This window comes from Mycobacterium bulgaricum (genome assembly GCF_041287165.2).
Classification (GTDB): domain Bacteria; phylum Actinomycetota; class Actinomycetes; order Mycobacteriales; family Mycobacteriaceae; genus Mycobacterium; species Mycobacterium bulgaricum.
This window is the reverse complement of the sequence record NZ_JBGGKV020000011.1, coordinates 1-196,259: the sequence shown is the minus strand read 5'-3', so window position 1 is coordinate 196,259 and position 196,259 is coordinate 1. Positions and strand designations below refer to the sequence as shown.

163 protein-coding genes and 10 pseudogenes are annotated in these 196,259 nt (G+C 64.1%); 62 read left to right on the top strand and 111 right to left on the bottom strand.

The features are described from left to right. The first annotated feature begins 236 nt into the window (after positions 1 to 236). Together ACAG24_RS24325 and ACAG24_RS24320 are read left to right on the top strand one after the other, a co-directional pair. Positions 237 to 527 (top strand): hypothetical protein, encoded by a 291-nt coding sequence (locus ACAG24_RS24325; RefSeq protein ID WP_370475991.1) that lies wholly within the window; start codon positions 237 to 239, stop codon positions 525 to 527. A gap of 128 nt (positions 528 to 655) precedes the next feature. Beyond that, on the top strand, positions 656 to 1,042 hold the full coding sequence (locus ACAG24_RS24320; protein ID WP_370475992.1) for a hypothetical protein: 387 nt from the start codon (positions 656 to 658) through the stop codon (positions 1,040 to 1,042). Between the two features lie 81 nt (positions 1,043 to 1,123). Here the strand turns inward: ACAG24_RS24320 and ACAG24_RS24315 are convergent, their stop codons facing one another. Continuing rightward, positions 1,124 to 1,246: a hypothetical protein gene (locus ACAG24_RS24315; protein WP_370475993.1), complete on the bottom strand. Its 123-nt coding sequence runs from the start codon at positions 1,244 to 1,246 to the stop codon at positions 1,124 to 1,126. A 437-nt stretch (positions 1,247 to 1,683) separates the two neighbouring features. Here ACAG24_RS24315 and mobF point away from each other — a divergent pair, with 437 nt between their 5' ends. Then, positions 1,684 to 4,512: a MobF family relaxase gene (gene mobF / locus ACAG24_RS24310; protein WP_370476033.1), complete on the top strand. Its 2,829-nt coding sequence runs from the start codon at positions 1,684 to 1,686 to the stop codon at positions 4,510 to 4,512. A gap of 968 nt (positions 4,513 to 5,480) precedes the next feature. On the opposite strand, the gene ACAG24_RS24305 is transcribed toward mobF, so the two are convergent. Further along, entirely contained in the window at positions 5,481 to 5,891 is a 411-nt protein-coding gene (locus ACAG24_RS24305; protein ID WP_370475994.1) for a hypothetical protein, read from the bottom strand. 40 nt (positions 5,892 to 5,931) lie between these two features. After that, positions 5,932 to 7,434, bottom strand: coding sequence for a protein kinase domain-containing protein (locus ACAG24_RS24300; RefSeq protein WP_370475995.1), 1,503 nt, complete (start codon positions 7,432 to 7,434; stop codon positions 5,932 to 5,934). A gap of 96 nt (positions 7,435 to 7,530) precedes the next feature. Here ACAG24_RS24300 and ACAG24_RS24295 point away from each other — a divergent pair, with 96 nt between their 5' ends. From ACAG24_RS24295 to ACAG24_RS24285, 3 genes are all read left to right on the top strand, one after another. Further along, on the top strand, positions 7,531 to 7,674 hold the full coding sequence (locus tag ACAG24_RS24295; RefSeq protein WP_370475996.1) for a hypothetical protein: 144 nt from the start codon (positions 7,531 to 7,533) through the stop codon (positions 7,672 to 7,674). A 169-nt stretch (positions 7,675 to 7,843) separates the two neighbouring features. Then, the gene (locus ACAG24_RS24290) at positions 7,844 to 8,290 is read left to right on the top strand and encodes a hypothetical protein (RefSeq protein ID WP_370475997.1); all 447 of its coding nucleotides are present in this window, start codon (positions 7,844 to 7,846) and stop codon (positions 8,288 to 8,290) included. Positions 8,291 to 8,354: 64 nt separating this feature from the next. Next, a complete protein-coding gene (locus ACAG24_RS24285; RefSeq protein ID WP_370475998.1) occupies positions 8,355 to 9,878 on the top strand; it encodes a hypothetical protein in 1,524 nt (507 codons plus the stop codon). Between the two features lie 123 nt (positions 9,879 to 10,001). Here ACAG24_RS24285 and ACAG24_RS24280 read toward each other — a convergent pair whose 3' ends face one another. From ACAG24_RS24280 to ACAG24_RS24240, 9 genes are all read right to left on the bottom strand, one after another. Then, a complete protein-coding gene (locus ACAG24_RS24280) occupies positions 10,002 to 10,928 on the bottom strand; it encodes a DUF2971 domain-containing protein (protein WP_370475999.1) in 927 nt (308 codons plus the stop codon). Between the two features lie 358 nt (positions 10,929 to 11,286). Further along, complete coding sequence (locus tag ACAG24_RS24275) at positions 11,287 to 13,068, bottom strand: AAA family ATPase (RefSeq protein WP_370476000.1); 1,782 nt, start codon at positions 13,066 to 13,068, stop codon at positions 11,287 to 11,289. Between the two features lie 24 nt (positions 13,069 to 13,092). After that, positions 13,093 to 15,120: an ICP22 family protein gene (locus tag ACAG24_RS24270; RefSeq protein WP_370476001.1), complete on the bottom strand. Its 2,028-nt coding sequence runs from the start codon at positions 15,118 to 15,120 to the stop codon at positions 13,093 to 13,095. Continuing rightward, a complete protein-coding gene (locus ACAG24_RS24265; protein ID WP_370476002.1) occupies positions 15,117 to 17,702 on the bottom strand; it encodes an ATP-binding protein in 2,586 nt (861 codons plus the stop codon). Before ACAG24_RS24265 ends, ACAG24_RS24270 begins: the two co-directional genes overlap by 4 nt. A 12-nt stretch (positions 17,703 to 17,714) precedes the next feature. Beyond that, on the bottom strand, positions 17,715 to 18,062 hold the full coding sequence (locus ACAG24_RS24260) for a hypothetical protein (protein WP_370476003.1): 348 nt from the start codon (positions 18,060 to 18,062) through the stop codon (positions 17,715 to 17,717). Between the two features lie 5 nt (positions 18,063 to 18,067). Then, positions 18,068 to 18,358 (bottom strand): hypothetical protein, encoded by a 291-nt coding sequence (locus tag ACAG24_RS24255; RefSeq protein ID WP_370476004.1) that lies wholly within the window; start codon positions 18,356 to 18,358, stop codon positions 18,068 to 18,070. A gap of 26 nt (positions 18,359 to 18,384) precedes the next feature. Next, a complete protein-coding gene (locus ACAG24_RS24250; protein WP_370476005.1) occupies positions 18,385 to 19,233 on the bottom strand; it encodes a conjugal transfer protein in 849 nt (282 codons plus the stop codon). 81 nt (positions 19,234 to 19,314) lie between these two features. Continuing rightward, a complete protein-coding gene (locus tag ACAG24_RS24245) occupies positions 19,315 to 20,457 on the bottom strand; it encodes a hypothetical protein (protein WP_370476006.1) in 1,143 nt (380 codons plus the stop codon). Beyond that, positions 20,450 to 20,809 carry a hypothetical protein gene (locus ACAG24_RS24240; RefSeq protein ID WP_370476007.1) on the bottom strand — a complete coding sequence of 120 codons (360 nt, stop codon included), beginning with the start codon at positions 20,807 to 20,809 and terminating at the stop codon, positions 20,450 to 20,452. The genes ACAG24_RS24245 and ACAG24_RS24240 overlap by 8 nt, the downstream gene beginning before the upstream one ends. 89 nt (positions 20,810 to 20,898) lie before the next feature. On the opposite strand from ACAG24_RS24240, the gene ACAG24_RS24235 reads away from it, so the two are divergent. After that, positions 20,899 to 21,405 (top strand): hypothetical protein, encoded by a 507-nt coding sequence (locus ACAG24_RS24235; RefSeq protein ID WP_370476008.1) that lies wholly within the window; start codon positions 20,899 to 20,901, stop codon positions 21,403 to 21,405. A 14-nt stretch (positions 21,406 to 21,419) separates the two neighbouring features. Here ACAG24_RS24235 and ACAG24_RS24230 read toward each other — a convergent pair whose 3' ends face one another. The 6 genes from ACAG24_RS24230 to ACAG24_RS24205 form a co-directional block, all read right to left on the bottom strand. Then, positions 21,420 to 22,076 carry a hypothetical protein gene (locus ACAG24_RS24230; protein ID WP_374150797.1) on the bottom strand — a complete coding sequence of 219 codons (657 nt, stop codon included), beginning with the start codon at positions 22,074 to 22,076 and terminating at the stop codon, positions 21,420 to 21,422. 165 nt (positions 22,077 to 22,241) lie between these two features. After that, the gene (locus ACAG24_RS24225) at positions 22,242 to 22,478 is read right to left on the bottom strand and encodes a hypothetical protein (protein WP_370476010.1); all 237 of its coding nucleotides are present in this window, start codon (positions 22,476 to 22,478) and stop codon (positions 22,242 to 22,244) included. A gap of 80 nt (positions 22,479 to 22,558) precedes the next feature. Then, positions 22,559 to 23,971 (bottom strand): type IV secretory system conjugative DNA transfer family protein, encoded by a 1,413-nt coding sequence (locus tag ACAG24_RS24220; protein WP_370476011.1) that lies wholly within the window; start codon positions 23,969 to 23,971, stop codon positions 22,559 to 22,561. Between the two features lie 56 nt (positions 23,972 to 24,027). Beyond that, the gene (locus ACAG24_RS24215) at positions 24,028 to 24,291 is read right to left on the bottom strand and encodes a hypothetical protein (RefSeq protein WP_370476012.1); all 264 of its coding nucleotides are present in this window, start codon (positions 24,289 to 24,291) and stop codon (positions 24,028 to 24,030) included. Positions 24,292 to 24,435: 144 nt separating this feature from the next. Next, positions 24,436 to 24,702, bottom strand: a complete 267-nt coding sequence (locus ACAG24_RS24210) for an integrase core domain-containing protein (protein ID WP_370476034.1) — start codon at positions 24,700 to 24,702, stop codon at positions 24,436 to 24,438. Positions 24,703 to 24,706: 4 nt separating this feature from the next. Beyond that, a complete protein-coding gene (locus ACAG24_RS24205; RefSeq protein WP_370476013.1) occupies positions 24,707 to 24,925 on the bottom strand; it encodes a hypothetical protein in 219 nt (72 codons plus the stop codon). 147 nt (positions 24,926 to 25,072) lie between these two features. On the opposite strand from ACAG24_RS24205, the gene ACAG24_RS24200 reads away from it, so the two are divergent. The 3 genes from ACAG24_RS24200 (at position 25,073) to ACAG24_RS24190 (ending at position 29,910) form a co-directional block, all read left to right on the top strand. After that, positions 25,073 to 25,471, top strand: coding sequence for a hypothetical protein (locus ACAG24_RS24200; RefSeq protein WP_370476014.1), 399 nt, complete (start codon positions 25,073 to 25,075; stop codon positions 25,469 to 25,471). 615 nt (positions 25,472 to 26,086) lie between these two features. After that, positions 26,087 to 26,884 carry a hypothetical protein gene (locus tag ACAG24_RS24195; protein WP_370476015.1) on the top strand — a complete coding sequence of 266 codons (798 nt, stop codon included), beginning with the start codon at positions 26,087 to 26,089 and terminating at the stop codon, positions 26,882 to 26,884. 2 nt (positions 26,885 to 26,886) lie between these two features. After that, on the top strand, positions 26,887 to 29,910 hold the full coding sequence (locus ACAG24_RS24190) for a DEAD/DEAH box helicase (protein WP_370476016.1): 3,024 nt from the start codon (positions 26,887 to 26,889) through the stop codon (positions 29,908 to 29,910). Between the two features lie 56 nt (positions 29,911 to 29,966). On the opposite strand, the gene ACAG24_RS24185 is transcribed toward ACAG24_RS24190, so the two are convergent. Beyond that, positions 29,967 to 30,314: a histone-like nucleoid-structuring protein Lsr2 gene (locus ACAG24_RS24185; RefSeq protein WP_370476017.1), complete on the bottom strand. Its 348-nt coding sequence runs from the start codon at positions 30,312 to 30,314 to the stop codon at positions 29,967 to 29,969. Between the two features lie 564 nt (positions 30,315 to 30,878). Here ACAG24_RS24185 and ACAG24_RS24180 point away from each other — a divergent pair. Together ACAG24_RS24180 and ACAG24_RS24175 are read left to right on the top strand one after the other, a co-directional pair. After that, positions 30,879 to 32,318: an AAA family ATPase gene (locus ACAG24_RS24180; RefSeq protein WP_370476018.1), complete on the top strand. Its 1,440-nt coding sequence runs from the start codon at positions 30,879 to 30,881 to the stop codon at positions 32,316 to 32,318. A 25-nt stretch (positions 32,319 to 32,343) separates the two neighbouring features. Beyond that, positions 32,344 to 33,171, top strand: coding sequence for a hypothetical protein (locus tag ACAG24_RS24175; RefSeq protein ID WP_370476019.1), 828 nt, complete (start codon positions 32,344 to 32,346; stop codon positions 33,169 to 33,171). Between the two features lie 110 nt (positions 33,172 to 33,281). On the opposite strand, the gene ACAG24_RS24170 is transcribed toward ACAG24_RS24175, so the two are convergent. The 3 genes and pseudogenes from ACAG24_RS24170 to ACAG24_RS24160 all read right to left on the bottom strand — a co-directional run bounded on the left by ACAG24_RS24170 (position 33,282) and on the right by ACAG24_RS24160 (position 37,408). After that, positions 33,282 to 34,409 carry a DHH family phosphoesterase gene (locus ACAG24_RS24170; protein ID WP_370476020.1) on the bottom strand — a complete coding sequence of 376 codons (1,128 nt, stop codon included), beginning with the start codon at positions 34,407 to 34,409 and terminating at the stop codon, positions 33,282 to 33,284. 12 nt (positions 34,410 to 34,421) lie between these two features. Next, complete coding sequence (locus tag ACAG24_RS24165) at positions 34,422 to 35,828, bottom strand: hypothetical protein (protein ID WP_370476021.1); 1,407 nt, start codon at positions 35,826 to 35,828, stop codon at positions 34,422 to 34,424. 102 nt (positions 35,829 to 35,930) lie between these two features. Next, positions 35,931 to 37,408: pseudogene (locus tag ACAG24_RS24160) on the bottom strand (DUF6119 family protein). 633 nt (positions 37,409 to 38,041) lie between these two features. Here ACAG24_RS24160 and ACAG24_RS24155 point away from each other — a divergent pair. The 4 genes from ACAG24_RS24155 to ACAG24_RS24140 all read left to right on the top strand — a co-directional run bounded on the left by ACAG24_RS24155 (position 38,042) and on the right by ACAG24_RS24140 (position 41,578). Continuing rightward, positions 38,042 to 39,823: a GMC oxidoreductase gene (locus ACAG24_RS24155; RefSeq protein ID WP_370476022.1), complete on the top strand. Its 1,782-nt coding sequence runs from the start codon at positions 38,042 to 38,044 to the stop codon at positions 39,821 to 39,823. Between the two features lie 24 nt (positions 39,824 to 39,847). Then, positions 39,848 to 40,306 (top strand): hypothetical protein, encoded by a 459-nt coding sequence (locus tag ACAG24_RS24150; RefSeq protein WP_370476023.1) that lies wholly within the window; start codon positions 39,848 to 39,850, stop codon positions 40,304 to 40,306. A 274-nt stretch (positions 40,307 to 40,580) separates the two neighbouring features. Then, entirely contained in the window at positions 40,581 to 41,123 is a 543-nt protein-coding gene (locus ACAG24_RS24145; RefSeq protein WP_370476024.1) for a hypothetical protein, read from the top strand. A 260-nt stretch (positions 41,124 to 41,383) separates the two neighbouring features. After that, positions 41,384 to 41,578, top strand: a complete 195-nt coding sequence (locus tag ACAG24_RS24140) for a hypothetical protein (RefSeq protein WP_370476025.1) — start codon at positions 41,384 to 41,386, stop codon at positions 41,576 to 41,578. Between the two features lie 35 nt (positions 41,579 to 41,613). Here the strand turns inward: ACAG24_RS24140 and ACAG24_RS24135 are convergent, their stop codons facing one another. From ACAG24_RS24135 to ACAG24_RS24115, 5 genes are read right to left on the bottom strand one after another with little or no spacing between them, the layout of a single operon-like run. Beyond that, positions 41,614 to 43,347 (bottom strand): phospholipase D-like domain-containing protein, encoded by a 1,734-nt coding sequence (locus ACAG24_RS24135; protein ID WP_370476026.1) that lies wholly within the window; start codon positions 43,345 to 43,347, stop codon positions 41,614 to 41,616. A 35-nt stretch (positions 43,348 to 43,382) separates the two neighbouring features. Continuing rightward, positions 43,383 to 44,180: a hypothetical protein gene (locus ACAG24_RS24130; protein WP_370476027.1), complete on the bottom strand. Its 798-nt coding sequence runs from the start codon at positions 44,178 to 44,180 to the stop codon at positions 43,383 to 43,385. A 25-nt stretch (positions 44,181 to 44,205) separates the two neighbouring features. After that, a complete protein-coding gene (locus ACAG24_RS24125) occupies positions 44,206 to 45,699 on the bottom strand; it encodes a GMC oxidoreductase (protein WP_370476028.1) in 1,494 nt (497 codons plus the stop codon). Further along, the gene (locus ACAG24_RS24120; protein WP_370476029.1) at positions 45,689 to 47,329 is read right to left on the bottom strand and encodes a hypothetical protein; all 1,641 of its coding nucleotides are present in this window, start codon (positions 47,327 to 47,329) and stop codon (positions 45,689 to 45,691) included. The genes ACAG24_RS24125 and ACAG24_RS24120 overlap by 11 nt, the downstream gene beginning before the upstream one ends. Then, positions 47,326 to 48,156, bottom strand: a complete 831-nt coding sequence (locus tag ACAG24_RS24115) for a hypothetical protein (RefSeq protein ID WP_370476030.1) — start codon at positions 48,154 to 48,156, stop codon at positions 47,326 to 47,328. The genes ACAG24_RS24120 and ACAG24_RS24115 overlap by 4 nt, the downstream gene beginning before the upstream one ends. Positions 48,157 to 48,442: 286 nt before the next feature. Here ACAG24_RS24115 and ACAG24_RS24110 point away from each other — a divergent pair. Then, a pseudogene (locus tag ACAG24_RS24110) lies at positions 48,443 to 48,802 on the top strand (replication-relaxation family protein); the annotation flags it as partial. A 105-nt stretch (positions 48,803 to 48,907) separates the two neighbouring features. Then, a pseudogene (locus tag ACAG24_RS24105) lies at positions 48,908 to 49,269 on the top strand (integrase core domain-containing protein); the annotation flags it as partial. Between the two features lie 296 nt (positions 49,270 to 49,565). Here the strand turns inward: ACAG24_RS24105 and eccE are convergent. The 28 genes from eccE to ACAG24_RS23965 all read right to left on the bottom strand — a co-directional run bounded on the left by eccE (position 49,566) and on the right by ACAG24_RS23965 (position 86,935). Continuing rightward, positions 49,566 to 51,269 carry a type VII secretion protein EccE gene (eccE, locus tag ACAG24_RS24100; protein ID WP_370476031.1) on the bottom strand — a complete coding sequence of 568 codons (1,704 nt, stop codon included), beginning with the start codon at positions 51,267 to 51,269 and terminating at the stop codon, positions 49,566 to 49,568. After that, positions 51,266 to 52,957, bottom strand: coding sequence for a S8 family serine peptidase (locus ACAG24_RS24095; RefSeq protein ID WP_374150796.1), 1,692 nt, complete (start codon positions 52,955 to 52,957; stop codon positions 51,266 to 51,268). Before ACAG24_RS24095 ends, eccE begins: the two co-directional genes overlap by 4 nt. Beyond that, entirely contained in the window at positions 52,957 to 54,414 is a 1,458-nt protein-coding gene (gene eccD / locus ACAG24_RS24090; protein WP_370475112.1) for a type VII secretion integral membrane protein EccD, read from the bottom strand. The genes ACAG24_RS24095 and eccD overlap by 1 nt, the downstream gene beginning before the upstream one ends. A gap of 56 nt (positions 54,415 to 54,470) precedes the next feature. Beyond that, a complete protein-coding gene (locus ACAG24_RS24085; protein ID WP_370475111.1) occupies positions 54,471 to 56,075 on the bottom strand; it encodes a nucleotide-binding protein in 1,605 nt (534 codons plus the stop codon). 66 nt (positions 56,076 to 56,141) lie between these two features. Further along, positions 56,142 to 57,659: a type VII secretion protein EccB gene (gene eccB / locus ACAG24_RS24080; protein WP_370475110.1), complete on the bottom strand. Its 1,518-nt coding sequence runs from the start codon at positions 57,657 to 57,659 to the stop codon at positions 56,142 to 56,144. Between the two features lie 78 nt (positions 57,660 to 57,737). Next, the gene (locus ACAG24_RS24075) at positions 57,738 to 58,604 is read right to left on the bottom strand and encodes an ESX secretion-associated protein EspG (RefSeq protein ID WP_370475109.1); all 867 of its coding nucleotides are present in this window, start codon (positions 58,602 to 58,604) and stop codon (positions 57,738 to 57,740) included. 102 nt (positions 58,605 to 58,706) lie between these two features. Further along, positions 58,707 to 58,994: a hypothetical protein gene (locus ACAG24_RS24070; protein WP_370475108.1), complete on the bottom strand. Its 288-nt coding sequence runs from the start codon at positions 58,992 to 58,994 to the stop codon at positions 58,707 to 58,709. A 49-nt stretch (positions 58,995 to 59,043) separates the two neighbouring features. Then, on the bottom strand, positions 59,044 to 59,364 hold the full coding sequence (locus tag ACAG24_RS24065) for a hypothetical protein (protein WP_011767965.1): 321 nt from the start codon (positions 59,362 to 59,364) through the stop codon (positions 59,044 to 59,046). An 81-nt stretch (positions 59,365 to 59,445) separates the two neighbouring features. Continuing rightward, positions 59,446 to 60,684, bottom strand: a complete 1,239-nt coding sequence (locus ACAG24_RS24060; RefSeq protein ID WP_370475106.1) for a PPE domain-containing protein — start codon at positions 60,682 to 60,684, stop codon at positions 59,446 to 59,448. A 15-nt stretch (positions 60,685 to 60,699) separates the two neighbouring features. Next, entirely contained in the window at positions 60,700 to 61,005 is a 306-nt protein-coding gene (locus ACAG24_RS24055; protein WP_370475105.1) for a PE domain-containing protein, read from the bottom strand. A 203-nt stretch (positions 61,006 to 61,208) separates the two neighbouring features. Continuing rightward, positions 61,209 to 65,363 (bottom strand): type VII secretion protein EccCa, encoded by a 4,155-nt coding sequence (gene eccCa / locus ACAG24_RS24050; protein WP_370475104.1) that lies wholly within the window; start codon positions 65,361 to 65,363, stop codon positions 61,209 to 61,211. A 121-nt stretch (positions 65,364 to 65,484) separates the two neighbouring features. After that, on the bottom strand, positions 65,485 to 65,997 hold the full coding sequence (locus ACAG24_RS24045; protein WP_370475103.1) for a hypothetical protein: 513 nt from the start codon (positions 65,995 to 65,997) through the stop codon (positions 65,485 to 65,487). A gap of 14 nt (positions 65,998 to 66,011) precedes the next feature. After that, the gene (locus ACAG24_RS24040) at positions 66,012 to 68,552 is read right to left on the bottom strand and encodes an EspK C-terminal domain-containing protein (RefSeq protein WP_370475102.1); all 2,541 of its coding nucleotides are present in this window, start codon (positions 68,550 to 68,552) and stop codon (positions 66,012 to 66,014) included. A 33-nt stretch (positions 68,553 to 68,585) separates the two neighbouring features. Continuing rightward, positions 68,586 to 68,906: a hypothetical protein gene (locus ACAG24_RS24035; protein WP_370475101.1), complete on the bottom strand. Its 321-nt coding sequence runs from the start codon at positions 68,904 to 68,906 to the stop codon at positions 68,586 to 68,588. 821 nt (positions 68,907 to 69,727) lie between these two features. Beyond that, positions 69,728 to 70,060, bottom strand: coding sequence for a hypothetical protein (locus ACAG24_RS24030; protein ID WP_370475100.1), 333 nt, complete (start codon positions 70,058 to 70,060; stop codon positions 69,728 to 69,730). Continuing rightward, positions 70,060 to 71,730 (bottom strand): PPE domain-containing protein, encoded by a 1,671-nt coding sequence (locus ACAG24_RS24025; RefSeq protein WP_370475099.1) that lies wholly within the window; start codon positions 71,728 to 71,730, stop codon positions 70,060 to 70,062. Before ACAG24_RS24025 ends, ACAG24_RS24030 begins: the two co-directional genes overlap by 1 nt. Before the next feature lie 4 nt (positions 71,731 to 71,734). Next, positions 71,735 to 72,043 carry a DUF2694 family protein gene (locus ACAG24_RS24020; RefSeq protein WP_370475098.1) on the bottom strand — a complete coding sequence of 103 codons (309 nt, stop codon included), beginning with the start codon at positions 72,041 to 72,043 and terminating at the stop codon, positions 71,735 to 71,737. Further along, positions 72,030 to 72,338 (bottom strand): type VII secretion target, encoded by a 309-nt coding sequence (locus ACAG24_RS24015; protein ID WP_370475097.1) that lies wholly within the window; start codon positions 72,336 to 72,338, stop codon positions 72,030 to 72,032. Before ACAG24_RS24015 ends, ACAG24_RS24020 begins: the two co-directional genes overlap by 14 nt. A gap of 62 nt (positions 72,339 to 72,400) precedes the next feature. Beyond that, on the bottom strand, positions 72,401 to 74,323 hold the full coding sequence (locus ACAG24_RS24010; RefSeq protein WP_370475096.1) for a DUF4226 domain-containing protein: 1,923 nt from the start codon (positions 74,321 to 74,323) through the stop codon (positions 72,401 to 72,403). Between the two features lie 284 nt (positions 74,324 to 74,607). Then, positions 74,608 to 75,657 (bottom strand): C40 family peptidase, encoded by a 1,050-nt coding sequence (locus ACAG24_RS24005; protein WP_370475095.1) that lies wholly within the window; start codon positions 75,655 to 75,657, stop codon positions 74,608 to 74,610. A 65-nt stretch (positions 75,658 to 75,722) separates the two neighbouring features. Beyond that, positions 75,723 to 75,845, bottom strand: coding sequence for a hypothetical protein (locus ACAG24_RS24000; protein ID WP_370475094.1), 123 nt, complete (start codon positions 75,843 to 75,845; stop codon positions 75,723 to 75,725). A 1,432-nt stretch (positions 75,846 to 77,277) separates the two neighbouring features. After that, positions 77,278 to 79,059 carry a CocE/NonD family hydrolase gene (locus tag ACAG24_RS23995; protein ID WP_370475093.1) on the bottom strand — a complete coding sequence of 594 codons (1,782 nt, stop codon included), beginning with the start codon at positions 79,057 to 79,059 and terminating at the stop codon, positions 77,278 to 77,280. 43 nt (positions 79,060 to 79,102) lie between these two features. Then, a complete protein-coding gene (locus ACAG24_RS23990; protein ID WP_370475092.1) occupies positions 79,103 to 80,263 on the bottom strand; it encodes an acyl-CoA dehydrogenase in 1,161 nt (386 codons plus the stop codon). A gap of 64 nt (positions 80,264 to 80,327) precedes the next feature. Then, positions 80,328 to 81,929 (bottom strand): long-chain-fatty-acid--CoA ligase, encoded by a 1,602-nt coding sequence (locus tag ACAG24_RS23985; RefSeq protein ID WP_370475091.1) that lies wholly within the window; start codon positions 81,927 to 81,929, stop codon positions 80,328 to 80,330. 206 nt (positions 81,930 to 82,135) lie between these two features. Then, on the bottom strand, positions 82,136 to 83,449 hold the full coding sequence (locus ACAG24_RS23980) for an FAD-binding oxidoreductase (RefSeq protein ID WP_370475090.1): 1,314 nt from the start codon (positions 83,447 to 83,449) through the stop codon (positions 82,136 to 82,138). 54 nt (positions 83,450 to 83,503) lie between these two features. Continuing rightward, positions 83,504 to 84,937 carry an amidohydrolase family protein gene (locus tag ACAG24_RS23975; RefSeq protein ID WP_370475089.1) on the bottom strand — a complete coding sequence of 478 codons (1,434 nt, stop codon included), beginning with the start codon at positions 84,935 to 84,937 and terminating at the stop codon, positions 83,504 to 83,506. Positions 84,938 to 85,102: 165 nt separating this feature from the next. Next, complete coding sequence (locus ACAG24_RS23970) at positions 85,103 to 86,284, bottom strand: acyl-CoA dehydrogenase family protein (RefSeq protein WP_370475088.1); 1,182 nt, start codon at positions 86,282 to 86,284, stop codon at positions 85,103 to 85,105. Between the two features lie 99 nt (positions 86,285 to 86,383). Continuing rightward, positions 86,384 to 86,935 carry a flavin reductase family protein gene (locus tag ACAG24_RS23965; protein WP_370475087.1) on the bottom strand — a complete coding sequence of 184 codons (552 nt, stop codon included), beginning with the start codon at positions 86,933 to 86,935 and terminating at the stop codon, positions 86,384 to 86,386. Between the two features lie 488 nt (positions 86,936 to 87,423). On the opposite strand from ACAG24_RS23965, the gene ACAG24_RS23960 reads away from it, so the two are divergent. Then, complete coding sequence (locus tag ACAG24_RS23960; RefSeq protein ID WP_370475086.1) at positions 87,424 to 90,288, top strand: AfsR/SARP family transcriptional regulator; 2,865 nt, start codon at positions 87,424 to 87,426, stop codon at positions 90,286 to 90,288. Positions 90,289 to 90,309: 21 nt separating this feature from the next. On the opposite strand, the gene ACAG24_RS23955 is transcribed toward ACAG24_RS23960, so the two are convergent. From ACAG24_RS23955 to ACAG24_RS23935, 5 genes and pseudogenes are all read right to left on the bottom strand, one after another. After that, on the bottom strand, positions 90,310 to 90,717 hold the full coding sequence (locus ACAG24_RS23955) for an amidohydrolase family protein (protein WP_370475085.1): 408 nt from the start codon (positions 90,715 to 90,717) through the stop codon (positions 90,310 to 90,312). Positions 90,718 to 90,925: 208 nt separating this feature from the next. Beyond that, a pseudogene (locus ACAG24_RS23950) lies at positions 90,926 to 92,206 on the bottom strand (AMP-binding protein); the annotation flags it as partial. A gap of 22 nt (positions 92,207 to 92,228) precedes the next feature. Further along, a complete protein-coding gene (locus tag ACAG24_RS23945) occupies positions 92,229 to 92,981 on the bottom strand; it encodes a lysophospholipid acyltransferase family protein (RefSeq protein ID WP_370475118.1) in 753 nt (250 codons plus the stop codon). Between the two features lie 87 nt (positions 92,982 to 93,068). Next, complete coding sequence (locus ACAG24_RS23940; RefSeq protein WP_370475084.1) at positions 93,069 to 93,845, bottom strand: SDR family oxidoreductase; 777 nt, start codon at positions 93,843 to 93,845, stop codon at positions 93,069 to 93,071. 97 nt (positions 93,846 to 93,942) lie between these two features. Further along, positions 93,943 to 95,373, bottom strand: coding sequence for a wax ester/triacylglycerol synthase family O-acyltransferase (locus ACAG24_RS23935; RefSeq protein WP_370475083.1), 1,431 nt, complete (start codon positions 95,371 to 95,373; stop codon positions 93,943 to 93,945). Between the two features lie 134 nt (positions 95,374 to 95,507). Between ACAG24_RS23935 and ACAG24_RS23930 the strand changes: the two genes are divergently transcribed. Both ACAG24_RS23930 and ACAG24_RS23925 read left to right on the top strand, forming a co-directional pair. Beyond that, a complete protein-coding gene (locus ACAG24_RS23930) occupies positions 95,508 to 96,248 on the top strand; it encodes an SDR family oxidoreductase (RefSeq protein ID WP_370475117.1) in 741 nt (246 codons plus the stop codon). 30 nt (positions 96,249 to 96,278) lie between these two features. Further along, positions 96,279 to 96,737 carry a MaoC family dehydratase gene (locus ACAG24_RS23925; protein ID WP_370475082.1) on the top strand — a complete coding sequence of 153 codons (459 nt, stop codon included), beginning with the start codon at positions 96,279 to 96,281 and terminating at the stop codon, positions 96,735 to 96,737. 10 nt (positions 96,738 to 96,747) lie between these two features. Here the strand turns inward: ACAG24_RS23925 and ACAG24_RS23920 are convergent, their stop codons facing one another. After that, the gene (locus ACAG24_RS23920; RefSeq protein ID WP_370475081.1) at positions 96,748 to 97,518 is read right to left on the bottom strand and encodes an SDR family NAD(P)-dependent oxidoreductase; all 771 of its coding nucleotides are present in this window, start codon (positions 97,516 to 97,518) and stop codon (positions 96,748 to 96,750) included. 174 nt (positions 97,519 to 97,692) lie between these two features. Between ACAG24_RS23920 and ACAG24_RS23915 the strand changes: the two genes are divergently transcribed. Both ACAG24_RS23915 and ACAG24_RS23910 read left to right on the top strand, forming a co-directional pair. After that, on the top strand, positions 97,693 to 98,262 hold the full coding sequence (locus tag ACAG24_RS23915) for a TetR family transcriptional regulator (RefSeq protein ID WP_370475080.1): 570 nt from the start codon (positions 97,693 to 97,695) through the stop codon (positions 98,260 to 98,262). Positions 98,263 to 98,341: 79 nt separating this feature from the next. After that, positions 98,342 to 99,550, top strand: coding sequence for an amidohydrolase family protein (locus tag ACAG24_RS23910; protein WP_370475079.1), 1,209 nt, complete (start codon positions 98,342 to 98,344; stop codon positions 99,548 to 99,550). Positions 99,551 to 99,610: 60 nt separating this feature from the next. On the opposite strand, the gene ACAG24_RS23905 is transcribed toward ACAG24_RS23910, so the two are convergent. The 5 genes from ACAG24_RS23905 to ACAG24_RS23885 all read right to left on the bottom strand — a co-directional run bounded on the left by ACAG24_RS23905 (position 99,611) and on the right by ACAG24_RS23885 (position 105,092). Further along, complete coding sequence (locus ACAG24_RS23905; RefSeq protein WP_370475078.1) at positions 99,611 to 100,363, bottom strand: FadR/GntR family transcriptional regulator; 753 nt, start codon at positions 100,361 to 100,363, stop codon at positions 99,611 to 99,613. A gap of 114 nt (positions 100,364 to 100,477) precedes the next feature. Next, positions 100,478 to 101,260: an enoyl-CoA hydratase/isomerase family protein gene (locus tag ACAG24_RS23900; protein WP_370475077.1), complete on the bottom strand. Its 783-nt coding sequence runs from the start codon at positions 101,258 to 101,260 to the stop codon at positions 100,478 to 100,480. Next, positions 101,257 to 102,543, bottom strand: coding sequence for a cytochrome P450 (locus ACAG24_RS23895; protein WP_370475076.1), 1,287 nt, complete (start codon positions 102,541 to 102,543; stop codon positions 101,257 to 101,259). The genes ACAG24_RS23900 and ACAG24_RS23895 overlap by 4 nt, the downstream gene beginning before the upstream one ends. Positions 102,544 to 102,648: 105 nt before the next feature. After that, entirely contained in the window at positions 102,649 to 103,836 is a 1,188-nt protein-coding gene (locus tag ACAG24_RS23890) for a CaiB/BaiF CoA transferase family protein (RefSeq protein WP_370475075.1), read from the bottom strand. Then, the gene (locus ACAG24_RS23885) at positions 103,833 to 105,092 is read right to left on the bottom strand and encodes a CaiB/BaiF CoA transferase family protein (protein ID WP_370475074.1); all 1,260 of its coding nucleotides are present in this window, start codon (positions 105,090 to 105,092) and stop codon (positions 103,833 to 103,835) included. Before ACAG24_RS23885 ends, ACAG24_RS23890 begins: the two co-directional genes overlap by 4 nt. Positions 105,093 to 105,160: 68 nt before the next feature. On the opposite strand from ACAG24_RS23885, the gene ACAG24_RS23880 reads away from it, so the two are divergent. Then, positions 105,161 to 106,048 (top strand): alpha/beta hydrolase, encoded by an 888-nt coding sequence (locus ACAG24_RS23880; protein WP_370475073.1) that lies wholly within the window; start codon positions 105,161 to 105,163, stop codon positions 106,046 to 106,048. A gap of 18 nt (positions 106,049 to 106,066) precedes the next feature. On the opposite strand, the gene ACAG24_RS23875 is transcribed toward ACAG24_RS23880, so the two are convergent. The 7 genes from ACAG24_RS23875 to ACAG24_RS23845 form a co-directional block, all read right to left on the bottom strand. After that, a complete protein-coding gene (locus tag ACAG24_RS23875) occupies positions 106,067 to 107,185 on the bottom strand; it encodes an acyl-CoA dehydrogenase family protein (RefSeq protein WP_370475072.1) in 1,119 nt (372 codons plus the stop codon). Between the two features lie 103 nt (positions 107,186 to 107,288). Next, a complete protein-coding gene (locus tag ACAG24_RS23870) occupies positions 107,289 to 108,476 on the bottom strand; it encodes an acyl-CoA dehydrogenase family protein (protein ID WP_370475071.1) in 1,188 nt (395 codons plus the stop codon). Between the two features lie 8 nt (positions 108,477 to 108,484). Next, the gene (locus ACAG24_RS23865; protein ID WP_370475070.1) at positions 108,485 to 109,273 is read right to left on the bottom strand and encodes an enoyl-CoA hydratase-related protein; all 789 of its coding nucleotides are present in this window, start codon (positions 109,271 to 109,273) and stop codon (positions 108,485 to 108,487) included. Continuing rightward, positions 109,266 to 110,129, bottom strand: coding sequence for an enoyl-CoA hydratase-related protein (locus ACAG24_RS23860; protein ID WP_370475069.1), 864 nt, complete (start codon positions 110,127 to 110,129; stop codon positions 109,266 to 109,268). Before ACAG24_RS23860 ends, ACAG24_RS23865 begins: the two co-directional genes overlap by 8 nt. Next, complete coding sequence (locus ACAG24_RS23855) at positions 110,122 to 111,015, bottom strand: SDR family oxidoreductase (RefSeq protein WP_370475068.1); 894 nt, start codon at positions 111,013 to 111,015, stop codon at positions 110,122 to 110,124. Before ACAG24_RS23855 ends, ACAG24_RS23860 begins: the two co-directional genes overlap by 8 nt. Positions 111,016 to 111,028: 13 nt before the next feature. Then, a complete protein-coding gene (locus ACAG24_RS23850; RefSeq protein ID WP_370475067.1) occupies positions 111,029 to 111,880 on the bottom strand; it encodes an amidohydrolase family protein in 852 nt (283 codons plus the stop codon). Positions 111,881 to 111,927: 47 nt separating this feature from the next. Further along, complete coding sequence (locus ACAG24_RS23845) at positions 111,928 to 112,719, bottom strand: enoyl-CoA hydratase/isomerase family protein (RefSeq protein ID WP_370475066.1); 792 nt, start codon at positions 112,717 to 112,719, stop codon at positions 111,928 to 111,930. A 71-nt stretch (positions 112,720 to 112,790) separates the two neighbouring features. On the opposite strand from ACAG24_RS23845, the gene ACAG24_RS23840 reads away from it, so the two are divergent. Genes ACAG24_RS23840 through ACAG24_RS23825 form a run of 4 tightly spaced genes read left to right on the top strand, consistent with a single transcriptional unit; the run spans position 112,791 to position 117,754 of the window. Further along, positions 112,791 to 114,014 (top strand): acyl-CoA dehydrogenase family protein, encoded by a 1,224-nt coding sequence (locus ACAG24_RS23840; RefSeq protein WP_370475065.1) that lies wholly within the window; start codon positions 112,791 to 112,793, stop codon positions 114,012 to 114,014. Next, positions 114,011 to 115,228, top strand: a complete 1,218-nt coding sequence (locus ACAG24_RS23835; protein WP_370475064.1) for a CaiB/BaiF CoA transferase family protein — start codon at positions 114,011 to 114,013, stop codon at positions 115,226 to 115,228. The genes ACAG24_RS23840 and ACAG24_RS23835 overlap by 4 nt, the downstream gene beginning before the upstream one ends. Before the next feature lie 48 nt (positions 115,229 to 115,276). Beyond that, positions 115,277 to 116,308 carry a hypothetical protein gene (locus ACAG24_RS23830; protein WP_370475063.1) on the top strand — a complete coding sequence of 344 codons (1,032 nt, stop codon included), beginning with the start codon at positions 115,277 to 115,279 and terminating at the stop codon, positions 116,306 to 116,308. Between the two features lie 9 nt (positions 116,309 to 116,317). Beyond that, positions 116,318 to 117,754, top strand: coding sequence for a class I adenylate-forming enzyme family protein (locus ACAG24_RS23825; RefSeq protein ID WP_370475062.1), 1,437 nt, complete (start codon positions 116,318 to 116,320; stop codon positions 117,752 to 117,754). Here the strand turns inward: ACAG24_RS23825 and ACAG24_RS23820 are convergent. Further along, positions 117,747 to 118,919 (bottom strand): thiolase family protein, encoded by a 1,173-nt coding sequence (locus tag ACAG24_RS23820; RefSeq protein WP_370475061.1) that lies wholly within the window; start codon positions 118,917 to 118,919, stop codon positions 117,747 to 117,749. The two genes, ACAG24_RS23825 and ACAG24_RS23820, sit on opposite strands and share 8 nt — an antisense overlap. Positions 118,920 to 119,041: 122 nt before the next feature. Between ACAG24_RS23820 and ACAG24_RS23815 the strand changes: the two genes are divergently transcribed. From ACAG24_RS23815 to ACAG24_RS23800, 4 genes are read left to right on the top strand one after another with little or no spacing between them, the layout of a single operon-like run. After that, complete coding sequence (locus ACAG24_RS23815; RefSeq protein ID WP_370475060.1) at positions 119,042 to 120,208, top strand: acyl-CoA dehydrogenase family protein; 1,167 nt, start codon at positions 119,042 to 119,044, stop codon at positions 120,206 to 120,208. Beyond that, on the top strand, positions 120,205 to 121,290 hold the full coding sequence (locus ACAG24_RS23810; RefSeq protein ID WP_370475059.1) for an acyl-CoA dehydrogenase family protein: 1,086 nt from the start codon (positions 120,205 to 120,207) through the stop codon (positions 121,288 to 121,290). The genes ACAG24_RS23815 and ACAG24_RS23810 overlap by 4 nt, the downstream gene beginning before the upstream one ends. Before the next feature lie 30 nt (positions 121,291 to 121,320). Then, entirely contained in the window at positions 121,321 to 122,469 is a 1,149-nt protein-coding gene (locus ACAG24_RS23805; RefSeq protein ID WP_370475058.1) for an acyl-CoA dehydrogenase family protein, read from the top strand. A gap of 4 nt (positions 122,470 to 122,473) precedes the next feature. Next, complete coding sequence (locus ACAG24_RS23800; RefSeq protein ID WP_370475057.1) at positions 122,474 to 123,727, top strand: acetyl-CoA C-acetyltransferase; 1,254 nt, start codon at positions 122,474 to 122,476, stop codon at positions 123,725 to 123,727. 15 nt (positions 123,728 to 123,742) lie between these two features. On the opposite strand, the gene ACAG24_RS23795 is transcribed toward ACAG24_RS23800, so the two are convergent. Genes ACAG24_RS23795 through ACAG24_RS23775 form a run of 5 tightly spaced genes read right to left on the bottom strand, consistent with a single transcriptional unit; the run spans position 123,743 to position 127,952 of the window. After that, entirely contained in the window at positions 123,743 to 124,510 is a 768-nt protein-coding gene (locus ACAG24_RS23795) for a FadR/GntR family transcriptional regulator (RefSeq protein ID WP_370475056.1), read from the bottom strand. 52 nt (positions 124,511 to 124,562) lie between these two features. After that, on the bottom strand, positions 124,563 to 125,708 hold the full coding sequence (locus ACAG24_RS23790; RefSeq protein ID WP_370475055.1) for a thiolase family protein: 1,146 nt from the start codon (positions 125,706 to 125,708) through the stop codon (positions 124,563 to 124,565). Further along, positions 125,705 to 126,118: a Zn-ribbon domain-containing OB-fold protein gene (locus ACAG24_RS23785; protein WP_370475054.1), complete on the bottom strand. Its 414-nt coding sequence runs from the start codon at positions 126,116 to 126,118 to the stop codon at positions 125,705 to 125,707. The genes ACAG24_RS23790 and ACAG24_RS23785 overlap by 4 nt, the downstream gene beginning before the upstream one ends. Before the next feature lie 2 nt (positions 126,119 to 126,120). Then, complete coding sequence (locus ACAG24_RS23780) at positions 126,121 to 127,221, bottom strand: Rieske 2Fe-2S domain-containing protein (protein WP_370475053.1); 1,101 nt, start codon at positions 127,219 to 127,221, stop codon at positions 126,121 to 126,123. 2 nt (positions 127,222 to 127,223) lie between these two features. After that, positions 127,224 to 127,952, bottom strand: coding sequence for a FadR/GntR family transcriptional regulator (locus ACAG24_RS23775; RefSeq protein ID WP_370475052.1), 729 nt, complete (start codon positions 127,950 to 127,952; stop codon positions 127,224 to 127,226). 125 nt (positions 127,953 to 128,077) lie between these two features. On the opposite strand from ACAG24_RS23775, the gene ACAG24_RS23770 reads away from it, so the two are divergent. Then, positions 128,078 to 129,139, top strand: a complete 1,062-nt coding sequence (locus tag ACAG24_RS23770; protein ID WP_370475116.1) for a 2Fe-2S iron-sulfur cluster-binding protein — start codon at positions 128,078 to 128,080, stop codon at positions 129,137 to 129,139. 13 nt (positions 129,140 to 129,152) lie between these two features. On the opposite strand, the gene ACAG24_RS23765 is transcribed toward ACAG24_RS23770, so the two are convergent. From ACAG24_RS23765 to ACAG24_RS23740, 6 genes are read right to left on the bottom strand one after another with little or no spacing between them, the layout of a single operon-like run. Then, positions 129,153 to 129,350 (bottom strand): ferredoxin, encoded by a 198-nt coding sequence (locus tag ACAG24_RS23765; protein ID WP_370475051.1) that lies wholly within the window; start codon positions 129,348 to 129,350, stop codon positions 129,153 to 129,155. Between the two features lie 27 nt (positions 129,351 to 129,377). Next, a complete protein-coding gene (locus ACAG24_RS23760; RefSeq protein ID WP_370475050.1) occupies positions 129,378 to 130,217 on the bottom strand; it encodes a mycofactocin-coupled SDR family oxidoreductase in 840 nt (279 codons plus the stop codon). A 58-nt stretch (positions 130,218 to 130,275) separates the two neighbouring features. Then, positions 130,276 to 131,745, bottom strand: coding sequence for an aldehyde dehydrogenase family protein (locus ACAG24_RS23755; RefSeq protein ID WP_370475049.1), 1,470 nt, complete (start codon positions 131,743 to 131,745; stop codon positions 130,276 to 130,278). Continuing rightward, positions 131,742 to 132,971, bottom strand: a complete 1,230-nt coding sequence (locus tag ACAG24_RS23750; RefSeq protein ID WP_370475048.1) for a cytochrome P450 — start codon at positions 132,969 to 132,971, stop codon at positions 131,742 to 131,744. The genes ACAG24_RS23755 and ACAG24_RS23750 overlap by 4 nt, the downstream gene beginning before the upstream one ends. Next, positions 132,971 to 134,641, bottom strand: coding sequence for an AMP-binding protein (locus tag ACAG24_RS23745; protein ID WP_370475047.1), 1,671 nt, complete (start codon positions 134,639 to 134,641; stop codon positions 132,971 to 132,973). Before ACAG24_RS23745 ends, ACAG24_RS23750 begins: the two co-directional genes overlap by 1 nt. Before the next feature lie 14 nt (positions 134,642 to 134,655). Continuing rightward, on the bottom strand, positions 134,656 to 135,501 hold the full coding sequence (locus tag ACAG24_RS23740; protein WP_370475046.1) for an SDR family NAD(P)-dependent oxidoreductase: 846 nt from the start codon (positions 135,499 to 135,501) through the stop codon (positions 134,656 to 134,658). A gap of 48 nt (positions 135,502 to 135,549) precedes the next feature. Between ACAG24_RS23740 and ACAG24_RS29560 the strand changes: the two are divergent. Next, positions 135,550 to 135,774, top strand: a pseudogene (locus ACAG24_RS29560) (TetR/AcrR family transcriptional regulator); the annotation flags it as partial. Positions 135,775 to 136,096: 322 nt separating this feature from the next. On the opposite strand, the gene ACAG24_RS23730 reads toward ACAG24_RS29560, so the two are convergent. The 3 genes from ACAG24_RS23730 to ACAG24_RS23720 form a co-directional block, all read right to left on the bottom strand. Next, on the bottom strand, positions 136,097 to 137,248 hold the full coding sequence (locus tag ACAG24_RS23730; RefSeq protein ID WP_445206225.1) for a CoA transferase: 1,152 nt from the start codon (positions 137,246 to 137,248) through the stop codon (positions 136,097 to 136,099). A 109-nt stretch (positions 137,249 to 137,357) separates the two neighbouring features. After that, the gene (locus ACAG24_RS23725; RefSeq protein ID WP_445206224.1) at positions 137,358 to 138,596 is read right to left on the bottom strand and encodes an acyl-CoA dehydrogenase family protein; all 1,239 of its coding nucleotides are present in this window, start codon (positions 138,594 to 138,596) and stop codon (positions 137,358 to 137,360) included. A gap of 2 nt (positions 138,597 to 138,598) precedes the next feature. Next, positions 138,599 to 139,444 carry a PaaI family thioesterase gene (locus ACAG24_RS23720; protein ID WP_370475044.1) on the bottom strand — a complete coding sequence of 282 codons (846 nt, stop codon included), beginning with the start codon at positions 139,442 to 139,444 and terminating at the stop codon, positions 138,599 to 138,601. A 1,084-nt stretch (positions 139,445 to 140,528) separates the two neighbouring features. On the opposite strand from ACAG24_RS23720, the gene ACAG24_RS23715 reads away from it, so the two are divergent. Together ACAG24_RS23715 and ACAG24_RS23710 are read left to right on the top strand one after the other, a co-directional pair. After that, positions 140,529 to 140,777 carry a DUF2188 domain-containing protein gene (locus ACAG24_RS23715; RefSeq protein ID WP_370475043.1) on the top strand — a complete coding sequence of 83 codons (249 nt, stop codon included), beginning with the start codon at positions 140,529 to 140,531 and terminating at the stop codon, positions 140,775 to 140,777. A 3-nt stretch (positions 140,778 to 140,780) separates the two neighbouring features. Continuing rightward, on the top strand, positions 140,781 to 141,398 hold the full coding sequence (locus ACAG24_RS23710) for a hypothetical protein (RefSeq protein WP_370475042.1): 618 nt from the start codon (positions 140,781 to 140,783) through the stop codon (positions 141,396 to 141,398). Between the two features lie 1,113 nt (positions 141,399 to 142,511). On the opposite strand, the gene ACAG24_RS23705 is transcribed toward ACAG24_RS23710, so the two are convergent. Both ACAG24_RS23705 and ACAG24_RS23700 read right to left on the bottom strand, forming a co-directional pair. Continuing rightward, on the bottom strand, positions 142,512 to 143,378 hold the full coding sequence (locus ACAG24_RS23705; protein ID WP_370475041.1) for an aminoglycoside 6-adenylyltransferase: 867 nt from the start codon (positions 143,376 to 143,378) through the stop codon (positions 142,512 to 142,514). 118 nt (positions 143,379 to 143,496) lie between these two features. Beyond that, complete coding sequence (locus tag ACAG24_RS23700) at positions 143,497 to 144,729, bottom strand: IS110 family RNA-guided transposase (RefSeq protein WP_370475040.1); 1,233 nt, start codon at positions 144,727 to 144,729, stop codon at positions 143,497 to 143,499. A gap of 746 nt (positions 144,730 to 145,475) precedes the next feature. On the opposite strand from ACAG24_RS23700, the gene ACAG24_RS23695 reads away from it, so the two are divergent. Then, a complete protein-coding gene (locus ACAG24_RS23695; protein ID WP_370475039.1) occupies positions 145,476 to 146,234 on the top strand; it encodes a YoaK family protein in 759 nt (252 codons plus the stop codon). Between the two features lie 721 nt (positions 146,235 to 146,955). Here the strand turns inward: ACAG24_RS23695 and ACAG24_RS23690 are convergent. Then, positions 146,956 to 149,142, bottom strand: coding sequence for an Ig-like domain-containing protein (locus ACAG24_RS23690; RefSeq protein ID WP_370475038.1), 2,187 nt, complete (start codon positions 149,140 to 149,142; stop codon positions 146,956 to 146,958). Positions 149,143 to 150,309: 1,167 nt separating this feature from the next. On the opposite strand from ACAG24_RS23690, the gene ACAG24_RS23685 reads away from it, so the two are divergent. Together ACAG24_RS23685 and ACAG24_RS23680 are read left to right on the top strand one after the other, a co-directional pair. Further along, positions 150,310 to 150,993: a class I SAM-dependent methyltransferase gene (locus tag ACAG24_RS23685; protein ID WP_370475037.1), complete on the top strand. Its 684-nt coding sequence runs from the start codon at positions 150,310 to 150,312 to the stop codon at positions 150,991 to 150,993. 104 nt (positions 150,994 to 151,097) lie between these two features. Then, positions 151,098 to 151,760 carry a histidine phosphatase family protein gene (locus tag ACAG24_RS23680; protein ID WP_370475036.1) on the top strand — a complete coding sequence of 221 codons (663 nt, stop codon included), beginning with the start codon at positions 151,098 to 151,100 and terminating at the stop codon, positions 151,758 to 151,760. 2 nt (positions 151,761 to 151,762) lie between these two features. Here the strand turns inward: ACAG24_RS23680 and ACAG24_RS23675 are convergent, their stop codons facing one another. Then, entirely contained in the window at positions 151,763 to 152,227 is a 465-nt protein-coding gene (locus ACAG24_RS23675) for a P-loop NTPase family protein (RefSeq protein WP_370475035.1), read from the bottom strand. A 797-nt stretch (positions 152,228 to 153,024) separates the two neighbouring features. On the opposite strand from ACAG24_RS23675, the gene ACAG24_RS23670 reads away from it, so the two are divergent. Both ACAG24_RS23670 and ACAG24_RS23665 read left to right on the top strand, forming a co-directional pair. Continuing rightward, on the top strand, positions 153,025 to 153,510 hold the full coding sequence (locus tag ACAG24_RS23670; protein ID WP_370475034.1) for a Het-E N-terminal domain-containing protein: 486 nt from the start codon (positions 153,025 to 153,027) through the stop codon (positions 153,508 to 153,510). Positions 153,511 to 153,563: 53 nt separating this feature from the next. Next, positions 153,564 to 154,184, top strand: coding sequence for a hypothetical protein (locus ACAG24_RS23665; protein ID WP_370475033.1), 621 nt, complete (start codon positions 153,564 to 153,566; stop codon positions 154,182 to 154,184). A 451-nt stretch (positions 154,185 to 154,635) separates the two neighbouring features. Here the strand turns inward: ACAG24_RS23665 and ACAG24_RS23660 are convergent, their stop codons facing one another. The 3 genes and pseudogenes from ACAG24_RS23660 to ACAG24_RS23650 all read right to left on the bottom strand — a co-directional run bounded on the left by ACAG24_RS23660 (position 154,636) and on the right by ACAG24_RS23650 (position 157,115). Continuing rightward, positions 154,636 to 155,757, bottom strand: coding sequence for a lytic transglycosylase (locus ACAG24_RS23660; RefSeq protein WP_370475032.1), 1,122 nt, complete (start codon positions 155,755 to 155,757; stop codon positions 154,636 to 154,638). A gap of 32 nt (positions 155,758 to 155,789) precedes the next feature. Then, positions 155,790 to 156,056, bottom strand: a pseudogene (locus ACAG24_RS23655) (thermonuclease family protein); the annotation flags it as partial. A gap of 306 nt (positions 156,057 to 156,362) precedes the next feature. Beyond that, entirely contained in the window at positions 156,363 to 157,115 is a 753-nt protein-coding gene (locus ACAG24_RS23650) for a transcriptional regulator (protein ID WP_370475031.1), read from the bottom strand. Between the two features lie 198 nt (positions 157,116 to 157,313). Here ACAG24_RS23650 and ACAG24_RS23645 point away from each other — a divergent pair, with 198 nt between their 5' ends. From ACAG24_RS23645 to ACAG24_RS23630, 4 genes are all read left to right on the top strand, one after another. Further along, a complete protein-coding gene (locus ACAG24_RS23645; RefSeq protein ID WP_370475030.1) occupies positions 157,314 to 157,610 on the top strand; it encodes a WhiB family transcriptional regulator in 297 nt (98 codons plus the stop codon). A 180-nt stretch (positions 157,611 to 157,790) separates the two neighbouring features. Next, complete coding sequence (locus tag ACAG24_RS23640; RefSeq protein ID WP_370475029.1) at positions 157,791 to 160,085, top strand: TPR repeat domain-containing protein; 2,295 nt, start codon at positions 157,791 to 157,793, stop codon at positions 160,083 to 160,085. A 646-nt stretch (positions 160,086 to 160,731) separates the two neighbouring features. Continuing rightward, positions 160,732 to 161,994, top strand: coding sequence for a helix-turn-helix domain-containing protein (locus tag ACAG24_RS23635; RefSeq protein ID WP_370475028.1), 1,263 nt, complete (start codon positions 160,732 to 160,734; stop codon positions 161,992 to 161,994). After that, positions 161,991 to 162,686, top strand: a complete 696-nt coding sequence (locus ACAG24_RS23630; RefSeq protein ID WP_370475027.1) for a WhiB family transcriptional regulator — start codon at positions 161,991 to 161,993, stop codon at positions 162,684 to 162,686. Before ACAG24_RS23635 ends, ACAG24_RS23630 begins: the two co-directional genes overlap by 4 nt. A 296-nt stretch (positions 162,687 to 162,982) precedes the next feature. On the opposite strand, the gene ACAG24_RS23625 is transcribed toward ACAG24_RS23630, so the two are convergent. From ACAG24_RS23625 to ACAG24_RS23615, 3 genes are all read right to left on the bottom strand, one after another. After that, positions 162,983 to 163,678 (bottom strand): hypothetical protein, encoded by a 696-nt coding sequence (locus tag ACAG24_RS23625; RefSeq protein WP_370475026.1) that lies wholly within the window; start codon positions 163,676 to 163,678, stop codon positions 162,983 to 162,985. Continuing rightward, positions 163,675 to 164,607, bottom strand: coding sequence for a ParA family protein (locus ACAG24_RS23620; RefSeq protein ID WP_370475025.1), 933 nt, complete (start codon positions 164,605 to 164,607; stop codon positions 163,675 to 163,677). Before ACAG24_RS23620 ends, ACAG24_RS23625 begins: the two co-directional genes overlap by 4 nt. A 733-nt stretch (positions 164,608 to 165,340) precedes the next feature. Then, on the bottom strand, positions 165,341 to 166,114 hold the full coding sequence (locus ACAG24_RS23615; RefSeq protein ID WP_370475024.1) for a hypothetical protein: 774 nt from the start codon (positions 166,112 to 166,114) through the stop codon (positions 165,341 to 165,343). Positions 166,115 to 166,603: 489 nt separating this feature from the next. Here ACAG24_RS23615 and ACAG24_RS23610 point away from each other — a divergent pair, with 489 nt between their 5' ends. Both ACAG24_RS23610 and ACAG24_RS23605 read left to right on the top strand, forming a co-directional pair. Beyond that, positions 166,604 to 167,317 (top strand): nucleotide-binding protein, encoded by a 714-nt coding sequence (locus ACAG24_RS23610; RefSeq protein ID WP_370475023.1) that lies wholly within the window; start codon positions 166,604 to 166,606, stop codon positions 167,315 to 167,317. Beyond that, positions 167,317 to 168,162 (top strand): ParB/RepB/Spo0J family partition protein, encoded by an 846-nt coding sequence (locus ACAG24_RS23605; protein ID WP_370475022.1) that lies wholly within the window; start codon positions 167,317 to 167,319, stop codon positions 168,160 to 168,162. Before ACAG24_RS23610 ends, ACAG24_RS23605 begins: the two co-directional genes overlap by 1 nt. Before the next feature lie 2 nt (positions 168,163 to 168,164). Here ACAG24_RS23605 and ACAG24_RS23600 read toward each other — a convergent pair whose 3' ends face one another. The 6 genes and pseudogenes from ACAG24_RS23600 to ACAG24_RS23575 form a co-directional block, all read right to left on the bottom strand. Next, positions 168,165 to 168,605 (bottom strand): hypothetical protein, encoded by a 441-nt coding sequence (locus ACAG24_RS23600; RefSeq protein ID WP_370475021.1) that lies wholly within the window; start codon positions 168,603 to 168,605, stop codon positions 168,165 to 168,167. 1,175 nt (positions 168,606 to 169,780) lie between these two features. Beyond that, a pseudogene (locus ACAG24_RS23595) lies at positions 169,781 to 170,050 on the bottom strand (DUF2637 domain-containing protein); the annotation flags it as partial. Between the two features lie 345 nt (positions 170,051 to 170,395). Continuing rightward, positions 170,396 to 170,704, bottom strand: a complete 309-nt coding sequence (locus ACAG24_RS23590; RefSeq protein WP_370475020.1) for a hypothetical protein — start codon at positions 170,702 to 170,704, stop codon at positions 170,396 to 170,398. Between the two features lie 1,253 nt (positions 170,705 to 171,957). Continuing rightward, entirely contained in the window at positions 171,958 to 172,347 is a 390-nt protein-coding gene (locus tag ACAG24_RS23585) for a type II toxin-antitoxin system VapC family toxin (RefSeq protein ID WP_370475114.1), read from the bottom strand. Continuing rightward, positions 172,344 to 172,589 carry a type II toxin-antitoxin system Phd/YefM family antitoxin gene (locus ACAG24_RS23580; protein WP_370475019.1) on the bottom strand — a complete coding sequence of 82 codons (246 nt, stop codon included), beginning with the start codon at positions 172,587 to 172,589 and terminating at the stop codon, positions 172,344 to 172,346. Before ACAG24_RS23580 ends, ACAG24_RS23585 begins: the two co-directional genes overlap by 4 nt. Positions 172,590 to 173,307: 718 nt before the next feature. Beyond that, positions 173,308 to 173,478, bottom strand: a pseudogene (locus ACAG24_RS23575) (aldehyde dehydrogenase family protein); the annotation flags it as partial. Between the two features lie 1,255 nt (positions 173,479 to 174,733). Between ACAG24_RS23575 and ACAG24_RS23570 the strand changes: the two are divergent. After that, entirely contained in the window at positions 174,734 to 176,305 is a 1,572-nt protein-coding gene (locus ACAG24_RS23570; protein WP_374150798.1) for a class I adenylate-forming enzyme family protein, read from the top strand. Between the two features lie 121 nt (positions 176,306 to 176,426). After that, positions 176,427 to 177,174, top strand: a pseudogene (locus tag ACAG24_RS23565) (tyrosine-protein phosphatase); the annotation flags it as partial. Positions 177,175 to 177,298: 124 nt separating this feature from the next. Here ACAG24_RS23565 and ACAG24_RS23560 read toward each other — a convergent pair. From ACAG24_RS23560 to ACAG24_RS23545, 4 genes are read right to left on the bottom strand one after another with little or no spacing between them, the layout of a single operon-like run. Beyond that, a complete protein-coding gene (locus tag ACAG24_RS23560; protein WP_370475017.1) occupies positions 177,299 to 177,934 on the bottom strand; it encodes a PaaI family thioesterase in 636 nt (211 codons plus the stop codon). Beyond that, on the bottom strand, positions 177,931 to 179,103 hold the full coding sequence (locus ACAG24_RS23555) for an Rv3169 family protein (protein ID WP_370475016.1): 1,173 nt from the start codon (positions 179,101 to 179,103) through the stop codon (positions 177,931 to 177,933). Before ACAG24_RS23555 ends, ACAG24_RS23560 begins: the two co-directional genes overlap by 4 nt. Positions 179,104 to 179,117: 14 nt before the next feature. Then, a complete protein-coding gene (locus ACAG24_RS23550; protein ID WP_370475015.1) occupies positions 179,118 to 180,164 on the bottom strand; it encodes a phosphotransferase family protein in 1,047 nt (348 codons plus the stop codon). A gap of 1 nt (position 180,165) precedes the next feature. After that, positions 180,166 to 181,179 carry a hypothetical protein gene (locus ACAG24_RS23545; protein ID WP_370475014.1) on the bottom strand — a complete coding sequence of 338 codons (1,014 nt, stop codon included), beginning with the start codon at positions 181,177 to 181,179 and terminating at the stop codon, positions 180,166 to 180,168. Between the two features lie 79 nt (positions 181,180 to 181,258). Here ACAG24_RS23545 and ACAG24_RS23540 point away from each other — a divergent pair, with 79 nt between their 5' ends. Further along, entirely contained in the window at positions 181,259 to 182,131 is an 873-nt protein-coding gene (locus ACAG24_RS23540; protein WP_370475013.1) for a helix-turn-helix transcriptional regulator, read from the top strand. Between the two features lie 154 nt (positions 182,132 to 182,285). After that, positions 182,286 to 183,386, top strand: a complete 1,101-nt coding sequence (locus ACAG24_RS23535) for a CaiB/BaiF CoA transferase family protein (RefSeq protein ID WP_370475012.1) — start codon at positions 182,286 to 182,288, stop codon at positions 183,384 to 183,386. A gap of 18 nt (positions 183,387 to 183,404) precedes the next feature. Here the strand turns inward: ACAG24_RS23535 and ACAG24_RS23530 are convergent, their stop codons facing one another. Next, complete coding sequence (locus ACAG24_RS23530; RefSeq protein ID WP_370475113.1) at positions 183,405 to 183,992, bottom strand: TetR/AcrR family transcriptional regulator; 588 nt, start codon at positions 183,990 to 183,992, stop codon at positions 183,405 to 183,407. Positions 183,993 to 184,624: 632 nt separating this feature from the next. On the opposite strand from ACAG24_RS23530, the gene ACAG24_RS23525 reads away from it, so the two are divergent. The 10 genes from ACAG24_RS23525 (at position 184,625) to ACAG24_RS23475 (ending at position 193,343) form a co-directional block, all read left to right on the top strand. Further along, positions 184,625 to 184,852: a hypothetical protein gene (locus tag ACAG24_RS23525; protein ID WP_370475011.1), complete on the top strand. Its 228-nt coding sequence runs from the start codon at positions 184,625 to 184,627 to the stop codon at positions 184,850 to 184,852. Between the two features lie 599 nt (positions 184,853 to 185,451). Next, entirely contained in the window at positions 185,452 to 186,261 is an 810-nt protein-coding gene (locus tag ACAG24_RS23515) for a carbohydrate ABC transporter permease (protein WP_370475010.1), read from the top strand. Next, positions 186,258 to 187,079 carry a carbohydrate ABC transporter permease gene (locus ACAG24_RS23510; protein WP_370475009.1) on the top strand — a complete coding sequence of 274 codons (822 nt, stop codon included), beginning with the start codon at positions 186,258 to 186,260 and terminating at the stop codon, positions 187,077 to 187,079. The genes ACAG24_RS23515 and ACAG24_RS23510 overlap by 4 nt, the downstream gene beginning before the upstream one ends. An 18-nt stretch (positions 187,080 to 187,097) precedes the next feature. Next, the gene (locus tag ACAG24_RS23505) at positions 187,098 to 188,405 is read left to right on the top strand and encodes an ABC transporter substrate-binding protein (protein ID WP_370475008.1); all 1,308 of its coding nucleotides are present in this window, start codon (positions 187,098 to 187,100) and stop codon (positions 188,403 to 188,405) included. Between the two features lie 2 nt (positions 188,406 to 188,407). Next, complete coding sequence (locus ACAG24_RS23500; protein ID WP_370475007.1) at positions 188,408 to 189,508, top strand: ABC transporter ATP-binding protein; 1,101 nt, start codon at positions 188,408 to 188,410, stop codon at positions 189,506 to 189,508. After that, entirely contained in the window at positions 189,505 to 190,284 is a 780-nt protein-coding gene (locus ACAG24_RS23495; RefSeq protein ID WP_370475006.1) for a GntR family transcriptional regulator, read from the top strand. Before ACAG24_RS23500 ends, ACAG24_RS23495 begins: the two co-directional genes overlap by 4 nt. Beyond that, positions 190,281 to 191,165, top strand: a complete 885-nt coding sequence (locus ACAG24_RS23490) for a TauD/TfdA family dioxygenase (protein ID WP_370475005.1) — start codon at positions 190,281 to 190,283, stop codon at positions 191,163 to 191,165. Before ACAG24_RS23495 ends, ACAG24_RS23490 begins: the two co-directional genes overlap by 4 nt. Beyond that, positions 191,162 to 191,974: a 2-phosphosulfolactate phosphatase gene (locus ACAG24_RS23485; protein ID WP_370475004.1), complete on the top strand. Its 813-nt coding sequence runs from the start codon at positions 191,162 to 191,164 to the stop codon at positions 191,972 to 191,974. Before ACAG24_RS23490 ends, ACAG24_RS23485 begins: the two co-directional genes overlap by 4 nt. Beyond that, positions 191,962 to 193,011 carry an alpha/beta hydrolase gene (locus ACAG24_RS23480; RefSeq protein WP_370475003.1) on the top strand — a complete coding sequence of 350 codons (1,050 nt, stop codon included), beginning with the start codon at positions 191,962 to 191,964 and terminating at the stop codon, positions 193,009 to 193,011. The genes ACAG24_RS23485 and ACAG24_RS23480 overlap by 13 nt, the downstream gene beginning before the upstream one ends. Next, on the top strand, positions 193,011 to 193,343 hold the full coding sequence (locus tag ACAG24_RS23475; RefSeq protein WP_370475001.1) for a hypothetical protein: 333 nt from the start codon (positions 193,011 to 193,013) through the stop codon (positions 193,341 to 193,343). Before ACAG24_RS23480 ends, ACAG24_RS23475 begins: the two co-directional genes overlap by 1 nt. Before the next feature lie 95 nt (positions 193,344 to 193,438). On the opposite strand, the gene ACAG24_RS23470 is transcribed toward ACAG24_RS23475, so the two are convergent. After that, entirely contained in the window at positions 193,439 to 193,615 is a 177-nt protein-coding gene (locus ACAG24_RS23470) for a hypothetical protein (protein WP_370475000.1), read from the bottom strand. A 750-nt stretch (positions 193,616 to 194,365) separates the two neighbouring features. On the opposite strand from ACAG24_RS23470, the gene ACAG24_RS23465 reads away from it, so the two are divergent. After that, positions 194,366 to 195,400, top strand: coding sequence for a hypothetical protein (locus tag ACAG24_RS23465; protein ID WP_370474999.1), 1,035 nt, complete (start codon positions 194,366 to 194,368; stop codon positions 195,398 to 195,400). 27 nt (positions 195,401 to 195,427) lie between these two features. Here ACAG24_RS23465 and ACAG24_RS23460 read toward each other — a convergent pair. Beyond that, a pseudogene (locus ACAG24_RS23460) lies at positions 195,428 to 196,150 on the bottom strand (arabinosyltransferase C-terminal domain-containing protein); the annotation flags it as partial. Positions 196,151 to 196,259 lie beyond the last annotated feature (109 nt).

Genomic DNA, 196,259 nt, shown 5'->3' with positions numbered 1-196,259 from the left:
AGTGTGACCGACGAGGCCCCGTCACGCGCAACCCACACCCGCGCCGAACTGCGCAGGCCGAGTGACCTTTTCGGCCCAACGCCAGCTCGCCAAGGCGCTGCGCGCCTGCTCGCGCGGGCCGAAAACCCTGCTCCGTTCGGCGCGGCCTCTTCGGGGTGGCGCGCGCCACCCCGCCGGTCCCCGCAACCCCAGCGCTAACCGGCGCAGCAAACACCGTAGACGAACGGAGAACAACCATGACCCTCGCCGCCAACCCCTGGGCTGTCACCGACCACGACCCCACCAGCAACCTCAACACAGCCGGTCCCAGCACCGCAGCGGTGCTGGCCCACGCCCGCACCGACATCCACACCGCTGTGGCCGCCGCCGACGACCCCCACCGCCGACGCCAGTACGCACTGTCCGCCCGCGACAACGCCGTCACCGTCCTGCTCGCCGGCGACGCCACCCCCGACGACCTCCGCCACGCCGAGTACTACCTAGCCGACGCCGAAGCCTTCATCGCCGCCACCGACCCGACCCGCTAGCGCCACCGCGCACCCCGGCACCCCGCACCCCGCGGGGCCCGGGGTGCGCCGCGCACGCAGCACCGCACACCACGGCACGACCGCACATCACCCCCGAGCGCACACCGCGCACCGCGAAAGGACACCCCATGCCGCACACCGACACCCTCAACACCCTGAGCGCACTGCGCGCCGCGCTCATCGCGCGCACCGAGCCCACCGCCGACCTCGCCGAGCGCACCGCCGCCGTGCTCACCGGCGCGCACGCGCGCCACCTCGCCGGCGTCGCCGACCGCCACGAGGCCCACGCCGCGGAGCTCTACGAGCGCATCGCCGCCCACCTGGGCCCGCGGCCGATCGCCGCAGCGGCCTATGTCCTGGCCGCCCAATGCGCCTTCCTTGCCGCCGACTACCGCCGTGCCGCGGCTCTGCTCGCCGCCGCTGAAGCACATGCCGCCCGCCACGGCGGCGACGTGCCACCACTGGCCCGACTGCTCAAACTCGACCACCGCGTCAGCGTCCACACCGAGCCCTGACCCACACACCAAAGAGCCGGCACGCCCTGTCCTGAGACAGACAGCGTGCCGGCTCTCTTTTTCCTCCGGTCCCCTCCGACGTCAATAGCTGATGCCGGCGCTGAGCCCCGCGCTCATCCACTCCCACAGCTGGCCGCCCACCAGCCACGCCAACACCGCGCCTTCTGCAGCCACCGCCACCAGCGCCGCCCAAATCTTGCCCATCCTCACCCCCTTTGCTCCGTCGCTGCAGCCCGCTCACACAGCTGCCCCAGCCACGCCCTGCGGTCCGCCTCAACCCGACGCCACGCCCGCACCAAACGCCAGGCCCGCGCGACCGGCGTCCACGCCACTCGCGCCGCGCCGCCGATCCGCCCCTCACCTCTCACAAGCCCACTCACCTCCCCTTCGTCCCCCACACCCCAACTCTTTCCATCCCCCTCACCCTAAGCCCGCCCCTCACCTCACACTGGCACCAATTCCTCACCACCGACCCCCTTGCCGCACACCCACTCCGCCTCCGCTCCGCTCCCACCCAACAGACTTCCGGCACATTGGCACACGTTGTGCGATACTCGGGTTCGGGCGCTGGCGCGCCCGAACCCCGGCCGCCCGGCGGCGGCCTGTCCGGCTTGGTGAGGTGGTCTGGTGGCGACGCGACCGTGCTGACGATCTCGCGGCTGAGTCGCTGGAGCATCGGCTACTACAACGACACCGCCAATCAGGCCCGGCAAGCCTCGATGGACCGCCAGGCCGCCGGCGGCGGCCTGGGCGAGTACTACTCCGAAGGTGACACTCGCGTCCCGACCTGGGTCGTGGTCGGCGACAAAGCCACCGTCGGTGAGACCACCGGACTCGACGGCGCCGCGCTCGACGGCGGGTTTGCTGACACCGAGACCGCGGCGCGCTGGCTCGACGATGGAGTGACCCCCAGCGGGGAGGCCGGCCGGGCCTTCGGAACCAACGGGGTGCACGGGTTTGACCTGATGTTCGCCGCGCCCAAGAGCGTGTCGCTGCTGCGGTCGCTGACCGATGACGTGGCCGAGAAGGTCATGCAGAACGCTCACGTCAAAGCGGTCGAAGCCGCGATGACCTACCTGCACGAACATGCCGGGTACACGCGGGTGCATAACCCGCTGACCAGCAACAAAGATCTGCAACGGCTGCCCGGGCTGGTGGCGATCGCCTATCAGCACGAGACGAGCCGGTGTGGGGACCCGCACCTGCACACCCATGTCATCGTGCCCAATCGGCAGGTCAGAGCCGATGGTCGGTTGGTGTCGATCGACTCCAAGTCGCTGTATCACGAAGCCAAAGCTGCCGGGGTCATCTACCAGGCCACGCTGCGCCACGAGCTGCACGCCGAGCGCGGCTACGAATGGCAGCACGTCGACGAGCATTCCGGCATGGCCGAGATCGCCGGTGTCACCGCGGCGAGCATCAAGGCGTGGTCGCAACGGTCGACCCGGCTGCGGGAATGGGCCAAAGACAACCTCGTCGTCGTCGACGGTGAGCCGACCGCCGCGCAGCTGGCGACCGCGCAGAAAGCCACCCGGCCCACCAAACCCGAGCAGCTCGCCTGGGAAGAACTCAAAGCGATATGGCGCGCCGACGCGCGCGGTCTCGACTTGGACCGCGACGCGCACTTCGCCGCGCGCGACGCGCGGCGCACACACGCGCGCACCCCCCTGGACCGGGCGCGCATCGCGCACATGGCTGCGCACATCGACAAGGCCGCGTTCACGCGCGCCGACATGGTCGAGATCGTCGGCGCGCAGCTGCCCGTCGACGCGGTCGGGGAACCGCGCGCGCTCATCGAAGCGTTCGTCGACGACGTCGGTGTGCGCATCAGCGCCCCCCGCGAGGCGCACCACCGCGAGGGGCACGAGAGGTACACCGTCGACGCCATCATGCTCGAGGAATCCCGCATCCTGGGCATGGTTGACACCTCCGACAACCGCAGTCGTCTTGACGTGCGCGCCGCCGATCTCGGTGACCTCTCCGCCGACCAAGAACGCGCCATCCGCAATATCGCCGTCTCCCCATTCCTGGTGCAGCCCCTCCAGGCCCCGGCCGGCGCTGGCAAAACTCACTCCCTCAAAGCGTTGCGTGCAGCTGCGCACCGGGCGAACAAAGAAGTGCTCGTGCTCGCCCCCACCGGCAAAGCCGTCGACGAAGCGATGCAGGAAGAAGCCGGCGACCGCGGCCTGACCGTGGCCAAGGCACTCAAGCTAATCGAGGACAACACTTTGGCCATCGACCGGCAGACCGTGGTCGTCGTCGACGAAGCCTCCATGGTCGGCACCCCGGAGCTGAAGAAGCTGCTCTCAGCCGCGGTCGCCGGACGCGCGAAGATGGTGCTCGTCGGGGACCCCTACCAACTGGCGCCGGTGAAAGCCCGCGGCGGCATGTTCGAGCATCTGTGCGGGGACCTGCCCTGGTCGCAGCGCCTCGGCGAAGTGTGGCGGATGCGCAGCGCCGAGGAACGCGACGCCTCGCTGGCGCTGCGGTCCGGACACGGCAACCGCCTCCGCAAGGCCGTCGGCTGGTATCGCAAGCACGGCCGCCTGCACACCGGCGACCCGATCGCGATGGCCAAAGACGCCGGCGATGCCTACCTGGCCGACCGGGCGGCCGGGAAAGACTCACTGATGGTCTGCGACTCCTGGGAGATGGCCGACGCGCTCAACCAGCGCGTCCACAACGCCCTGGTCGGCGACGGGCCGTCCGCGCGGGCCGCCCGCGACCAGCGCATCGCTGTCGGCGACATCATCGTCAGCCGCGAAAACGACATCAGCATCCCCGTTCACCCCGGCGCTGAGCACCCCGCCGGCCAGGCCGTCGACCAGGTCCGCAACGGCAACCGGTGGCGCGTGGCCGGTATCGACGAAAAGACCAATCGCGTGGCCGCCGAACGGCTCACCGACAAAGCACGTGTCGTCTTCGACGGCGACTACCTGCGCCAGAACGTCACCCTCGGCTACGCGGTGACCGTGCACTCCGCCCAAGGAGTCACCGTGGGCACCAAGACCACTCCTGGGGTGTGCCATTCCATCCTGGCCGACACCTCCAGCCGCGCCATGGCCTACGTCGGCATGACCCGCGCCAAAGACGAAAACCACGCCTACGTCTATCAACGGATCAGCGGCGAAGCCGACCACGAACACTCACGACTGGTTTCCGGGGCTGACATCCACGTTCTGCGGCGCGGCAACAAATGGGCGGCCGCCCACCACTTCCGCACCATCCTGGCCAACGACGACCGGCCCCGCACCATGCACGCCGAAGCTGAACGCACCGAGCGCGACCTACTCCCCCAACCCGTCAGCGACCTGCTGATCGCCCAGGAGCACCGCCGACGCGCCCGCAGCGCGGTGTGGCGCGAACACAGCGCTGCCGGTCGCGCCGCGGCCGCGGCCTATCAGCGGATGGCCACCGTCGCCGAACGCGACCGCGACCGCGGGCGCGACATCGACGGCCTCGAACTCTAATGCGAATCTCTTCGGCGGCGGCGGACCCCACAAGCACAGATTCAGTACCGGTATTTCAATCCCAGTACCGCGCGCCACGGTCTACTGCGCACGAACCGAGTTCACCAGCAGTTCATGCTATGTGGTCTGACGCTATATGTGTCACTGTCGCTGGAAGAGTTCGCGGAACCGGACTGTCCGCAGCGGGTTGGGGTGTTGGCGCGGCGGAGACCACGGCAGGAGGGCCACGTGCTCATCCCTTCGGACGGTATGCCTCTCAGCGGGCCGACGCCTTTTCCGTACGGCGTCTTGGACCACGAGGTGTCGTCAACGCCAGACGAAGCCGAACGGCTGGGGCAGCGGCTCATCGCATCCGCCCGAAACGGCACGGGGGGCCGTGGTGTGCATTTGAAGGAGCGCAGCGTCAGTAATGAATCGGAGGAGGGTCGCTTTTGAAATGCGACCCTTTCTCTTGTTTGCTCGGAGCGGCTTTGAAGGTCCGCCAGGACCTATATGTAATGAATCTCAGGACCACTCCCGTGGTCTGCCGCGACTAGTGGCACGGCGTTCTTTGGCCGGTAGCCTTCCATGCTTATGGCGCGCGCGATAGCTTCACCCAGCCCTGAAGACACCAGCGGGTAGCGGGTAGCCATCGCTACAACTTCGTCGACGTCGCCGCTGGCGATATTCACCGGGTAAAGTATCGGATTCCCATCGTGCAACCCAACGCGAAGTGCGAATCGCGCCCGCAGTTTCAATCGTCGCGGCGAACTCGTTGTCATCGCCGTCGGACCAAGCAGCGAGCGAAACGAAGACGCTGAGGTCCGCGGGAGCTTCTACGCCCCCCTGCGCGGCGAGGTCCACTTTGGCCATCCACTCAACTACTCCCCCGCGGTCCGATGGGCCGTAGACGGGTATGAGGCGAAGTCCCTCAATTTGGCTGTTAAAGGCATCACCGATTACTGCAATCGCCTTGTCCGACAACTGTTTCATCGAATCTCAACCACCCAATGCGGGCCGTAGATAGCCTCGTCGCGGTAGCCATTCGGAAGGACGTACTCGATACCTTGGCCCATGCAGCACCATCTGGGCCCTTGTATCGCATCTATCTTCGCTGGGTCGAGGAGCAGCACCCACGGTCGCTGAAGCGCGCGGTTCGGCAAATTCAACCAATGCGGCACCTCCTCCTGCGAGTACGGAGTTGGTGTGACGAAGGTTTCCTTGTCCCGACCAGCCTCTTTTATGTCCCAGGTGTATCTAAGAAGCATACGCCCTCCGAGTTCATCAGCAACTTCGCCGCCGGAGCGGATGGGCATTGCAGAAACGACCGTGTCGGGGTGGACGAGCCGTCCGTCGAGCATCAATTCGTCGAGTTTTGTGGCTAGCCAACTGGATGGCACGAATCCCCTTTCAGGCAGCGGTTACGGCAGGACGTTGGACTCACTTTCGCCACGAGCCCTTTACAGGCTTTTCCGGCATGGTCAGCGGGATTGATAGCCTCCCTTGCGCGGCGTCACCTAGCCAGCCAAGCCACCGGTCAACAAAGTCGTCTAGGTCCGCACGGTCAAGTTCTTCGAATGGCCACGCGACCTGCTCGGTTCCCATCACCCCCATGAGAGCCACCTCGGCTGCCCCGGCAGATAAATGGAACGGTTCGACAGGTGGCCGCCCTCCTTGGCTGAGTGGAGACGACATAAAAGCCGTCTCGTACCAGGCAAATCTTCCCTCGTCGACTGCATCGCAAAACCACAAGGAATGACTTCGTCCTGCCCATCCGGCCCTACTACGCTTAGGCAGGTACAGCAGAATTGTCGCCTCTGAGATGACTTCGAACGGTTGCGTTCGCTGCGAATCGCTCGGATATGGATGTGTCACACCGAAGGCAATCCCGTTGATGCTCACCGAGAGCAGTTCGGGCCGAGGCGAGATTCCCATCCGAAGTCGGGGGTCATTGAGGTAAGCGGCCGGCGCGCTGTCGCGGACTTCTTCTGTCAGCGCATCTCCGATGTGGGCGAATGTGGCAACGGCGGCCTTGTGAAGCTCTGCGCGGCGCAGCTGTGCTTCTTGTTCCGCGGACTGCTGCGCGTGCTCAGCGGTCCTCTTCTCCACCAGTTGCCTGTTGGCTTCAGCGAGCGCTAATCGGCCGCGACTAATCGGCTCCCCAGCTATCCGCTCAAGCTTCTTGACAATCACCGCTGGCGACGGCCTCGCTCCGGGCGGCTTATGGAGACACTCCTCGATTAACACGCGGAGTCTGGTTGTGCCAACTTGCAGTGTTGGCGCAGGGTCGTTCAAATGCTGCTCTCGAAACTCGGGCCCTTTGAAGGGGGGTTCTCCTGCTAGCAGTTCGTATGCGACACAGCCGAGGGCGTACACGTCGGTCGCCGAAGTCGCACGTTCGGAGCGCCATTGCTCCGGTGCTGCGTATCGCGCGGAGCGGAAATGCTTGCGTGTGTCTTGTGATGTGGCAGCGTCGGCATACCGTGAAATCCCGAAGTCTGTAAGACACCAGGAGCCCTCGTGGAAAAGGATATTTGCGGGTTTTACGTCGCGGTGCACCACGGTGCCGTCGATAGCGGCGAGCGCTGAAGCGATGTCGCGAAGGATGTCGACGACATCATCCATGTCGAGGGCGCCCTCGTTGTCTAGGTAGCTCCGGAGCGACTTCTCGGCTCTCGGCATTACCAGCACCCAACTCGTTTGGTGCTCGCCGTCGTCTATTACCGGTATCACGTTCGGATACTTGGCGGCGGCTACCGAGGTACCGATGAAGAGTTCACGGTCAGCCCCCGGGTCCTTGTCGACAAGTTTGGCTACGGCTTCCTCGCCGGCCAAGTCTCGGATGACGTACAGGTCACCGAAGCCGCCCCCATCCGCATTAAGCGGTTCGACGACTGTCCATGTTCTAACCTTGAGTTCTAGCTGAGTCCCCGCATCCAGCACGCCTGCGATTTCACCATGGGGAACCCGGATGCTTCGGCCAAACCCTGAGAATTGGGCCCGGAGGGCCTGTCGGTGCCCGGCGCTACCGTCCCGGCCATGAGCGATGCAGCAGCGTGGGCAGTCACCGCCGCCAACAGATTCCGCGAAGTTGAGCGGATGACAGAGAACCCGACGACGAAGCTCCTAGCTAAAGGTTTGACCGCTCTCGCCGAATCCGTGACATTGTTAGCTCCCGAATAGGACGTCTATGGCTAGAAACCACCTCCGATACGCCTTCGCGATAACCGAAGGCACAAACAAGGGCCTTGGCTGCGGTGGGTGGCGGATCTGGACCCACCGCGAGGACACTTACATCGCCGGGAAGGGACATCCCTGGAAGGTTTCCCTCCACGCCGACGACTCTTGGCGAGTGGCGGTCACCCGTGAGCACGTCGACTCCGGCAACCCACCGGTCGTGCCGGGCGGACGGAATACGTCTTGGGAATTCGAGCCAACCGCGTTCAGCCACGGCGGCAGGATGGCCTTCGCCATCGCGGTAACGCGGAATAGTGCGATCCCGCGGCTACTCGACCCCTCGGAAACGGTGATCAAAATCGCCGACAGGTGGGATCGGCTGACGCTGTTGTATGTGTGGATGACCGAGGCTGGCGTCACTTTGGATGCATCCGGGCGGCTGCTCGACGGCCCGTTACCCCTCGCAAGCGGCCGACAGGTGTGGGTGACTTGCGGAGAAGAGCCTGTCGACCCATCCCCTCCAGAGCCTCCGCCAGCAGGCCAGATTGTTGAGCCGCGGTTTCCGGGCGAGCATGACGTCAGGGCGCCGGGATTTATTGTGCGCGGGCTGAACATCGGCTAGAAGCATCTACTGCGTAACGTGGCTTGCATGATCGATCGTTCCCGACAGAGCAATTGATCCGCCGATGTCGCGGGACGAAGTCGAACTCAGCCTGCCGGGTGCACTATTCGGAGGAGATCCGCGTGGTTTCATCGAATACCTCGGATTGCACGGACGGCCACTAGGCAACAACCGATGGGCCGTCTGGCCCAACAACGACAACGTTTTTATCGCTCACCACGGTCTGGCCGACGACACCGAATTCGCCAACAGGTTGGACCATTTGAGGAATCTGCCGATGCCCGGCGGGCACCTTGACCCGGAGGCCATCGCCGGGTTCGCCGAGTTGGACAAGATGCTCGAAGATCGCATGGCGGGAGGGTCAGATATCGCCGCGCTTTTTCATGGCGTCCAGGCGAACATTCTGAAATGCACAACGCACGAGGAGCTGATCGCAGCAGTCGAGCAGTCTTGCGCGACACTGAGTACAGTCCCCTTCGAGTGGACTAGCGAGCTGTTGTTCTCCGGTCTTTCCGCCCACTTGGTCATTGCGAGCGACCTGCTCATTCATCGGGTTCGGTTGCCGGCCATCATGTTCAGATTCGACCAGGATCCTGATGCGATGGTTACTATCGCAAACCTGGGCGACGAGGGTGGATACTTCGCGTCGTCAGCGGGCTGGTTCCGTGGGGCCATTAGCGCATCGCACTACTTCGGCCCATTGCTTGGTTGCCTGGCTCCGGGATTCTGGTGTGTTCCGACTGGTCGTCCACCCGCTGCAATTCTCTTTAACTTGGGAATGGGGATCGCAGGATATAGGCGTGCACCGATGGAGCCGATGCAGTTACTCCCCGCCGAAGGCCGGGACGAGCCGGTCGCGCCGCCCGAAAATTTAACTGCCGTTGCAGGGCGGGTCGCCATTACGTGGTGGACAAATCGGCTCAATGGACTGTTTGGATATCTATGTGACCCAACGGTATTCAGCAACAAGCATGGAGTCTACGACCCGTACGAGCACCAACACTGGCTGCTGACATTTGGGCAAGTGTTCGAACTAACGACTGCACTACAGACATCTAGTCGCAACCACGCCATCCAGAGAGCGTTGATGAACACGCTATTGGACAGCTACGCAGATAGAATCATCGACTGCGATTTCGACAAGCTCTGCAGGTACGACCACGCAAAAGAGACCGCAGAGCGATTACGCACAAAGATGCCGGATGATGTTGCGGCACTTCTGATGCCGCTTGCCGACAGGGCAGTTGAGAGTCTCCTTCGAGTGCAGGACGGATTCTTCTTCCGCGAACAGCGCGGCGACCAAAATGTGGTCGTCAGAATCCCCGGCAGCGTGCAAGGGCATCACAGGGAGCCCCCTCGGGCGGCCGCGATGCTACTGAAGCTGTTCCGCAACGCCACTCACGGCTTCGGGGGCATACGGCGGCCGCAGAGCGAGAAAGATTTGGTCGCCGAGCGACTGCTGGCACATCACACCGGCGAGGTACCAGACGACCTGGTATTTCTGCCTTACCTATATCTCCTCGACGTTTTGTGCGAGCCCGATAGAGTCCGCGAAACGATCGTGAAGCGAGCGCGTCTGCGGGATTAGGCCCGCGTCCGCGTTATCGACCGAAGTACCGTTCAGTGTTGCCGCCTTAGCACCCTGCGTAACTCTAAGTGACACAGTTGGACTGCAGCGCAGAGGTAGGTGCGTTAGTGACCCACTCACAGTTCACCAGTCGCGGTACGGCACTGCTGATTCATACAGATCAATTTCAGCGGGGCCGAACAACGGGTCTTTATTGAATGGCTGGTGGAGGAAGTATGCGTCCAAGGATTGGCATCTCAGTTCGCTATGAGCGCCTGGACCGACGATGACTGACTGGATCGCGTGGGCAGTGATCGGGATTTTGATTCGGGGGACAAGACCGTATCGGTTGGGTGTGAAGTGGTTCGGCACGCCGAGTGCTGCGATACGCACCTCTCCTTCTTCGATGAAGTTGATGTCCTTAAGGAAAGCGATTTTCAAGAGCATTTCCTGCCCCAGCAGTGAGTTTCGCACTGAAAGCGCGTCACATCCGTCGCGGATCAATTCGTCGCGCCGCTGTAGCGTGCGGTCGATGATGGGATCAAGAAACTCGACAACCCTTTTCCGCCCGTCAAAATACTGAACATGCCGCATGTCGACGCTTTGGACGGGTGCCTGCCGAATGCTTTCAAGCAACTCCGTCGTCGAGAAACCAATGCACACACCATCTTTCGCGTACGCGCGCCATTGACTCAGTTGGTCTGCTTCTTGCGAGAGGCTGAAGATGAAACAGCTTGTGTCTCGCAGCGCCTGCCCACAGACATCGCGGAGCTCGGTCCAGAGGTTCCTCCGCTCAGAAATGCTCCTGAGGTGGTCCTTGTCTTCCTGGTTCAGGGGAGCTTCGGGGATTGAATCGAGGTATTTGGTGATCTCATCGTTTGCTGATTGCTCGCGTTCTCGAAGCGTTTCGATGATGGCCTTCGGCCCCAGCTCCGTCTCAGTAATGTCATTCAGGTAGCGAGAGTTTGTCGTCCAGAATTCGCCGTTCTCGTAGATGCTCTGCAGAACGTTGAAGGTTGTGTAGTGATACAGAGTGCTTGGCAGGGTGTCATCATGCTCTACATCGACCACTCAGCAAGCGTAACAACGTCATCGCTCAAACTCGGTGACTTCACCTGCTTAGTGCGGCGATCTGCCTTTGCCTTTTAAGTTCTTCGGGCGTGTGCTCAACCATCCAATCCGGCGCCTGCGGCCTATACACACCTGCTCACGTTCCTCGCTGCTCCGCGGTGGTCCGTACCGACAACATCGCGGCCCCGCTGAAGATCCTCGGCGATCAGCTCCTCCCTCACGATGCGGAAACACTTCGGCCCATCCCGGTCGAACCGAGATCGCAAACCCGCCTCCGGAAGCAGCTCGTCAGCGAGGTCAGTGGCCCGCAGGTGCACGTCGGGCTCGGATGCCTGCGACGTCGTGGTCTTGCAGGCGGTCATGGCTTTGCCGTGGCGTTGATTTCGCCGCTCTGGGAGGAGGTGAGGGCGCGGGCCATGTCATCGGTGTTGACGACCAGCAGCGACGGATCGGCGGCGGCCAGGGCGGCAAGCTCTTCAGGAGTGTTGCTGCTGAGTCGCCGGGCGCGTTCGCGTTTGCAGGCGATGACGACCTTGCGGGCGTAGCGGCCGTTTCCGGCGATGTCGAGGGCGGTGCCGGCGTCGGTGGGTGTGCCGCGCAGGCGGGTGGCCTCGGCGTGCAGCATGGGCCACGCGTCCTCGGCGATCGCGATCTTCTCCTTGCCCGCGATGTGGCGCCCGATGGCCACGATTTCGTCGGGGGTGTAGCTGGTGAAGGTCAGGGTGAAGTTGAACCGCGACGCCAGGCCCGGATTGGCGGCCAGGAAGCGGCGCATCTCCTTGGGGTAGCCGGCGACGATGACGACCAGCCGGTCGCGGAAGTCCTCCATGTACTTGAGCAGCGTGTTGATGGCGTCCTTGCCGAAGCTGTGGCCCTCGGTCTCGGGGACCAACCGGTAGGCCTCGTCGATGAACAGCACCCCACCCAACGCCTCCTCGCAGACCTCTTTCATCCGTTGCGCGGTCTGAGACACGTAGCCGACGACAAGATCCTCTTCGGTGACTTCCATGACCTCGGGGCGCTGAATCTTGCCCAACCCGAACAGGATCTCGGCGACAATGCGCGCGAACGTCGTTTTCGCAGTCCCGGGCGGGCCTTCCAAGACCATATGGTTATCGCCGGTCGACGACGCCTCATCGCCTTTGGCTGCCATCAGTTGATCGATCTGAATTTCGGTGCGCCACACCGCGATCTGCTCTTTGGGTCCTTCCAGCCCGATCAGTTCGTCGAGGCGGCGCTTGGCGTGGGCCAGCACTTCTTTCTGCTCTTCGGCCAATGCGACGGCGTCGCGCTGGGCGCGGCTGGTTTCGGTGGCCGGGTCCCACTTGTCGGTGCGGGTGGCGATGGTTTCGGGGTCGGTGACCACCAGGCGGTAGCTGGGGTCGTCGATGGCTTGCTGGGCGGCGGGCAGCAGCTGTCCGTCGACTGCGGCGGCGCGGAACGCTGCCAGCGCGGCGTCGGGGTCGCCGAGCTCACGCAGGCACCAGCCGCGTGTGAGCGCCACATCGGCGTTGACGTAGGGGTTGTCGGTGTGGATCTTGTCGGCGGTGTCGAGCGCGGTTTGGAACTGTCCCAGGCTGGCAGAAGCCGCCGCAGTCAGCGCCGCGACCGCGGCGCTGACAGGTTCAAGGACATAGGTTGCCTCCGCTGGCGGGGACACCGCCGTGGCGGCGAGCAGATCCGGCCAGCGCCGTGTGCGGTAATGCAGTGTGGCGGTGATGAATTGACGCCATTGCGCGGCCTGGCTGTCCTCGGTGATGGCTGGGTCGTCGAGCAGGTCGGCGGCCTGGGCGTACTGGTCGGCGCGGATGAGTGCTGAGGCGTGGGCCAGGGCCAGCGTGGCGCGCGACCACACCGGCAGCGTCAGGTACAGCGGTGCCACGATTACGGCGTGCAGTTCGCCGGCCTTGAGGCCGATGCGGCGGGTCTCGCGGTAGAGCGCCCGGGAGTTCTCATGCGCGCCGGCCAGGGTGTCGAGTTCCTGGTCTCCGCACGCCAGTCGACCTAGCCAGGCGTCCGACATGGCGGGGTTGTCGACGGTGATGCGGGCGAAGATGCTCAGTGCGGTGGCCCGGTCCCCGGAGCGGTAGCTGTCCATCGCGGCGTCGAACGCGCGGCGCTGTTCGGTCGGCGAGGTCATGGCTGGCGCGGCTCCCCTGCTTGGCTACTTGTCGGTGATGGGATTGACGGTAGTCGGTGCACCGCCGACGGGTCCTGGGTCGTTGTCCGGCGGCGGCGGAAACTGCTCGTCGGGCGGCTCCGGTGGTGGGGGCACCTCCTCGTGATACCGGGCATCGGGCAGATCAGCCATCGGCGGCAGCGACGTCGCCGGTCCGTCGAACGCGCCGAAGCTGTCCCCGGGGACCTCGAAACCTGGTGGTTGAGCACTGCTGGCCGTGGGTGCGGAGCCCCGGGAGGCGGGCGCGGCCGCGCGAGCGCTGTCGACGCCGGTGAGCATGCCCTGAATACCCCCGCCGGCTGGCTGCGACGCGGACAGCGCCGGCTCGCCACCACCGCTGGGGCTGGAGGGCGCTGCGCCGCTGCCGGGGTCGATGCCTCCGGCGGAGGCGTGCTGCGCGCCGGACCCACCCTCGCCCGGGGCCGATGCACCCGCCCCGGGGCGGTTGGAGGGAACCGGCTCAAATCCTGGCTGCGGCCTGCCGTGAACTTGGCGGGCATCGGCGGACTGTGCGTCGAGTTGCTCCCACGGCGTGGTGCCCCCGCCGCGCCCCAAGCGTGACCCCAGCCCCTTCGCCCCGGCGACGGCGGCGCCGCCGGCCCCGCCGATCGCGGCGTGCATGCCCATACCGACGGCCACACTGCTGGCCTGGCGGAACAGGCCGGGTCCGGGCCGTTCGGCTGACAGGTCGGCGCGGATGTAGCGCAGCAGCATCATCGCCGCCACCGACACCGCACCCATCATAAGCACGTGCGCGAACGGGTTCGTGCCGCCCAGCTGCGCAGGTAGTCGGCCCGACACGATGGACTCCACGGCCAGACCCATGACGCTGACGAACACGATGTAGACCAGGACCTCGATGGCGTGGCGGAAAAACTGCCACACCACGGCGGTGGCGCGGCGCTGCGGAGCACCGGGGATCGCTCCCAGCCACAGCGTCGGCAGCAGAATCACCGTCGTGTAGATCGCCTTCACCGACACCTTGAGCACCGCCCAGCCTGACAGCACCATGAACGCACCCAACAGCAGCGCGACGACGACGAACACCAGCCCGACCCAGATGTTGGTGCCGTCGAGGTGCTGGGCGTAGGACACCGCGGCGGTGTTACCGCAGGACTGCATCGCGCGGATCGGGCCATCAGGGGCGCCGCGGTTGACCGCCGCCGACCAGGCCGCACCACAGCCGCCGACGCGATCGACGACCTGCCCGAAGTTCCACAGCTGCAACGGCTCTCGTACGGTATGAGTGATCAGGCTGGCGGTCAGGGCGTCGACTTGCCCGCCGGAGCCGACACCGTCGAAGGCGCCGTTGTGGCCCGGGGTGGCGGCTTGGGCGACGCTGAACCCGACCCGGCGGGCGAACTCGAGGAGCCCGCCTTCGCCGTACATCAAACCGGCGGGATTGGCGAAGATCGCGATCGACAGCGCCGGCATGGTCAACGCAATCAGGATCATCGTCGCACCGCGCCCGGCTTCGCCGCGGTGAATGGTCACCACCCCGGCGAACACCCCAATCGGGATCGCGATCGCCAGCAGGCCCAGCTGCGTGGTCACGGTGATGACCGCGTTCGTGACCGCGCGGGCGATCTCCCCGATGACGGTCAGCCAGTAGGTGCTCACCGTCATCTTCATCAGCCACAGCGCCAACGCGATGATGCCGATGAACAACCCGGCCTCAGCGGTGAGGATGCTGGCCGAGGTGACGTTGAACGCCATGGTCTCCATGGCGTGCAGCGTCCAGGCCATCCAACTGTCGGGTGTCCAGCCGATGTCGGGGCCGGCCTGGGTGATCTGTTCGCGGATGGTGGGCAGGCTCAGGTAGTAGTTGCCCAGCGGGACCCCGTAGGTGTCTTTGAGGCCGGTCCAGTTGAGCACCATCGCGTTGGTCGAGGCGCTGGCTGTCGGGGCGGCCACGGTCGCGGTGACCGCCAGGACGTGCAGGACCGCCAGCACCAGCAGGGGACGGCCCCACCGCCGATGGGTGAGGTACCAGTAATGCAGACGGGCGGTCATGATCGCTGCGCCGCTTGGCTGCGCTGCTTGGCGCGGTGGGGGTTGGTGTCAAAGCGCGCGGCCAGAGCGTCGGTCGGAGCGGCGAACAGCGCCACCTTGCCGAACCCTCCGAACTCGTCGAGGAACCACGCCTCGCCTTCACGGCCGGGAATCACTTTTCCGTAGCGGTCGTCGATCGCGTCATCACCGTGGTCGACCAGTTGCACGGGGCTGGTGTTGTTGACGTAGTTGGCCAGCAGTTCGGGGTGGCGATCCAGGTCGCGGTCACACCACTGCAGCGTCGTCTTGGCGATGTCGGATCGCTTGAAGCCCAGGCACAGTCGTTGATCAATGAACTCGTCTTCCAGCACGGCGAAGTCCTTGATCGGCTGCTGGCTGATCCCGCAGAACCCCGTCCAGGCTTTGCGGCCCTGGCGGATGATCGTGTTCGCGCACTTCTGCCCGCCCGGGGAGTTGGTCCAGGCCGCGCACTCCTCGACGACCAGCATGTCGGGCTGATTGGGGCGGCCGAAAAAGATCGACTGGGCCACTTCGGCGCCCAGCCCGTAGAGCGCTTGGGCGGCGCGCTGGCCCGGGGTGGTCTGCTGATGCAGGTGGGCCTGGTATTCCTCGGTGACGGTGGGCAGCTTGAGTCCGGCGAAGTTCCACATCACACATTGGGTGGTGGCGATATCGGGCACCGGCAGCGACTCGTCGAACAGCGGCCGCAGCAGGCGTTGAGCGGCCAGCCCTTCCAAACCGATCAGCAGGTCCTCGTCGGCGTCTGTGCGCGCCGCGGTGGGCATCTCGCGCAGGTAGCGGATGAGCTGGGCAGTGCTGCCGATGCCGTGCGCCTCGCGCGACTCGGGCGCAAGCAGACCCCACAGCCGCTGCGCGCCGCGACTCAGGGGCGACAACCCCAATTGCGGTAGCAAATGGTCGATTGTGCGTTCTGCGGCTTCTTTATAGGGAAATACCCGCAACCCATCCAAACTGAAATTCATGCGGCTGACATCAATAACGACTTTATCGTCAAAATCAGCCAACGCCGTTTCATGTTCCCGGGCGTCAGTGGGATCAAATAAATGCAGACCGGCACCTAGTTTGAGCCACGAGCGGCACAAATTTTTCGTCACATGCGATTTCCCGCGGCCCGGTGAGCCGCAGATCACCAGATTCGCCGGATTCTCGCGGGCCGGCGCATTCAGGACATCGAGCAGCACCACATCGCGCAGTCCCGGGCTGGTCAAGTTCATGCCCAGCGGGACGCCGGTGTTGTTGCCCAGCTTGCTTGCCAGCAGCGGAACGAACGGCGCGAACCGCCTGGTGGTGGTGGGGTTGCGGAACTCGTCGAGGGCGGCGCGGCGCTCCCCACCTGGAGTGAACGCCCGCCACAGCGTGGGTTGGCTGCCGCGCCACCGCTTAGATCCGATGTTCTGGCCGCGGTAGGTGCGGCCCACGTCGGCGACGGCCCGGTTCACCGTATCCGGGTCGCCGGCGGCCGCCGCGATGACGATGGCGGCGTTGACACCGCGCTCGGCGCTACCGCGCTTGAGCTCTGAGGCGAGCTCGCGCCCGGAGGCCAGCTTGCGCAGCAGCTCATCGGAACTCGATGCGTGGCGGCCGCGCTGACGGTACTGGTCGCGAATGTTGACGATGACGTTCTCCGCGGTCGACACGGCCACATCAGCGGAGGTGAAGGTGATGTTGATCGTCCAGTCCAAGACCGTGGCTGGGGTCGTGAGGTCATCGAGGACCTTGAACAGGGTCGAGCGCGGCCAGGCAATCCCGGTGTCGGGGAAGCTATCTAGCGGTAGCAGTGCCTGATACGAGTCAGGAACCCCGTCGGTGCGCTCACGGAAGGTGCGCACGAAGACATCAGCGTCGGTGCGGGCCGCCCGCCAGCGCCGCTCGCGCAGCTGGGCCGCCCCTGGGTCCAGATAGACCGGGGTGAACGCCGATCCCGGCAGGGTGGCATCGGCGTTGAACGGTTGCATCGGCAGCGGAGCATCCCACACGCCGCGGCTGGCAATGTAGTTCCAGTGCCACCAAATCTGTTCCACCGTAGCCGGTTTGGGAAAGAAGACCGATGGCAGGGCGGCGACCATCTGGGCGGCCAGATCCCGGTAGTCAGCGATCGAGGAATCGGTGTCCTTATCGCGGCCGACAGCGGCGTCGACCATGCGCCGCCACATGCCGCTGGGGGTACGACCGGCCAGGCCGTAATCCAGCGGCAGGCTCAGCCAGTAGATGCGCCGGCGGGCGCGGTGATCGGCGATGGTGGGCTCCCAGCTGCGGCAGTGCTGTACCCAGGGCCGCGCCGACCCGGACACACTGTCGAGGGTGGTCCCCGGGCGCAGGTCGGGATGGCTGTACAGCATTTTGCGGACGGTGGCCCGCGGCGCCACCGGCACCGTCAGGCCACTGATCGAGGACCCCGAAGGCAGCGCACGCCACAGCTCGGCGTGCTCGGCGGCCACCCGGTCCTGCCACTCCTCGGACAAGAAAATGAACGGCTGCCCCGACAGGAGGTAGTCGGCGTAGACCCCCTGCGGGGTCAGCCGCAGGTTGCCGATCGCGCGCAGCGGGGCGGGCACAGACATGAGGGAACCTTCTTAGCGGGGAGGTCGATGTGACGAGATGACCTGCGGGCGCAGGTTTTCCCACCACCAGCGGGTGCGGGTGCGCAGCGACGGACGGGTGGCGGGCAGCTTCGAGAGCAGCAGCACCGCGACTACCGTGATCACCACGCCGGCGACCAGGATGCGCACCGCGCTGCCCCCGTTGCTGATGTTGGCCGTGACCAACGAGCCGGTCACCACGAAGCCCAACACGGCGGCGATCGCATCGGGAGCGCGCCATTTCTCCTTGAACGGCAAGGTGAACCCGTCCCCGGAATCGCCGAGGTGAATGGGCAGTGAGCGCTGATCGGAGTAGATCTTGGCGGAGACGTCCTGGCCCACGGGTGTCAGCGATCCCAGACGCTGTCGACGCGGACCGGGTTGCGGATGCCGGAGTCCTCGGCTTCCTGGGTCAGCGCGGAGGCGATGCCGACCGAGAGCCCGATGAGGACCGCGAAGACGATGGCACCGATTTCGGCGGTGATGGCTGACCCCGAGCCTTCCTTGAGCTTCTTGATGGCCGAGCCCGCGCCAACGACCAGGGCCACCAGCGCCAAGAAGCCCAGCACCGTCAGACCCAGTTTGTTACCGGCCTCAAAAAGGCCTGACGCTGCCAGCAATTCGGTATTTCCTGTCATGGTGGTCAGCCTTTCTTTTAGTGCGCTTAGTTATGCGGTTTGGCGACAGGATCAGCTTCGGAGTTTCCGCCGACCTGTGGAACTAAGTCTATGGTCGACACCATCCAGGTCCCGCCGCTATTTTCCAGCGTCAGCGGGTACACCAGATTAACTGTGGCAAATTGCGATGTCTGGGCTATGACCGTGGCGCGCACGTGCAACTGCTCCCCCGGCGCCGGGGCCTCGGGCACGCTGCGATTGGTGGCGGCCGCGGAGACAACGGCACTTTGGTAGCCTCCGATCGGGCGCAGCGGAGCGCCGGCCACCACGTATCGATCCAGCCCGTTGGTCGCTGTCAGATAGGTGCGGATGAAGCCGGCCACCACGGCGAACACCGGGCTCTCCGGCCCCAGGGCGTTGCGGTAGTCGAGGGTGAAGTCTGCGCCCGGGCCGGGATCGTTGATCTGGGCCGGGAAGTCCAGGGCTCGGGGCTGACGATTCCACAGCGACACCGGCACCTGGTAGAAGGTGCGGGTGGGTTGGGCCGAGGCATAGGGGCGTTCGTTGACCGAGATCACGGCGGTGTAGAGCTCGGTGTCATCGAGGGTCCCCATCCGCAGCACTGGACCCACCTGCGGTGCGGTGATCACCGCCGCCGGTGTCGAGGGCAGCGCCAAGCCCTGCTCGGGCAAGGTGATGAAGCGCGCCAAGCTGTCTCGTTGATTCACCGTCGCGGTGCGCCACGCCACCACGAAGTCCGACGCGAACGCCCCCACGACGCTTTGTTGATTGCGTTCGCGTTGAGCAATCCCGATGAAGTCGGGGCGGTCGGGGACGAAGAACACTTTGCAGCCCGCGGCGGCGCCGAAAATCGCGGCGGCGGTCACGGCGATCACGCCAGCCCGATGCGCGCCACCACGCCACCGGTGCAGACGACCTTGCCAGGTTTTTGACACTGCCACAGGGGATCTCATTTCTTAGGGCTGGTAGCCGAGGAACTTCAGTGCGCTCATCGCGAACGTGTTGTCGACGGGGTCGCTGCCGTTGTCGGGCACGGTCAGGTCCGGGTACGGCTCGGGGCTCTGCGGGGATTCCGACAGCGGCCCGCCGCCCTCGCCGAGCAGCGATTCCACCAAGCCCCGCTGAGCCTCCGGCAGGGCGGCGGGATCGGTGGCCGGCACCGGCGAGACCGGCGGGCGCGAGGTCTGCAGAACCATCACGTTGACCCGAGAGGCCAGCACCCGTCGCGGCAGGGCCGCGGTCACCGGCCCATGAGCGTTGCCGGTGTCCTGGGTGAAGATGTCGGAGACGACGTTGCCGTTGAGGAAGATGTACTGCAGGCGGGTCACCACCCGATGCTGGAGCCAGCGGTCCTGTCCGCCAGGTGTTTTCGCGACCCATCCCGGCGTGACCTCCACACCGGAAACCATGTAGCTCTTCCCGAAATCGACAGTGAGGATCTTGCCTTCGAGGGCCTCATCGCGGGAGCCCCGCGCGCACACCCACGCCGAATCGGTAGCCGTGTCAGTCAGCGACTGCGCCGACGTCGACCCGGCTGCGCACGGGGCGCTGGCGGTATACGGGATGGACTGGTCCTGGGGGACTGTCGGTGCAGCGGAGGTGGGAACCGGCTGAGGCTGAGCCACCGGCGCGGCCACAGCCGGACTGTCCGGACGAGGCGCTGCCGGGGTGTCGGTGTCGCTGAAGGTCACCAGCGCCGCCACGATGGCCGTCACTGCAACGACTACTCCGGCTCCCAGCACCACGGCGGTGCGTTTGGCGCCGGCATCAGCGCGGGCGACCCCGGATTCGTCGCGATCGGCGGCCAGCGCCGTCGCGGCGTCGAGCTGCACGGGCGGCACATCGGGTGCGATCGCGGCGGCCGCCGGTAGATGCGGGTCGGTGAGCGCTTCGTTCTCGGCCTCGGCCCCGGCGTCGAGGTCGGCGGCGGCGGGGGCGGGGGCTTCATAGTCGGGGGTGGCGGAGGCGTCGACGTCGACGAAGTCGCGGCCGGCGGCGTCGGAGTGCACCGTCCCAACGGGCGGCGCGGCCGACGAGTCAGGGCCACCCAGCAGGTCATCGACCCAGCACTCATCGGTGATCGGCGAGGTGTCAGCCACGGCGGTCGTCCTCAATCACCTCGGCGTCGACCACCGTCGGCGTCGGCTGCCATGCCACCGGCGGGGGTCCCATCCACACCGGCAACAGCACCCAGCCACCCGGGGCCTGCGGTGCCCAGCCCACCGGCCGCGGCGGTGCCGTGGCGGCAGCAGTCACCCTGCGGGCCGGCGGCAACGCCGACATCAGCGGCGGCGGCGGGCGCCGCCGGGCTTGCACAGCCTTGGCCACAACCCCTGCCACGGCCAGCAGCGCCAGAAGCGGAGCTAGCTTGATGACCATCTGCACCACGGCCAGGGCGAGAACCGCCGTGAGCGCGGCCATCACGGCAAACAGCGCCAGAACAATCTTCATGCGGGCAACCTAACGTCGGTGTATGACATATATCGGCGGTCACGATTTGCTGGCCGACTTTGTGAATCTGGTGCGGTAGGTTGAGAAATATGACGGTTCCAGCCGACGGCGTTCCCCGCCTCATGCACTTCGTCGACGCCCGGCTGGCCCAGCTGCGAATGAGCAAGGAGGAGGCCAACCGGCGCGGCTTCCCCCACCCCAGCACGTTGGCTGCGGTGCGCGACCGCGACTCGCAGCGCACGCCTACCGTGCGTACGCTGCTGCGCATCGACCGCACCCTGGGCTGGCAACCCGGATCGGCGGCCGTGGTCCTGCTGGGTGGCGCGCCGCTGAGCGTGACGGCCCGCACGACCCGCAATGTGCGCGTCCACGACCAGGCCGCCACCCCGATGACTGCTGATGACGTCGCTGATCGGCTGCTCAGCCAACTGCACGACGAGATCGAGCGGGCCCACGCCGACGTCCGCGCGTTCGATGAACGACTCAAGCGGCTCTACACCGTCCACGAACGGCTGGCCCAGGAGTTGCGCGTCGATGCCACCCTGGTCGACGAGTACGACGACCGCGATGCCGCCGCCGAATCTATGCAGCACTGAGGTACCGGTAGCGCTCACCATCGCGGCATCCGCTCTCCGCGATCGGGTAGAGGGCGGGGCTCCACCACCGGCGGGCCGGTGATCTCGTAGGGCCCCAGAATCTCGGCGGCATCCTCGGGACTGAGCGCGGGCTCTGCTGGAGTCAGTGGCCACCACTGATCTGAGCCGGGGATCGCCAGCCAGCCCTCGGCGATGCCATACACCCCCGCGACCACCGGGGCCGCCGCCAGTTGAACGCACAGCCACGGCACAACCACCATCTGACCGAACGTTGGTGCAGGGTCATACAGAGCCACAATCGGCGCCCCCAGTGCAACCCCCGACCACAGCAGAGCCGCGATCGGACACGACCGCAACGTCCCCGGAATCAGATTGACCAGAACGGATTTGATCGTCACGCCGGCCAGCCAGCCCAGCGGAACACACACCGCCAGGATCGCCACCACCACCAGCTCCACCTGAGAGGTCGGCGACTTGGCAGCGCGCAGAATCAGCGGTGGTAGCGACGTATCGTCATGCGGATCGGGCAGCGCAGCCACCGTGCTGCGCTGACGGGCGCGGACACGGCGGCCGAGCTGCTCGGCGCGGCGGCGCTGAATCAGCGACCACCCCTGGTGCCCGGCAACCCACGCCCGCCGCACCTCATCGAACTTGTCGCCGGGATCAGCCATACTCCGACCCTAAAACGCCCCAAAGGGTCGCTCGTGCACTATTTTTCCGGCCTCGACACGGCCCTCAGGCGGCAGCGCAGCGATTGCGGGCAGCAGTCACAGTCAGGCAATCCGGCACCCTGACAAGGGGCCGTCTCCCGGCGCACTGGGCTACCCGTGCGTGCCCTAGCTGGCCGCCTCGTAGCGCTGCGTGCGGTCGTCCGGCGCTGCTGCCTCGGTGTCTGAAAGGCGTTGTGCGGCGCTCAGGTAGAGCCGGGCATAGCGCAGCTGCTCGGGGCTGGCATCAGCGGCCAGTAACACCGTGGCGGCCTCGTCGCGGGCCGACAGTGCGTACTGGCGTCGGCGATGCGCGTCGACGCCCATCAGGATTGCGTGCTGAAGATCTCTGCGTGCTCGCGCCAAAGCCGTTACCGTGCAGGCGGGCATATTCGGCGACACCCGCGAAGGCGGCGCAGCGTAAATCGTCTGTTCACCAGCGGTTATCATGCTGTAGCTGCCGCGTCGAGGCCGCGTCGTCGCGGGCGGCGACCGCTGTTGTGGAGTCGCGCTGCCCGCAGTTCGTCGAGGTACTTCACGAAGTCGGTCCAGTCGATGAGGGTGACCATGCGCCCGGGAGTGCCGCGGATCAGCAGCCGCGCGAACGAGTCATTGGGTGGCAAAAGCTCCTCAGGCTCAAGAGCATTGCCGAAGGTGCGGCTCGTCGACGTCGAATCCAGACTGTGGTCATAGGACAGTTGGCTGCGGGTGGTCTTGCCGCTCCAGAATGACGCCGACTCCATCAGATCCTTCTCGTGAGAGCCGTACATCAGCAGCGACGCCGGAACGACCGCGCGAATCGCCGCCCCCTGCAGCGGGCCGTAGATCGCGTCGAGCTGCTCGCCGGCCTGGGCGGCGAAACACAGCGACACCCCCAGGCCGCGGGACTCCGCGATGTATTGCGGCAGCTTCGGCAGCGGAGTGTTGGTGATCTCGTCGAGGAACATGCCCAGCCGGGAAAACTCGTCCCACTGAGCGACTTTCACGCGCTGGCGGTTGATCAGCTGGTCCATCAGCGTGATCGCCTGGGCGGCCACCGTGCCATCGAAGGGCGTCAGCAGATAGATGGTGGCGTTGGGGTCCTCCAAGAACTGCTCATCAAGGACCGGTAAGCCTCTGTCACGTTCCATTGTCTGCAGCCAGGCTGTCAGGACCTTGGTCACGGTGATTTTGACCGAGTCGCGCTGCTTGGCCTCCATGCTCAAGACGCTGCGCACCCGGGCCTCGAAATACCGGTTCGCTGACCAAACGGCCGCGGTCACCCAGGAGGCATCGGTGCTCATCTGCGGTGAGGTGGGCCAGGGATTGGGCAAGGTCACGTCCTCGGCCGCCTCGATCACCCAGTCGATGCCCAGTCCCAGCCCTTGGGGACTGGCGGCCAACAGCAGGCAGGTCAGCGGGGCGAACGCCAGGTCATCCCAGGGGCCGGGGTCGCTGCCGCGAAAAGAGCTGCCCGACAGGGCCACCGCCGAGGTGCTCAGCAGCGTGCGAGCGACGGCCTTGGCATCCTCGAGTCCAGTGATCCATGCTGTGGGATCGAAGCGGTACGGACGCAGGTCGGCCGGATAGTACGGCGCAGCAATGGGCCGCAGATCCAGCAGCGCGGCAGGCCCGTAGCGACGCGAGGCCACCATCTGCATGAGGTCATCCTTGGAAGACGACACCACCGCTGGGCCCGGCCACAGCACTGCCGACTGCGCCAGCCACTTGCGGGTCTTGCCGGTGCCTGGCGGGGCGAATGCGCCGATATGCGGCGCAGTCTCCAGCGGCACGAGTCGTCCGCGGTCGTCGTGAACCCAGCCGGCGAACGGGGTCACCGGGGGCCGATAGCCGCCGGAGGCCGCTGGTGTCGCGCTCATAGTTGAAACAGTAGGGCTGCCGCAGGGGCGCCCCGTGCACTATTTCTCGGCGTTGATCAGTCCTCGCGCGGAACGACGTACTCCCCGGCGCGCACATCGGGCCCGATCTGGACTGCGTATTGCAGTTGGTCGGCGGTGTACATCCAGCCCGCATCGGTCCAAGTGCGCGGAACCAGCTGCGCCACAACAGGTTGCGGCAAACCACACGCGTCGGCCACATCAGCAATCGTGAACCGAGGGTGCTCACCACACATCGGCGCCGCGTTGCGACCGCGAAACGACTCTAAGGACAGCGGCGCGGCAAGCTGCTCATCGGGCATACATACAAGATTAAGGCCAGCCCAGGCGCCCGACAGGCGATTTTCACCTTCGCGCGGCGGGTCAGGATGAACTGAGCCCGGCGAAACTGAGGTGAGCCCTCTGTAGTGGCCCAGTTGATCTATCCCCGCCGTTTCGAGCCATGGTCATGCGAGTTGAGGGATCGAATTGACGGATGTCCAGAGCGTCTCGAACTCTGTAGGACTGATGTTACCGAGGTAGCTGTGGCGACGCTCGACGTTGTAGAAGTTGCCGATGTAATCGGCCATCGCGGCGGCCAATTCGATGGTCGTCGCCCACTTGCGGGTGTTGAGGAGCTCGACCTGCATCCGTGCCCAGCATGACTCCACGGCGGCGTTGTCGAAACATTGACCGGCTAATCCGGTCTCATGGACTCGCGGTGTCGGGCGGATTGGTTCATCGTCGGGGTGGTTTGGTGAGCTTGCGGATTTGTTCTTCGTGGCGTTCGACTCCTGCGGCGAGTGCTTCGACGGCGGTGCGCAGGTGTGCCACTTCGGTGGCCAGGCCGGTGAGGGTGCGGGCGTCGGTTTGTCGGGTGCGGTGTTCGTTGACGGTGGCGCGGAGCTGGTGGTCGCGGTAGAGCTTCGCGCGGCTGATCTGGGCGTGTTCGGCCACGGTGCTGAAGGTGATGGGTCGGCCTGCGGTGGCGGGTTCGCCTACGACGTTTGGGAGCAATACTGGCGGCCGGCTCAGTGGCAGAACAGCCGAGAAGTTGTCGGAGGTGTGTGCCATCGTGGGATCGACAGTCGCCAGGAGGACGCCGTGGAGTTCGAATCCAGAGAAGATGCCGAAGAGTACGAATGGGAAGGTCGCCGGCACGCGCTGGCAAAACTCTTGCAGTCGCGGGGCGCGCCAGAAGCTGCCGCAATCGTGGCTGTGGCGCACTACCGAGTCGACTATGCAGGCGATGATGCGTATCTGGTAACGCTATCTATTCCCGCTGAGTTCTATGACCCGGCACGCAGTGAATTTTGTGAAGTCATAGCGGCCGCGTGCTCCGATATTGTGGGCCCAGCGCAGTTCGGCGGCGTTTCATTTCGAGTGCGCACGCCCGACTACCGGCACGACGCTGAGTGGATTGACATCATCGTTCGAGCACTAGACCGCTCGTGGGTGGCTTCCGAGCGTGTCAGCGTCCCCGCTCTCGACAAAGGGTTCTAGACGCCGTCGACACAGCGATGTGTTCGGGATTACTGGGACGGCCTAATCGGCCATCGAGAGCTTGGCTTCAGCGGACCCTCGGGCTGCGAACTAACAGTGGCGAGGTAGCTGATGCGCGCTGCCGTCAGATGCATGCAGCGACACACAAGCTGCTGAACTCAGCCCGGCACTGCCGTTGCGGCAACGTTCGTGAGAAACGCAGAACCGACAAGTGCAGATCCGGTCAAGACCGTCGTTACCACGGGACAATCAACCATGCGCCTCACCTCCTTTCGCGAGACGTCTCGCAAGCGAGACAACAAGCTAGGAAATACGCTAAGCAACACAGCCACCACAACGATTACGCAGGCCGGACCCGGGTTTACCGAGCTCAGTTCAGCAGCTCAGTCTCACTATAGCAAACCGCCTCGGCGCACCTCCCGCAGAGGACCCAATCTGAGACTCATCAGCATCGACGCACTGGGGTGCGTGGCATGCCGGGCTTCTTGGCACCCAAGACCGTACACAGTGGCCACCCCGGCCCCGCTTCTGCGGAACCAACTCCCCGCCACGGTCAGACGCGGTACGTGCTGCGTCCACGCCGGGCCGGCAGCCGTTCCAGAGCATAATGGCGAAATGCTGGTCCATGCCCGAGCAGAGATCCTGGCGCTCGCCCAAAAGTGCACGCTAACCGACCTTGGGTCTTATGACGGCTGGGAGGCGACGTTGTGGCGTCTCGACGATGATGACGTCGCGTTAGCTATCGAAGCGTACCGCGCCCTACTGAACGCCGGTATGGATGACATGACTGCACTTCTCTTGGAAGACGGCATCGACCTCGATGAGCTTTTGACGGGTGGGACCGCGAGAGACGAAATCACGCGATCCGACGTCACCGAACTCATCGCTGCAGCATCGATGATTACGGGTGACGGGTGTCATGTCGACCGAATGCATATGCCAAACGTGCCGAAGATGGCCAGAGGGAAAAGTGACAGTGGAATTGATGTTTTAGACATTCGTCTTGACCCGGAAGGTAGCTTCGACCAGCTCGGAGACGACGAGCGTTTAGTCATCGGCAGTGTCAAACACACTGTCGGTGATTCCACCTCGCAGATGCGGTATGCGTTGGCGAAAACGCTTGGAAGTAAGGAGCTTTCGACTGGGTATCTAGCACGCCAACTTCGCACGGTTCACCATCGGCTAGTAGAGCAGGGCCTCGATCGCGTACGAGCCAACCGGCTGATGTTGTTTGTGCGGGACTTCTATAAGAATTCCGCGGTTCGGCTCGTCGCCGTAGGGTGTGCAGATCCCTCAATGGAGGACGATCTCCGAGGCCAACTCAACAATCTTCCGTCTGTACCGAACAGACCAAATGGTTTCCGTATCGTGACGGTCCCCGATATTAGCTCAGTTCACGAAGATTGCCCCTGAGCATGGCCATTCAGGATGATTACGCATTTTCACGCCGGCAGTTGCGGCGCGCACGCATACAAGATGTATTGACCATGGGCAGAGAGGGCGTCGTCGTTGGATTACATCGCGACCGACTACTGGAACCGCTTACCGTCGAGTCAGTAGCGCCATCAGCGGGGTTCAACGTGCTGGACGAGAACTCAGTAGACATGGTGGTGTCGGTCGCTATTGCCGAAGTAGATGAATCCGCTATTGATGCGCTCAACGTCTTGTTGCTTTGCATTAATGCCCTTGCGAAAGATGGGCAATTTGCGAGGGTGACCCTACTCGCAGATCGCCTGTACAATTCTGTTCGTGCGATCGAAACGGAGCGCCCATTTCTGACGGCTGCGGTTCAAGCTTTCTCTCGCGTCATAAATAACCAGAAACGTAATGCGCTACTTACTCTCAACGAGATCCTTGGATTATCGGACGCGGGAGTAACACGGCGCGTTCAGAAAGACACAAGACAAATCGGGGACATACTGGCGGCAAATGTCCTGCGCCGATTGATCGAAGGATCTGGAGACGAGTATGTCACGCGCGCCCGCGCCGCGGCGGCATCGGCAATGGACGGCACGTGCCTCAATTTTATCGATGCGGCTCTTGCATGGAACTCAGCGACAGCAGCGGCAAGGCCCATCGATGTTCTGACAAGTGCGGACAGCACGTTTCGCGCGCCAGAACTGCGTGACTACGTCCGTAGGCGCCAGATTCCTGCGCTCTACCCGGCACAGATCACGGCCATCGCACAAGGTGCCACACTCGACGACAACTGCGTTGTGTCGCTACCTACGTCGAGCGGTAAGACACTCATTGGAGAATTTAGAGTGGCAGCCGCACTCCACCGGCATCCTGGCGGCACCGCTATATACGTCGCGCCATACCGTCTGCTTGCCCGCCAGGTCGAACGCGAGTTTAGAAAGGGGCTATGGCGGCGACTCGGCCATTCAGTTCGAGACCTGGGTTCTGGGTACGAGATCGATCAAAGTGAAACCGAATTTCCCAGTGTTGTAATTGCTACGCCTGAGCGGCTGGATGCGCTTCTTCGCCTCGCGACATCGGGACGAGAAGGCAGTGCGAGCGCAAACAATCTTTTCTCCGAATGCCGCGTCCTCATCTTCGACGAATTACAACTGGTCGGCCGCCCCGGAAGGGGACACCGGTTCGAATTGGTGCTGACGCGATTACGAAGCATGTTCCCTGAGCTTCCGATCCTCGGGCTATCTGCCGCCTCTCTCGGCACCGACGAACTCGCCGACTGGTTCGGCGCCGGCGCACCGATCTCAGGGGCAACGCGTCCAACCGGCACCCTCGAGATCCTTTGGGAGAACGACGGGAAGTTACTTCAGCGAGTCAGCCGTCGTCCGCCCACCACTGTCGCTTCGCTCCCGCGCAAGTCCTCCGCGATGGACGACGCTGTAAAACTCATACTCCAACTCGACGACGCTCTACGGCCCGTACTTGCTGTGTGTGTGTCGAGGCAGAACGCCGAGAGTCTCGCGCGAAAGCTGCTCGCCGCCAATCCCCACGTAGGAACTCAATGGCGAGATTCGCTCGATGAAGCCAAGATGTCCGTAGTCGCAAGTGCGATTGAGGAGACGCGCCTCCTGCTTGGTGCGCAGCATCCCCTAGCGACTTGTATGGAGCGCGGCATCGCCTTCCACCATGCAGGGGTCCCGACACCGATTCTGCAGCAGATCGAACACCTAGCTGCAAAGCGCCTGCTTCGTATCGTCTGTGCCACAACAACAGTAGCGGAAGGAGCTGACCTCCCGTTTCGCGTCGTCGTCATCCCCCACCTCAATTTTCCGGGCCACACCAGAAAATTAGAGCGAGACCTTTACCTGAACATAATCGGGCGAGCGGGACGCGCCAACGTCAGCGTGGAGGGCATCGTTTTTATTCTCAACTCCAAGGCAGATACGTTGCGCGACTTGGTCCGCACCTCGCTATGGAGCACTTCGGCGCAGGATCGAGTTCGAGGGCAGTTGCCGGCGATCTCCGCGCAACCGCGAGACCTCGACAGCTGGCGAGAGTTTCAGGAGCTACAGAGCCAATTGATGGGATGGCTTGGCGACGGCAGCAGCTACATCGACGACCAGGCGGACACCTTCAGCCAAATGACATTCTCTTATCACTCCGGCAGCCGATTGGACCGGAGCCTCGTAAAGTCGGCCGTCAGTGACGCACTCGCAGCACTAGAAACGGATGGGTACGCTTTAGCAGCGAGCCCCTTCCAGTTGACCGAACGCGGACACGCTGCGCGCCTTGCGGGACTTAGCCCAGCGAGCGTTTCTCGTCTTGAACAGTCCATCGCACGCGGACGTGACGGCTGGATGAAGGACCTCGTAGCTGTGTCCGAATTGAGCATTGATGCATGCCGTCAGATTGCCAGCATCCTATTCGATACGCTTGAAGTTTTCGAGCACTCCCTTTGGGCTCGCCGCTTGGCTGGGACAACAGATGGCGCCAAGCTCCAATCGATACTGCGATTCACAAACCAATCGCTGACGTACCAAGACACCGCTGAATTCGGTTATGACATTGATCTTTTCTCGATGTGGATGCGCGGTGAGTCTTATTTGGAGCTGAGCCGCCACGCGCCCATGTATAAACACAGCGCCTCACTGTTCGGAGGCGACTCGGAACCCAAGCGCACGTCAGACGCGACAGAGTACATCGGCAAGCTCAGCTATCCGGCGCGGTGGGCATGGTCAGCGATCCAAGTGCTGGCAGGGGATCTCGGGCGAGAAATCCCGAGTTTCATTGGAAACGCGATCGAATACGGTCTTCCCTCAGAAGCCTCTACCCAGCTGACTAGGCTCGGTTTCCTAACAAGGCCGGGTTCGCTTGTAGTCGCCCAACACTTCGGACACGCGTGGGTCGACACAAGAGAACGCATATCAAATGATGACGTTACGGAAATTCTGTCTGGGCAATTAACCAGCCTCGACTTCGATCGCCTAATCGAGTTGCGTGAACGTCTGCTAATCGAAGACTAGCTGCGGGCCAAAAGGAGTGCAGCGGATTGCCACAACGGCGAATGTGTTTTTGGGCCTTAATGTGCGGCTTCGAACGCGTCGACTACTTCGGCACGAATCCGGCCGCGGTCAGCTACGTCGTATCCGTTGGTACGTGCCCAATCACGGATAGCAGCAAGTTTTTCTGGGGAAGACTTGCCCCTGCCATTTACTTTTGTCCGTCGACCCTTACCTCCGACACCGACCTTCGCCGCTGCCGCGATGTATGGCTTGAACGCCTTATCTAGTTTCGTCACGTTGGCGGTGGAAAGGTCGATCTGGTATGACACGCCCCGCAAAGCGAACTCGATTCGCTCTCCACCGCCGTCTGGAATCTCCGAACCGTCAATATCGTCGATTAGATGGCGAACCACTACTTCAGCCATTGCCGCTCCTCATCCCGCTCTGTCAAGACAAACTTAGCAGAGCACCCATCCGCGCCACACCGACCAGTCGTGGGCGTTAGACGCGTGCATTGTCGCTAGGACGCAGACTGAATCGTGGGCGAAGTCAAGCTGGCTCCTGCCCTGGACTCGAACGACTGACCGATTAAAACGCCTCCTACACATACATCTTTACTCGGCCTGAATCCGTTGCAGGCCGGAGCCTCCCGACAAACTGACCGGGTTCGCATGCTCACTCATTTGGGTCTCGTGATCTCTGGAAGATCCCATCTGGCCACCAGCCCTTACCAATGGGCGCGCAAGGGTAGCGCCGGATAAGCCGGTTACCTTCGACGCGCAGGGCTTGAACTATCAGACATTTGGTGAAAGGAAAGGGTTCTACACTCGCGCTGATCGCGGGCAGACGTAAGACGCTACGGGTTTAGTTCTCCTCGGACCTGGCCACCGGCCCTAGACTCGAACAATGATGACTTTCGCGCAGGAAGCGCCAAGTCGGTCCCGAAGCGCCGCTCGCACCCGCGCTGCTGGTCCGCACGGTGAACCCCTGTGAACTGGGCTGAGATCGCGGTCTCGTCTGTTGCTGCGCTCTTCGCCGCCTTCTTGGGCGCCGTTCTCACTCTCGCTTCGCAGCAACTGATCACGGCGAGGGATCGGCGACGAGTACGTAAGGCAGAGCAAGAGCGCTTCGCAGATATGACAATCGCGGATGGCTCATCTGCAACAAGTCTGAAGAAACTTAGATTACCCGAGTTCGAATCGCGCTTACCAAGTGCAGAGTTAAATGGGCCCTACTTTTACCTGACTGAAATATCGCTGCAAAACTTCCGCTGCTTTACCGATACAACGATCGCGCTGCGCTATCCATACGAAGCTGGAACAGGGAGGCACAAGAACGTCAACCTCCTGCTCGGCAACAATGGGTCGGGAAAGTCCAGCGTCCTGCGCGCGGTAGCGATGACTGCTCTTGGACCGATTCTAGAAGGGTCCGCCACCGGGTTTCGGCCTTACCGTCTGGTCCGCGAGGGGCAAGCAGAGGCCCGGATAGCAGCGTCTTTCGCGTTCAGCTCAGATACTGAAGGCCGTCAGCTTCTCGCGGAACTAAGCCTTAGGCGAAGAGGAACCGTCGAGCAGATCAAATGGACACCTGGGGGCAAATCCTGGGGAGGCGTTTTCGACGAATCCTCCCCGTTTTTCTTCGTATTGGGCTACGGCGTAAATCGACGAGTTGCGGACGTGGCGCGCGCTGAACCGTCTCTAGAGGTTGGCCGCAGTGGCCGCCGCTACCAACGGGTGTCGAGTCTGTTCGACGAGACCGTGGCGCTGGTGCCTTTCGGGGCTTGGCTTCCAAGCGCATTGAAGCGCCGACAGGGCGAAGTTCGCGATGTCCTGCGCCGGTTGCTTCCTGAGAATGTAGAGTTCACGAATCGCTTCGAGGGCGAGCAACCTGTGTTCCGCCGCAACGGAATTGAAGTTCCATTCCGTGCCCTGTCAGACGGTTTGCAGTCGTACGTGGGATGGCTTGGGGATCTACTTTTCCACCTCGATGCGGCAGCGCCCGCCTACGCGTTCCACGAAGTCGGTGGCATCGTAATGGTGGACGAAATCGACCTGTTGCTACACCCCGCCTGGCAACGCGATGTCGTACCGACGGTAGGTGGCCTCTTTCCAAAGATTCAATTCATATTCACGACGCACAGCCCGATCGTGACGGGAACCCTTGAATCGCAGAACCTGATTTTGGCGGAGGAATCGCTTGAAGACAGTAACTCAGTGCTGCGCAGACTAGACGCGCGGGTACACGGCCTCAGCGCCGAGCAACTGCTGCTCAGCTCCTATTTTGACCTGCGATCGACGCGAGCGCCCGATGCGATGCCGGCGCTCGAGGACCTGGCGCGCCGCGCCGTCGATGGCGACGAGACGGCACGACGGAAGTACATAGATGCGCTCGCCCGCGGCCTCCCGACAGAAGAGCCGCTGGGTGATTAGGACTTCACGGGTCACCCGCGAGACCTTGCTTGAATTCGACGCCGCGAATGAGTCGTGGGTCCAGCGCGCGGCGGAGCTGACCCAGGCCAACAGGGATGCGGCGTGCCATCTTGAGTCGGGCAACATCTGGTCCAAGATCAAGCCGGTATTCGTTGAGCTGCAACAGAAGAAGTGCGGTTACTGTGAGCGAGTATTAGGGTCTGGCGCTATTGAATGGGATGTCGAGCACTTCCGCCCGAAGAAGAAGGTCGACGCATGGGCGGACGGCGAAAGCATCCGAGACATCGGCGGCTCCGATGCAACCGGGTACTACTTGCTCGCATACGAACCTGAAAACTACTTGGCCTCGTGCAAGCGTTGTAACAGCACCTTTAAGTCAAACTACTTCCCAACTGCTGCTCCACGGATGACATCCGCTACTGAGGCGGCGGATCTTCGTCAGGAGAAGGCCTACCTCCTTGATCCCGCGGATCCAGAGGGCTTAGACCCTGAGCTGGCGATTCGTTGGAAAGGAATCTTTCCGAAATGCGGCCAACAGGACGGCTTTCCCGGCGATCAGGCTCGCACAACGATTGCGATCCTTGGACTGGCTACGCGCGATGACCTGCTACGTGAGCGTGCTCGCACACTCTTTGGTGTCTGGCTGGCGTTCAAGGCACTTCGCAACGGAGACCAGACTGCACACGCCGATCTGGATCTACTCTGTTCATCGCATTTCCCTCATGCCAGTTGCGCGCGCGCGTTCCGGCAACTATGCGAAGACGACTTCGAGGCCGCGGCGGACGAGTATCACCAACGCGTCGAGCCATTCTTGTCCCCGCACCAATTGAAGAGGCGCCCTCGATTGCGGTGAGTAAGGTGCTCGCTCTCCGCACACCGCCGCTCGAATTTCGTCCCTCAACACCCGGTCTGACAGGTGAGGCCGGTCGCACATCCACATGCGCTCTTAGTAGCCAGCATTCGCTACTGCCGGTCTGCGATTGATCGACGAACAAACTGTTGAAGGACCTGGATCGCATCCTCTGCGCCATCATGTTTGAGGGTCGCTCCGGCAGCCATCGGGTGTCCGCCTCGGCTGATGACCGCGTCGGGGTTGAGGGACATCAGTGCCTCAACCAAGTTGGGTGTCGTCATACTTCGGGCTCGGCGGATCTCGACGGCGAGGCCCGCGGCGGCAGGCTGCACAGCGATCACAATCCCCTTATCGACCGTCGTCCGCAAAGACGAGGCCACCAAATTAACAATTCTGCGCGAGCTTTCGACCTTTACGAAATAGATCGGCATTTTCGCATCCGCGTACCAGGGGCCGGCGGTGACTGCTTCACGCACAATCTGCTCTACCTGCCGATCGACCTCCTTTGCCGCTGTGCTAATTATCTTGACCAATGAACTGTTCAACATTGATGCGTATCGCTCAGACGGGTCTGCTGGCTCGGCAGCCCGCAGGTCTCGCGCAGCGCGTAGCAAGGTGCCATCGTCGACGTCGATCGAAGTGTCTGTGAAATATGCATTGATGCCGCGCCCAATACGGCGTGCTAAGTCAGTCTCTTGTTTACTGAGCTGCGGCAAGTGCGCAGAAAATTGGCGATAAACGCCTTCACCGAAGGCAGCGGCAACGACGAAAGCGTCGTCTATCCAGTTGACCGCATGCGACGCGGCAAGTATGCGATGAGAAAACAGTGACGTGGGCCGTATTGAGTCGTCCTGCGGATTAGGGGGCAACAGCGGCACCAATTCCACGTTGCTCGGCAAAGGTACCTTCTCGCCAAAATGATCGTCGTATACAAGCAGACGGCCGCCGATAGCATCGGCAAGAGCGTTTAGCCCTCCTTGGGCGCTCAGCACGTTAATATCGAGGAGAATCAGATCGGTTATGTTGTGTTGTTTGCTCGCAGCGATCAGTCTGTTGAAATCCAGATCACCTGTCTGCACGTTAAAAGAATGGTCTTGCAGCACCGAAGTGATTCGGCCCAAAAAGTGAGCCGCGAAGAATCCATCTGCATCGCCGTGGTACGCAACCGCACAAGATTCGCCAGTAGCAAATTCGCGGATGCGCTCTAACTCTGAAGACAGATTGATATGCTCAAACATGACGAAATGATCCTACGGCGATGACACAAGCGGTCGAGCGTACTCAACTATCTCCTTGGCCAGGCGCTTCCAACCGCTCGGGGAATCGCCATAAATAATCGTGCGAATACCTTGCAGGTCGAATGGTATATCGTCATGACGTTCCGCTACTAGTATAACCGATTTTCCTAAGACGTGGGCCATTCCGAGCTCGTAGAACACGTTTGCATTCTTATCGCTTAAGTCTGCGACGATAAGTTTTGCGCGATTAATTGCATCCCATATATCACCCATAATCTGTCGAGAACTGTAGAAGTCATCTGCCCGTCGGCACGGGATGCCGAGTTCAGCAACGAGCGGACGTTTAATGTACTCCTCATATATTTCGTTTCGCCGCTGCGGGCTGAAGGGCATCAGAACGAAGCAGTAATCCTCCAGCTCACTGCTGAGTGGCCCCCAAAATGGCTCCATCGCTGCTATTCCCTTCGCTTCTCGCACGATGTCTACTGACTTTGATGTGGCTAAGGTAACTGCAAGTCGCAAGTCAAACTGCCTGTCCCGTACGACTTCATATGAACTAACCGCTCGTATCAGGATCGCCGTGGAGTACTGCCAGCTGTCTACTGCACCCCCGAACGGTGGCGGAGTAGGAAGGCGTCGGCGCAGCGGCTCCACCAACCCGAGTGCGCATCGCTCTAACCGTTCGGTGAGCTCTTCCGGCAAGAGGCCGCCGATACTAGACCACCGCTCGTAGAAGTTGTAGACCACGTACGCATCGTCAATAATGTTGTCGCTGAACCCATCTCGGCTATCCACGCGAGCAGCGAACTTTTCTATCAGATAGCTTGTAGTCCGCTCGACTATCGCGGCAGGCATCCGCTCATCATCGATCAACAGGGCCAAGCCCATGGACGACAGCGACGGTCGATCATTCCAACAGGTGTCTTCGCGCCACTGAGCGAGTAACCATCCGACGAGGTCGTCGATCTGACCGGGTTGGACGGCGTCCTGCGCCGTCTCATTAAACAGGAGCAGCTTGAGTAGGAAAAACGGTGCCGGGTACTTGGGCGTGCCGCCCGAGCGGTCGAGGTGCTGCATGAGGAAGCGCACGTCGTGGGCCACCGCGTCCGAGAAAGCGTCGACACCGAGGAGAGGCCCGCTTCGCCAGTAAAACGTTGTGTAGCGATCAGCATCGATGTCGTGAAGATAATTGAGGCCGGGTGCGACGGCAGGCGACGTTGGTTCAATGCCAACCGCCATGAGCGTCATGAGGACGTGGCAGGTAGTTATCAGTTGGTCTAATGCGTCGGGGCCGCCCCATGTGCCGTCGTCGTTACAAGAAGCCAGCAGGTGGATGACAGATTCAGCGACCAGGCCAGAAACATCGTTTGGCTTTACAGTCGGCGCTGTCCCAGCGGCATAGTGGCGGTTGGGCACCATATACACAGGCTACAAAGGTGGCACTGCTGCCGCGTGCGGGGAGACCATTCCTGTGTTCTCTATGCGTTGATGGTTTCCCGCACACGATGCGACTCCCGATTGCTATTGCTCGGGAATCACTGTGACAGCGACGTTCACCCCGATGTATCGAAGGGCGTCGTACTGCTTCACCAGGTTTACCTTGGTGAAGGTGAAAAGGCTGTCAACGTCTACCGGCTCGGCTCGTCCTATGGCTAACACGACGCGACCAATGCTCGCATTCGTAATGGCACCGTTCGTCTCCTTCGCTACTCGATCAACCCACGCTTTGCGAGCACTTTCGTCACGCGCCAGCGAGTCCGCGGCGACGAGCGCCTGGGCGAAGAGGTGGCTGAGATCCGCTGAGCTTCGACTTCGCTTGACGCAGGCGAGGTCGCCAGGATCGATATAGATGTCACATGGCTCAATGCCGCGACGATGCAGCGGCGTGGAGATGAACTTGCGGTCGAGCGAAACACCGTCCACAGCGCCGGCGGCCCGAATGTTGTAGTCGCCTTCATCTTCTCCCTGAGGCCAGGCGGGCAATCCGACATCGACCGCTGCGTCCAAGATGGCGCGCACTCGCTCATCAATCCGCGATAGATAGCTGTCGTCCATGCATACCACTTCCCGAGGTGAAAACAGAAGCGACTGCTTTCTTTTCGCACTTCAAGGGCAATCCAGCGCCGCAACGATACAGCGGCAGAGACTGCCGACGCCCTGGTTGGCTCGGGCTCGCTGAACAACTGTAGGGAAATGGCTTGCAGGCGATGCTCTGCTTCATCGGGCGTCAGACCTGCAAACCAGGACAGAACCTCAGCGATACCCGGGATGCTCTCGCTGACGCGACGGATGCGATCTCCAATACCCGTCACTTTGCAGCTCAGCGCCGGCCCATAGATCTCCAGTTGCTCGTGCGGCCAGCTCAGAGCGATAGCGTCGTCGGACTTCCCTCGGAGTCTGGCGATCAATCTGGCTTCGAGATCCGGGATTAGAGCATCGCGCGGCTTGAGAGCGACGAGTTGTTCGATGCTTTCAAGTCCGCGTACGACCGGCTGGGTTCGCAGCGCAGTCAGCACCGCGAGGTCACTAATCAAGTCGGTTGGGTCAACAGCTAGCGGGATTTTCAGTGAGTCCGCTGCCGACAAGACGATGATGCCGTCGCCCGCTTTCAGTCCTGGGATGCGCGCCTTCGCTTCGAGTCGGGATACCACTTCCCCGAACCCGTCCAGACCAAAGTCCTGGATGACGCTGCCGACTGGCAGAGTGCTGCGATCGACGCGGGCGCGATGGTCAAGCACCGTTTTCGTTACAGATTTGATTTCGCCGGATACGGCCGAGCGGGCGATAACGCCAGGGCCGAAACCGAATTCAATTTTATCCGTATTGATGAGCAGGTGACCCATCCCCCACGTCAGCGCCCAGGCGTCACCGTCGTCTCCATCTTGGTCGAGAAGAACGAGAGCAGCCCGCGGCGTCGAGTTCGTAAAGCTGACGTCCTGCGCAGTCAATCGCCGGACGTACGGCGCCCACTTGCTCGGGCTGGTGGGTGCTCCGCTCACAAGGATGGCCTGATGACCGCCCACCACCACATCCGCCCGCTCATACCACGACTTTGGCCTCAGGACTTCTGGTACGAAGGCATCGCCGAGGTCGCCGATATCCGTCAGGCGGTATAAAGATGTCTTGACGGTCTTTGCGGTTTGCACTGTCACGTGTCACCTACATCGTTCCGAATAGTAGGCATGAAGAACCCTTCGTCATAGGCGGCCAACATCAAGCTAGCCGAGCGGCTACTGCAGATGTGGCGATTGCGGGAGATCATCTGGCGCTTTTGCCGAATACCGAACGTTTGAAGCGATCGAAGTTGGCGATCCTTGGCGCCGACAACGCGCCAACGCGTACCGTAATTGCAGTGCTGCGGGGGCGGCACACACATCGGGGGTCTTATTGTGAGCCAGCCTTACCACAGCGGCGTTCCTGCAGAATTCTTACCTGCGGATCTGCTTCCACTCGCGGACACATCAGCGCTAGCCGACTTGCTAAGTGCCGGGGTCACGACCAGAGCTTCCTTGGATCGGCGTTTGTACATTCGCCAAACCGCACTCACGCTCTCTGGCCTAGCGGAGACCCCAGCTTTAGCGTCGAGCTTTTGGGTTCACTTCTGGACGGAACGTTGGCGACCAACACATATCGTGACAATCCGCTGCAGTGAGGCAGGCTGGGCCCGCGATATCTATGGCCTTTACCGCTACGGTGGCTGGCATTTCGAACTCTCGAAAGCGCAGTTCCCCCGGGGCGTGACGATGAAGCTCCTTCTTGACGGCCGCCACTTCATGGCAGGAGAGGACCACCATCTCGATAGCACCGTCAATCATCACTTTCAAGATCCTGAGATAGCTTTCGAAGGTGCCCCTGCGCATCGAATCACCCTCCCTTACGGTAACTTTCGCGGTGAATACTCGCGTCAAGAGCAAGAAATTGCCGCAGGTAACGTTAACTCCGACATTGCCTACGATGTGATAGTGGTCGGCTCCGGGATGGGCGGTGGCATTCTGGCCGACCAGCTAGCCGACCGTGGCGCCAGCGTCCTCATCCTTGAAGCCGGCGCGATTGCGGTTCCGACGCACATGCATAACCTCCCGGGCGCATGGGAGAATCTGGCGGAGAGAAACCAAATCATTCACTTTGAGAATGAACGCGATTCACAGTTTCTCTTTGGCGTCCAGTTGAACCTCGGCGGACGATCAGTATTCTGGTCAGGCCTCATCCCGCGCATGCGTGACTGGGAGCTCGCCTACTGGCCGAATGAGATCGCGACCTATCTGCGCACAGATGGGTATTCGGCCGCGGAAGCGTTGATGCGGAAGCAAAGAAACCTTGGCCCGTATCAGCGCTCCGTCGTGGAGCACCTTGCGCAACACCTACCGGATTACAGTGTCTCGGACCAGCCGCGCTCCAAGCACCAGCCACACCTAACACCGGACGGGTCGGCGCTGGGCGACATCATCGATACGTCAACCGGCACGTTCTCTACCGCTGAATTGCTAATCGATTCACTGTCACACCCTGGTCGTTCAGGCCGCGACAATCTGACGATCAATCTGCTGCATCGGGTTGTAAGGATCGAATCGTTGGGCGAAGAGTCGGCCCTCATTCACTGCCATGACCTCGCCGGCAACGTCGAGCGCAGTTACCGCGCGCGGTATGTCGTGATGTGTGCAGGTTCAGTTGAGAGCCCACGCATCGCACTTCAAAGCAACCTGCGCGATCCGAATGGCAAAATCGGTCGCGGTCTCAGTGATCATCCTGCGTACTTCTCGCACGGCGGATCGGACTACGGATATCCCATCCCCCGCTTCCGAGCCGATGGCACGCCCCACCCTTTCGGCGACCCTGGCGTCGCCGCCAAAATACTGATTCAGCACAACTCGGCGTCTTCACGCGAGCACGCATTCAACGCAGAGGTACTCATCAACGGCTGGTATTGGGACTTCAGACACGCCGATGACGATGTGCGCCGCGCGCGACTCGATGAGACCGCCCTGGCGCGGGTCAAGTTTCAATTCAATTTTCTCACCGAGCTCGACGACAGGAATTACATTGCGCTGCGGGGAGATAACCGTCCGCTTGGGATACACGTCAATGCGAACGAAGCGGGTAGGCAGTTCCACGAGGAGTGCAAGCAACTGCGAAACCGTATCCTGACGGCCTTGGATGTTGAGAACCCTGATCCGAATCGCGACCTCGGCTATGGCAACCAAGGCACACCGCACCATGCGGGCGGATCGCTGCGGATCAGCGGTGACGGATCTGGCGTCGTCGATGCAAATCTCAAGTTTGAAGCGTATCCGAATCTTTACGCCTGCGATGTCTCCGTCTTCCCTGTAATCCCCTGTGCCAACCCATCACTCACCTTGGGGGCCCTATCCCTGCGGCTCGCGGATCACCTCGCGGGACGCCTGAACCTCCCGTGACGCGACCAGGGAAGGAAACCGTAGATGTTACCGGCTGACGCATCCCCCATCACCTCGCGACGCATTCAAGACTTCGATGCGCCGACACTTGATTGGGACGACAAGCAGCTCGTCCTTACACTCTGCCGACTCTATTTTGGGCCGGCGCGCGCTGCGGTCCAGGATGTGTCAAGCGCTGATTCGCTGCGCGAACTAGGGCGGATTTTTCGCGCACCGGGCGAACGCTTCGAACTACTGGAAACCAGCACGTCGCTCGGCACCGAGTTCTTCTCGCGACCGGTGCAGCGAGCCAGCGGACTTCACGGCGCAAAGCTTGAACAGTTTGGCAATCCATCCAAGTTCTTCCTGTATTGCGGGCCACTAAACGCCACCATGTATATCGGGGCTGATTACCTTCACGGAAGCGCCGATGCTGTGACGGTCAACTGTATACTTCTTAATTCGAGTTTCGATCCGGTCGAGTCGCACACACTACGGGTCTGACATTCCTGCCGCCCCGACACGAGGCCTCAAACTCCCTGGCGCGTGCCAGCTGTCGGCTAGCTGGCGCATCCGCACGGTGCCATCGCCAAGCGGCGAGCACGTCGACACACGCAATAATCTGCTACCAGTCTTGTATGTCGAAACTTGTTATTTGACAATGGAACTCACGCATTATCGGCTATCCTGTCTAATCAGACGATCGCTCATGACTGACTTGAGACATACGGAACTATGACGATACCCTCAGATCGACATATCCAAGGAGCGGCATGTAATGGCGAAGTATTCACAAGCGGAGCGCGCGCAGCTTGCCGATGCCTTCAACTGCGAGCTAAACCAAGTTGACGGTCGACTTGCCCAATTCGTGGCGGCTTCGGAGGAAGAGTACGTCCGAATGATATTGGGCCAACATGTCTATAGCCGCGGACAGGACATTAAGGTCTATCGACTCAGCCTGATGATTAAGCACGCGTTCGGCGGCCGCCTGCCCTCTGAGGGCCAGATCAGCGCGTTGTTCCAAACCACGGCCACCGAGAGCCGCGGTCTGCTTCGAGCGGTACGAGCCAAGTTCCAGTATGAATTGCGCCAGGCGATCAGAAGTAGCATGCAAGCGGCCGTCAGTCGCGCTAATCGCGACGAAGAAAATGGCGAGTGGGCGATGGTGTGCGACTCGGAAAATATAATCGACGCGCTGAACGACGCTGTAGCGCGCCATGACGGCAGCCTTCCTCGGATACGGAAGGCGCCGGGAAGTGCGGGCGAATACACGCTAGCGCCTTCAACGTACATGGCGCTCACGAGTGAAATCCTCAAATGACGGTGTCGGCCGACCTGCTCACTGCCGCCGGACTAATTTTGGCGACAATTGGACTGGTGTTTTCTGCGTGGCATACCGAGATGACCGAGGCAACGCGCGTCGCAAAACTAAGAAAACGAGCAGACCGTGAACCCCAGATACAGACTGTGCGCCGCGCGCTGTGGTCACGGGCAGTACCTCTCTTCGCTGCCGTAGGCTGCACTGCCGCAGCGCTTTTTCCGCCAGCCTGGTCAGTTGTATGGCATGCCCTAACCGATCACATGGGCAATCCGTACGATCCGGTACGAGCCATCTTCGTCGGGGTATGGCTGTTGATGGTTGCTTTGGCCGCTGCAGTCGGACAGGTTGTCGTTGCGTTGTGGCGCAAGAAGCGCGCCCTCGACCAACCTGACCCTCCGCCGGCCGCACCGCAGAGCTCCGCGCCTGGGACCCATCCGCCCGAGGAACTCGTGTAGCGATCGCGAAGAGCTCGATGGAATACAGGGCTGACCTATAGATGTGGATTCGCGAAGTAAGTCCTGCGCGTCGCTTTCGCGATGTTGTCGAAGTATGGCGGCCACCACGGCCAGAATGAATCAGTTGGTTCCACAAGCCATCGGCCTTCACGGCGCGCCAGGGAGGCAAGCTGGCGCGGCTCATGGGAGGCGGCGTACACCAAGCGAGATCCCCAGCGGCGCAACCGTGAACCGAACTGCTGTGACTCACGGAAGGCATGATGCTGGTGCATCCGCATGAACTCCGTCAGAAAGACATCCGCCAGCCGCTTGTCGCCACGCACCACAAGCATGTTCTCGTCATTTCGTCGCGTTGATGCATCACTAAAGTTTGCTGATCCGTTCACAACGATGGGATCGGCGGATAGCGGATCAATGAGCATGAACTTGTTGTGGATGTAGTGGACGTTGGTGTTAAGCCCCGATAGCCGTTCTGCGACCCAACCCTCCAGGACGTCGCTTTTCATGAGACTGCCGACTGCGAAAGTGTTTTCGGGAAGATTGCGCAACTGCTGCATCTGCTCCTCCGCCGCGCGGCGCGCATCGGCCTTGAGCGACCTGTTGACGAGGCTCTCCAAGAGTGCGAAACGGAGTGGTGCTGCGGATTCTTTGTATACCTTCTGAAAGATCGGATTCATGCCGAACGCGAAAGTCATAAAGAGTGCGTCACGAGCCGCAGTTGCACGAGCGGCATACCAATTGAGCGCATCCAGGTTCTGGCGTGGACTGAACAGTACCGTCGTGCCTGACTCAGGTTCGCCGGCAGGCAGCGGCGTCAGCCTCTCCACCTCCGGCCAAAGGTCTCCGTTGCTCGGATCCTGCGCGAGCGCTTCCCAATAGGCAAGGTATTTCGCAGCGACGACGGGGTCTTCGACGACGTGGGCGACGTTCGAGTGGCCAAAGATGCCGCCTTCAGAAAAGTTGGTCCCACCCGTCCAAACCGATGCAGGTCCACCGTCGGCCAGTTTGAGAATAAATTTGTTGTGCGAAATGTAGGACCGGGAAGTTTGTCTACCAACGGCGACATCGGTAAGCCCGTTTTCTCGAAGGGCGGACTCCGTGTCCTCATAGATATCTGGATCGCGACGATCGTAGATCAGGCGCACATCGACGCCTCTGTCTATAGCCTGCGCCACCTCTGCGAGCAGAGGCCCATAATCGAACTCGTAGGCGCAAATGCGCAGGCCCATGGTCGAATCGGCAGACCGGATGAAGTCGCGCATCGCCTCCCACAGGCCTCGGGAAAGCCAGGTGAAAGCTTCCTGGCCCACCTGCGATGGCGTCCGATTCTGAAACCGATTTGCGTACTGTTGCGACGCCGCAGCTCCACGATTGAAGTACACATCGTGAGCACCGTTCTCGGGGTCCTCGGTGACAACATCGACGCTAACCTGGGCTGCTGTGTCAGGAGATTCCACGGAGCCCTTAAGCGCAGAAACGGTATAGGTGTATCGATGTCCGGGCTCAGCCTGGTAGTCAGACCACTGAAAGCCCTGCAGCGGATGATGTTCCGTTGAAAAGGGCGGATCGTACCTACCCTTAGCCACGCTGCGGAAGGCGCGCTGACCTCGGAGGTATCCGGCGCTGTTCTTCGTATGATTTCGACGATGGATGGAGAAGCCAAGTAGGCCTTCGCAATCAATCTGAGCCATATCTAGACCCAGTTGTACGACGTACGTGCCTGCCGTCGCGCCGACTGTCAGGAGGCCGTCGTGCTCTTTGGCTCTCATTGCTTAAACCTGCCCACGATTTGTAACCACATGATTCAGAAGGTCCTCTCGTCTGAATAGGGGTTGCGTCGGAAGAAGCGCAGGTCCCGCGAGAACAGCCAATTGAAGGCTGCGGCATCGGTGATATCGACGCCCGTTTCCTCGTCGTCCACGACATAGGCAGGTTCGCAAATCAAGTCCCGGATCACTTCGGCGTCGGGCGGCAGGATACCTACCTCATCGAGAGGTTGCGATGGCGGATCTGAGGAGTGAAGCCATAGAGCGGCGTAGGTGGGTGTCGCGATGCAGACCATTTGGTCATAACCCGATGCCTTAACCAGCTCGCGCTTATGAAAGCTTTCTTGCCGCAGAGCGTTCGCAAAATCGTCGCGTGCAGCGGTCGGTGCCACGAATGCGATCCGTGTCTGGCCGTCCTGCCAGTCAATAGAGTCCCAATTTAAGTACCAAGACTGCTCGAGCTCAGGCTGGTCGCCGATGTTTGGATCACCGGGGAAGTTGCCGCTCGACCGCTCCATGTCAAAAACCGCACTGTGGGCATGGGTATAGATGCGGCGCGATAGCGAAGTTTGTCGTTTGGCGTCATACACGCCCCGGTTTGCGTACACGATGAGCGCAATCTCGTCGGGGTACCCATCCATGTAATCAGGAAGATTCAGGACTGCCGGCAGATAGGCCGCTAAGCCGAGTGGCGCTTGCATTAAAGGGGTTCCCGGCATGAAGGTGTGCCCCAGTTCGCGGTAGAACTCCTGCTTTGTGAGGGCGGGATTTCGGTAGCCGCGGAATATGCGGGAGCCCGTATACGCAGAAGGCAGTGCGAGACGGCTTGGGGGCATGTTCGGCTCTCCGTATCTATCGGGGCTACAGCGCAGTCAACTTCTCGGCCAGGCTCAAGGCTTTTCGCCGGGCAAGGGCGACCAGTGTGAGATGCGGGTTGGTGGCGCCGATAAGCGGCAGGCTTGCCGCGTCCGCGCTAATTAAGTTCTCCACCTCGTGAAAAGCTCCGTCGGGATCAGTAACAGACGTGGAGGGATCCGTGCCCATGTCGAGTCCGCCCGCTTCGTGGTAGCTCGCACCGGGCCCTCGGAAGCGGTCGGCGGTGTCGATGTCTTCACCGGCCGACATGCCCAGCTGTTCGCAGATTTGTCTAGCGCGTGCGCGGATGCTCTCACGGCGCTGCTGATCCTCTTCCGTGTAGACGAACGACACAGCGGCACAGCCCAATTTGTCGCGCACTTGTTCCGCAGTCCCGTGTGTAGGCAGTCGCACACTATTTTTCGCATTCTTGTCCGTCGCACAGAATGCACGAAGCATCAGCTGGTAACGCTCACCAGGGCTCGGCGACCAATCATATCCGTCACCGATGGTAAAAAGCGTTCGTCCCGGGACGTGCAGTTCCCACTGCTCGCCAGTCTGAGATGTAGAAGGAATGTGGACGACGGCAGTGTCCACACTCTTTCGATCGAAGAGCGCCGGGGCGTCAAAACGGCATCGATAAAAGTGGTGCTCCTGCAAACCTTTTCCAATCAACGCGTATGGATCGGAAATGTTCGAAGCCAGAGCAAGCCGTGCGGACTCGACGGCGCCACCAGCAAGCACGACGCTACGCGCATGCACCTTCAGCACGTCTGCCCCACTGCCAGCCTGCCGCGCTAGGACGCCTTCGACGTCGCCGTCATTATTCACAACTACTTGTTGCACGTAAGTGTCTGTGCAAAGCGTGATCTGACCCCGCGCTACCGCTTCGCCTGATTGGCGTAGAAATACGCCCAGTCCCGACGCGATGCCGGCGGCAAGCCTTCCCGGTGCGGAGGAGCCGGTATCGACGGCGAACGGGCCCGGGCCAGCATCGAGACCAATAGCTCTAAGGCGCAATATGATTCGCTCAGCGAGCGGAGATTCCCCAAGTTGCTGCGTCACGCGAAACTGTTGTTCGGCCCACGCATACTCGGACTCCAGGTCCACAGCGGTGATGGGCCATCCGTCGAAGTCGTGCCCTGGGAAGCGTGGCGCTGCGCCGTTCCAAAAAAGACCGCGTCCGCCTAAGCACCCGTAGTTCGGCCCGAACGGCGTGGTGCCGTCGGAGAGCAGCGGACTATATTCGACCTCATCACGAACACTATCTGACAGCGCCTGCGCGAAACGCAGCTCGGTGTTGGCGATATGCGTGAGGAACCTGGCGGGGCCCGCTTCCAGGACCAGGATGCGCAGATCCGAATGTGCTTCAGCCAGCGTGCCCGCAACCGTGAGACCGGACGAACCGGCGCCGACTACCAGGCAATCAAAGGGCGGGCCGTCCGAAGAGCGTCGTACCAGAGCTCCATAGTTTCGGGAGAGCAGCGATTCATTCGGCACGTACTTTGTCTCCTCCGCTGCCTTTGCTCTGGCTAGCCCAGTACGCAAGCCATGCGGCGACAAGGTCGGCGTCCAGGTCCTCAATGAGCTTCGGCAAGTTGGGGTCGTCGACAGTCGGCGCAATCAGCCGACTCGCGGCCTGACGGAGCGCGTCGGCTTGGTATTTGTCCGTCAGCACAGCGCACAAGAAGCCTGCTTGCAGCAGAGCGTGGACTTGGCGCACGCCATAGAAGTCGGGTTCGTTTTCGGATGCCAGTTGGGGGTCGGGTAGCAAGACCTGGCCTACGCGTACCTGGCGGGCCGTGCTACTCGTAGTGAAGATGCCAAAAACCTTGCGGTTGCCCAGATCAAAGGCAGCCTGCCGGTTGATTCCGCCCGACCAGAGAACTTTGATGCCCAGGTCGTCCCTTGCGTGCCGGTCAAGCTCAGCGATCTCGTCAACGCTGAAGACGCCGTTGGGTGTCTGATCAGTTCGAACTAGCGGTCTTGGGCCTTCAGAGCCTGGCTTATCAATGCGAGGCGTGATGCGATCCGGGCAGTCCACTAGTACGATTCGAGCGCCATGGCCACGGACCATCTTTAGCCACAGTCGGAGTGCCTCACTAGCGTCGTCGCTGAGATACACACGGTCGTCGGTGACCACGGGTGTGTCAGCGTAAAACGCAGGGATGGCGTCTATTTCAGACCAATGCTGCACGGCCTCAATCACGACATCTTGTTCAGAGAGCGTGAGCGGTGTCAAACCATACTTGGCGGCGTGAAAGCCGAAGTGATGCGCAGCCTGCATACCGGTCCAGACACCAACAGCCGCAGACAGTTCGTCACAGGTAAAGCGCGGCGACAAACGAACATGCTTACCCGCAGCAATCTTAAGAAGGTAACTCGCCTCGGCTGGCTCCAATACACTGAGCAACCCTTGCGCGCCCATGCGAGCTCGGGCGGCAACCACGATATGGCCGTCTATCGCGACCTCTTCCATTCCCAGATGACCAGCCAGTTCAATACAAGCCTCTAGCAACCGGATTCGATCTTCGCCGTGAACACCGCTGACGTCGATGAGGAGAGCCAGGCGGTGTGTACTGGGTGGCCCAATCTTGCCTGCGCGGCGGCGTTCACTGAGCTCCTTGTCGAGCGCACGGATCGTGCGCTCGAGGTCCGCAGATATGCCACCGTGCGGGACTCGTAAACGCACAAGAAGGGGGCGTGGCGCACCATCGGGTGTCAGCACAAACGGACGAAAAATGCTCTCAATAGTATTGGCCAACTCGTCGCTACTGCTGGTTGCGGTTACGGCGGCCTCTGGGAAGGGGCGATCAGCGCGGGCATTGACCCGGATACTGACGTTGGTGGTGCAGTATGCGTGACCCGCCACTGCGGCAATGATGTCGGCGTATTGGTCAGGTCCGATGGGCGCTTCACCGCCGCTTGTCATGCGCTCACCATCGACGATGATCCCGACAACGCTTGGATCGTGAGATTTCGCTGCTCGTGCCTTGCTTGCTTCCAGGGCGGCTCGCACTACCTCGGGAACGGCGCTGCCCTCGTCACTGACGCCGAGAAGCGGACCAAATTGCGTTGCATCGTAATCGATGAGCGATGCCCGAATCCCGCCAGCTGACGACGTTGTCATGCATCGGGTCGCATTCGCACTTGGTCATCAAGGAAGATAAGCCAATCGGCATTCTCCACTTCTTCGCGTCCAGCGGCATCGAAACGCTTTGGGATTTCACGGTTCAGCCGATCGAGGTAGCGAAGTAACGGACGACGTGGCGGCAGTGCTTCCTCGCGGCTGTCCAGCAAATCGTTTCGCTTCCATCCCATTTCGTCGATGTAATCGGCGAAGCCGAAGCCATCGAAGAAGTAGTCTTCCGACTCCAACATTGCCATATACCAAAGGCTGGGAATTGCCTCCGGGTTGGGACGGATTGGCGTCTCTTGCGCGAGTCCTTCGAGGATCTTCAGACCCTTATCGTCGCCCTTCAGGTGGTGCTTGAGCTCGTCCAACTTTGAAAGTTCCAAACGTGGCGTTACAAGCAGTACCGGCTTGTGTTGTTGGCGCGCTAGGGCAATCTCGTGCACTGTACCAACGCTGTAGACGTTGGTCGGGCAATAAGCGATCAGAAAGTCTGCAAGGTCGGTCATACGGAGATCGACGTGGAGTGTCGGCCAGAACAGATCGCAGAGTTCATCGCGCTTCGCGCGCGCCGCGTCTGTGCCCTCATAGCGCCACTCGGTCCGACGGCTAGTGCTCAGTTCGTCCTCTTTGCCGTAATGCGGCATTCCTGACACTTCGGGCTTATTCCACGGGTCGTACACGGTCACGCCGCGCGACAGCAGAAATTGAGACACGCGTACGCGCCAGCCGGAGACCGCCTCCTGCTGACGATCGGCGACAAAATCCATGGGGCCCGATAGGTACACCGTTGCGCTATCAAGAATATTGCCATGATCGGTCAACTCTTGCGACCGCCCCGCTAACTCTTGTTGCCGACTAAGCATTAATTGCCCTCCAACGCGCCACGACTTATCTGCACTCGGATGTTCACGAGCGTACGGCGTGATGCGCCCAGAATTTGCCATTTCTGCAGAACGCGTGGATTTGTCGATCCGAATCAGAATGGTTGAGGGAAGGTGCAGACGCGTCCAACTCAATACGCGCTACAGCTAAGTTGCAGTCTCCTGAACAACAAACGCGGCAGCATCCCACCAGCGCTAGTTTGCCGTTAGCGGAAGGGGGGCGGACGTGACAGGCCGTTGGCACACGACGCTCCACACGGTGGCCGACCGAATCAGCGACCGCGACTATCAGATCCTGAGATCGATTGCCGAGCACCGATTCCTCACAACGCACCAGATCCATGCGCTTCACTTTGCTGATCACACAACGACATCCGGCGGTCGCATCGCCCGACGAACATTGGCACGGCTACGTTCCCTCGGTTTGACCGACATCCTAGAACGACGGATAGGCGGCGTTCGTGCCGGATCAGCTGGACTCGTGCACCACCTGACAGACGCCGGCTACCGGCTCACCGACGGCCGCAGACGACGCACGCAGAACCCGACGCACGCTATGTCGATCACCACCTCGCTGTGGCCGACGCCCACGTCGAACTCATGGCAGCTGACCTCAGCGGTCACCTGGATCTCGTTGAGCCAGTATCGTGGCGGCGCTATACGGGTCTGGGCGGAGCACGCCGCGTTCACGCGGAACACGTTGTCTGGCCTAAAATGTCACTACGGCACCGGGTCGCAGTTCACCTCGATCCGGTACGGCGAACGGCTGGCTGAGATCGGCGCGCTGCCACCAATCGGCTCGGTCGGCGACAGCTTCGACAACGCGCTAGCAGAGACGGTCAACGGATACTACAAGGCCGAGCTGGTCTACGGGCCCGCCCGCACCGGACCGTGGAAACCGTCGACGACGTCGAGCTGGCCACCCTGAGCTGGATCTACTGGCACAACACCAACCGCCTCCACGGCTACCTCCGCGACGTCCCGCCCGCGGAGTTCGAGACCGCGTTCTACGCCGCACAACGGACCGACCAACCCCTGGCCGGAATCCAATAGCTCGAGCCTCCGACACAACCAGGGACTACCAACCCCGCGGAGTCCCCTGCGGACGCCCACGAAAAAGCCCTGAACCCCCAACGAGGGTTCAAAGCTATTCGGATGTCTTGCAGCATCACAGTTATGAGCTAAGAAGATTCGAACCCCTGAGTCCCGAAACACTGGCGGTGCGATGGCGCCGCTTCGGGCGTACCGGCCGGTCGTAAGTAATAGCGGTATTGGCGGTAGTTCGTTTCCACATGCAGTTGCCGACCGAACCTGCGGAAGTTTCGCTCGTGTCACCGCGACACGCCCCTTCAGAGCCCGAGCCAGGCCTGTTCTTGGTTGAACGCCACGATGGCGACCTCGGTAGTGTCGTGGACGGTGCTGATGCGCACCGATTCCCGCGAGATCTGCTGAAAGTGGATGTCGGGTTGCTGCCCGCCGGGCTGGGCACGCCCGAGGGTAATCACAGTGGCCGACAGTCCCGTTGGCGGCGCAATGAGGGGACGGTCGTTGACGATGATCGAGGGCACAAACTCTGCGGGCCGACGGCGCTCGACCACGGCGATATTGGGCTGGGCCAACCTCGCCCACCGGCTGGGTTGGCTGGAGTAGATGGCGATCCGCTCCCCCACCGCGGCGGCGCGGATGAGCAACTGGCGCACGTAATACTCACTGGTGTCCATGATGATGCGGGTGGCCTGCTGCGGATCGGTCAGAGAGAGCATGATGAGGTCGTCGCGCTGTACTGGCGGTTCTGCGCGGCGGTCATCGCGCAGCGCAGCTCCCACCAGAATGCCCGTCGCGCCGATCGGGATCTCCAAGGCGCTCGGCTCGCCCAGTGGGCGGGCGGGGATGTCGAGATGGCCTGGGCGCGCCGTCGGGGCCGGCCGCAGTGCGGCGGGAAACTGGTCGCCGGGCAACGTGTTGAGATACAGCGTTGGTGGCTGCTGCGGGGGCTGTGGATCGTTGGTGCGTACCGTTGCCGCGATCATCACCGGGCCATCGCCGTCGGGGGCCTCCACGTAGCGGCGTTTGAACAAGCTCAGGGTCAGGACCACCTCGTCGCTGCGCAGCGCCCACATTTGATGCAGTGACGCGGTGGTGATGTCCTCGGGAGAGAAGTAGTACGTCGTCAGAAACCCGGGGTGGCCCTTGATGGTGCGCCAGCCGACCTCGTTGCTGACCTTGCTGCGCCGCTGCGCCGGGCTGGTGGAGCGGAAGGGCACCGGGTCGGCCGGGCTGTCGGCGCCCTCGATGACCGGGGGTGCCGGCGCCGGCTGCAGCCGCGCTCCCAGCCGGTCGAGCGCGGTGTCGAGCTCGGCGGCTGTCAGGGCGGTGGCGCGGACGTCGCGCTCTATCAGGGCATTGATGATGCGCTCGGTGGCGGCGGCCGCCGCCGCACCGACCGACTGTCGGTACTGCAAGCCGGGCACCGAGTTCTGGATGTCCAGGCGCACCACGACCTGCACGGTGCGCTGCCCGGCGGCGGGCCGGTCGGCCAGCAGCGTGCTGTACAGCGGGGGGTACTCGTTGCCTCGGCGTACCCGGTGCCCGGCGGGCACTACGTCGATCGCCAGCTGAATCCCGCCGGGCTGGTCGAGCAGCTCGGTGAGCACCTCCAGTGGCAACACGTTGCGGGTCAGCGACACCGTAGAGCCCCGCAGGAACGTCAGCGAATACGGCTTGCCGGTCACCTCGATCATCGTGAGGGCTTCACACTCCTCGACGCGCACACCGCACACGATGTTGCCGTGGGGCACATCCACTGCCGCAGCCGCCGCCGGGTACTTGCCGCGGCGTGAACGTCGCCAGCGCCGCACGGCCGCCAGCCAGCCAGGAACGTTGCGGCGGTGCACGGTGGGAACCAGCAGCAGCAGCGCCGCCGCGGTGATCACCGCGGCCGGCCACCACCCGAACCGTGCCGGTGGCAAACCGATAAACGCCACCAGGGCAACGACTTCCAGCGCGACCACTACCGGTGTGCCAGCGCGCACGCCCACCGTACGCGCCTTCATCGCAGCCTCCGTCGCAGGCCCACGACCGCCACGGCGACCGCGGCGACCAACAGGACCGCGGCGCCGGCGAGCAGGGCGCTATTGCGCGGTCGATGATCCGGCCCCGGCGGCGGCGGAGGCACGTAGAGATCGGTGCTGAGCCGCTCGACTGGCTTCGGATCGCCCAACGGCACATCGAAGGTCAGCGCCGCTACCGGATCGACCACGCCGTAGCCGACCTGGTTATCGACCCCACGGGCCGGGTTGTGGGCGGTCTCGGTGATGCGCCGCATGACCTGGGCCGCAGTGAGATCGGGGAACTTGGCCCGCACCAGCGCGACCACGCCGCTCACGTAGGCGGCTGAGAAGCTGGTCCCCCAGAAACCCGCACCCAAGCCGGGTTCATCCGGTCGGGCGTTGACCGCCGCGCCGTTGGTGTTCGATAGGCCCATGATCCGCCAGCCCGGCGCGGCCACCGACACCCACGGCCCGTTGATCGAATCCGGCAGCGGCAACCCCTCGGGGGTCACCGCGCCGACGGTCAACACGTAGTCGGAGAACCACGCCGGAGTCACGATCGTGCGCACCCCCGCCCAGTCCCGCGGATCGTCGGGGTTCAGCGCATTGAATGCGGGGTTTTGTCCGCAGTCCTGCCCCTGGTCGCCGCCGCCCTGGTTGCCGGCCGCAGCCACGATCACGATGTCCTTGTCCACGGCCGCGTAGCGCACCGCTGCGCCCAGAGCATCCTGGTTGACCGGGGCGGCGGCGTTGATGCACGACGCCAACGACACGTTGATCACCTGCACGCCGGGCAGGTCTGCGGCATGCCGAATGGCTTTGGCCAGGGTCGCGATGTCGCCGGCCTTGCGCTGACCCTCGATGTCCCCCGGGGCCGGTCGTGCCGGAGTAAACGCCGTCGAGGATTGACGAATCGAAATCAGCGAGACATCGGGGGCCACCCCGACCACCCCGTCCGGTCCCGCCGGCGGCGGCCCCGGCACCAAAGGCTGTGCGGCGCCGGTATCTCCAGGGCCCTGCGCAGGAGGCGGGCCCGCCGGGGGCGGCCCGCCGGGCGGCGGTCCACCGGGCGGTGGCTCGGCGGGCGGTGGTTCGGCGGGCGGCGGCTCGGGTGGGGGCGCCGGCGCGGTCACGGTCGCGGTCGCGGTGATCGTGGGCGGCGGGGGAAACGCCGGCGGCGCCGGGTTGGCCGGCACACCCGGTGGCGGAGGTGGCACCCCGATTCCCGCCGGACGCGGCGTGGGGCGGTCAGCCGGATTGGCCGGGGCGGCGCCGATGATCGAAGCAACAATAGTGCCGTGGCTTTCGCAATCGGTCAGCCCGCCATCAGGTAGTCCCTGCACGAAGTCGCCGCCGGGGAACAGCCGCGGGAACCGCGGGTTGGGGGCGACGCCGGTGTCGATGATGGCCACCGTCACTCCGGCGCCGGTCGAGTACTGCCAGGCCTGTTCGATGTTGAGCATGGTGTTGCCAGGGTCGGGCTGGGCCACGTTGGGATCGCCCACCACCACCGGGGTCACGCACGCCTTGGTTTGGCGCATCTCCTGGGGCGGGCCTGGCGTCTCGTCGGGCGGAAGTGCGCCCGGGTCGATCACCGGCGGAGCAATCGCCAGCGCCGCCGGGGGCGCCAACACGTTGGTGGCGAGCAGTCCGAATGCGGCCAGCCCGGCCGCCACGCGTTTGCCTCGCATCAGTGCAACCTGATGTATTGCAGCAGGCCGATCGCCCACGCGGCGAACGGCACGATGAGGGCATAGCCGATGTACTCCAGCCATTCCACGACCTGCCGTATGGGTTCAGAGAAGCTGCGTGAGGGAATAACCGCCCCGGCCAGCAGACCGGCCACAGCCACTGCGAGCACCGCGGCGGCCGAGACCACGACCGCGACGGTTGCCGAGGCGGGCGCACTCAGGCCGTAGTGCAGCGGGATCGCCATCAGCGACAGTGCCGACCCACTCACGATGGTCACCGCATGACGGCGGTGCCGCAGTCCACGGGCCCGCAGAATCAGGCACAGCGCCGTCACCACGACGACGACGATCGACGGCCACTGCGAGCCCGACCCCGGCGCGATCGCCCACCAGGAGGCCGCGAGCTGCACCACGGCGATCCCGAGCAGGGTGCCGGTGAGTACCCGGTTGGATCGGCGGGCCACCTCGGCGACCTGTTCGCCTCTCAACGTCACGTCATGGGCGGCCGACTCCACAGGGGTCAGCGTGTCCTCGGGTTGGCCGGGAGCACGGGTGAACATGTCGCGGCCGGTGATGGATTCGAAGCTCTGGCGCGGCACCCTCGCCATCTTCAGCCCGATAGCGGTTGCCGCCCGCGAGGCGATGAGTACCGCCATCAACATGACAATGGCGATGCGTTGAGCGGGAACGTCGAAGAACATGCGGGTCAGGCCGGCGGCAATGATGGCGGCGGACACCGTGACGATCGCTGTCGCCGCGGTCCAATGGCGGCCCGTCATCCGCGCCAACAGCAGCACGCCGACGGTGGCTACCACGGCCGCCAGGAAAGCATGCGGGGCGCCGGGCTGGTCGCCATACGGTGCGCTGGTGCCGGCCAGAACGAGGCCAACCAGCGCCGCCCAGGCGGCGCCGTCGACGATGACGCGGCTGGCCCCAGCGCGCGCCGACAGCATAGCCGTGACCAACAGGATGCCGGCGGTGACGGCGAAAATCGCGGGGCTCAGCCAGAACGGCTGGGCCGCCCACCGTAACCGCCACACCAGCAGGGCCGCTCCGATCAGCGCCGTCGCCGTGAGCGCCCCGGCGACGACCACCGCGTCGTGGGTCGACACCGGAGGAAAATGGGCATAGGCCCAGCGGGCCAGCGCCGTCGAGACGTTCTCGATCAGCGGCGTGTACCGGCGGGCTGTCTTCTCGGGCACGAACGCCAGCAGGTCGCCGTCGGCCACACCCTGAGCTGACAGCGACACCTCGTCCGAGAGGCGTGTCATTCCCACCGCGCGGGCGAATTCATATGTGCCCACCGGGAGTTCGTCTTCACCCTTGCTGCGCAGCAGCCGATTGACGGCCCCCAGCGTCGAGTCGGTCAACGCCGAAAGAGCAACCGCAGCGGGCAACACGAGGTCAATCTGGTGGGCGTCGCCGACCAACAGCGACACTCTGCACGACGAGGGCACCAGCGGCCCTCCCGGGGCTGACGATCCTGACGTGGGAGTCGACGGGCGCACCGTGGTCACCGGCGCCCCCGCAGGCTGTCGCTGGTCGTGGGGAAGTGCTCGGCGATCGCCGCGGCGATCTCGATGAACCGGCGCCGCGTCACCTTGTCGATGTCATTCTGCACGTCGATCACGCCGCCGGGACGCAGATGCCGATCGAAGGGCACCTCCACCACGCGCTGGCCGCGCTGGCTGAACTGCTCGTGCAGCACCTCCCGGGTGCGCTTGTCGGCGTGGCCGTCACCGTCGTTGAGTACGACCACGGTGCGATGCAGCAGCCCGGTATGGCCGGTGTTGGCGAGCAGCTCCATGGTTTGTGCTGCCGCCGACGCCCCGTCGACCCACATCGAGGACACCACGATCAGTGCGTCGAGGTCGCGCAGGACTTCGCGGGTTACCGGGGAATCCATCGTGGAGCCGCAATCAATGATCGACAGCGTGAAGTGGTTGTCCAGCCGGCCGGTCGCCTCGCGGTAGATGTTCGGATCGAGTACCCGGCGGCGGGCAGTGGCAGACTCGCCGGCCAACACGAACAAGCCGGCGGTGTTGTTACCTACCCGGGAGCGCACGTCGGCGAAGGTGCGCAAGTCCTGATCGGCGGCGAGTTCCCAATAGGACCCCTTGGCATTGGGGTCCACGCGCAGGCCCAGCTTGCCGAACGCGGTATCGGCGTCGATGGCCACCACCCGGTCGTCTTGGCGGAGCTCGGCGAAGATGGACCCCACCCCGGCGGCAATCGTGGTTTTGCCGACGCCGCCTTTGCCGAGCACCCCGATCTTGTAGCGGCCCCGCAGCAGGGAGCGGATCTTGGTCTCCAACTCCGCCAAGTGCCGTTCGTCGGGTGAGCGACCGAAGTTCAGCAGCCCGAAGGTGCTCTTGTACAGCACTTTTCGCCAGCCCTTGCCAGGGGGAATCTTGCGGGTCGGCACCAGCTCAGTGGGTCGAATGGAATCGACGTAGGAGTAGTTGGCCGGCCCCGTGGCCGCCGCGGGGGCGGGTTCACCCCACTGGCGCGGGTCACCGGCAGGGGGCGCAGATCGCTCGTTGGGCCAGCCTTGGCTGGGCGACGGCGGCCGCTGCGGGCCTGACTGCTGAGGAAACGGTGGGGCCTGCTGCCGTGGCGGCTCGCCACCCCACGGAGTGGAGGTGGGCGGCACCGTGTGCTGACCGCCGGCGGTATCACCGAAACTGCCGCCGCCAGAGGAACTTTCACGCAGCGGCGGGGGTGGGAAATCGCGGCGATCGAAAAACGTGGTGGTCTCTGCATCAGACGGGCGGTACGGCGCGCCCCGGTCAGCGTCGTGCGACGCCGGAGCGGGTTGCTCCGGCGTCGACGACGCGCCTTCAGCCTCGCCTGGTTGCGTGTGCTGGCCCCACGGTGGAGCGTCGGAACGTGGTGCTGGACTGGGCGCCTCCGGGGCGCGGCCCGGCCACGGCGGGGGTGGCGGCGGCACTGAGGATTGGGCGTGAGCGCCCGTGGTTTCCCCGCTGCTGGGAGGCAGTGGGGGCCAGCCCGGCACCGGCGGCGGTGTCGGCTCTGCGGCGTGCGCGCCGCTGCCGCGGGAATCGCCCTCGCTCGAAGGGTAACCCGTCTGCTCAGGGGGAAGGTCGCGGTCAGTCACAATCTGATCCTATCAGCGTTGATGTCGTATATCGGCACTAGTTTTGCCACTCTCGATTTATGACAACTAGCTTCCCGGAGCCCTGGTGGGGAGCGCTTCTGCGCCGCCGACCGGGGCAAGGGTGTCGTGCTGGACCAGCGCATCGGCGCGGGTCAGCGCCGGCCCTGGCGCGAAAGCCCGGACCAGCGGCCACGGTGCCTGTTGCGACCGATCCGGGGACACCCCGAGGGCCGTGAACGCGTCGTCGGACAACTCGATGCCATAGCGGACCCCTTGATCTGAAATCCACCACATCGCTTCGCGCGAGGATGCCGCTGGTGCCGCACTGGTCGTCATCACCAAGTTCGTGGCACCGGGGCTGATGTAGACCTGATCGGCCTCCACTGATTCTGGATCGCGAACGCCCTTGGGAAGTTTCACCAGACGGTTATCGGCGGAGCCCAGCGGGATCGGCAATCCCTGCCCGGACAAAATGGTGATCTCGGCGGCGCGATCTGTGGCGCCTTTCGACCATGCCAAGCAGGTGGTGGCATTGACGGCAGTGTCCACCAGGCGCAGCCGAGTGGCCGGGTAGAACGACACGGGCAGCTTATCCACCACCGGTATTGGGGCCAGCTTGTCGGGGGCGACCTGGATCGGGGCCACATCACCGAACGAGTTCGCCGACCGCAGGAGTGAGGCGACAAACGGCGAAACCCGTTGCACGCCATCCCGTAACAGGACGTACAGCGATTCGGCAGCGTTGGGTTGACCTAGGTCGCGCACCGTGAGCACCGAGCCAATCACTGCGCCGTCGGCGACATTCCACCGCGACGGTTCCCCCGCCCCCGGAATGGCCGGGCTTACCAGCGGGTCGGTCGCCGGAAGGGCGTCAAACAGCGGGCGCGACAACGGAATCGGTTCCGGTGCAGTCGAATCGACACCCAAGGCCAACGCGACAGCCTTATTGCTGAGGTCGATCTCGGAGCGGTGTCCCTCCCAGATCACGTAGGTCCGATCGCCGTAGCGACCCAGGATGGCATCGGGCATCTGCAGCGGTGCTGAGCGCTGGCCCAGGGTCAACTGGCCGGCGATCGCAGTCACCACGGGCTCCGAGGCTGCCGAGGTCGTTGACGTCGGGGTCGGTGCGGTGTCGCAGACGGCCCAGTCCGAGGACGGCGCGGTACGGATGGGCATCGCCGCGGGAGCGCCCACGATGCCCACCAGCGGCCCCTGTGGGTACTTCTCGAGTTCTGCGGCCTTGACGAATGTGGGGTTGTTCGGCTGGCCGGCGATCAGCCGGGCGCTCATCAGGTTCAGCGCCGGGTGCAGTCGGCCGTCGACCATCACGTAGACCGCGCCGGTGTCGCGGTCGGCCAGAATGGCCGACTGTCCGACCTGGCCGGCCGGTTTGAACCACGACAATACGAACATCAGCGCCATCGCCAGCAGCGTGAACATGACCCCGAGGATGAGCGCAGCACTGCGGCGTTGCTCGGGGTCGTATTCCAATCGGACGCCGTGATGGCTCAGCGCGGCCGCGTTGCGGCGGTTCCAGAAGTAGTGGGCCGTCACCTGCAGCCGCGACGTCAAATTCAGCGCCATATGGCCCACCCTACTAGGGGTAACGACCCTAAATCGGCACCAATTTCATGCCCCCCGACATATATGCGCATGGCGGTGTTAGGCGGCCGCCCGCGGCGCGGAGAGCAGGCCGTAGAGGTCCTCGCGCAGCGCATCGGCGGTGGCCGGCCACACGCTCATCCACTGCTTACCGTCAGCCGACGTGCTCGTCGTAATGCTGACGCGGCCAAACTCGGTGTCGGCCACGGTGACCACCCGGGGATGAACATGCTGGGCGATGTCATGGTCGATCACCATGGCGACGGCCATGGCTGAGTCGTCTAGCCGCGTCGCCGCGGCCAGGACCTCGGCCTGCTGAGGTTGCAGCCCCAGCCGGCTCACCGCGGCGATCGTGGCGTCTCGCCCTTGCGGGACAGCAGCTTCCAGCGTCGATTGCATCAGGTCGGCGGGGATGTTGACCCCGTCGATGTCAGCGGGTGCGGCCACACCCAACGCCGGCATGAAGGTGTGGCACATCAAGTCCGCCTGGACTGCGGGGTCATCGGTCTCCCCCACCGCATCCACGACCATCTCATCGCCGTCGCGGGCAGCCATCGCCAGCCACCGTCGATACCGGCACACCACGACCACCCGTTCCTCCACTGTCGGGAGCTCACCGTTGTGGACGGGCTGTCCCGAGGGTCGCCGAATGGTCAGAACCGCTTGTCGATCAGGGCGCCCCAGCACGGTCATCCAGTCGCGCACCGGTTCGTCGACCGCGCCACTGGGGGAGATCACGCCGGCCTGCACCAGGCTCAGATACTCGGCGGTGTCGGCGATCGGGACCGGCCCTGCTGTGGTCTCGACAATCAGTTCGTGATGCACCGACGGGATAAAGGGCTTGAGCCGCAACGCTGTTGGCATGGATTCCACACCCAGTAGCGCTTGCAGTACCCATACCCCCCCGACGGTTGTCGTCAGCGCCATGTCCTATCCCTTCTGTTCATTCTTTGGAGCAGCAAAAAGGGGGGCCAACTTCAGTTGGCCCCCCTTTCCGCAGTGTCGCTACAGCACCCCTGGTGGGCCGTCCTAGACCATGAACGTCTGGGCGGAGGCGCCGTCCTGGGACACGAAGTCCACGCCAGCCTGGTCGGCGGCCTGGCCGTGGCGGTGGATGACTTCCTTGCCCTCGTTCGTGGCGTCGATGATCATCTGCTGCGCCTGAGCGTAGGTGACCGACGCCTGATCGGTGGTGAAGTACTCGGCGATACCACCGAGCAGGTTCTGCGCCTCGGCGGCGATGTTGTCCAGCTCGCCGCTGAACGTCCCCAGGGCGGCGTTGTAATCGACGATCGCGCCGGGATTGACCTTGATCATTCCGTCCATTGTGGTGGAATCCTTTCGAATGTCTGTGGTGGTGGAAGGGTCAGGTGAAGCGCAGGCCGCCGGCGACCGACTGGATCTGCTGGGCGCTCTGGGTGTCGATGTTGGTGAAGTCCGGCGCGCTGTTGCGCAGCGCCGCGATCAGCGACTCCCACCGCATATTCATCTCGCGCTGCGCCTGCGAGATCTCTTCTGCGGTAGCCACGTTGGCGACACCGGCCTGACCGTCGAGGCCGCCGGAGGCCTGCAATTCGGTCGAATGCTGCTGGTAGCGGCTGAGCACGTCGAGGGCCCGCATCTTGAGGTCGTCGAGCTGGTCGGCGGTGGACTGAATCTGCGCCGCACCAACAACTTGCTGTGCCATGAAAACTCCTGTTCTGGACGATGTTTGGTTCTAGACAAAGTCTATGGGCGTCTACACACCCCGCCGTGCGCTAATTTTTGGTTACCTATCCCCCCTGTCAGCAGCCGATCGGGCAAGGGTGACCTGCATCGTGCGTCCCTGCCGCTGCTCGGTCGCCGCACCGCCATCGCGCCCCATCGCCGACGCCGGAGCGCCATACAGACCACCCGTGCCTGCACCGCCAGAGGGGCTCGGCCCGGTGGCCACCGGTTCGATGACGCCACCGAAACCGCCGGGCAGTTTGGGGGCATTCGGGGTGCTAAAACTGCCCACCGGGCGGGTGTAGGAACTGGTCGGCACGACCCCGCTACCGCCGGCACCGATGCCGCCACCACCGCCGCCCCCACTGAGCGCACTGGCCAACCCCGGCGTCGCCACCGGCGTGCCGGTCGACGGCGCCGCTGACGCGGCGCCCGGGGCGCCACCGAGACCGCCCATGCTCGATGACAACGGGCCGAGCATGCCCATCGGCATCTGCGCGAACTGGCTGAGCATCTGCGGGGCCTGACCCAGCATCTGCGGAGCTTGGCCCGCCATGCCGGTCACCGAGGAGAGTTGTCCCATCATCCCCATCGGTCCACCCATCGCCGACATTGCATCGGCGGGGGCCGACACCGCTTCACTCGCCGGCACCGCGGCCGTGCTGGCCTGCTGCATGCTTTGCGAGCTGGCCTGCAATGCGCCCTGCACGCCGGCCTGAGCCCCGGCGTCGGCCAACGCGGCCAATGCTGCGGCGGGATTAGGTGCCATCGGTGCGAACGGCGGCGGCGTCGCCAGCACGCCCAGCGCCGCGGTGACCACACCTTGATAACTGGACATGATCGTGGCGTTCTGAATCCACTGCCGCTCATACTCGGCGACCAGGGCCGCAATCGCCGGACTGTTCTGCCCGATGAAATTCGTGGCGACCAGCGCCTCGGTGTCGACGAGGTTCTGATCCGACACCGGTCCGGGCACCATCGTGGTCTTGGCCAGGTGATAGGCATCCACGATGGCCGTCGCCTGCACGACGGCCTCCTCAAACCAGGCCACCGCCATGCCCAAGATTGCCGCGAACGCCTGAGCGGTCATCGTCATCGCGGCCCCACCGGCGCCCTGCCAACCCACCGCGGCGGTGCTGGTGGTACTGGTGGTCATCGTGGCGATCTCGGCGCTGAGCATCGCCGCGGTCGCCTGATGAGCCGCTGCGGCGGCCGCCGCAGTAGCCGCCTCGTCGCCGGTGACCAACTGGTAGTAGTTGACCTGCGGCGGATTAAGTGCCGAATCCCCGAAGCCTGGCATGGCCCGACAGTGGTTCTAGATCGCCAGAGCGCTCTGCTGCAGCACGTCCATGGCCGCGTAGCTGGTGCCGTTGACACCGACGTTGCCGGCAAACATGGCCCGCGTCATCGTCAGCTGCGTCAGCGCGGCGACCGCCGCGGCGCCGCGTGCGTTCAGCGCCGCTGCCACCGCCATCGAGGCCGGATCGCTACCGGGAGGAAGCACCGTGGTCATGACCGGGGCCGCCCCGGAGGTCCCGGCGGCCATCGTCGCCGCACCCGCGCTCTCGGCAGCCGACAGCATTCCGACCAGCGCCGGCTCGACACCAATGATTGGGGACATATGTTTGCCTCTCCCTTCGTGGGGTGATCTAGACCCAGTTTAGGCCCACTGCTATAGGGGTCCGCGCGCTAAATTCCGCAGGGCCACCGAAACCACTGATGAGCTCAGTGAATGCCGGCACGGTTGAGCGAAACCTGGCGCTTTTGGCGCCCGCACCACGAAATCCGTAGCCAGGAGGCGCCAAGAAGTGACTGGCATCGGCATTAGCTCGGCCCCACCGGCGAGGAATGTCGAGCAGGTGTCGAGCGCACCGGTTCAGGGGTCCAGGCCACCAGCACACCCTCGGTGGTGCCGCCGGGCTGCACGTAGATGCCCTTGCCCTGGCGCTGCGGCTCGGCATAAACCCCGCTGATGATCGGTCCGTTCTCGCGGCGGCCGTCCAGGATGATCGTCGGCTGCAATCCGCCGGCCAGCCGCCCCAGAACACTGTTGCCCGACGCCTGGAAGCTCCACAGCTTGATATCGGCCGCGGCAATGATGTGCATGCCCAGCTGATCAGCCATTTCGACATAGCTGCTTAACTGCAGCAGCGGGTTCTCTGCCGAGTTCCACGACGTGATGTCATCGACAAAGACGAAGATCTTGCGTCCGGTCCAGAACTGGCGGCGCAGCATCTCCGTCGGACTAGTGCCCGGCGGCGGGGTGCGCTTGTCGAACAGCTCGGCCAGCTCCCCGGCAGCTTTCCTGATGTCCGACACGGTGTAGGCGTAGCGCGATAGCCACGTTTCTTCTGGCACCACGCCCATGTGGCGGCGGCGCGGATCGATCAACACGATGGTGGCCTCGTCCGGGGTGTAGTGGGCCATGACGCTGTGCATCATCGTCCGCAGGAACGCCGAGCGCCCTGACTGTGCGCGACCCACCACCAGCGCGTGCGGGTTCTCGGCGAAGTCGATGAACGCTGGACCCAGATCGGACTCCGAGAGACCGAACGGGACCAGGTCGCGCTGTGCGCCACCGTCGACCCGGGCCAATACCTCGTTCAACCTCACCATTTCGGGCAACCGCTTGACTTCGGCGAACTTCTCCACCCCGGCCACCCGGCGCACTACTGCGCCGACACCGCGAGCGTCGATGCGGCCCGACGGATCATTGGCCAGGACCGGCTCACCGACCATGATGTGGAACCCGGCGGCGCTCAGGCCATGTCCTGGCTTATTGGGGACCTCCTTGCCCCGGTTGACTGTGGGATCACGGCGGCCCAGCTCCGATTCCCGCTCATCGGTCATCCGCAACTCAATGCGCTCAGTCGACAGGTTCTTGACCTGGGTGTTGATCTTCGACAGGTAGCTGGTGTGGGTGACGACCGTGCGCACCCCGTAGTTACCGGCGCGCATCAACGACATCACCTGGTCAACCCATTTCGGGTTGGCGTCGTTGAAGTTGCCCCAGCCGTCGATGATCAGCACCACATCACCGCCGGCGACACCGATATCGGTCGGATTGGGGCCGAACTTCGCCTCCCGGACCTGCTCCATATCCAGACCGCGGGTGGCGAAAAGCCGCTCCCGCTCGTCGACGAGGCCGCGCACGGTAGCCAGCAAGCGGGTGACACCTTCGGTGTCGTGTAGAGCCGCGACGGCCGCCACGTGCGGAAGGTCATTCAGCGCGGCCAATTGCGGGCCACTGGCGGCAATGCAGTAGAACTGCACACGCTCCGGGCGGTACATCAAAGCGCCCGCGGTGATCATCGTCATGACGGCGTTGGTGTGGCCCATACGGGGAGCCCCGACAATGAGCGCGTTGCTTTCCAGCAAGTTCAGATAGCACACGTCCTGGCGGTGCTGACGCGGACGGTCCTCCAGCGCCACCGGCAACACCAGGCCCGGATTCTGGCCGTAGTCGACATCCCACGGCTTGCCGCGCAGCCGTGCCACCAGATCGTCGGCCGCTGGCGGGGCGCCCAACGGCGGCAGCCACAGCTGGCGCGGCGGGGCGGCCCCCGTCGCCTGCAGAGAGCCGATCACCGCGTCGATGATCTTCACACTCGCGGCCTCGGGCACCCGCGCCGGGGCGGCGTCGCGCTCAACCGGCTCAGCCAGCAGACCATCGATGTCGGTGGCCTCTTCGGCCGTGAAAGCTCGTGGCTCGAACCAGGTGCCGGCCTCCAGCGGTCGGCTGTCGTCGGGCCCGGTCTGCGGCACGAAGTCGGCTGACGAATAGAAGAATCGGAACTGGCGTGGCTGGCGCTGCGCCACCCGCAGGTAGGCGGTTCCCTCCGCGCCTTTCTCGTCGATTTTGGCGGCGATCCCCACACCGAGGGCCTCGCGGGAATCTTCCTCGGTGCCGGTGCGGCCGGCGATGGTGAAGCCGAGCAGCTTGCGGATGTCCCGCAGCTTCTGGGTGTCGACGGTCTGGCCGACCAGCTGCAAGAACATGTGATAGGCGCGGCCCTGGCGCATGATCCGCCAGAACAAGCTGCGGAACTTATCGCCCCAATCCCGGTCGCTGAGCAGCTCCTGATACTCGTCGGCGATGACCCACAGCACCGGCACCGGCGGCAGCGATGGATCAGTGAGCCGGCGCTGGTTGTAGACCGTCAGATCCACCACGTCGGGACCGGCGGCGTTGCACAGCGCGCCGCGGCGATCAAGCTCGCCTTCGAGCGCCTCATACATGCGGCCGACCAGGTGTCGCTCGTCGCCGAGGTTGCTGACACTGGCCACCACGTGCGGGAACTGTTCGAGCACGCCGGCTGCTGATTTCAACTTGAAGTCGAAGAACACCACATTGGCGACCTCGGGTGAATGGGTCAGCGCCATCGAGGCGACCTCGGTGATGATGCCCTCGGACTTGCCTGCGCCGGTCGTGCCGATGAACAGCGAGTGCATGCCCATGCCTTGCTGGCTGCCCTCTTTGAGATCCAGGTCCACGACCTGGCCGCTGTCATCGAGGCCGACCGGGAAGCGCATCCAATCGGGACCCTGGCTGCGGCGCGGGGACCACAGGCGGTCCACGTCGAGGTGGCGCGGGTCGCGCACCCCCACCGCGTCGAGCAGTGTGCGTTGCTGGTGGCCGGAATCGGTGACCGTGGTGACCCCGCCGGAGGCGCGGAAGCGGGCCATCGCCCGGGCGAACCGCTCCGCCGCGGTGATCGACAGCTGGTCGGCCTTGGCGTAGAACGCGTCGTCGAGCTCGTCGGAGGACAGATGCTCTTTACCGCCCGACGGAGTGAGCCCGGCAGGGAGCCGTTTGCGCAGCGCACCATCAACGAGGCGGTAGGTGGTCTCCGGGGAAAACCCGATCCAGCTTTTCGTGCTGAAGGCATCATGCGGCGAGGGCGGCGGCACCGTGGGTGCAAGACGCACAAAGCATGTGCCGGCATACCCGGCGCTACCGGTCAGGCCGGCCCAGTCCTCGGGGGTTCCGCAGTTGTCGTCGATGATCACCCGGAACGGCAGAACGCTGTTCCCCGGGCCGTGCAACCCGCTGGCCGGGGGTGTCCACTCGCTGCGCGGAAGCTCCGCCTCGTCAAAGAAGTTCTCCAGCTGAGCTGGGGAGGAAAACAGCAGCCGACGCTCACCGCAGCCGTCTCGCTTGCTGTGATGCTGCATATGTGGCAGCCACTTCGTCCAGTCCCACACTGACGGGGCGTCGCTGACCACCAGAATCTGGAGGTCAGCGGGGCTGTGGAACGCTGCGAGCTGACACACCATTGCCCTCAGCAGTGCGCGTGCCTCGTCCATGTCCCCGATGAACGAGACGCCCGCGAAGCGTTGGAGCCAAATCACCTTGGCCATGTCGTCGATGTATTCCTGCTCCAGCAAGAACTTGCGCAGGGCGTGACCGGTGGCCGGTTCGATCTGTGATGCCTCGGGGATCTTTGGCTTCTCGATCGTCATGGCGAGCTTGACCTTGCCGACCCCGACTCGGACCTCGCCGAATTCATCTGAACTCGGTGAGCGTTCCCACATGCGTTCGGTGCCCACCGCGGCCACGAGTTTGGCTGGGTCCCAATGGAAGTGCTCGCGATGGTCGAACTGGGCGCGGCGCTGGACCTCGATCTCATCGCGCACATCGTCCTGGCGGGCGAAGTAGTTGGCGCGGTACTGCCGCAGCTCACCCCAGGACATCTTCTGCGCGGCGCCGCGGCCGCGGAACAGCATGCCCGCCATGCCGATTAGCATCATGATGCCGAAAATGCCGAAACCCGATGCGAAGCTCCGCATTCCGGACATGTACATCGCGACGATAAAGCCGATCACACCGACAATCAGGACGATCGGCAGCACAATCCCCCACACACTGCGTGGCGGCGGGATCGGCGCCGGAATCGGCGGATCGATCGCGATCTTGCCGCCCGCCGTCGCGGGCGGGCGGGCAATCGGGCCAGGCCGCCGGAACTGTTGAGTGGTCACGTACCCAACCCTAACCCCGTCCAGGGGGCTATATCGGCGCCAATTTCACAGCGCCCGATAACCCAGAGAACCCACGATGCGGCGACCCCCATTACGCACCACGTGGGCGAGCCGAGCCCTGTCAGGGGCCCACCGGGGCAAGCCCGCCGAAACCACCCCCGGCCGCGCCGCCCGGATCAATGGGCGCCACGTCATCGACCCGGACCATCAGCCCGTTGTGGTCGTACTCCCAGTGCCAGTTGTCCGCGCCGGTGTTACTGACCGCACGGATGGTCGATGTGCCCGCCCCGCCGCTGGCCCCCGGAGCCGGCATCGGCTGCATAGTCTGTGCGACCGACCTGATGTCGGTGGCGCTCTCGGCGTCCTGCCCCCGAAGCTCGGTCGTGGCGGTTTCGGCCTTCTGAACTCCTTCGATTGGCTCCGGCGCCAGCGTCGCCGAGCAGTGCGCGACGTTCTCGGCCACCGCAACGGCCACGGCGTTGGCGGCGACGTCGATGGGCGAGCCCGCTGCCGGCATCGGCACCGGGCCGGGCTGGGCGGCCCGGCTCACTTCACCAGCGATCGACTGGGCCGTGCCTGTGACCGCCGCGGGTAGCACCTCGATCGGCTTCGCGCCCCCAGATACTGCAGGCATCTACACAACTCCCCTCATGCGGCCATCGTGGGCCATAGTTCGGCTTCCTTGGCGATATGCCTTGCCGTGTAGGCGATCTCGACATAATCCGGTGTCGTGCTGCGCCACCACGACAGCAGCTCCGCGGCGCGGGCCACGTTGTGGAAACACCGCGCATAGGCAGATGGGCCGACATCGCTGGCCACCCGGCCTGGCCGCTGGCCTGCGCTGTCGAGGATGGCTGCGCGCATCGCGACGTCAAGATCGGCCCACAACTCCTCCGACACCGGCTCACCATTCTCGATCGAGGTGGCGACCTGGCGAATAGCCGGAGGCACTTGGAAGCCCAGCAGCTCAGAGGCGCGCGAGAGGACCGTGCGCACGGCGGCAACGGTCAACGCCCACAGCTGTGCACGATCGACCACCCCGCCGGTAGTCAGGCGCGCATACTCAGGGCGATCAATGGTTTCCAGCCGATGAATCCGGGTTTCATCCAGCGCCGGCGGTGCCGAGTCGGCCTTGATCGGTGACGTGGCTAACGCGCAGTTCTCGATATGCCGTACACCGGCATCGCGCGCCACAGCGGCGTTGCCGCCATAGTCCGTCGACACTGCCACAGCCCACAACTCGACGTTCGGGTTGCTCGCCATGCACATCTGCCCGTACGCGGTCATCGTCTGAGCTGGATTGACCCAGCCGAACCAGCGGGCGTGAAAGTCCCTGTCCAAACCAGGATCTGAGAAAATCAGCCGTGCGGAACTGGGCAGGAACACCCCCGGCGGGATGAACCCGCTGCCCTCACTGCTCACTACCCACGCCTGCGGGCCTGACGGCGTCTTAAACATCCCGACGCACCAGTCGATGCACCCGTAGACCCGCGAGGCGTGCATCAGCTCGTAAACCAATGCCGACGCCTTATCGAGGAGCGGGTCAGGCGCCCCAGACCGTGCCCCAGCCACCGCGCCGGCTGCCGTAGCACCCACGCCTGAGGCGACCACGCCCGGCGGAAGCGCTGCCGCCTGGCCCGCGCTGGCGGGGGGAGCCGGCGGCGGCGCGGGCGGCGGCGCACCCGCAGCCGCTGGCGCGACCTGCCTGGGCTGCAAATCCGAGTTAAACGGAGGCAGCGGGCCAGCCGGCGCCGCCGCGGGCGGCATCATCGGCGCACCCATCGATCCCATATTTCCAGCCGGAACACTCCCCGCCGGCCCCGGTGACGCGACGTGCGCAGGCCCGCCGGCCGCCGACACCGGCGCAGGGCCGACCGAGACCGGCGCACTCGACGCGCCCGTAGTCGAACTCAGCGGCTGGGCCGGAGGTGGAGCAACCGGCGGCGGCAACACCGAGCCCGTGCCCAAGCCCGCACTAAAGCCGCGAGAGAAGTCAGACGAGCTCGCGGCCCCCGGTGCGCCACCGCCACCCGCAGCCGCAGACGGAAGACCTCCCGACGCCGGCGACACCGATGACGGCAGCGACGACGACAACCCGGCATTCGATGACAACGAGCTAGGCGACAAGCCACCGGTCCCCGCCGACGACAACCCGCTCGCAGACGGCGGCTTAAACCCGCTCCCCACTGAGCCCAGCGAGGAGGACCCGCCACCACCGCTACCGCCAGCCGCCAAAGGAGTCATAGGAGGTTGCATTGCGGACGGTGCTACAGAATCGAAGCCAGGTCGATCGCCCGCTGCACCTGGCGTTCCGCTTTGCGGGTGGGTGGGGTTTGCAACGCCCTCCGCTTCATTAAGTGGATTTCCTGCGTCCGCCCCCGCATCATCTGTCGCGTTTCCTGGACCGTCGGTGCCCGGCGTTCCGTCCTTCGCGGGCTCAGCGCCCCCAGGGCTGGCTGCATCCTGGTCACTTACTGGACCATCTAGTGAAGGCCGTTCCGCCCCCGGGCTTGATGGCAACGTTCCGGGCCCAGTCGGGTTGTCGAGGGCCTGGACGTTGTCGCCATTGCTGCCAGTTTCGGTGGTGTGGTCGGCTGGGGTGATCTGCCCGCCGCCGGGCATTTGAGCTGACGGATTACCGCCGATGTTTGCGGCCTGTTCTGCGATCGCCGAGGCGGTGTCAACTCCGAGCGCCTGTGCTTCTGCTTGGGCGGCGGTGATGACGGCTTCGATCGCTGCGTAGATGGCGGCCATGGCCGCGCCAGCGCCTAACGGCGACAGTGCCGCGGCTTGGAGCTGTTGCTTGAGCCGTTCGATTTCCTCGTGGGCCTTGCGGTCAATCTCTTCGAGCTGGCCGCGGGCATGCCAGATCAGCTCGGCCGTTTCTTTAACGGCTTTGGCCATGTCGCCGTACAGGTCCGAGTGGTTAATCACCGTCTGCGCCGTGCGGTAGGAGCGTTCGCACATCGCATCGATCATCTGCCCCGAATTGGAACCGCCCAGGTCGTCGGCGGCGCGGCGGATCGCCGCGGCCGACATATTGAGGTCGGCACTTTTCTTACTCAGCGCGTTCGCGGTCTCCGACCACGACTCCGGGGACGTCGACGGCCAGGACCCGCCAAGAATGCGCATCGAATACGGCCGGGTCGGCATCCCCGGGCCAGCGGCAACCGCAGCTGAAGCCGGCATCAATTAGAACCTCGCACTGGAGAACCCCACCAGCTACCAGCCGGCGCCGAGGTCGTCACAGATCGTCTGTGGACCGCCGTAGGCGACCATGCTGTCGATCCACGCTGCCTTGTCGTAGTCCTCCGAGGCACCGGGCGAGATGTTATTCACGAAAAGCCACAAGTCATCGAGGTAGCGCTGCGTCGTCCGTTCTAGTCGTGGGTGGACGTGAGGGTGATTCGCCATGACCGCTTCTGCACGGCTGACGAAGCTTTCGGTGTCGCTCTCAAACTTCGGCAGGCCGGCGTCGCGGCCGGGCGATCCCGGCGCGCCGAGGCTAATCCAGCCGTTAGAAACCTTGTTGTACTCGCTCATTAGCGGTCCGATGGCTGTGCACAGCGCGCGGTCAGCCGCTTCGGTGGAGGCCGGGTTAGATGACGCTGTTGGGTTGCCCGCCGGGGACGCTGCAGCGTCCGGGTTGTCGCTGGCAGCGCGGGTCGTCAGCGCCACTACCAGCGCGGATGCCGCCAAGATCACCGCGAGCGCAATGCCAGCGGCGGCAAGTGTTGTCCGCAGCCGTCCCGATCGAGGGGGCTGGAACACCGGCGGTGGAGGGCCTGGCGGCGGGCCGTAGCCGGATGGGCCGGGGCCAGGTGGCGGCCCGAAGGGGCCACCGTTCGGCGGCGGCACATATGCTTGGGTTTTCCCGCCCGCTGTCATATATCCAGGGTAAACGGCGCCGGTGGAGTCTGGCACCGCCAAATTTTGACCGCTCCGTCCGGCACCTCCCGTCCGGACACAATCGGTGTTCCGTTCACAGGCTGTCGGCGTGAACCAGCGCGGGACTATTGCCGGCCCGGCTCGCCCGTCGACTCCCCAAGACAGCACCGACGCGGGGCTTCCGAATTTGTGCACGGAGGGGTGTGGGCGCTGCGGTAGCGTTCGTGGTGGTCCGGTCGCGCCCCCCGAGGTCGGAACCGGAAGGGCCCGACTTCTCCCACCCTTGGTCGGGCCCTTCCACTTCTAGTCGTCAACGGCCTTTCTGGCCAACGCTTCTCGTCACCGCAGCTGTTCTGTGACTACCCGGGCGATTATCCCGCGTGTAGGCCAATCAGAGCGGCGGTTGGTGGCACGCTTGCCGGTCCGATTCCAAGGTATCGGCACTGGCTCAATGCTTTTCGCAGCTAGAACTGCGATCAGATATCGGTGATGCTGTAGTGGTCCCAGAACTCCTTGCGGGACAGCGCCATTGCCTCATTCGCGGCGGCGAACAGATCGTTGAGCTTCTTCTCCAGCGCCAGGTTGGTCAGCGATGTGCGGGCCGCTTCGTGGATGAACAGTTCCAGGAGGCGGCCGTCGTCGCCCAGGGTGAACCGCACATAGCCATCGGGGTCTTCAACCTCGGTGCGCAACGCTCCGAGCTCGGCGATCATCTTGTCGAGACGCTCCAGGGTCGCGGCCTGTTCCGCTTCGGAGAACTTGACCTTTTCCTCGTCGCCGAGGTCGTCGAATCCGACGCCGCCCAACACTAGGTGCCCTCCTTCGATCCGACCGTCGTGATACGTCGTATCAGGGGAGCGCTACTGCGCTGAGGTGTGTCGTCGTTGGGCGGCGGGTCGTCGTCTTTGCGGTCCGGTGCGGTCGACGACACTGCAATCCGGTCAGCGGTCACCTTGCCGGTCACCGATTCGGTGTGCGGACGATCTTTGCCCACAACCTGTTTGGGCTTTGCGTTGCGCTCGTCGGCACCGCCGCCCTGGCCCGCACCTCCCGGCGCGCCGGCCATCGGCATGCCTCCCATCGGCATCATGCCGCCACCCGGGCCCATCGTTGGGCTGACCGGCGGAGGCAATGACCCACCGGTGGGCAAGGTCGGCGGGGTGGGGTTGGGACCCGTGGAGGGCATCACCGGCGGTGTCGATGGTGCTCCGCCGGATGCCGGCGAGGTCATGCCGCCGCCGCCCCCTCCGCCGCCGAAGCCGCTCATATCGTCCAGGGCTGCATCGTCGAGGCCGAGGTCCTCGGTGCCGATGTCGTCGAGTTCGGGTTGCATCAACCCCGACAGCCCTTGAGTAGCCGCACCCATTGCCTGCGTTCCGGCCTGAATGAGCGATTCGGGTGCCTTCATCAGCGATGACACCGCGCCGCCCATCAGTCCGCCCGCCGCTCCGAGCAACGTAGGGATCATGCTGGGCAGCATCGAGGCCAGCTGACCGGCCATATCCTGAGAGCCGGGCTCTCCCGGTTTGGCTTCGCTCGGCAGGCCCGTCCCCTCCCCCGTCGCCGCGGCGGCAGCCGCCTCGTCGGCGGGAACGTCGGGGATACCGTCACCGTCCAGATCCACCTCACCGGCGGTGGTGGCCTCTGTGCTGGCGTAGTAGCCGCCGAAGCCTTGTGCGGTCTGGGCCTCCATCTGGGCTTTCTGCTCTACCGCGTTAGCCAGCGGTACCGCGTACATGCCACCGGTCTGCGCGTTGGCCTGCGCAAGGGTCTGCAGTTGGTGGTTCATCGCCTGAAACGCATCCGGACTCGGAATGTCGCTGCGCGCCTGAGCGACCTCCTGCGCGTGGCGATTGGCCTGCTCGGCGACCGTATCGGCACGCTGGCCGGAGGTTTCCAACGCATTGGCGTACTTGATCAGGTGCCCGCGCACCACGTCAGTAGCCACGGGGCTGTCCCAGCTGTCGGGGAGACTGTCGGCGACCAGCCGTACCGCGGCGGAGGCGTCACGGGCTGAGCCTGCGACCTGGCGCCATCCGGAGATGAACGACTCGCCGCTGGCGGGGTCGCCCGAGTGCACCGCGTTAGAGATGATCTCGGCGGGTGCCGCGGGGGGCGCGGCCAGCACTGGACGCGCGTCGGGAGGGACCGGCGGCGACGGGGGTGCCCAGCCCGACACGGAGGCGCCGTCACTGGTGGTGTTGAGGCTGGAGATTTTGGTCGCGTTAGCCGCGTCTTTGGCGGTGAAGCCCGCAGCGACGTTGGCCAGCTGCTCGGCGGTGGCGGCCAACCCTGCCGCTTGTTCGACCAGGACGCTGGCCAAGGTGGTGCCCGCAGTGGTGAGCCTGCCCGCGGCGCCCACCGACGCCGGATCGGCGGCCAGCGGAGGATGCTCGGGGTTCGCTGTCGTCAGATCCGACAGCGCGGCGGTGATCCGTTGCGCTGCCGAGACCAGTCCACTCGGGTCAACAGAAACCATCGGTCTAGAGATTCCTCAGTCGGTCACGGGCGGCGGCCAGGTCCCTTTCGGTGGGGAAATCTGCGTAGCAGACGGGATCGAGCTGGGCGTGCTCCATCTGCTGACGCAGAGCGACCTGCCCCTGAAGATACGCCACGTCGGCACAGGCCATGATTCGCTGAGCTAACTCGTGCATGTTGTCGCGCATGGCCTTGGGTTCGAGCTGAACGCCCAGGATGGACCCCTTGACCGCAACCCTGACCAGGACCGCATCGTCGGGGGTCCTGGCCAGGAACGCCTGCTCGCTCAGCGGCAGGTTGTCATTGCTGGTCAACTCGGAGGTTTTCTGCGTTGATTTCGTCGCGGGTGACGAAGTTGGCCGCTTCACGGCGCAACCCGATCGCGGCGCTGCGGTGGGTGTGTTCGTGGTTGAGCAGCGCGGCGTCGCGGTTGACCATCAAGTCCGACACCGCCGACTTGAACTGATGCATGATCGGGCCGAAGGTGTTGACCGCGGCGAGGATCTCGGCGCTGGCCTCCCTGGCGGGCGCAATCTGGTCGGCGACATCGTCGTGCTGGTTGGCGACGGTGCGCATCACCTCAGGGTCGATATGGATCGGTTCGGTCATCTCATAGCTCCTTCGATCTAGATATTGTCGCGATTTTTTGCCGCCGCGTCATACGTCAGCCGTTATCCGATGGGGGTGGGCACCGGTGCGCTGGCCAGCGGCGCTGGCTTGGCCGAGTCGGTGGCCGCAGAGGTCGGTGGGATTGGCACCGGCGCGGGGGCCGGGGTGGGCGCCGGGGCGCCGACCGCGCTGGGATCGAGCCAGCCCAGGAAGCCCGGGCTCGAAGCGATCATCGACGCAGGCACGACCTGGCCATCCTGGAGCGCCTTCACCGAACTCAGGGCGACCGCGTAATGATCGTTGAACACCGCGAGCATGCCGGCCGACAGGCGAGACGGATCGACCGGAGCGGTCACCGGGGTTCCCGGCGGGGGCAGCTCGAGGTGCTGTTCGCGATAGGCCTCCTCGAGTGGCTTGCCGTCGATGTGGGCCTTGACGGCCTGGGCCAGCTCCGGGGTGCGTGCATTGGCAGTCGAGCCGTCCGGCAGCGTGATCGCCGTCGGCGGCGGTGGGGGCGGGCCCGGTGCCGCCGGTGGGGCGCCCTCCCCGGGTGTGCCGGCGGGTACCGGCTCCGGCGGTGTGCCCGATTGCGGTGTCGTGGACGGCGGGGTTTCCCCGGGAACAGGCTCGGGTGCGTGGTCGTGCTCGTCCTTGCCCTCGTCTTCGTCGAGCTCGTCGTCCTTGTCCTTCTCCGACTCGACACCGGGGTCGGGCTCCTCCCGGCGGGCTTGCTCGCCCAGCTGGGAGGCCAGACCGGCCAGCGGCGCAGCAGCTCCGGTGAGGGCATCAAGCGGGCTGCCGCCACCCAAGCCGCCACCCGGCGGGAAAGCGCCCATCGCGGCCGGCAATGCGGAGGCCAACCCCGCCAGCGGGGCAGCGCCCATCGGCCCGCCCATTCCCAGATCCGACAGCATGGGATCAGGCATCGGCTCCATCGGCCCCAGCCCCGCATCCGTCAGCGCAGGGTCGGTCAGACCGGGATCGGTGGCCGGCGGAACCGCCGCAGGAGCGGGCGTCGCAGGCGCGGGTTGAGCAGGATCGGAGGGGCTGCCGCCCGTCTCGGATGAGGGGCCGTCCATGTCGTAGAGGGCGGCCAGCGCCGAGGCTGCCTTGGCCTGATCTTCGGCAGTCAAGGTCCCTGACTGAAGTACTTCGCCGATCGCGGCGACCTGGCTGCGCAGGAACTTCAAGAACGCCTGCTCGCCCGCCGGAGTGTCCAGCGACATCGCCGGGTTGTTGACCGCCTCGACGATCTTCTGCTGAATGTCGTTGAGCTTCTGCTGACCTTCGGCGGTCGTGGTCCGGGCGCTCAGCATCGCCTCGGTCAACTTGCCCTCGGCCTCGCTGAGTTGGCTGTAGCGGTCCTTCATCTCGTCGTGCAATTTGCGTACCGCGTCAGCGGTGCGCCCGGACTGCTGCTCGTCGGTCGCCACGCCGGGCTGGCTGCCCGGAGGTGGGGTGGCGGGCCGCTGCTCAGATCCCACGACGTCGCCGGTGGCGTTGTAGTAGGTGCGCGTGCCCGTCGCTGGATCGTCGACATAGGAGGCGGCCAGCGGCGCGACCTGCTGGCCTTGAGCGTTGACCGGCACGTACTGGCCGGCCTCGTTGCGCCGGAACTCCGGGAAGAACGGTTGACCCGACTTGCCGTCGCCACCGAGCAGCGACACCGAGCCGTCGTTGTTCATCACATAGGTGTTGCCGTTATCGCGATAGGCCAACGAACCATCGGTCGGTACCCGCGTGCCGTCGCTGAAGACGAGGTAGCGGTCCGCGCTCGGATCAGAGGTGTTGAACCGCATACCAGGATCGCCGTAGGCAGCTTGGGCCTTGTCTAGCAACGTATTCCAGTATGGGTCAGAGGGACTGATGTTACGGGCGAACGCTCCCCCATCGGCACGCCAACCCGGATCCCAGCCCATACCGACACCAGCGACCGGCTTGGCATGCCAGGACACCAATTCGTCGAATTTGCGAGCGTCGGTCACCGTAACCTCGCCTGCTTTAACGCCATTGGCGAATATGTGCCCACCATGACACTGAAATCAGAAGTGATCACGAGAGATTGTCTCTTCAAGATCGCGGGGAGCTGCGAACGCCGGTGGCCGCTCCGGGGTGGAGTCACCGCCGAAGACCTTCTTCGCCCGCGTAGCGAGATCCAAGATTTGACTGGCTTGTTGCTGCAACCCAGACTCCACGGCCATCCTTTCCTCGAAGGGATTGCTACGAGCCTAAAGCCGCGCCGATCTATCTCCGTGCACGATTTTCGGGCCTATGTGGCCACCGGACGGCGCGCGATAAACCCTGGTGGCATCGGCGCGATACGCACCACATCGCCGGTTTGAGGGGCGTGCACCACCTGCGTCGAGGAGATCGCCAACATGACATGGCCCGGGCCGCGTCCGTCATAGGACGCTTTGGGAAAGATCAGGTCACCCGCGCGGACCTCACCAGGAGGCACCGCCACCCCCTGGTTCACTTGGGTATACGTGTCGGGCCCCAGCTGCACCCCGGCTTGGCGCCACGCCCACCCCGTGAGCCCCGAGCAATCAAAGACCGAAGGCCCCTTGGCTCCCCATACGTACGGGCGGCCCAGCTTCGACAACGCTGCCTGGACCGCCTGCCCACCCCGACCAGGAGGGATATCGCGGCCTGTCGTGATACTCGGCGACGGTCGTCGCCCACCAGCCGTTCCACCACCCCTAGAGCGGCCACCAAAACCGCTGCTGCCCATCGGCATTCCGCCGAATCCCCCACCCATTTGCGGCATCGACATTCCGCCGCCGCCGAATAGTGAGCCGCTGCCCCCACCCACACCGCCGCGGCCACCGTAGGCCATCGACCGCAGCATCGCCGCCATCTGTGCGTCGCGGGTTTTGTAGGCCTGCACGACGTGTTGTTGTTGGGCGACGCGGTGGCGCAGGGCGACCAGGAGTGCTTTCTGGCCGGCGGGGGTGTTGGTGAACGGGGCCAGCCCATGGGTGTCGGCGGCGGCGCCGTTGACCGCCGTGGCGGAGTTGGTGCGGCCGGTGCGGTCGGAGCGGGCGGCGTCGTTGAGCTGGGTGCTTAGTGCCTGGTCGTTGCCGGCCAGGGTGTCCAGGGCGGGGCCCGCGCCGCCGGCGAAGGTCCAGTAGTTGGTGGCCAGCTGGCCCGAGAGCGGCGCCATTTGAGCTTGGCCCGAGCGCACTAGGTCCCCGGCGCTGGAGAGCTTGCTCACCGAGCCTGCTGCGGGTCCGTGCCCGGATGCCGGTGGATCGCCGAACAGTGAGTGCGCGCGGCCCAGCACCTCACCGACTGCAGCCACCACCGCGCCAACCGACACGACACCAGTATCAGCGACCCAGACCCACCACCCAGACGCAAAATCCGACGCGGGCTGTTACCGCGTCAGGTGTGTACGTAACCGCCGCCCTTGGTCGCGATGCGCACCTGGTCGAAGTGGTTCGCGGTGGCGCCGCCACGGCCTCCCATCGGGTCACCGCCCCCGGGGCCGTAATACATCGCTGACATCCGCCATCCGGAATGGCAACCGGCAGCAGCCCAGTCGCAGCAACGACCATGTTGGTTGCCAAATTGCGTGACATCTCCCATCGCAGCAACCAGCGTTGCTAGCGCGTTGTCACGGGACTGGCGGGCGAATCATTGTCATCTAAATGGCGGGTCCGAGAATCGAAACGTCAATCCGCTATCAGTGCCGGGCGGAGGGCAAGCCCCCTGGGACCTCTAAGTTATGAGCCGGTCAATCGTAGTTTCACACATATCGCAGAGTCTCATGTATGCAGGTCAGACGGCCCGCCTTGCCGACGCCGTGCTTCATGTGTCTCGTCCCGTTGCAGGGGTTTCGCTGTGTTTGGTTCACAAATCCGTTCACAGCGGTACGCGCGGCGTCGAACCCGCGACCACTTGACCCGCAAGGACCTTGAGGGTGTCTTCTGCTAAGTCGGCGCGTCTCATCCGTGCGGTTCAGACGCTCTTGCCGCCTCCGCAGTTTCGCCATATCTGCTCTGTCCAGGTAGGTCATACGACGATGCCGACGATTGGGCCCTCGACGAGCCTTCCCGTCAAGCGGCTCGTCGGGAATCTGCTCAAGATCGCCCGAACGCGGGCCGGCCTGCCCCAGCGCGAAGTGGCGCACCAGCCGATGGCCCAGTCCGCCGTTACGCGGATTGAGTCAGGTGCTCGGCAGCCCTCGTTAGGTGCGATGGCGGAGGTGGTGTTTCCGTGTGAGAGCTGCTCGGTAACGAGCGTATTCAGCGCGTTGACGCTTGCGGCACAACAGGATCCAATCAACACTTCGACCATGCTAGCCCGCATAGCGACCCACTGCTGGGCGAAGGCCCGTGCCGACTCGGTGGCCGATCAACTTCTCCGACGAAAAATACTCGTGACGCCGGTCCGAATGATACTGTCCTGCAACGTTTTTGATCAGCTTCATGGATAGTCGTCGTGCCGCTTCAATGTTGGCGGTTGGCCCGTGTACGACCTCGAGCGCCACCTGACCTCCTCAATCGCTTCCTCCGCGGTGGCCGAAGCCATCGCCGGCGGCCCACTGGCTGTATGTTACGGGCGCTCGGACGAACTTCTCGTCGTCGGGAGCCGGGAACGCCGAGGCTGGCCCGACCCACGTCAGCTGCCCGCGGTCTCAAATCTGACACAACCGAGACCGCGATCTGATTCATTCCGCGGGAGGGATGTGGGAGCAGCGTGCTGCCTGAACGCTCCGTTGAAAAAGGCGGTCCGTGTCCAGATCGACAAGCTACACGTGCAGCCTGTCGATACGCCCACCGCCGTCCGCCGACCCGAATTGCCAGTACGGTTAAATGTTTCGCAACTTGTGGGCGTCCCACCGCGAGGTAAGGGCCGCTATTGGCACAAAGCAAAACAACGGGAATGCTTGGCAGCGGCGTGAAAGTCACGGTCAAGCACTTGCCGTCAGCGTGCCTTAATCGGCCCGTGGAGTTCGAATTGGTGCGATGGGCAGCGTGATGCGCGACTCATATTGACTACCAGTGTGAATCTCGTGGCGACGTCCCGGCTGCATCGGATCCGGCGCTAGCCCGGGAAGAGGCGACGGGATCGGGTTGCGGCCGGAGATTTGCAGACGTAGCTGTTCACCGGCATGCCAGCGCATTGCGACGGGCCACAATGGAATCTCAACACAGATGGGCTTGGTCGTGGATATTTTCGACTCCGCGGTTAAGAGCAACTCGGGGTCGCTCTGGGGCCGCGAAGGATCTAGGCCTCGGCGAGAAGCTCGCAACATCCCGGTCGGCCCTGGATAGAAGGCGGATTGGACGGCGCTCACGCCAAGGCGGCGAGCTACGGGCATCCACTTGCGCGCCAATGGAAGTCCCAGATCGACCGCTTGATGCCACTGTTGGCGACCCTTGGAATCGAGCTTTTGTATCTGGAGGTAGATGTCGGCGTCGTCGTGGCCGTCGACTGACAGCCATATCGTTGCTAGTGGTCTGCCGATCACCTCGACGTCGTTGTGGAAGGTGTGGACGAAATTCACGTGTGGCGCGTTGCTTTGGAGGTCGTACCCGACAACGCCGTATTCGGACGGCGCCACGTGCTCCAGCGCAGTACTATCAGCGTTTAGGAACAGATCTTTGAAGGTCGTCCGCGCCGGAGGAAACTGATCCTCGATCCGATTTATCTCATCCTGGTGCCCTGGATCCAAGACGGCGAGCCGCACAGACGGGGTTGTCTCCCAGCCATTGTCGTGATCGAGCAGGTATCGATCGAAGAAGCGCCGCAGGTCGTCGGTCGCGGCGTGGCTGTAGAAGTCGGGCCACTCTTGCGAATTGTGCACACGCAGCCACTTCGGTCCCTCAAGGGCGGCCCAGTTATGCAGCGTGCCGGGCGGGTGAAGTGGATTGGTGTAAGAGGCCACTACGTAGGCAGGGACAGTGATCCGGGAAACGTCGGCAACCTTATCGGCCCAGTAGTCGTCGAACAGCGGATGCTCCTCAAGCATCGCTATCGGATCCTCGCGCAACTTGGGACCGTACATCTTTTCCCCGATCAGCGACACGAATGCCAGCGAGGGGATACCTCCACGCGCTATCAACTCGCGGTACAAGTCCCTAAAGCCTTCCCATGGCGCGATGGCGACCAGATGCGGGGGTCGCTGGGCTGCGATGTGCCACTGCGCTGCTGCTAGCCACGAGTTGCCTGCGATACCGAGCTTGCCTGAGCACCAATCCATGTCAGCGACCGCTTCGATCGCGTCGTGCCCGTCGCGGCCCTCGGCCGATCCGAAGAAGATCACGTCGCCTTCGGAATTGAACGCGCCGCGTGAGTCGACCTGTACGACGGCGTATCCGTGTCTGCACCAATACGCAGGATCGTTGCCCTCCCACGACTGCAGCCCGGATACCGCGCGGCGTGGGACACCGAAGTGGTTGGGAAACATCTTGTTGTTTCGCAGGTCCCAAAAGCCGGTCTGGCCCTTGCCGTAGGGAGCCCAGTTGACGATGGCCGGCACGGGTGTCGAGGCGACTGGACGGAAAACGTCGGCGTACAGCTTCACTCCGTCACGCATGGTCAGCGCAACATCCGTTTCACGGATGACATCGACCGGTAACGGCAAGGAGTCTTTGTGATGCCGATAGCCGGCAGGCAAGACCTCTGAGGCGCCTGGGTGGAAGCCGTGGTACCGCGATTCGGAATGCGAGAGCGGTGTCAGCGCACGCTTGCGCACGGGGCCGTCGTACGTCACTCAATTCCTCCTATGACGGGGGTGAGCCAAAGCTGACAGCGTCTTACTTGAGCAGTGCACGTGACATCACCATCCGCTGGACCTGGTTGGTGCCTTCGTAGATCTGGGTGATCTTAGCGTCGCGCATCATTCGCTCGACGGGGAAATCCTGGGTGTAGCCGGCGCCGCCGAACAACTGGACCGCGTCGATGGTGACCTCCATCGCCACGTCGGAGGCGAAGCACTTCGACGCCGAAGAGATAAACCCGAGCGCAGGCTCACCACGTTCGGCACGGGCGGCCGCGGAGTACACCATCAGCCGCGCCGCCTCCACCTTCATCGCCATGTCGGCAAGCATGAACTGGACGGCCTGGAATTCACTGACGGACTTGCCGAACTGCTTGCGCTCCTTGGTGTAAACGATCGCGGCGTCCAACGCGCCCTGCGCAATGCCGACCGCCTGTGCGCCGATGGTCGGGCGAGTGTGATCCAACGTCCGCAGCGCGGTCTTGAAGCCGGTGCCTGGCTCACCGATGATCCGGTCACCGGGGATCCGGCAGTTCTCGAAATACAGCTCGGTCGTCGGCGACCCCTTGATGCCGAGCTTGCGCTCCTTCGGGCCCACCGTGAACCCCTCGTCGTCAATGTGCACCATGAACGCCGAGATCCCGTTGGCCTTCTTGTACGGATCGGTTGCTGCCATCACCGTGTACCAGGTCGACTTGCCGCCGTTGCTGATCCAAGCCTTGGTGCCGTTGAGGATCCACCCATCGCCGTCCTGGCGGGCTCTGGTCCGCATCGCCGCGGCGTCGCTGCCCGCCTCACGCTCGGACAGCGCGTAGGACGCCAATGCCTCACCGGACGCGATCGACGGCAGTACCTGCTTCTTGAGTTCGTCGGAGCCCGAGAGGATCAGTCCCATTGTGCCGAGTTTGTTGACCGCTGGGATTAACGACGACGACGCGCACGCCCGCGCTACCTCCTCGATCACGATGCACGTCGCGACCGAGTCTGCACCCTGCCCTCCGTACTCCTCGGGCACGTGCACCGCCGCGAAACCTGACTCGTTGAGGGCCTTGAGCGCCTCCTCGGGGAAACGCGAATTCTCATCTACGTCCCTCGCGTGCGGGGCGATCTCCTTCTCACACAGCTCACGAAGCACTGCGCGTATCTCGTCGTGTTCCACAGGCAACTTGAAGACGTCGAACGACGCATTCCCAATCACTAACCATTCCTTCACTCTTGACGTGTTCGGCGGATGCAGTCAACGCGTGGCATGAGGCGTTCGACTAACCACCTATGCGCGCGGTCTGGTTCGCCCACTCGCGCTCCTTGAGGACGAACTTCTGAATCTTTCCCGTTGCGGTCTTGGGTAGTTCGGCAACGAATTCGATTTCGCGAGGCGCCTTGAATCGAGCGATTCGTTGGCGAACGTGTTCGATCAGCTCTGCCTCAGTGACCGCGACACCGGAATGTGTTACAACGAACGCTTTGGGTCGCTCACCCCATTTGGCGTCGGGCACACCGACAACAGCGACTTCGACAACGGACGGGTGACTGACCAACGCGTGCTCGACTTCGATTGTGGATATATTCTCTCCACCCGAGATGACAACGTCTTTGGCCCGATCCCGCAGCTCGACGTATCCGTCCGGATGCATCACGCCAAGATCACCCGAGTGAAACCAACCGCCGCGGAAAGCCTCCTCGGTTCCCGCGACATCGCGGAAATAGCCGGCCATGACGTTGTTCCCGCGCATCACGATTTCCCCTACGGTCACGCCGTCGGCTGCAACATCACTCATGTCCTCACCGACCACCCGCAGTGCATCGGCCTGAATCATCCCCACGCCTTGCCGTGCCTTGAGCTGGAAGCGTTCGACCGTATCCGCGGTAGGCCAAGTGTCCTGAATCTCGCAAATCGCATAGGGGCCATAGGTTTCGGTCAGTCCGTACATGTGTATCAATTCGATCCCAAGCCCCTCGGCCTTCGACATCGTTGTGGGGCTTGGTGGCGCACCTCCGGTCGCGACGATGACAGGCGTGGTGACCGGACTGGCTTCGGGGGCGTTGATCACGCCCGTGATGACGGTGGGCGCGCCATTGAAATGCGTGACGCCCTCGTCACGCAGCAGGTTCCAGATCTTGTCGGGGCGAACTTCTTCAAGGCAAATATGTCGGCCGCCGATGGCCGTCACCGCCCAGGCGGTGCACCATCCGTTGCAATGGAACATCGGCAACGTCCACAGAAACACGGAGTCTGTCGAATGGCGGCAATGAACGAGTACGCCTAAAGCGGTGAGGTACGCGCCTCGATGTGTGTACAGCACTCCCTTGGGTCGACCCGTCGTTCCCGAGGTGTAATTCAGCGCTATGGCGGAGTTCTCATCTTCGACCGTCCACGGCAGATCCCATGACTCTCCGGCCCGGCCGATGAATTCGCTCCACGACAGGTGCGTTGAGGCGGTGCTCGCGTCGGCACCGCTGGTCACGACGCATTCAATTCCTGACAGCGTCCGCAGTGCGGCGGCAGCCACACCGAGCAGGTCGGGGTGCACGAAAAGCATCTTTGCGCCCGAGTGTTCGAGGATGTAGCGAATCTCGTCGACAGCAAGGCGGGTGTTGATCGCGACAAGGACTGCCCGCGCCAGCGGGACGCCGAAGTGCGCGGTCAACATCTCGGTGACGTTCGGCAACAGCACAGCGACCCGGTCACCGCTGTCGATACCGGACGCGATGAGCGCTCGCGCCATCAATTGAGTCTGCCGTCCCAAATCTGCATAGGTTAAACGTCGGGTGCCGTCCACGACCGCGACCTTGTCAGCCCACACTCGCGATGAACGCTCCAGGAAGCTCAACGGCGTCAGGGCGGTCGCGCAAACGTCGGTCATGCTCGTGTCCTTGTCTTTTCCACTGGTGCTGCGGAGCGGGCGCGCCTGGCCAGCGTGACGACCCAAATCCTGCTTTGTGCAGCAACATTCACTGCTCGACTGTTTCTCACCCAGTTACTCACTTCGGCACCGATGTCGAATGCATCCAGATTGCAACGCGCAGCGAAATCAGGGCGAAACCTCAAGGACCGGCCCCCGCCGAAGGGTCAAAGGCTGCGGCCCGGGTTGAGAATGCCGTGAGGATCGAAAGCGGCCTTGACCTTTGCCGAAAGTTCGCACTCTATAGGGCCGATCATGCGTTGGAGGTATCGATGTTTGAGCACGCCGACGCCGTGTTCGCCAGTAATCGATCCGCCAAGGTCCAGACAGGCGTTCACCATCGCGTCGAAGGCGTCTCGCGCGCGGCCGGTTTCGTCGGCATCGCCGGCGTTGAAGATGATCGTGGGGTGAAGGTTTCCATCGGCGGCGTGCCCAAACGTGCCGATGGTCAGGTCGTGCTTGGCGGCGATAGACTCGATAGCACTTAGCATTTCCGGGAGGGCTGGTACCGGCACGGCCAGGTCGTCGAGGAGCGCAGATCCCTGCTTTTCGAGTGCGGTGAACGCTACCCGTCTAGCCTGCATGAACTGCTCGCCCTCTATTGGATCGCTGGTGTGGTAGACCTCGGTCGCGCCGTGCTGGGAGCACAGGCCAGCGCAGGCGGAGGCCTGTGCTTCCGACGTGCGGTCGTCGTACTGCACGAGTAAGAGCGCGCCGGCGGTTGCGTCAAGGCCCATTTGTGTCATTGCGTTCACCGCGGCGATGGTGGTTTGGTCCATCAGTTCGGCCACGCAGGGTTCGGTGGCATCGCGTATGCCAAGCACTGCGGAGATGGCCTGCCCCACCGAGGGGAAGCTGGCCACGACAGTAGCCGGATCCGCTGAAGACCTGCGTAACCGAAGAGTCGCTTCGACGATCACGGCCAGCGCGCCTTCCGACCCGACGATGAGCTGGGTGAGGTTCAGGCCCGCTGCGTTCTTGCGTGTGACAGCGCCGGTGTGAATGATCCGGCCGTCGGCGAGTACTGCCGTCAGCGCTGCGACGTGATCGGCGGTCACGCCGTACTTTGCGCAACAGGCGCCCCCGGCATTGGTGGCGATGTTGCCGCCTATTGTCGAGATCTCACGGCTGCCTGGGTCAGGGACATACCACAATCCGTGTTCAGCCGCCGCGGCGGCGAGATCGGCGTTGATCACTCCGGGCTGCACACGCGCGATGCGCCTGCCCGCGTCGACGTCTAAGATTCTGTTCATCCGCTCCATCGACAGGACGATGGCGCCGTCAATGGCATTGGCGGCACCGGCCAGTCCAGTCCCTGCGCCCCGCGTCACCAACGGAATCTTGTGTGCGTGGGCGTACTTGAGGGTGGCGACGACGTCGTCGGTGTTGCGGGCACGCACGAGTGCGGCGGGGTAGCCAGCGGCGGTCAGTGCTGATTGATCGCGACGGTACGCCGTCATGGCATCGACGTCGATGGTCATCGCCGAACCGAGGACCTCTTGGAGCTCTTTCATCGGCTGCCGCGTGTGAGGCGACTAGTGTCCAGTTTGTGTGAGCAGGTTACGCACGTCACGGTTGTCCGTTCCCTGTGTGATGCGATCCAAGCCCCCTCCCGTGCTGCTCTTTTGTGCGGCTTCAAACATGTGCGCCCGGGAACTCTCGGCTCGCGCGACCAGGTCATCGATGTTGATCTCGGTGAGTTCATGCGCCCATTTGCGGATTCGTCCGCTCACGAACACGACGTCAACGTCGGTGAGAGCAGCGAAGTTGACCACGGTGCCAGCGGCGTCGCTAGCGCGTGGGCGTAGATGGAATGCGGTCGTGCTGATGCTGATGATGTCGGCCTTGAAACCGGGTGCAAGGATGCCGATGCGGTCCTGTAGGCCGGCATTGCGGGCGCTGCCGGTGGTGGCGGCTTTGATGACGTCGATGGGATGCCAGGGACGCACGGAATCCCGACCCTGGAAACTCAGGTCGTAGGCGCGCTGGCGTTGCTGACTCAGAAGGGTGCGCATCTCGGTCAAAAGATCTAAGCCGTAGGCGATTTCGTTGTCAGAGCTCAATCCCGGGGCGATCCCGTGTTGTTCGGCTTCGATGACGCTGGGGTATGCCTCGCCGAGACCGAATTGCGGTTCGGATCGCGGAACGACGTTGACCGCGACGCCGCTGTCGGCAAAGGCGTGCCATCCACGAGCGGGAATGCCAACACAGTGGTTGTAGGTGTGGTGCTCGTTCATCAAACCTGAATTGATGAGCTCGTCGAGATTGGTTACCCAGTGCCCCATTTCGGCACTGACGGCGAAGCCGTGGTCACGGGCGAACGTCCAGGACTCGATGCTCGGATGGATGTCGAACAACCGCAAGGTGAGGAGTTGGTCGGTTGAGGTGAAGTAGCGGTCTCGCAACCGAATCAGATCCTCGGGAAGGGCGCACCTGTGCTCACCGATTAGTGGTGCCCCAGCACAGTAGACGGCTCGGATTCCGGTCGACGCCAGCGCGTTGATGGCGGCGTCGCAGTGTTCGGGCGTGCGGGAGTTGTGGCTGTTGTCCACGATGGTGGTGATACCAGCGTTCAGTGCATGGGCAGCGGTGATCGACTGGCCGACCGCCATGTCCTCGGGTCGATATTGAGGGGCGAAGGCACCGTGGGCGAGCGCCAGATAGTTCTCAAAGTCTGAATGTGGGCAGACGCCGCGTAGTTGGCCTTCCCACGCGTGCACATGCGAGTCCACGAGACCGGGCATCACGATGGAGTCGGTCATGTCGACGACAATCGTGTCCGGGTGATTTGCAGCATCGTCTAGCGTGGGCGCGACCGCTTCGATGTTCTCCCCGCGGATGAGTACGTCACCGGAGGGGATGCCGTCCACAGTGCCGATGAGCTGCCCACCGCGCAGCAGGATGCGTTGCTCATCTCGAATGCCTGATACGCGCAGGCGATCGAGCGTTTCACGGTCGCGAGTTGGCATACCGGTTGGTTCCTTCCTCGAAAAACCCAGGCGCGGCGACGAGAAGCTTGCTGTGTTGAATCGGCTTAACTCATGGTGGACGCCGACCTGCAAATCTTGGCGAAAGTGCGCGGGGCCGCGATGGGGGCGCACGCGCCGCAGACCGTTCCGCTACCCCGCACGGGGCTAGAGCAGTGTGGTGTTCGGTTCCAGACCAAGCAGATGACGGCCGTAGAGCTCCTTGGCACTATCGGGCTGCTGCAGCGCATGCAGCGATAGGGCATGTGCATCACGGAAGTACCGCTGGATCGGAACGGAATTCTGTATCGCCGAGGCGCCGCTGGCGTGGTAGCAGACGGTCGCACACTCTCGCGCATACGTGGTCACCTGGGAAAGGTAGGCCCGCACGCGTACACGGTCGTCGATCGAAGGAACAGATCCCAGGCCGCCGTCGACGAGTTGACCGATGCGGGTCGTGTACATCTCGGCAATCTCCAAGGCTTGTTGCGCGTCTGCCACCTGACGATGGGTAATCGGCGCCTGGGTGGCGTCGGCGTAGCTGGTGTAGGTGATGGCGCGTCCAGGTAACCGTTCCAGGAAGACATCCATGGCACCACGCCCGATGCCAAGCATCGGGCCCGCCTGTATCGCCAGGAACAGATGTACAGCCGGGCGGTTGTAGTAGGGATCCGCCCCATACTTGCGTGGCACGAACGTTCCTGATGCGAGGTCGGGAATCGCGATCACTCTCGAGTGGGGGACGAACAAGTCCTCCGTGGTGATCTTATTGGTGGCTGTTCCTGACATTCCCGAGGCATCCCATGTGTCGTGCAAAGTGACGCTCGAGGTAGGAACCAAACACGCGATCGGGGTAGGGCCGCGGTCTCCGGCACACATGCAAGCCAGGCCCACCCAGTTGCTGTGCTTACCCGCGGTGTTCCACATCCAAGTGCCCGACACCATCACTCCGCCATCAACTGGCCGCGCCTGCCCGGTCGGGGCAATCAATCCCGTCACCCTCAGATCTGGTGTAGCGAGGATTTCTTCGGCGGCTTCGTCGGCAAAAAATCCCACCCACGTGTTCGTCGCAGTGATGATCGCCGCCATCCACCCCGTCGATGGGTCGCCACGGCTGATCTGGGCCAAGATTTCGTTGATCGAGGTGATGTCAGCCTGAAGCCCGCCCCGGTCTGTCGGCAGCGTCAGGCGAAACACACCCGCCTCGGTCAGCGCGTTTAGGTTTTCCGGCAGCATGCCCCGCTGTACCTCGGTCTCGCGGGCTCGTTCGCGCAATGCTGGCACTAAAGCGTCGACGCGGGCGCGCACATCGTTCACTGTCAACTTGGCGTCAGTGGCTGTCTCAGCCATAGCTGTTCCTCCATCGGTATCGCCGCCACGTCGTGGCAACACACTCCTTGTTCAAATCATGCTGGCCGATCGCAAACAACTCCGAAACCCGCCGAGCGCCTACGTCCAGCCGAGCTGCCAGATGTCGCTGTCCACGACATGGCTGGGGTCCATGCGGGTAAGCCGACCGCCGCAGAATACGAGGGGCCGCGATGGCCCGTTGGTGCGCACGGCAAGGACCTCGATCAAAGAGAAAATGTGGTCTCCCGCGTCGCACACGCTGTGTGGCTTGCCGACGACAGTCAAAGGCGCACCTGCCAAAAGGGGCACCTCGAATTCGTCGTCGATAGTCCAATTCAGCCGCTCGAATCGTGAGGCCATCGGCTTTCGAAACTCCTCGACCGTGGCCAGATCGGTTTCGCGCAACACACTGCATGACACGCGGTCGGCGTCGAGAAGATAGGGCACGGTGCGAGACGTCCGCTCGCCGAGATACCCCACCAGCATCGGAGACAGCGACACCGACGTGAACGTCCCCACCAGCATCCCTATCGGCTCGCCGTCGTGAATGGTTGCGATCACGATCACGCTCGTCGGGACTCGGGACATGGCAGTGCGGAAACTTAGGTGGTCGGGGACCGTCGCATCTGCCGGACGCGGACCGACGGTCACCGCTGCGTCCGACTCGTGTCATACAGGAGCGTTAGCTTCGCGGGCGGAACGGGGTGCAACACTCTCCGGCCTTTCGTCGTAGTGCAGTGGGCTGCTGGGCGGCACCCGGAGCAGGCTAAGCGCTGGGAAGCACGGGCTCTAGCACGACCTCCACGATGCGGGGTGCATCGAAATGTGGACGAAAAGAAGGCCCCGCAGGGCCATCATCGGCAGCCGCGCCGCGATCGTGGGCGTGCGCTGCATAGAGCCCGACGTCTACACAGGGCTCTCACCATTTATTTTGCGCCGATTTACACCTAGCGTGAGGCTATGTGTAACCACCGTCACAGTTCATGGAGGTAGATCGGAGTCTTGTGTCCCTGAACATTGTCGAGGACTTCCTGATCGATACCCGCACTCGACGGCCACCGATTCCGGACAACGCGATCAAACGGTCTCGCGTCGTCGAGCTGATTGCAGCTCGAGTGCAAGCGCACGATCTCGTATGGGTGACCGCCACCGCTGGTGCCGGTAAGTCGACAGCTGTGGCTCAATACGTTGAGTCGCGGGAAGCGCCCGTAGCATGGCTCCGCGCCGATGACGGCGACATCGCAGCGGGACGGTTCTTGCTCTACCTCGAGCGCGCCATCCGCATCGCCCGGCCCGATCATCCGGCCAAGGTAGAAGAGGCTCTCGCACGCGGCATCTCTCAACAAGACACCGCGGCGCTGCTTGCCGAATCGACCGCCGGGCTTGACCTGTTGGTGGTGATCGACGAGATCGAACACATCGCAGACTCGACGGGAAGCCGCTCGGTGCTGTCGGCATTCCTGAGCTACGCGGGCCCATCGACAAAGGTCATCTTGATTTCGCGACGCAATGTCGATCTCGGACTGGCCCGAGCGGAGCTCTACGGTCGCGTTGGACACGTCCGCGAGCACGATCTGGCGTTCTCCATAGGAGAGGCGGAAGAGGCGTTGACTCGGCTCGACCGCTCCGAGGGCGTCGACGTGGCCGATGCTGTACGCGCTACCGGCGGATGGGTCACGGGCGTGTTGTTCGAGTCGTGGCGTTCGGCCCACCATGTGCCAGGCTCCGGCGGCGAGGCCGATCCGCTGAACAGTTTTCTCTCGTCGGAAATCATGGCCGCGCTCGATACGCGTTGCCAGGATTTCCTGATTCGTACGGCAGTCCTCGATGTCGTGTCTCCGCAACGCGCCGCTCAGCTCGGCATCAAAGACGGTGCGGACACGATGCGGGTCCTCTACGACGCACATCTACCCGTGGAGTTCGACGGGCCCAGCCGGATGCGTTCACACGCACGATTCCGCGATTATCTGATCGACCGCTGGGCCGAGCTGGAGGAGACTACCCAAGCCGACATCCGTTACCGGTACGGGCAACTTCTGGTGCTGGAAGGGTGTCCCGAAGAGGCTGTCACCCAGTTTCTGAGTGCCGGTGACCCGGCGCAAGCCGAGGATGTGGCCGCAGAGGTGATTCTCGATGTCGCGCGGCGCGGGGACTTGGAACTGGTAGAGCGCTGGCTTGACGCATTCCGGTCGTGGCGTGTCGATTCGGTTCCCGCGTTCATCGCCGCCGACCTTCTCGTGGGTCTCGATCACGAAGAGTTCGGACGCGCCGCGCGCGCAGCCGATCGCCTCTTGCAGGTCGGCGACACTGCCCTTTTGTCGGACTCCCGATTGCTATCGGTGATGGCGTGGGGGTACTTCGTCGCCGGCCGCGTCGAAGACTCGCTGCGTGTCCTCGACCAGCTGGGTCCACGTGACCCGCAGACCGCTGCCATGCGTTTCTGTATCGGCGTCGAACTCGTCGACGATCAGGCGCACTATCGAGACCGCCCAGCCGACACCCACACCGAGACCGACGGTCTGCTGGCCCGAGTCGATCTGGCCCACGGCCGGTTCCGCGAACTGGTCGACCGCGGCGAGATCCCCTTAACCGCGGTCCGCTTGGCGCAAGTAGGTGCGCTAGCTGGTCTTGGTCGCCTGGAAGAAGCTCAAGAACGGCTACCGGCCAACGTTTCCGGCTGGACGTATACCCGGATGCAGGTGGAGATCCTCGCCGAAAGCGGTCGGCCCGCCGAGGCATGGTCGGCGCTCATCGCCGGCCGAGAACGCCTCGCTGCCTCCGAATCTCCGCTTTATCGTATGTTCGCGTTGCTTGCTGAGGCACATCTGTCTTTGCGGTTCGGCCGCGACGTCGAACATGCTCGCGCGCTATTGCGCGCCGTCGAACAACAGCCCACAGCGATGCGCCGCGTCAGGGTGCTCGAACAACTCGCACTGTGGAAGGGCCTGATCGCGTTGCTCGAAGACGACGTGTCGGAGGCCGCCAACCAACTCAATGCCGCGGTGTCACTCATGACGAAATGGGACCGTCGTCTCTTCCTGCCCATGGCCGCGGTCTACCTCGCCGAAGCACAATGGAGGGCCAATAACGAGGACTTGGCAGACGCCGCCGCGGATCTGGCCCTGCGCACCGCCACCGAGATCGGTTCGACACAACTACTCAACGACTCGCTGGCCGACTTTCCCGCCGTGCTGTCCCGGCGCCTCGATATCGAAGTCGATCCCGATGGACCGTGGCACGATTTGGGCCGAACGCTGATCATCAATGCCGAAACCTCGGAGGTGGTGCGACCAGCAACGCTGTGCGTCGACGAGCTCGACACTCCCGCTGTGGTCTTATCGGGCCGGCGCCACCCCGTCAAATTGGTCAAGTGCATCGAGCTACTGAGCTATCTTGCGACAGCAGGCGGTAGTGCGCCACGTGCCGACGTCATCTCCGCGCTCTTCGAGAGCAAGAACGATCAGGCCGCTAACGCCTACCTACGCATTGCCGTGAACGGCATCCGGGACCTGACCGGCGATCCGGAATGCATTCAGGTCGGCGATGGTCATATCCGCTGGAGCGGAGGGATCCTGACCAGCACCTACGTCTCGACCATGACCGCATACCGGCGGGTGAGAGCAGCCAACGGACCCGAGCGCCTTGGCCTGTCGATGCAGTTGTTCAACGAACTGGACGGCAAGACGATTCTGCAGGGAGCGCGGTCGATTTGGGCGCTGGACCATCAACAGCGTTGGGCCGCACTGGTTCTCGATATCTGTCACACCGCGGCCGAGGCCGCCTATGACACGGCGCGTTACGGATTGGCACACCGCCTTGTCGGCCAGGTCCTAGCCCGTGATGCCTATCGCGAACGGGCGTGGCGACTGTCGATGAAGATCGCTGCAGCCGTCGGCGACACCGATCGTGTGATCGCGGCCTATCGCGACTGCGAGAAGGCTCTTGGTGAGCTGCCGACCACACCGTCGAAGGCCACTCGCGAATTGCTCGCGCGGTTGCGGTGACTAACTGGACGTTACTCGGAGTCAGCCCTCGCGGCGGACATACGGGGCGGGAAACCACTCTCCGGTGACACTCACCGAACGTTCACCGTGGTCGAGCGCCTCCGCGACGCCCACCAGGTTGGCGGCATAGATCTCCTCGGCGCCGAAATAGCCGCCGAGCATCGCGCGGATGCCCGAAAAGTACTGCGAGCCCTGCCAATCCGCGGCGATGTTGCGCAGTACCGACTCCCAGACATGGCGGTGGGTGTCGATAAAGCCGGGAAGGGCGATGCGACCGGTCGCGTCGACCACTTCGCAGTCGACCACTTCGACTGTCGGACCGACCTGCGCGATCCGGTCACCGTCGATGAGCAGGTCTGCGGTGTCCAGGACGCCGATCGCCGGATCGGCGGTCAAGATCGTGGCGTTCTTGATCAGTTTTCGGCGCATTGCCATCAGCTCCCTCACTAGCCCCGTGCGCGTTGTCCCGCTGCAGGACGGCTGTGCGAAGTTGCGCTATCGTAGGAACTTGAGTTCGGCGGCTTTGCCGCCAGGTGTGCGCCGCCGCGGGGTCGGCTGCCACTTCTCTCGCGGCGGTTCGCCCAGGCGGTTACGCAAGGTGCCCAAGTGGTCGATTTCGAGTTCGATCTGATCACCCGGAGTCGACGTAGCCGAGGTCGCCCGAGGCCATGTAGCCGTCGTGGAAGTCTTTGTTGGCACCTGTTGTGTAGGAATCGAATTGAGAGCTGCTGCGGACGACGATCTCGCCGGGCGCACCCGCGGGCTGGGCTCGGCCGTCCCCGTCCAGGATTCGGACGTGTACGCCCCGTAACGGACGACCGGCGGTCTCCGGGGCGGCGCGCAGGTCCGCGGGCGTTGCCGTGGCCACCATGCCCACCTCGGTGGCGTTGTAGTTGTTGTAGACGACGTCTCCGAACTGGTCCATGAAGGCGGTGACGGCATCGGGCCGCATCCTTGATCCGGACGCTGTCACGAATCGCAGCGATGAACCGCGGTAGCGACGGCGGACGCCGTCGGGCAGGTCCATGATCCGGTCGAGCATCACGGGTACGACGCTCAGCCCGGTGGCGCGATGTTCGTCGACCAGCGTCATCGTCGCCTCGGCGTCGAACTTTCGTCGCACCACGAGTGTGCACGACATCAGCGTGCCGAGAACGAGCTGGCCGTACCCCCATGCGTGGAACATGGGCGCGGCCACGACGGTGGTCTCCTCCGCGCGCCAAGGGACGCGCGACAACACCGCTGTCAGTTCGGCGGGCCCACCTCCACCCGACCGCTGCGCGCCTTTCGGTGTCCCTGTCGTGCCGGACGTCAGGAGGATCAATTTCCCCGACCTCGTCGGTTTCGGCGGATGCTGCCCGCGGTGAGCCGTAATGAGACCATCGACGGTCTCTGCCGCAGAAGGGTCGTCCGTCCACGCGGTCAGGACAGCGGTCTCCGGCGCCCGTGACACTGCGTGTGCGACGATCTCGCCGAACTCGTCGTCGTGGATGATCAGGTCCGGCTGCTCACGCGTGACCACGTCCGCCAACGCCGGCCCGGCGAACGAGGTGTTGAGCAGTAGAACATTGGAGCCCAGTCGGTCCGCGGCCGCCAATGTCTCGACGAAGCCCCGATGGTTTCGGCACAGGATGGCAATCGTGGGTGCCGCGTGGTCCGAGCGTGCGTGTAGTGCTGCGGCCAGCGCGTCGGCTCGTTCGTCGAGGTCCCGATAGCTTAGCGTGCCTCGCTCGTCGATGATTGCCGCGCGATCGGGGCACCGCCGCGCGGAGAGGGCGATGCCGGTGGTGTTGGTCGGTCCGGTGCGCGCGATCGCGGCGGCGATGCGTACGTACTTGTCGGGCCGCATACCGGCGATCAGTCGTGCCCGTGTCAGGGTGCTGACGGTCATTCCCAGGTCCTGCAGGCCCGTTCGCATTTGATCTCCGAATCCCATGGCGTCAGCCGATCACCGGGAACCGTCGCCGGGCGGCGAGATCGTCCAGCGCCTGCTGCATCACCGCACGCACATGCTTGTCCACCATGGTCACGTCCGGATCGGGACCGAACTCGGCGGCGATGTCGATCGGCTCCAGGACCTCGGTGACGATCTTCGCAGGCAGCGGTAGGTTCAGCGGAAGCAATGTGGTCACCCCGAACGGCACACCGAAGGTGAGGGGGACGACGTCGGTGCGCAGGAGTCTGGGAAGGCCGAGACGCCTGCCCAGCCACTGGCCACGGCTGAGATAGACCTGGTTCTCCTGGCCGCCGATGGACACCGTCGGGACCAGTGGCACACCGGCGTTCAGGGCCGTCGTCACATAGCCTGTCCGGCCGTTGAAGTCGATGGTATTTGCGTGCCAGGTCGGCCGGAACGCGTCATAGTCTCCACCGGGAAACACGACGACGATGGCGCCCGAGCGCAGCGCCGCGTCGGCCGACGCCCTGCTGGCCGGGATCAGGCCCGCCTTGCGGAAGAGCTCCGCCTGTGGTCCGCGGAACAATATGTCGTGGCCGAGCGCGAACAGCGGTCGTTCGTAGTCGAAGTACTCGTAGAAGTCGGCGGCCAACACCGGGATGTCCATGGGCAGGACCCCGCCGGAATGGTTCGACACCAGCAGTCCACCGCCCTGGGGAATCCTGGCCAGACCTCGAACCTCGGAGCGGAACCACACCTTCGCCAGCGGGCGTAACGCGGACATGACGCGTCGCATGAGCGCCGGGTCCCACGCCGGCAGACCACCGGTCTCGTCCTCGGTGTAGGACTCGTTTCCTGTCACCCGATCAGCCTCTCGCGTAACCTATTTCGGCCCGAACCGCTGGGCACCGTCGAGGCGCATCACCTCACCGTTGACATACCGGTTCGCCAGCAGGAAGGCGGCCGCATCGGCATACTCCGCGGGCTCCCCGAGGCGCCGCGGGAAAGGGATGTTGGCGGCGAACTTCGCCAGTGCGTCCTCCCCGACAGACTCCATCAGCGGCGTCTTCATCGTCCCGGGCGCAATCGTGTTCACTCGGACACCCACCGAACCGAGGTCCCGCGCGGCCGCCAGGGTCAGCCCTATCACGCCCGCTTTGGCAGCGGCGTAGGCCGTTTGGCCGATCTGGCCTTCATATCCGGCGATCGAGGCCGTCATCACGATGGCGCCCCGTTCGCCGTCTTCTGCGGGTGTACCAGAGGCGATCTCGACGGCGGTCAGACGCAGCAGGTTGTAGGTACCGGTGAGGTACAGGTCGAGGGTCTTGGTGAAGCCGTCGAGGTCGGCAGGTGTGCCGTCTCGCTGCACGACGCGCTGCGCCACTCCCCAACCGCCATGCGCGATCACGGCGTACCGCAGGTTGCCCAGATCCTGGGCAACCTGGATGGCTCCTGCGACACTGTCGGTATCGGTGACGTCAGTGCTGACGAACGCGGCCTTACCGCCGAGGTCGTCGGCGAGCGCGCTTCCCTTTTCTTCTGCGAGGTCGGCGATCACCACGGCGATGCCCGCGCCGTGCAAGCGGCGCACGGCGGCCTCGCCGAGCCCTCCCGCGCCGCCACTGACCAGTACCGATGACCCGGGAACCAGATGCCCCACGACGCGCCCCTTCATAGACCGGTCTACCACGGACGAGGACCCAGCTACCTATCGAAGCATTATAGGCAAATAATATATCTGATTCCAGCGTATCCGCCTACTGCTGATCACCGACCTCCGACATCGCCGTATCCGGTATCCGAGGCTCTTCGGAAATACCTATCGCCCTGCGAATCTCGTAGAAAGATGCCAGAAGTGCGCCACTGACCTCGTCGATACTGTCTGTGCTCTGATCGTCGGCCAGCACGGTGATGTTCAGTTGATCCACGTAGCTCCAAGCCGTGATGTTCATCGCGCTGCCCGCAGTCAACGGTCCCACCGAATAGAACTCGGCCATCGGGGCGCAGCCGATGACGCCCTCTTCTGAGGGGCCACGCACATTGGAGATCGACAGGTTGTAGAGATTGTTCTTCCGGTCGCGCCGCGCCATCCAACGAAAAGCGAGGGGCGCTAGCGGCGGCGGCAGATAGTCGACCCAGCGGCCGATCAACTCGGGCCCCAACAGTCTGTTGTTCTCCTTGGCCCGATTTGTCGCGTGAGCTACCAGGCGGCAGCGTTCCACCGGGTCGTCGACGTGCACCGGCAAGGACACGAACAATGCACCGAGAGCGTTTCCACTCACGCGGTGGGGTGAGGGGTCGGTGTTGACGGGTACCGAGGCGATGATCGCGCGCTCTGCCCGGCCGTCATACCGTTCGATGAGCGCGCGCAGGGCGCCCGCCGAAATCGCGAGGAACAGGTCGTTGAGTGTGATGCCGAGTCGATCCTTGACTTCCTTGGCATCGGCCAGGCTCACCGAGGCGGTGACGAACCCGCGGCCCGGCGCCACCCTACGATTGATGAACGTCCTTGGTGGCGCGAACAGTTGAGCCATTTCTGGATGCGGATCGCGACTCGCCGCATGCCGCCGGACGCTGCGCACGCCCGCGACAGTGTCGCGGATCAGCGCAGGCAATTTGGCAAGGTGTTCGAGGTGGTCGCGAGCGGCCGCACGCAGCAGCGTTCGCGTATCCGACCGGGCGGGCACCACAGGCTTCGGTCGCTCCGACATTCTCGTCGAATCCATGGCCAGAGCGAGAAGATTCGCCGACGCGACGCCATCGGCGAGTGCGTGGTGCACCTTGGCGACGATGACGGTCTTGTTCGGCGCCAACCCCTCCACGAAGGTAATCTCCCATAGAGGCCTGTCGCGAGGTAACTGTTCGGTGGCAATATCGCCGATCAGCCTGTTGAGGGCAACTCGGCCACCCGGTGGCGCCAACGCGACCCTCTTGACGTGACGGCCAACGTCGACATGCGCATGCTCGGCCCACATCGGATGGTGCAGCTTGAAGGGAATGTCGACGAGCTGAAAGTTCAGCGGATCGAGCGCAGGTAGCGCCCTGCGGACCAGATCGGTGAAGTACGAGAACGTGAATCCCTCTTCACAGCCCCGGGTGTCGACCACCGCGACTTTGAGGGTGTGAGTGGTGATGTTGGACGTCTCGCTGTAGAGCAGCATCGCGTCCCAACCGCTGAGCCGTCTCACGGCATACCCCGTCTGTCGGTGCTGCGAATGACTTCTCCATCAAACCCCGCGCCGCGGGCCCGCGTGTGCATCTCGCCCAATTTCTGGTAGAAGATTTATCTGTTTGTTGGCTCGGCCACCTAGGAGATGGTCCGTTGAAGTCACCCCGTTCAGTACTGCTCACCGGCGCGTCCCGCGGCATCGGCCTCGCCATTGGCCACCGACTGGCGCAACAGGGGTTCGGATTGACCCTGGCCGGCCGCGATAAACACCGATTGGAGGAGGTTGCGCGCGACCTGCACGCTGGGGGTGCCGCCGACGTTGCCGTCGCCGAGGGCGACGTCCGCGACGATACTTATCTGCATGCTCTGGTGGAAACCCACCGCGCGACCTTCGAGACGATGGATGCACTCCTACTCAATGCCGGGGCCGGTGCGGCCGGTTCGTTATCGGAATTTCACATCAAGCGCTTCGACAAACAGATCTCGTTGAACCTACGGGCTCCGTTTTTGCTCGTACAGAACAGTTTGCCGCTGTTGCGCGCATCTGCGCGCGAGAGCGAGCGGGGCGGCAAGGTCATCGCGATGGCGTCCATCACCGGCATGCACGCTGAACCGGAACTGGCGGGCTACGGCGCCGCCAAGGCAGCCCTGATTTCGTTGTGCCGATCGATCAATGCCGAGGAGAACGTGAACGGCGTCCAGGCAACCGCTCTCGCACCCGGGTATGTCGCGACATCGATGTCGGACTTCAAGCATGATGTCCTTCCGCCCGAGCAGATGATCCCGGTGTCCGATGTTGTCGAGATCGTCGACGCCCTCCTGCGCATGACGCGACGTACCGTCGTTTCCGAGATCGCGCTCGTACGATCCGGCATCTCCGGCCCTGTCGCCTGACAGCATGCTCTCCACGAAAGGACCACCACCGTGAGGGTTTTTACGACCAATGAGGAAATCGTCGCGGCCGTGGGCGACGAGCTCGGCGTCAGCGACTGGGTGACGATCACCCAGGAGCAGGTGAACACGTTCGCCGACGCGACCGGTGATCACCAATGGATTCACGTCGACGTCGAGCGCGCGCAACGTGAGTCACCGTTCGGTGGGCCCATCGCCCACGGCTACCTCAGCTTGTCGCTGCTGCCCATGCTGGGATGGCAGATCTACAAGGTCGACGGCGCCCGGATGGGAATCAACTACGGCTCGAACAAGGTTCGCTTTCCGGCCCCGGTACCGGTGGGGGCATCGGTCCGGCTCCGCTCGTCGCTGAAGTCGGCTGAAGTGCTCGCCGACGGCGCCGTCCAGATGGTTGTCACACAGGTGCTCGAGATCGACGGCGTCCAAAAGCCCGCCGTCGTCGCGGAGACCATCAGCCGGGTGGCGTTCTGACGGCAGATCGTCAGTACCGCATGTGTATTCCCGCGGCGATGTTGAGCGTCTCGCCAGTCGTTGCCGCCGAGCGGTCGGAGATCAAAAAAGCAGCCGCCTCGACGATGTCGTCCACCGTAGCGAGTCGGCCCAGCGGTGACTTGGCGCGCTCCCCGTCCTTCATCTCTGGATGCAGTGCGTCGGTGAACCGTGTCCCGGTGACCATGCCCATCGACAGCGTATTGACGCGAATTCCGTGCGGGCCGCCTTCGTGTGCGCAGGAGCGCGTCAGCACGTTCAGGCCACCCTTGCTGACCGCGTAGGGCGCCTCGATGCCCAGCCCTCCGACGTCTGGTGCGTAGGTGGACACGTTCAGGATCGTCCCTCCCTGGCCGGCGTCCCGCATCTGGCGCATTGCCTGCCGCGAAAGCATCCACGGTCCACTGAGGTTCACCGCCAGCACGCGGTCCCAGTCGTGCGGGTCGTAGTCGAAGATGGATCCCATCACGTTGTAGGCGGCGTTGTTCACCAAGATCGACAGCGGCCCGACGTCGCGCAGCACCGCGTCGGTGACCTCGACGATCTGATCCCTATCACCGACGTCGAGGGTACGGGCGTGCACCGTGGCGCCGGTCGCGTCGACGATCTCCTCGGCGGCAAGCGCCAGACGCTTGTCATGGGAGTCGGTGAGCACGAGCGTTGCGCCGTCAGCTGCCAGGCGGGTGGCGATCGCTTTTCCGATGCCCTGGCCCGCCGCAGCCGTGACCAGCGCGATACGTCCGTCCAATTCCCTGCCTGCCACGCGATTTCACCTCCGAGTGTTCGATGAACTAGATGAAGGTAGATGATAGTGATGAATGCACTCTTGGCACCGTCACACTGCCGACTCCGATCGGGGCAAGCCGAACTGCGCCCGACGTTGCTATCGTCTGCGTCTACCGAATCACCTGTACACCCGGCGACGACTGGACCTCCGATGACGTCACTTCGCGAGCGGAACCGCAACCGCACCTTGCGGGATATCGAGGCCGCGGCCCTGGATCTGTTCGAGCAAGACGGCTACGCATCCACCACGGTGGATCAGATTGCCAGGCGGGCCGGGGTATCCAGCGCTACGTTCTTTCGCTATTTCGGCTCGAAAGAGGAGGTCTTGTTCGTCAACGAACAGGATGCCGTCGACGAACTCGTGGCCTTGGTCGCCGCGCGCGAGGACCGAGAGGCCTCGCTGGCCGCCCTCTCCGAGCCCGTCGCCGCCTTCGCGCACAGCTACCTCAACGACGCCGATGCAGAGACGAGGCGTGCCACCCGCCTTGTCATGACGACAAGAGAGCTCGAGTCGCGCAGCATGCGGATGCGACTGCGCTGGGAGCACGCCGTCGCGCGGCAACTGGCCGAGGAGAGGCACCGTGCCGTCAGCGGCGCCGATGTCCTGGTCGCGAATCTGGCGATCGCGTGCTTGACGGCGGCCTTGTGGCTCTGGCGCACCGATCAGGATGACATCGGCGACACCACCAGAAAGATGTTCGCGCAGGCCATGTCGCCTTAACCGGCCCTGTGCGAGACTCTCTCATTTTGATAGTGTCTATCGTGGAAGTACTGATGCCGCCGCGCTGAGGAGGATCGCCATGGCGTTGATCGAGAATTCGGTGGGCACCCTGCCCTATCTCATGACCGATTTCGACCAGCACTCGTATGAGGCAGAGGACGCGTTCACGCGCTTCATGCCCAAGGACAAACTTCGGACGGCGGTGCGCACGATCTCAGCGCCCGGGTTCGACCATAAGGTGTTGCTCGCAAACGATCGCCTGGTCACCGCGTTGGAGAACGACCTCGACGAGGCCTACGTGCCGGGATCGCTGGTCGAGATGCTCAAGCAGCGCGCCTCTGGCGATGCCTCCGACGCCGAGCGGTTCTATGAGCCGATCCAGGACGAGTACCGCGACAAAGACAAGCGACTCGTCCAACTGAGTGAGCAGCAGATCGAGAAGGCGATCATGTATCCCGGCGGTTGGGGTCTGCTCGCCGAGGCGTACCTCACCGACAACGAGGTGCTCTACGACAATCTGACCGCCTTCAACCGGTGGATCGACGAGGACTGGGGCTTCGGTTACAAGGACACCATCTATGCACCGGCAATGCTGTCGATGCGCGATCTCGACCGCGCGTGCGCCGAACTCGACCGCGTTCTGGACGCGGGGGCTCGCTTCATCTTGCTGCCGGCGGGACCCGCCTATGGCCGCTCCCCCGGCGATCCTTACTTCGATCCCTTCTGGTCCCGCATCAACGAGGCCAAAGCTGTTGTCTCCTATCACATCACAGAGTTCTTCTATCAGGAGAACGTTGCGTCGGCGTGGGGATGGAAACTTGTGCCTCCGTTCCAATTCTCGGCGTGGCAGTGGCAGAACTCCTACGGCGAGCGTCCGATCACGGATACTCTGTCGGCCCTGATTTTCGACAATCTCTTCGGGCGATTTCCCCACATCAAGGTGCTGGTGAGCGAATTCGGGGCCGAATGGATCCCGCACTTCATCCGACACATGGACAAGAGTCGCGGAATGGCTCGGGGTGGCCCATGGCTGGGCGGCCAGCTCAAGGAACGCCCCAGCCAGATCTTCAAGAACCACATCCGCGTTGTGCCCTATCCGGAGGACGACACCCCTGCGCTCGCCGACCGCCTCGGTACGACGGACTGCCTCCTGATGGGCTCAGACTGGCCACACGCCGAAGGCCTCCGCGAACCCGCCGACATGTACACCCGCGTCGAAGGACTCGGCGACGAAAGGCGCAAGCTGTTCCTGCGTGACAACGGGATCAAGCTCATCGCCGGGACGTGACCGCGGACGGGGCTTCGCTTCTGTCCGGAGCAAAGCCCCGATCCCGCACCCACCGCTGCGTCAGGACAGTACTTCGATCAGCGGTGAGTCCGCCTCGCCGACCATGAAGCGCTGCACCGCTTCCAGATGCCGACGCCAATGCCGTTGCGCTCCTTCGACATCGCCGTCCACCAACAGCTTGACCAGCCGCCCGTAAGCCTTTTGCGCATTCTTGTTGGCGCTTCGCTCGTAGCCGCGCGGATGCGAGGCGATGAACACCTCGTTGTGCGCTTCGATGATCTGGAACAGCATCTGCGCCAGCGCTCCCAGAGTCGTGCTGCCCGCCTTCTCGATGACCGCGAGGTGGAACTTCACGCTGAATTCGGCGAATGCCTCTTCGTCGTCGACAAGTTCCTCCCCCTGTTCGACGAACTCTTCGAGTTCGCGAAGCACCGCCTTGCGCCGGCTCGCCCCGAGGAGACCGACCGCAGAGACTTCGATCTCGGTGCGGCCTTCGTAGACATCACTGAGCGGTGTTCCTTGGTACTGCAGGAGGATACCGAGATAGCGCGCCGCCACTGCTCCATCGGGTTCCAACACGCGACCACCACCGCGTGCTCCTCGAAGGACGGTGATGATGGCCTCGGACTCCAGAATGCGGAACGCTTCTCGAAGCGTCGGCCGCGACACCCCGAACTCCTGCATCAACACCGCTTCGTTGGGCAGGAGCTCGCCGGGTTCGAGATTTCCGGTGATGATGCGGCGTCTCAGGTTGGCGGCGACGAGCTCGCTTGCCTTCGGTACCTTGACCAGCTGAGACTTCGATGTCGCCACGCCCGCTGGTCCTTTCGCCGCACCCGGAGATCCGTCACGGATCGGGAATCATCACATCTGTTTGGATGAATATACTCTTTACCCGGCCGTGTGCTCGCCCACACAGATCGTGGGTCAACCCTTCGCGCCCGCCCGCGCGATCATCTTGTCGACGCGCTCCGCATGCTCGGGGGATACCACGCTGTGGCGTTCGGCTGAAATCGCTTGGTCGAGACCGTCCCGCAGAGCCCGGACGGCATGCTGGTTCATCAGTCGCTTGGTGTCCTGTAGAGCCCGGTGCGGAACTCGCGCCAGCTGCTGGGCGACTTCGAGCGCGACTTCGACGGCCTTGCCGGCGGGAACCACGCGGTTGACCAAGCCAATCTCCAAAGCCTCTGCCGCCGTGATCCTCTCACCGAGGAACACGAGGTGTTTGGCCCGCGACAAACCGATTAGAAGAGGCCACAGCATGGCGGCGCCGTCTCCAGGGACCAGACCGACCGCGAGGTGCGGATCGGCAAGGAAGGCCGTCTCGGCGGCCACTGTCACGTCGGAGAGGGCGGCCAGGCTGGCGCCGAGCCCCACCGCCGGACCGTTGACAGCGGCGACGATCGGCTGGGGAAGTTCGATCATTCCGAGGACAGTCGCGCGTGCCTCGGCAAAAACGACGTCGGCGACGTCGGGATCACCGCTGGTGGCCTTCATCAGCGCAAAATCTCCGCCGGCGCTGAAGGATTCACCGGCACCAGTGAGGACCACCGCACGAATCGACCTGTCTGCGCCGACCTCCGACCACACCTCGGCAAGCCGGCGGTGCAGCGTCGAGTCGGCGGCGTTGTGCTGACCGGGCCGATTCAAGGTGATGATCGCGACCGGTCCCTCCCCGTCGACGGTCAGCGGCGGAGCGCCGTCGGTCACGGTCGGAACTCCTTGTCGAACGGGGCATCCTCGACGGGACCGGGGGTGAAGGTGACCGGTTGGGACTTCCAGCCGTTGACCGTGGCGATGTCGCCGTAGGGCTCCGCCCGGTCGCGATCGATGACGTAATCGGGGATGCGGCGCAGCACTTCGCTCAGCATGACGCCGAAGATCACGCGTGCGATATTCGACCCCGCGCACCGGTGCATGCCGATGCCGAAAGCCTGATGCCTGTTCGGGTGCCGCTCGAAGTTGACCGTGTGCGGATCGTCGAACACGTCAGGGTCGCGGTTGGCAGCCGCCCAACTCAACAGAACGCGATCACCGTCGGAGAACTTCTGCCCACGGAATTCGCATTCTCGTGTCACCGTCCGGCCGTTGCCCTGCACCGGCGTGACGTAGCGCAGGAATTCCTCGGTGGCCTTGGGGATCAGCTCCGGTGAGGCGGCGAGCCGGGTCCGCTCTTCGGGATGAAGTTCGAGCCAGTCCAGTGAGCTGGCCAGCAGACCGGTGGTGGTGTCGACGCCACCGGCGACGACCAGGAACGCCATCTCCAATGCGTCTTGCTCGCTCAGAGGTTCGCCGTCGATCCGCGCGGTGACGATCTTGGACATGAAATCGTCGGTGGGATGTGCCCGGCGATCTTCGAGCGCAACCTTGAGACGCTCGAGGAACCCGAAGATGCCGATGTAGGCCTGTTCGAGTTCCTTGCTTCCCGGCGACGCGTAGACAACCTGATGCATCGGCATCGCATACATTTCCCAGTCGTCGAGCGGCAACCCGAGGAACTGCATCGTGAAGATCGCCGGCACCGGATTGCCGATACCGAGGACCAGGTCTCCCTCGCCGGCTTCGATGAAGGAGTCGATGAAATGGTTGGTGAGGTCACGCAGCCACGGCTCCCAGGTCTTCGCGGCCGATGGTGACAGCGGTTTCATCATGACCTTGCGCAGCTCGCCGAGACGGGGCGGATCGGTCTCGATGGGCCCCGAGTGGATCGGGGTGCCCGGGATCGTAATGCCCTGACGCGGACCCTGACCCAGATCGTTCTCCGACGAGTATGTGTCGTCGTCGCGGGCGATCTCGGCGACGTCTTCATATCGGTTCACGATGAAGAAGCCGCCGTAATGTGACGAGTGGGCGACCGGGCATTTAGACTTTCGAATCTGGTCGAAGATCTCGGGCCAGTGTTCGCGGTATTCGGGAGCGTGGTGGTCGAGATCTCGCCCCCCGTTGCGTGCACCGATAAAAGGGGCCGCCTGCGTTTCCGGATCCGCTGTCATCGCACACTCCTCGTCGTGTTCCGGGGCTACGGTACGAATTACAATCTAAACAATATAACTGATTAAAGGCCAGGATTCGGATGACCGAGGTCGATCCGGAATCATTCAGATCACGCCGTCGGACCGGAACTGGCGAATGTCTTCATTGCGGAATCCCAAGCCGCGCAGCAGCGAATCGGTATCCGCGCCCAACGCGGGTGCCGGCCCGCTAACCTGGCCCGGGGTCTGCGAGAGCGCGACCGGGAAATCGGCGATCGGAGCGGCAGCCGGCATTCCCCCGTACGGAACATCGACGAGGTGGCCCGTGCTCTCTACGTGGGCATCCTGCAGCAGGTCCTGTGGATGCAACACCGGGCCCGCGGCAATGCCTGCGGTCTCAAGTTCGGCGAGAACCTGCTCCGTGGACCGTGTCGCGCACCAGGCGGCGAAGATCGACGAGAGGTCGGCGCCGCGTTTACCGCGATCGGTGTCGCTGGCATAGCGGGGATCGTCGAGCAGATCGGCGCGGTCCACGAGATTGCACCAGCGGGCGAACTGGGCGCGACCGACCACCGATGCCATCACGTGACCGTCGGTGGTGGCGGTGATGTCGAACGGAGCCGAGGTCTGCCCCCGGTTCCCCGTCGGCTCTCTGCGCAGCCCCAGCACCTGAGCCTCGACCGTCTCCCGGTTGGCCATCATCAAGCCCGTGTTCAGCAGCGAACCCTGAACGTGCTGCCCGCTGCCGGTGCGATCGCGGGCGAGGAGTGCGGCCAGCGCGCCCATCGCGAGAAGGCTGCCGGTCGCGAAATCGATGTACGGCACCCAGCACCGGGTGGGCGAGCCGGGCTCGCCCGAGAGCGCGATGGCACCACTCATCGCCTGGATCGTGCCGTCGAATCCGATCCGATCCGCATAGGGACCCTTTTCACCGAAGGCAGTGGCAGTGACCAGAACCAAGCGCGGATACCGCTCATGCAGGCTGTCCCAGTCCAACCCCATCCGGTCGCGGGTGGATGCCGGCAGGTTTGCGATCACCACATCCGCACTACCGAGCAGCGCCTCGATGATGGGTGCGGCCTCCGGGCGGTGCGACCGCAGCGTCATGCCCCGCTTTCCGCGGTTACACACCATGAACATCGCACCGGAACCATCGTCGGCGACCGGGGCGATAAAGCGATCGTCGCCACCGCCCGGGCGTTCGATGCGGATCACTTCGGCACCGAGGTCGGCCAACAGCGCCCCACACCACGGACCCGCGACGTGCTTGCCGAAATCCAGTACCCGGATCCCGTCGAGGACAGCCTGGGTCATATCCCGCCGATGACTCTGTCGGCGGCCAGTGCGCGGAGTTCCTCGGCCTCGTAACCGAGCTCCGACAGGACCTCATCGGTGTGTTCGCCGAGCGCAGGCGCGGGCCTGCGGACGGTGAATGGCGCTCCGTCGATCACCGCGGGCGAGCCGACGTAGGTGAAGGGTCCGGCACCAGGATGGTCACCATCGACGATGATCGACCGAGCCTTGATGTGCCGGTCGTCGGCCATCTCCGCAATCGTCCCCGGTACGGGACCGATCGGAATCCTTTGCCGAACAGCAAGATCGGTCCAGTGCTCCTGATCATGCCCGGCGAAGATCTTGTCGAGCTCGGCCCGCAGCGCCGTCTCGTCCTTCCCGAAATCGACCCCCCCGGTTGCCGAGTTGTCGCTGTCGGCGAGGTCGGTGCGACCGATCGCCTCGCAGAACGACCGCCAGAATTTATCCTCGATGGCGGCGAGCATGACGATCTTGTGGTCGCTGGTTTCGTAGAACTGATACTTCGCCCCCGTCCACACCCCGCCGTCGATCGTGGGCAAGGAGCTGCGGTCGGTGAGCCGAGAATCGTTGAGAGCATAAATGACCGAGACCATGGCTTGGGCGATGACGGCATCCGACCCGGCCACGTCGATATGACACCCGAGTCCCGTGCGTTCCCGGGCATACAGCGCGGCACACACCTGCAATGCGGCGTGCACCGCAGCCGCGGTGGTCGCCTCCCCGCCCCGCTCCGTCCCACCGAGGCCCGACGACGGCACCGGGCGCATCAGGCCGTCCTCAGTGCGCGCAACAGGATTGGCGCCGGCCAGGGCAGTCATCATCATGCCGTGGGTGGGGATGGAGTGGTAGGGACCGAGCAGACCGAACCCCGTCACGCTGGCGAAGACGATCCGCGGGTTGCGCTGCCGTTGGCTGTCGTAGCCGATCCCGAGTCGGTCGGTAGCGCCTCCTGCGTTGCCGTCGACGAAGACGTCAGCCGTGTCGAGGAGGCGCCAGAAAGCATCGCGTCCGGCGTCGGTGCGCACATCGATCGCGACGCTGCGCTTGTTGCGGTTGACCTGGAGGTGGGCCGGACTGTGGTGCGGGGTGATCTGCCCCATGAAGTCCCGCAGATAGTCTCCGCGACCGGGGCTTTCGACCTTGATGACGTCGGCGCCGAGATCACCCAGGAGCATGCCCAGTGTGTCGCCGTTGAGAAGCGACGCCGACTCCACCACCCGGACTCCGTCGAGCAGTTTGTTGGCTGTGCCGTCCACCGGTGCTCCCATCGTTCGCGTTCGAGCCGAAGCGTGTCACAATCTAGATAGATGATTATGCTCATTAAGTGACTCCAGAGGGAAGCCGGGTAAACGAGAAGCGCTCCGGTTCGGAGATCGGTGCGGCGCGCGACGTGGTCATCGGCGGCAACGGCGCGTCGCTCAGCGGTACCTTCGACGCGCCCGATGACCCGTTGGCGATCGTGGTGGCACTGCCGGGCGGGGGCTTGACCTCCCGATACTTTCACGGAGCGTTGCACCCGAGCTTGTCGCTGCTGACCCTGGGACGGCGGCTCGGCTACGCGATGCTCGCTCTCGACAGGCCCGGTTACGGCGCCTCGAAAAACATCGAATCGTCGAGCACGACCCTCGCCGGCCAGGCGGCCACCATCTGGGACGTGCTGTCGGCGAGCGAGCTCGTCGCGCCGACGACACCGGTTTTCCTCGTCGGGCACTCCTTCGGTGCCATGGTCGCGCTGCAGATGGCGGGCACGGTCCCGGAGGGGCTTTCGCTGTGGGGTGTGGACTTCAGCGGTATCGGGACACGTCTCGTCGAGGCGGTGGCCGACGGCGGTGCGACGGCCGATATGCGGGCGCTGCATTGGGGGCCGGAATATAACTATCCCGAAGACACGTTCGTCAGAGCCAATATGCCTGCCTCGCGCATGCCCGAGGCCGAACCGGACGAGGCGATGCGCTGGGGCGAACGCGTTGCGGCGGTGACAGCTGCTGTGCGCTGCCCGGTGCGGATCACCCTCGCCGATGGTGAAGGGAACTGGGCGAACGAGCCGGGCGAACTGGCGTCGCTGTTCGTGAACGCCGCCTCGGTGCACCTGGATACGCAGGCGCGCAGCGGACACAACATCAGTCTGAGCTGGGCAGCTCGGGCGTACCACCTACGGGTGATGGCGTTCTTCGACGATTGTGTGCGGGCGCACCGGCTGCTCGCCGATTGATCGCGGGACAGCCCAGCGTCAGACCATGCCGATCAGCGCGGCAATCCGCTCCCTGTGCACCGACGGCGAACCGAACAGGATCTCGGAAGCCTTGGCGCGCTTGAAGTACAGATGCGCGGGATGCTCCCAGGTGAACCCGATGCCACCATGCATCTGAATGCTCTCGGCGGCGATGTGGTAGTACGCCTTTGCGCAGTACACCTTGGCGATCGATGCCGCGAGCGAGAGATCGTCGGCGCCGGCGGCGGCAGCCGTACTGGCATAGGACGCCGCGGATCGTGCCGACTCGAGTTCGACGAGCATGTCTGCACACCGGTGCTTGATGGCCTGAAACGAGCCGATGGCGCGGCCGAACTGTTGTCGCACCTTCAAATACTCCACGGTCATATCCAGGACGGCGGCCGCGCCGCCCACCTGCTCACAGGCCAGCGCAACGACAGCACGGTCAAAGACCTGCGACAGTGTCGCCCAGCCCTGCCCGTCCTCGCCGATGAGCGTCGCGGGGCAATCGCGCAGTTCGACGGTCGCCATCCGGCGAGTCAGATCGAGGACGTCCAGCGGTGTCGTGGTCACGCCGTCCGTGGTGTTGTCGACAGCGAACAGGGACACACCGGCTCCCGTGCGTGCCGCCACGACGATGAGACCCGCGTCGGCGCCGCTGAGCACGTAGCGCTTGGTGCCGTTGAGTGTCCATCTGCCGTCGACAGCGTCCGCGGTCACGGTGATGTCTGACTCATCCCACATCGAAAGTTCCTCGCTCACTGCGACAGTGGCGATCAGAGAGCCTTCAGCAATCGCGGGGAGATAGGTCTCGCAGGCCGACCGGTCCTGCGAGAACAGCAGCGTCGCCGGAGCCAGCACCACTGTGGGCAGCACCGGCCCGGTGAACAGTGAGCGTCCCGCTTCCTCGAGCACGACAGCGATCTCGTCGAAGGTGTAGCCCGCTCCCCCGTACTCTTCGGGAATGGCGAGCGCCTGCATGCCGATCTGCTCGGCGGCGGTGCGCCATGCGTCGGCGTCGTATCCCGCCTCCGCGTCGATCTGGGTGCGGACATCGGCTTCGGCCGAGTATTTGCGGAGAAAGGCCTGCATCACGTCGCGCAGTTCTTCCTGCTCGGAAGTGGTGATCAAGGCCATGAGACATCCTGCCGTTCGAGGAGAGCCGTCGCGGTGGCGGCCGGCGCTGAAATGGCCGCAACGCTGGGAATAAACAGTAACATGTTTGTACTGATTACAAGGTTCACCGTGGGAGTCCGAGAACCCGCTCGGAGATGATGTTGCGCTGGATTTCCGAGGTCCCGCCATAGATCGTCTCGGCTCGGGACAGAAGGAACAGTTTGCGCGCTTCGGTGGCCGCGCTGTCGGCCGCGTCGTACTGCGCTGCCGCACCGTGGATGTCCATGGCCAGTTCACCCATCTGCTGGTGGTGGACAGAGGCGAACAGCTTGCTGACGGTCGCTGCCGCAGCCGTGGCCGCTCCGGGGTGGGTCGCCTCGCCGTCGAGCAGGTCGGCCACCACCCGCAGGTTGGTCGAACGCATCACATTGACGCCGATGTAGGCATCGACGAGCCGTTGCCTGATCCACGGATCATCCAGCACTGCAAGGGTTCTCGCGGCGGTAACGAGTTCCTCCACCTCACGTTGCATCGCCAGCTGAAGCGGCATCAACGCGCTCCCCCGTTCCATGCCCAACGTGGCCATCACCACCGACCACCCGTTGCCGACCCCACCGACCACCATGTCCGCGGTGGTTCGCGCGTCGTTGAAGAAGCACTCGCTGAATTCCTTTGACCGGGCCAGGTTCTCGATGGACCGCACGTCGACGCCAGGCTGGTCGACGTCGACCAGCAACAGGCTCAGCCCCTTGTGCCGCAGCGATACGTCCGGATCGGTGCGGCACAGCACGTACAGCCAGTTCGCGTAGAGGCCGAAGGTCGTCCACACCTTCTGCCCGTCGATGTGCCAACCGGAGTCGTCGGCGACCGCCTTGGTGCGCACGGCCGCCAGGTCCGACCCCGCCCCGGGCTCGCTGAAGCCCTGGCCCCACATCTCCTCGACGCTGAGAATCTTGGGCAGGAAACGCATCTTCTGTTCTTCGGAGCCGAACGCCAACAGCGTCGGACCGAGGAGTTCGAGAGCCTGGGTGTTGACACGGGCGGGCGCGCCGGCGCGGGCGTACTCGTACTCGAACACGATCTCCTCGGCCAGACCGGCCCCCCGCCCGCCGTACTGGGTGGGCCAGGTCAGGCCGAGCCAGCCCCCTGCCGACAATTCGCGCTCCCACGCCACCCTGACGTCCCACGCCGTGTCGTCGGTGGGACTGCCGATGCCGCGGTAATCGGCGAACTCGCCGACCAGATGTTCGGCCAGCCAGGTGCGCACCTCGTCACGGAATTGCGCCTGTCCTGGTGCGATGTCGATGTCCATGGTCCGCCTCAGAAGTTGATCGGGGTGTAGGGCGGGAAGGCCGGTGGGCGCTTCTCGGTGAGGCTCGCGACTCCCTCGGCGAAGTCAGGCTGCGCCTTGGCCAGCGTGAGCAGATGTTGGGCCCGCACCCGGGCCGCCTCCATCGTGGACTCGCAGTCCCGCCAGATCTGCGACTTGATCATCGCCATCGCCACCGGCGATACGCTCGTGGCAAGCGTGTGGGCGAACTCCAGAGCGTCGTCGAGTACCCGGCCGGGCTCCGAGACACGTTGCACCACACCGAGTTTTTCTGCCTCTTCCGCCAGGAAGACCCGGCCGGTGGCCAACAGATCAAAAGCGTGGGCCGGTCCGACTAGCCGCAGCAGCATCCAGGCGCTGGCATCCTCGGCGGGCAGGCCGCGCTTGGAGAATGCGGTGCTGAACTTGGCCCCGGCGGCGGCGAACCGGTAGTCGAAGTTCAGGGCCTGGGCGAGACCGATCCCCGCGCAGGCGCCGTTGATGGCGCCGACGATCGGCTTGGGAATGGTCGTGGCATAGGTCTGCGGCCGCCGGTTGGCGGTGTAGCGGGCGCCGCCCGACAGGCCGGCGAGAACCTCCGGGTCGAGGCCCGGCACGAAGGACTTGCCCGCGCCGGTCACCACGATGACCCGGACCGCGGGATCTGTTGCCGCACGATCGAGGGCGCTGTAGAACTCGGCTTCCATCTCTGCAGTCCACATGTTGCGGCGTTCGGGCCGACTCAACGTCAGCACCACGGCGCCTTCTGCGTCGACCTCATAGCACACCACCTCAGACATCGAGACCTCCTGGCGCGCCAGCACTCTCAGGGAGCGCGACATTCTTCGACGTGGCGAACACAGGCGCCCGCTTCTCCAGGAACGACTGCACTCCCTCTGCCGAATCGGGTTGACGTCCCATCCATCGGAAGATCTCCCACTCCCGTGCGAACGCCGCTTCCCGATCGTCCTGGCCGAGCATCTCGTACAACAGCTGTTTGGTCACCCCGACGGACGCCGGCGCGGTGTTGGCCGCGATGTCGGCGGCGATCTCGCGGGCACGCGCAAGCACCCGGTCGCCGGGCAGCGCCTCGCTGGCGAGTCCGAGTCGTACCGCCTCGGCGCCGGTGAAGAGCCGTCCGGTGAGCAGTAGCTCGGTCGCGACAGACAGTCCGACGAGTTTAGGCAACAACCACAACGAATTCTGCTCGGGGATCAGCCCCCGGCGGGTGAACACGAAGCCGTATTTGGCGTTCTCGTTCACGATCCGGATGTCCCACTGCACGGGGAACGTGAGTCCGATGCCGACCGCAGAACCGTTGAGGGCACCGATGATCGGGGTCCGCATCCGCCACGGTCGCGGTCTCTGCGTGATTTCCGTCTTGGCGAGGCGATGCTGCTCAGCGTCGAACGCGAACGCGTTGCCTCCAGGTTCCATGTCCGCACCGGCAGAGAAGAGTTTGCCCGCCCCGGTCACGACGATGACCCGCACGTCGTCGTCCGCATCGAGCGATTCGAACCGACGATGGAGTTCGACCTGCATGGCCCTGGTGAAGGCATTGCCGCGGTCGGGGCGGTCCAGCCAGACCGTGGCCACCGCACCCGCGGTCTCGACTCTGATGCCGTCGCCGACCGCCGTCGAGACGGTCTCAGGCACGAGGGACACCGGAGCCGTCGGAGTTGGGCCGCGCCTCGGCGAGAAGCCCGGGGATCACCTCGCCGAGTTCGGCCGGATCCCAACGGGCGTCGCGGCTGACTCCCGGCCCCTTCACCCAGCCCTCGGCGACCGAGATCGACCCCGCCTTGACGTTGAACACCCTGCCGGTCACGTCGGCGGCCTCCGCCGACGCCAGCCAGACCACGATCGGCGCGATGTTGGCCGGTGAGCCGGCGTCGAATCCCGTGCGCTCCTTGATCTCGGCCATCGCGGCCACGTAGGTGTCGAGCCCCTCGGTCATCTGGGTCAGGGCACTCGGCGCGATGGCGTTGACGGTGATGCCCAGGCGCGCGAGTTCGTCGGACAGGATCACCGTGAACGATGCGATCGCTGCTTTGGCTGCACCGTAATTCGACTGCCCCACATTGCCGTACAGGCCCGATGGCGACGATGTGTTGATGATGCGCGGGTGATCGACCGGGTTGCCCGCCTTGTGCTTCTCCCGCCAGTAGGCCACGGCGTGCTTGGTCGGAGCGAATGTTCCCCGCAGATGCACTTTGATGACCGCGTCCCACATGTCGATGTCCATGTTCACGAACATCTTGTCGCGCAGGATCCCCGCGTTGTTGACGAGGATGTGCAGGTCGCCGAAGGTGTCCAGCGCCGTCTTAATGAGCTGTCCCGCGCCGTCCCACTCCGAGATGTCGCTCTTGTCTGCGACAGCCTCACCGCCCATCGCGCGGATCTCGTCGACGACGTCTTGCGCCGGCCCGAGGTCATTCACCACAACCTTCGCGCCCTGCCGGGCGAATTCCAATGCATGTTCGCGGCCGATACCGCCGGCCGCGCCGGTGACGACGGCAACCCGTCCTTCGTGAATTCCCATCAGAGCTCTCCTGTCACTTGGGCGGCCCGAAGACCGCGCGGGCGTTGGCCCCGAGGTAGCCGGTCTGGGACTGGCCGGTGAGTGCGACCGCCCGGCCCTCGGTGATCGTGCGATCGAACGGAAGGATCGGATAGTCCGAGGCCCACATGAGCTTGTTCGGGTTGCGCTTCTCGGCGAAACGCACGACGTCGGCCGGGATGTATTTGGGCGCCCAGCCGGCCGTCATCGCAAAGACGTTGGGGTGCTTGACGAGCATCGCCACCGTCTCGGAAATCCAGGGGTCACCGAGGTGACTCATCACAATCTTCAAATCGGGGAACGCCAACGCGACCTCGTCGACCAGGATGGTGCGCTGCAGCTTGGCGGGTTTCATCGGTCCGGGAACTCCGACGTTGATGGAGACAACGGCATCCTCGTCGCACGCGGCCGTGTAGAGGGGGTAGGCCAGCTTGTCGTCGATCGCGATCCCGGTGAACATCGGAATGATGCGGAAGCACTTGATGCCGTACTCGCGAACGGCGATCCGAACGTGGCGCGACGCTTCATAGCCCAGGCGCGGATCAATGCCTACACTCGTGACGAACCTGCCGGGGTGGTCCGACTGAATGCCGGCAAGGCGCTCACATGTCTCACGGAGGACGGTCTCCCCGGTCTTGGTCCCGTGCACGTAGGGCGGTGTGATGTCACGCGGAGCCTTCGACAACACCCCGCCGGCCATTCCGAGGCGATCCATCTCAGCGATGACGTCGGCCATCGTCTCCCCGCCCTCGTAGGCGCTGTTCCCGCGTTTGAAGCGGGCAACCACCGATGGGTCGGGGGTCACCTCACCCGGCAGATAGGGCAGATTTATCCAGGCGTCGAACACGTCGACGGCCTGTTCGTGATCGCTGATGGTCGAATCCTCTCGCTAGGTCAACGGCCGACGAAACTGGCCGGACGCCTTTCTTTCATGGCCGCCAACGCTTCCGCGGCATCCTCGGTGGCCGCCACTACGGCGAAGTGGGAGGAGATCATGTCGAGTGCGGTACGGAGATCGATGTCGGCCGATTGATACGTCGCGCGCTTAATCATTCGCACGGTCACCGGCGGCATGGCAGCGATCGACTGGGCGAACGCAGCAGTCGCGGCCGTCAGGTCCTCAGGGGCGGCGAGTCTGTTGACCAGGCCGATGCGCAGCGCCTCGTCGGCGTCGATGAACTCGCCGGTGAGCAAGAGCTCCAGCGCCTTCGACGTACCGACAAGCCGCGGCAGGTAGTACGCGCCGCCGTCGCCGGGAGTCAGGCCGACTTTGACGTAGCCCTCGGACACCCGCGCCGAGGTGGACATGATCCGGAGGTCGCACATCAACGCCATATCGAGCCCCGCCCCGACGGCCGCCCCGTTGATCGAGGCGATCACGGGCTTGTCCAGATCCGCCAGCGCCAACGCCACCAGATGAATCTGGTCGTGCAATTGACTCTTACGCTGCAGAGGAGTCAAGTCGGGGTCCGCATTGGAGATCTGCCCGAGATCAACCCCCGAACAAAAGGCCTTGTCCCCGGTTCCGGTCAGAACCACCACTCGCACGTCGTCGTCGTGACGAACTTGCCGAAGAATCTCGGCCCATCGCCCAATCATGGTGAAGGTGAACGAGTTCCGAGATTCTGGGCGATTGAGTCGGATGGTGCCGACGCCGCCGTCGACCGTCCAGACCAGATCCTCCACGCGATTCCTCCTAGCCACACGGACAAGCCCGGGCTCGATTTAATCCGCTAAACCATTGTACTATACGACACATGGCGGCGGCTCCGGGCGACTCGATATCACTACCCCTCTCGAAAGCCGACGAGGACTTCCGTGACGAGGTCCGCACCTGGCTGAGCGCGCACCTGACCGGCGACTTCGTCGGCACCGCCGATCGTGGCGGCCCCGACGACGACGACAACTGGGCACTGCGCCGGCGGTGGGAGGCCGAGCTCGCCGCGGGAGGCTGGCTGGGGCTGTCCTGGCCCGCCGAGTACGGCGGGCGGTCCGCGACGATGACACAGGAGATCATCTTCGCCATGGAATGCGCAGCGGCAGGCGCTCCGCCGCGGGCAGCCTTCCACGGGGAGACGCTGATGGCGCCGACGGCGCTGGCGCATGGCACCGAAGAACAGAAGTTACGGCTGCTCCCGCCCATGGCCCGGTCGGAAATTGTCTGGTGCCAGGGGTATTCCGAACCCGGCGCCGGTTCGGACCTGGCGAACATCTCGACCAGGGCCGAACGCGACGGCGACGAATGGGTGGTCTCCGGGCAGAAGATCTGGACGACATTCGCCCAGCACGCCGATTGGATCTTCGCGATAGTGCGCACCGCACCCGGCTCCAAACGCCATGCCGGCCTGTCTTACATGTTGCTGCCCCTCGACCAACCTGGCGTCACCGTGGTTCCGATCCGAACCATGTTGGGCGACAGCGGTTTCAACGAGGTGTTCTTCGACGGGGCACGGACTTCGGTGGACAACGTCCTCGGCGCGGAGGGCGAAGGCTGGAGCGCAGCCATGACGACCCTGGGCCACGAGCGGGCGACCTCAGTATTGAACTACCAGTTCTCGTTCGGTCGGGAGATGCGGCAGCTGCGGGCGCTCGCGTCACGGCGGGGCGCGCTCGATGACCCGATCCTGCGGCATCGTCTCGTGGACTCGTACATCGGACTTCAGATCATGGCGTACAACAATCTGCGGTCGCTGTCGGGGGCGTTGCGCGACGGCAAGTTCGGTCCCGAGGCGTCCATCGGCAAGTACTACTGGTCTCGCTGGCATCAGCAGTTCTGCGAGGTGGCGATGGACGTTCTGGGCCCCGATGCCCTGCTGGGCACCGAGTGGACCTCAGGTCCGGAACCTCAATCCGAGGCGGTCCGGCGCGCGTTCGTCCGGGCTCGCGCCGAGACGATCTACGCCGGCACCAGCGAAGTGCAGAAGAACATCATCAGCGAGCGCGTGCTCGGGCTACCCCGGGAACCGAAGGTCACCTCGTGAGCGGACCCCTGACCGGCATCCGGGTACTGGACCTCAGCCGAATCCTGGCCGCCCCGTTGACGGCTCAGCTGCTCGGCGATCTCGGCGCGGAAGTGATCAAGGTGGAGAGGCCGGGCAGCGGCGACGACGCCCGCCAGTATGGACCCCCATTCCACGGCGCCCCCTCCGATCAGCAGTCCGGCTTCTATTTGAGCGCGAATCGCAACAAGCGCTCCGTGACGATCGATCACTCGCAGCCCGACGGCGCGGAACTGGTCGCAGAACTAGCGGAACGCTCCGATGTGCTCATCGAGAACTATCGCGGCGGTGTTCTGGCGAAGTACGGCCTGGACTACGCCACCTTGCGGACACGCAACACGGGGTTGGTGTATTGCTCGGTCACCGGATTCGGTCAGGACGGCCCGCTCGCCAACAGGGCCGGATACGACGGCGTCTTCCAGGCGATGTGCGGAATGATGAGCGTGTCCGGGGTCCCTGACGGTGAGCCGGGGGCCGGACCGATGAAGGTCGGAGTGTCCATGGTCGATGTCCTGACCGGGTTGTACGCAGCCTCGGCCATCGTCGCGGCACTGCACCATCGCGACACCGGAAGCGGGGCGGGACAGCACATCGATCTGGCACTGCTCGACTGCGGCGTCGCCGCGCTGTCGCACTACGTGCAGAACTACTTCGTCTCGGGTGTCGCCGCACCGCGGCGTGGCAACGGCGGGTTCGGCGGGATTCCGTCGCAGGCATTCCGCTGTGCCGACGCCGAGATCTTCGTTGTTGCTTCGACCGCCAAACAGTGGTCGGCGTTGAGTGCGGCGTTGGGGCGTCCCGAACTGGGCGCCGACCCTCGGTTCAGCACCGTGTCGGCACGCATCGCGAATCGCGATCTGGTGCTCGACACCCTGAGCGGTATCTTCGCCGAGCAGGACGCCGACTACTGGGTCCGCCGACTCGACGACGCCGACGTGCCGGTCAGCCCCGTCAACACGATGGCAGGCGTGTTCGAGAACCCTCAGGTTCGGCATCGGGGAATGAAGCGCACGATCTCCGCTGCCGGCGGTGGTTCAATCGACGTCCTCGCCAACCCAATTCGGTTCTCCGACACAGTGATAGACACCTATACGGCTCCTCCTCTATTGGGGGCAAACACCCGGGAGGTCCTTGAATCCGTGCTGGGCAAGACCGACGAACAGATCGACGCCCTGCAGATCCGCCACACCATCTGATCTTCGCCATCGAACTCCGCAACGTTGCACTGAAAGGCGACCAACCACATGACAGCTGTACCTACCCACGAGTCCGCTACCCCGACAGGCACATTCGACTACTCGGCGCTAGCATCGGCGCGCGCGTTCGACGCCCGAGATTTCGTCACCGACAACTCGATTCTCGGCCTGCAGCGCGAAGCGGGCTACATCTGGGGCACAGTGCGCGACGACGAAGGGGCGCTCTACACGATAATGCGCAGGATCGCGCCGACGGCGCCCGGTGCAAGCGACGACGGCCGCCAATCGCTGGGCGGTAAGCTCATCCTGACCGCTTCCAACACCGGCAAGGACGGTCTGCATCTACGCAGGGAACCACGGTTCGCGGTCGACAGTTCGGCGATCACCGGCACGTTCGACGGTGGCAACTCGGCGACCTTCGCCTCCGAGCCCGGTGCCGACGGCGAGCCGATGCGGTTGGTCCTCGGCACCGACTTCGCCTACTCGGAGCGCGGCGTGATCGATGTGACCGGCCAGCTGGTCGCGCAACCGTTGCAGTGGTTCCTCCCCGGCCGTGAACACGCATTGCTGTACATCACGCAGACGTTCCTCGTCGACGGAGAACTCGCAGGCCGGTCGGCGCGCGGATTCCTGTTCTGGGAGGAAGCCTGGATGTATCCGGGCGGACGCCTCTACCGCGACAAGGATCCGCTCCACGATGCCGAGTACCTGACGTGGTACTCGTGGGCTAACCACTACGCGGACGGCAGCACCGAGATCGGTCATTACCTGTTCGGCCAGCGCAATTTCCACGTCGGGGTGTCGGCACACAGCGACGGCACCGTGCGCTCCGCGCGGCAGATGGACATCGAGATCACCCGAGCCGCGGACGGCTATTGGCATGACGGCATCTCCTACGAGATCGACGGGACGGCGTGGGTCTGCGAACCCGATCCCCACGGCCACATGCGCGGGCTGGGTGACATGCCCAACCCCCAGCAGGAAGGGTGGATGCACCGCGTCGGCGACGACCGCAAGCCGGAGGTCTGGATGGCATGGGGCGAAACGGTGCCTGCGGCGGGAAATCACCGGCGTCGTTAGCATTCGACGGTGACCGACAGTGGCTATGCGGGCATCCTTGCGGACGCAGCGGTTCGTTGGCCCGACCGCAGTACACTGCACTTCGAGGGCGCGACGTGGACCTATGGCGACCTTCACGCCGCAGTGTTGCGGGCTTCGGGACATCTCGCGGCGGCCGGCGTCGGCGTAGGCACCCGGGTAGCGCTGCTGATCGAGAACTCGCCGCTGTACCTGATCGCCCAATTTGCCCTCGCGCGCCTGGGCGCCGTCTTCGTCACGCCGAATCCCTACTGGACCACCCGGGAGACCTCGCACGCATTGCAGGCCGCCCGGGTGGACTGGGTGCTGCACAGCGACGGCATGGAGCCACCGCCCGATTCGGCCGACGCTGCGCTGCCCGCCGAATCGCTGCTGCTCGCGTCATCGTCGCCCGACGCACCCGCCCTTCGCCCGGACCCGTTGTCCCACCGATACATTCCGTTCTCCTCGGGCACCACCGGGATGCCCAAGGGAGCCGTCCACACCGACGGGAGTCTGTGCGGCGCGGTTCGGCAACTACGTCACCACTTGGCCTTATCGGAATCGGACCGCATTCAGATCGCACTGCCGCTGTGCCACATCTTCGGTACGACGATGAGTGCAGCCGCGATCAGCGTGGGCGCACCCATCACCGTGTTCCGGCGCTTCGACCTCGAGGAGTCCCTGCGCCATATCGTCGACGCCGGTGTCACGGTGTGGCCGATCGCCGGGGCCATGGCCCAACGCCTCGTCGAGCGTCCCGACCTCCCCGACCTCGACCTCAGTGCACTGCGCTTCTTCATGTGGGGTGGCAGTGCCGTCCCACCGGGCCTCGCCCGCCGGATCACCGCGGCGACCGGGGTCCGGTTCCTCTGCTCCTACGGCATGACCGAGGCGATGATGGTGGCCTTCAATCCTGTTGCACAGCCTGACCTCTGGCGCCTCGACTCCCCCGGCTTCCCCACCGAGGGCACCGCGCTGCGTCTCACCGACGCGGGCGAACTCGAGGTGCGCGGACCCAGCGTGGCGGCCGGATATGCCGGGGTCCGATCGGAGGCGTTCACGCCGGACGGGTGGTTCCGAACCGGAGATCTGGCCCACATCGACGACGACGGCCGTGTGACGATCGTCGACCGGATCAAGGACATGATCAAGGTGTCCGGCTTCCAGGTTTCACCCGTCGAAGTGGAATCCGCGCTGTCGGAGCATCCGGACGTCGCCGAGGCCGGAGTCGTCGGCCGACCGGATGCGCGCGATGGCGAAGCTCCGGTGGCATTCGTCGTCTCCCGTGCCGTGGTGACCGAACAGGCACTGACGCAGCATCTCTCGACCCGGCTGGCGACTTATAAACGACCCCGTGAATACCGCTTCGTCGACGCGCTGCCGCGCACCGTGGGCGGCAAATTGCGGCGGCGGGCGCTGGCCGAATGGGCGAACGACGTCAGCTGATCGACTCGTAGATGGTGGCGTTGGCGGTGCCACCGCCTTCGCACATGGTCTGCAGGCCGTAGCGGGTGCCACTGCGCTTGAGGTGGTGCACCAGCGTCGTCGCCAGACGCGCGCCTGAACAGCCGAGCGGATGGCCGAGCGCGATGGCGCCGCCGACCGGATTCAGATGCGCCTGCGCAGCACCCGTGACCTCCTGCCAGGCCAGCGGCACCGAAGCGAACGCTTCGTTGACCTCGAAGGCGCCGATGTCATCGATGGACAGCCCGGATCGCTTCAAGGCCAGCGCAGTGGCGGGGATCGGGCCGGTCAGCATCTTGACCGGGTCGTCTCCGGTGACCACGGCAGTGTGGATACGCGCCAGCGGGGTCAGACCGAGCGCCGCTGCCCGCTCGGAGGTGGTGATCAGGACGGCCGCCGCCCCGTCCGAAATCTGGGAGGCGTTGCCCGCGGTGATACAGCCGTCCTCCAGGAACGGTGTCTTGAGGCCCGCGAGCTTCTCGACGGTGGAACCGCGCCGGATACCTTCGTCGGCGGTGACCTTACCGTCCGCGGTGGACACGGCGACGATTTCATCGTCGAACCATCCGGCGTCCTGCGCCGCGGCCGCCCGCTCGTGCGAGGCGATGGCATACTCGTCGAGTTGGGTGCGTGAAAGTCCGTACTCCTTGGCGATGAGTTCGGCACCCGCACCCTGATTGAATCGCCCGTTGAAGCCAGGCGCCTTCAGCGCCTCGGCGTAGCGTTGCACCGCCGGGCCGCCCATCTCGCCTGTTCCGGGCACCGTGGAGGCCCCCATCGGAACGGCCGACATCATCTCGACGCCGCCGGCGACGACGATGTCGGCGAAGCCCGCGATGACGGTCGCCGCTGCCGTCGAGATCGCTTGCTGGGAGGATCCGCACTGGCGGTCGAGGGTGAACCCCGGCACCGATTCCGGCCAGCCGGCCGCCAACGCCGCCATGCGCCCGATGTTTCCGGACTGCTGACCGACGCTGAGCACGTTGCCCCAGTGCACGTCGTCGACAAGACCGGGATCAATACCGACCCGTTCCACCAAGACGTTGAGGACATGCGCGGACAGCTCTACGGCGTGGACGTGCGCGAGCCCCCCGTTTCGCTTGCCGATGGGCGTGCGGACGGCGGTGGCGATGACGGCATCACGCATTCTGGCTCACCTCTCACGGTGGCGGCCCCGGGCGGGCAACCTCAATCAGTTGAATATATTAACCATATGTATGCTGTGGGTCGTAACGTAGCTGACGTTCTGAGTTGTTGGAGAGGGTGTCGATGACCGTTTCGCTCGTTCCCAGGCACCGGCCGCTACCACCGGAGACCGAAGATCTGCGTGCCGACGTGCGTGAGTTCTTGCGGGCCGACCACGCGGAGTTCGGCTGGGACGCACGGGTGGACTCCTGGATCTCGTCGTGGGATCCGGAGTTCAGTCGCCGGCTCGCGTGCCGGGGCTGGGTCGGTATGACCATCCCGCAGGAGTACGGCGGCCGCGGGCGCACCCACGTGGAACGGTTCGTCGTCATCGAGGAACTGTTGGCCGCCGGCGCACCGATCGCAGCGCACTGGGTGGCCGACCGCCAGGCCGGGCCCTCACTTCTCAAGTACGGCAACGATACTCAGCGCCGACAGTTCCTTCCCGCCATCGCAGCGGGTGAGTGCTTCTTCGCCATCGGTATGAGCGAGCCCGAGTCGGGATCAGACCTCGCCAGCGTGCGGACCAAAGGCGTCCAGGTCGACGGCGGGTGGGAGGTCACCGGGACCAAGGTCTGGACTTCGGGAGCACATCACTCCCATGCTTTCGTTGTCCTGGCCCGTACCAGCCCGCTCGATTCGGGCAAGCGCCACGAGGGCTTGAGCCAGTTCCTGGTACCGCTGGACTCGCCGGGCATCGACATCCGTCCGATCAAATTGCTGACCGGCGCTCATCACTTCAACGAGGTTGTGATGACCAAGGTCTTCGTGCCGGACCGCATGGTGCTCGGCGCCCCGGGGGACGGCTGGAAGCAGGTCACGTCCGAACTCGGCTTCGAGCGCAGCGGACCCGAACGCATTCTGTCCTCACAACCGCTCCTCGATGCTCTCGCCGCCGAAGGCCACGGAGACTCCGATTGGGAACCACCCTGGAGGGCAGCCGATCTCGGGACGCTGATCTCGCAGCTGACGGCATTGCGCCAGTTGTCGGCCTCGGTGGCGGCGGCGCTGTCGGCAGGTGAGGATGTCGGGGTCGCGGCAGCAGTCGTCAAGGACCTCGGTACCCGCTACGAGGGCGCCGTGGTCGACACCGCGGCGCGGTCGGCGGACACCGCCCCGACAAGTGACACGTCCGATGCTGCGACGCGACTCCTCGCTGAAGGCATCCTGCACGCACCGGGTTTCACGCTGCGCGGTGGTACCAACGAGATTCTCAGCGGGGTCGTGGCCCGCGGACTGGGGTTGCGATGACCGCCGGAACCGAAGACTTCACCGAGCTCGAGGCGCTCGGGGAGCTTGCCGACGACATCTTCGCGGCGGCGACCGAGCCCGTGCTCGACGTGCAGGAGGTCGCGCTCGCGTTCGACGCCAAGCTCTGGGCGACCTTACACGAGTCTGGCCTCACCCTCCTCACCACCCCTGAGTCCGACGGTGGGAGCGGCGCAGGGCCGAAGGAAGCCGCGGTTCTGCTGGAGAGCGCCGGTTTTCACGCCGCGCCGGTGCCATTGGCCGAAAACGACCTGCTCGCCGGCTGGCTGCTCCGCCAAGCGGGACTGGCCTTGCGCGATGGCCCCCTGGCTGCGGCAATCTGTCCCGTAGGCCCGTTGGACAACCGGCTGGAGGCGACCGCCGACTCGGCCGCGTGGGCGGCAGTGGCGGAGCATCTCGTGGTGGCGGGCAACGGGTTCGTGGCCGTGCTGGGCCGCGACGAATACGCCGTCGACGACGGTACCGACATCGCCGGCCAGCCGGCGGGACGGATCCGGATCTCCACGGACCTGACGGCCGACCAGATCGGGCACACGACCGGCCCGATACTCTTCGAGCTGTTTCAGCGCGGAGCCTTCTCCCGGGCACTGCAGACCTGCGGCGCCCTGCGGCGGGCACTGGAACTGTCGTGCGAGCACGTGTTACAGCGTGAGCAGTTCGGTCGTCCGATCGCGAAATTCCAGGCAGTACAACAACTTGTCGCCGACTCCGCGGGGGCACTGGCGCTGGCGAAGGCGGCCGCTGATTTCGCCACCGAGATCGCGAGCACGCACGGTTTCGGGACCGCGCACATGGAGTTCGCCGTGGCCGTGGCCAAAATCGAGAGCGCACGCGCCGCCACCGTGGTAGCCCGCAACGCTCATCAGGCGCACGGTGCGATCGGGTTCACGCTCGACCACCGGCTGCGTCACTTCACCGGCAGAGCCCTCGCATGGCGCTCGGAGTTTGGCTCCCAACGGTTCTGGGAGCAACGCCTGGGTGAAATCGCCCTGCGCTCCGAGGGCACGGTGTGGGACCTCGTCACCGAGATGAGCTCGACGGCCCCTCGGCCCGAAATCAACTGAATCTGTCAACCAACACTCTCGGAGGAAGCTGTGCGTCGCGATATTTTCGAACCTGAACATGACGAGTTCCGCGCGACCGCGCGGTCCTACTTCGAGACCGTGTGCGTGCCGCACGCCGACGAGTGGGAAGAACGCGGTTATGTCGACCGCGAGGCCTGGCTGGAAGCGGGCAAGCTCGGTCTGCTCGGGTGGGAGATGCCCGAGGAGTACGGCGGCGCCGGCATGAAGGACTTCCGGCTCAACGCCATCGTGGACGAGGAATACTGGCTCACCGGCACTGTCGGCATCGGCCTGGGCGTTCAGAACGACATCCTGGCAGGCTATTTCGCCGAACTGACGACCGAAGAGCAGAAGAAGCGCTGGTTGCCCGGCTATGTCGCCGGCGAGTTGATCACGGCGATCGCGATGTCCGAACCGGGCGCCGGCTCCGACTTGGCGAATATCAAGACATCAGCGCGCCGCGACGGTAGCGATTACATCGTCAACGGCTCGAAAACCTTCATCTCCAACGGACTGCTGGCAGACCTCGTCGTCGTCGTGTGCCGCACCGACCCCGATGCCGACAAACCGCACAAAGGCATCAGCCTGTTGGTCGTCGAGACGGGGATGGAGGGGTTTTCCCGCGGCCGCAAGTTGGACAAGATCGGCCAGAAGTCCGCTGACACCGCAGAACTCATCTTCGAAGACGTCCGGGTACCCGCCGAGAACCTGATCGGCGAAGAGAACCGCGGCTTCTACCATCTGATGCGCAATCTGCCCGCCGAACGGCTGGGGATCGCGGTACACGCGGTGGCATCGGCACGCCGGGCAGTGGAGCTGTCGGTGCAATATGCCCGCGACCGCAAGGCCTTCGGGCAGCCGATCGGAACTTTCCAGACCAACCGCCACGCGCTCGCCGCGATGCAGACCGAGGTCGACGTCATGCAGTCACACGTCGACAAATGCATCATGGCGGTCAATGCCGGCGAACTGACCGCGGACGAAGCCGCAGGCGCGAAGTGGTGGGCGACCGAAACCCAGTGGCGGATCATCGATCGCTGCCTGCAATTGCACGGCGGCTACGGATACGTCAACGAATACGAGATCGCCCGGCTGTGGCGCGACGCGCGGGTACAGCGGATCTACGGTGGCACCAACGAGATCATGCTGGACATCATCGGCAAGGGCATGGGGTTCTGAGCCGATGCCCGACGCCGTCATCGTCGCGACCGCTCGAACCCCGATCGGCCGCGCGTTCAAAGGCTCACTGACCGGTCTGCGCGCGGACAACCTGTGCGCCACGGCGATCACAGCGGCGATGCAGCGAGTCCCCCAACTGAATTCGACCGACATCGCCGACCTGATCGTGGGCTGCGGCGCACCAGGCGGTGAGCAAGGGTTCAACCTCGGCCGCGTCGTCGCGGTGCTGCTGGGCTGGGACAGTGTGCCCGCGACCACCGTGACCCGGTACTGCGCCTCGAGTCTGCAGGGCATCCGCATGGCCATGCACGCGATCCGGGCAGGCGAGGGTCACGCCTTCGTCGTCGCGGGTGTCGAGACGGTCAGCCGGTCCCGGCGGGGCACCAGCGACAGCCCACCCGTCGACGAGTCCGCCGATCCGCGCGACCGGGCGAACAATCCCTGGGTGAACCCGACTTTCGCCGATGCGCAGGCTCGGACGCGGAGCCGGGCATCGGGTGGCGTCGCATGGACCGATCCGCGCGACACCGGCGAGCTGCCGGATGTCTACGTCGCGATGGGTCAGACAGCGGAGAACGTCGCGGCAACGGAAAACGTCAGCCGGGCCGACCAGGACAGCTATGCCGCACTGTCACAGCAACGTACGGAATCGGCTCGCGCCCGCGGTTTCTGGGAACGCGAGATCGTCGCCGTGACGCTGCCCGACGGGACCCAGGTCAGGGCCGACGACTGTCCCCGAGCCGGCACCACCGTCGAGACGCTGGCCGGATTGGCGCCGGTGTTCCGGCCCGACGGCACGGTCACCGCGGGCAACGCGTGCCCGCTGAACGACGGAGCGGCAGCTATCGTCGTGATGAGCGACATCCGCGCCCGCCAACTCGGCGTCACACCGCTGGCGCGCATCGCCGCGACGGGCGTCACCGCGTTGTCACCGGAGATCATGGGGCTCGGACCCGTCGATGCCATCCGACAGGCGCTGACGCACGCCGACATGACGGTCGGCGACGTCGACCAGTACGAGATCAACGAGGCCTTTGCCGCCCAGGTGCTGGCCAGCCAGCGCCAGCTCGGCCTAGACGTCGACCGGTTAAACATCAACGGCGGCGCGATTGCCGTCGGTCACCCGTTCGGTATGACGGGCGCCCGAATCGCGACGACGTTGGTCAATTCACTGCAGTGGCACGACCAGGAGGTCGGTGTCGAGGCCATGTGCGTCGGCGGTGGACAGGGCATGGCGATGGTGCTGGAGCGGCTCTAGCGGAGCAGCCGTACGTCACTCAAGTAGGTCGACAACCTTGTCAGCAACGCCCGACCGACGCAGCTGCTCACCGGTTGCGATGATCTGACGCCGCCACAGCGTCTCGGCGCCGGCCGCATTCTTCTCGTCGACGAGGGTCACCAACTTCGCGTGTGCCCGGATCCCGGCATTAGAGGCTGCCATTCTGTCCGCGGCGGCCAGAGATGCGCTTGTCAGGTAGCGCCTCGTCGCCACCTCGATGATGTGGCGGACGACCTCCGACAGCACCCGCAACGTGGTGTTGCCGACGAGGTCGACGATGAGCCGGTGAAAACCATTCTGTAAGTCCAGCAGCGCTTCTGGATCGTCGCGCGCTGCTTGCTCGGCTTCGACCGCTGCACGCAGCTCCGCCAGATCGGCGGCTTTGCGGGTCCTGGCCAGTTTGGCAGCGCACGGCGCCTCGATCGCCGCGGCAGCGACGAACACGTCGGCGGTGGTGGCCTGGCGATACTCCAGGAGCAGACCGGCATAGTGCGCCGCGGTCTCCACCCGCGGCACACTGATCTCGATACCGCCGCGGGAGCCTCGTTTGACGACGACCAACGATTCGGATTCCAGGATTCGAATCGCCTCGCGCAACGTCGGACGCGAAACGCCGAACTCTGCGAGAAGCTTTGGCTCGGCCGGTAGCAGCTGTCCTTCGGACACCTCGCCACGGATGATCCGTCTGCGCAGTTGCGCGGCGATCACCGTGGCCGCGCGACCCGGAGGATCGTCAACGCCCTGCACAGCATGTATCGACACGCGTCCACAGTAACGCCCACCCCGCTTCCGATGCGGGATCCGCGCAGGGTCGTCAGCGGGACAGGATGGACACCGCCGACGCTCCGGGAGCTCCATACAGGTGTGTGTAGCCGACTCGCGGCTGGTTCGGCACCTGCCGCTCGCCGGCGCGGCCCTGCAGTTGCAGCACGATCTCGTAGACCTGCCGCAGCCCGGAGGCGCCGATGGGTTCACCGTTGGCGATCAGCCCGCCATCCGTGTTGACCGGAAGCTTGCCGGTGATCTCGGTCCGGCCGTCGGCGATCCACTTCTCCTGCTCGCCGTCGGCGCAGAACCCGTTCTCGGCCATGTGAATGATCTCCGAGCCGGCATCTGTGTCCTGAAGTTGTGCGACGTCGACATCCTCGGGACCGATCCCCGCAACCTCGTAGGCGGCACGTGACGCATCGACTGTCGGGCTCGGCACTGAGTGCAGAGGCAATGACGGGCTCTGCACCTCGAACGCGCCCTCCTGCCGGCTCCGCAGCTCCGCCGCCCGGACGTAGATCGGCGTGTCGGTGAATTCCTTGGCGAGATCCGCCCGACACAGCACCAGCGCCGCAGCGCCTTCGTCGGGTCCGCAGTACATGTAGCGCGTCAGCGGGTAGTTCACCACCTCGGAAGCGAGCACTTCCTCGACCGTCAACTGCTTGCGGCGCCACGCGGCAGGATTGATCGCACCGTTGCCGAAGCTCTTGACGGCCACCTTCGCCAGCGTCTCGTTCGAGATGCCGTGCAGATGCATGTACCGCTGAATCTTCGTCCCGAAGAAGTGCGTCGTCAGGAACATCCCGGTCCGGCCGTACCAGCTCGGCAGTCCCACGACGGACGGGTCGGCCGCGAAGGCGCCGCGCGGATGCTTGTCCATGCCGATGGCCATCGCGACATCTGCCTCGCCGTGACGGATGGCCGCGGCAGCCATCTGCAGCGACGTGCCACCGGTGGCGCACCCGTTGAACACGCCGCGCACCGGGATACCCGTCAGGCCCAGCCAACCCACGACGGCGTCGGGGTTCGACACCTCATAGCTGCCGACGTAGGCCGAACGCACCCGGCTCCAATCCGTGTTGGCGTCGGCGAGAGCCGATTGTGCTGCCTCGGCGCCCATTTGGAGGCACAGCTTGTCGCCATAGCGGCCGAAGGGGTGCAGACCGACTCCGACAATCGCAACATCGGTCATGCAAGTTCTCCGTCCACAGGCGCGAATGCGTAGGTCAAGATCTCAGTCCCGTCAGGTCGGGTCGTATACGGCACGATGCGCAGTTCCATCGGCTGGCCGATCTTCAGCTTCGACGGGTCGGCTTCGGTGATGCGGGCCTGCACAAGCAGCTGATCCACCAATTCGATGTAGCCGATCGCGTAGGGCTGGAACGTTTCCGCGGTGTCATCGCCGTCATAGGGCGGTGACGGGGGCCGGAACTGCTGGGTGGTGAATCCCCACAGCGTTCCGCGGGTGTCGAGCTGCACCGTGTCCTCACCCGGGCGGGCAGGAAAGCTGTAGCGGCCGTCGCGTTCCGATCCGATCAGTGCCGGTTGCACGGCCGGCCAGGTGAAAATGCCTTCGGCCACAGGTTGTTGGACGACACCCATCGTCAGCGCACCCCTGCGCTCGCCGGGGAGGCCTCGTTCTCGGGCACGTCCGGCCCTGCATCGGTGCCGGCCGTCTGCAGTTCGGGGGTGCTGGCGCTACCGAGTTCACCCTCGGGGTAGAACTGCATGGCCCACTTGCGAATCATGCGGAACCCCTTGCCTTCCGAGGTCGCCAGCGCCGGCGGATCGGCGTACTTCTGGTGCTGCCAGATGTTGAGGTCGGCCAGGAACTGGTTGTTGGCCATGCGCTGTCGCCGCTCCAACTTCTCGGGCTGGTGCGGAGAGTCATCGCCCGGGAGGCGATCCAGCCAGACGGTCGAGCGGATGTCCGCTGTCTCGTCGTCGACGGGCGTGACGGAGACGATCGTGCGCATGTTGTCCGGTCCCCAGAACTTGGCATAGCCCAGGCCGATTCCCACGTTGACGGCTTGGACGCCACCCTTGATCGCACCGTCGGGTGTCAGCACTGTCGATTCTTTCGTTCCGCCGAACAGCATTTCGAAATCGGCGTAGGCCAGCGCTCCGTTATACTCCTGGCGGGTGAACTCGGGGACGAATGCGGCCCGGTGGACGAATTTGAAGTGGGCGAAGTCGACGCCGTTCTCCATCACGTATTGCGGGTGCAGTTCCAGGGACTCGCGATGCAGGCAACCCTCGGGGTAGGCCAGGTAGTAGTCCTCCGCCTTGCGCCCGTCGTCGTAGGCAGCGAAAACGTCGAGCACCTCGAAGGTGGGTTCTGCCCCGTTGAGGTCGTGCCAGATGTAGACCGATTCGTTGAGTTCGGTCACCGGCCACGACCGGATGCGCCGCGCCTTGTTCGGACGCTCCTGGTAGGGGATGCAGACGTTGCGCCCCTCGGCATTCCACTCCCAGCCGTGGAACGGACACGCAATCCGGTCCTCGACGACATTGCCGCCGTATCCGAGATGAGCACCGAGATGCTCGCAGTAGGCATCCATGACGGCCAACTTGCCGCTGGTGGACCGCCACGCCACCAGATCCTGACCGAAGTACTTCATGCGGTGGACCTGACCGGGCTCGATCTCGGCTGACCAGGCGACCTGGAACCAGCCGGTGGGCTTCATCGACAGAGCGGGCTTCATCTCTAGGTGTCCTCTCGAATAGGTGGGGGGCTGAAGTCTTGTTGCTTGACGGCTTCGATGTAGCGGCGCAGATGCAGCTGAGCCAGCGCGGCGTCACCGGCGATCACCGCTTCGACGATCTCGCTGTGGCGGCTGTGCAGCCACGCCATGAGCATGCGCGGGTCGGAGACAGCGCCGTAGGTGTGCAGTGACAACTCGGAGAGCACCCGGATGAACAGCTCGAGTACCGGATTGCCGGACAGGCGAACGATTTCCAGATGCACATTGGGCAACTCGGTCCACGTTTGAGGATGCCCGGCGCGCTCCCTTTCGAGCAGCGTGCGAAGCCGGTCGGCACCGTCGGTGTCGATCGTCGCCGCGAGCTTGGCGAGGGCGAGCTGTTCCAGCGCCAGCCACACCTCGAACAGATCCGATCGTTCCACCCCCGACGCGGACAGGTAACGCCGCGCAGCATCGGTGACCAGCGATTGATCTGGCTGGCTGACGAACAGTCCACCACCGGGCCCCCGCCGGGACACCGCGAGGCCGCGTGCCTCAAGGATCCGCGCCGCCTCGCGTGCCGCCGCGGTTCCCACGCCGAAGGTCTCGCACAACGCAGCCTCGGACCCGATGAGATGGCCGGGCTGCCAGCCACCGGTCTTGATGCGCTGTTCGATCTGGTGCGCCAGTTGGGCCCCAAGCGTCTTGCCGGCCGGCCATCGCAGCGCGGCGACGTTGGAGTCATCCGACACTCGCACCACCTCATCAGCATGATCAATACCTGTTATTCGCCGATGTTACCGCTCATTCATGCGGTCCGGTAGCCTGAACTCATAAAAACATCGATTTATTTAGACCAGTAGGAGCTTCGATGGAGATGCCAACGGCGGACGCCGCGGTCGGCCCACGTGGTGCACGTCAACTCCACGTCCGAAGGGTCATCGCCGAGACCGACGACGCCGCGTCGTTCGCACTGGAGATGCCGGACGACGAATCGTTCAGATACCGCCCCGGCCAGTACCTAACCGTGCAGGTGCCGAGCTCACAGACCGGCTCTGTGGCACGGTGTTACTCGTTGGCGAGCTCTCCCCACGAGGACGCCGAACTCATCGTCACCGTCAAGCGCACCGATTCCGGCTACGCGTCGAACTGGCTGTGCGACAACGTCTCCGCAGGTGACACGCTGACCGTCCTACCGCCCAGCGGACGGTTCACCCCTGCGTCGTTCGACAATGATCTCCTGCTATTCGCCGGGGGCAGCGGCATCACTCCGGTCTATTCCATTGCGCGGTCGGCGTTATCGCAAGGAAAAGCGACCATCACGCTGTTCTACGCCAATCGTCATGAGCGTTCGGTGATCTTCGCGCGGGCGATCGACGAACTGGCCCGGGCGCATCCTGAACGACTAGAGGTCGTGCACTGGCTGGAATCCGTGCAGGGAATCCCGGATCGGGGCGCCGTCCGCGAGCTGGCCCGGCGTCGTCCCGGCCGCCAGGCTTTCATCTGCGGACCTGGACCGTTCATGTCTGGGGTCGCGGCCGCGCTCGAAGAGTCGGGCATGTCGCACAAGAACATCCACCGCGAGGTCTTCACATCCCTGTCTGGCAACCCGTTCGAAGAATCCACCGAACCGGAGCCGACGGTCGACGAGCCCGGCACCGAGGGAGGCGTACTCACCGAGGTCGACCTCGATGGCCAAACGCACGTCGTGGACTGGCCGCGCGGCAAGACGCTGGTCGATGTCCTACTCGCCAAGGACATCGACGTGCCCTACATGTGCAAGGACGGCGAATGCGGCTCATGCCAGGCGACGATCGAGCAGGGCAGTGCGACGATGTTGCGCAACGACATCCTTGACGAGGAGGACATCGCCGACGGCTACCTGCTCACCTGCCAGGCCGTCCCTCAGGGAGACGACCCGATCAGGATCGTCTTCTGAGGGACGGTTCGGGTTAAGCCTCGTCAATGATGATGGCGTTCTCCGGGCATCCGTCGATCGCCATGTGCGCCTCGCCTTCCGAGCCCGCAGGGACATCTGGGGTCTTCGCCGTGGCGCGCCCGTCGTCGTCGCTGAGGTCGAAAAGGTCGGGAGCATTCATCGCGCACATTGTGTGTCCCTGACACCGCTGCCCATCAACATGAATTCGCATTGTCTTGTCCTCTCGCGCCTCTTGGCCCTACACCCGGTTCAAGACACCCATGTCGACCGAAAGCACGGTGCCTGTCACGTACCTCGCCTCATCGCTGGCCAGATAGAGAACGGCATTGGAGACGTCCACCGTCTCGACCCAGGGCTTGCCCATCGGCATCATCATGCTGAACACCGGCTCTGCATCCGCGAGGGTGGGATCTTCCAGGTCCGGGCGGAACATCTTGAACATCGCCTTGTTCTCACTGATCAACGGCGTGTCGACGGTGCCGGGAGCGACGGCGTTCACCCGTATCTGTTGAGGCGCAAGCTCATTCGCGAGCGTCTTGGCAATCGCCACCACTCCGGCCTTCGCCGAGTTGTAGTGCACGAGATTGGGCACGTACTTCAGACCCGCCCCCGAGCTGGTCAGGATGACGGAACCGCCGTTGCCCGCCGCGATGACAGCGGGAACGGTGACCGCGACGGTGTTGAACACACCGGTCAGATTGATGTCGATGACCGCGCCCCACTCCTCGTCGGGAAGCACCCACGTCATTCCACCGATAGGCGAGATACCGGCATTGGCCGAGACGATGTCCAGCCGTCCGAACTCCGCCACACCCGCATCCACTGCGGCCTTCAGGGCGCCTCGGTCCCTGACGTCTGCCTGAACACCGACCATCCGACGCCCGGTCTTCTCCACCAGCGCGATCGTCTCGTCCATGTCAGCCTGAGTCCCCAGCGGATAGGGTGCGTGCACGTCGTCCGCAAGGATGTCGACGCCGATGATGTCGGCACCTTCCTCGGCCAACCGCAACGCGTGCGAACGCCCCTGACCGCGGGCGACGCCGGTGATGAAAGCAACTCTGTCTTGTACCCGTCCCATGGTGTTTCTCCTTCGCCTGACGAGTTGATCAAACTGAAAGCTCGTGAACGTTGCTGTGCTACAGCGCTATCCAGATGTTCTTCGACCGGGTGAATTCCTCGACACCCTTGCGGCCACCGATCCGTCCGTAGCCGCTCTGCTTGACGCCACCGAACGGCACGGAGGAAGGGATGCCGAATCCCCCATTCACCCAGACCATTCCGGTTTCCAGAGCCGCGGCCGTGCGGTGCGCGCGCCGCAAGTTCTCGGTATGGATGTAACCAGCCAGCCCATAGGTAGAATCGTTGGCGAGCCCCACGGCCTCCTCGTCGGTGTCGAATGGCATGACCGTCTGCACCGGACCGAAGATCTCCTCGCGTGCCAACGGTGAACTGTTGTCCACATCGGCGAAGACCGTCGGCCTGATGAAGAAGCCGTTCGCGAGGTCACCGTCTATCCGCTCACCCCCGGTGACCAGCCGACCGTGATTGTCGTCGATCGCAGCGTGGATCGTGCTCATGATGCGCTCGCAGTGTCCCTGATTGGCGACTGGACCCATGAGCGTCCCCTGGTCAAGGGGATCACCGACCGGGATCGCCTCAACGGCAGTGGTGAGGGCAGCCACGAAATCGGAGTAGACGCTGCGGTGCACGATGGCGCGCGTCCCGCAGATGCAGCCCTGGCCGGCGAGATTCAGCGTGATCGCACCTGAGGCCGTCTGGACCGCTGAGGCGATGTCCGCGTCATCGAAGACGAGGATCGCCGACTTTCCGCCCAGTTCCAGGCCAAGCGGCTTGAGGGTATCGGTGGCAGCGTGTCCGATCTTCTTGGCTGTCGCTCCGCTGCCGGTGAAGTGGATCTTGTCGACGCCAGGGTGGCGCACCAGCGCCTCCCCCGCTTCGGCACCGCCGGGCAGGACATTGACGACGCCCGGCGGGAAACCCGCCTCGGTGAACAACCTGCCCATCTCCAGCGCCGAAAAAGGCGCAACCTCGGGCGGCTTCAACACGACACAGTTCCCGGCTGCCAACGCCGGCCCGACGGTCTGCCCGATTGCGGTCACCGGCCCGTTCCACGGAATGATGATGCCGATGACACCGTACGGCTCATCGAGGCTGTAATCGAACGCCGGGATCGGCCAGGTGTCGTGGACCTCACCGCCGCCCTTGTCTGCCCAGCCGGCGTTGTAGGCGAACAGGTCGACGGCCATGAAGTTCTGCGCCGTCGCGATGTTCAGCGCGGTTCCGTTGTCAAGAGTGTTGAGCTTGGACAGCTTGTCAACGTTCTCGCCGATGAGTCGTCCCATCGCGGCAAGCGCGTTGCGCCGTTGATCTGCCGAGGTGGCGCGCCAGGCCGGGAATGCCGCGCGGGCGGCCGACACTGCCCGGTCGATGTCCGCGGCACCAGCCAGCGGTACGTCCAGGCTGGGCGCCCCAGTAGCGGCGTAGACGTGTTGGAAGGTGCCTCCGGTGGTTTCGGTGACCAGTTCACCACCGATGAGGAGCCCTGCCGGCTCGACGCCGTCGGTGGGTGCCGCTTGAACGGTCATCGGTGTCCTCCAACTGGTGGGGTGGGGGTGAACGTGGCGGGGAGGCTGAGAAATCCGTTGGTTATACCGATGGACGCATAGCGTTTGGCCCGGTCGGCATCGATATGGAAGTCGGGCAGGCGGGTCAGCACGCCGGTTAGCATCGCTTTCAGCTCGACACGGGCGATGTTCGATCCCAGGCATCGGTGGATACCGACGCCGAAGGCGGTGTGTCTGTTCGGTTTACGGTCGAGGACGACATCGTGGGGGCAGGCGAATTCTGCGGGATCGTGGTTGGCGCCGGCCCAGCTGAGCAGTACGCGATCACCTTTCCGGATGTGCTGTCCGGCGACGACGATGTCGTCGGTGACGGTGCGGGCGTTGCCCTGCGTCGGGCTGAAGTACCGCAGGAACTCCTCGATCGCGGTGTCGAGCAATTCCGGTTCGGCGATCAATCGATCCCGCGCGTCCGGATTGCGCGAGAGCCACTCCACGGCAGAACCGAACAGCGACGTGGTGGTGTCCACCCCACCCGCCACGATGAGAAAGCAGATTTCCGAGGCCATTTGGTCGGTCATCGGTTCATCGCCCACCATGGACTGGGTCAGGTAGGTGATGTAGTCATCGCGGGGATTGGCGCGCCGGTCCTGCACCTGCTCAAGCAACCGGTCGGCCACGGTTAATAAGTCGGTTATGGCGACCTGGAATTGTTCCGTGTCCGGCGGTGACATGAAGTCATGGAACGGCAGCGCCCACCGTTGCCACTCGTCCTGCGACAAGCCGAGGAACTTCATCGTGAACCGGCCTGGCACGACGGCGCCGAGATCGTAGATTAGATCCATCTCTCCGCTCGGTGTCACCAGATCGAGCTGTTCCTCGACCACTTCGGTCAACCATGGCAGCCATGCACGCGAGGAACCGGGCGAGAAGTCCTTGTTGAGCAGGTTGCGAACCAGGTGGAACTCCGGAGGGTCCATCTCCAGCGGTATCGCCCGGTACGGCGGGCTGGGGATCGTTATTCCCCTGGCCCCGTTATGTTCTCCACTCGGATCGTGATCGGTCGAGAAGTGCTCCCAGTCACGTGCGGCATCGGCGACGTCGTCGTAGCCGGTGAAGAGCCAGAACCCTTCATGGGCGTCGGTCCAGGTCACAGGGCATTTCTGCCGATTCCCCGCCAATGCATTACGCCAGTCCTGCGCATACTCGGCGGAATGATGGTCGAACTTGACGACCGGCCGGATGGACATCAGCGAGCGCCCTCTCGCTTGGGGCTTCCCGCCGGGCGCGTCGGCTGCCAGTCCGCGGCCGATTCGGTGCGGTCCCACGTCGATGGGCCGATGCCCCTGTCACGCAGTATGAATTTCTGAATCTTGTTGGTAGGTGTCATCGGAAGCTCGTCGACGACTTCGACATACCGCGGGACGAAGAAGTAGGGCGCCCTCTCGTCCATGAATTTGCAGAACTCGAGCGGGTCGACGTACGCATCGGGTTGCCTAAGCAGAACGACCATGAGCTCCTCCTCGTGCTGCAGTTCGGCGACCCGGACACCCAAGGCTGCAGCGTTGGCGACACCGGGGAACTGACGCGCGATGTGTTCGACTTCGAACGTCGAGGTGTTGCGTCCTTTGTGCCGCAACGAGTCCTTCTTGCGGTCGACGAAGAAGATCTCTCCGTCACTGTCGCGCCGCCCTAGATCGCCCGTGTGATGCCACATGTTCCGGAAGGTCGCCATCGTCTCCTCGGGCTGACCGAGGTAACCGCTGAAGACGGTGTACGGCACGCGGGGGCGCACGCAGATCTCCCCGATCTCGTCGACCGCGACTTCTTCGTCGCTGTTATCGAGAAGCTTCGTCTCGACTAGATCGTCCTGGACGGTGTATCCGGACGATCCAACCTTCAGCGGCATGTCGGAGGTGTAGAGAGTGGCTCCCATGATCTCGGACTGTCCGAATCCGCTGGCAACCAACTCGATGCCGAACCGCTCCATGAACGGCTTCATCAGTTGGGGGATCACGGGATTCATCAGCAGGGTACGCAGCGGATTGTCCGCATCGTCGGGCTTGGCGTCTTGCTGGAATAGGTAGACGTGCATCGTGCCCAACGTCATGGTGTGGTTGGCATCGAAGTGGCGCAACCGATTCCAGAAGTCGGACGCAGAGAAACGCTTGTCGATCGCCGCCTGTGAACCTGTGATCAGGGCGGGCATGATGTTCATGATCCAGCCGCCCGAGTTGTACATCGGCATGCAGTAGTAGAACGACTCACCGGGCCTGATCCCGCCGCGGAACACCTCGTTGTGGCGCTGGGCCCATAACGTCCACACCGCGTGGGGTTGCATGACGCCCTTGGATCGCCCGGTCGTGCCCGACGTCCACAGCACAGAGCTGGTCTCACCATGGTCCAGGGTGATGTGGGTGCGGTGTGGGTCGTTTCCGGCGAAGTCGGCGAGTTGATGGATGCTCGCGTCGGCCAACCCGTCGGTGTCGGCCTTGTCCCCCTCGCCGTTGACGACGATGTGCTCAAAGGGAAGGTCGCCGGCCCGGCTCACCTCGCCCAGCAGGTGACGGTCGACGACGAGTACGCGCGAGCCGACGGCAGTCAGCAGTTCGCGCAGCCACTCGCCGCGGTACTCGGTCGAAACCGGCGACCACGCCGCGCCGAGGCGGTTGACGCCGAAGGCTGTGGTCGCCAGCGTGGCCGAGTTCTCCATCAGAAACGCGACCGTGTCGCCTTTCCCGATCCCGAGGTCGGCGTACCCGGAAGCATGCCGGTCGGCGAGATCGTCGACCTGGGAGTAGGTCAGCGGCCCGTTGTCGTCGACGAGGAACGTCGAATCGCCGACCGCATCAGCCTGCAGTCGCAGCACCTCGACGGGGATCCGGTGCCCGACGTTCCCCAACGGATCGATGGTGGTCATGGTGGTGTTTTCTCCTAGGTTGCGAACGACCATTGGTCGCTGACGGTCTTGTAGATCGCCATGTCGGTGAGGAACCCGGCGGCAAGACCGCGATCGAGGTGGACATTGGTCGCCGTCATGCCGGCCAGCTCGTCTGAAGCAAGCAAAGCCAATGCGGCGCCGACATTTTCGGGCTTCTCACCGAGGGCCTCGTTGATCTGGCGGTTGTTCTCCAGCTCCTCGATGGTCAGCGGTCCCCCTTCGGCGTGCGCCATCACGGACTGGTTGACCGCATCGTTGGTCGAACCGTGGGTGGCGCCGAGGATGACGGTGTTGGCCCGGATGCCGTACATCAGGTACTCGATGGCCAGAGTTCTGGTGAATTGCGTGATCGCCGCCTTCGAGCAGTTGTAGGCGGCCATCCGACTGACCGGGACCTCGGCGTTGATCGACGAGATGGCCAGGATCACCCCGCTGTACTGCGACATCATCTGGGGCAGCACGGCGCGGCAGCTCAGGAACGTTCCGGTCAGGTTCGTCGTGACGATCTGGTTCCACCACTCCAGCGACGCGGTGTGGGTGTCTACGACCGCAGGATCGTTCACGATGCCGGCGTTGCACACCAGCACGTCGATACGTCCATGTGCAGCTACGGCAGCCTCGGCCACCCGGTCGCAGTCGGCTTCGCTGGTGACGTCCGCCCCGACGAACGTCAGGTCGTGTCCGTCAGCGCGGGCTGATTTCTCCAGCTCATCGCCCTCTGAACGGCGGCGTCCTGTCGCGATCACTTTCGCGCCACGACGGGCGAATTCTACCGCGACACCGCGGCCGACACCTGACGTCGCACCCGTGATGATCGCGACTTTTCCTGCTATGGCCACCGTTCCTCCATTGGACTGGCTTGTGTTGCGGATCACGCTATCGTCTAAATGATTTACGGTCAAGGGAGTGACACTTGCTTAAGGGGGTACAGTCATGCAATGACCACTCCGCGGACCCGGCGCTCGAGCGACGAGGTTCGCAACCTCATGCTCGATTCAGCGCGTGAGCTCTTTCGCTCGCAGGGCTACGCGGCGACAAGCACCAAAAGCATCAGCGACCACGCCGGCGTCTCGGAGTCGATGTTGTTTCGGCACTTCGGATCAAAGAGCGCCATCTTCGAAGAATCCGTCCTCCGGCCCTTCCTCACCTTCGTCGAGGCGTTCGTCGGCGACTGGTCGAATCGGGCGCCCGCCGATGTCGTGCCCGAGCTCCTCGCCGATACCTATATCGACGGACTTTATCGACTGTGCCGCAACAACATCGATCTGCTCGTGGCGCTCAGCGATTCATGCAGTGACGAGCAGGGCCTTGGTGCCGCGCGACAAGCTTCGACTCTCATTCAGGAGCACCTCACCGAGCTCGCCAACCAGGTCCAGCAGTACCACGACGACATCGGGCTGACGCCGGCGATGGATCCGCAGATGGCCGTCCGGCTCACAGTGGCGATTGTGGTCGGCACGGCGCACCTCGGGCCAGGTTTCTTCGACCGCATATCGGAGCGCTTGACGTCCGACGTCGCCGCCTTCGTCGTCCGTGGGGCGGGTTATCCGGGCAGCGGATGATCTTCGCGACGACGCCATCGGTCGAGCAGGTCCGCACTGATGCGTCGTCGCCGACCGGCGGTCGCGGGTCGGCATTCGGCGTCCTGCTGAACCGGGGCGCCGGAGCCGGCTGTGTCAGGCCACCCACCTCGACGAAACCGCGCCGACTTTTGTGGTGAGGGTGGTCGTGCGCTTCCCAGGGACTCAGGACGGGAGATACACACGCGTCGGAGTCCGCGAAAATCTCTGCCCACTCGTCGCGGGTTCTCTGCTCAAGCTTTTCGGCGATCGCCTGCCGAATGTCTGGCCAGCCCTTGGGGTCAAGTTGTGGCGGGAGCTCTTTTGGGTCGATGCCGAGACGATCGAGCAACTCGCCGTAGAACTTCGCTTCCATGCAGCCGAGGGCAACGAACTTGCTGTCCGCGCATCGGTAGGTGTCGTAGAACGGAGCGCCACCATCGGTGATGTTGCGCCCTCGCGGCGCATTCCACATGCCGGCCGCGTGCATACCGTGCGCGAAGCTCGTCAGCAGCGCGGCCCCGTCGACCATTGCTGCGTCGACGACCTGCCCTCGGCCCGAGCCTTTCGCCTCCAGGAGCGCGGCCAGTATTCCGAGCGCGAGAAGCATTCCCCCACCGGCAAAGTCACCGATGAGATTGCCTGGCGGCACGGGTGTCTCATCGGCTCGGCCGACAAGGTCGAGGGCACCCGCCACGGCGATGTAATTGATGTCGTGCCCGGCATCGGGCGCCAGCGGGCCATCCTGACCCCACCCCGTCATCCTCCCGTAGACGATGCGTGGATTCCTCTTGAGCACCTCCGGTCCCACGCCGAGGCGTTCGGCGACACCTGGACGGAACCCCTCAAGAAGCACGTCGGCGCTGTCGACGAGTCCCAGGACCTGCTGCGCACCCTGGGGATTGCGGAGGTCAACCGACATGTAGTACTTGCCGCGGTCCAGCGGGCCGGGTGGGGGTTGATCGCCCGCGTTGGCCACTGGCCTGTCGATCCTGAGAACCTCTGCTCCGAAGTCGGCAAGGATCATGCCGCCGAGGGAACTGGAGCAAGGTTGGTCAGCTCGATGACACGAATACCTGCCAGTGGGCCGGAGGACATCTTGATTCCTTTCTCGGGTCCAGTGATTTCCGACGCCACTAGCGGGGCCCCTTCACCGCGGTCGCGAAGGCCGATTTCTCCCGGGCCAACTCGGTGCGCGCGATCGTGCGCATATGCACCTCGTCGGGACCGTCGAACAGCCGCATCGCACGGTGCCAGGCATACAGGCGCGCCAGCGGGAAATCATCGGAGACACCGGCGGCGCCGTGCACCTGGATGGCGCGGTCGATCACGTTGCACGCCATCTGCGGGGCGACCGACTTGATCTGGGCCACCAGCACCTGCGCGTCCTTGCTCTTATTGCCCTGCTGATCGATGGTCCATGCGGCCTTGTGGCACAGCAGCCGCGCCTGCTCGATCTCGTTGCGCGACAACGCGACCTGCTGCTGCACCATGCCCTGCTCGGACAACGGTTTACCGAAGGCGATGCGCTTCTGCACCCGGTCGATCATCAGTGCCATCGCCCGCTCGGCCACACCGATCGCCCGCATGCAGTGATGAATCCGGCCCGGACCCAGCCGCGCCTGCGCGATCGCGAAACCACTGCCCTCTTCGTGCAGCAGATTCGACGACGGCACCCGCACGTTGTCGAACGTGATCTCACAGTGCCCGTGCTGGTCCTGCCAGCCGAACACCGGCAGCGACCGCTCGATCGACACACCAGGGGTGTCGACAGGAACCAGGATCATGGACTGCTGCTGATGGCTGGCCGCATCCGGGTTCGTGCGGCCCATCACGATCAGGATCTTGCAGCGCGGATCAGCCACACCGGAGATCCACCACTTGCGGCCGTTGATGACGTAGTCGTCCCCGTCGCGCAGCATGGTCGTCTCGATGTTGCGGGCATCCGAGGACGCCACGGCGGGCTCGGTCATCGCGAACGCGCTGCGAATCTCACCCGCCAGCAGCGGTTTGAGCCACTGGTCGCTTTGTTCCGGCGTGGCGAACAGGTGCAGCGTCTCCATGTTCCCGGTGTCCGGGGCCGCACAGTTGAGCACCTCGGGGGCGATCTCGCCGCTCCAGCCCGACAGCTCGGCCAGCGGCGCGTACTCCAGGTTGGTCAGTCCCGACACCGACGGCAGGAACAGATTCCACAGCCCCCGCTCCTTGGCCAGCACCTTGAGCTCCTCGACCACCGGGGGAACGGTGTGGTCGTCCCGCCCCTTCTCATGGCGGTACGCGTCATACGATGCCTCGGCCGGGAACACGAACTCGGTCATGAATTCGGTCAAACGCTTGTGGTAATCGGCACCCTTGGCTGACATCGCGAAATCCATACTCAGCGATCACCTTCTGCGTATGCCGTAAGGCGGGCAACAACAGCCTCTTTCCCGTCATCCCCCTCGGCCCAGGCGTCGGCGATGGCCGTTGTGGTGCCCACTCGGACCGCTGTGCCGACGTAGCGGCATCCAGGGCCGGGCACCAGCGGTCGCAGGAAGTTGACGCGCAGCGAACCGGTTCGGTAGGCGACATCGGGTCGTGCAGTCAAAATTGCCGCGTGTGCAACGAGTTCCAGCGCTGTCGCGGCGATACCGCCGTGGACGGTCTCGGTAGCGTTCCAGATCATCGGGTCGGAGTGTTGTTTCAGCACTGAGTTCCCATCCTCGGCGGCGAGCACGCTTACTGCGAGGAGTTCGGCGAGCGACGTGTCCGCGGAGCGCGTCAGCGTCTCAGCCGGCCTATCCGCGGCGACGGCATCTCCGCCGACAAGAACCGAACGCACAACCGCAGCAGCAATGGGCGTTTCGCCCACCAATACAGTGCTGCCGGCCAGGACGTCAGCCTTTCCACCTCCAGATGGGTAACCCTGTGCACGAACTTCTTTGACGCTAGCCCGCTCAAACACGTCTGACGCGTCAGGGCATAACGTGAGGGCGAGCTCGCTGGTGACCGGCCAGCGCCCCTGACGTCGACTGAAGTTCACCGTGCTGCCGATGTCGTCGACCAACAGGGCCAACGGCGCAAGAGTTGGCGAGCCGCGGAACGGATCATGCATTGCGGCCATCGGCATGGTCATGACGACTTCGGATGCGTGCTCGTCATACGACAGCATGCGGATTCCAAATCGCGTCTCAACGCCGTCTGAAACGTGGATGTCGTATTCACCGGACGCTGTGGAGCTCACCATCTGCTGACCGGCCTGCCAACCCAAACAAAGCGACCACAGCTCCGCGCGGTATTCATATTAAATATTTAACACATGGGCTACGCCGTAGGGAACGAGGACGTTCAGCACTCGCTCGCGCAGCAGTACTGGTTCAGAGTTCCAGTCCCGAGTCACGCGATCGACTCCGCGATTCATCCTTCCGCTGTGAACGTCGCGAGACGTGAAGAGTCGCCTCCGCGTGAACGGTCTCGAACGCGGCCATACGCTGTGCCATGAAGTCGGACTGCTTGGCCAGAAGGTCGACAACACGTCCGGGAAGGGTGCTCGACGGAGCGTTGGCAGCAGCGTTAAGAGCTGTGGTGGGACGGTCGTCCTTGGTCAGGATGACTGCTGATACGAATGCAGGGGCGCTGTGTTGTGCACCGGTGTGAGATGGCGCAGATTGGTACTCCCGTTCCTCTGCCCGCTCGTAGCAGTACGCCACGTTGCTGTTGTGTCCGCGTGTGGTTCCTTCCGTCCATGCGCACCTGGTCGCGAAGCGCTGGACTCGAACGTGACCCACGTGACGGAGATCGCAAGAAACCCGCGAGGTGGACCCAGCTTCTCGGTCCCATTAAAGGCGGGCAGTGCATCCTGCGACGCTGAAGGCCGCAGCGCGGAGTCGAGGTACGCCGCAATACCAGCGCTACTGACGCACGTAGCCTATGTGCGACACGCCGAGAGTTTGTATATTCAGCAAACATTGTCCACAGGTAACTACACTCATGTAACTCAATGCGCGCGTCTCTGACCTGCGCATTTTTGGCTTGCTCCACAGACCGCTGTGAGTAATTCCGACCTTATCCCCATCGATGCTGGACGGTTACCTCGTCGACATACCGAGTGTTGTCCGGTGCGGGAACTAAGATTCCAAGAAGGTCCAGACCGAAATTCGATCTGGACTGAGGTCCTCGGTCTGGAACCCTCTTGGCTGCTTTGGCGGGCAGGTCTTGACGGTAACACCGGCATTCGCCGGGGGCAGCGGCAACCCGCCGTCTGCCTAACCCTGGGCTTCGCCATGCACGGCGTACCACCGTGCCCCACCAGTGCATAAGGAGCACCAATGGCGAAGAGTGACACCCCGAAGAATCGGCATGTCGTGCAGAACCCGAGCGGCGGATGGGACGTCAAGAAGCCGGGCGCGACGCGTTCGAGCGCCCACACTGACACCCAGCGGCAAGCGACGAAGCGCGCGACCGAAGTCGTCCGCAACAACGGCGGCGGTGAGGTCCGCGTTCACGGGCGTGACGGCAAGATCCGCGACTCCACCACCGTCGCACCGGGCAACGACCCGTACCCGCCGAAGGGCTAGGGCGTGACCGACATTTCGATCGTCACCATCAGCCTCGGCGGCATCGCCGACTTCGTGACCGCGGGATCAAGCCAGAAGCTGGCGGTGGTGCGCGGCCTGGTGGATCTCTACGGGGCGCCGTACCATCCCAGCCGCGATTTCTACGGCGACATTCGTCAGGCGATCGACGACGGAATCCTCCTGGGCGATGACCGTGACCGCGTGAACGCCGCGGCTGCGGAGTGCAACATCAAGCGCCGGGACCACTACGAGGCCGTCGCGAGCGGATGGCGAGAATGGCGGGGACGCAAGAATCTTGAACGGTTTGCGGATACGGCGTATTGGCACGAACAGCAACTGGCAGTTCGGGTCTCGCCGCGCTTCGTGTGGCGACAGACGATGAACCGCGATTTGGTCTGGCCGTACTTCAAGGGCGAAGAACTCACCAGGGACGGAGCACAGGCGGCCATCCGCATCATGGAGATGGCATGCCCCTCAGAAGCTGGCCGACCGGCAATTCTTGACGTCCGCCGTGGTCGGCTTCACCGTGCTCGACGCCGCGACCGTGACTACGACGTGCTGCTTCGGGGTCAGGTCTCTGCCCTGCTACAGATGTACGAGGCACTTCGCCCGGCTGCCTGAACCGCGCAGTGCGGCGTTCTTCCGCCACCAAATTACTCACGACCCGGTGGCGAGTCACGGCCGGAACTGTCGTCGCCGTTAATGGCGGATTTCGATGTCTCGGTGCTTCGAGATCGCGCTCAGCCGATCCTCTTGCAAGCTGTGGTAAGTGGTCGACTGCGACGCCACATTCCGGACTTCGCTGTGGCGCATGGGGACTGGCTTGGTCAGCGTTGGTGTGGTCCGCAAGGAACGTCTTGGCGGAAATCCGAAGATCCAGGCTGACGAACGCTCAACCTCCCCCTCCGAGGACCGCACATCGACGGTCGCAGTGTCAACATCAACGTCGACAGCCCTGTCGCGGATCCAACCTTTAGCCAGCGACTCACCCAACCCACGGCCGCCTAGCGACCGCAGCGTCGGAGCCTTGAGAACCCGGCGCAAACATCTGATCACCCCGCCACAGTTGGCGTGCAACCAGCTTGCGCGCTCCACAAGGGACGGGCAAGAGGTTGAGGCCCATCGCGGCAAAACAAGTCGAGCAAAGGTCATACTTATTCTCATCCAGTTGGCGGATCCTCCAACAGCCGCCATTTCAAATGAGAATCCGCCACGCAGAATGAGAACCGACAAAAAAACTGTAGGTTGCCAAACTGCCCGACAGGTCACAGTGGGCCCACCTGCACGGCCATCCCGTTGTCACGGAGATGGCGGATGGGATGTTGCCATCCAAATGGCGGATCCTAGAACCGCACGGTCGTGCAACCAGCGCACGCGGCACCCTTTCAGTTCGGGCTGCGCGGCTGGCTGCATACCGAGATCCTGACCCACGGTGCCCGCGCCCTAGACCGGCAACCGTGTTCACACCGCAATTGCGTCCCAATACCCTCACGCCTCGAAGGATCTGAGACGCGCGGTGTGAGACAGGAAATGAGACCCCGCGACCTGGTGCGTTGCCACCGCAAGCTGGGCCGCGTACGACCGTCTCGTTTCTCTAGACCTCCGATGAGGTTAAGTGTCAAGCCGTGGCGGTTCTTAGCGGCGGGATTCTGCCGGTGTGGCCGAAGAAACCCTGGCCTGATGGTCGTGCTGCCCAAGGCGCGGACGGCTGCAGTGTCGTTTGCTGACGCGAGGCTAGGGGTGCTGTTCGACGACGTCGGTTCCACGGTGGGCCGCTGCGGTGCTGGGCCCTGAAGGGTGGTCTTCACACATTTGAAGGATGTGCTCGATCTCAGAGATGAGGCGTTCGTGATCGAAATGGGGCAGGCCGAGGGCCGCCGCTACTCGCTCGCTCAATCGGGAGAACAGTGCTGTTGTGCGACGTAGGGCTGCGGCGGTGTCTGCTGCATCGAAGTGGCTCCAGCAGTGCGAGAGTTCGCCGCGGATGTCAGCATCCATCCACGTGGTCATCCGGGTACCTAGGTAGCGAGTGTCGATGCTGGGGCCGTAACGCAATTGGTGGTCCCATTCGATCATTCGTAGAAGCTCGCCCTTGAGGTCGTGGTCGCGCAACTTCGCTGACCAAAGCTCATCTCGGACAATCGCTTTGGCGCACATCAGGGCCGCGGCATATCCCCAGTGAGTAGCTTCGTCGACTTCGTCCGGCTCCGGCAACTGTGGGGTCTGCGCTGTTGACGGCGATTGCGGTGCGCAGGCGTCCTTGTCTATCAAGACCTGAAACGGCCGCGTGTGGACGGTGGTGGCCAAGTCGCGGGCCGGGATCAGGGTGAAGTCGAGTTTTCCGCCGGCGTAGTAGATCAGTCGGGTCGGTGGTCCAAGGCCATTCGCCAGACGTTCGACGACCAGGACCTCGCCCAGCCCGTTCCACCACGACTCGTCTTTTAACAGGCCTTCAACGTCGTGGGTGTAGATCTCGATGTCGCGGTCCGACAGAGGATGCACGTCGCCGGCAGCCGCTGACCCTGTGACCAGCACACCACGGACACTGTCCGTCCGTTCCGCCCACTCGCCCAATGCATCGAGCGCGGCGATGTAGTCCATCCCCCCATCATTCATTCAGCAGCGTGCCACGGGCCAGCGCGTGCGCATAGAGACACACGTAGTTGTGGTGGCCCGAGAACATCGGGCGAGGCGCAACCCACGTTGTGAATTACCGCAGCTAGGCCGCTGCGGCGACGATTACCGGGAAGGCCTTTGCTTCGTCGAAGTGCTGTTGATTCTGAAGGCAATAGTGGAGTTGCCCGATCAGCTTGTTGAACAGGTGTCGCTGCGCCGCGGCGTGCCGGTCTCCGAGTTCCCGTCGCTGGCGGTAATGCTCACCAGCAGGCCGGCAATGTGTCGCAGCGCCGAATGCCCAAATCCACCCGGCAGCGGCCAACCGGTCGTTCTTGATGCGGCGGCGGGTGATGGACACGGACTTTCCGGAGGCTCGCGTAATGGGTGCGGACCCGGCGTAGGCCTTCAACGCGCGAGCATCGACGAATCGGCGGCGGTCATCACCGATCTCGGCGAGCACGCGGGCACCGGTCGAGTCACCCAGACCGGGGAAACTGGTGATGATCGCGTAGTCCGGATGGCGTTCGAACAGCTCGGCAGAGGCCCGGCCCAACTCCTCGACGCTGGCGCAGGCGGTGTTCAGCGCCGCCAGCAGCGCCGACGCCTGCATGCCCATCGCGGTCTCCACCTGAGCGAGGTGATGCATCTGGGGCTCGCGCAGGGCTGTCGTGATGTCGGCGGCTGCCTGATCGATACCGCGACTGCGCCCGGCACGGCGCAGCGCCGCGGCGACCCTGCTGGCGGTCAGTTTGGCCGCCGCTGCCGGGGTGGGGGCGATGGCCAAGACGGCCCTGGCTTCCGGGCTAGCGATCCCGAGCGAGAACCGCTTGGTGAACGCTTCCAGGAAGGTCGGAAAGAACTCCCGCAGCACCGATCGTAATTCGTTGTGCGCCTTGATCCGTCGCCAGGTGGCATCCTGATGAGCGCGAGCCAGGACCGCGATGGCCTGGCAAAGTTCAGTATCGGCGGGCAGCTGCCGGTGCAGGTGCGCATCCACCCGGAGGATGTTGGCCAGGGTCATGGCGTCGGCGTGATCGGACTTCGCCCTTGCTACTGAATGCCGTTCGCGGTAGCGGGCGACCGCCAGCGGGTTGATCGAATAGGTGGCCCGGCCGGTTGCTCGCAGCGAGGCCACCAGCAGGCCGCGCGGCGTCTCGGTGGCCACCGGGATCGGGTCCTCAGCGCTATCACCGAGACTGGCGAACAGGTCGACCAACTGGGCCAGGCCGGTGGGGTCATCGTTGATGCGCTTCTTGGCCACTAGCTGGCCGTTCTCGTCGACGATGGCGACGTCGTGGTGGGCTTCGGCCCAGTCGATGCCGCAGAACAGTTTCATGGTGTGGTTTCCTCCCTGTCGTTGCCGGTTGGTGCGTGGTTGACCAACCCGAGTTGGGATGCGCAGCGCTCTACTTACGAGGCTCGGTGGCCTTCCCTCCGATGAGCTGTTCGCGATCCCAGCGAATCCGCACGGCGCCCGTCTATGAAAGAGCTCTTGGCTCGAGAACGTGGAGGCGTTGGATCCGTGCGGGCGGGCAAGAACCACGGGCTAATCCCACCGAACAACTGCCTTGCGACCCCGCCGCGACACGCACGGTCTAGAGAAAGGACTCTGGGTCCGGAAATGAGAAAGGCGTTCGCCGACGGCGGGGGCCGCAAGGGGAACCACCACTAGCATCTTCGCGCTGCCCGTCTCCGCGAACGGATCAGTTACTGGCCTTCGCGAGGACACTGGCGGTAGTTCGGAACTAAGTAGAACCGAGACACCCTTCAGGGTTCCCGTTCGGCCTTGTCGAGTTGCCGCACCAGCGAGACTGGCGCTTTGCGGCGGTAGGCGTCTTCGAGCAATTCTTGAAGCAGGCCGGTGGTGGCGGCCTTGAGCGCCCCGGGTGTCAACCCGCCGGTGACCGACGGAGCGAAGTTCGTGTCTCGTCATCTTTGAGCGGTTTGCCCGGGCTCGCGCATCGGGTAGAAACAGTGCGGAACGGTGACACCCGGACCGTCTGGTGTGTTTCGGATCACGTTCTCGGACAACGATTGTCCTCTCCCATCACCTTGCCGCGCCCCACCTCACCAGGAGCCGATGTGACGGACAAGAGTTTCCCCGCCGATGACAGGACGCGACTGCGGTTCGCGGTGACGCTATCGCTTCTCGCAGGGATGGCCGATGCCATCGGATTCATCGAGTACGCCCAGCTGTTCATGTCGTTCATGAGCGGCAACACGACCCGCTTCGGCGAAGCGGCCAGCGACGCCGACTGGATCGGCGTCGCACGCTTCGGCAGCGTCATCATGGTGTTCTGCCTGGGCGCGTTTCTCGGCACATTTGTCGCAGCCTGGTCGGGTCGGTGGCGCCTGGCGTCATTGCTGACCGTGCAGGGCACCCTAATCCTCGTCGGCGTCTTCCTGCCCCACGGACCCGACGCCGTTCCGTGGCACGTCTACCCCATCGTGCTCGCATTGGGTCTGCAGAACGCCACCCTGCAGGACGAGTCCGGCCGCAGCCTCGCCCTGACCTACGTCACCGGCACCGTGGTGCGCTTCGGCGCCGGCCTGGCCAACATGCTCCTGCACAGGCCTGCCCCGTCGTTCTGGATCCAGGGACCCCTGTGGCTCGGCCTGACATCTGGCGCGGTCGTCGGTGGCTTCCTACAGCACTATTTGGGCGAACGAGCCTTCCTGGTCCCTGCGGGAGCCGTCCTGCTGCTCGCGACGCTGGCGTGGATCCTCACGGCATTGCGCCCGGATAGCAAGGCCCTGACCAGCCCTACCGCGCCTCAACCCGACGCCCACCCCGATGCCAAGCCGCTCTCGACTGTGCTCACCGCCCGAGGGGAGAACTAGCGCACCTGGCGATCCCAGCTAATGTGATTGGGTTACGACACTTCGTGATAACAACCATATCCCAGTGAATTGCCGCATATTGCGGCAGATGAATCAACGCCTGGCCACTTGCTGGGACACAACTTCCGCCGTCGTGTTTGGCTGCGTTGCAACACTTTCCGTCCACCCCTCCGCTATGGCGACTCAGCCATGTCCCGTTGGGCTATCGGTGGGGAATACGCAGCAGTGTCTTCAGTCGGGTCAGGCTTCAGCCGATGTCGACACCTCGGATTCCGCTGCAAGGAACGCGGTTCGGTATCTGCCGCCCGGTGGAACGCCGACCCACGCCCGGACACCAGGCCTGCGGATCGCCGTCGTGAGGCCGTATCCACGTCGTCAAGAGGCCTGACTTCCAGGCGGTTTCGTGCGTCGAGACTGTCATGAACAGCGTAAAACATGTGCTGACGCACATCCGTAGAGAATGTCGTGGAACCACACACGGACACACGTGAACCGCCCCGACATCTGGTGCTAGGCCAGTGCGCAGTCGAACTGGCGCGCGCTGATATCGAAGCAAAACGCAAAGACTGCGATCAATGGGAAGCCACTTCTGTGGGAGCCGACTTCCCGGATACGGAAACCTGAAGCAACTCCTCAGTTCGCCGTCAGAATAGATGCAGGAATGCTGGACCCCGGCAGGCTCGAAAGTGAGCCTGCCGGGGGTCTAGCTGAAGCCGCGGTGTCAGGTCGGGTCGCTGTCGACCTCGTTGGGCGGCAAGGGCTGTTGGACCGCACGGTAATTCGATCCCTGCTCGGCAGTGGGACTGTCGAAGTACACGTCGGTCAGCACCCATGTTGTGTTCGGCATTGTCACGGTGAAGGTGCCGTACTGACGCACGATCGGCTGGGCCGAGTAGACGTAGACCGTCGAGTTGGGCGGCACGGTGACGTTGGTCGAGTCTTTGAACGTGTAGGAGTAGGTGAATTCCTGGCCGTACTTCGCGGTCATCGAGACTTCATAGATCTTGGCGATCGAGGCCTTCGCCGTGGCTGACAGCTCGATCGTCTCTTTCGTTCCGCGGGTCACCGTACGTTCAAACGACCTCTGCTGATTGACGCTGGTGGCATTCTGGTATTCGCCCAAGAAGACCCACTTGGTGTAGTAGCTCGTCGAATATGTGGGGTCAAAGGTGCAGTTATTGGAGTTCGTCGCACAGAGGTTGTTGAGAACTTCCGACTGCGCCAACTGTTGGTTCGACCCGAAGTTGACAACGGTGCCCGCCTTGTCCTCCATGAGGATGACATTGGCGAAAGGCACCAGAATGCCGTTCTGGGTGATGTCCCAGTCGCAGGCGGCGCCGGCAGCCGAATAGCACCCTGCGTAGACCCCGGCGATCGCGTCGGTGCGCATCACGGCCTGGAATTGGCCGAGATCGCTGTCGAAGTAGGCCGCGGTGGTGCGAAGGTAACTTCCCCACGGGACGTCGAAGCTGAAGTACTCCCCCGGCGCAATCACGGCGCCGTCGTCCGGTTGCGCGCTGGGCGCCTGCCATTGCGACCCGGTGGCGTAACCGGTGTAGGTCAAGTTGCTGCTGGTGAAGTTGTAGACCTGGAAGGTCTTCGCGAACTCGGGCTGACCGACGTCCACAGGTTCCGAGGTGATCGACACCGGCACCCGGACCGCACCGGTGCCGTTGAACAGGTGCAGATGAAGGCCCCGATCACGTACGCGGATCACGAATGTGTCCGTCACCCCGGTGGTTCGGTACTCCGCGTCGGGCGTGTAGACGAAACGCCCGTTGGCGCCGAGGGTGACCACGCCGAACTTCGGCTTCTTCACCACGACATACGACAGCGGGTCGTCGTCCGGGTCGACAACCGTCACGGCGCCGACGACGTTGCCCGAACCGGCAAACGGCCCGACGAGGGTCGGCCCCGCACTCACGACCGGACTGCGATTGAACAGTGTTCGTTGGATCAGCGAGAAGACGACCTGTGCGAATGTCGGACGCGCAGCGGGCACGGCGAGCGGAGCAACGAGATCGTCGGGGTCGGCCGCCACCTGCATCGAGGACAGTCCCGGTTTCGGCGTACTGGTCTGCTGGGTTTCGGCGTTGTCGAGTTCCCGGCGCACGCCGCCGAGGAGCGTCACGAGCCCACCGTCTCCGGCCGGTTTCGCGGGATCGATGGGGGCGGAATGCGGCGCGGAGACCCCAGCGGCCTGCGCGGAGACCGCCATCGGGACCGACGCGGCGTGGGAGGGCGCTGAGGGCGCAATCCCCACCGGGATCACCAGACCGCGGGGCGCATCGATCTGCGCAGTCGTTTGTCCAGGACGCGCTGAAGCGGCGACGCGAATGTCGCCATCGGCGCCGGCCGTGGCGTTCTGGCCGGGCAGCACGGTGCTTTCGCGACGCGATGACGGAGTGGCAACCAGATCAGGAGTTTTCGGCGTTGCGGCGGACTCACGGGCCGGGGAGCGATGCCCGTCCGCCCGGGTCGCTTCGGTTGGCCCACCGCGCTTCGTGCTGTCGGAATCACGCACCGTTTCGGTCTTGTCGTCGTCCTCGCGTTGACGGTCGGTCGCGGGATCGCCGACGCCGGGACGCTGCTGCTTCGGCTCGGAGTCCGGATCCGACGTGGTCGGCGACGACGCATCGCCCGTGCGGGACCGCAGTGGTGACGACGAGGTGTCCGATTCGTCATCGGGTGTCTGTCGGCCGCTACCTGCCGACGACGACGAACTGTCGGCCGACGTTGACGCAGCTGTGTCCGATCCAGCGTCCGACGCCTGTCGGCCGCTGCTTGCCGTCGACGACGAACTATCGGCCGACGCCGCGCCCGCACCCAGACTGGTCGCTATGGCGAATCCGACTCCGACCGCCACCGCGACGCCGCCGAACCGAGCGAATTGGCCTGATTTCGTCATGATGCCCCCGCATCTGTCGACCCGTGGTGCACTCAGCGCACCGAACGAAGCAAAACTAGCAACGCCGATCTGCTTCCCGCGCCGAATATTTGTGACCGACTTCTGACAACCCGGGCGTTGGCCGCCCCGTACGCACACCGTCGCGCAATTGACGAATCCCGTTCAGAGTACTGAAGTTTGCCGACCGCAGTGCCGTCCATCGCACATTCACCCGCTGTTCATCGGCCGCCGCCGCGCGGCCGACATGGTCGCGCGTCGCAGGGACAGCAACGTCGCGGGACATTCGATTCGTCAGCGGTCGACGGCGAATCTCCACAGCAGTTCCAGCCGCCGCGACGCGGGATGAGGTGTTGAGCCATTCATCGCACCGCAGGCTCTGCCCCGACAGGCGCTTCGCCACCGAAACCCTGACCGGGCAACGCATCTCCTTAACCGCAGACCCCACCGGATCCGCCACCAACGGCAAGGCTGCGGCCGTAGGGCCGAGGCTGTGCGGGTGCTGGAAAACGCGATCCCCGCAGCCCGGCGTTGAGGTCACCGACTTCATCAGTGGCGGCAGCGCCTGCCAGGGCGCGAGGGTCTGCGTTTCGAGGAATCGGGTGGTAAAAACTGAAAACCAAAAAACTGTAGGTTGCCAAATTCCGTGGCATTTCCCACCGCTAAGACCGCCGCTGATGGCACATTGTCACGGGATTGGCGGACGCCTCATTGTCATCCGAATGGCGGATCCTAGGAGCGCGCGGTGGTGGAACCCCACTGATGAGGACTGAGACGTCCGTGTGAGACGAGAAATGAGACACCACGACCTGGCGCTATGCGGACTGAGCACTGCTCCGCGGTGCCTGTCTCGTTTCTCTACATGCGAGACGGGCGAGCTCTTTGTGGGAATCGCACAATTGAGGTGGGTACGGCGAGCAAGTGGGAACCGGGTGCATCGCCCGACACGTCCGTGGGCGTCACACTGTTCTGATGCAGCGAGCCGTAAGCGTAAGCCCGGTGTGGGTGCGGTCGGGGCACCCGGGAGACGGGGTGCCACCGCGGTGACCGCGTCCGATCCACACCCCGAACCCGAGGGTGGCCTGTTCGCCGGAACTGCCTGGCACTACGCCCGGTACCGGCCCGGCTACCCGCCCGCCGTCCTGCATGAGTTGATCGCACAGCTGGGTCTTGACGGGACCGGCCGGCTGCTGGATCTGGGGTGCGGCACCGGCCAACTCACCCTTCCCCCTGGCAGCACATGTGAGCGAAGCCGTGGGATTGGATCCCGAGCCCGACATGCTCAGCGAAGCCCACCGGCAAGCATCTGACCAGGGAGTGACCAACGTGCAATGGGTACGTGGCAGCTCTGCAGACCTGCCGGGGAATCTTGGTCACTTTCAGCTAGTCACGATGGGCCGCTGTTTTCACTGGATGGACCGCGAACACGTCCTCACCGCACTCGGTGAGATGGTCGACGAGCAGGGCGCCCTGGCCATTGTCAACGACAGCAACCTGAATCTTCCCTCTACGCCTTGGCAGCAGGCCATCGCTGACACACAACGCCGCTTCTTGGCCCCCGGCCACCGTCACGGCTCCGCGCCAGCCGCCAGTCACGGCCCCCCACATGAACGGGTGTTGGCCACTTCACCATTCCGCCACGTCAAGCGTGAGGTCCACCAGTACCAGCGGACCTGGACCATCGAAGAGACCATCGGCTACCTGTATTCGACGTCACTGCCCCTGAGACGACTGCTTGGTGCCCGGCGGACCGCCTTTGAGGAAGCACTCACCACCGCACTGCTGAGCATCGACCCCATCGGACAGTTCACTGAACCAGTCGCCCTCGAAGTCCTGACCGCCACCAGAGATTGACGACGGCAAATTCAGGCCAAACATCCGAGACACAATCAGAGCCGTCCAACATCTCTAGATAATGAGCCGGGTCTTAGCTGGTTTGAGCCTCGCTACGGTAGGGCGTGGGCAGAACGATCTACGTAGTGACCCATCCTGAAGCCACCCATCATCGACAGGGCTTGGTCGGCGGCTGGCATGACTCAGACTTAACGGAGAAGGGCCTGGCCGACGCAGTGTTGATCGCCCGATGGATACGCGGACAGATCCCAGCCGGGGTCACCACGGACATCGTCTCGTCGGACTCACTACGCGCCCGACATACCGCCGAGCAGATCAACACAGCTGTTGGCTCGCCTGTGACACTGGACCGCCGCTTACGGGAAAAGTCCTACGGCACAGCAGAAGGACGCCCTCAACGTTGGCTTGATGAGCGCTTCATTCCCCCGCCGGCTGCTGGTGACCGGCTCAACCACGACGAGGGCATACCGGGGGCCGAGACGAAGGGCGATTTCGCAGCACGGGTCTATTCAGCGATAGCATCCATCACCGCGAGCCCCGCCGAGTATCAGATCATCGTGACACATGGATTCACACTGACCTTCGTGATCGCCGCCTGGATACAGATGCCCCTAGAGTCGCTGGGCTACGCCAACTTTCGACCAACCCCCGGCAGCATCACCACCCTGCGCCTAGACGACTACTTCCACAATCGCGAAGTGGCTGCACTCGCTGACACCCAACATCTCGAACCCACCGGATCAGCATCGCCGGTCCGATCCGAGTAAGCCTAGGAACGCTGTTCGGGCTTGGCGGCAACATGACGGAGCCACAGTTCGATATCTCGATGTGTAGCGAGCCGCACCACACGCACATTCGGATGCGAAACCGCAACGGCTGGGATTCGGCCGCGGAGCTTGTTGCGGGTGCGGATTCCCCAGCGCAAGATGTGGTCAGAGTCAGTGAAAACGCTAAGCAGAGGCCCTTCATAGTTACCATTCCAGAGTTCCACTTTGCCCAACCGTCGGCGAACTGTGCGGCGCGTCAGCTGATACAAACTCAGTGGCGTACGCAGATCGAGCCAAATCAACGTGTCGGCGCGTTCGAGGATCTTCGCGCGGACCGCTGAGTACTGCCACTCGATCACCCATGAATCTCCGGAAATGACTGACTCCACGTCACGGACGAAGTCGCGTCGCGGTTCCCAATTGGGACCGTGGAACAGGCTGTCGATTTCGACGTAGGTGAGATTCAATTGGCTCGAAAGGTCGCTTAGCTAAAGTTGACTTGCCAGATCCCGTCACGCCAGCAATAGCGATGCGTTGCGGTTGCCATGTGACTGGATCGGCCGCCGACAACACGCACCTGAGCGTAGCGGCCAGGGCAATTCCCCTCGCGCGGCGAGACAAGAATCGAGCCGTCTTGGTTCTTTAGATTTGAGACGGCCAGCGCCCAGCATTCGCATCCGTCACAAGCCGCCATCTCAAATGAAAAATGCTCTGGCAGCGGGTTTTGCGAAGTTCTGATCGAAGTGGCGGAAGCGCGCTCTAGTCATGACGATGGATCGCGATCACCAAGACGTGGAGGAAAGCGAGGCTCAGCAGCCGATCAATAGTCATACTTATTCTCACCTAGTTGGCGGATCCTCCAACAGCCGCCATTTCAAATGAGAATCCGCCACGCAGAATGAGAACCGACAAAAGATGTAGATTGCCAAACTCCGTGAGATCTCCCACCGCAGCCACCAGCCCTGATGGCGCGTTGTCATAGGGATGGCGGGCGCCTCATTGTCATCTAGTTGGCGGATCCGAGAACCGATACTTCACTCCGCTATCAGCTGCCGCTCGGCCGGCAAATACACACTGAGACCTATAGGTTATGAGCCGGCCGGTTGTGATGTCCCACTTCGACCCAGCCCGTGTTCTGCCCCGGGTCGTCGTCTTCCGGGTGGGCTGCGGCCCTCGCCGAGGCCCAACTAAGTCTGTCGGAACCGACGCCTAGATTTAGGCGAGACCCCGCGCAGCTGTGTGGGACCAGAGCTGGAGGCTGCAAATGGATCCCGTAACACTGATAGTCGCGGCGCTCGCCCTTGGCGCGTCCGACGGCGTTCGCGACACCGCGAAGCAGGCGATCGGCGACGCCTACTCCGCGGTCAAAAACTTGGTCATCAAGCGCTACGCCTGGGTCAGCGCAGACGTCGAGGGGCTGGAGCAGGAGCCGGAGGAAGAGCTTCGCCGCGCACTAGTTGAGAAGAAGCTCACCCAAGCCGGGGCCGGCGACGACGTGGAGCTGTACGGCCTCGCGCAGGCTCTCCTGTCGACCGTTGAGGAGCAGGCCCCGGATCTCCCAGCCACCATTGGCGTGGTCATCCGCCGCGCCGCGGTCGGAGGCAACATCGAGGTCGAAGACGTGGCCGTCGACGGCGGAACCGGTGTTGCCGCCGAGGACGTCGCAGCCGGCGGCGATCTTCGGATCAGCCGAGTCGCTGCGCGTGCCCCCCAGGCGCCGCCCCACCCTCCCCAGGCGCGGGAGCAGTAGACGATTCGTCTGCTTCCGCGCCATCTCTCAGCACCACGCAGAAGAACGTGCTCGTGGGACGTGACAACAACACCTACTTCTCTATCGGTGCCACGGAGACTGGGAACAGTGGTGGCCGAATCCGCGCGGTGACCGCCTCCGTGAAACCCGTGCCCATCGGCCAGGGACTGTGGACGGTGACCGTGACCAACGCAAGTTCCGGTCCGATCACCGACCTCGAAGTCGACGTGTACGCCGTCGACGCGGACGGCAATCAGCTGGAGGACGCGTGCCACCCGGCGAAGGGGAAGATCTCCGTACAGGAGCTCTTCCGCGAAATCTTATCGGGCGGGATGAGCGGAACTCTCGATGCAATCGGGTCCCGCGCCCAGTCGATGTACCCGCCCGGAATGGTGGCCGGGATGCCAGCGAACCTCGGCGCGTACGGCGGAATGTTCACCGACCACATCATGACTGCCCCAGGTCTTTCCTCGTTTCTCCGGAACGCGCAGCAGCAGATGGTTGATAAGTACCCCCAGGTGATCTCGCGGGACCAGTCTGCTGAGGTGCTGTACAGCGCACCAGGGGCAATTGAGGTGCGTGTTGATCTCCAGTTCGCCGACGACGTCGGCAACCTCTGGCGTCGACGGCACGGTCAGCAGCCCGAGCCGGTAATGGAAGGCGAGGACAGGTAGTTCCCTCCCGCAACCGCTCGATCAACCCGTTTGCATCTCCGGCAGCCGCTCCCCGCCGTCACGTCCCCGCTTCCAGTTCCGCCGCCTGCTGACTCTGCAGCTTCACGAGCGCCTCGTGGATCCGGCCCTGCAAAGTCGGATCGCTGGCCCGATGGGCAAGAGCCGAAGCGCGGTTGCGGCATAGCACGTCGGCAAGAGATCGTGCTGATGCTCATTCACCTGGCGGATCCCGCCTCCGAGCTGTCCTCTCAGATGAGAACGCTTCGTGGGAAAGGAGAACCGACACCCAACCCCAGCCTTCCCCGCCGGCCAGGCTCGCGGAACGCACAAGCAGCGCGACAAGTCATACGATTTGCCATCCAAATGGCGGATCCGCCAACATCCGCCATTTCAAATGGCAATCCGCCATCCAGAATGGCAACCGACAAAAAACACAAAATCCGCACCGAAATCAGTACCCTCTCGGCGACCTCCTCGGGTCGGCCTGCTGAATTTTCTGCGCCAAATCCGACCCGTCGGCCGAAACGTTGTACCGGCCCATGGCGTAGTTGACGAATGCCGCGGCCTGGGCCACTGGGTCGCGCAAATGGGTCGACGTCCCCGGCTCGTGATAAGCCCGGAAGGTCGGCTCAATGAACTGAAACGCACCCTGCGACGGAGTTCCTTTGGCAGCGTTGCTATCTGAGTTGTTCTGCGCATTCGGATTGTGGCCCGACTCCCGCGCCGAAACCACCATCATCCCGGTCTCCCAGTACTGACGGGCACTCGGATTGGTGATCCCCTTGAGGTCGAGAGCCCTGTTTATCGCGGCTCGGATATTCGCCGCCCCTGGCGCCGACGGGATATCGCTGTGGCTGGAGGACCGGGCTGCGGTGCGGCTCTGCCAACCCCGCTGCTGACCCGAAACGTTCGCCGTCTTGGCGAACTGCCCCAAATCGACTCCAGGCATCCCCCCGCCCCGGCCCGAGCCCATCGACATGCCACCCATCCCGGCTCCGCCGCCGCCGAACGGCGCCCCGCCGCCCACCGGTGTGCCACCGCCGTAGGTCATCGACCGCAGCATCGCCGCCATCTGTGCGTCGCGGGTTTTGTAGGCCTGCACGACGTGTTGTTGTTGGGCGACGCGGTGGCGCAGGGCGACCAGGAGTGCTTTCTGGCCGGCGGGGGTGTTGGTGAACGGGGCCAGCCCATGGGTGTCGGCGGCGGCGCCGTTGACCGCCGTGGCGGAGTTGGTGCGGCCGGTGCGGTCGGAGCGGGCGGCGTCGTTGAGCTGGGTGCTTAGTGCCTGGTCGTTGCCGGCCAGGGTGTCCAGGGCGGGGCCCGCGCCGCCGGCGAAGGTCCAGTAGTTGGTGGCCAGCTGGCCCGAGAGCGGCGCCATTTGAGCTTGGCCCGAGCGCACTAGGTCCCCGGCGCTGGAGAGCTTGCTCACCGAGCCTGCTGCGGGTCCGTGCCCGGATGCCGGTGGATCGCCGAACAGTGAGTGCGCGCGGCCCAGCACCTCACCGACTGCAGCCACCACCGCGCCAACCGACACGACACCAGTATCAGCGACCCAGACCCACCACCCAGACACAAAATCCGGCAGAGGTGGTGCTGCTATTGCGGCTAAGCGTCTGCCTCCCCGAAGCACGGTGGGCCCCATAAACCGCGTCCGGCTGTGCGCGCTGCCGCTTCGGCAGCGGCGATCTCGCCCGCTCGTTGCGGTGGTCGAGACCTGTCGAAAACGTAGCTTCGCGCTGCCCCTGCTTCCGCCGCAAGAATCGAGTAGTCACCCTGGTCGGTCTCGACGTAGGCCAGAGTCCGCCCGTAGCGGTCACGGGCGTCCTGACTGGCGTCACCAACAGCGGACACGCGCCGGCTCATCAGCGTCGCTGTCGCGAACCCCGTCGCCTGGTGGCCCCAGCACTCCTTGGTGCCTGTCGTTTCGGGGTGTCGATGCCGAGAACACGCACCCGCAGGCGCCCACGATCGTCGTCAACCACGTCGATCGTGTCGCCGTCGACGAGCGAAGTACCGTCGCTGTTGGGGCTGCACTGGCCCGCGGGGCGGCGCAAGCTGATGCGGGGGCGGTCAACGTCGCAGTCGTAACCACGGTCAGCACCGATGCCAAAAGATGTTCTCATTCATCTATTTTTGATGCTGTGGGCGGTGCCGCCTGCACTAAACCTGCGCACAGCTTTACGGGCCGGCCAGAGCGTCAATCAAGCTTTCCACCCGGGCGGCATTCTCGGCGCTAAGTACCTCGCCCGCTTCGGCTGACTCCACCAGTTCCGCAGGGAATCCACCAACCGCCGCCGCCTCGCCAGCGCCGAGGTTGGCACGGCGCCGGACCGCATACAGCCGCTGGCCCAGCGTGGCGTCAGGGCGCGCTGCGGCCTTGAGCATGAGGTCGTCGTAGCGGCCCCGAATATGACCGAGTGATTTGACCACCTCAGCCGGCGAGCCCTGACTATGGCGCATCGCGCGAGCTGCCAACGCCTCCAGCTTGAGCAGGTCAGCCAAGATCGTCGACGCCCGGCCAGGGAAGTCCGGGGACGACTCCTCGGGGAGGTCGTCGATCGCGGTATCGAAACGATCCATGGCCAGCTTCAACGCGTCCACCACAAGAACAGCGCCGTCGGACCCGCGGGGTGGCGCTGGCGTTTCGGTGGCAGCGCCACCAGGCCGGGGGCGCGCTAACGTTTCCGGGGGCGCTTCACCGCCAGCTCGGATGCGCGCTATTGTTCCCGCCGGCCACTGCAAAAATTGCTCCAAGGTGTGTCTGGTGCGCTCCCGGGGCCATGAGCGGCCCTTCTCGAAGTGGATCAGCGCAGGCGCGGTGATCACCTTTTGACGCGCCAACTCGCGCTGCGATATCCCCAAGTTACGGCGACGAGCTGCGACAGCGGCGCCCGCGCGGGCAATCCCGTCGTCGATCTCGCCGTCCTCCACCGCGTCAGTGTAGCCAGGGGTTATCACGATTTCGGCACAACAGCGGCCACGTCAGAGGTCGTTTCCAGTGAAGTTGCGCTAATACTTGCGCACCGATGTGCACATCAAACTTTATCGCTAAAATTAAGCGTCACTGGCGCAGTGCTAAACTTTGGTGCTAAAGTTCGGTCATTCGATAGCTCAGTGGGAGGAGCGACGGTGACAGTGACACTCGAACGTCCAACGGTGCGCGGCACCACCCAGCCCTGCATTTCCGACCCCGACAGGTGGGCCGCCGGCGGAGAAGACCCGGAACTGAAGGCGCTATGCCGTGGCTGCCCGCGGCGCTGGCAGTGCGCTAAAGACGCCCTCGACACCCCCGGAGCCGAAGGCATGTGGTCCGGGGTGAACATCCCCAAAGAGGGCCGGGGCCGCAAATTCGCTCTGCGTCAACTGCGTTCACTGGCCGCACACGGTGGTTTCGACGTCACCGGCGGGCTTGACGCCAAGCGCTGACGGCGATGCCAGGGAATAGCCCAGGACCGAGCCGGCCATCGGGGGCCGCGCGACAACGCAGCACGCTGTACGCAGCGCGTCACCGCGACCGAATTCCCAGTCCTGCACCTGCTGCCAAGGCCCCTGTCGGTCGGGTCATTGTGGTTGGTGCCGCAGGCACTCCGACGCAGGGGTGGGTGAATGTCGCTGACGCTGGCTGACCTGGATCAATGGGATCCTGACGCAATCCACAGCGTCTTCCAGGCCGCGACCGAACGAGCTAACGGCACCCGTAGCGCGGCGACCGGGATCGGCGATGTCGTGGCGGCGACGTCGTGGGAGGGCAAGGCGCGCGAGGCCGCCGATGCGGCCTCGGGACGTGTTCGCGCCGACCTGCTGGCCCACGCCGAGGAATGTGACGGGGTGGCCCGCGCCGCCCAGACCGCCGAGGCGCAGGTCACCGACATCAAGGCGGACTGGACAAACATCTTGCGGATGGCCGACCGGTGGGGCATCACCATCAATGTCGAGGCCGGCGAGATTTCCTACCTGCCGCCGGTGACCGCCGAGGATCACGTCGAGATGGAACGCCGCGTCGACATCCTCGAAGCCGAGATCACCGCACTCTTGGTGCGCGCCAACGACGCCGACGAAAACCTTGCCGCCGCGATCCGGTTGGCCACCGGCACCGGCACGCTCGATGAGCTCAACGCCGAACTTGCCGACGACCCCTCCCCCTTTGACGAAGAGCAGGGCAACGCCGACGCCCAAGACCTCCTTGAGGACGGCCAGCTCTCCCCCGAAGCTCAGGCGCGCCTCGATCAGGCCACCACGCTGGCACCGGAGCAGCAGGCCGCCCTCGAGCGCGGCGACCTGATACTCCCCCAGGATCAGATGCAGTACCTGACTGCCATGTCCCGCGGCCTAGATCCGAGGACCACCGAGGAAATCCGCGCTTACACCCGGGCGCCGGGCGGCGGCGCGCTCACCGACGCGATGCGCCTGGCCACCAACCCGCACGTGGCGTCCGCCAACGGCGCACGCGGCGGCCTCGACAACGCTCCGAAAGCGTTGCGAGACATCGTCAACGACCCCACCCTGCGGGTCCCGCAGAGCACCTGGGAACAGCTGGTCCAAAGCGGCGGTCACGGCTTCGACCCGCGCAACCTCTTCACACACTGGGACGGCATGAAGGACATGGCCGCGATCCTGGGCCACGGCGACCAAGCGCTGATGCGGGGCAGCGCACTCGATGTCGGCATGCTCGGTAAATCTGAGGAGGCGCTGCAGCTGATGCGCACCGGCGTCTGGTCAGACGCGACACCCTTCCACGACCCAATGACGACCGACATCCAAACGATGATCACCGCCTCCGGACGCGACCCGGTAGCCGTGCACGACGCGCTCGTCACGTCCTACGACGGGAACGGCCGCCCGGTCTTCGACAACCAATTCCTGGAGAACCTGACGACCCACCGCTGGACCGACGGCGGCACCGCGCTGTCGAACATGGTGACCGGCATCCCCGACGTGGCCACCATGGCCGATCCGGCCGACCCCACCCAACTCGCCGCCGCCACCCGCGCCGGCGAAACCCTCAACGCATTCGCCCAGTTCGCTGGCAATAACCCCGACAAACTGCTCAACATCCCCGGCACCGAGAACCAGTCGTTGGGGCAAGTCAGCCCCGACTTCACCCGCGCGATGGCCGATGCGACGGTGCCCTACCTCGACGACATGATGGACAACAAGCTCGACCACACCACAGGGTTCCGCCCGCTGGCCGAGTTCAGCACTAACCCCGAGGTGGAGTCCTTTGTCGACGACCCGGCCGTGACGGCCACGCGAAACCTGTTCGGTGTCGTGGGAACTGACGCGTTCGCCGCCACCACCCTCAACAGCAACGCCTACGCGCTGATCAACGACTACCAAGACTCCTACGTGCGCTCCATCGCTGACGCTGCCCAAATCGCGAACACCGACGACCTACAATCCTCGGGTGCCCTGCGCGGTGTGATCGACACCGGCGCCAACCTCGCCGCCAACGACGACATCTCCGATGGCAACGCGGCCGCCCAACAGGCGTGGGAGGACAAGAAATTCTGGTACGACGCCGCCCAGAAACTGCCCGTCTGGGGCGACATCGTCGACACAGTCGGCCAGGTCCCCGGTGCCGACAACGTGCTGCAGGAAGTCATCCTCGGCACAGGGCCCGTTCCGGTTGACGCCGAGACGGTCGCAGCCATCAGTCCCGATATCGCCCGGCACCTACTGGCGAACAAATTCCTGCAACTAGGCGTCGGAGATACCAGCCTGCTGGACGGCATACGCGCCGACAACGGTCAGATCGTCGCCTTCGGTGCCGACGATGTGCCGTCCAGCGACATCACCAAAGCCGTCGACGCCTACCTCGACAGCATCGGTTTGAAAACCAACACCGGCTTCGACAAATACGAGGGCGCCTACGACCGGGTCATCGAAGGACAGAGTCAGTGAGACGCCCTAATCTGCTTCACATTTCGGTGTTTCACGGCACTGGCGCAGGAGTCTGTGCAGACGTAACGGGTTGGGCCCGCTACCCGAATGACGGCGCGTATAGCCGCCAAAGCCGACTCCGCAATACCGGCGTCACCCGAAGCTCAGTCTGGCGAGATGCCCCAAACCAGGGTGGGATGCTCTGGACCGGGGGTGACCGCGCCGTCGGGGTAGGACCTGGACACAGGCAGACACTGGCGTGTCCACCGTCAGCCAGAGGTTACCTGCGCACCCACATGATGGGTCCACCACCTCAGCACCGCTGTTACCGGTGTGAAAGATGGTGCGGCGTGTCACCACGGCTCCCGTCGGCCAGTACGGCATGCTCAGATTCACCGGCGGATATCCGCCCGGCCCCTTAACCGAAGGGTGTCTGCCGCAGACGCGTACCCATCGGCGGATATCCGCCTTGAGACGTCGTGACCGACGAAAGGAGGACCCGGCCGCATCGGCCACCTTAAACCTTTGCCGCACAACTGAATACCACTTGCTGGTAAGCCCCTAACGGCGAAACCCCCGGCCCAAAGGACCGAGGGTCGTCGAGTTCGAGTTGCCGCTCGAACCTGGTGGCTTTCGCGCACTCTCCCCCTTGCTGAAGGGAATCGTCATGAAAGACGCATTCCACGGTAGCGCACGCCTGCCCCACGGTCTACATGCGGCGCATCGTGAACCCGGCTCCGTCCTGACCCGCCCCGATCACGGCTCCAGCCCGTTGCTGCGACGCCGGGGCACCGCCCACACCGCCCCCGTGTGGATTCGTCGGGCCGGCGGCCACTGCTTCGACCGTCTCCCCCGCATCATGCTGGGCATCGACGTGCGTTGGGCGGCAATCCCGTGCTGGACCGGCCGTGCGCGTCGCTGGGCCCACGAAACCGTGCCCGCGGCCTACCGGGCCCGGTATGACACCCAGGTGCGGCCTGCCATGCCGGGTAACCCTGTCAGCTTGAAAACCCTTGTCGCGGTGGCAGAAGCACGGGCATCCTTCGCCGATCATCGCACGGGGCGCAACTGCCGGCCCACCAACGACCGCCTGGCCGCCCTGACAGGGCTGTCTGTGCGCACTGTCCAACGCGCCTCCACAGCGCTACGCCTACTTGGCGTCGCGACCGAGGTGATGCGGGGACGCCAACGCACCTACGACGAACGCATGGCCAGCTGGCGAGTCGGAGACCACGGTCGAGGCTGGGCATCAGTCTGGGCACTGCACGACAGTCGAATCCGAACGCTGTCACCCCATCCCGAAGGGTCTTACTTAAATACACAAATCTCTTGTAAGAAATCACTCACTACCAGCCGCCGGCCCACAGGCCGTAGCAGCGGCGCTTCGCGCCGCACTGCCCCGAACACCCAAGCTCTGACCCTGGCAAACCGGTGGGTCTGCGATCAGCAAAGCCCGGCGTGGGCCCGGCGCTACCGCACCGGTACCCCCTGGGCCCGGATCCTCGCCGAAGTCGCCCGCCACGGCTGGACACCTAGGGATCTCAACCAGCTCATCGCGGACTGGATCGGTACCGGTCACTGGATCCCAGAGACCCCGCACAAACCGATCGGCCTGCTCGGAGCAATCCTCGCCGCCCACGGAAACCCCGCCGAACGGCCCTCGGCGCTCGAGGAAGCCCGTGAAGCTGCCGATCTTGCGTTGTCGCGCAAGCGAATCAGCGCACAACTTGCCGAACGCGACGCCGCCCGCCGAGCCCGCGAAGTAGGCCAGGCCGCGCTGACCGGGGCAGGCCGTCAGGCTGCGATGCAGATCGCCCGCCAAGCCGCCCAGCGGGCCGAGCAGCGTCGCGCCGAAGCTGACCGGCTTGCCCTCGGCGAGCTGCAAGCTCGAGTGGACGTGCTTCGTGGCAGTAGCGGCGGTACTCGATGAGCGGCGCCCAGTCCCATGCCGCTCCCGATTCCGTCGCGCCCCTGCCCTGCCATACCGACCCCGATCAGTGGTTCGACCCCCGCCACCGCACGGCGAGCCTGCGCGCCTGCCTGTCCTGCCCGCACCGCCCGTGGTGCGCGGCCCGAGCGCTCCGTCAGCGTCCGTCGTGCGGCATGTGGGCCGGAGTGTGGATCACCGGCCGATTCGACGCTGTTGCGCTCCAACTACACGCGATCGCGACCAGCACAGCGCCGACCGACATCGCAGCCGACCCCACTCCCCCAGACTCTTCCGACCCGGAAAAGGCGTCGGCGCCTTCGCGCCCTACCGGGGTGATCAGCCGACCGGCGCGCGGCATTTCAGCGAAAGCGATCGTCCTCGCGAGGGCGAGCGGACACTGTGAGGTGATGGCGCCAGGATGCCGCCTGTCGGTGTCGTTGATGGAATCTCGCCTGCCCAACGGATTCGTTGACGATGCCGCCACGGTGTTCGCCGTCTGCGAGCCGTGCGCGGAAGCGGTGCAAACCCTCGATCCGCGGATCGCGAGTCGAATGGGCTTCCGCGTCGACAACCCGATGAGTGCCCGGGTGACGCCTTTCGTCTGGCGACAGGCGCACCGCCTCCTGTTCGACGCCGCCGGCGGACTCCATCCGATGCGCGATCGAAACGCGTCCCATCGACTGGCCACCTAGTTACCGTCGGATCGCCAACGTTGCTTAACCCCCGGTTGAGACGCCGCGGTACCGGTGAAGGAATCATGTCGGCGAACACCCCAGGGCTAGGTGGCGTTTCGTCACGGTGACGTCTCCTTCGGTGCGCGGAGAGCGCGACCGCTGTCCGCGCCGCGACCTCACGTGGGTGATCGTCGCTTAACCGCGGTTAAGCGACGAATCGAGCGTGTCGAGTGGCGAGGCACTGGGCGTCTAGAGGTGCATGACGGCGGTCGCTCCCCGCCAAGATGAGCTGGGCGCCCACGGCCTAACCGCCGTCAAGCAGAGCCCGGGAGCAGGCCGAATTCATACCGCAAGGCTTGCTCGACCAGGGCGCTCCGCGTGCCGGCATTCCAAGCCTGCACCAGGTCGTCGAGCCGCAATGCATTCGTCGCGGTAACCCCCGCCAGCACGACGGTGCGCGGCGGCGTGGCATGCCGGCGGCGCCGTGGTACCGCGTTGGACGAGGGTCGCTCGAACAGCTGCCCCTCCCCCACCGTGAACTGCTGCTGTGCCCACGTGGTTGCCAGATCAGATGCGTGAGCTTCGATGGCGTCTAACACGATGGTGCCCATCGTTCGAGCCAGTCCTCGACGCACCTTCTTTTCTGCGATCTGCACTCGGTAGAGCTCGTCGTACACCTCCGAGGACAGCAGGACTTCCGGCGGGCGTGTTCTCTTGGTGGGCTCCCCGGAGGCAACGGTGCAGAGCTGACGCGGCGGATGCCGGTCAGCAAGGGTCGGTGTCGGCGCCTCTGACGGCGGCTGGACGACAGTTGCGGGTTCTTCGACGGCTGCCGCCCGCGGCGTCTGGCGGGGTGCAACGGGATTGGGAGCAGGTGGCGCGGAGACCGCTGGCTCCGCTGTCGTTGCCGCCTGACTGCCGATCTTCGGTGGCGGCCACAAGTCGTCCAGGTCGTCGTCCAGCGCTGTGGGATCGAAGACCGGCTTCGCCTTCTGCCGAGACGGGCTCATCCCACACGCTCCGCAACCGCAGCGCTCGACTCATAACTGACCAGTCGACCCACGATCTGGCGGACCAGCTCCTGGTAATCGGCCGCCAAGCCTGACGGATCACTCGACCAAATGGTCCGACCCGGACTCTGCTTGCCCCGCAGCTTCGCCAGCCGACTGCGCTGCTCATCGGCGGCGATAGCGACCAACTCGCCCGCAGTCCGGTGCAATGTCCGCATGTCGACCGCGGCCGCCGGCGCTGATCGGATGGTGATGTCGAACGGCGTCGTGCCACTGCCCTCGAGCATCTCGTTGACTTGCGCGAAGATCTCCTCATTGCGTTTGGTTGCACGCGGGTTGACGGCAAAAAGTAGCACCCCCAGCAGCTGGATCGATGCCCCCCGCTTCCGGGCACGCCAGAACCGTTTGGCCAGGCGCTCCACGCCGCCCAAGCTGGCCTGGTCGTCGCGGGTCGGGATGAGCAGGTAGTTGGCCACCGACAGATAGGTGTCCAGCAGCGGCACATCACCGGGGCCGGAGTCGATCACCACCAGGTCGTATCCCTCAACCTCGCACAGCGCCGTCAGTTGGCGTCCCAGATTGGCGGCCATGTCGATGCCGTTCTCCGCCATCAAGTGGGCGGCGGCACCGACCAAGGCGAGCTGCGGTCCGCCGGCAATGACATCGAGATTGGGACGCACGTCGCGCACCGGGACCAGCGGAACGCCGTACTGCAGCGTCTGCCCCAGTGACTGCCCGTTGTCCCCCGTCACCCCGAGGTCCTCCACAGTGACATTGGCCTGTGGATCACCATCGACCACGAGTACACGGCGACCGCGCTTTCCCGCCGCCGCGATCATCTCGGCCACGGCGGCGACCGTGGTCGACTTGCCCACGCCGCCCTTCTGGTTGGCTACGAGGATCGCCCGAGCCGCTCCCGTCATCGTCATAGTCGGCACGGTATGACCATCCCCGCGGATAGCCGTGCCGCGACACGACCGTGTCACCGAACTGTTACCAGTGTGACTAGTGGGACGGGTGATCACTGGTGTGATCGCTCGGCCCAGCGAGCGTCAATTATTACGTGCGTTGTGCTGAGTACACGTGCGGTCATCCGAATAGTCAAACGGCCGACCGCGCGCCACGGCACGCGGACGTGTTGGCGACCGCTGCAACGTACGGACGTCAAATAGGACAGCCTGGTGCTTAGTTGGACGTTGCGACGCGTCGGCGATCGTCCCATATGACGCCGGTTCCGACGACCTAATGTCGTGCGGTTCGACGCCCGTTGTCCGTACGTCCATACGGACGTTGGTAAAACGGGTCATAACCCGGTGTTCTCCCGGAGTTTGACCGCTTCGTGACGCGTAGGTTGTCCGGCAGGCCGCCGTGCACTCGCCAGCGGTTTGACCGGCTGACACCTGGCAAGCATCAGTACAGATGCTCGTCGTTCATCCGTATTTGGCTGGTCAACGAGCTTCTTGACCGGTCGATTCCCAGGTTGTGCAGAGAGTCGAATCAGGTCGCCAGCTCTGCAGGCAGTCTCGCCTCTTGCCACTCCGAGGCACTTGGCGACCGAGACTGCGGCGCGGCCGAGTGGGGGAGGGGCAGCTGCGTCTGCAGTGGGCCGAGCCGCTCGCCGTGTCCACAGATTTCGCGACAGCTTCCGACAACGCGTCGGTGTTAGCCGGTCGCCCGTGTCGCGCCGTCGTTGCTTCCGAGCGCGGCGAAACTGCTGCGCAGCGCGTCGGCCTGGTTGAGCACGGTGTGCACGCGATGGGGCCGGGAACTGTCGAGTGTGACGATCGATTGGGCGGTGCGCAGTTCCGCGGCGGCCAGGCCGAGCAGCGCCATGGTCGCCGGCACGAGGTGCTGATCGCGGGCGTCCAGATCGAGTTCGTTGATCCATTCACGCTCCTCATCAGAGAGCGCGTACCAATCGGCGTATCGCACGAGGTCGGCGGTGACGTCGAGCAGTTGGTGGCGGTGTTGCTCGAGCCAGGCGTTCTCGCCGGCGCGGCGTTGCAACGCGGTCCTGGCAGCCTGACGGGCGGCTCGGGACAACTTCTCGTCGGGCCGGTCGAACTGCAGCAGCGCCTCGAGCCGGTCGATCCGGTCCAGCACTCCTTGCTTACCGACGCCGACCTGGGCGCCGAGTTGGGACAGAAAAAGTCCTCGCTCGCGTCCCGCCTTGAGGAAGTGCAGTTCGCGGCGGCGGTCCTCCCACCAGAGCCAGTTGTTGAGCGTGAGGGCATCGCAGACGTCGGCTTGCAACACCCATCGGGGGATGTCGGGGCCACTGTATTTCTGCAGGTAATCCAATACTTCGCGGGGATCGGAGTCCTCCGCGTCGGGCAAGAGTTCGCGATGTTTGTCGTCGACCTTGGAGCGCCGGCGGGCGATCACTGTGATGGCGCGCGATGCTTCAACCCGATGCACCAGCGGCCTAGTCGCCATGTCGTCAGTATTTCACTGACACATAAGCTTCCGCGTCGCAGACAGCGACCGTGTCGTCGGGTCGGCAGCTTCCGGTGACCGATCGCCCGTCCAGGGTATCGTGTAATCGCCGCTCCGAACGCCGCCTCTGGCTATCCGGTGGGTCCGCTGGCCAACCTGCGGACGGTGGCGGGCAATGGTCTCAGCCTAACTAGTCGGCCGCCCCAGCAATGTCACGTGACGAAAAACTGCCGTTATGTCTATCCGTTTGCTCGCCGCCAGTGAAGAACCCTCGCAGTGCGGAGAAGACAGAATTAACCGCGGTTAAGCGATTGACGTCGCGCGGCGGGTATGGCGCAGCCACTCGGGAGGATTCGCTTAACCGCGGTTAAGCGAACGTTGGCTGCATGCCCGCGTGTCGGGCCGCGCCACGACGCGCTGGACCGTAAGGTGAGTCCGTCTGATCCGAAGTACTCCGCCGTGCGGGGGAAGCATACGGAAGGGCCTTCAATGGCTATTCATGTCGTCCTGAACCAAAAAGGCGGCGTCGGCAAGAGCACCATCTCGGTCAACCTCGCCGCCGTCACCGCCGATGTCCTCAACCGCGGCGACGATCCCGAAGCGAGCTCGCCGGTGCTCGCGCTGTCGGTCGATCCGCAGGGCTCGGCCGTGTGGTGGGCGTCGCGGATGAACGATCTGCCGTTCCACATCGCCCAGGCCCACGACGACCTTGAGGGGCTCGCCAAGCTAAAAAACTTGCCGGGCATCCAACACGTCTACGTCGACACCCCGGGCTGGATCGACCTCGACGGGGACGCTGATGGGGGAGACCCTTTGGGGCGGGGTCCCGCCGCCGACGTCCTGCGCGCGGTCCTCGACCTTGCCGACCAAGTCATTGTTCCGATCGAACCGGAGCCGCTCAGCTTCGACCCGACCGCCCGCACCATCGGCAAGGTCATACAGCCCAGAGGGTTGCGCTACCTCGTGGTCATCAACAACTGGGATCCTCGCGACGGCACATTCGATTTGAACCAGACGAAAGACTTCGTCAAAGCCAACGGCTGGCCACTGGCTAATACCGTGATTCGACATTACAAGTTGCACGTGCGCGCGAGCGCAGAAGGACAGGTTGTCACCGAATATCCCGCGAACCGGGTCGCCCTGCAGGCGCGTGAAGACTTCTATAAGTTTGCGCTTGAGCTCAACGTCGGAGCGGCGCGCTGATGGCCCGCGGACAGCGGGTCAATCTCGCCGAGTTGCACAGCGCGGTCGGCGACAAGTCGCCGGTCGACCGCAGCCAACTCCAGCGTGATTCCGCCGCCGGTCGCACTGTCGCCTTGGACGAACTCACCGCCAACCCGCGCAATCCGCGCGATCAGATCGGGGATCTCGCCGACCTGGCCTCGATCGCAGATATGCAGCTCCAACCGGCAGTTGTCGTCACCCGCGAGGCCTACTTGAAGCTCTACCCTGACGACGCCGTGAGCACCCGCTACGTCGTGGTTAATGGGTGTCGGCGCCTCGCTGCGGCGCGCAAGTACGGGCGAAGTGACCTCGCGGTGATAGTCAACGATGCGGTCGCGCGTGACCGCGTCACACTGATCTCGGCGAGCATCGCCGAGAACGTGGACCGTAAAGACTTCGATGTCATCGAAGAGGCCCGGGCGGTCGAGGCGTTGGTCGCCGAATGCGGCCGCGCCGAGGATGCCGCCACACGCCTACGCAAGACCGGGGCGTGGGTTTCCCAGCGGCGAGCGCTACTCAAGCTCGAGCCCGAGCTGCAGACAGCATTGCGTCGCGGCGAGTTGGCGATCCGTGATGCACGGGATCTGGCGCGGGTGCCAAGAATTGAGCAGGTCGCGCGGTGGCGCGCCAGCATGGATCGAAACGACGACGCGGGGGAGGGGAGTGCCGACAAGAAGCGGCCACCCAGCCGGTCCCGCGTAATCTCAACCGCGATCGCGGAATTCAACGACAAGCCGGAGAACCTGGCGATCGCCCTGCGCACCTACCTAGGCGCCGACGGAGTCGACACGCTTCTGCAATTGTTGCGCCGGCCGACCAACTAGGTTCATGCGTCGGCCAGGTCGCCGAGGTGGCCGGGAGTCATGAACTGACCGAGCGCATCCAGGTAACGGCTCGCAACGGCGCGGTACCGATCGGCCAAATCGCTGCCTGCTTGACCGGCATCGAGAAGATCCTGCTGTGCGGCAATGAGTAGCCGGTTGGTTTCCTGCAGGGAGACGATTTGCGCCTGGAGGTCCTGCACTTGCCGAGCGTCGACTGCGAGTGCCGGCCCGGTGCCGGGGAGTGGGGGTAGCTCGCTGGTGTAGACGTACCAGCGCAGCCGCTCCGGACGTGGCATCGCGCCGCCGCGCACCTGTCCCGCGGTGATCGCCTTGATCAGTGTGCGCGGATCTTTGCCCAGGCGGGCGGCAGCCTCCTGCAACGGAACCACATCTCCCTGCGGTTCCGTCTCCACTCCTGGTGGGGGCTGCTTCGGCTGACTCATCTCACTTTCACTTCTCGACCCGATACGACTTTAGAAGCATTATGCTCCTAGTTAACGGCATTGGGAACGACACGAACAATTGCCTGAGGGTGCAGCGGCACTTTAGCGGCATGGATGTCGTAAACTAACGACATCGCCGCAACGCAGCGCTCGATACAACGGCAGACGAGCCCGGAAGGACCGGCCAATGAGTGTGAGTGAAAGCCGCCAGCTCAGTAAGGGTGTCTTTGTGCGCTTCTCGCCGGCTCAGCTTGAAACGCTTCGTGACCAGGCGGCATCGCTGGGAGTCAGCGTGCCGGAGCTACTGCGTGACCGCTCCTTGGGCGTCGAGCGCACCGCGTCTTAAAGCGGCCTCAAACTGGACGGTCCCGCTCGTCACGAGTTCCTGCCCCGCAACGCAGTGACGGAGTTCGAGGAAGTGTTTGCGAAGGCTAAGCCCTACCCCTCGGCTGCCTGACGCGAACCCGTAAGCAACTGGTGTACGCGCGCGATTCACCAGGACAGGTTGATCCCACGGGAAGTCCTCAGCCTGCCTGAGTCGATGAATCCACAAGTTGCTCAGCGGCGGACACTATTCGGGCCACCGTTGTGTGGTGAACCTCGTGGCGACGACCAATAGTGCTCGGCGGTGTGCCGACCTCGTTGTCAGCCAGTATCTCCGCGATCAGCGTCGGAGACTTCGAGGTAACCCCCTCCTGCACAAGCGATTCAGCGACAGGACGCCAACGCTCCACCGATCGGTTCACTGCAGCGCAAGTAGTTAACTCGGTCTCACCACGAGGTGCGGACTCGCTGACGAGCGGTGTAGAAACGGCACTGAGCACACGCTCACGGCCGGCTTGGGTGTCGTCAGCAGCACTCAGCTGACGCGGCGCCGACAGCGGGGCAGCGACATCCCCTGCGACCTGACTGCCGCACCCAGCGCTGTCACCACGATCAGGTTGTTCTCGCTGCTGGGCCGACATCGTCTCCGCTGCCCCCGTTGCGCCGCGTGGCTCATTCAAACCGGTTGCAGCACCAGGCATATCGTGCGTCGCACCGACGTCGGCGGGGTCCACTGCTGGTCGTCGCGGATCCGCACCAGGATCAACACTGCAAAAACGCCCACCACCTTTGAGTGAAAGCAGGCACAGGGTGGCGTGGGCTATCGCCACATCAATGATGGCTGGCCATACCCACGCCATCGACTCTCGGATCCCGAGAAGCGCAGCGAAGGAACGCAAAGCATCGAACGACAACGCGAATGACCCCAAGGTCAGAGCAGCCGTGAGCGCCAGCGAAACCCCGTACACCCAACCGGCCGAACGCACCCGAATGAGCCAGGTGGCCGAATGAGTCGCTGCGAGGAGAACCACGGGAGGCACCAGGGCTGCCGTAGCCGCCAGCCATCTCGTATCAGCCGGTGCGATCAAGACGGCGTGGCCGACGTTGCCACCCAACGACATAGCCGCCGCGAGCATCAACCATGATATAAAGAACGTCGCCGCTCGGCGATGCACGGCATCATCCACTGTCTCCAGTCGCGGGCTCACACGGAGACCTCTGCTGCGAACTCCACAATCAGACGTGCCTTCCGGCGAAATGGACGCGAGTCATGACTGCAGCCTAAAACCGCCAGCCGAAGCGTCAGTGCACAATCTTTTGGCCGCCCCGTCGTCCTTGCTGGCGACCATCCAAGCAGGCGAGTCTCTAGGAGCTCATCACCATCGTCGCGACTGAAAAGAAAAGGGATGCAACACTTCAGCCACGAATGGCTCGCAGTTACCCAGGACAGGCAGGCCAATTGGCGCTCAGTCGGCAACCTGCGCGATGTGGTGTGCGTTGTCTTCGTCGCGCTGACCCATCACCGCCGCGTGATTCCACACCCGCGCCCCGATGTGATGGACCGCTGCATTGATTGAGCGGTCTCGCTCACCACAATGATCAATAAAGCTTCGCAGCGCTTCAGCTGCCGAACCAGGCCACAACGGTGCCGCGTCCTCCATCAAGCGTCCGTGGTGAGTGCCGTGAGCGGCACATTCGGCGCCGATATCATCCAAACAGTTCGCCAGATAGCGCAGCCGCGCCGGTGAGACCACCACCTTCTCGCCGTCGTCCACGCTGACCTTCTCTCAGTCCAGAGTCATCCCCGTCTAGGCTAAGCGCTGTACCGGAGCGCTTCATTCACAACTTTCAGCGGACGAAATGCCGGCTCACGCCAGTTGCATGCCGTGTTGCCCGCTTTGCCGGCAAGCTTCGCTTACCCCGCTATCGCGCGGGAGTGCATCACGGCTTGCCACGGATCACGTGGGTCCGGCGATACCAGGAGTCGCAGCACCGCCGTGACACCACGGGTTCTCCATCCGCCAGGACGTCGCGTTCTTCTTCAACCATGATTCGAGACCGGCGGAATAAAACCGACTGCCGGGTGACTGCCCCCCGGTGCCAGCACAAACGCCAAGCGCTGGGGGTGTCGGTGGTTCCAGTAACGGGTGGCCAATCGACCGGTGATGCGTCATGAGGTCGTCGCATCAAGATGGGAGGCGGTGTGGAGGATCTGTCGGCTGGGCGTAACGGTGCGGGCCCGGCGCCTGGTCTTGTTGTCAACCCGGTGGCGGGGGACAGGGGCAGCGCCGGGCTCAAAGGCACTGATAGATCGCATGTTTGACGAGAAGCGCGGCGCCGCGAAGCTCGGCCGAGCGCGGGCCAGCGGGCCGTCTTGGCACTGAGCCGGCTGGCATCGTCGACCGCGCTCTGTCGGGTGGTCGTCGGCTCGGCAGAGATAGGAGAGGAGGCGGCGCGTATCGTGGCTTGATCCGGTCGTGGTTCCAGCCCTGTCCCTGCAGAGGCCACATCATCTGGAGTTGTCGACAGTGCTGGTGCACCGTCTACGGCCCTCCAGTCAAACCAGGCTGCACACCGCTGCATGGTCCCGCTGAGAAGACGTGGTGAAGATCTCAGACCAGCGCTTTAATCTTGGCCCACGGGGAATCCAAAAAACTCGTGCCGTCGGATTCGGGAGTGTCGTCGACACATGCAGCGCAACGGGTGTCGGTCCTGGGAAGTGCAGTCCTCAACCCTTGAGGAGGTCGTTCAGCGGATACATCTCGCAGGCTGTACGGGTATCTGTGCCCGCGCCTTCGACGTAGCGTTGTGAGGCGACCATGGCTAGGACCAGCCGCCTCGGGGTTGGCTCACAAGGGGGATGCCGGATATCGGTGCAGTGACCACGGCTCGCTCGGGCGCATGCGCTCAAGACCGTGGCGAGCGTGCAGGGGACACCGAGAAGGATTGCGGCAACCCGAACACGCAGTGTCGCAAGCGGTTTCGCCTCATTGGTGGCGCTCATCGTCTCCTCCGTGAGCACGTGGCGTCAGGCTTTCAGCGTGGGAATCAGCGCGGCGGCGAGAATCTTCGCGTCGCGAGTGGCGAGGGTAAGGTTGCGACGCAGCGCCTGGGCAACGATCACGCGATCGAACGGATCACGGTGATCCCAGGGGAGCCGCCCGGCAACAATCGCGTCGTCGGAATCGATCGGCAGGTCGTCGACGCGCATCGTTTCTAGCTGGCTGGCCCAGGTTGACAGCAGCGTTGAGCCGTCAAGCCGGCCGAGCCGGGTCTTGATGGCGATCTCCCACGCGGACGCGGCACTCACCCACACCGTTGTCGAGGGGTCGGCGAGGTGCGCGAGCGCTCCGGGATCAACAGTGGTCGGCTCCCTCAACAGCCACAGCAGGGTGTGGGTGTCCAGCAGAATGTTCACGAGGACTCGTCGCCCTCCCAGCCTGTTAGCTCGGAATCTGGCAAAGGCTCGTCGAAGTCCTTCGGAATGGACAGACTCGGCATTTGACCGAACTGCCGCGGGGTCGGCGTCGCGGGCACCAGGCGTGCGACATCGCGACCGTGGTTGGTGATAATCACCGTCTTCCCGGTGCGCTCGACGTCGGCGAGCAGCGCGTTGAGCCGATTCTTGGCCTCGGTGCTGGAAACCTTCTCCACGGTCATACGGACCAGCGTACCCCCAGCACGCCTGTCGCGCTAGCGTTAATAGCGCGATTTGGGGGCCCCGGAATGTCGATGGCCGCAGCGACGATCGCCCGATGAGCGACGATGGCGCCGGGCTGCACGTTCGGCAGACCCCTAGCAAGCGGACAGGGGAGCGTCCGTGGGCGACCTCACATGCTGGTTCGCCTGCCCGGCCAGCCGGCCGCCGTCCGGGTGTACACCGACGACGAGCGCGACGAGGCCGCCCGCTATGCAGCCGAGGCCGGGAGCCGTTGTGCCTCTGCCGCTTTCGCCACCAACCGGGTACGACGCCGGCCCCTAACGGAACCTCGATCCCGGCAACGCTGTTCACTGGGGGACGCGGCAAAGTGTGAGTTCGCCCCACAGGCGCCGTCCATTCGTCCGTTTGCGGCGAGGTCGGGGGCCGGGCGCTGGGGCTTGGGCCGGGAGGCTTTGAATCTTCGCCCGATGCGGCAGGCGACGGCACCATCTGCGAATTAGGGAGGCGGAGCTGCGGGTGAGGCCGGTCGAGGGGGCGGTGCTGCAGGTAAGGCCTCTCGGGGGCGCCGCCGGGAGATTGTTGAGATAACCGTTGCGATCTTCCTCGCACTGATCGCAGTTTCCGGACCAATCGCGGCGGCGGTGATCGCCGATCGCGCCAGCAATCCGAACATTTGATGCGCCGTCGAACGCGCAGAGGCGCCAGTTCATCGTCGAATGTCTCGATGGTGACCAGCGGACCAAAGACCTCTTCGCAAGCGACGGTCATGTCCTTGGTGACGTCGGCGATCACCGTCGGTTCGACAAAGAAGCCCTCGACCAGGCGCCCGCCCAGGCGCGGTGACTTGCCGCCAGTAAGGATCTTTGCTCCCTGATCGTCGGCCGGCAAGAAAAGCTTCGCAGAGATGTATACGTTGCCGGCCAGTTCGGGAATTGCGCCATCGGCCGCGTTCTACACGAAGACGCCACCTAACAACTAGCGAGTGATTTCTTTTATGGCTCAGTCGGAAACGGCACTCGAGGTGCACGGCGGGATGCGCCTAACGTCTCCAATCGGGGACGCTGTAAGCGACCCAGACCGCGGAACACGCGTGCCTCTTCGTAGCGGCCCGCCAGGGGGCGCACCCCAAAGTTCACCGTGGCTGGGGAACCGTCTACAGAACACGTGTTCCCCAGCGGTCACTATCGACAGATTGACGACTTTGCCGCGTCGCATGACCGGAGAAGCTGTTTCACTTGGGCCTATAGGCACTGCGGAACTCCAGGATGAAGGTGTCGTCGGACCATCCGGGATCGCAAGTTGCCGGTCTGGGAAGTCTGTACCGATACCCCAACTGCTGTTGCGCTGGGCCAAACATCGACGTCGCTGGTCGCGCCTGGTCGGTCAGAACCTGCCTGAGAAGTGCATGGCTACAGACACCCAGCATCGTCAGAAGTCGCTTCGCGAAAAGCCTTGCGCTGAGGTGTCATCGCTGCGGTGCGGCAAAATTACATGCAGCCAGCGTTGGCCCACAGGATCGACAGCAGGCGTTGCAGTCGGTGCGTGCTTGTGGATCACCAGGCACCGACGCCCGGTAAGGCGACGACCAAACTCTCGGTTAAGTGATTGCTGCCAGACTCGCGGTAACCGACGCACTGACACCCGAACGCGCCGCCTAACTCCCGGAGGGGCCGCGCCGGCCGCGTCCACACCTTGGTCTTGGACCCGCCGGCCAGGAACCTGCCGGACCACTTTGCGGTCGAAGCCGGTGTGGCGAGCAATCGACGACAACCTCCCGCGACGTTTTCGCAGTGCGTGTAATTTCATGTCGTCCCTCCCGTGCGAGCCCGAGAAAGCGGGCCTGCTTGGCGCAGCTACTGGCGTCACGTCAGACACCTGGAGCATCGAGGGAGACCCGTCCCTCTCGGTGGAGCCACACCGTTGGAGATTTCGATGAGCGGCAGTACGGCATTGGATCGCGGTCAAAATTGCTGATTGACAGCCAGTCCGCACCCTCATTTATAGTTAAGGCCGTCTGTCGGAGACGTCCGTCTCGTTAGCGACCGTTATGAGAGATCAAGGGTGACTGATCTTGTCGGCCAGACCTCCTTTTGATGGTGAAGCCGTTCGTCCTTTAGCTGGCGTTCCGTTCGATGGCCGTGCGCTGATTAACGGTGTCGATGGGTGGACGCTGCGGCGCGACACCATCAGTGCAGCGCTGGCGACACTCGCGTCGGACAACCCGGAAGCCCCCGCGGTGATGTGGGCAACGGATCACAATTCCGACCAACTGACGTGGTCAGTTCTCTACGACAGGGCTCGACGCGCCGCCGCCACGCTCCTGAGGCTCAACCCGCACCGTTCACGAGTCGCGATCGTCGCGATGAACTCGGTCGACTGGATCGTCGCCATGTACGCGTGCGCGGTGGCGGGCATGCCGGTGGTTCCGATCAGCGCCTCGTGTACCGACGAAGAGGCGCGGTTCCAGATCGACTGTGCTCGTGTCGGTCTCATCGTTGCAGCTGAGCAGGCAGGGAATCACCAAGTGCTCGATCGCTTGAGCGAAGTCGCCGCGTCGATGGCTGCCAAACCGCTGGTTCAGGACATCGCCCAGCTGGACTCCGCAGACAGGGCCGAACCGGTTGCGCTCTCGCCTGAGGACGAGTTTTTGATCCAGTACACGTCAGGAACGACTGGACGGCCGAAGGCGGCCAGCATCTCCCACAGCGCTGCGCTGAACTGTGGGGCCGTGTTCGCTCGAGCTGTCGGATTCTCCCGTGGTGACCGGTTCCTCAACCCCCTTCCGCTGCACCATGTGGGTGGCTCTGTGACGGGTGTGGTCGCTGCGCTGGCCGTCGGTGGCGCCTACGTTCTGGTGGAGCGTTTCCGTCCGCAGGCGGTGGTCGATGCCCTACGCCAGACCTCTCCGACGCTGGCCGGTTTGGTCCCCACCATGATGATCGACCTGCTCACTGTGCCGGGGGTCGGACCCCAGGACTTCGCAAGTCTGCGAACCGCAATCGGCGGTGCGACAGCCGTGAACCCGGCTCTGATCGTCGACATGGAGCAAAAGCTCGGAATCACTGTCATCGGGGCGTACGGGCAAAGCGAAGGGCCCGCGATGATTGCGTCTTCGCTGGAAGATCCAATCGAGGTTCGTATGCAAACGCTCGGGCGATGTCTGGCGGGACGCGATTTCTGTATCCGCGACCGAAGTGGGGCGATCGTCCCTGTCGACACAGAAGGCGAACTCTGCGTGCGGGGCCCGCTCACCATGTCCGGGTACTTGCAGCCTGACGGACGGATCGATCCTGCGGTGGATGCGGACGGCTGGCGCGGCACCGGAGATCTCTGCACCATGGACGCCGACGGAGTGATCGCCTTCAAGGGGCGCATCCGGGAAGTCGTCATTCGTGGTGGCTTGAACGTCTATCCCGCCGAAGTCGAGCAGGCGGTCTCGAGCCATCAGGACCTGGCGGACATCGCCGTTTTCGGCGTTGCCGACCCGCGGCTCGGGGAACGGGTCGTCGCCGCGGTGATACCGACGCCGGGCCATACCGTGGATGTGACCGAACTGGCGCTGCTCGCCGAGCGTCGGCTGAGTTCGTACAAACGGCCGAGTGAGTGGGTAGTGGTCGCCCACTTCCCCAGGACCAGCACCGGAAAGGTGCGCAGGCATCTGCTGCGGGACTGGCACGAGCAGGGCACGCTGCACGTCGAGTGCGCGGCGCCGTGAACATGTGGCGCACCTGAGCGCAGTCGGGGCCGTCAGTTGACTTCGGCTCGCGCGGTAAAATCCGGCTGTTGAAGATAAATGATTTAGACGATAAGTTGGATGGGCCGCGACTGCCAGAGTCCGTGATGTCTCCGAGCAGACCGGGATCGCGCCGGGGAAGTTCCTCCGCGCCAGCGAGTTGTCGAAGCTCGACGACGACGTTCGTACCGCGCTGAGCGGGTACGGCGTCACCGATGTCGCGGACCTGAGGACGCTGCGTGAACTGGAACGGCACGGGCCGGGGCTGGTGCCGGCGGGCGTCGACATCCATCACCTGCCGTTCGTCGAGACCACCGCGTCCGACGACGAGGCGCCGCACGAGCACGCGTTCCAGCGGATGATGACCGACAAGCCCGATGGCATGTCGGTGGCCGACGCCGCCGCGCGCTACATGACCGAGGAGTGCGGCCGCGCCGCTGGCGCAGCGGGCGGTGCACCGGGTGGTGACGCCGCTCGGTTCAGGCCGCAGCGTCCTCGCGCACTGCTTCGCGGGCAAGGACCGCACGGGTTTTGCGATCGCGACGGTGCTGGAGGCCGCCGGTGTGGGCCGGGACGGCATAGTGGCTGACTATCTGCGCAGCAACTCCGCGGTTCCGCGACTGCGCCAGAGTTTCCTGGAGAGGGTGCGGCAGCAGGCACCCGGATCGCCGGGGGTGCTCGAGCTCGCCGAGGCGCAACTCACCGATTCGGTGCTGGGCGTGCGGGAGAGTTACCTGGAGACGGCGTGGCGCACGGCCGATGACGAATTCGGTTCTCTGCGGGGGTATCTCGGAGCGGCCGGTCTGACCGACGCCGACATCGACCGGTTGCGCACCGCCCTGCACGGCTAGCTGCGTGACGCCGTGGCGCTGCAGCGCGCCGAATTCCGCCACAACGGCCCGCAAGTCATGACGGTTTCGAGAAGCGTTGGCTTGACTGGAATCGGCAGAACATGCCGCGGTGAGCGCAGTCTGTTCAGGTGTTGTCGCAGTAGACCGACTGGTCTCTTTGGCCCGAAGCGCGGTGTACGCCCACCGCTGACGCGGTGACCGCACCCTCGTGCCGGATCTCGGCAGAGGTGAGGTAGACGCCAGCCGTGATCCCAGCGGTTTGTGCCCACAGCTCGAGAGGCTCATGAAGCGGCGTGCGGCGCCGGTAGCTGACGGTCAACGTCTGGGTGTATCCGATGCCTCCGCAAGCGAGTACCGAAAGGCTGGTGATCTCGTCGAGTAATGCGGCCACCACTCCGCCATGCGCCGCTCCGATGGGTCCGGCATGCAATGCGCCGAGTGTGACCTGCCCACGCACCTGCTCGTTCTCAGACCATATTCGGCTCACCCCCGCAACCGGATTCAGGTGGCCGAGGATGGGGCTGTAGGGGACGGTGGTGCGCAGGTCGGTCTCATCCCACTGCAATCTCCCGTTGCCGGGCGGGGCGAGTTGCTCGACAGCGTAGGGGCCTGGCCAGGCGTAGCGATCCAACGCCGCCGTGGCTTGGGCGACCAGTGCGGTCACCTTCTCGAGGACCTCGGGCGGGGGCACCGACGCCGTCCGGGTGACGTTCGCAAGCGCACTCACCGCCTGCACGAGTACGACCAGACCGTCGCTCATCCGATCATGTCCTCGGTGATGCCGTACCTCGGCAGGGCGCCGATGGCCCAGGGCTCCATCACGCCGTATCCGAGTTCGTCGCCGCATCGGCACTCGACGGGAATCTCTTCGCATCCGTAGAGCTCGTCGAGGGTCGGTTTGTCGGTGAGGTCGAGGACCTCGCCTGCGGCGTCGAGTGGTCCCCGATAGCCACCCTGCCACCAGCCGCGGTACCCGAAGTACCCGCCGCCACGGAAGTAGTAGACGAGATCCCGCCAACCACAGTGGATCTCGCGGCTAGTGCCGTCCTCGAGCGCGACATGCGCCTGAAGGGACCGGGCGCGGCGCGAGTTCGGCCAAAAATCGAAGTCGAGTTCCAGCTCGGTGATCCGCAATCTCGGCCGCGCATCATCGGCGAAGACGACGAAGCCTTCCGACACTCCGGTGCTCGAAGCCACCGGTCGCCCATCAGGCCCCTGCGTGAACGTCGATGAGAGTGCCCACGTGCCGAAGTTGAAGTTGAGGTAACCGTGCAGCACTCCTTCTGGCCGGCCGGGCGCGGGCCGCAGACCGGCTTCTGGCGTGCCGGTGGGGTCGCTGAACCAGAAGGCGCCGGGCAGCGGGATGCCCGTCATGGCGCGAATTCCCCAGGATCGATCCTTGTATGCGTAGCTCCGTTCGGGATCGAGCCGATAGGTCCGGCCCTCGACCGTCACTTCGCCGCTGGCTCGGCCGGGCTGAAAATACCGAATGGTGTGGTTGCCGGTGATACCCCGGTCCCGCCGAATGCCCGGCCGTCCGACGATGGGGGCGAAGTTGCTTTCGAACGTCACGTCGAAACTGACGTCGAGTTCGTTGGGCATCAAGGCGACCCGGTTGATCGTTGGTGGCTTCACGACGTCCCACACCACGGGCCCGACGGTGGTGACGTCGATATCGGGCCGCAGTTCCCGGGACGCGCGGACATTCCATTGCCGGCCGGGAACCGCGACGCCGGCGAAGGCGTCCATCACATCGCGGTTGGTGTACTTGCCGATTCCGACCGCGATGAGAACCTGGCCCGAGGTGTCATAGGCCACCACATAGCCCTTTTCGGTCCAGTTCCGGTCGGTGGTTGTCACTTGTTCGAAACTGGCGACCGTCTGGTGGTGCAGATATTCATCGGCAGCCGTCAACACGACTTCGTCCATGGGTGGTCTCCTCGCTAGTCCATCAGGGCGGACAATCGGCGCATCGCGACGTTGTCTGTCAGATAGTTGGGGGGGAAGGTGAGTTGGGATGGACTCAGGGCAACCGTCAACGCCAGCATCGTGGCCATCCGCAGAGCTTGTAGGACAGTGTGGAACGCGAGGTCCGACACGGGCCGCCCGAGTTTCTGTTCGTAGTGCGCGATCGTCGACTCTGAATCGGGCAGTCCGGGAAGACGGGGGACGTCGTTGAGTTCGGCGACGACTTCATCGACGAGAAGGAAATAAGCCAGATCGCCTTCCGGTGGTCCGACGTAGGCGAGTTCCCAGTCGAGCGTCGCGACAACCTCGTCGTCTCGGTAGATGATGTTTCCCGGGCGAGCGTCGCCCCAGCAGAGTGCGACGGGAACATTCTGCGGCACCGAGCCTCTGAGTTTCCTCACCGCCTCGTGGAGAAGGGGCACCTCGACGCGCGCCCGGGACAGTTGGGTCTCGATGGCGTCGAGGAGCCCGTGCAGTGCGGCCTCTCCGGTGAGGTGCGGATTCAGCGATGTCGGCAGTGCCAGGCCGGCGACGGGAACGCGATGGAGAGCAGCCATGACATCGATGGCGGCGAACCACATCGCCTGGCGCCGAGCTACTGTCGCGTCGAAGAACAGTCCATGCCCGTGGAATCCGGGCCTGAACCCCGAGGCGACCTCACCCTTCACATGCTCCATCAGATAGCACGGTGCGCCCAGGACCTCCGGATCGTCGATGAACCACAGAACGTCCGGCACCGGGACCTCGGTGGGAACCAGCGCCGCCATCACGTCGTACTGAAGGCGCAGGTCGTAGTCCGGGAACAAGCCCCCATCTGTCGATTGGGCGCGAAGAACCACATCCCTGGACACAGTTCCCTGAGCGTCCGTGATGCGCATCTCGGTCAACAGCGTGACATTGGAGAATCCCGAGCTGGCCGGCATGAAAGGGGTGAGCGAGACGGAGGCGTCCCCCGGCAACGCCGCTGTCAGCCACTTCTCGAGTCCGCCGCGGCGCCGCTCGACGACGTCCAGGTCTGGCATGTCAGACCGGATCCTCGTACCGGCGAGGTGTCAGGCCGTGTGATGGAGCGATCTCGCCATAAGCGAACCAGTGCGAGGGTTCGCGTGTGTCGCCGATTCGCCGCCACCGACCTTCGGTCTGCGGGTTCGGCATGGGCATAAAGTCGACCATCCGCCCGCGAGGATCAGGCAGGAACTCCCAGTCCTCTCCGGGAGCGTGAACCTCGATTCTCCTTGGCCACAAACCGGTTCCGTCCACCTCGACATGACCGGTGACGTTCGTTGTGCGTCGCACCGCGCCGGTCTCGTCGCAGAGCAGGAGCATGCCGAGACCGTCGTGTCCGAGCATGAAGTGCCCGCCGTCGAGCGATCCGTCCACATAGCGGGTTGCCCAGGTGTACCAGGCGACGTGCAGTCGGCGGCCGATCAGAAGGTCATCTTGGTAACACAGTCCGTGCATGTACATGTCATCGGCGCCGTAGAACCCTCGAACCTTGCGACCCAGGATCTCCCCCTCGACGTCATAGAGTTGTGAGACGTAGTAGTAGCCGTCCTCCGCGTGCGGAAGATGCCAATGCAGGCCCGGTTCGACCAGGGTGCCGCGCAGGTCTATGACAGCGCCTTCCGTCCAGCGTGAAGTCGTGGAGTCGACGGTGAAGGTGAAGGCGTCACCCTCGCTGTCCGGTGCGCTGACAAGGCTCGTCGTGCCGTTGGTGTGGGTCCGCACGAATCCCGTCGATCGGGCGGAATTGCGGCTGGCAGCATGTACTTTCAGGTCCTGGGCGCCGTCTAGGGTCGACTGCAGGAAGAATCGCTTGCGGCCGCCCCCGCTGTATTCGGGAGCTCGCAGCACCGTGTACAGCTCTCCTTCCTCGTCGCGCAGGCTGCCGTACAGGTAGATAGCTGACCACGGCAAGCCGAACCATGTGCGCGGCAGGGCAACCTGCCCAGGATCAGAGTCGTGCTCGCCGAGAAGCATCTGATAGTGCAACTGCCCGCGCGAGGAGTACGTCGAGACTGGGCGTGTAGTACTCATGCTGGTCGATTCTTGGGTCGGGCTGTCCAATTGACAAGAACCGGGTCACTGGTACCACGGGCGGTGATAGGAATGCGAAATGGCGAGCACGTCATTCGAGCCCGAGAAGCGGCGGCATGAACTCGCTGAGTTTCTCCGGTCTCGCCGCGCCCAGCTCAAGCCCGAGGAGGTCGGACTGGAGTCGGTTGCAGGACGGCGCAGAGTGAAGGGCTTGCGGCGAGAAGAGGTCGCTCACCTGTCCCGGGTCAGCTACAGCTGGTACACGCGCCTGGAGCAGGGATACGACGTCCAGGCCACCGTGGACGTCATCGACAGCATCGCTTCCGCGCTGCGGCTGGGGGAGGCAGAACATCGCCACCTGCGCCGGCTCGCCGGGTTACCTCTGGGAAATCGTGTCGGCAGTGGGCAAGGGGTCGGGGAGACGCTCAGGAAGCTGCTTCAGCGGCTGCTTCCTGCGCCTGCCTATGCCGTCGGGATCCGATCCGAATACCTGGCGTGGAACGACGCGCTGTCGGCGGTGTTCTGTGACATCGGCGCTCTGCCGCCGCATCACCGCAATGTGTTGTGGGCTACCTTTGCGGTTTCTGATGTGCGGCGGTCCCTGGTCGACTGGGACGAGCACGCACGTTTGGTGGTGGGACAGTTTCGCGCCGAGGCCGCAGCACATCCCGATGATCCTCTGTTCGCGATGATGGCCGCTGAACTCGAAGCCGTGAGCGAACATTTCAGCCGGTGGTGGGCGACGCATGAGGTGGTTCTGTCGGCCAATGGCCGGCAGTCGTTCCGCCATCCCGTCGTCGGCCTGCTGTCGACCGATCTCATCCAGTTCCGGATGATCGACCGGCCGTCGGTGAAAGTTGTTGTGCATCAGCCATCCTCAGAAGAGGACGAACTCAAGTTGAACGTGCTCCGGGGCGCTGTTCAGTGGGGCGCGGTGATCGGATCGCAGTGACGCTCCGGGGTACGACAGTACGGCCCGTGTAGGCTAATGATTTAGCTGTATAGGGCACGATGCTCGACTGTTGTCGGCATCAGGCATCGACGGGACGGCCACGGGCGGCTGCCGAGCAGTTCGAGGGGCATGTCGAGTCGGAAGGAGCTGGGCCTTGGGTCCTTTGTCGGGTCTTCGCGTCATCGAACTGACCAATCTGGCGCCCGTGCCGTTCGGCGGCATGATCCTGGCTGATCTCGGGGCCGATGTGCTCCGCATCGACCGTCCGACGAGGTCCGCCGGCGAACAGTCGCCGGCCGGTCCGCTCGATCGAGGCAAGCACAGCTTGACCGTCGACCTGCGCGACGCTGCGGGAGTGGAACAGGTACTCGACCTCGTCGAACACGCCGATGTGCTCCTCGAAGGCTTTCGCCCGGGTGTCGCCGAGCGGCTCGGCGTCGGGCCCGAGCACGTGTTCGGGCGAAATGCACGCATCGTGTACGCGCGGATGACCGGATGGGGCCAGACCGGTCCGCTGGCACACACAGCCGGCCATGACATCAACTACATCGCGGTGTCCGGCGCTTTGGACCTGGTGGGCCGAGCCGGGCAGGCTCCGCTTGCACCGGCGAACTTTCTCGGTGATTTCGCAGGCGGTGGAATGCTTCTCGCGTTAGGTGTTCTGGCCGGCTTGTTCGAGAGGAGCCGCTCGGGTGAGGGGCAAGTGATCGACGCGGCGATGGTCGACGGCGCAGCGTTGCTGACGAGCTTCGCGCACGGGATGCATGCGGCAGGGATGTGGAATGCGCCGCGTGGAGAGAACATCGTCGACAGCGGCGCCCCTTTCTACGACACCTACGAGTGCGCGGACGGCAAGTTCGTCGCCCTCGGCAGCATGGAAGCGAAGTTTTATCAGGAGTTGCTCGACCGGCTCGGTATCGACGCGACGACTCTTCCGGCGCAGTTGGATCCGACCGGTTGGCCGCAGGTGCGGGTCGCACTGTCCGAACGACTCAAACAGCGAACTCGGGACGAATGGGCGGAGCTCTTCGCGGATTCCGACGCGTGCTTGTCGCCCGTCCTGAGCCCCTGGGAAGCACATCTGCATCCTCACCACCAGAGTCGCCGTGGATTCGTCGACGTCGACGGGTTGATGCAACCTGCACCTGCGCCCCGGTTCAGCAGAACCCCAAGCGCTCACCCGCAATCCGTGGTCGGTGATGCCGACTCGTTGGCGCAGCTGCTGAGCCGATGGAGGTCGCCAGGGGGCGCCTGAATCACTGGTGCCAAAGCCTCACTGGGCGACGTGTCCGCTTCCGGGGTGGCCGGCCCCTCGGACGACAAACGCAGCGATATCGGCCGTGAGGGTCTCCGAGGGCCGGCGGAAGAATGCCGGCCCGAGATGCGCCGCGCCGATCACGATAGCCACCGTGAACCGGACCGCGAGCTGCGGATCCATCGTAGGAGGCAGGCCCACTTCGCGGTGGTAATGCTCCACCTGCTCGGCGAGTTCGCTGAGGTGATCCTGAATCAACCTCGATGCCTTGCGTGCCGCGGCGCGACTCGGGTCGCCGGGGCGTGGCTCACTCAGCGCGCGAAGGAGATCAAGATTGTCCCGGCAGAGCCGGAACAGGCCGTCGACGTACGTGTCGGCGAGAAGCTCAGGCACCACTTCGGCCGGTGGGCGATCAGACCAGTCGCCCACAAACGACTCCACGAAAGCCAGAAAAGGCCGCAGCACCGATTCTTCGAAGATTGCGCTTTTGGACCCGAAATGACGAAACAACATCGACTCCGACACCCCGGCACGCTCGCTGATACTCCGCGTGCTGGTCGCGTCGTAACCCTGCGAACGGAAGAGCTCGCGTGCCGAGTCGAGCATCAGGCCGCGAACCTCGTCACTGGAACGTCGAGATCGCTGGTCGTTCACCGCTTGACTGTACCCCCTAAGCAAGTGCCACTCCCTTGATCATAAATCATTTAGACGATAGCGTGACGCGCATTACAACCAGTCCAACCGAGGAACGGTGGCTGAATCTGCAACTCGATGGCAGCGTCGACTACGTCCACGAGCCCGGCGACTCGATGGCCTTCCGCAGCGAACGCCCCCACGCGTGGGTGATTCCGGGCGACGCTCCAACCACCGTGCTCTGTCAACAAGCCACGGACGTTCTAACCCCGACGCTTCGGTTCGATACCGACCGTCACAGTTGCGTTCGCCGTGAAAGCGCTTCTCGCGCAGTTGGTTTAAGCGCTACTGGTAACCCGCCGTATTCGATTCTGCCGTATTCCACCTGGGAGGGTTCTACACCTTCGCACGCCGGGGAGTCCCGGGTTTCAGATCTCGGACGGCTACGGGGTCTCTGAGTGGTGTAGCTGAGACGTTCTCACAAACACATGTCCTGTTTGCTGTAGAGCAGCGCTGGGCTCGCACTCCCTGGGGACGGCCACTGCGCCAGAACTTCGCCTAAGCGAATCCGCTAAGTGCCTTACAGATCGCATTACAGTGTCGTCATGGCTGAAAACTTTCGGCCGGCCGAAGACACAACGAAGGCGTTGGAGGTCCTCACCAGGGATGGCACGGCCGTATCCGCAGCTGTTCGAACTGCCCTTATCGATGCCGCACGATGGAAGGCCGGCGCAGCAATCCGCGCCGAGGCGGGAAAGCTGGCTGAAGACGAGTCCGACCGCGCCGAGGCCATGCAGTTACTGCGCGACATGGAGACTCTGCGTGCAGGGTGAGGTCTTTGGATTGCGTTCGCCGCAGGGAAGCCGCGGCCATGAGCAGTCCGGGGGATCTGCGGATTCGTGACGAGTTCATCCGGCTGCCCAACGCACCCCGCACTGCTGACATCACAAGCCGCAGGGGCACCGAGCGATACGAGCGGCCTCCAAGCACACGGGTCCTCTCGCCCCGAGGGATAGCGCTCTCGTTCATTCTCACCACGATGCTCATCGAGAGGCGGTTTACCCTCCGACGCCAGGGCGCAGGAGGCGCACCAGCGCGTCGACGGGCGCCGCGCAGCCACCGCACTGCAGCGGAAGGAGGAGGTCAAGCATGTCTGCAGTGTCGCCGCGAAGTCCGACAGGCCAGGCGCAGGCAAGGTGACTTACAGGCTGTCTAGACAGATTGAACTCCAGTTATTACTGATTGTTCTCGTTGCATTCACGATTGCGAGGCGTGAGGTTGGCCGGGGCGCCCTAGCGTCGCCGACGTGTTGCACACTGCGGTCCTTTCCACGACCTCACCGGAAACACAGCAGCGTCGGCGGTGGCGTGTCTCCGAGCGCTGGGCGCCGGCCGTATTGCTGGTACCCGCGGTCACGCTCTTGGTGCTTCTGGTGTTATTGCCAGTCGGCATCGTGGCGGTGCTGTCGCTCTACGAGTACGACTTGCTCGCCGGCACAAGCCATTTCGACGGATGGGGCAACTACGAGGCGGTGCTGCGCGGCAGCGAGCTACAGCAGGCTGTGGCACGCACGGTGCTGTACGCGCTGTTGACGGTACCGACGATCGTCGTGGTGGGGCTCGTCCTCGCGTTGGGCGTCAACTCGCTCGCCCGCGGAGCGGCGGTCTGGCGCACTGCTTACTTCGTTCCGGCGGCATCGACGCTTGCCGCGATGTCGGTGGTGTGGACCTGGCTGTTCTATCCGGTCGACGGCGTCATCGACGCGACAGTCGGCGCGGTGGCCGGCTGGCAGGGCTGGCTCAATTCGACCCAACTGGCCATGCCGGCGGTCGCGGTCGTCGGAAGTTGGCAAGGGATCGGTGCGGCAATGGTGATGTTTCTGGCCGGTCTCAACAACGTGAACCCCGACCTCGTCGACGCCGCCCGGCTCGACCGAGCCGGCAGCTGGCAGAGGTTTTGGCACGTCACCTTCCCCGCGCTCGGGCCCGCGTTGGTGTTCGCCGTCGTCGTCGCCACCGGCGACGCACTGCGGGTTTTCGACCAGATCCAGGTCATGACCGGCGGCGGACCTGCGCGCGCCACCACCACGCTGTCCTACCTGATGTGGGAACGTGCGATCACCTTCAGCGACATCGGCGGTGGCGCGGTCATCAGTCTGGTTCTGCTGGCGCTGGTGCTGATCGTGACGTTCGCGCAACTATGCAGCTTCGGGCGGCGATGGGAAGAGGCCGGCCGGAGATGACCCGCTTCGTTTCGCGACAGATCATCACCCATGTCCTGTTGGCGGTCGGCGCCCTGCTCATGTTGCTGCCGTTCTACGTGATGCTGCGCTCGGCGGTCACGCCCGAGGAACACATCCTCGACGGCAGCCTGTGGCCGACCCGACCGACCGCCGAAAACTTGGTCACCGCGTGGGAATCCGCGCCGTGGGAGCGCTACTACCTAACCAGCGTGCTCAGCACCGGTTTGATCTTCCTGTGCCAAGTGGCGACCAGCGTGCCGGCCGGATATGCCCTCGCGCGCTTGAAGTTTCGCGGCAGGAATCCGGCCTGGTGGCTGGTTCTGGTCTGCTTCATCATTCCCACTCAGGTCATCGCGATTCCGAACTACGTCATGCTGTCGCGGCTTGGGCTCGCCGATTCACTAGCCGGCCTGGTCGTCCCCTTCACTGCAAGCGCGTTCGGCATCTACCTGGTTCGTCAGTTTGTGCTGTCGATCCCGCAGAGCATGTTCGACGCCGCCCGACTCGATCGGGTCGGCCCGGTGGCCATGGTCTGGCGGGTCGTGTTGCCCAACATCAAACCGGCGCTCGTCGCGTTGGGTGTGTTCAGCGTCATCAGCCATTGGAACGACCTGTTCTGGCCCAGCGTCATTTTGCGCACAACACAGAACGCCACGGTGCCCTATGCGATCGCACAGTTCTCATCGCAAGAGACCGGCGCGCATTACGGCGCGCAAATGGCCGCGGCGACGTTCGCGGTCGTGCCGCTGATCATCGCGTTCCTAGTGTTTCAACGGTATTTCGTTCGCGGCATATCCCTGACCCACGGAATCGACTGATTACGAAAGGCTTAACGCATGACCGTATTGACCGCACCAGTAGCGCGGCGCACCTTCCTGACGGGCTCAGCCGCGCTGACCGTCGGCGCCGTGCTGGCCGCCTGCGGCCGCTCCGGTGACAACCAGGCCGGCGGCAACTCCATCGAACTGGTCACGTACAACCTCCCCGAATATGTCGATGCCATCTCCGCGACCGTCGGCGCGGAATTCGCTCGGCGGACCGGTATCACCGTCGAGCTCGTCAACACCGGCGGCAACAACTACGAGTCCGTCGATCAGCGGGTGCAGTCCGACATCGCTGCCGGTCGCGCGCCGGAACTGGCTCTGGTTAGCCTGAGTGCGATCGACCGGTACGCCGAATCCGGCCGCGCCGCTCAGCTTGACGGCGTGATGAAGGAGTCGGCTTTCGAGACCACGCAGTTGTATCCGGACCTGTTGGACCTCGGATCCCGTGGTGGCCACCTCTTTGCGGTGCCGTACGCGCTGTCGACGCTGGTGTTGTTCTACAACGTCGACGCGTTTCGTCAGGCGGGCCTGGACCCCGACCGGCCGCCGTCAACGTTCTCCGAGTTGCGCGGTCACGCCGAGCGGCTGGTGTCAAACAAGGCGACGCGCTACGGCGCCATCTACGGCAACGACCACAGCGGCAACTGGGCGTTCCAGTGTTTCCTGGCCAGCAACGGCGGCGCAATGCTCTCCGACGACGGACGAACACCGCTCTTCAACGACGAACCCGGCCTCCAGGTGGTTCAGTTCTGGGCCGATCTCTACGAAGCGGGCCTCGGCGAGACGATGCCGCGCAATCAGATGCGAGAGGCTTTCGCTCGCGGCGATCTCGCCATCATGTTCGACTCGTCGGCCTCGGCGACCTCGATCGCCGACAGCGCGTCCTTCGAGGTGCGCACCGCAATGACTCCGGTGCCAGACGGGGGCACCCGTCGTTGCCCGTCCGGCGGCGGCGCGTTCGTGATCCTCACCGACGACCCAACGCATCAGCGGGCGGCCTTCGACGCGATCGCTGAACTCGTCGGTCCGGCCGGCCAGACCGCCCTGGTCAAGGGCAGCGGATATTCACCCGTCAACCGCGTCGCCGCAACCGACGCGCAGTACCTGGCGGGTTTCCTCGCCGATCGGCCGATCTACGCGGCGGGCACCGCACAGCTCGACAGCCTCGTTCCGTGGTTCTCTTTTCCCGGGCGGCACTCGGCGCAGATCAGCAAGGTGCTCGACGAGGCGATCGTGCAGGCGCTGCGTGGTTCGCTCCCGTCTCGGGAGGCGCTCGATGCCGCGGCACGTCGCGCCCACGACCTGCTCCAGGACACATGACCATGGTCATTGACCAAGCGGCCGTAACGGTATCCGCCGCTACCGGCTACACCCGGGGCGAGTCGGTCCGCTGCCACGCGTTGACCAAGTCCTATGCCGGCGTCGACACCGCCGCCCTGGGCGATGTCGACCTCGACGTGGACGCGGGCACGGTGACAGTCCTGCTCGGACCCAGCGGATGTGGCAAGACCACCCTGTTGCGGTGTCTGGCCGGCCTGGAGTCGCCGCAGTCCGGTCGGATCCACATCGGCGGTGTCGACGTGATCAACACACCGGCCGAGGACCGCGGAGTGGCGATGGTCTTTCAGAACTACGGTCTCTACCCGAATAAGACCGTGTTCGGGAACATCGAGTTTCCGTTGCGCATGACTCGCGTCAAGAAAGACGAACGGCGCCGCCGCGTGCACGCCATCGCCGAACTGCTGCGCCTTGGTGAGCTGCTCCACCGCAAGCCGAAGGAGCTCTCCGGCGGTCAACGTCAACGCGTGGGCATCGGCCGGGCGCTCGTGCGTGAACCAGCCGTGCTGCTGATGGACGAGCCGTTCTCGAATCTGGATGCCGAGTTGCGCGCCGACATGCGGACCGAACTGATTGCGTTGCAACGCAAATTCGGCACCACGATCGTGTTCGTCACGCACGACCAGACGGAGGCGTTGTCACTGGCCGACCGGCTCGTCGTCATGCGTGCCGGTCGAATCGAGCAGGCGGGCGCGCCCGACGAAGTGTTCGAACAGCCGGCCACGAGCTTTGTCGCTTCGTTCGTCAGTCGCATGAACATCTTCGACGGCGGCCCCTTGGCAAGTCTCGGCCCGCCCGGTACGGCTGCCGTCGGATTGCGGCCGGACCATCTGCGGTTGGGCGACGGACCGTCGCCCCGGCTGCGCTGGCACGCCGAGGTGGTGATGACCGAATTGCACGGCCGGGACCGCCTCGTGCACCTCGACGTCGACGGCCACCGCGCCCGGATGCAGGTGCCCTCGCACGTGCGCCCAGCTGGTGTAGTCGGGGTGCATGCGCTTGCCGCCGATCTTCATTTCTTCACCCACGACGGCGCTCGGTTCTCCCAGCCCGACCGACTGGAGGCACAGGTGATCACGACATGACCTCGGTGCTGCCCACCTATTTGGTGCTCGCCGACAAGCTCGCCGAACAGATTTCCGAACTCGAACCGCGCGAGCGCTTGCCGAGCGAGGTGGAACTCGCCGAACGCCACCACGTCAGCCGGCTCACCGCCCGCGCGGCAATGCAGGAGCTGGAACGCCGCTACCTGGTCCGCAGGGCGAAGGGCTCCGGTACCTATGTCGCCGAACGCGTCGAGTACGTGATCAGTCCGAGGTTCGTGCCGTGGACCGACATGGTTCACCAAGCCGGCGCCACCACGACGCGTCCGATCTTGCGCGCGACGCCGATCCGCGCCAACGACGACATCAGCCAAAGCCTCGGGCTGGCGCGCAACAGCCGTGTGGTCGAACTCGTGCGGTTAGGCACCGTCAACGAGGTCGTCGCGAACTTGACACACAGCTACCTGCCGACTGACCTCGCACCGCAATTCCCCGAACTGCTCGCCACCGCAGGAACCGATCTCGTTCCGGTTCTCCGATCATTGGGTTATCGACCGAAGCGACTGTGGGCGTATGCCGAACTCGCCGTCCCCGACATCGAAACCGCCAAAACCCTGGAGGTCGATGGACGACCGCCGCTGTGGTTGGTCGTGCACTGCATCGTCGATGCGACCTCGGGCCGGCGTCTCGTACTGAGCCGGGCCTGGAACCGCCCGGACGTGCTTCGAGTGCGGTTCGAATTCGGCTCGCCCGACGTTCCCTCGCCGTCAACCACTCCTGCGAAGGCGAGTCAACCCCCCAGAAAGGACACCGAATGACAGCACCCATATCCATCGATATCGGCGATGGTGCACACCAGTTCGCCGAGGTTGCCGAACGAATCTGTCCCAGTTCGGAGGTGAACGCCCTGCGTCGGCCCGCTGCCCAGCACGTTGCGGTGCGGCGACTCGCGGCCGAGGTGCCCCAGGCGCGCGACGTGATTAAGGCCATGCGGACCGATCTGACCGAGACCGGCGCCGTGGTCCTGCGCAATGCGCCGGTCTGCTGCGACACTCTGCTGGTTCTGCTCGGGGCCGCGGTGGCCCCAGCGATAACATCCGAGGTGTACCCCGACCTCGTCGACCAGGTCACCCCGAACGTCACCGGCGAGGAACAGCAGCGCGCCCAGAATCAACGCTCGGAGATGTTGCTGCACACCGACGCATCCGCGCAACAGTCACCACCGGACATCCTCGGCCTTGCCTGCGTGGCCAACGAGGGCCACGGCGGTGCCAGTCTGCTGCTGGCCATCGACGATGCCGTCGACACGATGAAGGCAGCAGACCAGGTACTGGAGCAGCTGCGGGCGCCCTTCCCTTTCGTGCATCCCCAGCATCAAGACAAGCCGGCCGTGCTGGCTCCCGTGGTGACCCGAAGGACCAGCGGCGGCGGATATCGGATTCGGTATCGCAAGGAGAACCTTCAGACGGGTCTCTCTCTGGCCGGCGACCACATCACTGCCGACCAGCGCACGGCGCTGGACACCCTGGCAGATTGCCTCGAGAGCGGCACCCGCACGATGCGATTTCGATTGAGCCCGGACGACTACCTGTTGTTCGACAACACGCGATACCTGCACGGGCGTACCGAAATCGAGCACGGCGCCCGCCGTCTCGTCAAGCGGACCTACTTCCGCCACACCGCGGAGGCTGGGCGGTGACAGCATTCGACCCGTGGCCACCGGTGGCGCTTCATGCGGATTGGGGTCTAGACGCCGCCTGCCTGGCCGTCGAGCGGAGGGACGCCGTCGTGGTCGTCGACGCGTTGAGCTTCTCGACCACGGTCGTCATGGCGGCGGCCCGGGGCGCCGACGTGTTGCCGCTGCCCCGGGCCATCCTGGATGAAGCAGGCGACCATACCGTCATCGAACGTCGTTTCGGTGCAAAGCTGTTGGCGAACGACCCGGTGGACCGACTGCTCGCCGACGATCTGATCGAGCTGTCGGACCTGCGGCCCGGGGACCGCGTCGTGGTGCCGTCGCAGAACGGTGGCACCTTATGCGCGGCCGTTTCGCAGGCACCCGCGGTCGCCGTCGGCTCGTTCCGAAACCGTGCTGCCGTCGCCGAATGGTGCGCCATGACGATCGCTGCGGCGACGGCACGGCGCGTGACGTTGATCGCAGCGGGATCGGTGTGGTCACAGATGACTCCGTTGACCGCGTTGCGGCCCTGCATCGAAGACGGCCTCGCCGCCGGGGCAATTGCCTCGGCAGCCCGTGCCCTAGGGCTCGATCTGTCCGTGGAGGCGGCCGCTCTGGCCACGCTGTTCGACTCCGCCGCCGAGCGGTACGACCTCGAAACCTGGCTACACCAGTCGGTCACCGGACGGTGGCTGGCCAGCCGCGGCGATTCACAGGCCGAGATCCGCGACGCTGTCCTCGTCGATCACGACGATGTCGTCCCCGCACTGGCTCCAGACCGGTTCTTCCGCCCCCACGTCATCCGCAGGAACTTCCAATGCCCTACCTGAACGCCGTCGACCCGGCTCTGACCGACCTGCTACGCGATCCGCCCGCCAGACCGCACGATGTCGGGGCCACCCGGGCCGAACACGCAGAAGCGTTGCGGCGCAACGGAGCAGCACCCGAGCACGTCGATGTGGTCGGCGACCTCATGGTCGGCCACATTCCGGTCCGCACCTACCAGCGCGCACAGGCATCAGACCGTGCCCCGGTGATCGTGTTCTTGCACGGTGGCGGATGGGTGCGCGGAAACCTCGATGCCGTCGACGGCATCTGCCGTACGTTCGCGAACACCACCGGATTCGTGGTGGTCAACGTGGACTATAGGCTGGCACCGGAGCATCCGTACCCGGCCGCCCTCGACGACGTAGAGTTCGTCCTCGATTGGATCGCCGAGCACGCGGAGGTGCTCGGTGCTGATCCAGCACGAATCGTTGTGGGCGGCACCAGTGCCGGCGGGAATCTCGCCGCCGCCGTATGTCTGCGTCGATTGGGCCAGCCGAATTGCCCGGCGCTGCAACTGCTTGTCTACCCCGTCTTGGACACATCGATGAACACGGCCTCGGCACGTCAGTTCGCGACAGGACATCGGCTCACGCGTGAACGAGTGCTGTGGTACGTCGAGCAATACGCCCCAGGCAACTTGGCCACCGAACCCGAGGTTGCGCCGCTGCGCGCCGCCGATGTCTCGGGGCTGCCGCCCGCTTACCTGCTGTTGGCGGAATTCGATGTGCTCCGCGACGACGGAATCGCGTACGCCGAGCGACTGCGGTCGGCAGCAGTGCCCGTCGAACTGCGCGTGTGGCCGAGCATGATCCACGGCTTCTTGTCCTTCGGCGCACGCGTTCCCGACCAACGCAGCGCCGCGATCCAGGCGTTGAGCGTCTGGCTCATGGAGCAATTCGCGACCGGGGAACGCTACGTAGCGCGGCACCGAGCGGACATTGAGGCCGACATCGCAAAGCTGAACCCGATCCTGACGTGCTGTTCGCCGGCGCCGGCCGCGACGCCGTCGAGCGGGCAGACGCTCTGGTGCGAGGAATGATGGCAGTGCTGTTCGCCCACCCCCGCCCATTTCGCGAACTCGAACACCTCCAGCTGGAAACAGTTCTGCGCAGCGGCGGCGCGGTTGGCCCGACCCGGCGCCGGATGAGCTGGATCGACCGGGCGCTGCAGCCGGCGGCCGACGCCTTGGCGCCGGACGTCCTGCGCCGGCTGCGGCTCACCCTGCCGCTCGTGTTCGGCACCGAGGCGCTGTTGACGCAGCTCGACATCTGCAGATCGGAGCCGACTGAAGCTGTCGAAGCCATGGCCTGGGCGGCGCGGACCCTTGTCCGGTCGGCCCTCGATCGAGGACCCAGTCCTGCGTCCAGATAGTCACCTGACACCCTCAGCGACACGCCAGCGTTCAGTAAAGCGTTTGCACGATTGCCACCTGAGGGTCGCGTAGAGGTGTGAGCTTTGCTCGTGGGTCAGAGTGTGTTATCGAGAGGCGGTTTGCCTTCCGACGCCAGAGCGTCGAGGTAGGCGTCGTGGTAGCGCGCGATCACTATGCGCTCATGGGTGAACTGTTCCAGCACGCCGGTGATGAGCGGTTGACCTCGTAGCGTGGACGCCATTCGGTCGTGCGGCCAGTGCCCGAAGCTCATTAGGTCGATGCCGAGGGTCTGATGCGGGTACTCGCGTGCCTCGGTGATGTCGTTGCGTAGATTCGCCGGGACTCGTATGCGCTGCGTAATTTTGTCACCGGCGCTCGTTCAGCGACCCCGCTCGGCCCTGTGACGCCTGCATTTTCCGCCAGTGTGCCCGGCATGATGGACCTCGCATGTCTCTGAGACGCCGCCATGGGTGCGTTGCGCCGGAGATGGGCGCGAACTGTGACCGCCAGGATCACTGAGACACATGGCGGCATCCCGATGTCCGCCAGGTGCAATGCGAAACGCGCCAGCTGCACTCAGGCCAAACAGCGTTATCAAAGTCTGAAAGTGTCTCGTGCACAGGCTAATTGCCACGTACTGGTAACCCTCCGTATTCGATTCCGCCGTATTCGTCCTGAGTGGAGCGGCCGTATAAATCCACCCGGACGAGCGAAACCCCAACCGTCCATGGTCGTGGCACGGCACTTTGCGAACAATGTCCGAGATGACTCTGCTGCGCACATACTGTTTGCTGTAGATCGGCACTGGGTCGCCAGTCATCCGAGTTGGCCGAACTCGTGTTTCCGGACTGTTCAGTCTCGCGCTTGGGTGCCCGGCCGCCGGTGGGTGATCCGGAAGGCGTGTGCAGCTCCCTGCCCCGGTTCGAGTGTCCGGCCTCGCGCATAAAGTTGACTTCGATCGATGATGCGGTCACGCGATGCGACGGGGGAGGACGTCACGATGGATCCGAGACTAGCCGATATGGACCCTGCCGAGCTGTTCACTCGGCTGTCCGAGAAGCTGACGACCGCCGACGCGATGCATCGGACACTGATAAGGGCGCAGCGAGGCAAGGAGCTGTACACGTGGGGGCTCAACCCTCAGTACGCGGACCCGAACAGCAGTCTGGCCGCCGATGATGCGGGGTTCATGAACGAATACACGGGCGACATGGTTAGTGCTACAGCTCGGTTTCCGATCATGAACGCTATCGACTGTCTTTGCGCGACAGCAGAACTCATTGAGTGGCGGCCAAAGTCGCGTGACAGTCACACAACGTCGATCCTTGCCCAGTGTCGTACCGCTATGGAGTCGGCGGCGACGACGATCTGGATACTGTCTGACCGTGATCGTCAGATGCGCCGCGGTTTGAGCGTGCGGTTCACAACCTCAGAGTTGAACGCTCAGCGTTCCTATCATGTGTCAACCACCAAGTGGTTCAACACTGACCCGAATCATGCTGATACCCAGCAGTATAAGGACTTCGTTGAGCACGTCCGACTGTTCGACAATCGTGTGAGAATGCTGCGGCGGGGCGAGAACATCACGCCCAAAGCACCCGTGCGTACCAGTGACGGCGTCGTGCGGTTCGCAGCGAAGTGGCTGGACAAGCATCCACCTGCCCACGCGGCAGAGGGCGAGCCATACGGCCGTAGAGCGTTCGGATTTGAAGACACCGCATCGGGCTTCTACCTGACTAGTTCTGCCATTATGCACGGGCTCAAATGGCCGCTGGACTACATGCCCAGCGGCGAACTGGACATGTCGCGCCTAATCGTGGACGGGGTCAGCATTGCTGTCGGGTTTGCAGAATGCGCCGTAGCGTTGTTCGAGGTGCACGCGCAGCAGCGAGCACCCAAAACTCAGCGGAAAATCCTGTATCCGGATCGACTTCGGCCCACGATCAAACGGTGGGCTCGACACTTCTACGAGCCAGTACACCCGGCTGTTGATCCGGCATTGCTTGCGCTGCCCGGTACGCCGAACAGTGCACTAGACGTCGGACTGGACCGCTAAGTGTTCGACGAAGTTGCCCCTCGATGTTCAGGGGCCGATTCGAATGGAGCCGGGGCTCCACATTCCGGTGCGGGTAGTGGTGCCGAGTTCGAGCTGGGCTGGGGAGGCGTCGGCGATGGGGTCGAATCGGCGCAGAGAGCCCCAGTCGCGTCCCCAGTCTTGGGACAGATAGGTGGGCACGACGTGTGCGCGGAGTAGCAGATCGGTGATACCGAGTAGTCCGCCGTTGCGGCCTTCTTGCCAGGTATCGGGGTTTTGAAGTTTGGCCGGATAGTCCGGTGAGATGCGGTAACGGGGCACGTCGGTGACGCCGTTAACGTGGAGCATGGGTTGTTGGCAGGGAAACACCAGGCCGACCATCCAGTCGAGCAGGACGGGCTGAGTAGAGCCGATGTACTCCTGCAGTGAACGCAGTTCGGGCACGCGGGGCGGTGTGACTGCTACCCATGCACCGGGGTCCAGGGACCGGTCGGTCGCGACGACACGAACATGGTCGGCGTCGGCGGGAATCGCGTCACGCGGGAAGCGCAAGTTGCGCCAGGCGGGCTGGGGTCCGATGTCGTACGGCGTGATCTGCCCTTGCGGGTTCGGTTGGCCGTCGGGGCCGATGCTGCCGTATTCCAGGGCGACGGTTTCGGCGATGGTGTGACCGCGCACCACGCTGTCTCCGGTGATGGTTCCGGCCGCGGTGACGACGATAAGAGGGTGGGCGGCGTCAGCGGCCGGCAGCCGGTACCACGCGGAGATGAGCGTGATTCATCAGATGAAAACGGAGTGCTTCACTGGATAACGGCATTATCAGGTTTAGTCGAAATCGCCTGCAGTTTCGGGCGTACGACGCCCCGTTTGCGCGGCTTTA

Coding starts and splice junctions, on each gene's coding strand:
- ACAG24_RS23690 (WP_370475038.1), bottom strand. CDS start 149,142: ATGACGAAATCAGGCCAATTCGCTCGGTTCGGCGGCGTCGCGGTGGCG.
- ACAG24_RS23770 (WP_370475116.1), top strand. CDS start 128,078: ATGCCAACGGCGGACGCCGCGGTCGGCCCACGTGGTGCACGTCAACTC.
- ACAG24_RS23955 (WP_370475085.1), bottom strand. CDS start 90,717: ATGCGCCGAAAACTGATCAAGAACGCCACGATCTTGACCGCCGATCCG.
- ACAG24_RS23890 (WP_370475075.1), bottom strand. CDS start 103,836: ATGACCCAGGCTGTCCTCGACGGGATCCGGGTACTGGATTTCGGCAAG.
- ACAG24_RS23875 (WP_370475072.1), bottom strand. CDS start 107,185: ATGGCCTTGATCACCACTTCCGAGCAGGAAGAACTGCGCGACGTGATG.
- ACAG24_RS24285 (WP_370475998.1), top strand. CDS start 8,355: ATGTCGCGGGACGAAGTCGAACTCAGCCTGCCGGGTGCACTATTCGGA.
- ACAG24_RS23760 (WP_370475050.1), bottom strand. CDS start 130,217: ATGGGACGGGTACAAGACAGAGTTGCTTTCATCACCGGCGTCGCCCGC.
- ACAG24_RS24140 (WP_370476025.1), top strand. CDS start 41,384: ATGGGCAATCCGTACGATCCGGTACGAGCCATCTTCGTCGGGGTATGG.
- ACAG24_RS24060 (WP_370475106.1), bottom strand. CDS start 60,684: ATGCCAGGCTTCGGGGATTCGGCACTTAATCCGCCGCAGGTCAACTAC.
- ACAG24_RS24295 (WP_370475996.1), top strand. CDS start 7,531: ATGAGCGATGCAGCAGCGTGGGCAGTCACCGCCGCCAACAGATTCCGC.
- ACAG24_RS23530 (WP_370475113.1), bottom strand. CDS start 183,992: ATGCTCGACTCGGCACGCGAGCTCTTCCGTTCGCAGGGTTACGACGCG.
- ACAG24_RS23975 (WP_370475089.1), bottom strand. CDS start 84,937: ATGCCAACTCGCGACCGTGAAACGCTCGATCGCCTGCGCGTATCAGGC.
- ACAG24_RS23625 (WP_370475026.1), bottom strand. CDS start 163,678: ATGAGCCCGTCTCGGCAGAAGGCGAAGCCGGTCTTCGATCCCACAGCG.
- ACAG24_RS24055 (WP_370475105.1), bottom strand. CDS start 61,005: ATGTCCCCAATCATTGGTGTCGAGCCGGCGCTGGTCGGAATGCTGTCG.
- ACAG24_RS24135 (WP_370476026.1), bottom strand. CDS start 43,347: ATGAGAGCCAAAGAGCACGACGGCCTCCTGACAGTCGGCGCGACGGCA.
- ACAG24_RS23600 (WP_370475021.1), bottom strand. CDS start 168,605: ATGAGTCAGCCGAAGCAGCCCCCACCAGGAGTGGAGACGGAACCGCAG.
- ACAG24_RS24275 (WP_370476000.1), bottom strand. CDS start 13,068: ATGACCTCGCCGACCGAACAGCGCCGCGCGTTCGACGCCGCGATGGAC.
- ACAG24_RS23790 (WP_370475055.1), bottom strand. CDS start 125,708: ATGACCGATGTTGCGATTGTCGGAGTCGGTCTGCACCCCTTCGGCCGC.
- ACAG24_RS23640 (WP_370475029.1), top strand. CDS start 157,791: ATGTCGCTGACGCTGGCTGACCTGGATCAATGGGATCCTGACGCAATC.
- ACAG24_RS23560 (WP_370475017.1), bottom strand. CDS start 177,934: ATGAGCGACGGTCTGGTCGTACTCGTGCAGGCGGTGAGTGCGCTTGCG.
- ACAG24_RS23465 (WP_370474999.1), top strand. CDS start 194,366: ATGGACCCTGCCGAGCTGTTCACTCGGCTGTCCGAGAAGCTGACGACC.
- ACAG24_RS23700 (WP_370475040.1), bottom strand. CDS start 144,729: ATGAAACTGTTCTGCGGCATCGACTGGGCCGAAGCCCACCACGACGTC.
- ACAG24_RS23810 (WP_370475059.1), top strand. CDS start 120,205: ATGACCGCCGGAACCGAAGACTTCACCGAGCTCGAGGCGCTCGGGGAG.
- ACAG24_RS23495 (WP_370475006.1), top strand. CDS start 189,505: ATGACCTCGGTGCTGCCCACCTATTTGGTGCTCGCCGACAAGCTCGCC.
- ACAG24_RS24255 (WP_370476004.1), bottom strand. CDS start 18,358: ATGACAGGAAATACCGAATTGCTGGCAGCGTCAGGCCTTTTTGAGGCC.
- ACAG24_RS23670 (WP_370475034.1), top strand. CDS start 153,025: ATGGATCCCGTAACACTGATAGTCGCGGCGCTCGCCCTTGGCGCGTCC.
- ACAG24_RS23555 (WP_370475016.1), bottom strand. CDS start 179,103: ATGGACGAAGTCGTGTTGACGGCTGCCGATGAATATCTGCACCACCAG.
- ACAG24_RS23895 (WP_370475076.1), bottom strand. CDS start 102,543: ATGACAGCGGATCCGGAAACGCAGGCGGCCCCTTTTATCGGTGCACGC.
- ACAG24_RS24265 (WP_370476002.1), bottom strand. CDS start 17,702: ATGTCTGTGCCCGCCCCGCTGCGCGCGATCGGCAACCTGCGGCTGACC.
- ACAG24_RS23840 (WP_370475065.1), top strand. CDS start 112,791: ATGGCGGCGGCTCCGGGCGACTCGATATCACTACCCCTCTCGAAAGCC.
- ACAG24_RS23755 (WP_370475049.1), bottom strand. CDS start 131,745: ATGACCGTTCAAGCGGCACCCACCGACGGCGTCGAGCCGGCAGGGCTC.
- ACAG24_RS23945 (WP_370475118.1), bottom strand. CDS start 92,981: ATGCGACGCGTCATGTCCGCGTTACGCCCGCTGGCGAAGGTGTGGTTC.
- ACAG24_RS23525 (WP_370475011.1), top strand. CDS start 184,625: ATGGCTGAAAACTTTCGGCCGGCCGAAGACACAACGAAGGCGTTGGAG.
- ACAG24_RS23475 (WP_370475001.1), top strand. CDS start 193,011: ATGGCAGTGCTGTTCGCCCACCCCCGCCCATTTCGCGAACTCGAACAC.
- ACAG24_RS23815 (WP_370475060.1), top strand. CDS start 119,042: ATGACCGTTTCGCTCGTTCCCAGGCACCGGCCGCTACCACCGGAGACC.
- ACAG24_RS23635 (WP_370475028.1), top strand. CDS start 160,732: ATGAAAGACGCATTCCACGGTAGCGCACGCCTGCCCCACGGTCTACAT.
- ACAG24_RS23470 (WP_370475000.1), bottom strand. CDS start 193,615: ATGAGCTTCGGGCACTGGCCGCACGACCGAATGGCGTCCACGCTACGA.
- ACAG24_RS24320 (WP_370475992.1), top strand. CDS start 656: ATGCCGCACACCGACACCCTCAACACCCTGAGCGCACTGCGCGCCGCG.
- ACAG24_RS24000 (WP_370475094.1), bottom strand. CDS start 75,845: ATGTCAGCGATGTATTACGGCCCCGGGGGCGGTGACCCGATGGGAGGC.
- ACAG24_RS24235 (WP_370476008.1), top strand. CDS start 20,899: ATGACGGTTCCAGCCGACGGCGTTCCCCGCCTCATGCACTTCGTCGAC.
- ACAG24_RS23750 (WP_370475048.1), bottom strand. CDS start 132,971: ATGTCCATCCGGCCGGTCGTCAAGTTCGACCATCATTCCGCCGAGTAT.
- ACAG24_RS23820 (WP_370475061.1), bottom strand. CDS start 118,919: ATGCGTGATGCCGTCATCGCCACCGCCGTCCGCACGCCCATCGGCAAG.
- ACAG24_RS24070 (WP_370475108.1), bottom strand. CDS start 58,994: ATGATCAAGGTCAATCCCGGCGCGATCGTCGATTACAACGCCGCCCTG.
- ACAG24_RS23725 (WP_445206224.1), bottom strand. CDS start 138,596: ATGGATTTCGCGATGTCAGCCAAGGGTGCCGATTACCACAAGCGTTTG.
- ACAG24_RS24120 (WP_370476029.1), bottom strand. CDS start 47,329: ATGACAACGTCGTCAGCTGGCGGGATTCGGGCATCGCTCATCGATTAC.
- ACAG24_RS24325 (WP_370475991.1), top strand. CDS start 237: ATGACCCTCGCCGCCAACCCCTGGGCTGTCACCGACCACGACCCCACC.
- ACAG24_RS23500 (WP_370475007.1), top strand. CDS start 188,408: ATGGTCATTGACCAAGCGGCCGTAACGGTATCCGCCGCTACCGGCTAC.
- ACAG24_RS23505 (WP_370475008.1), top strand. CDS start 187,098: ATGACCGTATTGACCGCACCAGTAGCGCGGCGCACCTTCCTGACGGGC.
- ACAG24_RS24215 (WP_370476012.1), bottom strand. CDS start 24,291: ATGCCCGATGAGCAGCTTGCCGCGCCGCTGTCCTTAGAGTCGTTTCGC.
- ACAG24_RS23870 (WP_370475071.1), bottom strand. CDS start 108,476: ATGGACATCGACATCGCACCAGGACAGGCGCAATTCCGTGACGAGGTG.
- ACAG24_RS24185 (WP_370476017.1), bottom strand. CDS start 30,314: ATGGCTGAAGTAGTGGTTCGCCATCTAATCGACGATATTGACGGTTCG.
- ACAG24_RS23730 (WP_445206225.1), bottom strand. CDS start 137,248: ATGATCCTTGCCGACTTCGGAGCAGAGGTTCTCAGGATCGACAGGCCA.
- eccB (WP_370475110.1), bottom strand. CDS start 57,659: ATGGCGCTGAATTTGACGTCGCGGCTGCAGGTGACGGCCCACTACTTC.
- ACAG24_RS24075 (WP_370475109.1), bottom strand. CDS start 58,604: ATGGCGCTGACGACAACCGTCGGGGGGGTATGGGTACTGCAAGCGCTA.
- ACAG24_RS24220 (WP_370476011.1), bottom strand. CDS start 23,971: ATGAGCGCGACACCAGCGGCCTCCGGCGGCTATCGGCCCCCGGTGACC.
- ACAG24_RS23745 (WP_370475047.1), bottom strand. CDS start 134,641: ATGACCACCATCGATCCGTTGGGGAACGTCGGGCACCGGATCCCCGTC.
- ACAG24_RS23865 (WP_370475070.1), bottom strand. CDS start 109,273: ATGTCTGAGGTGGTGTGCTATGAGGTCGACGCAGAAGGCGCCGTGGTG.
- ACAG24_RS23540 (WP_370475013.1), top strand. CDS start 181,259: ATGGCGAGCACGTCATTCGAGCCCGAGAAGCGGCGGCATGAACTCGCT.
- ACAG24_RS24315 (WP_370475993.1), bottom strand. CDS start 1,246: ATGGGCAAGATTTGGGCGGCGCTGGTGGCGGTGGCTGCAGAAGGCGCG.
- eccE (WP_370476031.1), bottom strand. CDS start 51,269: ATGAAGGCGCGTACGGTGGGCGTGCGCGCTGGCACACCGGTAGTGGTC.
- ACAG24_RS23705 (WP_370475041.1), bottom strand. CDS start 143,378: ATGGACTACATCGCCGCGCTCGATGCATTGGGCGAGTGGGCGGAACGG.
- ACAG24_RS23780 (WP_370475053.1), bottom strand. CDS start 127,221: ATGAAGCCCGCTCTGTCGATGAAGCCCACCGGCTGGTTCCAGGTCGCC.
- ACAG24_RS23630 (WP_370475027.1), top strand. CDS start 161,991: ATGAGCGGCGCCCAGTCCCATGCCGCTCCCGATTCCGTCGCGCCCCTG.
- ACAG24_RS24015 (WP_370475097.1), bottom strand. CDS start 72,338: ATGACCGAACCGATCCATATCGACCCTGAGGTGATGCGCACCGTCGCC.
- ACAG24_RS24240 (WP_370476007.1), bottom strand. CDS start 20,809: ATGAAGATTGTTCTGGCGCTGTTTGCCGTGATGGCCGCGCTCACGGCG.
- ACAG24_RS23620 (WP_370475025.1), bottom strand. CDS start 164,607: ATGACGATGACGGGAGCGGCTCGGGCGATCCTCGTAGCCAACCAGAAG.
- ACAG24_RS23785 (WP_370475054.1), bottom strand. CDS start 126,118: ATGGGTGTCGTCCAACAACCTGTGGCCGAAGGCATTTTCACCTGGCCG.
- ACAG24_RS23910 (WP_370475079.1), top strand. CDS start 98,342: ATGGCGTTGATCGAGAATTCGGTGGGCACCCTGCCCTATCTCATGACC.
- ACAG24_RS24095 (WP_374150796.1), bottom strand. CDS start 52,957: ATGCGAGGCAAACGCGTGGCGGCCGGGCTGGCCGCATTCGGACTGCTC.
- ACAG24_RS23490 (WP_370475005.1), top strand. CDS start 190,281: ATGACAGCACCCATATCCATCGATATCGGCGATGGTGCACACCAGTTC.
- ACAG24_RS23915 (WP_370475080.1), top strand. CDS start 97,693: ATGACGTCACTTCGCGAGCGGAACCGCAACCGCACCTTGCGGGATATC.
- ACAG24_RS24035 (WP_370475101.1), bottom strand. CDS start 68,906: ATGAGCGAGTACAACAAGGTTTCTAACGGCTGGATTAGCCTCGGCGCG.
- ACAG24_RS23855 (WP_370475068.1), bottom strand. CDS start 111,015: ATGGGAATTCACGAAGGACGGGTTGCCGTCGTCACCGGCGCGGCCGGC.
- ACAG24_RS24045 (WP_370475103.1), bottom strand. CDS start 65,997: ATGCCTGCAGTATCTGGGGGCGCGAAGCCGATCGAGGTGCTACCCGCG.
- ACAG24_RS24230 (WP_374150797.1), bottom strand. CDS start 22,076: ATGGCTGATCCCGGCGACAAGTTCGATGAGGTGCGGCGGGCGTGGGTT.
- ACAG24_RS24145 (WP_370476024.1), top strand. CDS start 40,581: ATGGCGAAGTATTCACAAGCGGAGCGCGCGCAGCTTGCCGATGCCTTC.
- ACAG24_RS23580 (WP_370475019.1), bottom strand. CDS start 172,589: ATGACCGTGGAGAAGGTTTCCAGCACCGAGGCCAAGAATCGGCTCAAC.
- ACAG24_RS24065 (WP_011767965.1), bottom strand. CDS start 59,364: ATGGCACAGCAAGTTGTTGGTGCGGCGCAGATTCAGTCCACCGCCGAC.
- ACAG24_RS23605 (WP_370475022.1), top strand. CDS start 167,317: ATGGCCCGCGGACAGCGGGTCAATCTCGCCGAGTTGCACAGCGCGGTC.
- ACAG24_RS24025 (WP_370475099.1), bottom strand. CDS start 71,730: ATGGTTTCTGTTGACCCGAGTGGACTGGTCTCGGCAGCGCAACGGATC.
- ACAG24_RS23980 (WP_370475090.1), bottom strand. CDS start 83,449: ATGACCATCGACGTCGATGCCATGACGGCGTACCGTCGCGATCAATCA.
- ACAG24_RS23985 (WP_370475091.1), bottom strand. CDS start 81,929: ATGACCGACGTTTGCGCGACCGCCCTGACGCCGTTGAGCTTCCTGGAG.
- ACAG24_RS24190 (WP_370476016.1), top strand. CDS start 26,887: ATGGCCATTCAGGATGATTACGCATTTTCACGCCGGCAGTTGCGGCGC.
- ACAG24_RS23970 (WP_370475088.1), bottom strand. CDS start 86,284: ATGGCTGAGACAGCCACTGACGCCAAGTTGACAGTGAACGATGTGCGC.
- ACAG24_RS23830 (WP_370475063.1), top strand. CDS start 115,277: ATGACAGCTGTACCTACCCACGAGTCCGCTACCCCGACAGGCACATTC.
- ACAG24_RS24170 (WP_370476020.1), bottom strand. CDS start 34,409: ATGTTTGAGCATATCAATCTGTCTTCAGAGTTAGAGCGCATCCGCGAA.
- ACAG24_RS24040 (WP_370475102.1), bottom strand. CDS start 68,552: ATGCCGGCTTCAGCTGCGGTTGCCGCTGGCCCGGGGATGCCGACCCGG.
- ACAG24_RS23510 (WP_370475009.1), top strand. CDS start 186,258: ATGACCCGCTTCGTTTCGCGACAGATCATCACCCATGTCCTGTTGGCG.
- ACAG24_RS23715 (WP_370475043.1), top strand. CDS start 140,529: ATGGCGAAGAGTGACACCCCGAAGAATCGGCATGTCGTGCAGAACCCG.
- ACAG24_RS24150 (WP_370476023.1), top strand. CDS start 39,848: ATGTTACCGGCTGACGCATCCCCCATCACCTCGCGACGCATTCAAGAC.
- ACAG24_RS24195 (WP_370476015.1), top strand. CDS start 26,087: ATGCTGGTCCATGCCCGAGCAGAGATCCTGGCGCTCGCCCAAAAGTGC.
- ACAG24_RS23550 (WP_370475015.1), bottom strand. CDS start 180,164: ATGCCAGACCTGGACGTCGTCGAGCGGCGCCGCGGCGGACTCGAGAAG.
- ACAG24_RS23545 (WP_370475014.1), bottom strand. CDS start 181,179: ATGAGTACTACACGCCCAGTCTCGACGTACTCCTCGCGCGGGCAGTTG.
- ACAG24_RS23610 (WP_370475023.1), top strand. CDS start 166,604: ATGGCTATTCATGTCGTCCTGAACCAAAAAGGCGGCGTCGGCAAGAGC.
- ACAG24_RS23615 (WP_370475024.1), bottom strand. CDS start 166,114: ATGGCGACTAGGCCGCTGGTGCATCGGGTTGAAGCATCGCGCGCCATC.
- ACAG24_RS23800 (WP_370475057.1), top strand. CDS start 122,474: ATGCCCGACGCCGTCATCGTCGCGACCGCTCGAACCCCGATCGGCCGC.
- ACAG24_RS24270 (WP_370476001.1), bottom strand. CDS start 15,120: ATGACCGCCCGTCTGCATTACTGGTACCTCACCCATCGGCGGTGGGGC.
- ACAG24_RS24165 (WP_370476021.1), bottom strand. CDS start 35,828: ATGGTGCCCAACCGCCACTATGCCGCTGGGACAGCGCCGACTGTAAAG.
- ACAG24_RS23765 (WP_370475051.1), bottom strand. CDS start 129,350: ATGCGAATTCATGTTGATGGGCAGCGGTGTCAGGGACACACAATGTGC.
- ACAG24_RS23480 (WP_370475003.1), top strand. CDS start 191,962: ATGCCCTACCTGAACGCCGTCGACCCGGCTCTGACCGACCTGCTACGC.
- ACAG24_RS24130 (WP_370476027.1), bottom strand. CDS start 44,180: ATGCCCCCAAGCCGTCTCGCACTGCCTTCTGCGTATACGGGCTCCCGC.